The sequence below is a fragment of the Pseudomonas sp. PA-1-3F genome (assembly GCF_021609665.1).
In the GTDB taxonomy this organism is placed as follows: Bacteria; Pseudomonadota; Gammaproteobacteria; order Pseudomonadales; family Pseudomonadaceae; genus Aquipseudomonas; species Aquipseudomonas paracarnis.
Map to the genome: position 1 here is coordinate 1 of NZ_WJZD01000011.1, position 168,459 is coordinate 168,459.

General features: G+C 59.9%; 154 protein-coding genes, 1 tRNA gene, 1 rRNA gene and 2 pseudogenes. 103 read left to right on the top strand and 55 right to left on the bottom strand.

Annotated features, from left to right (window positions below):
• Positions 1-2: 2 nt before the first annotated feature.
• The 7 genes from rrf to GIV26_RS09550 all read left to right on the top strand — a co-directional run bounded on the left by rrf (position 3) and on the right by GIV26_RS09550 (position 11,927).
• A 5S ribosomal RNA gene (rrf, locus tag GIV26_RS09520) occupies positions 3-118 on the top strand.
• A gap of 160 nt (positions 119-278) precedes the next feature.
• Positions 279-3,731, top strand: coding sequence for an exodeoxyribonuclease V subunit gamma (gene recC / locus GIV26_RS09525; RefSeq protein WP_236280252.1), 3,453 nt, complete (start codon positions 279-281; stop codon positions 3,729-3,731).
• Positions 3,728-7,399: an exodeoxyribonuclease V subunit beta gene (gene recB, locus GIV26_RS09530; RefSeq protein ID WP_236280254.1), complete on the top strand. Its 3,672-nt coding sequence runs from the start codon at positions 3,728-3,730 to the stop codon at positions 7,397-7,399. The genes recC and recB overlap by 4 nt, the downstream gene beginning before the upstream one ends.
• Entirely contained in the window at positions 7,396-9,468 is a 2,073-nt protein-coding gene (recD, locus tag GIV26_RS09535; protein ID WP_034128795.1) for an exodeoxyribonuclease V subunit alpha, read from the top strand. The genes recB and recD overlap by 4 nt, the downstream gene beginning before the upstream one ends.
• A gap of 139 nt (positions 9,469-9,607) precedes the next feature.
• A complete protein-coding gene (locus GIV26_RS09540) occupies positions 9,608-10,174 on the top strand; it encodes a YfiR family protein (protein WP_034128794.1) in 567 nt (188 codons plus the stop codon).
• Entirely contained in the window at positions 10,171-11,433 is a 1,263-nt protein-coding gene (locus GIV26_RS09545) for a diguanylate cyclase domain-containing protein (protein WP_034128793.1), read from the top strand. Before GIV26_RS09540 ends, GIV26_RS09545 begins: the two co-directional genes overlap by 4 nt.
• A 5-nt stretch (positions 11,434-11,438) precedes the next feature.
• Positions 11,439-11,927, top strand: coding sequence for an OmpA family protein (locus GIV26_RS09550; RefSeq protein WP_034128792.1), 489 nt, complete (start codon positions 11,439-11,441; stop codon positions 11,925-11,927).
• A gap of 96 nt (positions 11,928-12,023) precedes the next feature.
• Here GIV26_RS09550 and GIV26_RS09555 read toward each other — a convergent pair.
• Positions 12,024-12,119: pseudogene (locus GIV26_RS09555) on the bottom strand (DUF3077 domain-containing protein); the annotation flags it as partial.
• A gap of 148 nt (positions 12,120-12,267) precedes the next feature.
• Here GIV26_RS09555 and GIV26_RS09560 point away from each other — a divergent pair.
• From GIV26_RS09560 to GIV26_RS09570, 3 genes are read left to right on the top strand one after another with little or no spacing between them, the layout of a single operon-like run.
• The gene (locus tag GIV26_RS09560; RefSeq protein WP_236280256.1) at positions 12,268-13,215 is read left to right on the top strand and encodes a TauD/TfdA family dioxygenase; all 948 of its coding nucleotides are present in this window, start codon (positions 12,268-12,270) and stop codon (positions 13,213-13,215) included.
• Positions 13,216-13,268: 53 nt separating this feature from the next.
• Positions 13,269-14,117, top strand: a complete 849-nt coding sequence (locus GIV26_RS09565; RefSeq protein ID WP_054897000.1) for an EamA family transporter — start codon at positions 13,269-13,271, stop codon at positions 14,115-14,117.
• Positions 14,117-15,064 (top strand): LysR substrate-binding domain-containing protein, encoded by a 948-nt coding sequence (locus GIV26_RS09570; protein WP_236280258.1) that lies wholly within the window; start codon positions 14,117-14,119, stop codon positions 15,062-15,064. The genes GIV26_RS09565 and GIV26_RS09570 overlap by 1 nt, the downstream gene beginning before the upstream one ends.
• Positions 15,065-15,097: 33 nt before the next feature.
• Here the strand turns inward: GIV26_RS09570 and GIV26_RS09575 are convergent, their stop codons facing one another.
• A complete protein-coding gene (locus tag GIV26_RS09575) occupies positions 15,098-16,045 on the bottom strand; it encodes a LysR family transcriptional regulator (protein ID WP_034128788.1) in 948 nt (315 codons plus the stop codon).
• 133 nt (positions 16,046-16,178) lie between these two features.
• Here GIV26_RS09575 and GIV26_RS09580 point away from each other — a divergent pair, with 133 nt between their 5' ends.
• Together GIV26_RS09580 and mmsB are read left to right on the top strand one after the other, a co-directional pair.
• Entirely contained in the window at positions 16,179-17,696 is a 1,518-nt protein-coding gene (locus tag GIV26_RS09580) for a CoA-acylating methylmalonate-semialdehyde dehydrogenase (protein ID WP_054921501.1), read from the top strand.
• 15 nt (positions 17,697-17,711) lie between these two features.
• Positions 17,712-18,596, top strand: coding sequence for a 3-hydroxyisobutyrate dehydrogenase (gene mmsB, locus GIV26_RS09585; RefSeq protein ID WP_236280260.1), 885 nt, complete (start codon positions 17,712-17,714; stop codon positions 18,594-18,596).
• A gap of 105 nt (positions 18,597-18,701) precedes the next feature.
• Here mmsB and GIV26_RS09590 read toward each other — a convergent pair whose 3' ends face one another.
• Positions 18,702-19,046 carry a cupin domain-containing protein gene (locus tag GIV26_RS09590; RefSeq protein ID WP_003230905.1) on the bottom strand — a complete coding sequence of 115 codons (345 nt, stop codon included), beginning with the start codon at positions 19,044-19,046 and terminating at the stop codon, positions 18,702-18,704.
• Between the two features lie 363 nt (positions 19,047-19,409).
• Between GIV26_RS09590 and kynB the strand changes: the two genes are divergently transcribed.
• The gene (kynB, locus tag GIV26_RS09595) at positions 19,410-20,060 is read left to right on the top strand and encodes an arylformamidase (RefSeq protein ID WP_060764181.1); all 651 of its coding nucleotides are present in this window, start codon (positions 19,410-19,412) and stop codon (positions 20,058-20,060) included.
• Complete coding sequence (gene kynA, locus GIV26_RS09600) at positions 20,057-20,914, top strand: tryptophan 2,3-dioxygenase (protein ID WP_072434974.1); 858 nt, start codon at positions 20,057-20,059, stop codon at positions 20,912-20,914. Before kynB ends, kynA begins: the two co-directional genes overlap by 4 nt.
• Positions 20,915-21,060: 146 nt before the next feature.
• Here the strand turns inward: kynA and GIV26_RS09605 are convergent, their stop codons facing one another.
• From GIV26_RS09605 to antA, 4 genes are all read right to left on the bottom strand, one after another.
• Entirely contained in the window at positions 21,061-22,461 is a 1,401-nt protein-coding gene (locus GIV26_RS09605; RefSeq protein ID WP_034128783.1) for an amino acid permease, read from the bottom strand.
• A gap of 71 nt (positions 22,462-22,532) precedes the next feature.
• Entirely contained in the window at positions 22,533-23,540 is a 1,008-nt protein-coding gene (gene antC, locus GIV26_RS09610) for an anthranilate 1,2-dioxygenase electron transfer component AntC (RefSeq protein ID WP_236280263.1), read from the bottom strand.
• Between the two features lie 134 nt (positions 23,541-23,674).
• The gene (antB, locus tag GIV26_RS09615; protein ID WP_127881040.1) at positions 23,675-24,166 is read right to left on the bottom strand and encodes an anthranilate 1,2-dioxygenase small subunit; all 492 of its coding nucleotides are present in this window, start codon (positions 24,164-24,166) and stop codon (positions 23,675-23,677) included.
• Positions 24,166-25,557, bottom strand: a complete 1,392-nt coding sequence (gene antA / locus GIV26_RS09620; RefSeq protein ID WP_060764175.1) for an anthranilate 1,2-dioxygenase large subunit — start codon at positions 25,555-25,557, stop codon at positions 24,166-24,168. The genes antB and antA overlap by 1 nt, the downstream gene beginning before the upstream one ends.
• Positions 25,558-25,868: 311 nt before the next feature.
• Between antA and GIV26_RS09625 the strand changes: the two genes are divergently transcribed.
• Positions 25,869-26,861 (top strand): AraC family transcriptional regulator, encoded by a 993-nt coding sequence (locus tag GIV26_RS09625; RefSeq protein WP_200584423.1) that lies wholly within the window; start codon positions 25,869-25,871, stop codon positions 26,859-26,861.
• A 143-nt stretch (positions 26,862-27,004) separates the two neighbouring features.
• Here the strand turns inward: GIV26_RS09625 and GIV26_RS09630 are convergent, their stop codons facing one another.
• Entirely contained in the window at positions 27,005-27,880 is an 876-nt protein-coding gene (locus GIV26_RS09630) for a LysR family transcriptional regulator (RefSeq protein ID WP_054896990.1), read from the bottom strand.
• A 114-nt stretch (positions 27,881-27,994) separates the two neighbouring features.
• Between GIV26_RS09630 and GIV26_RS09635 the strand changes: the two genes are divergently transcribed.
• The 3 genes from GIV26_RS09635 to catA are packed head-to-tail and all read left to right on the top strand — an operon-like array spanning position 27,995 to position 30,394.
• Entirely contained in the window at positions 27,995-29,122 is a 1,128-nt protein-coding gene (locus GIV26_RS09635; RefSeq protein ID WP_034128800.1) for a muconate cycloisomerase family protein, read from the top strand.
• Positions 29,123-29,134: 12 nt separating this feature from the next.
• Positions 29,135-29,425 carry a muconolactone Delta-isomerase gene (catC, locus tag GIV26_RS09640; protein WP_054921514.1) on the top strand — a complete coding sequence of 97 codons (291 nt, stop codon included), beginning with the start codon at positions 29,135-29,137 and terminating at the stop codon, positions 29,423-29,425.
• Positions 29,426-29,464: 39 nt separating this feature from the next.
• Positions 29,465-30,394, top strand: coding sequence for a catechol 1,2-dioxygenase (gene catA, locus GIV26_RS09645; protein ID WP_236280265.1), 930 nt, complete (start codon positions 29,465-29,467; stop codon positions 30,392-30,394).
• A gap of 72 nt (positions 30,395-30,466) precedes the next feature.
• On the opposite strand, the gene GIV26_RS09650 is transcribed toward catA, so the two are convergent.
• Entirely contained in the window at positions 30,467-30,940 is a 474-nt protein-coding gene (locus GIV26_RS09650) for an Lrp/AsnC family transcriptional regulator (RefSeq protein ID WP_003176072.1), read from the bottom strand.
• 144 nt (positions 30,941-31,084) lie between these two features.
• On the opposite strand from GIV26_RS09650, the gene kynU reads away from it, so the two are divergent.
• A complete protein-coding gene (gene kynU / locus GIV26_RS09655; protein ID WP_236280267.1) occupies positions 31,085-32,335 on the top strand; it encodes a kynureninase in 1,251 nt (416 codons plus the stop codon).
• Positions 32,336-32,467: 132 nt separating this feature from the next.
• On the top strand, positions 32,468-33,895 hold the full coding sequence (locus tag GIV26_RS09660; RefSeq protein ID WP_054921523.1) for an amino acid permease: 1,428 nt from the start codon (positions 32,468-32,470) through the stop codon (positions 33,893-33,895).
• A gap of 15 nt (positions 33,896-33,910) precedes the next feature.
• Here GIV26_RS09660 and GIV26_RS09665 read toward each other — a convergent pair whose 3' ends face one another.
• Positions 33,911-34,825 (bottom strand): LysR substrate-binding domain-containing protein, encoded by a 915-nt coding sequence (locus GIV26_RS09665; protein ID WP_236280269.1) that lies wholly within the window; start codon positions 34,823-34,825, stop codon positions 33,911-33,913.
• Positions 34,826-35,010: 185 nt separating this feature from the next.
• Here GIV26_RS09665 and GIV26_RS09670 point away from each other — a divergent pair, with 185 nt between their 5' ends.
• The 4 genes from GIV26_RS09670 to GIV26_RS09685 all read left to right on the top strand — a co-directional run bounded on the left by GIV26_RS09670 (position 35,011) and on the right by GIV26_RS09685 (position 39,354).
• Positions 35,011-35,775: a sulfite exporter TauE/SafE family protein gene (locus tag GIV26_RS09670; RefSeq protein WP_236280270.1), complete on the top strand. Its 765-nt coding sequence runs from the start codon at positions 35,011-35,013 to the stop codon at positions 35,773-35,775.
• 42 nt (positions 35,776-35,817) lie between these two features.
• Positions 35,818-36,714 carry a LysR family transcriptional regulator gene (locus GIV26_RS09675; protein WP_197901466.1) on the top strand — a complete coding sequence of 299 codons (897 nt, stop codon included), beginning with the start codon at positions 35,818-35,820 and terminating at the stop codon, positions 36,712-36,714.
• A 103-nt stretch (positions 36,715-36,817) separates the two neighbouring features.
• On the top strand, positions 36,818-37,711 hold the full coding sequence (locus GIV26_RS09680) for an NAD-dependent epimerase/dehydratase family protein (protein WP_236280272.1): 894 nt from the start codon (positions 36,818-36,820) through the stop codon (positions 37,709-37,711).
• A gap of 197 nt (positions 37,712-37,908) precedes the next feature.
• Positions 37,909-39,354, top strand: coding sequence for a SulP family inorganic anion transporter (locus tag GIV26_RS09685; protein ID WP_057975040.1), 1,446 nt, complete (start codon positions 37,909-37,911; stop codon positions 39,352-39,354).
• Between the two features lie 120 nt (positions 39,355-39,474).
• On the opposite strand, the gene GIV26_RS09690 is transcribed toward GIV26_RS09685, so the two are convergent.
• The gene (locus GIV26_RS09690; RefSeq protein ID WP_054896984.1) at positions 39,475-39,849 is read right to left on the bottom strand and encodes a lysozyme inhibitor LprI family protein; all 375 of its coding nucleotides are present in this window, start codon (positions 39,847-39,849) and stop codon (positions 39,475-39,477) included.
• Positions 39,850-40,092: 243 nt separating this feature from the next.
• Here GIV26_RS09690 and GIV26_RS09695 point away from each other — a divergent pair, with 243 nt between their 5' ends.
• From GIV26_RS09695 to GIV26_RS09715, 5 genes are all read left to right on the top strand, one after another.
• Positions 40,093-41,442 carry a GntT/GntP/DsdX family permease gene (locus tag GIV26_RS09695; RefSeq protein WP_236280274.1) on the top strand — a complete coding sequence of 450 codons (1,350 nt, stop codon included), beginning with the start codon at positions 40,093-40,095 and terminating at the stop codon, positions 41,440-41,442.
• A 20-nt stretch (positions 41,443-41,462) separates the two neighbouring features.
• A complete protein-coding gene (locus GIV26_RS09700; RefSeq protein WP_236280283.1) occupies positions 41,463-42,323 on the top strand; it encodes a MurR/RpiR family transcriptional regulator in 861 nt (286 codons plus the stop codon).
• A gap of 1 nt (position 42,324) precedes the next feature.
• Entirely contained in the window at positions 42,325-43,803 is a 1,479-nt protein-coding gene (locus GIV26_RS09705) for an N-acyl-D-amino-acid deacylase family protein (protein WP_236280285.1), read from the top strand.
• 113 nt (positions 43,804-43,916) lie between these two features.
• Entirely contained in the window at positions 43,917-46,364 is a 2,448-nt protein-coding gene (locus GIV26_RS09710; protein ID WP_236280291.1) for a dermonecrotic toxin domain-containing protein, read from the top strand.
• 76 nt (positions 46,365-46,440) lie between these two features.
• Positions 46,441-46,809, top strand: a complete 369-nt coding sequence (locus GIV26_RS09715) for a glyoxalase superfamily protein (RefSeq protein ID WP_054896979.1) — start codon at positions 46,441-46,443, stop codon at positions 46,807-46,809.
• Positions 46,810-46,884: 75 nt separating this feature from the next.
• On the opposite strand, the gene GIV26_RS27345 is transcribed toward GIV26_RS09715, so the two are convergent.
• The gene (locus GIV26_RS27345) at positions 46,885-47,748 is read right to left on the bottom strand and encodes a methyl-accepting chemotaxis protein (RefSeq protein ID WP_370706066.1); all 864 of its coding nucleotides are present in this window, start codon (positions 47,746-47,748) and stop codon (positions 46,885-46,887) included.
• A 39-nt stretch (positions 47,749-47,787) separates the two neighbouring features.
• Positions 47,788-48,804 (bottom strand): annotated as a pseudogene (locus tag GIV26_RS27350) (methyl-accepting chemotaxis protein); the annotation flags it as partial.
• Between the two features lie 255 nt (positions 48,805-49,059).
• Here GIV26_RS27350 and GIV26_RS09725 point away from each other — a divergent pair.
• Positions 49,060-49,677 carry an FKBP-type peptidyl-prolyl cis-trans isomerase gene (locus GIV26_RS09725; protein WP_034128752.1) on the top strand — a complete coding sequence of 206 codons (618 nt, stop codon included), beginning with the start codon at positions 49,060-49,062 and terminating at the stop codon, positions 49,675-49,677.
• A gap of 60 nt (positions 49,678-49,737) precedes the next feature.
• On the opposite strand, the gene GIV26_RS09730 is transcribed toward GIV26_RS09725, so the two are convergent.
• The 3 genes from GIV26_RS09730 to GIV26_RS09740 all read right to left on the bottom strand — a co-directional run bounded on the left by GIV26_RS09730 (position 49,738) and on the right by GIV26_RS09740 (position 51,636).
• The gene (locus GIV26_RS09730; protein WP_005791321.1) at positions 49,738-49,995 is read right to left on the bottom strand and encodes a PA4570 family protein; all 258 of its coding nucleotides are present in this window, start codon (positions 49,993-49,995) and stop codon (positions 49,738-49,740) included.
• A 160-nt stretch (positions 49,996-50,155) separates the two neighbouring features.
• Positions 50,156-50,497, bottom strand: a complete 342-nt coding sequence (locus GIV26_RS09735; RefSeq protein ID WP_034128750.1) for a zinc ribbon domain-containing protein YjdM — start codon at positions 50,495-50,497, stop codon at positions 50,156-50,158.
• A 170-nt stretch (positions 50,498-50,667) separates the two neighbouring features.
• Positions 50,668-51,636, bottom strand: a complete 969-nt coding sequence (locus GIV26_RS09740) for a polyprenyl synthetase family protein (protein ID WP_003194086.1) — start codon at positions 51,634-51,636, stop codon at positions 50,668-50,670.
• A 239-nt stretch (positions 51,637-51,875) separates the two neighbouring features.
• Here GIV26_RS09740 and rplU point away from each other — a divergent pair, with 239 nt between their 5' ends.
• The 7 genes from rplU to GIV26_RS09775 all read left to right on the top strand — a co-directional run bounded on the left by rplU (position 51,876) and on the right by GIV26_RS09775 (position 57,489).
• Positions 51,876-52,190 (top strand): 50S ribosomal protein L21, encoded by a 315-nt coding sequence (rplU, locus tag GIV26_RS09745; protein ID WP_007950961.1) that lies wholly within the window; start codon positions 51,876-51,878, stop codon positions 52,188-52,190.
• 34 nt (positions 52,191-52,224) lie between these two features.
• Complete coding sequence (gene rpmA, locus GIV26_RS09750; RefSeq protein ID WP_003176049.1) at positions 52,225-52,482, top strand: 50S ribosomal protein L27; 258 nt, start codon at positions 52,225-52,227, stop codon at positions 52,480-52,482.
• A gap of 192 nt (positions 52,483-52,674) precedes the next feature.
• On the top strand, positions 52,675-53,898 hold the full coding sequence (gene cgtA, locus GIV26_RS09755; RefSeq protein ID WP_003194084.1) for an Obg family GTPase CgtA: 1,224 nt from the start codon (positions 52,675-52,677) through the stop codon (positions 53,896-53,898).
• 109 nt (positions 53,899-54,007) lie between these two features.
• A complete protein-coding gene (proB, locus tag GIV26_RS09760) occupies positions 54,008-55,126 on the top strand; it encodes a glutamate 5-kinase (RefSeq protein ID WP_019817476.1) in 1,119 nt (372 codons plus the stop codon).
• Positions 55,127-55,142: 16 nt separating this feature from the next.
• Positions 55,143-55,607, top strand: coding sequence for a CreA family protein (locus tag GIV26_RS09765; RefSeq protein WP_003194082.1), 465 nt, complete (start codon positions 55,143-55,145; stop codon positions 55,605-55,607).
• A gap of 102 nt (positions 55,608-55,709) precedes the next feature.
• On the top strand, positions 55,710-56,192 hold the full coding sequence (locus tag GIV26_RS09770; RefSeq protein ID WP_054896977.1) for a glutathione peroxidase: 483 nt from the start codon (positions 55,710-55,712) through the stop codon (positions 56,190-56,192).
• 193 nt (positions 56,193-56,385) lie between these two features.
• Positions 56,386-57,489: an NADH:flavin oxidoreductase gene (locus GIV26_RS09775; RefSeq protein ID WP_236280293.1), complete on the top strand. Its 1,104-nt coding sequence runs from the start codon at positions 56,386-56,388 to the stop codon at positions 57,487-57,489.
• Here the strand turns inward: GIV26_RS09775 and GIV26_RS09780 are convergent.
• Entirely contained in the window at positions 57,458-58,660 is a 1,203-nt protein-coding gene (locus GIV26_RS09780; protein ID WP_034128746.1) for a glycosyltransferase family 4 protein, read from the bottom strand. The genes GIV26_RS09775 and GIV26_RS09780 overlap by 32 nt on opposite strands.
• 54 nt (positions 58,661-58,714) lie before the next feature.
• Positions 58,715-59,479, bottom strand: a complete 765-nt coding sequence (gene cysZ / locus GIV26_RS09785) for a sulfate transporter CysZ (RefSeq protein ID WP_054896976.1) — start codon at positions 59,477-59,479, stop codon at positions 58,715-58,717.
• A gap of 294 nt (positions 59,480-59,773) precedes the next feature.
• On the opposite strand from cysZ, the gene trxB reads away from it, so the two are divergent.
• Positions 59,774-60,736, top strand: coding sequence for a thioredoxin-disulfide reductase (gene trxB / locus GIV26_RS09790; protein WP_010206474.1), 963 nt, complete (start codon positions 59,774-59,776; stop codon positions 60,734-60,736).
• A 94-nt stretch (positions 60,737-60,830) separates the two neighbouring features.
• Here the strand turns inward: trxB and GIV26_RS09795 are convergent, their stop codons facing one another.
• The 6 genes from GIV26_RS09795 to GIV26_RS09820 all read right to left on the bottom strand — a co-directional run bounded on the left by GIV26_RS09795 (position 60,831) and on the right by GIV26_RS09820 (position 63,837).
• A complete protein-coding gene (locus tag GIV26_RS09795) occupies positions 60,831-61,169 on the bottom strand; it encodes a HopJ type III effector protein (RefSeq protein WP_054896975.1) in 339 nt (112 codons plus the stop codon).
• Positions 61,162-61,458, bottom strand: a complete 297-nt coding sequence (locus tag GIV26_RS09800; protein ID WP_034128743.1) for a DUF1244 domain-containing protein — start codon at positions 61,456-61,458, stop codon at positions 61,162-61,164. Before GIV26_RS09800 ends, GIV26_RS09795 begins: the two co-directional genes overlap by 8 nt.
• A gap of 65 nt (positions 61,459-61,523) precedes the next feature.
• On the bottom strand, positions 61,524-61,928 hold the full coding sequence (gene folX, locus GIV26_RS09805) for a dihydroneopterin triphosphate 2'-epimerase (protein WP_034128742.1): 405 nt from the start codon (positions 61,926-61,928) through the stop codon (positions 61,524-61,526).
• 2 nt (positions 61,929-61,930) lie between these two features.
• On the bottom strand, positions 61,931-62,491 hold the full coding sequence (folE, locus tag GIV26_RS09810) for a GTP cyclohydrolase I FolE (protein ID WP_003194072.1): 561 nt from the start codon (positions 62,489-62,491) through the stop codon (positions 61,931-61,933).
• Between the two features lie 20 nt (positions 62,492-62,511).
• The gene (gene folM, locus GIV26_RS09815) at positions 62,512-63,222 is read right to left on the bottom strand and encodes a dihydromonapterin reductase (RefSeq protein ID WP_096143360.1); all 711 of its coding nucleotides are present in this window, start codon (positions 63,220-63,222) and stop codon (positions 62,512-62,514) included.
• 57 nt (positions 63,223-63,279) lie between these two features.
• Positions 63,280-63,837, bottom strand: coding sequence for an antibiotic biosynthesis monooxygenase (locus tag GIV26_RS09820; protein WP_236280295.1), 558 nt, complete (start codon positions 63,835-63,837; stop codon positions 63,280-63,282).
• A gap of 213 nt (positions 63,838-64,050) precedes the next feature.
• Here GIV26_RS09820 and GIV26_RS09825 point away from each other — a divergent pair, with 213 nt between their 5' ends.
• A complete protein-coding gene (locus tag GIV26_RS09825) occupies positions 64,051-65,013 on the top strand; it encodes a MerR family transcriptional regulator (RefSeq protein ID WP_034128739.1) in 963 nt (320 codons plus the stop codon).
• Here GIV26_RS09825 and GIV26_RS09830 read toward each other — a convergent pair.
• Both GIV26_RS09830 and GIV26_RS09835 read right to left on the bottom strand, forming a co-directional pair.
• On the bottom strand, positions 65,004-65,609 hold the full coding sequence (locus GIV26_RS09830) for a hypothetical protein (protein WP_054921549.1): 606 nt from the start codon (positions 65,607-65,609) through the stop codon (positions 65,004-65,006). The two genes, GIV26_RS09825 and GIV26_RS09830, sit on opposite strands and share 10 nt — an antisense overlap.
• A gap of 58 nt (positions 65,610-65,667) precedes the next feature.
• Positions 65,668-66,135 carry a PAS domain-containing protein gene (locus GIV26_RS09835; protein ID WP_236280297.1) on the bottom strand — a complete coding sequence of 156 codons (468 nt, stop codon included), beginning with the start codon at positions 66,133-66,135 and terminating at the stop codon, positions 65,668-65,670.
• A 129-nt stretch (positions 66,136-66,264) separates the two neighbouring features.
• Here GIV26_RS09835 and GIV26_RS09840 point away from each other — a divergent pair, with 129 nt between their 5' ends.
• The 4 genes from GIV26_RS09840 to GIV26_RS09855 all read left to right on the top strand — a co-directional run bounded on the left by GIV26_RS09840 (position 66,265) and on the right by GIV26_RS09855 (position 69,610).
• A complete protein-coding gene (locus GIV26_RS09840; protein ID WP_014719876.1) occupies positions 66,265-66,720 on the top strand; it encodes a flavodoxin in 456 nt (151 codons plus the stop codon).
• A 175-nt stretch (positions 66,721-66,895) separates the two neighbouring features.
• Positions 66,896-67,678 carry a class II aldolase/adducin family protein gene (locus GIV26_RS09845; RefSeq protein WP_054896970.1) on the top strand — a complete coding sequence of 261 codons (783 nt, stop codon included), beginning with the start codon at positions 66,896-66,898 and terminating at the stop codon, positions 67,676-67,678.
• A complete protein-coding gene (locus tag GIV26_RS09850) occupies positions 67,678-68,580 on the top strand; it encodes an alpha/beta fold hydrolase (protein ID WP_054921550.1) in 903 nt (300 codons plus the stop codon). The genes GIV26_RS09845 and GIV26_RS09850 overlap by 1 nt, the downstream gene beginning before the upstream one ends.
• Positions 68,581-68,698: 118 nt before the next feature.
• On the top strand, positions 68,699-69,610 hold the full coding sequence (locus GIV26_RS09855; RefSeq protein ID WP_034128734.1) for an SDR family oxidoreductase: 912 nt from the start codon (positions 68,699-68,701) through the stop codon (positions 69,608-69,610).
• Positions 69,611-69,786: 176 nt separating this feature from the next.
• Here GIV26_RS09855 and GIV26_RS09860 read toward each other — a convergent pair whose 3' ends face one another.
• On the bottom strand, positions 69,787-70,011 hold the full coding sequence (locus tag GIV26_RS09860; protein ID WP_143129381.1) for a hypothetical protein: 225 nt from the start codon (positions 70,009-70,011) through the stop codon (positions 69,787-69,789).
• Positions 70,012-70,090: 79 nt separating this feature from the next.
• Between GIV26_RS09860 and GIV26_RS09865 the strand changes: the two genes are divergently transcribed.
• The 3 genes from GIV26_RS09865 (at position 70,091) to GIV26_RS09875 (ending at position 76,460) form a co-directional block, all read left to right on the top strand.
• On the top strand, positions 70,091-71,881 hold the full coding sequence (locus GIV26_RS09865) for a DUF1302 domain-containing protein (RefSeq protein WP_014719872.1): 1,791 nt from the start codon (positions 70,091-70,093) through the stop codon (positions 71,879-71,881).
• A gap of 27 nt (positions 71,882-71,908) precedes the next feature.
• Complete coding sequence (locus GIV26_RS09870; RefSeq protein WP_054896968.1) at positions 71,909-73,267, top strand: DUF1329 domain-containing protein; 1,359 nt, start codon at positions 71,909-71,911, stop codon at positions 73,265-73,267.
• Positions 73,268-73,964: 697 nt separating this feature from the next.
• On the top strand, positions 73,965-76,460 hold the full coding sequence (locus GIV26_RS09875) for a LuxR C-terminal-related transcriptional regulator (protein WP_054896967.1): 2,496 nt from the start codon (positions 73,965-73,967) through the stop codon (positions 76,458-76,460).
• On the opposite strand, the gene GIV26_RS09880 is transcribed toward GIV26_RS09875, so the two are convergent.
• Positions 76,457-77,332, bottom strand: a complete 876-nt coding sequence (locus GIV26_RS09880; RefSeq protein WP_057975162.1) for a helix-turn-helix domain-containing protein — start codon at positions 77,330-77,332, stop codon at positions 76,457-76,459. The two genes, GIV26_RS09875 and GIV26_RS09880, sit on opposite strands and share 4 nt — an antisense overlap.
• A 136-nt stretch (positions 77,333-77,468) precedes the next feature.
• Here GIV26_RS09880 and GIV26_RS09885 point away from each other — a divergent pair, with 136 nt between their 5' ends.
• On the top strand, positions 77,469-78,407 hold the full coding sequence (locus GIV26_RS09885) for a DMT family transporter (protein ID WP_236280299.1): 939 nt from the start codon (positions 77,469-77,471) through the stop codon (positions 78,405-78,407).
• Positions 78,408-78,459: 52 nt separating this feature from the next.
• Here GIV26_RS09885 and norR read toward each other — a convergent pair whose 3' ends face one another.
• Positions 78,460-80,007 carry a nitric oxide reductase transcriptional regulator NorR gene (norR, locus tag GIV26_RS09890; RefSeq protein WP_236280301.1) on the bottom strand — a complete coding sequence of 516 codons (1,548 nt, stop codon included), beginning with the start codon at positions 80,005-80,007 and terminating at the stop codon, positions 78,460-78,462.
• Positions 80,008-80,154: 147 nt separating this feature from the next.
• Between norR and hmpA the strand changes: the two genes are divergently transcribed.
• From hmpA to queC, 8 genes are all read left to right on the top strand, one after another.
• Positions 80,155-81,336: an NO-inducible flavohemoprotein gene (gene hmpA, locus GIV26_RS09895; protein WP_236280303.1), complete on the top strand. Its 1,182-nt coding sequence runs from the start codon at positions 80,155-80,157 to the stop codon at positions 81,334-81,336.
• A 222-nt stretch (positions 81,337-81,558) separates the two neighbouring features.
• Complete coding sequence (locus tag GIV26_RS09900; RefSeq protein ID WP_034128726.1) at positions 81,559-82,065, top strand: disulfide bond formation protein B; 507 nt, start codon at positions 81,559-81,561, stop codon at positions 82,063-82,065.
• 794 nt (positions 82,066-82,859) lie between these two features.
• On the top strand, positions 82,860-83,801 hold the full coding sequence (cyoA, locus tag GIV26_RS09905) for a ubiquinol oxidase subunit II (RefSeq protein WP_073521857.1): 942 nt from the start codon (positions 82,860-82,862) through the stop codon (positions 83,799-83,801).
• A 3-nt stretch (positions 83,802-83,804) separates the two neighbouring features.
• Positions 83,805-85,823, top strand: coding sequence for a cytochrome o ubiquinol oxidase subunit I (gene cyoB / locus GIV26_RS09910; RefSeq protein ID WP_003194053.1), 2,019 nt, complete (start codon positions 83,805-83,807; stop codon positions 85,821-85,823).
• A gap of 3 nt (positions 85,824-85,826) precedes the next feature.
• Positions 85,827-86,453 (top strand): cytochrome o ubiquinol oxidase subunit III, encoded by a 627-nt coding sequence (locus GIV26_RS09915; protein WP_003194052.1) that lies wholly within the window; start codon positions 85,827-85,829, stop codon positions 86,451-86,453.
• Positions 86,453-86,788, top strand: a complete 336-nt coding sequence (gene cyoD / locus GIV26_RS09920; protein ID WP_003194051.1) for a cytochrome o ubiquinol oxidase subunit IV — start codon at positions 86,453-86,455, stop codon at positions 86,786-86,788. Before GIV26_RS09915 ends, cyoD begins: the two co-directional genes overlap by 1 nt.
• Before the next feature lie 11 nt (positions 86,789-86,799).
• The gene (gene cyoE, locus GIV26_RS09925; RefSeq protein ID WP_003194050.1) at positions 86,800-87,687 is read left to right on the top strand and encodes a heme o synthase; all 888 of its coding nucleotides are present in this window, start codon (positions 86,800-86,802) and stop codon (positions 87,685-87,687) included.
• 151 nt (positions 87,688-87,838) lie between these two features.
• Positions 87,839-88,537 carry a 7-cyano-7-deazaguanine synthase QueC gene (gene queC, locus GIV26_RS09930; protein WP_044268318.1) on the top strand — a complete coding sequence of 233 codons (699 nt, stop codon included), beginning with the start codon at positions 87,839-87,841 and terminating at the stop codon, positions 88,535-88,537.
• 107 nt (positions 88,538-88,644) lie between these two features.
• On the opposite strand, the gene GIV26_RS09940 is transcribed toward queC, so the two are convergent.
• Both GIV26_RS09940 and GIV26_RS09945 read right to left on the bottom strand, forming a co-directional pair.
• Positions 88,645-89,508, bottom strand: coding sequence for a queuosine precursor transporter (locus tag GIV26_RS09940; RefSeq protein WP_014719862.1), 864 nt, complete (start codon positions 89,506-89,508; stop codon positions 88,645-88,647).
• Complete coding sequence (locus GIV26_RS09945; protein WP_080757657.1) at positions 89,495-90,100, bottom strand: helix-turn-helix transcriptional regulator; 606 nt, start codon at positions 90,098-90,100, stop codon at positions 89,495-89,497. The genes GIV26_RS09940 and GIV26_RS09945 overlap by 14 nt, the downstream gene beginning before the upstream one ends.
• A 211-nt stretch (positions 90,101-90,311) precedes the next feature.
• On the opposite strand from GIV26_RS09945, the gene ptaA reads away from it, so the two are divergent.
• The 3 genes from ptaA to GIV26_RS09960 all read left to right on the top strand — a co-directional run bounded on the left by ptaA (position 90,312) and on the right by GIV26_RS09960 (position 93,561).
• Positions 90,312-91,394, top strand: a complete 1,083-nt coding sequence (ptaA, locus tag GIV26_RS09950) for a pyoverdine biosynthesis transaminase PtaA (RefSeq protein WP_054896960.1) — start codon at positions 90,312-90,314, stop codon at positions 91,392-91,394.
• A gap of 120 nt (positions 91,395-91,514) precedes the next feature.
• Complete coding sequence (locus GIV26_RS09955; RefSeq protein WP_219857398.1) at positions 91,515-92,186, top strand: helix-turn-helix transcriptional regulator; 672 nt, start codon at positions 91,515-91,517, stop codon at positions 92,184-92,186.
• A 175-nt stretch (positions 92,187-92,361) separates the two neighbouring features.
• Complete coding sequence (locus GIV26_RS09960; RefSeq protein ID WP_169918863.1) at positions 92,362-93,561, top strand: MFS transporter; 1,200 nt, start codon at positions 92,362-92,364, stop codon at positions 93,559-93,561.
• A gap of 49 nt (positions 93,562-93,610) precedes the next feature.
• Here the strand turns inward: GIV26_RS09960 and GIV26_RS09965 are convergent, their stop codons facing one another.
• From GIV26_RS09965 to GIV26_RS10000, 8 genes are all read right to left on the bottom strand, one after another.
• Positions 93,611-94,327: a hypothetical protein gene (locus tag GIV26_RS09965; protein ID WP_034128720.1), complete on the bottom strand. Its 717-nt coding sequence runs from the start codon at positions 94,325-94,327 to the stop codon at positions 93,611-93,613.
• An 84-nt stretch (positions 94,328-94,411) separates the two neighbouring features.
• Complete coding sequence (locus tag GIV26_RS09970; RefSeq protein ID WP_236280305.1) at positions 94,412-95,665, bottom strand: 2-aminoadipate transaminase; 1,254 nt, start codon at positions 95,663-95,665, stop codon at positions 94,412-94,414.
• A gap of 109 nt (positions 95,666-95,774) precedes the next feature.
• Positions 95,775-96,788, bottom strand: coding sequence for a sensor domain-containing diguanylate cyclase (locus GIV26_RS09975; RefSeq protein WP_054922000.1), 1,014 nt, complete (start codon positions 96,786-96,788; stop codon positions 95,775-95,777).
• Between the two features lie 137 nt (positions 96,789-96,925).
• Positions 96,926-98,824 (bottom strand): alkaline phosphatase D family protein, encoded by a 1,899-nt coding sequence (locus tag GIV26_RS09980; RefSeq protein ID WP_054922001.1) that lies wholly within the window; start codon positions 98,822-98,824, stop codon positions 96,926-96,928.
• A 157-nt stretch (positions 98,825-98,981) separates the two neighbouring features.
• Positions 98,982-99,203, bottom strand: coding sequence for a hypothetical protein (locus tag GIV26_RS09985; RefSeq protein WP_236280307.1), 222 nt, complete (start codon positions 99,201-99,203; stop codon positions 98,982-98,984).
• Positions 99,204-99,470: 267 nt separating this feature from the next.
• Positions 99,471-101,714 (bottom strand): ATP-binding protein, encoded by a 2,244-nt coding sequence (locus tag GIV26_RS09990; RefSeq protein WP_236280309.1) that lies wholly within the window; start codon positions 101,712-101,714, stop codon positions 99,471-99,473.
• Positions 101,711-102,325: a biliverdin-producing heme oxygenase gene (locus GIV26_RS09995; protein ID WP_236280311.1), complete on the bottom strand. Its 615-nt coding sequence runs from the start codon at positions 102,323-102,325 to the stop codon at positions 101,711-101,713. The genes GIV26_RS09990 and GIV26_RS09995 overlap by 4 nt, the downstream gene beginning before the upstream one ends.
• Positions 102,326-102,537: 212 nt before the next feature.
• Complete coding sequence (locus GIV26_RS10000) at positions 102,538-102,900, bottom strand: response regulator (protein ID WP_003194033.1); 363 nt, start codon at positions 102,898-102,900, stop codon at positions 102,538-102,540.
• A 162-nt stretch (positions 102,901-103,062) separates the two neighbouring features.
• On the opposite strand from GIV26_RS10000, the gene GIV26_RS10005 reads away from it, so the two are divergent.
• Both GIV26_RS10005 and GIV26_RS10010 read left to right on the top strand, forming a co-directional pair.
• Positions 103,063-103,494, top strand: a complete 432-nt coding sequence (locus GIV26_RS10005) for a bleomycin resistance protein (RefSeq protein WP_072435022.1) — start codon at positions 103,063-103,065, stop codon at positions 103,492-103,494.
• A 30-nt stretch (positions 103,495-103,524) separates the two neighbouring features.
• Positions 103,525-103,899, top strand: coding sequence for a c-type cytochrome (locus tag GIV26_RS10010; protein WP_034128041.1), 375 nt, complete (start codon positions 103,525-103,527; stop codon positions 103,897-103,899).
• A 20-nt stretch (positions 103,900-103,919) separates the two neighbouring features.
• Here GIV26_RS10010 and GIV26_RS10015 read toward each other — a convergent pair whose 3' ends face one another.
• From GIV26_RS10015 to GIV26_RS10025, 3 genes are read right to left on the bottom strand one after another with little or no spacing between them, the layout of a single operon-like run.
• Positions 103,920-104,327: a barstar family protein gene (locus GIV26_RS10015; RefSeq protein WP_309595830.1), complete on the bottom strand. Its 408-nt coding sequence runs from the start codon at positions 104,325-104,327 to the stop codon at positions 103,920-103,922.
• A gap of 55 nt (positions 104,328-104,382) precedes the next feature.
• The gene (locus GIV26_RS10020; protein WP_082430498.1) at positions 104,383-104,640 is read right to left on the bottom strand and encodes a colicin E3-like toxin immunity protein; all 258 of its coding nucleotides are present in this window, start codon (positions 104,638-104,640) and stop codon (positions 104,383-104,385) included.
• A 7-nt stretch (positions 104,641-104,647) separates the two neighbouring features.
• A complete protein-coding gene (locus GIV26_RS10025) occupies positions 104,648-105,802 on the bottom strand; it encodes an S-type pyocin domain-containing protein (protein WP_054922009.1) in 1,155 nt (384 codons plus the stop codon).
• Positions 105,803-105,994: 192 nt separating this feature from the next.
• Here GIV26_RS10025 and GIV26_RS10030 point away from each other — a divergent pair, with 192 nt between their 5' ends.
• Together GIV26_RS10030 and GIV26_RS10035 are read left to right on the top strand one after the other, a co-directional pair.
• On the top strand, positions 105,995-106,465 hold the full coding sequence (locus tag GIV26_RS10030) for a helix-turn-helix domain-containing protein (protein ID WP_054922011.1): 471 nt from the start codon (positions 105,995-105,997) through the stop codon (positions 106,463-106,465).
• Positions 106,462-107,037 carry a PIN domain-containing protein gene (locus GIV26_RS10035; RefSeq protein ID WP_236280313.1) on the top strand — a complete coding sequence of 192 codons (576 nt, stop codon included), beginning with the start codon at positions 106,462-106,464 and terminating at the stop codon, positions 107,035-107,037. Before GIV26_RS10030 ends, GIV26_RS10035 begins: the two co-directional genes overlap by 4 nt.
• Before the next feature lie 80 nt (positions 107,038-107,117).
• On the opposite strand, the gene GIV26_RS10040 is transcribed toward GIV26_RS10035, so the two are convergent.
• Positions 107,118-107,489: a PH domain-containing protein gene (locus GIV26_RS10040; protein WP_014719840.1), complete on the bottom strand. Its 372-nt coding sequence runs from the start codon at positions 107,487-107,489 to the stop codon at positions 107,118-107,120.
• Positions 107,490-107,645: 156 nt separating this feature from the next.
• Here GIV26_RS10040 and GIV26_RS10045 point away from each other — a divergent pair, with 156 nt between their 5' ends.
• Entirely contained in the window at positions 107,646-108,281 is a 636-nt protein-coding gene (locus GIV26_RS10045; protein ID WP_054897816.1) for a LysE family translocator, read from the top strand.
• Between the two features lie 7 nt (positions 108,282-108,288).
• On the opposite strand, the gene GIV26_RS10050 is transcribed toward GIV26_RS10045, so the two are convergent.
• Positions 108,289-108,618: a hypothetical protein gene (locus GIV26_RS10050; RefSeq protein ID WP_034128037.1), complete on the bottom strand. Its 330-nt coding sequence runs from the start codon at positions 108,616-108,618 to the stop codon at positions 108,289-108,291.
• Positions 108,619-108,701: 83 nt separating this feature from the next.
• A tRNA-Leu gene (locus tag GIV26_RS10055) sits at positions 108,702-108,786 on the bottom strand.
• 108 nt (positions 108,787-108,894) lie between these two features.
• Here GIV26_RS10055 and queA point away from each other — a divergent pair.
• The 6 genes from queA to GIV26_RS10085 all read left to right on the top strand — a co-directional run bounded on the left by queA (position 108,895) and on the right by GIV26_RS10085 (position 114,968).
• Positions 108,895-109,944, top strand: coding sequence for a tRNA preQ1(34) S-adenosylmethionine ribosyltransferase-isomerase QueA (queA, locus tag GIV26_RS10060; RefSeq protein ID WP_003194027.1), 1,050 nt, complete (start codon positions 108,895-108,897; stop codon positions 109,942-109,944).
• Positions 109,945-109,949: 5 nt separating this feature from the next.
• Positions 109,950-111,065 carry a tRNA guanosine(34) transglycosylase Tgt gene (gene tgt, locus GIV26_RS10065; RefSeq protein WP_032803964.1) on the top strand — a complete coding sequence of 372 codons (1,116 nt, stop codon included), beginning with the start codon at positions 109,950-109,952 and terminating at the stop codon, positions 111,063-111,065.
• 43 nt (positions 111,066-111,108) lie between these two features.
• Positions 111,109-111,447, top strand: coding sequence for a preprotein translocase subunit YajC (gene yajC, locus GIV26_RS10070; protein WP_003175975.1), 339 nt, complete (start codon positions 111,109-111,111; stop codon positions 111,445-111,447).
• A 62-nt stretch (positions 111,448-111,509) separates the two neighbouring features.
• Positions 111,510-113,378, top strand: coding sequence for a protein translocase subunit SecD (gene secD / locus GIV26_RS10075; protein WP_003194025.1), 1,869 nt, complete (start codon positions 111,510-111,512; stop codon positions 113,376-113,378).
• Positions 113,379-113,387: 9 nt separating this feature from the next.
• On the top strand, positions 113,388-114,302 hold the full coding sequence (gene secF / locus GIV26_RS10080) for a protein translocase subunit SecF (RefSeq protein ID WP_003194024.1): 915 nt from the start codon (positions 113,388-113,390) through the stop codon (positions 114,300-114,302).
• Positions 114,303-114,425: 123 nt separating this feature from the next.
• Complete coding sequence (locus GIV26_RS10085; RefSeq protein WP_003194023.1) at positions 114,426-114,968, top strand: glycine zipper 2TM domain-containing protein; 543 nt, start codon at positions 114,426-114,428, stop codon at positions 114,966-114,968.
• A gap of 206 nt (positions 114,969-115,174) precedes the next feature.
• Here GIV26_RS10085 and suhB read toward each other — a convergent pair whose 3' ends face one another.
• On the bottom strand, positions 115,175-115,990 hold the full coding sequence (gene suhB, locus GIV26_RS10090; protein ID WP_005791195.1) for a type III secretion system regulator SuhB: 816 nt from the start codon (positions 115,988-115,990) through the stop codon (positions 115,175-115,177).
• A 145-nt stretch (positions 115,991-116,135) separates the two neighbouring features.
• Here suhB and trmJ point away from each other — a divergent pair, with 145 nt between their 5' ends.
• The 21 genes from trmJ to GIV26_RS10195 all read left to right on the top strand — a co-directional run bounded on the left by trmJ (position 116,136) and on the right by GIV26_RS10195 (position 135,082).
• Positions 116,136-116,906, top strand: a complete 771-nt coding sequence (gene trmJ / locus GIV26_RS10095) for a tRNA (cytosine(32)/uridine(32)-2'-O)-methyltransferase TrmJ (RefSeq protein ID WP_054922019.1) — start codon at positions 116,136-116,138, stop codon at positions 116,904-116,906.
• 2 nt (positions 116,907-116,908) lie between these two features.
• Positions 116,909-117,694 (top strand): serine O-acetyltransferase, encoded by a 786-nt coding sequence (cysE, locus tag GIV26_RS10100; protein WP_034128028.1) that lies wholly within the window; start codon positions 116,909-116,911, stop codon positions 117,692-117,694.
• A 287-nt stretch (positions 117,695-117,981) separates the two neighbouring features.
• The gene (gene iscR / locus GIV26_RS10105) at positions 117,982-118,473 is read left to right on the top strand and encodes a Fe-S cluster assembly transcriptional regulator IscR (RefSeq protein WP_003194020.1); all 492 of its coding nucleotides are present in this window, start codon (positions 117,982-117,984) and stop codon (positions 118,471-118,473) included.
• A gap of 50 nt (positions 118,474-118,523) precedes the next feature.
• Positions 118,524-119,738, top strand: a complete 1,215-nt coding sequence (locus GIV26_RS10110) for an IscS subfamily cysteine desulfurase (RefSeq protein ID WP_003194019.1) — start codon at positions 118,524-118,526, stop codon at positions 119,736-119,738.
• A gap of 99 nt (positions 119,739-119,837) precedes the next feature.
• Complete coding sequence (iscU, locus tag GIV26_RS10115; RefSeq protein WP_003175965.1) at positions 119,838-120,224, top strand: Fe-S cluster assembly scaffold IscU; 387 nt, start codon at positions 119,838-119,840, stop codon at positions 120,222-120,224.
• Between the two features lie 28 nt (positions 120,225-120,252).
• Positions 120,253-120,576: an iron-sulfur cluster assembly protein IscA gene (gene iscA / locus GIV26_RS10120; RefSeq protein WP_003209680.1), complete on the top strand. Its 324-nt coding sequence runs from the start codon at positions 120,253-120,255 to the stop codon at positions 120,574-120,576.
• 8 nt (positions 120,577-120,584) lie between these two features.
• Positions 120,585-121,106, top strand: a complete 522-nt coding sequence (gene hscB / locus GIV26_RS10125) for a co-chaperone HscB (protein ID WP_034128027.1) — start codon at positions 120,585-120,587, stop codon at positions 121,104-121,106.
• Positions 121,107-121,157: 51 nt separating this feature from the next.
• Positions 121,158-123,020: a Fe-S protein assembly chaperone HscA gene (gene hscA, locus GIV26_RS10130; RefSeq protein WP_034128026.1), complete on the top strand. Its 1,863-nt coding sequence runs from the start codon at positions 121,158-121,160 to the stop codon at positions 123,018-123,020.
• Between the two features lie 3 nt (positions 123,021-123,023).
• A complete protein-coding gene (gene fdx / locus GIV26_RS10135; RefSeq protein WP_032895388.1) occupies positions 123,024-123,365 on the top strand; it encodes an ISC system 2Fe-2S type ferredoxin in 342 nt (113 codons plus the stop codon).
• A 14-nt stretch (positions 123,366-123,379) separates the two neighbouring features.
• Positions 123,380-123,580 carry a Fe-S cluster assembly protein IscX gene (iscX, locus tag GIV26_RS10140; RefSeq protein WP_034128025.1) on the top strand — a complete coding sequence of 67 codons (201 nt, stop codon included), beginning with the start codon at positions 123,380-123,382 and terminating at the stop codon, positions 123,578-123,580.
• Positions 123,581-123,672: 92 nt separating this feature from the next.
• The gene (ndk, locus tag GIV26_RS10145; protein ID WP_003175956.1) at positions 123,673-124,098 is read left to right on the top strand and encodes a nucleoside-diphosphate kinase; all 426 of its coding nucleotides are present in this window, start codon (positions 123,673-123,675) and stop codon (positions 124,096-124,098) included.
• 29 nt (positions 124,099-124,127) lie between these two features.
• Positions 124,128-125,276 (top strand): 23S rRNA (adenine(2503)-C(2))-methyltransferase RlmN, encoded by a 1,149-nt coding sequence (gene rlmN, locus GIV26_RS10150; protein ID WP_003194014.1) that lies wholly within the window; start codon positions 124,128-124,130, stop codon positions 125,274-125,276.
• 12 nt (positions 125,277-125,288) lie between these two features.
• On the top strand, positions 125,289-126,047 hold the full coding sequence (gene pilW, locus GIV26_RS10155) for a type IV pilus biogenesis/stability protein PilW (protein WP_034128024.1): 759 nt from the start codon (positions 125,289-125,291) through the stop codon (positions 126,045-126,047).
• Complete coding sequence (locus GIV26_RS10160; RefSeq protein WP_236280315.1) at positions 126,047-127,033, top strand: RodZ domain-containing protein; 987 nt, start codon at positions 126,047-126,049, stop codon at positions 127,031-127,033. Before pilW ends, GIV26_RS10160 begins: the two co-directional genes overlap by 1 nt.
• Before the next feature lie 2 nt (positions 127,034-127,035).
• Positions 127,036-128,145, top strand: coding sequence for a flavodoxin-dependent (E)-4-hydroxy-3-methylbut-2-enyl-diphosphate synthase (gene ispG / locus GIV26_RS10165; RefSeq protein ID WP_003175952.1), 1,110 nt, complete (start codon positions 127,036-127,038; stop codon positions 128,143-128,145).
• Between the two features lie 23 nt (positions 128,146-128,168).
• On the top strand, positions 128,169-129,458 hold the full coding sequence (gene hisS, locus GIV26_RS10170; protein ID WP_034128022.1) for a histidine--tRNA ligase: 1,290 nt from the start codon (positions 128,169-128,171) through the stop codon (positions 129,456-129,458).
• Positions 129,459-129,499: 41 nt separating this feature from the next.
• Positions 129,500-130,141, top strand: coding sequence for a YfgM family protein (locus tag GIV26_RS10175; RefSeq protein ID WP_003194010.1), 642 nt, complete (start codon positions 129,500-129,502; stop codon positions 130,139-130,141).
• Positions 130,134-131,285, top strand: a complete 1,152-nt coding sequence (bamB, locus tag GIV26_RS10180) for an outer membrane protein assembly factor BamB (RefSeq protein ID WP_198791540.1) — start codon at positions 130,134-130,136, stop codon at positions 131,283-131,285. The genes GIV26_RS10175 and bamB overlap by 8 nt, the downstream gene beginning before the upstream one ends.
• 264 nt (positions 131,286-131,549) lie before the next feature.
• Positions 131,550-133,019 (top strand): ribosome biogenesis GTPase Der, encoded by a 1,470-nt coding sequence (gene der / locus GIV26_RS10185; protein ID WP_016977675.1) that lies wholly within the window; start codon positions 131,550-131,552, stop codon positions 133,017-133,019.
• A 135-nt stretch (positions 133,020-133,154) separates the two neighbouring features.
• On the top strand, positions 133,155-134,303 hold the full coding sequence (locus GIV26_RS10190) for a pyridoxal phosphate-dependent aminotransferase (protein ID WP_236280317.1): 1,149 nt from the start codon (positions 133,155-133,157) through the stop codon (positions 134,301-134,303).
• Positions 134,291-135,082 carry an amidohydrolase gene (locus tag GIV26_RS10195; RefSeq protein WP_060765142.1) on the top strand — a complete coding sequence of 264 codons (792 nt, stop codon included), beginning with the start codon at positions 134,291-134,293 and terminating at the stop codon, positions 135,080-135,082. The genes GIV26_RS10190 and GIV26_RS10195 overlap by 13 nt, the downstream gene beginning before the upstream one ends.
• A 167-nt stretch (positions 135,083-135,249) precedes the next feature.
• Here GIV26_RS10195 and leuA read toward each other — a convergent pair whose 3' ends face one another.
• Positions 135,250-136,929, bottom strand: coding sequence for a 2-isopropylmalate synthase (leuA, locus tag GIV26_RS10200; protein WP_236280319.1), 1,680 nt, complete (start codon positions 136,927-136,929; stop codon positions 135,250-135,252).
• A gap of 43 nt (positions 136,930-136,972) precedes the next feature.
• Between leuA and GIV26_RS10205 the strand changes: the two genes are divergently transcribed.
• Positions 136,973-137,194 carry a hypothetical protein gene (locus GIV26_RS10205; protein WP_232458719.1) on the top strand — a complete coding sequence of 74 codons (222 nt, stop codon included), beginning with the start codon at positions 136,973-136,975 and terminating at the stop codon, positions 137,192-137,194.
• Positions 137,195-137,327: 133 nt separating this feature from the next.
• On the opposite strand, the gene GIV26_RS10210 is transcribed toward GIV26_RS10205, so the two are convergent.
• The 4 genes from GIV26_RS10210 to GIV26_RS10225 all read right to left on the bottom strand — a co-directional run bounded on the left by GIV26_RS10210 (position 137,328) and on the right by GIV26_RS10225 (position 144,777).
• The gene (locus tag GIV26_RS10210) at positions 137,328-141,341 is read right to left on the bottom strand and encodes a membrane-targeted effector domain-containing toxin (RefSeq protein ID WP_236280321.1); all 4,014 of its coding nucleotides are present in this window, start codon (positions 141,339-141,341) and stop codon (positions 137,328-137,330) included.
• A 330-nt stretch (positions 141,342-141,671) separates the two neighbouring features.
• A complete protein-coding gene (locus GIV26_RS10215; RefSeq protein ID WP_057975063.1) occupies positions 141,672-142,493 on the bottom strand; it encodes a M23 family metallopeptidase in 822 nt (273 codons plus the stop codon).
• Between the two features lie 3 nt (positions 142,494-142,496).
• Positions 142,497-143,876: an exodeoxyribonuclease VII large subunit gene (gene xseA, locus GIV26_RS10220; RefSeq protein ID WP_236280323.1), complete on the bottom strand. Its 1,380-nt coding sequence runs from the start codon at positions 143,874-143,876 to the stop codon at positions 142,497-142,499.
• 10 nt (positions 143,877-143,886) lie between these two features.
• Complete coding sequence (locus tag GIV26_RS10225) at positions 143,887-144,777, bottom strand: LysR family transcriptional regulator (protein ID WP_054897805.1); 891 nt, start codon at positions 144,775-144,777, stop codon at positions 143,887-143,889.
• Positions 144,778-144,877: 100 nt separating this feature from the next.
• Between GIV26_RS10225 and GIV26_RS10230 the strand changes: the two genes are divergently transcribed.
• The 4 genes from GIV26_RS10230 to guaA all read left to right on the top strand — a co-directional run bounded on the left by GIV26_RS10230 (position 144,878) and on the right by guaA (position 149,730).
• Entirely contained in the window at positions 144,878-145,645 is a 768-nt protein-coding gene (locus tag GIV26_RS10230) for a sulfite exporter TauE/SafE family protein (RefSeq protein WP_034128015.1), read from the top strand.
• Between the two features lie 137 nt (positions 145,646-145,782).
• A complete protein-coding gene (locus GIV26_RS10235; RefSeq protein WP_005791157.1) occupies positions 145,783-146,331 on the top strand; it encodes a hypothetical protein in 549 nt (182 codons plus the stop codon).
• Positions 146,332-146,602: 271 nt separating this feature from the next.
• The gene (gene guaB, locus GIV26_RS10240) at positions 146,603-148,072 is read left to right on the top strand and encodes an IMP dehydrogenase (protein WP_034128014.1); all 1,470 of its coding nucleotides are present in this window, start codon (positions 146,603-146,605) and stop codon (positions 148,070-148,072) included.
• Positions 148,073-148,152: 80 nt separating this feature from the next.
• Entirely contained in the window at positions 148,153-149,730 is a 1,578-nt protein-coding gene (guaA, locus tag GIV26_RS10245) for a glutamine-hydrolyzing GMP synthase (protein WP_014719806.1), read from the top strand.
• Between the two features lie 104 nt (positions 149,731-149,834).
• Here the strand turns inward: guaA and GIV26_RS10250 are convergent, their stop codons facing one another.
• The 3 genes from GIV26_RS10250 to treR form a co-directional block, all read right to left on the bottom strand.
• Positions 149,835-151,907 (bottom strand): TerD family protein, encoded by a 2,073-nt coding sequence (locus GIV26_RS10250; RefSeq protein ID WP_236280325.1) that lies wholly within the window; start codon positions 151,905-151,907, stop codon positions 149,835-149,837.
• A gap of 327 nt (positions 151,908-152,234) precedes the next feature.
• Positions 152,235-153,005 carry an APH(3')-II family aminoglycoside O-phosphotransferase gene (locus GIV26_RS10255; protein WP_236280327.1) on the bottom strand — a complete coding sequence of 257 codons (771 nt, stop codon included), beginning with the start codon at positions 153,003-153,005 and terminating at the stop codon, positions 152,235-152,237.
• Between the two features lie 14 nt (positions 153,006-153,019).
• A complete protein-coding gene (gene treR / locus GIV26_RS10260; protein WP_236280337.1) occupies positions 153,020-153,724 on the bottom strand; it encodes a trehalose operon repressor in 705 nt (234 codons plus the stop codon).
• Positions 153,725-153,978: 254 nt separating this feature from the next.
• On the opposite strand from treR, the gene treP reads away from it, so the two are divergent.
• The 5 genes from treP to GIV26_RS10285 all read left to right on the top strand — a co-directional run bounded on the left by treP (position 153,979) and on the right by GIV26_RS10285 (position 161,602).
• Entirely contained in the window at positions 153,979-155,421 is a 1,443-nt protein-coding gene (gene treP, locus GIV26_RS10265) for a PTS system trehalose-specific EIIBC component (RefSeq protein ID WP_236280346.1), read from the top strand.
• Between the two features lie 122 nt (positions 155,422-155,543).
• Positions 155,544-157,190 carry an alpha,alpha-phosphotrehalase gene (gene treC / locus GIV26_RS10270; RefSeq protein WP_236280348.1) on the top strand — a complete coding sequence of 549 codons (1,647 nt, stop codon included), beginning with the start codon at positions 155,544-155,546 and terminating at the stop codon, positions 157,188-157,190.
• Positions 157,191-157,356: 166 nt separating this feature from the next.
• Entirely contained in the window at positions 157,357-158,577 is a 1,221-nt protein-coding gene (locus GIV26_RS10275) for a maltoporin (protein ID WP_060765151.1), read from the top strand.
• Between the two features lie 209 nt (positions 158,578-158,786).
• Positions 158,787-161,321, top strand: coding sequence for a phosphoenolpyruvate--protein phosphotransferase (ptsP, locus tag GIV26_RS10280; RefSeq protein ID WP_236280351.1), 2,535 nt, complete (start codon positions 158,787-158,789; stop codon positions 161,319-161,321).
• Positions 161,322-161,323: 2 nt separating this feature from the next.
• On the top strand, positions 161,324-161,602 hold the full coding sequence (locus GIV26_RS10285; protein WP_089042370.1) for a PTS transporter subunit EIIB: 279 nt from the start codon (positions 161,324-161,326) through the stop codon (positions 161,600-161,602).
• 136 nt (positions 161,603-161,738) lie between these two features.
• On the opposite strand, the gene mltF is transcribed toward GIV26_RS10285, so the two are convergent.
• Positions 161,739-163,199 (bottom strand): membrane-bound lytic murein transglycosylase MltF, encoded by a 1,461-nt coding sequence (gene mltF / locus GIV26_RS10290; protein ID WP_054897797.1) that lies wholly within the window; start codon positions 163,197-163,199, stop codon positions 161,739-161,741.
• Positions 163,200-163,485: 286 nt separating this feature from the next.
• Here mltF and purL point away from each other — a divergent pair, with 286 nt between their 5' ends.
• The 3 genes from purL (at position 163,486) to GIV26_RS10305 (ending at position 168,301) form a co-directional block, all read left to right on the top strand.
• Positions 163,486-167,382 carry a phosphoribosylformylglycinamidine synthase gene (gene purL, locus GIV26_RS10295; protein ID WP_236280353.1) on the top strand — a complete coding sequence of 1,299 codons (3,897 nt, stop codon included), beginning with the start codon at positions 163,486-163,488 and terminating at the stop codon, positions 167,380-167,382.
• A gap of 4 nt (positions 167,383-167,386) precedes the next feature.
• Complete coding sequence (locus GIV26_RS10300) at positions 167,387-167,698, top strand: hypothetical protein (protein ID WP_054897795.1); 312 nt, start codon at positions 167,387-167,389, stop codon at positions 167,696-167,698.
• Between the two features lie 309 nt (positions 167,699-168,007).
• A complete protein-coding gene (locus GIV26_RS10305; protein ID WP_229999976.1) occupies positions 168,008-168,301 on the top strand; it encodes a DUF6124 family protein in 294 nt (97 codons plus the stop codon).
• Positions 168,302-168,459: the final 158 nt, after the last annotated feature.

Genomic DNA, 168,459 nt, shown 5'->3' on the forward strand with positions numbered 1-168,459 from the left:
TTCTTGACGACCATAGAGCATTGGAACCACCTGATCCCATCCCGAACTCAGCAGTGAAACGATGCATCGCCGATGGTAGTGTGGGGTTTCCCCATGTGAGAGTAGGTCATCGTCAAGATTAAATTCCGAAACCCCAATTGCGAAAGCAGTTGGGGTTTTGTTTTGGGCGCTCGAAAAGTGTCCGCCTTGTCGCCGTACACTTGTTCGCCTTGTGTTCGCCCCGTGCACCACAGTGCTAAAGTCCATCCCTCGATTTTGCTTTTCCCAAGGAAGCCGTTATGCCGGACGCGACATCCCTCAGTCCTGGATTCATGGTGGTTCATGGCAACCGCCTGGACGAGCTGCGAAGCCTGGTGGTCAGTTGGATGCGCCGTTACCCACTGGCGCCTTTGGAAAACGAAATCGCACTGGTACAAAGCAACGGCATCGCCCAATGGCTCAAGCTGGCCTTAGCCGAAGACCCGCAAGCCGATGATATGGGCGGCTGTGGCATTGCCGCAGCCATCGACGTGCAACTGCCTGGCAGCTTTATGTGGCAGCTTTATCGTATGGTTTTGGGCCGTGACGAAATCCCGCCCAAGTCCCTGCTTGATAAAGCCCCGCTGACCTGGCGCCTCATGCGGCTGTTACCCGAGCTGATCGACCAACCGCACTTCGAGCCTCTGCAACGCTTCCTGACGCAAGACACCGACCTGCGCAAACGCTACCAACTCGCCGAGCGCCTGGCTGACCTCTTCGACCAATACCAGGTCTACCGTGCCGACTGGCTGGAAGATTGGGCCGCAGGCCGGCACCAACTGCGCAATGGTCGAGGCGAGTCCAAACCGCTCAACCCAGCCAACTGCTGGCAAGCCGAGCTGTGGCGCGCGCTCCTGCTGGATGTGGGTGAAGCAGGCATGGCCGAAAGCCGGGCCGGCGTACATCAGCGCTTCATCGAGCGCATCAACAGCCTTGAACAAGCACCGCCCGGCTTGCCTCCCCGGGTGATCGTCTTCGGCATCTCATCGCTGCCGGCCCAGGCGCTGGAAGCCTTGGCGGGTCTGGCCCGTTTCAGCCAGGTCCTGCTCTGCGTGCATAACCCCTGCCGCCATCATTGGTCGGACATCGTCGCCGACAAGGACTTGCTGCGTAACGAATACAAACGCCAGGCGCGCAAAACGGGCATGCCCGTCACTATCGACCCACAAACTTTGCACCAGCACGCCCATCCGCTGCTCGCTGCCTGGGGCAAGCAGGGCCGTGATTACATCAGTCTGCTGGACAGCTACGATGACCCCAACAGCTACCGCGCCGCATTTCGCGACGGTCGTATTGACCTGTTCAGCGACAGCGAACCCACCACGCTCCTCAACCAACTCCAGGACGATATCCTCGAACTGCGCCCGTTGAATGAAACCCGTGAGCTCTGGCCCGCTGTCGACTTGCAACGCGATACGTCGATCCGTTTCCATATCGCCCACAGCGCCCAACGCGAAGTGGAAATCCTCCACGACCAATTACTTCATCGCTTCAGCGCTGACCCCTCCCTGCGCCCTCGGGACATCATCGTCATGGTTCCCGACGTCGACAGCTATGCACCGCATATTCGCGCGGTCTTCGGCCAGCTCGAACGGCATGACCCACGCTTCATCCCCTTCACCCTTACAGACCAAGGCCAACGTGGTCGCGACCCGCTGTTGATCGCCGTCGAGCACTTGCTCAAACTTCCCGACAGCCGCTTCCCTGTCAGCGAAATCCTCGACCTGCTCGACGTCCCGGCCCTGCGCGAACGCTTCGCCATCAAAGAGCGTGATCTGCCCACCTTGCATCGCTGGATCGAAGGCGCCGGCATCCGCTGGGGCTTGAATGCCGAGCAACGCGCCGGTTTGGGCCTGCCCGCGGAACTGGAGCAAAACAGTTGGCGATTCGGCCTGCGCCGTATGCTGCTGGGCTATGCCGTCGGTACCGGCACGGCCTGCGACGGTATTGAACCTTATGACGAAATCGGTGGCCTCGATGCGGCCTTGATCGGCCCACTGGTCGCCTTGCTTGACGCCTTGAACGATGCCCATCAAGCGTTATCGGAACCCGCGTCGCCACAAACCTGGGGCGAACGTCTACAACGGTTGATGCAGCTGTTTTTCCTACCCAGCAGCGAGCACGATGACTACCTGCTGGGCCAGCTCGAACAATTAAGAGAAACCTGGCTGGAAGCCTGCGAGTCCGTTGGTCTGCAAGACGAGTTACCCCTTACGGTCGTGCGTGAGGCATGGTTGGCCGGATTGGATCAGGGGCGCCTGTCCCAGCGCTTCCTGGCGGGGGCGGTCAATTTCTGTACGCTGATGCCCATGCGTGCGATCCCGTTCAAGTTGGTGTGCCTGCTGGGCATGAACGACGGCGATTACCCGCGGGCCCAGCCACCCCTGGATTTTGACCTGATGGGCAGCGATTACCGCCCCGGCGACCGTTCTCGCCGCGAAGACGACCGCTACTTACTGCTCGAAGCGCTGCTGTCAGCCCGTGACCAGCTGTACATCAGCTGGGTAGGCCGCAGCATCCGTGACAACAGCGATCGCCCGGCCTCGGTGCTGATCGGCCAACTACGCGACCACCTCGCCAGCGGCTGGCAGCACGCCAGCAACGATCTGCCGCTGATCGACGCAATGACCCAGGAGCACCCGCTGCAACCTTTCAGCGCTCGCTATTTCCACGAAGGCGATTCGTTGTTCAGCTATGCGCGCGAATGGCAATTGCTGCATCAGGCACCGGCGGTCATCACCCAAGAGCAAGGCTTGACTCCTCACCAACAGGAAGAACCCCTGAGCCTTGGCCAGTTACAGGACTTCCTGCGCAATCCGGTCAAACACTTCTTCAGCCAGCGCCTGAAAGTATTCTTCGAAGCCGCTGAAGTGCCCCTGGCTGACGAAGAACCCTTCGTGCTGGACGCATTGCAACGCTACAGCTTGAGCGACAGCCTGCTGAACGCGGCACTCACCCAACCCGACCAACTCGATCAGGCGCTCACCGCCCAGGCCCTGCGGCTGCAAGGCAGCGGCCTGCTGCCGATGGTGGGTTTCGGTGAATGCCTGCGTAACGAACTGATCGAGCCGCTGCCGGACCTGGTGCAACGCTATCAACAGCTTCTGGCGTTGTGGCCCACCCCGCATACTGGTGCTGAACCGGTCAGCTTTGCGTACCAAGGCATCCAGCTGGAAGGTTGGATCAGCGGTCTGCACCGACGCAGTGATGGCGGACTTTTAAGCGTCACCACCATCCCCAACAGTATTGGTTCGATCAAGACACGTAAGTGGCACCGCCTCATCCGCCCCTGGGTCAATCACGTGGTGGCCTGCGCCTGTGGCCTGCCCTTGAGCACCGGCCTGGTAGCCAGTGACGACACCTTGTTGTTGGCCCCACTGGACAAGGCCGGCGCCGAGGACATTCTCGGTAACCTGCTGTTGGCCTGGCACACGGGAATGAGCGCGCCGCTACCGGTCGCAGTGAAAACCGCGTTCGCCTGGCTCGGCCAGGCTGATCCCGCCAAGGCCCAAGCGGCTGCGAGCAAAGCCTATGAAGGCGATGGCATCACCACTGACGGCGAACGCCGCGAAACGCCAGCCCTTACGCGGCAATTTCCCGACTACGCGGCCCTGGTCGCCAGTGAAGAGTTCGAAGGCTGGTGCGAAACCCTGTATCGCCCGCTGATCAACGCCCCCTGGCGATCGCTTTCCAGCACGGAGGCTGACGCATGATCGGCAAACCCTTGGCCCTGGCGTTTCCGCTCAAAGGCAGCCAGTTGATTGAAGCCAGTGCTGGCACCGGCAAGACCTTCACCATCTCCGCCCTGTACCTGCGTCTGGTGCTCGGCCACGGCGGTGATGAATCCGGTTTCGGCCGCGAACTGCTGCCACCGCAAATCCTCGTGGTGACGTTCACCGACGCCGCCACCAAGGAACTGCGTGAACGTATCCGCATCCGCCTGGCCGAAGCCGCGCGCTTCTTCCGTGACGAAATCGAACAGCCTGATGCGCTGATTGCCGACCTGCGCGAGCAATATGATCCGCAGCAATGGCCCGCCTGTGCCAATCGCCTGGACATCGCCGCGCAATGGATGGATGAAGCCGCAGTCTCCACGATCCACAGTTGGTGCCAGCGCATGCTGCGCGAACACGCGTTCGACAGCGGCAGCCTGTTCACACAAACCCTGGAAACCGACCATAGCGACCTGCTGGGCGAAGTGCTGCGCGACTACTGGCGATTGTTCTGCTACCCAATGCACGACGATGCGCTCAACTGGGTGCGCAATAATTGGGGTGGCCCCGCGGCGCTGATGCCACGGGTGCGTGCGTTGTTCGGCAGCGAGCGGCCCACCGACGAAACCCGCGAGCCAGCCGAACTGATCAGCGCCTGCCTGCAAGAACGCCGCGCCGCGCTGGTTGCCCTCAAGGCACCCTGGCAACAATGGGCTGCCGAGCTGCGAGATATCTGCCTGCAAGCCGTCGCCGCCAAAGCGGTCGATGGGCGCAAGATGCAAGCACGCTACTTCGAGCCCTGGTTCGAAAAGATCAGCGCCTGGGCCGCTGACGAAACCCTGGAACAACTGGACATCGGCACCGGCTTCACCCGCCTGACGCCCGACGGAATGGCTGAAGCGTGGAAAGGCGAGCCGCCGCAGCACCCTGGCATCGAGGCTATGGCCAGCCTCAAAGCCAGCCTCGACGCCTTGCCAACGCCCGACGCGGCGGTGCTGCAACACGCTGCCGGCTGGGTCGGCAAACGTTTCGAGGAAGAGAAACGTCGCCGCGCCGAGATGGGGTTTGACGACATGCTGATCCGCCTCAACGCCGCCCTCCAGGCAGACGGTGGCGAGCGCCTGGCCAGTGTGATCCGCGAGCAATTCCCGGTGGCCCTGATCGATGAATTCCAGGACACCGACCCGGTGCAATACAGCATCTTCGACAGCATCTACCGCATCGAAGAAAACCACCTCGACAGCGGCCTGTTCCTGATCGGCGACCCCAAGCAGGCGATCTACGCCTTTCGCGGCGCCGACATCTACACCTACCTGCGCGCCCGGCAGGCCACCACCGGCCGCCATCACACCCTGGGCACCAACTTCCGCTCCAGCCATGCGATGGTCGAGGCGGTGAACCATGTGTTCCAGCGTGCGGAAACCGGCCGTGGTGCGTTCCTGTTTCGCCAGCCTGATGGCGATAACCCGGTGCCGTTCCATTCGGTACTGTCCCAAGGCCGCAGCGAACAGTTGCAGGTCGACGGCCACACGCTGCCGGCCATGAACCTTTGGCACCTGCCCACCGACCAGCCGATTTCCAACGCGGTTTATCGTCAACACCTGGCCGCCGCCTGCGCCACGCAAATCGTTGCGCTGCTCAATGGCGGGCAGCAAGGCACCGTAGGCTTTGTGAAAGCGGGGCGCTTGAAGGGCGTGTTGCCCTCAGATATCGCCATCCTTGTGCGCGACGGCAAGGAAGCCCAAGCCGTACGTGCCGAACTGGCCCGCCGCGGCGTGCGCAGTGTGTACCTGTCGGATAAAGACTCGGTGTTTGCCGCCCAGGAAGCCCATGACCTGTTGGCCTGGTTGAAGGCTTGCGCCGAACCGGATGTCGAACGCCCGCTGCGTGCCGCCCTGGCCTGCGTCACCCTGAACCTGTCCCTGTCGGAGCTGGAGTGTCTGAATCAGGACGAACTGGCGTGGGAATCACGGGTGATGCAGTTCCGTGGCTACCGTGCCATCTGGCGTACCCAAGGCGTGTTGCCGATGCTGCGTCGCCTGCTCCACGACTTCAAGCTGCCGCAAACCCTCATCGCCCGCAGTGATGGCGAGCGGGTGCTGACCAACCTGTTGCACCTCAGTGAATTGTTGCAACAGGCCGCCTCGGAACTGGATGGCGAGCAGGCGTTGATCCGTCATTTGGCCGAGCATCTGGCGCTGTCGGGGCAGGCCGGTGAAGAACAGATCCTGCGCCTGGAAAGCGACGAGCAACTGGTCAAAGTGGTGACCATCCACAAATCCAAGGGCCTGGAATACGACTTGGTGTTCCTGCCGTTCATCTGTTCGGCCAAGCCCGTGGATGGCAGTCGCTTGCCGTTGCATTACCACGATGAACACGGCAAGTCCCACGTCAGCCTGCGACCCACGGCCGAGTTGATCGCCCAAGCCGACGATGAGCGCCTGGCCGAAGACCTGCGTTTGTTGTACGTGGCCTTGACCCGCGCCAAACACGCCTGCTGGCTGGGCATCGCCGATCTCAAACGCGGCAATAACAGCAGCTCGGTCTTGCACCTTTCTGCATTGGGCTATTTGCTCGGTGCCGGCGCGTCGTTGAGCGAATCAGCGGGTCTGGCGCGCTGGTTGCTGGACTTGCAGCAAGGCTGCGCGGCCATCGGTTATGACCTTGTGCCGGACGCCCAAGACATCTTGTTCCACCCGCCGCGCAACCAAGCGACCCTGCTCGCGCCGTTGCTGCCTGCACGCAAGGCCGCAGAAAACTGGTGGATTGCCTCCTATAGCGCCTTGCGCATTGGCGACAGCATGAGCGCCGCCAACCTCGAAGCCCCCGAAAGCCCACAGGCCCAGAAGCTGTTCGATGACGAACGCCTCGACCCCGATGCCCCTCGGGAAACGGTCGCGGCCGGCGGGGATATTCACCGTTTCCCACGCGGTCCCAACCCAGGCACCTTCCTTCACGGCTTGTTGGAATGGGCCGGTGAAGAAGGTTTCAACGTGACCCCGGAGGCGATCGAAAAAGCCGTGGGCGCGCGCTGTAACCGCCGCAACTGGGAAGGCTGGATCGTCACCCTCAGCGGCTGGCTGGAGCACCTGCTGCACACGCCACTGCCCCTGTACAACGAGCGCTTCACCCTCAGTGGCCTGCAGCAGTACCAGATCGAGATGGAATTCTGGTTTGCCAGTCACACCGTCGACGTACTCGCCCTCGACAAACTGGTGTGCCAGCACACCCATGGCGGCGTGTCCCGTGTGGCCGCCGAACCGGTGCTGCTCAACGGCATGTTCAAAGGCTTTATCGATCTGACGTTTGAGCACGATGGCCGTTACTACGTGGCCGACTACAAATCCAATTGGCTCGGCCCTGACGACTCTGCCTACACCCAGGACGCCATGGAACACTCGATCCTCGAGCATCGGTACGACCTGCAATACGTACTTTACCTGCTGGCCCTGCACCGCCAACTCAAGGCGCGCCTGCCGCATTACGATTATGACCAGCACGTCGGCGGTGCCCTGTACCTGTTCCTGCGCGGTAGCCAGTCGGTGAGCCAGGGCGCGTATTTCACCCGACCGCCCCGTGAGTTGATCGAAAACCTGGACCTTTTGTTCCAGGGCAAGCCCATCCCACCCAAGGTTGAGCCCGCCTGGGAACAAGGAGTGCTCTTATGAGCCTGTCGCCGTTACCGCTGGAGGCGCTTTTGCCCCTCGATCGTGCTGCCGACCTGCTGCAGTTGCTTGCACGTTGGGTCGAGCGGGGTTGGCTGCGGGCCTTGGACAAAGCCTTTGTCGGTTTCCTGTACGAGCTGGACCCAAAGGCCGATCCCCTGGTGCTGCTGGCGGCGGCCTTGACCAGCCATCAACTGGGCCATGGCCACGTCTGCCTGGATGTGTTCGAAACCCTCAAGGCGCCGGATTTCGCCCTGTCATTGCCGCCCGAAGGCGACCTGCACACCGGCGCCATGCTGCTACCCTCACAGTTGCTGCACGGCCTGGATGGCGCGCATTGGTGCCATGCCCTGGCTTCAAGCCCGTTGGTTGCGCTGGCCGTCGATGGCAGCGAGGAGGCTCGTAGCCGCCCGTTGGTGTTGTCCGGCAAGCGCCTGTACCTGCGCCGCTACTGGGCCTACGAGCGGCGTATCGACCGCGCCCTGCGCCTGCGCCTTGCCAGCGTGGAAGACGCCGCCGCCGATCTGCCGCAACGGCTCAATCGCCTGTTCGACCAACCGGCGCCCGATGGAGTGATTGACTGGCAAAAGCTCGCCTGCGCCCTGGCGACCCGCGGCGCCTTCAGCATCGTCACCGGCGGCCCCGGTACGGGCAAGACCACCACCGTCGTGCGCCTGCTCGCGCTGTTGCAGGCGCCCGCCGTGGAGTCCGGCAGCCCGTTGCGTATTCGCCTGGCTGCGCCCACCGGTAAAGCCGCTGCGCGCCTGACCGAATCCATCAGCCAGCAAGTGCTGTCACTGACAGTGCCCGACAACGTGCGGGAAAAAATCCCCACCCAGGTCACCACGGTCCACCGCTTGTTGGGCAGCCGTCCGGGCACCCGTCACTTCCGTCACCACCTGGGCAACCCGCTGCCTTTGGATGTGCTGGTGGTGGACGAAGCCTCGATGATCGACCTGGAAATGATGGCCAACCTGCTCGACGCCCTGCCGCCCCATGCACGCCTGGTATTGCTGGGCGACAAAGACCAACTGGCCTCGGTAGAAGCGGGGGCCGTACTCGGCGACTTGTGCCGCGATGCCGAAGCCGGCTGGTACAGCCCGCAGACTCGCCACTGGCTGCAAGCCGTCAGCGGTGAAGACCTCAGCAGCAGCGGCTTGCAAGAAGACCTCGATGGCAGCCATCCCCTGGCCCAGCAAGTGGTGATGCTGCGCTATTCGCGCCGCTTCGGCGAGGGCAGCGGTATTGGTCAACTGGCGCGTTGGGTCAACCAGCAAAACGCCGAAGAGGCCCGCCAGCTGTTAGCTGCAGGCCGTCACGACGACCTGTTCTGCGTCAGCCTCAAGGGTGAGCATGACCACGCCCTTGAGCGCCTGGTACTGGACGGGCAGGGCGATGGCGCCCAAGGTTATCGCTACTACCTGAACCTGCTGCAATCGGCGCGCCCCTCTGCGGACACACCGCGTGACGGTCCAGCCTGGACTGCTTGGGCGCAACAACTGCTGCACGCCTTCGACGCGTTTCAACTGCTTTGCGCCGTGCGGAAGGGCCCGTGGGGCGTCGAAGGGCTCAACCTGCGCATCACCGCGGCGTTGCGCAAGGTACGCCTGATCGAAGGTGACGAGCAGTGGTACGAAGGCCGACCGGTGCTGATGACCCGCAACGATTACGGCCTGGGCCTGATGAACGGCGACATCGGCATCGCCCTGAAATTGCCCGAAAGCGACGGTGGCCCCCACGTCCTGCGGGTGGCCTTTCCACGTAACGATGGCCAGGGCGGCGTGCGCTTTGTATTGCCCAGCCGCTTGAATGATGTGGAAACCGTGTACGCCATGACCGTGCACAAATCCCAGGGCTCGGAGTTCACTCACACCGCGCTGATCCTGCCGGATGCGCTCAACCCGGTGCTGACCAAAGAGCTGATCTATACCGGTATCACCCGTGCCAAACGTTGGTTCAGCCTGGTTGAGCCGCGCGGCGGCGTGTTTGAGGAAGCGGTGCGGCGCAAGGTCAAGCGTCTGAGCGGATTGATGTTGGAGTTGGACCTTCCGTCTGAAAAAAATGACTGGTAGGTCAGGCGATATTTCTTATTCAGATGTCTGATTTTTCTGAAAAAATAGCGAACCCCTCGAATGCTGTGCTTCGTGGGGATGTCCGCTGCTGTGCTATCGTTGCGGCATCATCCTGGAAAACACTTGAGAGTATCGCTGCATGAACGTGGCTGTCTCGCCCAAAGCGCGCAGTTTGAGTTGGAGACGCCTGTTACTGGTGACGGTGCTGTGCCTGCTTGCGCCGCGCCTATTTGCGCAGACGCCCAGCCTGGCCGAGCACCGTGCGCAGGCGGTCACCCAAGTGGTGCTCGGTATCCTCAGCTACGCCCGTTGGCCGGTTGAGCCTGCGCAATTGCGGCTGTGCATTGTCGGGCCGACTCAGTACACCGATGACCTGGTCAAAGGCACCACCCAGGCCACAGGACGTCCGGTGTTGGTGCGGCGCCTGCTGGTCGATCATCCGGATATCGTCAATGCCTGTGATGCCGTCTACATCGGCAAAATCACCCCCGACGAACGCAACCGCCTGTTTACCTCATTGATCGGCCATCCCGTACTCAGCATCAGCGAAGGGGGCGACCAGTGCACGGTGGGCAGCCTGTTCTGCCTGCGCGTCAGCGATGAGCAGGTGTCGTTCGAGGTCAACCTGGATTCCGTCGCTCGTAGCGGCGTGCGCATCCATCCCAGTGTGTTGCAGTTGTCCCGTCGTCGAGCGCCTGGCTCATGAGTCGCGATAAAGTGCGGCCGACCCTGCGCTCGGTAATTGCCCGCGGGCATATGATCCTGGCGCTGGTAGCAGTGACCCTGGCCAGTGTGTCCCTGACCCTGCTGGGCGTACTTGCCCTGCGGGTTTACGCCGAGCACAACCTGCACCTGATCGCCCGCTCGATCAACTACACCGTGGAAGCAGCCGTGGTGTTCAACGACAGTGCGGCGGCCACCGAAGCCCTGAGCCTGATTGCCTCTACCGAAGAAGTGGCCCAGGCAGAAGTATTCGATATCAACGGCAAGCTGCTGGCGCGCTGGGTTCGCCCGGAAACCGGCATGTTGTCACGGGTGGAGCTGCAAATAGCGCACGCCCTGCTCGAACAGCCCATCAGCCAGCCGATCCTGCGCCAGGGGCAAACCGTCGGCAGCATCCATCTGGTCGGCCACGGTGGCAGCCTGTTGCGCTTCTTGCTCAGTGGCTTGATCGGGATTCTGATCTGCACCGCCCTCAGCGCCTGGGTGGCGTTGCATCTGTCACGGCGTCTGTTAAATGGTATCACCGTGCCATTGCAACGCCTGGCTGCCGTCGCCCACGCCGCCCGCAGCGAGCGAGACTTCGATCGCCGCGTACCCTCGGCGCAGATCGCCGAACTCGACAGCCTGGGCAGCGACTTCAACGCCCTGCTCGGCGAGATGGAGGCCTGGCAGAGCCACCTGCAAAGCGAAAACGAAACCCTGGCCCACCAGGCCAGCCACGACAGCCTCACCGGCCTGCCCAACCGCGCGTTCTTCGAAGGCCGGCTGATCCGTGCCCTGCGCAGCGCGGCCAAGGTCAATGAGCGGGTGGCGGTGCTGTTCCTCGACAGCGACCGCTTCAAAGACATCAACGACAGCTTCGGTCACGCCGCTGGCGATGCCGTGCTGGTGGCCGTTGCCGACCGCGTGCGGGCGCAACTGCGCGAGGACGACCTGGTGGCGCGCCTGGGCGGTGATGAATTCGCGGTATTGCTGGCGCCCCTGCACAAGGCCGAAGACGCCCAGCGCATCGCCGACAAAATCATTGCCAGCATGGACATGCCGATTCCACTGCCTGGAGACACCCAGGTGTTGACCTCCCTCAGTATCGGCATTGCGATTTATCCCGAGCATGGTGCCACGCCAGGGACCTTGCTCAACGCTGCCGACGCGGCGATGTACCAGGCCAAACGATTGTCTTCGGGCGGCCAGCAAACGGCGGAGTCGGAGCACCCCGTCGCCAACGTTCAACACAGGAGTTGATTCCCTTGTTCGCTAACACACGCGTTTTATTTATTTCTTTGCTCGTGGCCTTCCTAGCCCTCAGCGGCTGCCAGACGCCACCCAAAGGCCTGACCCCGGCGCAAGTCGCCGTGCTCAAGCAGCAAGGCTTCGAGCTGACCGATGAAGGCTGGGCCTTCGGCCTGTCCGGCAAAGTGCTGTTTGGCAGCGACGTCGAAACCCTCAACAAACCCAGCACCGACATCGTCGAACGCATCGGCCAGGCCCTGGTAGGCGCGGGTATCGAGCGTGTGCGTGTCGACGGCCACACCGACGCCTCGGGCAAAGAGCCCTACAATGTTGCCCTGTCCCTGCGCCGCGCCAAAAGCGTGGGCAAGGTGCTGACCCGCGTGGGCATGAAAGAAGAAAACATCCAACTGCGCGGCCTGGGCAGCAGCGAGCCGGTAGCGCCGAATACGACCACAGCAGGCCGCACCGAGAATCGCCGGGTGTCGATCGTAGTGATCGCAGACTAAGCGGGTTCACCTTTCCCAAGCTGAAATGCAATCCAATGTGGGAGGGGGCAAGCCCCTCTCACAGTTGTTCTGCGATGTGCTAGCAAGAATGTTCGCTCAACGGCTCGGTGTCATCGCCTGCGTCAAGTCATCCACCACGGCCTTGCCCCTCTCATACATATAATGCGCGGCCCATGCGTATTGGTCGCCGCGAAAACCTACCAACGACCATTAGGAGTTTTCTCTGTAGGAAAGACCTGTCATGACGAATTTTAATGGCTGGGCTGATGAAGTTTCGCTTTTTCGCAAATGGTGGGCTTAGTTAAATGGACGCTATAAGTAACTACCGTAAAGGATTGCGATGACTATAAATGTCAGTCATTTTCGCCAGGAAGTATCTAAAGTCAGGCTTTCAAAAAATGCATTTGCTGAGCTATTGACGATAAGAGAGTTGTTCGAGACGGTAAGTCAAGGTGTTAGATTCGATACCAAGGTCGCTTACATTAATCCTTTACAGTCAAGCGTGCTGAGAGAGGAGCTGAATAGAATACGAAATATGATCGATCATGAAAGTCATGTCTTGATTCTCGATGGCTTTAAGGTGGATAAACTTTCAACGTTCAAATCTCTGGTGTGGACATTCGGTTCCTTACTCGGTGTCCCAATGGTGCAGAATCATCTTGGTCATAAAGTGATTGAGGTTTATGACCGAGGTGGCAAAAGCATTGAGGAAGGTGCGAGATACCATCAGACCCGTCAAGGCGCCTATGTACATAACGATGGTGTGAGCGACCCGTTGCCTATCGATTACTTGATCCTGGCCTGTGGACAGAAAGCACTTTTAGGAGGTGAGAGCATTCTCATCGATGCAAGCGCGGTATACGCCGAGCTGATGGCGTTCCCAGAAGTATTGGAAGCGCTCAAATGCGACTTCTTTTTTGAGAATCGCGGCATGTCAGAGGATGAAAAACTGTTTAAAGCCCCCATCCTCAGCTTTTCCAGTGAAGGTATTCCACTGATCAGATACTTTCGAGTCTACATTGAGTCAGCTCACCTTAAGGCAGGAGTGCCTTTAACAGCAGCTCAAACCCAGGCACTGGACTTTCTGGATACCGTTCTCGATCAGTCATCGGTTCAGCATCGAGTACTGCTGGAGCCAGGGCAAGTGCTTATTTCAGCCGATAACAAGTTTCTGCATACGCGCACGCACTTCATTGATATGAACGCTCCACGTTCCGAGATCAATGATGCTGAGCCTTTGAGTGATCTTAATCGTTATATGCTACGGCTGTGGTTACGCAAACGATGATGCATCGGTATTCATAACGTAAGTCCTCCCATATCCGCCATAAGCCGAGCCCCATGGACAACTCCGATATCGCGATCACGTTGGTCTTGATTTCTGCCTTTATGCACGCCACTTGGAATGCCGTAGTTCGCGCCGGTAGCAGTCGCTTCATGACCTTGGCCATGGTCGACGGCACCGCGCTAGTGATATGCCTGCTGGCGTTGCCGTTTGTAAGTGTGCCTAGCCTGGAGGTATGGGGCTATATACTCGTCTCTGTGGTGCTCAATACGGTCTACCGGCTATTTTTGATTAAAGCGTACGAAACGGGTGACTTCGGTCAGGTTTACCCGGTGATGCGTGGGGTGCCGCCCGTATTGGTCGTGCTGTTTTCTTACTTTCTGCTGCATGAACAGTTGTCCTCCCAGGCGTTGACGGGAGTGTTGCTGATTTGTGTGGGGATTATCAGCTTGACCTTTGTGCGCAGGATGACGGCGCAGATGTTCAAGCCGATCCTGATGGCGGTGTGCGCCGGTGCGTTTATTGCGTCTTACACGGTGGTGGATGCTAAAGGTGTAAGAGCCAGTGAGACGGTGCTGCAGTACATTATTTACCTGACAGTATTCCAAAGTATCCCGATCCCGATGCTGGCGTTTTCCAAAGAACGTTCAACCTTGGCTCGTGCGATACGTGGGCACTGGCGAGTTGGGCTATTAGGCGGTGTTTTTTACCTGGCGTCTTACGGATTGGTGTTGTTTGCCTTGTCGCTGGACGCGGTGGCCAAGGTCTCAGCTCTGCGGGAAACCAGTGTTATTATCGGCGCCATTATTGCTGCGCTGTTCTTTCACGAACGGTTCGGTTGGCGACGGATGCTTTCGGCGTTCGTCATTGTTTGCGGGATCATTTTGATCAAAGTGAGCACCTGATGGCCCAGCGTCCGCCCCCCACACCTATGCTTCAGGCGTTCGTCAGCGCAGCGCAAACCGGTAGTTTCGCCCGTGCAGCGTCTGAGCTTAACCTCACCGCCAGTGCCATTAGCCATCAAATCGCGGGCTTGGAGGAATGGTGGGGCGTGTCGTTGTTTGAGCGGCACTCACGCGGCGTCAAGCTGACTGCAGCAGGGCAGGCTCTGTTGCCAGTTACCGATGAGTTTTTCAAGGCGCTGGATGGGGTATTGCATTCACTCAATCCCGGTAAGTCCCAACCGTTATACCTATCATGCACGTCTTCCCTCTGTTCGACGTGGCTAATCCCCAGGATGCACGGCTCTCACACGCAGGCTTCATTCAACCTGGATCTGGTGTTGACCAGCGCCGACATGAGCAGCACCAGCCTGGAGGCCCATCAATACGATGTCGCCGTGGTGATGGGGTACGGTGACTATCCGGATCATTATGTCGAACTGTTGATGCGCGACGCCGTATTCCCCGTGTGTTCGCCCGATTTTCTGCGGTTGAAGGGCGGCATTGTTCTGGAGAATGTCGCCCGCTATCCGCTGATTCATCGGGTGGACGATCAGGTATGTCCGGGGTGGGAAAGCTGGTTTGCGTTTCAGGGGCTGGCGCCGCCGCCTTATCACCACGGGCCGAGATTTCCGGATTCGAGCCTGGCGATCAGCTTGGCGGTGAAGGGCGGAGGGATTGCGCTGGGCAGGACTGCGTTGGTGTATGACCAACTGGAAGACGGTGCGTTAGTTGCGTTGAATAGCCCTGTGATGATGTCCCCTGCGGCCTACTACATCATTTGTCGAAACGGGCGTCAGTCGGAGCCGGAGATTGCTCGGCTGATTGAATGGCTCAAGAACAGCGCGGGTGAGTTTCTGCGCGAAGTTCGGCTTCGGCATCCGCAAATTGCTGCAGCAGGAGCGGTCTAAATGTAGGAAGCCTCCGTTGCTCCTTTTAGCACCTCACTTCGCAAACCTGATCTCCCGCGTCTGCCCCATTAACAACCCCTGATTCTGCTCCGTCACTTCCCGAATGTAATCCCACAACAACGTAATCCGCTTCAACTTCCTCAAATCCTCTCGGCAATACATCCAGAACTGCCGCGTAATCGCAATCTGCTCTCCCAGCACCGGCAGCAAGCGCGGGTCCTGCGCGGCCAGAAAGCACGGCAATATCGCCATCGACCGGCCTTGCTGGGCCGCCACGTATTGCGCGATCACGCTGGTACTGCGCAGGCTGGCGCTGGCGCCGGGCACCACATTGGCCAGGTACAGCAACTCCGAGCTGAAGGCCAAATCATCCACATAGCTGATAAACGGATGCTCGGCCAGATCCGCAGGTTTGCGGATCGGCGGGTGTTGGTCGAGGTAGTCCTGGGTGGCGTACAACTGCAATTTGTAGTCGCACAGTTTGCAGCACACATACGGTCCGTGTTCCGGGCGTTCCAGGGCGATGACGATGTCGGCTTCGCGCTTGGACAGGCTGATGAAGTGGGGCAGGGGCAGGATATCCACCGAGATCGCAGGATAAGTGTCGACGAAGTGGCTCAGTTGCGGGGTGACGAAGAAGCTGCCGAAGCCTTCGGTGCAGCCCATGCGCACATGGCCGGACAGCGCCACGCCGGAGCCGGACACCTGTTCGCAGGCCATGTGCAGCGTGCTTTCGATGGATTCGGCATAACCCAGCAACCGCTGGCCTTCGCTGGTGAGCACGAAGCCGTTGGTCCGGGATTTTTCGAACAGCAGCGTGCCGAGGGACACTTCCAGAGAGCTGATGCGCCGCGACACGGTGGTGTAGTCCACCGCCAGGCGCTTGGCGGCCACGCTAGCCTTGCGGGTGCGGGCTACTTCGAGGAAAAACTTCAGGTCATCCCAGTTCAGGGCGCCCAGGGAGGTGATGTTTTTTTGCATATTGGACCGGCTTTTATGTGCGTTCTTATTAGAGATTTGCACATCTATACTCCAAAAACAGTCCGAACGCCTCATTCTTCAAGGCGATTCAACGCCTTGGTTCTCTGCATAACTACAAGATTCTGGAGACCCCATGAACGCATCTGCCGATATTTCCGTGCAACAGGTCAAGTTGCTGATCAACGGTGAGTGGGTCGAGTCCAAGACCACCGAGTGGCAAGACATCGTCAACCCGGCCACCCAGCAAGTGCTGGCCAAAGTGCCGTTCGCCACGGCCGATGAAGTCAACGCGGCCATCGATGCTGCCCATCAAGCGTTCCAGACCTGGAAACTCACGCCGATCGGCGCGCGCATGCGCATCATGCTTAAGCTGCAAGCCTTGATCCGCGAACATTCCAAGCGCATTGCTGTAGTCCTCAGCGCCGAGCAGGGCAAGACCATTGCCGATGCCGAGGGCGATATTTTCCGTGGCCTGGAAGTGGTGGAGCACGCTTGTTCCATTGGCACCCTGCAAATGGGTGAGTTCGCCGAGAACGTGGCCGGCGGCGTGGACACCTACACCCTGCGCCAGCCTATCGGCGTGTGCGCCGGCATCACCCCGTTCAACTTCCCGGCGATGATTCCGCTGTGGATGTTCCCGATGGCGATTGCCTGCGGTAACACCTTTGTACTCAAGCCTTCCGAGCAAGACCCGTTGTCGACCATGCTGCTGGTGGAGCTGGCGCTGGAAGCCGGTGTGCCAGCCGGCGTGCTCAACGTGGTGCATGGTGGCAAGGACGTGGTGGATGCGCTGTGCACTCACAAAGACATCAAGGCGGTGTCCTTCGTCGGTTCGACGGCTGTGGGCACGCATGTCTACGACCTGGCCGGCAAACACGGCAAGCGTGTGCAGTCGATGATGGGCGCCAAGAACCACGCGGTGGTGCTGCCGGATGCTAACCGAGAACACACCCTCAACGCCCTGGTCGGTGCCGGTTTCGGCGCGGCTGGCCAGCGTTGCATGGCCACCTCGGTGGTGGTGCTGGTGGGCGCGGCCAAGCAGTGGCTGCCAGACCTCAAGGCCCTGGCACAAAAGCTCAAGGTCAACGCCGGCAGCGAAGCGGGCACGGATGTCGGCCCGGTGATCTCCAAGCGCGCCAAGGCACGTATCCTGGAGCTGATCGAAAGCGGCGTGAAACAAGGCGCCAAGCTGGAGCTGGACGGCCGCGACATCAAAGTGCCGGGCTTTGAGCAAGGCAACTTTGTCGGCCCCACCCTGTTCTCAGGCGTGACCACCGACATGCGCATCTACACCGAGGAAATCTTCGGCCCGGTGCTGGTGGTACTGGAAGTCGAGACACTCGATCAAGCCATCGCCCTGGTCAACGCCAATCCGTTTGGCAACGGTACAGGCCTGTTCACCCAGAGCGGTGCGGCGGCGCGTAAATTCCAGAGCGAAATCGATGTGGGCCAGGTCGGCATCAACATCCCCATCCCGGTGCCAGTGCCGTTCTTCAGCTTCACAGGCTCTCGCGGTTCCAAGCTCGGCGACCTGGGTCCTTACGGCAAGCAAGTGGTGCAGTTCTACACCCAGACCAAAACCGTCACCAGCCGCTGGTTTGATGACGACACGGTCAACGATGGCGTCAACACCACCATCAACCTGCGCTGAATCCGGGAGACGACCATGAAAATTGCATTTATCGGCCTGGGCAACATGGGCGCGCCCATGGCCCGCAACCTGATCAAGGCTGGGCACGCGCTTAACCTGTTCGACCTGAACCAAGCGGTACTCAAGGAACTTGCCGAACTGGGCGGCACTATCAGCAGTTCACCGCGTGACGCCGCCCAAGGCGCCGAATTGGTGATTACCATGCTGCCGGCAGCCGCCCATGTGCGCAGCGTGTGGCTGAATGAAGACGGTGTACTCGCCGGCATCGGCAAAGGCATCCCCGCCGTGGATTGCAGCACCATTGACCCGCAAACCATCCGTGAAGTAGCGGCTGCGGCAGCCAAACAAGGCGTGGACGTGGCCGATGCGCCGGTCTCCGGTGGCACCGGCGGTGCCCAGGCCGGGACGCTGACCTTCATGGTCGGCGCCAACCCGGAATTGTTCGCCACCCTGCAACCGGTGCTGGCGCAGATGGGCCGCAACATCGTGCACTGTGGTGATGTCGGCACTGGGCAAATCGCCAAGATCTGCAACAACCTGCTGCTGGGTATCAGCATGGTCGGCGTCAGTGAAGCCATGGCCCTGGGCGATGCACTTGGCATTGATACACAAGTGCTGGCCGGCATCATCAACAGCTCCACGGGGCGCTGCTGGAGTTCCGATACCTACAATCCTTGGCCAGGCGTGATCGAGACCGCGCCATCATCGCGTGGCTATACCGGTGGTTTTGGTGCCGACCTGATGCTCAAGGACCTGGGCCTTGCGACTGAGGCTGCGCGCCAGGCGCATCAGCCGGTGATTCTCGGCGCAGTGGCCCAGCAGTTGTATCAATCCATGAGCCAGCGTGGGGAAGGGGGCAAGGACTTCTCGGCGATCATCAACAGCTATCGCAAGCTGTAGGAGCGAGCTTGCTCGCGAAAAATGTGAGAGCAACGCGTTCATCCTGGATGAGCGCGTTTTCGTTGACGATCTTCGCGAGCTCGCTCCTACAGGGACGGGGATGGGTCAGGCAAACACAAAATACTTACGCACAGTCTCGACCACTTCCCACGTCCCCTTCATCCCTGGCTCCACCACGAAGATATCCCCAGCGCGCAGATGGATCGGCTCCATGCCTTCAGGCGTGATCACGCAGTAGCCTTCCTGGAAATGGCAGTATTCCCACTTCACGTATTCCACGTACCACTTGCCCGGTGTGCAGATCCAGGTGCCCATGATCTTGCTGCCGTCTTCGCTGGTGTAGGCGTTGAGGTTGACAGTGTGCGGGTCGCCTTCTAGCTTTTCCCATTTGCAGGCATCCAGGACCGGCAGTGGGTGGGTGTCGCGCAGTACGGTGATGGGCTTGGACATGATGACTCCGAGGCAGGAAAGGGAAAACTCAACCCTAAGGCCTCGGGCGTTGCGCCAGTGGTCTGAACTCGACATTGGGATGCCCAGAAGCGCAGTCACCTGAACACCGCGGTCCCCTGTGGGAGCCGGGCTTGCCCGCGATGGCAGTGGCACAGCGAGCATCTCCATTGCCTGACACTCCGCTATCGTTGGCAAGCCAGGCTCCCACGAGAGGTCGTGGCGTATCTGAGCGACAGATCTGTGCATCAAACCGATGTTTCCTCGCAGTAACTGCGAAAGATTTCCCGTATCGCGCCAGAATTCGCAAGAAAATTCACAGCCGGCCCTCGTATCATTGCCCTCAGAACGAGTGAGAGCCTTGCGATGAATCCAATAAAAACGTGGTGGGATATCAGCCCGCCCTTGAGCACGGCCACCCCGACCTGGCCGGGTGATACGCCGTTTCAGGAAGAGCGTGTGTGGCAGTTCGGCCCGGAGTGCCCAGTGAATGTGGGGCGCGTGACCCTGTCGCCGCACACCGGCGCCCATGTGGATGCGCCGCTGCATTACAGCGCCGATGGCGCGCCGATTGGCGAGGTGTCGCTGGATGTGTACATGGGGCCGTGCCGGGTATTGCATTGCCTGGGCAGCGGCGCCCTGGTGCAGCCCCATCAGTTGCAAGGGCGTGTGGATAACGTGCCCGAGCGCGTGCTGCTGCGCACTTATCCACAAGCGCCACTGACCGACTGGGATTCGAACTTCACCGCCATCGCCCCCCAGACCATTGAGCTGCTGGCCAGCCTGGGGGTGCGCCTGATCGGTATCGATACGCCGTCCCTGGACCCGCAACAATCCAAGACCATGGATTCGCACAACGTCGTGGCGCGCCATGGCATGGCGATCCTCGAAGGCATCGTGCTCGATGACGTACCGGAGGGCGACTATGAACTGATCGCGCTGCCGCTGCGCTTCGCCAACCTGGACGCGAGCCCTGTGCGCGCCATTCTCCGCCCGCTCAAGGAGCCCACGCGATGAGCCAATGTCCTTTTTCAGCTGATTACCAACCGCCGGAAGAATGGCATAACGCCGAATTGAATTTCTCCGAGTCCATGAGCTATGGCGACTACCTGGACCTGGGCAAAGTCCTCAGCGCCCAGCACCCGCTGTCGCCAGACCACAACGAAATGCTCTTCATCATCCAGCACCAGACCTCTGAGCTGTGGATGAAACTGATGCTTCACGAACTCAAGGCCGCCCGCGAACATGTGCGCCTGGGTGAGCTGCCGCCGGCGTTCAAGATGCTGGCGCGGGTGTCGCGGATCTTCGATCAACTGGTGCACGCCTGGGCGGTGCTGGCGACCATGACGCCATCAGAGTACAAGGCGATTCGCCCGTTCCTGGGGCAGTCGTCGGGGTTCCAGTCGTTCCAGTACCGCGAGATCGAATTCATCCTCGGCAACAAAAGCCCGGCGCTGCTGCGGCCCCATGCTCATCGCCCGGAGTTGCTGCAGCAATTGCAGGTGGCGATTGCCACGCCGTCGCTGTATGACGAGGCCGTAAACCTGATGGTCAAGGCGGGGTTGGCGATTGATCCCAAGCGCGCCGAGCGCGACCCGACCGCAGCCACGGTGCACGATGAATCGGTGGAAGCGGCCTGGCGCGAGGTATATCGCGACCCGAGCCGTTACTGGGATTTGTATCAGTTGGCCGAGAAGTTTATCGACCTGGAAGATTCGTTCCGCCAGTGGCGCTTCCGGCATGTCACCACGGTGGAACGCATCATCGGCTTCCAGCCGGGTACTGGCGGTACTGAAGGCGTGGGGTACCTGCGCAAGATGCTCGACACGGTACTGTTCCCTGAACTCTGGCGAGTACGTTCCACGCTCTAAACAAAAAAGCCCCGGATTACCGGGGCTTTTTTTATGTGAAACACAGTCAACTGTGGGAGCTGGCTTGCCAGCGATGGCGGTGTATCAGCCGGCCCACCCGTTGGCTGACACGCCGCCATCGCGGGCAAGCCCGGCTCCCACTGGTGTTACTGCGCCACAGCTACTTTCCCGTTTCTGATCCGAAACCGATAGGCAACGTAGATAATCCCCACCCACACCGGCATCGCGTACACCGACTCACGAATTCCCGGAATCGCCAGCATCACCCCGATGATCATCACCATGAACGCCAGGCACAGGTAGTTGCTGAACGGGAACCAGAAGGTCTTGAACGACGGCGTCACGCCTTGCTCGCCCATGGCCTTGCGGAACTTGATGTGGGTCAGGCTGATCAGCGCCCAGTTGATCATCAGCGAAGCAACCACCAAGGCAAACAGCAACTCCAGCGCACTGTGCGGCGCGACGTAGTTGACCACCACGCACAGCATCGTCACCAACGCCGAAATCGCCAACGCCCGTAGCGGCACGCCTTGCTTGTTGAGCTTCATCAGCGCCTTGGGCGCGTCACCTTGCTCGGCCAGGCCGAACAGCATGCGGCTGTTGCAGTACACGCCGCTGTTGTACACCGACAACGCCGCGGTCAGCACCACGAAGTTGAGGATGTGGGCGGCGGTGTCGTTGCCGATCAGCGAGAAGATCTGCACAAACGGGCTGCCGCTGTAGGCATCGCCTGACGCGCCGAGGGTTTGCAGCAGTTGATCCCACGGGTACAGCGACAACAGCACGGTCAGCGCACCGACATAGAAAATCAGGATGCGGTACACCACCTGATTGATTGCCTTGGGGATCACCTTGCGTGGTTCGCTGGCCTCGGCGGCGGTGATGCCGACCAGTTCCAGGCCACCGAACGAGAACATGATGAAGGCCATCGACATCAACAGCCCCATGCCGCCATTGGGGAAGAAACCACCGTGGCTCCACAGGTTGCTGACCGAGGCCTGGGGGCCGCCGGTGCCGCTGAACAGCAGGTAGCAGCCGAGCACGATCATGCCGACAATCGCCACCACCTTGATGATCGCAAACCAGAATTCGGCTTCACCGAAGAACTTCACGTTCAGGGTGTTGATCAGGTTCACCGCGACGAAGAACACCAGCGCGCTGACCCAGGTTGGGATCTCCGGCCACCAGAACTGGATGTACTTGCCCACCGCCGTCAACTCGGCCATGCCCACCAGCACGTAGAGCACCCAGTAGTTCCAGCCCGCCAGGAAGCCTGCGTAACCGCCCCAGTATTTATGTGCGAAGTGGCTGAAGGAACCGGCCACCGGCTCTTCGACGATCATCTCGCCTAGCTGGCGCATGATCAGGAACGCGATAAACCCGGCCACCGCATAGCCCAGGATCATCGACGGCCCCGCCGACTTGAGTACCCCGGCCGAGCCGAGGAACAAGCCTGTACCAATCGCACCTCCCAAGGCGATCAGCTGAATGTGCCGGTTTTTCAGGCCACGCTTGAGGCCCACCGGGTTAACCATGTCATCCGCCATTAACATTCCCTTCTACTTGTTTTTCTCAAGGGTGATTGCACGCCGCATCGGCCCCTCAGAACTGCTGAGGGTCAGATATTACTCTGCGTAAACTTTTCGTAATACAGCTGAACGCCATCAAGTGCCTGATCCGCCAGCCATTGCTGGATGGATTCGACCATCGGAGGGGGGCCGCACACGTACATATCCGCCGATCTGTCCCGCAGTTCGGCCAGGTCGAAATGCTCGGTGAGGTAGCCGCGTTTGCCCGTCCACTCGGCTGAGGCGTCGCTCAGCACTTCGGTGTAGCGAAAGTTCGGGATTTTTGCCGCGTAGGCGTGGATACGCGCCGCTTCACATAAATCTTCGGCGCCGCGCACGCCGTAGTACAGGTGCACAGGTTGCGTGCAGCCGTTGACGGCCAGCTCATCGAGCATGCCCAACAACGCCGACAACCCGGTGCCGCCCGCCACCAGTACCAACGGTTGGGTGACATGCCGCAGATAAAACGCACCCAAGGGCGCCTCCATCAACATTTCATCACCTACTTGGCAGCGTTCACGCAGGTAGTTGCTCATGACTCCATCGGGCAGCAGGCGTACCAGGAACTGCAATTGATTACCCGGCCGGTTGGCGAAGGAGTAGGAGCGCCAGCTATCGGTGCCGGGCACCGACAGACGCGCATATTGGCCCGGCAAAAAATCCAGTGGCTGGTCCAGTTGCACCTGCAAGATGGCGGTGCTGGTCGAGACCTGCTGCACCGCGCTCACCGTGCCGCGTACCTGCGCGGGCCCGGGGGCGTTGCACAGGCTCGAATCAAAGTCGAAATAGAAGGTGGCGTCGGACTTCACCCGGGTCTGGCAACTGAGCATCTTGCGCTGTTGCAGGTCGAGGCTGGAAAGGGCTTCGTCGTCGACATAGTCCTGGGTGTACTCGCCGGATTCGCAACGCCCCTGGCAGGTTCCGCACACGCCTTCGCGGCAATCGAGCGGGATCTTGATGCCGTTGCGCAGGGCCGCGTCCAACAGGATTTCATGACCCCCCCCGGGAAAAAACAGGTTCTCGCCACCGGCAAAGCGGAGGGCCTTTTTGTGATTCATTGATAAACCTGTAGGAGCGCCCCTGTGGCGAGGGAGCTTGCTCCCGTTGGGCTGCGTAGCGGCCCCAAAAAAATGGGAGCGCTGCGCACTCCAGCGGGAGCAAGCTCCCTCGCCACAAGGGGGATGTGCTGGTTTTAAAGGTGATAGAAATCCAGCACCGAGTTGATGGTGTCGTTGAGCAGCAAGGCGTGCTTGCGCATGATCAGCCAGCTGTCGCCCTCGGGCTTGAGGCGATAGGTTGCATGCCCATAGAACTGCTCGGACGTGGCCAGGCGATAAAACAACGTGTGCCAGTTCAAACGCACCTCCAACGTGCCGTCGGCCTGCTCGGCAATGCGCACGTTGTTGATCAGGTGCAAGGTGCGCGGCATCGGCGTGGCAGAGGCGGCTTTGCCGGTGCGCAGGCGGAACACGCGGTCTTCCAGGCCCGAGCGGTTGGCATAGTAGATCAACGACATCTCGCGCTTGGGGTCTTGGGTGTAGACGTGTTCGGAATCCCATTGCGGCAGGTGGAATTCACTCTGCGGGTCGAACAATTGCACGTAGGCGTCCCAGTCCTGGGCATCGCACAGTTCGGACTTGCGGTAGAAGAACTGCTCGATCTGGTACTGCAATTGCGCATTCATCATTTCACCTCCCGCAGTGTCAGGGCTCGCTCGTCCAAACCCTTGAGCAGAAACTGCTGCCAGTTGCGATGCTGGTTGACGTACAAGCCTTCATGGGTGAATTCGGTGCCGGTCATCGCCGGTTGGATGCCAATGGCCTCGCTGTTGGGCGTCGGCCCGGTCTCCCAGCGATGGCTGCCGCGAGAAATATCGCTCCAGCGCTCCAGGCGGCCCTGGAAACCGCGCTGGGCTTCGCGAAATTCCACCAGGTCGTCGGGCGTGCCCATGCCCGAGACGTTGAAGAAGTCCTCGAACTGGCGGATCCGGTTTTCGCGATCGGCGTCGGACTCACCTTTCACGCCCAGGCACTGGCTGATGATTTCGGTCTTGTTCCAGGCCACCGGGCGGATGATGCGCAGCTGCGAGCTGATCTGGTCGAGAAAGAACAGGCTGGGGTAGATGTTCAGGTTGCGCAGGCGGTGCATCATCCACTCGGCCTTCTGCTGGCCGTGTTCTTCTACCAGGCGCGGCATGATGGTGGCGTAGCCGGAGCGCACGCTGGGGTTGGGCATGTCGCTGAACAACACACTGTGGCCGTTATTGAAGGCGAACCAGCCGTCATCGGTATTCGCGTCGCCGGCGCCGAGCTTGCTGTAGTCCAGCGTGGTGCTGGAACCCGTGCCGTTTTCGGTGTTTACCTGCTGGCGGTGCTGCACGGTGGCCACGTAGTTGTAGTGCACGGTGCTGACGTGATAACCGTCCAGGCCGTTTTCGTTTTGCAGCTTCCAGTTGCCGTCGTAGGTGTAGGCGGACTTGCCCGGCAGCACTTCCAGCTCACCGGTGGCCGATTGCGCCACCATCATGTCGAAGAACACTTTGGCATCGCCCAGGAAATCTTCCAGGCTGTTGGTGCCGTTCACGTCCAGGCTGATAAACACAAAGCCCTTGTAGCTGTCGATGCGCGCTTTTTTCAGGCCGCGGGTGGCCTTGTCGAAACCTTCCGGGTATTCCCCTGGCGCCTTGACCTTCACCAGTCGGCCATCGCTCTTGTAGCACCAGGCGTGGAACGGGCAGGTGAAAGTGGATTGGTTGCCCTTGCCCACGCGGGTGAGGGTAGTGCCGCGATGCTGGCAGGCGTTGATCAGCGCGTTGAGCCGGCCTTCGCCGTCACGGGTGATGATCATCGGTTGGCGCCCGGCGCGCATCGTCACGAAGTCGTGGTTATTGGCCAGTTCGCTTTCGTGGCAGGCGTAGATCCAGTTTTTTTCGAAGATCAGCTCCATCTCCAGGTCGAACAGTTCGGGCTCGGTGAACATGTCGCGGGCGATGCGGAACACTTCATCTGCCGGGCGAAAGTCCAGGCAGCTTTCGATAAAGGTTTTCCACTGCTCGACGGTTCTTGCACCACTCATGGGAGGCACCTTTTGATCATGGCTAAACGGTGAGCCATTAAGCGGCTGCAATGCGGTAGCGGGCTATCCGCTTAATGGGGGAACGCAGGCCGCAAAGTTGGGCAACAAATACCCATGGCGGTGCGCGCAGGTGACGGCATGCGCTACTGTGATGGTGGGCGATGGTCGTAGAACCCTGGGATTTATCCACATAGTCGGCCCTTACTATCCACCCAGTGGCCACGCTGCTGGCGTGGCCTGGAACTTGCTGTCGAGGTTCAACGACGCGCCGCCAGAGCGCGCAAATGCCTAACCGCCGTGGGTGCACCCTGATGAGTAGCCAGACACGCGATATTCATATTCAACGCTTCGACCTGGAAGGCGCGCGCAGCTGGATGTCCGGCATCTGCGGGCCCCATCGCCTGGCGACGGCCACCCCCGAACGCCTGCGCTTTCACCACAGCGCCAACGTGTTCAAATCCCGCGCCACCACCCTGGGCGTGATCGAGTACGGTACCGATGTGACCATCGACATCGAAGACGCCGAGCACTTTCGCAGCTACAGCTTGAGCCTGCCGCTGGTGGGCGAGCAGGAGCTGAGCAAGAACGGTGAGCGCCTCAGTTCCAACCGCGACCAGGGCGTGATCATTTCACCCAATGAGCATCAGGTGCTGGCGATTTCCGGTGACTGCCGCAAGTTGCAGGTGGTGATCACCCGCGCGGCGATGAGCGAGTCACTGGAAGGTTTGCTGCAACGGCCCATCGATGCACCGCTGCGGTTTGAGTCGGTGATGGATGCTGTGGACGGAGCACCGGCCTCGTGGTGGCGCATGGCGCGATACTTCATCGCCGAACTGGAATGCAGCAGCGAGTTGTACGAGCAGGCGGCGTTTACCCGTGACCTGGAAAGCTCGCTGATCAAGGGGCTGATCCTGGCCCAACCGAATAACTACTCTGAAGAGTTGCGCGAGGTGTTGGGGGTAAAACTGCCGTACTACTTGATCCGTGCGCGGCAATTCATCCACGACAACGCCCGTGAAGTGCTGCACCTGGAAGACCTGGAAGCGGCGGCGGGCGTGTCGCGGTTCAAACTGTTCGATGCGTTTCGCAAGTACTTCGCACTGTCGCCCATGGCGTATCTGAAGAAGCATCGGCTGGGGGCGGTGCGCCAGGAAATTTTGGAGCAGGGCTCAATGCGCACTATTTCTGAAATCGCCCTGGGCTGGGGGTTTACGCACCTGGGGCGGTTTTCGGCGGAATACCGCAAGCTGTTCGATGAGTCGCCCAGCCAGACATTGCAACGCAAGCGCCTGCGCAGCCTTTGAAACCAATGAAGATCAAATGTAGGAGCGAGCTTGCTCGCGAAAAACGTTAACGATAACGCGTGCTTGCTGGATGAACGCGGCGCCTGTGAGTTTTTCGCGAGCAAGCTCGCTCCTACAAGGGAATTGCGGTGTTTGGGAAAATCTCAGATCAACTCTTCAACCAGTTGCAGGCAATGAGTCAGCCCCGGCGACTGGTCATTCACCCGCCGGCTCAGAATGATCGGCGAAGTCGCAGTGGCCTCCACAATCGGCGTATAGCCAATATCCGCCCGATGCAGCACCTGCACCGACGCCGGCACCAACGTCACCCCCATACCTGCGCCCACCAGGCCAATAGCGGTCTGCAATTCGTTGGTCCACTGCGCCACCTTCAGGCTCAAGCCATGGGCGTCGAACAGCGCGATCACATGGTCGGCATAACTGGGGCGCGGGTTGCCGGGGTAGAGCACAAAGGGTTCGCCGGCCAACTGGGCGAGGGTGGCCGGGGCGCCCAGCAACGGGTGACCACTGGGCAGCACTGCTACCAGGCGGTCCTCCACCAGTACGCGCTGGACGATGGCCGGATCGTCGATGCGAATCCGCCCGAAGCCTACGTCAATGCGGCCAGCCTTGAGCGCTTCGACCTGCTGCAAAGTGGTCATCTCCGACAAACCCAGCTCCAGCTCCAGGGCCTCGTGAGTGCGCAGGCGCCGAATCAGCTCCGGCAGCACGCCATACAAGGTCGACGGCGCAAAGCCGATGCCCAGCCAGGTTTTCTCGCCTTGGCCGATGCGCCGGGTGGTGTCGCAGACCTTGCCCAGTTGTTCGAGCAGCATATTGGCATGCTCATAGAAAAACCGTCCGGCCTCTGTCAGCCGCAAGGGCCGGCTGCGCTCCAGCAGCACCACCCCCAGTTCGTCCTCCAGTTGCTGGATCTGCCGGCTCAAAGGCGGCTGGGCGATATGCAAGCGTTCGGCAGCTCGGGTGAAGTTGAGGGTCTCGCCCAGCACCTGGAAATAGCGCAAGTGACGCAGTTCCATATCGACTCCTTTCATACCTTGAGGGTATCGCACGAGACCAATTCTATATTGGAAGCCCAAAAAAATGCGGAACAGAATCGACGTAAATTTATAAAGAACCCAATGGGTATTGCCATGCCGATTTGCACCATCGAGTCGATTGAAACTGTCATCGTCGACCTGCCCACCCTTCGCCCGCACAAGCTGGCGATGCACACGATGCAAAACCAGACCCTTGTCATCATTCGCCTGCGTTGCACCGACGGCATCGAAGGCATCGGTGAAGCCACCACCATCGGCGGCCTGAGCTACGGCAACGAGAGCCCCGACAGCATCAAGGTCAACATCGACTGTCACTTCGCGCCGCTGTTGATCGGCCAGGACGCGAGTAACGTCAACGCGGCGATGTTGCGCCTGGAGCGCAGTATTCGCGGCAACACCTTTGCCAAGTCCGGTATCGAAAGCGCCTTGCTCGACGCCCTCGGCAAACGCCTCGGGCTCCCGGTCAGCGAGCTGCTGGGCGGGCGTGTGCGTGATGCGTTGCCGGTGGCCTGGACCCTGGCCAGCGGAAATACCGAACAGGACATCAACGAGGCCGAGAAAATGCTCGACCTGCGCCGCCACCGTCTCTTCAAATTGAAGATCGGCGCGGGGGAGGTCAACCGCGACCTGGCCCATGTGATCGCGATCAAAAAAGCCCTGGGCGAGCGCGCCAGTGTGCGCGTCGACGTCAACCAGGCCTGGGATGAAGCCGTGGCCCTGCGGGCGTGCAAGGTGCTCGGCGACAACGGTATCGACCTGATCGAACAACCGATCTCGCGCAACAACCGTGGTGGTATGACTCGGCTCAACCTGTCGAGCCCGGTGCCGATCATGGCCGATGAGTCCATCGAGTGTGTCGAGGATGCATTCAACCTGGCCCGTGAAGGCTCGGCCACAGTGTTCGCCCTCAAGATCGCCAAGAACGGTGGCCCTCGCGCTGTATTGCGCACGGCGGCGATTGCCGAAGCGGCTGGCATCGGCCTGTACGGCGGCACCATGCTCGAAGGCGGCATTGGCACCCTGGCTTCGGCCCATGCCTTTCTCACGCTGAACACCCTGGCGTGGGGCACCGAATTGTTCGGCCCGCTGTTGCTCACCGAAGACATCCTCACCGAGCCACCGGTGTACCGCGATTTCCAGCTGCACGTTTCCAGCGCGCCGGGCCTGGGCCTGGCGCTCGATGAAGAGCGCCTGGCGTTCTTTCGCCGTGACAAACACTAAGAGGCCTCTGCCATGTTGTTCCACGTAAAAATGACCGTGAACCTGCCCCTCGACATGCACCCCGAGCGTGCCGCCAGCCTCAAGGCCGAGGAGAAAGCCTTGGCTCAGCGCCTGCAAGAGGAGGGCAAATGGCGCCACCTGTGGCGCATCGCCGGGCATTACGCCAACTACAGCGTGTTCGATGTCGACAGCGTGCAGGAGCTGCACGACCTGCTGATGCAACTGCCGTTGTTCCCCTACATGGCCATCGAAGTGAACGCGCTGTGCCGCCATCCGTCGTCGATCCATGCGGACGACCGCTGAGCCGGCTTCCACCTATAACTACAAGATGAGGAATGCACCATGTCCATCCGCCTGTCCCAGACTGCCCACGCCCAACAGTTTCTCGAAGAAGCCAGCGGTAATCTCAATGACGCGGGCAACCCGCGCACCAAGGCGCTGATCTATCGGATCCTGCGTGACACCGTGAACATCATCGAAGACCTGGAAGTGACCCCGGAAGAATTCTGGAAGGCGGTCAACTACCTCAATGAACTGGGCAAAAACCAGGAGGCCGGCCTGCTTGCCGCCGGCTTGGGCCTGGAGCATTACCTGGACCTGTTGATGGATGCCGCCGACGAGGAGGCCGGCAAGTCTGGCGGCACGCCGCGCACCATCGAAGGCCCGTTGTACGTGGCCGGTGCGCCGCTGTCCAAGTACGAGGCACGGCTGGATGACGGCAAGGACGACGCGGTGCCGTTGTTCATGCGCGGGCAAGTACGCGATACCGAGGGCAAGCCGTTGGCAGGGGCGATTGTCGATGTGTGGCAGGCCAACACGAGCGGGACCTATTCGTGGTTCGACCCGGCGCAATCGGAATTCAACCTGCGTCGGCGCATCGAGACCGACGCCCAGGGCAACTACCGTTTTCGCAGCATCGTACCTTCAGGCTACGGCTGCCCACCGAGCGGGCCGACGCAACAGTTGCTCGACCAACTGGGGCGCCACGGGCAACGGCCGGCGCATATTCACTTCTTCATCTCGGCACCTGGGCACCGGCATCTGACCACGCAGATCAACCTGTCGGATGACCCGTATCTGCATGATGACTTTGCCTATGCCACCCGGGATGAACTGATTGCCGAGATTCGCTTCAGCGACGATCCGCAACTGGCGCGCGAATTTGGCGTGCAAGGGCGGTTTGCGCAGATTGATTTTGACTTTGAGTTGCAGGTGGCGGATGCGCCAATAGAGCAGCAGCGCATGCAACGAGTCCGTGCTCTGGAAGACTGATCAACTCGGTCAACTGTGGGAGCTGGCTTGCAGTGGCTAGGGAGCTCCCACATTGGTTTTTTGGTGATCTAGTTATTTGCGCACGACCAGGTCCAACACCTCATCCCGGTCTTTGATCTTCTGCAGCACTATCTCCGAGCGGATATCCATCACCCCCGCCGTGCGGTTCAGGTGGTTCACGATAAAGTCCGAAAAGTGCTTGAGGTTGCGCGCCTGCACCCGCAGCACATAGTTGCTGGCGCCGGTGATCACATAGGCGCTCGCCACCTCCGGCCAGCCTTGCACCTTCTTGATGAACGTCTCATGCCAGTCCTCCACATCCTGGCGCAGCGACAGGTGCACGATGGCTTCCAGCTCGATTCCTAGCTGCTCGGCGTTCAGCACCGCGCGGTAACCGCTGATGATTCCCTCGCTCTCCAGCAGGCGCAAACGGCGCAGGCATGCGGACGGCGACAACGCGACTTTTTCCGCCAGTTCCTGGTTGCTGATGCGGCCGTCCTGTTGCAGGAAATGCAGGAGGCGCAGGTCGGTGGCGTCGAGAATCATGCTTGGAAGATATCCGCGTGTTTGGAGGTTAAATTCGAATTTTCTACAGCTTAAATAGACGTTTGCCCACCACTTTGCACGAAAATTCTCTAAAAGTTCGTTCATTATTTGGTCCATCCTCACTTATAAAAACCAGGACGACCCATGACCACTCGAAGCCATTGCCAAGCCCTCGACGCCCAGGACCCGTTGGCCCGCCTGCGTGCCCAATTCGCCTTGCCCGAAAGCGTGATCTACCTCGATGGCAACTCCCTCGGCGCTCGCCCGGTGGCGGCGCTGGAACGAGCACAACAGGTGATCGCCGAGGAGTGGGGCAATGGCTTGATTCGTAGCTGGAACAGCGCCGGCTGGGCGGATTTGTCCCTGCGCCTGGGCAATCGCCTGGCGCCATTGATTGGTGCGCGTGAGGGCGAGGTGGTGATCACCGATACCACCTCGATCAACCTGTTCAAAGTGCTCAGCGCCGCCTTGAGTGTGCAGCGCCAACGTACACCTGCGCGCAAGGTCATCGTCAGCGAAGCGAGCAACTTTCCCACCGACTTGTACATCGCCGAAGGCTTGGCCGAATTGCTGCAACAAGGCTATTCCCTGCGCCTGGTGAACAGCCCGGCCGAACTGCCCCAGGCCATTGATGCGGACGTGGCGGTGGTGATGCTCACCCACGTCAACTACAAGACCGGCTATATGTACGACATGGCGGCCCTGACCGCGCTGAGCCACGAGTGCGGCGCGCTGAGCATCTGGGACCTGGCGCATTCGGCGGGCGCGGTGCCTGTCGACCTGCATCAGGCCAATGCGGATTATGCGATTGGCTGCACCTACAAATACCTCAACGGCGGACCGGGCTCCCAGGCGTTTGTGTGGGTCAACCCGGCGTTGGTGGATGTGGTGCGCCAGCCGTTATCGGGTTGGTTCGGGCATACCCGGCAGTTCGCCATGGAGTCCACCTACGCCCCCAGCGCCGGCATTGCCCGCTACCTCTGTGGTACGCAGCCGATTACCTCGTTGGCCATGGTGGAATGTGGCCTGGAGATTTTTGCCCAGACCGACATGGTGCGCCTGCGGACTAAGTCCCTGGCCTTGACTGACCTGTTCATTGCGTTGGTCGAAAGTCGTTGCGCCGCCCACGGCCTGGAGCTGATCACCCCGCGTGAACACACCCGGCGCGGCAGCCACGTCAGCTTTGAACACCCCGAAGGTTACGCGGTGATCCAGGCCTTGATCGCCCGAGGCGTGATCGGCGATTACCGTGAGCCGCGGATCATGCGTTTTGGTTTCACGCCGTTGTACACCAGCTTTACCGAAGTGTGGGACGCCGTGGAAATTCTCGGTGAAATTCTCGATAACGCTACGTGGGACCAAGCGCAATTCAAAGTGCGCAACAGCGTTACTTAAGGGCAACACAGATCAAATGTGGGAGCTGGCTTGCCTGCGATAGCGTCGGTGCATTCACTACCGTTATCGCAGGCAAGCCAGCTCCCACAGGTTCAGCGTCAGCCACTATCACAATAATAAAGGGGCACACCAGTGACCACGCCAGACAACGGCTTTGCAGAAATTACCCACCGTGAACTGGGCCTGAGGCGCCAGCTCACTTCCGGCCAGATGAGCATGATCGCCATCGGTGGCGCCATCGGCACCGGGCTGTTCATGGGCAGCGCCTACGCCATCGGTTATGCCGGGCCGAGCGTGCTGGTGAGCTACGCCATCGGCGCGTTGATCACCTTGCTGCTGATGGGCTGCCTGGCGGAGATGACGGTGGCCCATTCCACCTCCGGCTCCTTTGGCGCTTACGCCGAGTTCTACATCAGCCCGTTGGCCGGGTTCCTGGTGCGCTATGCCTACTGGGCGGCGATTGTGCTGGCGGTGGGGGCCGAGGTCACGGCGGTGGCTATGTACATGAAGTACTGGTTCGCCAACGTGCCGGAGTGGGTGTGGATCGTGTCGTTTTCCAGTGTGCTGATCCTGCTCAATGCGATCAGCGTGAAGACCTTCGGCAACTTCGAATACTGGTTCTCGACGATCAAGATCAGCGCCATTGTCGGTTTCATCATCCTGGCGGTGTATGTGGTGTTCGGCTCCGGTAACCCTGACTACGGGGTGCAGAACTACACGGCCCACGACGGCTTTTTCCCCCATGGCTTGAGTGGCATGTGGATCGCGGTGATCGTGTCGATCTTCAGCTACCTCAGTGTCGAGATGATCGCCGTGGCCGCCGGTGAAGCCGCCGACCCGGAGCAGGCAGTGAAGAAAGCCTTCCGCGCTACCATCGTGCGGCTGGTGGTGTTCTATCTGCTGACCCTGGCGCTGATGCTCGCCATCGTACCGTGGAACCAGGCCGGCCAGGCCCAGAGCCCGTTTGTCACAGTGATGCAGACCATCGGCATTCCTGGTGCCACCGGGGTGATGAATTTCGTGATCCTGATCGCGGCGCTGTCGGCCATGAACAGTCAGCTCTACATCACCACGCGCATGATGTTCAGCCTGTCGCGCGCTGGTTTTGCGCCCAAGTCCATGGGCGCGCTGAGCAAGAACGGCATCCCGCTCAACGCATTGCTGCTGTCCAGTTCGGGCATTGCCCTGGCGACGTTGCTCAACGTGGTGTACCCGGAAAGTTCGTTCACCCTGATGATGGCGATCTCGATGTTTGGTGCAATCTTCACCTGGTTCATGATCTTCCTCACTCACCTGTTTTTCCGCCGCTATCGCAAGCGTCATGGCGGGGCGAAGTTGTCGTTCCAGTTGCGCCTGTTTCCCTACAGCACGTTGCTGGGGTTGGTGCTGATGGGGGCGGTGATGATCACCACCTATTTCACCGAAGCGTTCAAGATGACGTTGGTGTTTGGCGTGCCGTTCCTGCTGATCTTGTCGGCGGTTTACTACACCTTCTTCCACAAACGCGCATCATCTGTAGGAGCGAGCTTGCTCGCGAAGAACCCGAGAGCGCCGCGTTAAACCTGATAGCTCGCGTTATCGTTGGCGATCTTCGCGAGCGAGCTCGCTCCTACAAGGGGGGGCGGTGAGCGCAGCGAGTAATGTGCTGACGTAACCGGGCAGTTGCTCGAACGAGCGTGCGCATAACAACAGTTTGCGGCAGGCCCATTCTTCTTGCAGGGGGTGGGCTTTGAAGCGCCGTGCAGGTGGCCAACGGTCCAAGGCGGCCTGAGGCACGATGCCCAGGCCCGCGCCGCCGGAGACCATGCGAATCACCCCATCAAAACCGTCGGCGCGAATGCGCGTCTGCAAGCGAAAGCCAGCGTGCAGTGCCTGTTCTTCCAGGTAAACCGCCAACGCGCTATTGGCCCCCAGGCCCACGTAGTCGTATTGCAAGCTCTCGATAAAACTCGCGCTGGTCAACGGGTGGTCCAGGGGCATGATCAGCACCAGCGGGTCGTCGCGAAACGCCAGGGTCTGCAAGCCGTGGGTGTCTACCGCATCGGAAATAATCCCCAGCTCGGCGGTGCCCTGGCGCAAGGCGTGGGTGATGCGCAGGCTGGGCAACTCTTGCAGGTCGATATCGAGGTTGGGGTGCTCGCGCAAAAACTGCGCGAGCAGTTCAGGCAGGTACTCGCTGAGGGCGGTGGTATTGCACAGCAGGCGTACCTGGCCTTTGACGCCATTGGCGTATTCGGCCAGGTCTTGCTGCAGATGGTCGGCCTGCTGCAACAGCAGGCGAGCATGCCGGGCCAGGGCTTTGCCCGCGGGTGTTGGGGTTACGCCACGGCGGCCGCGCTCGAGAAACGCGATGCCCAGTGAAGACTCCATGGCTCGGATGCGTGCGCTGGCGGCAGCCAGGGACAGGTGGCTGCGGGCCGCGCCGGCGGTGATATTGCCGGTGTCCAGGATGTGCAGGTAGAGGCGCAGGTCGATGAGGTCAAAGTGCATGAAGTTTCCCGGTGACTGGAAGGGCCTCATCGCAGGCAAGCCAGCTCCCACCCTTGAATGTATTCACAATTCCAAATGTGGGAGCTGGCTTGCCTGCGATAGCGTCATCAGCCTCACGCAAAACAAGAGGCTACCTCAGTATATGGCGAATTTTCAGCCACTCTCCAGCCCTGCACAATCGGTGCATGAATACCTTCCTCGCGTTCTACCAAAACCTCGGCCCCGCCCTGACGGCGCTGGTCATTACTACCTTCCTGCTGGCCGGTACGGTGAAGGGCGTCATCGGCCTGGGCTTGCCCACTGTAGCCATGGGCATGCTTGGCCTGGCTATGCTGCCGGCGCAGGCTGCGGTATTGCTGATCATTCCTTCGACGGTGACCAACCTGTGGCAACTGTCCTTTGGCGGGCACTTGGGTGCCTTGCTCAAACGCCTGTGGCCGATGCTGTTGCTGATCTTCCTCGGCACCGGGCTGGGCACCTTGTGGCTGGGCATGGGTAGCGGACCTTGGGTGGTGCGTGCCCTGGGCGCGGCTTTACTGGTGTATGCGCTCAGCGGGTTATTCCGGCCAACCTTCAAGGTTGCGCCTCGAACCGAGCGCTGGCTGGGCCCCTTGTGCGGGGTGATCACCGGCATCATTACCTCGGCCACCGGTGTCTTCGTGATCCCGGCGGTGCCGTACCTGCAAGCGCTGGGCTTGAGCCGTGACCAGTTGGTGCAGGCGCTGGGGCTGTCGTTCACCGTGTCGACGTTGGCACTTGCCGCCGGGCTGGCCTGGCGCGGGGCACTGGGCGGCGGTGAAATGGGCGCGTCATTGCTGGCGTTGGTGCCGGCATTGCTAGGGATGTGGCTGGGTCAGGTGGTGCGCCGACGCATTAGTGCGCTGTGGTTCAAACGTGGATTTTTCACCGGCATGGCGTTGCTGGGAGGCCATTTGTTGCTGGCTGGTTAATAATGAGCGGGCACGTGTCAGCCGATAAATGAAGGACCGCCCGTGAAAGCCCGTTCCGATGAGCTACAGATCTTCGTCAGCGTGATTGAATGCGGCTCGATTTCGGCCGCCGCCGAAAAGGTCGGGCAAACGCCATCGGCAGTCAGCCGCACCTTGTCGCGCCTGGAAGCCAAGCTCGACACCACCTTGATCAACCGCACCACGCGGCGCATGGACCTGACCGAAGAGGGCAAGTACTTCTTCGAGCAGGCCAAGCTGATCCTTGCGCAGATGGATGAGCTGGAAGAGCGCCTGTCATCGCGCCAGAAAAAACCGGCCGGCCGCCTGCGTATCAATGCCGCCGTGCCGTTCATGCTGCATGGGGTCGTGCCGTATATCGCCGAATTTCGCAGCCTTTACCCGGATATCCAGTTGGAGCTCAACAGCGATGATTTGATCATCGACCTGCTAGAGCAAAGCACCGACATCGCCATTCGCATCGGCGCCCTTGCCGACTCGACCCTGCATGCGCGTTTCCTGGGCAGCACGCCGCTGCATGTCCTGGCCAGCCCCGGCTACCTCAAGCAATACGGCACGCCGACGACCGTTGCCGAGTTGGCTGATCACACCTTGCTGGGCTTCACCCACACCGAGACTCTCAACCACTGGCCGCTGCGTCACGGCGAAGGTGACCGCTGGCTGATTCAGCCCAGCGTCAGCGCCTCCAGTGGCGAAACCGTGCGCCAGTTAGCGCTGCAGGGGCAGGGCATTTGTTGCCTGTCGAATTTCATGACCGTCGCTGACATCGACGCCGGCCGCCTGGTGCCCATGTTGGAGGCGTTCAACAGCGGTTATCGCCAGCCGATCCACGCGGTGTTCTATCGCAACTCGCAATTGGCACTACGCATCCAGTGCTTCCTGGACTTTATTCAGGCCAAGCTGGCGCGGTATGCGCGCTGATTCGTGATCTGAGCGCAAGAGTGAATTGGGCCGCACGGGCTTATTCGGCAGCCGTGGGGGCTGGATACTGGGCGCATCACTTACCCAGTCAGGAGCAACCTCCATGAATGTATTCGTTACCGGTGCAGCAGGGTTTATCGGCGGTTCGATCGCCACCGGCCTGGTCAACGCCGGCCATCACGTCACCGGCCTGGTGCGCAGCGCCGAACAAGCCGCTGAACTGACCGCGCTGGGCATCACGCCGGTGATCGGCACCCTCGACGACGCAGCCGTGTTGACGGCGCAGGCGCAGAAGGCCGATGCGGTGATCAACGCCGCCAGCAGCGACCATCGCGGTGCCGTAGAAACCTTGCTGGCTGCCTTGAAAGGCTCAAACAAGCCGTTCCTGCACACCAGCGGTTCGAGCATCGTCGGCGATGCGTCGGGCGGCAAGGCCAGTGAAGTCATCTACTTTGAAGACAACCTGCCAGAGCCGACCGTCGACAAGGCCGCACGCGTGGCGATCGACAACCTTATCCTTGCGGCGGCCAATGACGGTGTGAATTCGGCGGTGATCTGCAACACCCTGATCTACGGCCACAGCCTGGGCGTGAAGCGTGACAGCGTGCAATTGCCGCGCTTGCTCAAGCAGGCGCGCAAAAGCGGGGTAGTGCGCCATGTGGGCAGCGGGCAGAACATCTGGTCCAACGTGCATATTGAAGATGTGGTCGCCCTGTATCTGCTGGCGCTGACCAAAAACGTCCCGGGTACTTTCTACTTTGTGGAAAGCAGCGAAGCAGCATTCATCGACATGACCACGGCGATTGCCCAAGCGCTGAACCTGGGTAAACCACAGGATTGGTCATTGGCCGAGGCTGAGGCCGAGTGGGGGTATGAAATGGCCAACTATGGCTTGGGCTCCAATAGCCGAGTGCGCGGCAAGCACGCTCGTGAGCTGTTGGGTTGGGTGCCCAAGCGTACTTCGGTGGTGGAGTGGATTCGCAACGAGATGGTGTGATGTTCGCTTAGCACCGCGGTGCGGCCTTCGCGAGCAAGCCCGCTCCCACATTTGAATCTATTCACAGATCCAAATGTGGGAGCGGGCTTGTTCGCGAAAGGGGCGACTCGGTATATCGGACCTGACACTTCACTAGCCCCACCCGCCGCAATTCCGTACCATTCCCCGCCTTATCCCCCGCAATTCCCTGGTACTCCATGAACCTCACCCGTCTGCGCGCCGACGCCCTGGCCGGCCTCACCACGTCTTTCGCCTTGCTGCCCGAATGCATCGCCTTTGCGCTGGTGGCTCATCTCAACCCGCTGATGGGCCTCTACGGTGCTTTCATCATTTGCACCCTCACCGCGTTGTTCGGCGGCCGCCCGGGCATGGTCTCGGGCGCCGCCGGTTCGATGGCGGTGGTGATCGTCGCGCTGGTGGTGCAACACGGCGTGGAGTATTTGCTGGCGACGGTACTGCTGGGCGGGTTGATCATGGTCGCTTTCGGCCTGCTGCGCCTGGGCAAGCTGGTGCGCATGGTGCCGCATTCGGTGATGCTCGGCTTCGTCAACGGCCTGGCGATCATCATTGCGCTGGCGCAACTGGAGCATTTCAAGAGCGGTGAAACCTGGCTCAGCGGCACGCCGTTGTACGTGATGGCCGGGTTGGTGGCGGCAACCATGGCCATTGTGTATCTGTTGCCTCGTCTGACCCGTGCTGTACCGCCCGCGCTGGTGGCGATTCTCGGTGTGGGCCTGGCGGTGTACCTGCTTGGCCTGCCGACCCGCACCTTGGGCGATATGGCGCACATCGCCGGTGGCTTGCCGACTTTCGCCCTGCCGCAGATCCCCTGGATCCTGGAAACCCTCGGTATCATTGCGCCCTACGCGTTTTTGATGGCGATGGTTGGCCTGTTGGAAACCTTGCTGACCCTCAACCTCACCGACGAAATCACCGAGACCCGTGGTTATCCTGACCGCGAAAGCGTGGCCCTGGGCGCGGCGAATATGGTCTCGGGCCTGTTTGGCGGCATGGGGGGGTGCGCGATGATCGGGCAAACCGTGATCAACCTCAGCTCCGGCGGGCGTGGGCGCTTCTCCGGGGTGTTTGCTGGGGTGATGATTCTATTGTTCATTCTGTTTCTGTCGCCACTGATCGAGCGGATCCCGCTGGCGGCGTTGGTGGGCGTGATGTTCGTGGTGTCGCAACAGACCTTCGCCTGGGCGTCGTTGCGGGTGATCAACAAGGTGCCGCTCAATGATGTGCTGGTGATCATGGCGGTGACGATCATTACGGTGTTCACCGATCTGGCCACCGCCGTACTGTGCGGTATCGTCATCGCCGCGCTGAACTTCGCCTGGCAGCAGGCGCGGGAACTGTACGCCGATGAACACCTGGAGGCCGATGGCAGCAAGCTCTATCGGCTGCATGGTACGTTGTTCTTCGCCTCGACCACGCCGTTTTTGAATCAGTTCGACCCGGCCAACGACCCGGCCCAGGTCACACTGGATTGCCGTCACCTGAGCTTTGTCGACTATTCGGCGATTGCCGCCCTGATGACCCTGCGCGAGCGCTACACCAAGGCTGGCAAGCACCTGCGGGTGCTGCATTTATCCGAGCGCTGCAAAAAACTGCTCAAGCGCGCCAAGGTTCATCACGACTGATTGAGCCCCTGTGGCGAGGGAGCTTGCTCCCGCTGGAGTGCGAAGCGCTCCCAAGATTTTGGGGCCGCTGCGCAGCCCAGCGGGAGCAAGCTCCCTCGCCACAGGGGGGAGCTGTAGCAGTTACGGGCCGACCAGGTCTTCGAGTTCCTGGGCGCGGGTCTGGGTCATGTCCAGCACGCAGCCTGAGCCGTTTACCTGATCAATCGTGCCGCCGGTGGCGCTGCCTGCGAAGGCGCAGTTGGCGTCGCGGTATTTGATCCACAGGCGCTGCACGTCTTGCAGTTGCTGTTTGCGCGGCCCTTCCTGGGCGGCGAGGGCGGTTTTGTAGGCGCGGTTCAGGCGGTCGTCCTGCACCTTGGTTTGCCTGGCGTTGCAATTGACCATGTCGGCGGTGGTATTGGCGCTGTCCATGCATTTTTTCAAGGCAGGGTTGTCGGCGGCATAAGCGCTGCTGCACAAGAGCAGGACGCTGGCGGCAATTGTGGTGCGAATCATGAGCGGGTTCCTGGGCAATGGATGCGCATTCTATGACTCAAGGGCAGCGACTGAGTTTCCGCCTTCTCTGATCTTCATGTAAGAACACCCCCCGAATTTTCATCCACCCATGTCGGGCATATCCCCAAGCGACAGCGCTTATCCGTGGGCGAAAATTACTTTCATGAAAATTGAAAATGCTCCTCGGGAATGATTTATGAGTTTCACAACCAATTCGACGTGACCCTTTCCGAGGAGTACCGCATGGCCGCATCACCGGGCTTCGGGCTGTTGGCATACGCTGCCATCGCCATCATTGCATTGATCGTGCTGATCGCACGCTACCGACTCAACCCCTTTATCGTGATTACCCTGGTGTCCATCGGCCTGGCGCTGATGGCCGGGATGCCGGCGGACACCATCATGGGCTCGTACGAGGCGGGTGTCGGCAAGACCCTGGGGCATATCGCCCTGGTGGTGGCGCTGGGCACCATGCTCGGCAAGATGATGGCCGAGTCGGGCGGCGCCGAACAGGTGGCGCGCACGCTGATCAACCGCTTCGGTGAGCGCAATGCCCACTGGGCGATGGTGTGTATCGCGTTCCTGGTGGGGCTGCCGCTGTTTTTCGAGGTCGGCTTTGTACTGCTGGTGCCGATTGCCTTTACCGTGGCGCGACGCGTGGGCGTGTCGATCCTGATGGTCGGGCTGCCGATGGTCGCCGGCCTGTCGGTGGTGCATGCGTTGGTGCCGCCGCACCCGGCGGCGATGATGGCGGTGCTGGCCTATAACGCCTCGGTCGGGCAGACGGTGCTGTATGCGATCCTGATTGGCATCCCCACGGCGATCATTGCCGGGCCCGTCTACGCCAAGTTCATCGTGCCGCACATTCAGTTGCCGGCGGAGAACCCGCTGGAGCGTCAGTTCATCGAGCGTGAACCGCGTACACGCCTGCCCAGCTTTGCGCTGACCATGGGCACCATCCTGTTGCCGGTGGTGTTGATGATGATCGGCGGCTGGGCCAACGTGATCTCTACGCCGGGCAGCGGTTTCAACCAGTTCCTGTTGTTTATCGGCAACTCGGTGATCGCCCTGTTGGTGGCGACCCTGGTGAGTTTCTGGACCTTGGGCCTGGCCCAGGGCTTTAACCGGGAGTCGATACTCAAATTCACCAACGAATGCCTGGCGCCGACCGCCAGCATTACCTTGCTGGTGGGCGCGGGCGGTGGTTTGAATCGCATCCTGGTGGACGCCGGCGTGACCAATGAAATCCTCGGCCTGGCCCATGCGTTTCACTTGTCGCCGCTGGTAATGGGCTGGCTGTTCGCGGCGTTGATGCGTATCGCCACGGGCTCGGCCACGGTTGCCATGACCACCGCGTCCGGGGTGGTCGCGCCGGTCGCCTTGGGCCTGGGTTATCCACACCCTGAATTGTTGGTGCTGGCGACTGGTGCGGGCTCGGTGATCTTTTCCCACGTGAACGACGGCGGCTTCTGGCTGATCAAGGAATACTTCAATATGACGGTCATCCAGACCTTCAAGACCTGGACCGTACTCGAGACCCTGATTTCGCTGGTCGCCTTCGGCCTGACCTACGGTCTGTCCCTTGTGTTATGAGCCTGTAACCCGGAGCCCCCATGGACATCCTCTATCAGATCCGCGCCCGCCAGGACGCTTTCAGTGCCGGCGAAGGGCGTATTGCCAAGCTGATGCTTGAGGATGTGGGCTTTGCCGCGTCCGCCAGCCTGGAGGAACTGTCGCAACGGGCTGAGGTGAGTACCGCCACCTTGTCACGCTTCGCCCGCAGCGTGGGCTGCCGTGACTTGCGCGATTTGCGCCTGCAGTTGGCCCAAGCCAGCGGCGTGGGCAGCCGCTTCCTGGACCCGGCGGGCAAGCCAGAACAGTCAGCGTTTCATCGGCAGATTCTGGGGGATATCGAGGCGACGTTGCGTCAGCACCTTTCGGGCTTCAATCAGCGCAGCTTTGGCGATGCGGTCACCCTGCTGGGCAAGGCGCGGATGATCCATGCGTTCGGCATGGGCGGGCCGTCGAGCCTGTGCAGCGATGAGTTGCAGGTGCGCCTGGTGCGTCTGGGCTATCCGATTGCCGCCAGTCACGACCCTGTGATGATGCGTGTCACGGCGGCGACCCTGGGGCCCGAACATGCCGTGATCGCCTGCTCACTCACGGGCCTGACCCCGGAGTTACTGGAGGTAGTGACGCTGGCGCGCAACTACGACGCGCGGATCATTGCCATCACCCTTGCCGATTCGCCGCTGGCGCAGTTGGCGGATGTCGTGCTGCCGCTGCAATCGGCGGAAACCAGTTTTATCTACAAGCCCACTGCGGCCCGCTACGGCATGCTGCTGGCTATCGACCTGCTCGCCACCGAGTTGGCGCTGGCCCTGCCGGACGACAACCAGGAACGCCTGCGCCGGATCAAACTGGCGCTGGACGATTACCGCGGCGGCCCTGGTAGCCTGCCGCTTGGAGATTGATATGAAGTACGACACGCTGATTCGCCAGGCGCTGATCATCGATGGCAGTAACACCCCAGGGTATGTCGCCGATGTGGGCGTGCAGGCAGGGCGCATCCGTACGATTGGCGACTTGTCCACAGCCCAGGCCGAGCAGATCATCGACGGCCATGGCCGGGTATTGGCACCGGGTTTTATCGACGTGCACACCCACGACGACACGGTAGTGATTCGCCAGCCGCAGATGCTGCCCAAGCTCAGCCAGGGCGTGACCACGGTGATTGTCGGCAACTGTGGTATCAGCGCTTCGCCGGTCAGTTTGCGCAGCGACCCGCCGGACCCGATGAACTTATTGGGCAACCGTGAGCAGTTCTGTTATCCGCGGTTCAGCGATTATCGCAACGCGGTGCAGGGCGCCCATCCGGCAGTGAACGTCGCGGCATTGATCGGTCACACGGCGCTGCGCAGCAACCATATGGACGACCTGCATCGCACCGCCACACCGTATGAAATCGCGGCCATGCGCGTGCAGTTGCAAGAGAGCCTGGAGGCCGGTGCCCTGGGGTTATCCACAGGCCTGGCCTACGCCAGCGCCTTCAACGCCAAGACCGATGAAGTGCTGCAGCTCGTTGAGGAGCTGACGGCCTACGGCGCGGTGTACACCACGCATTTGCGCAGTGAGTTCGAACCAGTGCTGGAAGCAATGGATGAGGCGTTTCTGATCGGTCGACACGCCAGGGTGCCGGTGATCATTTCCCACCTTAAATGCGCCGGTGCCGGTAACTGGGGGCGCAGCCCGCAGCTGTTGGCGGCCCTGGAAGCAGCGGCAAAAGATCATCCGGTGGGTTGTGATTGCTACCCCTATGCCGCCAGCTCCTCGACCCTGGACCTCAAGCAGGTGACTGACGCGTTTCGCATCACCATCACTTGGTCCACGCCGCACCCGCAAATGGGCGGGCGTGATTTGCAGGAGATTGCCGCCCAGTGGGGCGTTTCGCTGATGGATGCCGCCCGCCGTTTGCAACCTGCGGGGGCGGTGTACTACGGCATGGATGAGGCGGATGTACGGCGCATTCTTGCGCACCCATTGTCGATGGTGGGGTCGGATGGGTTGCCTGAAGATCCGTTTCCTCATCCGCGCTTGTGGGGCGCTTTCCCACGGGTGCTAGGGCATTTCAGCCGGGATGTCGGATTGTTCCCGTTGTACACGGCGATACACAAAATGACCGGGCTGTCGGCGGCGCGTTTCGGCTTGGCCCAAAGAGGAGAAATTCGCGAGGGGCACTGGGCTGACCTGGTGCTCTTCGACCCTGCGCGGGTGCGTGACATGGCGGATTTCAAGACGCCTCAGCGTGCGGCCGAAGGGATTGAGCGAGTGTGGGTAAACGGCGTCTTGAGCTACAGCGGAGGGCAGGCGAATACACGGCGTGCGGGTCGTTTTCTGGCGCGCAGCGGTGATTTGCGCCGAGGTTTTCAGCTTGGTGCGCGGGATGCGATCTGACAGTGCTCGGCCCGATAGCGTGTCTGAATATGGCCAATCAGCGCTTACAAAAAGCTAATTGATTGCAAAGGACGGCTCTCTAGCATGTGCAGGTCTTATTACGGAGAGCCTGTATGAACACTCAGCCTGTAAGCCCCAGCCAACTCGCTAACCGGGCCGGCAACGCCGTCATTTCATCTACCGTCACGTCGCCTGACGCCGCGGTGAATGAGGGCGTCGATGCGATGTCGGCGTTCCCTTTTCCGCGTGACACGATCAAAGGCTGGATCCAGGAAAAAGTCTGGAACCTGACCAATCAATGGATCGACCCCGACAAGGTATACCTGCATCAGTTTTCTCCTGCCAACAGTATCCACACTGGCAGCGCCGTGACCGGGTGGGAACATCGCGGAGTTCCCGAGTCGTCCATGACGCTGACCGATGCCGTGGCCAGTGATTTTTTCTCGGCGGAACGCTACGGCACGGCCGGCAAGGCTCAGGCGCTGGCGCATTTCGTGTCTTCGAATACCAGCCCGTTTTCGTTGCTGGACAGCGAAAGTGTGCCGGATTTTTTCAGCCGGCTGGGCAAGTTCATTTTCGACCGGACGTGGCCGGGATACCTCTACTCGAAAATTCACGATGACGTGCCCAACGCCGTGGAGACCTGGCGTGATCTGGACGCCGCCTATGGCCTGTACCTGGATGGGCCGGGAAAGGGCACCTACGACGCCGGCAACCAACTGCGCATGAAGCCCAGCGAGTTGTTGAACCTGGTACGTGAGGGGGACCTGCAGAAAAAGGTGATGACCAGGCTGGACAATTTTTGGATGCAGCACGGCGACGAGTGGCGGATGCTGGCCAAGCAACAGTTCGTGATGGAGGCCCGGGCCGCGCGCGCCCTCAACCAACAAGACTCCAGCCAGGGCCTGAGCCCGCAGGCTTATGCCGAGGTGATGAAAGCGGCGGCGTCAGGTGTACCGCTCGAGGGGCCGATGTCCAAGGCCCAGTTACAGGCGCAGACGACGCCGGGTCCGGACACCAGGGTGTTTTGCTTCGATATCAATGGTTATAAGTCCAATGACATCCTGCGCTTCATCTCCAAGAGTGGTACCGAAACCCTCTATGTCCCCGGCGCAAAACCCGCGATCCAGACTTTCAAGGACCGAGCCGCCGTGGACCAGTGGGTGCTCGAACAAAGCAAGGACCCCGCCAAAGCCAAGGTGCTGGAGGAACATTTCTCGCTGCGTGATCGTCAGCAGGGCGTGTTTGGCGCCCTGAGTGCCAACGGCGTGGACGTCACCCTGGCCAGGCTGGGTGCAGGCACCCAGGCAGCGAATGACAGTGTTATCGATACTTTGAATTATCCAATCGGCGGGGACGTGTTTTCCTTCATGGCCAGCCAGACACGCCAACGCATCGACAATGATGCAGACACCGAAATGAAATCCAACGCCGAAGTGCGCAAGGACGACGCACTGGCTCTGTTGCAAGCCGGCAACGCGATATTCTCCATCCCCATGGCCTTGCTCGGGCCTATTGGTCTGGCGCTTGGCGCCGTCTCTTACACTGCACAGGTAGGAATGGAAATCGACCAGGCCGTGGAGGGTGACACTCAGGCCGAGCGCAAGAATGGGCTGCATTCGGCGGTGATGGACGTCGCGACGATGGCTTTTTTTCACGCCCTCGGCAAAGCCGGTCCTTCCACGGCCGACCCTTCTGTCGAGTCCGGCGCTCAACCGGCGACGGCGCAAAAACCGTTTTTCAACTATCGCCGCGTGAACGGGCAGATCGGTGTGCTGATGAGTCCGACCGAACCTGCGCGGCTACCCGAAAAACCAGCAAACGGGTTGAATCCTGCGTGGGACCCATCCATGGAGATTTACCTGCAAGGGGGGGCCAAGCGTCCCTCAGTGCAGCCCCGTTATGAGATCGTCGAGGAGGGCCCGTCTACGGCGAAGAAGCCCAAACTCGAGGACTCGGAAAACGAACTGTCGGAGAATGAGGAGTCGCCGTCTTCGGTGGTTTCCGATGCCACGTCCTCCGGGGATTACGAGCCGTACGACGATAGCAACGTGCTCAAGGTCAATCCGTTCAAGGCCGGTGTCCAGGTGCCTGATGGTGGGTATTTCAACAGTCGAGGCATGATTGAACGTACCGATATACCCAAGTTGTACCGCGTCGAAAAGGCGGATCGCGTAGAGCGTCGCGGTGATCCGGCAAATTATGGTTTCCGGGACTCAAACTTCTTTTCCGGGCCTGCAAAAATGATGGACGGCAATGTCGTGATGGCGTCTCGCTCAAAGGCGGCGGCGATACATTTTGGTGATGCTGCACTCGGCGGCAAGTACCACCTTTACGAAATCGACAGTCGCGGTGTTCCCGTCGTCTCTTTCAACGAAAATATCGAGGTAAACCCGCAGTTCGTCGAGGCTCGCCAGTGTGTGGCGCCTGGCACCATCGAGCGGATGCGCAAGTCGGGCCACTTGAATCAGTTTGAAGAAAGTTCCTATGAGTTCGATGAAGTGCATGTGGACAATGATCAACTGTCGAGCGCAAGGATCAGGGAAATTCACCATCATTGAGCGTGTTCACTTTGAGCGCTTGCTGAGCTAGGGTGGTCGCTCGCCAGCAACGAGCGACCGGCACTTGGAGAGTTATATGCACTTAGGAAAAGTCACCCCCATCCTGCGGATTTTCGACGAGGCCAAGGCGTTGGAGTTCTACGTCGATTTCCTGGGGTTCAAGGTCGATTGGCAGCATCGCTTCGAGGCGAATTTTCCGTTGTACGTGCAAGTGTCGCTGGGGGAGTGTGTGCTGCACTTGTCCGAGCATCATGGCGATGCTTCGCCAGGGGCGGCTGTGCGGGTCCAGGCCCAAGGGGTCGATGCGTATCAGCAGCAATTGCTGGGCAAGGAATACCGGTATGCCAAGCCTGGGGTTGAAGACACGCCGTGGGGGACGCGGGAGATGAGCATCAGAGACCCGTTTGGGAATCGGTTGGTGTTTGTTGAGGAGAGCGAGGGCTGATTCTCCCATTGGGCTGTTCGCAGGTAAGGCCCTTGTGGCGAGGGAGCTTGCTCCCTCGCCACCATGGTTGTGGTGCTACACCCGGAAATGACTGACCATCTGCTGCAACTGGCTACCCAGGCGTGCCAGTTCAACACTCGATTTGGCTGTCTCATCACTGGCCGTAGCGGTCTGCTCAGACACGTCACGCACGTTCACGATACTGCGGCTGATCTCTTCCGCCACGGCGCTCTGTTGTTCGGCGGCTGCGGCAATCTGCTGGTTCATCGACTGGATATTCGACACGGTGCGGGTGATGTTTTCCAAGGATACCCCGGCCTTGCGCGTCAGTTCGACGCTGCTGTCGGTGAGGCTGCGGCTGTTGTTCATCACGCTGGCGACTTGTTGGGTGCCGTTCTGTAAGCCGGCCACCAGGCCTTCGATTTCCTCGGTGGACTTCTGTGTACGCTGCGCCAGGCCACGCACTTCGTCGGCGACCACGGCAAAGCCTCGACCAGCTTCCCCGGCACGCGCAGCTTCAATGGCGGCGTTAAGTGCCAGCAGGTTGGTCTGTTCGGCCACGGCCTTGATCACGTCCATCACGCTGCCGATCTTGTTGCTCTCTTGTTGCAGGTGCGTCATGGCGTCGGTGGAGCGCGCCACTTCGGCCGCCAGGCGTTCGATCTGGGCGATGGCTTCAGCCACCACTTTATCTCCTTCGCGGGCCTGGCCGTCAGCGTCGGAAGCGGCTTGGGAAGCCTGTTCGGCATTGCGCGCAACTTCCTGCACGGTGGCGGTCATTTCATGCATGGCGGTGGCGACCTGATCGGTCTCGATCTTCTGGCTGTTCACGCCGGCGCTGGTCTGCTCGGTCACCGCTGACAATTCTTCGGCGGCGCTGGCGATCTGAGTGACGCCGTCGCGAATGCCGCTGATCAGCTCGCGCAGGGTGGTGCCCATGCGCTGGATGCCTTGCTGCAACACGCCCAGTTCGTCACGACGGGTCACCTGGATGTTGTGGCTCAGGTCGCCCGAAGCGATGCGCTCCACCACGGCCAGGGTGTCCTGGATCGGGCGGGTGATCTGGCGGGTGATCACCCACGCGGCAATCACGCCGACCAACAGGGCCAGCAAGGTGCTGATCAGTTGCAGGCTGCGGGCCTGGGTGCTTTCGGCGTCGCGACGTTCCAGTTGGATGTCGTACAGCTTGTCGCTGATCGTCACGATGTCGGCGCCCTGGGTGGTCATTTCGGCACGGGCGGTGACGATATTGGCATTGGCCGCCTTGTAGCTCTGCACGGCGCTGCGATAGGCGCCTAGCGCGGTTTCCAGTGCGGACAATGCGCTTTGCTGGCCAGTACCGAAGGCAACGCTGAGGCCTTTCAAACCGGCGACAGCTTTTTCCAGCTGTGTAGCCGCGCGGGCTTCGGTTTCTGCGTTGGGGCTATTGGTATAGCCGCGCACTTCGTAGCGAGCCTGCATGAATTCGTTCTTGGCCTGGGTCACGGCCAGGAACTGCGTGAAGCGTTCCGGGCTGTCGGATGACTGCTGCACACTGGTTTCCAGCGCATTGATTTGCGCGTTCGCAATGTCGGCCTTGGCGCCCATGACATCGCGCGCAGCGTTGCCATTGCGGTAGGCCTCGCGCATTTTGTTCAGGGACTGGCGGTAAGCGGTAATGACGGCTTTCTGCTCATTGAGCAGCTTGAGGTTTTCCGGGCTCTTGAAGCTGTCGAGCAGCTTCTGTTGCTGGGCGGCGAAGGCATCGAGGCTGGTCTGCACGTTCTGCGCCACAGCTTCGTCGCCATTGGCCAGCATGTATTGCAAGCGCACGATACGCAGCTTGGTCAGCGAGGCATTGAGCTGGGTGATGTCGCTCATCCAATTGCTACGGTCGATCAAGCCGCCCAGGCTGGTCCAGCCAGTGAGTGCCAGGATCGAGGTGAGGACCAGCACCAGGCCGAAGCCCAGGCCGAGTTTGAGATTGACGCTGATGTTACCGAACCAGCTGTTCATCGAAAGCTCCTTGAAGAGTGATGTCTGTCTGCTGGACGGTGTGTTTTTGTTTGAGCCAGCCAAGATGTGTAGGGCTGTATCGGCGGGAAAGGATGATTCTGAAATACTTTTATTGTTCGTCGACGAAGGGTCGCCGGCACGCAACGGCGATGCCGGGGTGGGGCTGATCACGGCCCGCTCATGTGTGCTAGTCTGCGGGCCCTTTTAGTTCTGGGCGGCGCGGGAAACCGTGGCGTCCTACAGCGGAGCCTCTTCATGTCCGAAGTTAATCTGTCCACCGACGAAACCCGCGTCAGCTACGGTATCGGCCGTCAGTTGGGCGACCAACTGCGCGACAACCCGCCACCGGGCGTCAGCCTGGACGCGATCCTGGCCGGCCTGACCGACGCATTCGCAGGCTCGCCAAGCCGTGTTGACCAAGAACAAATGGCGGCCAGCTTCAAGGTGATCCGCGAAATCATGCAAGCCGAAGCCGCTGCCAAGGCCGAAGCTGCAGCGGGCGCTGGCCTGGCTTTCCTGGCAGAAAACGCCAAGCGTGATGGCATCACCACCCTGGCTTCCGGCCTGCAATTTGAAGTGCTGACGGCCGGTACCGGCGCCAAGCCGACCCGTGAAGACCAAGTGCGTACTCACTACCACGGCACCCTGATCGACGGCACTGTGTTCGACAGCTCCTACGAGCGCGGCCAGCCTGCAGAATTCCCGGTGGGTGGCGTGATCGCCGGCTGGACCGAAGCCCTGCAACTGATGAATGCCGGCAGCAAATGGCGCCTGTACGTGCCGAGCGAACTGGCTTACGGCGCTCAAGGCGTTGGCAGCATCCCGCCGCACAGCGTTCTGGTATTCGACGTCGAGCTGCTCGACGTTCTGTAAGGCCTGCTGGTTACCTGTTGGGACGAACGCGTTCGCCCCAACAGGTATTTGCCAGTTTCTTCATGGATGGAACTTGCCATTCAAGTCGGTCGCCGGGCGCAACGCTCGTGCATAGCAGAACAGAAACAGATTCCTCACCACTTCCTTCAGCACCCCAGGCTCACTGGAACTCAGGCCATTCACGTCCAGATCGCCTTGGTCCTGCAGCTCGTTCAGCGCTTCTTCCTCAAGCACCGCACAGACTTCACCGGTTTCCCGATGCAGGATTCGCAGGTAAGGGTGGGGGCGATCCAGCCAGGCATCTATCAAATAAGTCATGGTCGTTCTCCTTGATGGGTTTCAATGAGAATAATTCTTATTCGTAGAATAGCAAGCGTCTATTGGCAATTTCTGGGTTTTTCTGTGTGGGTATTGCGTTCGATCAACGCAGAGGGCGAAACGCCATCCCGCGGCGGGCGCGGGATGGAATGCAGCAGGTTCAGACTTTGCGCACGAACTCGGACTTGAGTTTCATCGGGCCGATCCCGTCGATCTTGCAGTCGATATCGTGGTCGCCGTCGCACAGGCGGATGTTCTTGACCTTGGTGCCGACCTTGACCACCAGGGAAGTGCCCTTGACTTTGAGGTCCTTGATCACGGTGATGGTGTCGCCATCCTGCAGGACGTTGCCCACAGAGTCTTTCTTCACGGTCTCATCGCCGACCACTTCGGCCTCGCCGTTGGCGGACCACTCATGGGCGCATTCCGGGCAGACCAGTTGGGCGCCGTCTTCGTAGGTGTATTCGGAATTGCATTTTGGGCAGGGTGGCAACGTGCTCACTAAAGCTCCTAGAAAGTCAGGGATGGCTAAAAGTCGCACATTATATAGGGTTTTAAACGCGGGTGGGGTTGGACTCGTCCTAATGTGGGAGCTGGCTTGCCTGCGATAGCGGCAGTGAATTCACTCCCGTCATCGCAGGCAAGCCAGCTCCCACATTAAACAGCGCGGAATCAGTGAGTACGGGCGACCGCAAACTCACTCAGCTCGACCAGGGCATCCCGGTATTCACTGGCCGGCAGCGCTTCCAGGCATGTGATCGCCCGCGCCACGTAGTCACGCGCCAGTTGCGCGGTGTACTCCAGGGAGCCCGAGGCTTCTACGGCGGCACGGATGGCTTCCAGGTCTTCGATCCCGCCTTTCTGGATCGCCTTGCGCACCAGGGCAGCCTGTTCCGGCGTGCCTTCGCGCATGGTGTAGATCAGCGGCAAGGTCGGCTTGCCCTCGGCCAGGTCGTCACCGACGTTCTTGCCCAGGGTTTCAGCGTCGCCCTTGTAGTCGAGCAGGTCATCCACCAGTTGGAACGCCACGCCTAGGTGATCACCGAACGTGCGCAGGGCCTCGGCCTGTTCGGCTGTGGCGCCACACAGCGCGGCGGCACTGTGGGTAGAGGCTTCGAAGAGCATCGCGGTTTTGCCGCGAATCACTTCCATATAGGTTTCTTCAGTGGTGCTGGCATCGCGGACTTTGGACAGTTGCAACACTTCGCCTTCGGCGATGATGCGTGTGGCCTGTGAAAGAATCTTCATCACGGGCATCGAGCCCAGCTCGACCATCATTTCGAACGAGCGCGAATACAGGAAGTCGCCCACCAGCACGCTGGGCGCATTGCCCCACATCGCGTTTGCGGTCTCGCGACCACGGCGCATGCCGGACATGTCGACCACGTCGTCATGCAGCAGGGTGGCGGTGTGCAGGAATTCGATCGTGGCGGCCAGTAGGCGAAGGTCATCGCCTTGACGGCCCAGGGCCTTGCCGCACAGCAACACTAATAAAGGACGCAGGCGTTTGCCGCCCGCCGACGTAATGTAGTCGCCAATTTTGGAGACCAGCGGCACTTTAGACGTCAGCTGCTGCTTGATGATGCCGTCGACGGCGCTAAAATCGTCCGCGACCGCGCGGTAGAAAGCTTGGGGTTGCATCAGCGACAGTCGCTCCAGAAGGGTTGCGCGGCATGCTAGGACCCTGACCCCCGGGTGTCAAGGCGCGATAGACGGCCCCTTGCAAGCCTCCCATAGCTTGCGTACAATCGCGCACCCTGAACTTCCTGGGCAGCACCTGCCTTACGCAATTGCATTCGGGACGTCCATCCCATGCAGCCATGCCAGCCAATACCTCTTCTTATAAAGCGCTGGGTGAGCAGGATTATCGGAGAAATACCATGTCGTACGCAGTAATTGTTACTGGTGGCAAGCAATACAAAGTCGCCCCAGGTGAATACCTGAAGATCGAGAAACTGGAAGTCGCTACTGGCGAATCCGTTACTTTTGATCGCGTTCTGTTGGTCGCCAATGGCGATGACGTGAACATCGGCGCTCCAGTTGTTGCTGGCGCTACCGTTGTGGCTGAAGTGATCTCCCAAGGTCGTCACGATAAAGTCCGCATCATCAAGTTCCGTCGTCGTAAGCACCACATGAAGCGTATGGGCCACCGCCAGTGGTACACCGAGATCAAAATCACCGGTATTCAGGCTTAATTTCAGCCTAATTCCTCACTAGGAGAATTGACTCATGGCACACAAAAAAGCTGGTGGTAGTACCCGTAACGGTCGCGACTCAGAAGCCAAACGCCTTGGCGTGAAGATGTATGGCGGCCAGAAAATCATTCCGGGCAACATCATCGTGCGTCAGCGCGGTACCCAATTCCACGCCGGTTACGGTGTTGGCATGGGTAAAGATCACACCCTCTTCGCTAAAATCGAAGGCGTGATCAAGTTCGAAGTAAAGGGCGCGTTCAACCGCCGTTACGTGAGCGTTGTCGCAGCTTAATTGCGAGATCGCTGGAAAAGCCCTGTCTTGCGACGGGGCTTTTTCGTTTGTGGAGTGAGTCTCTTGCAAAGCTGTTTGTGATGAGCTCAGGCGCAGGTTTGCGGTCGCTGATTGAGGTCGCTGCGCTCATTTTTGCAAGAGTCTTATGTCTTGGTTTCTTAAGCTCGTCCATGCGGCGAGAGGCGTTTTGTTATGAAGTTCGTTGATGAAGTTTCCATCCGAGTAAAAGCAGGCGACGGCGGTAACGGTTGCATGAGTTTCCGTCGCGAAAAATTCATCGAAAACGGTGGTCCAAACGGCGGTGACGGCGGTGACGGCGGTTCCATCTACATGATGGCCGACGAAAACCTCAACACCCTGGTCGACTACCGTTACACCCGGCACTTCGATGCCGAGCGTGGCTCCAACGGCGGCAGCACCGACTGCACCGGTAAAAAAGGTGAAGATCTGGTACTGCGCGTACCGGTCGGCACCACGATCATCGACTCTGCGACCCAGGAAGTGATTGGCGACCTGACCAAGGCCGGCCAGAAGCTGATGGTTGTGCAGGGCGGTTGGCACGGTCTGGGTAACACCCGATTCAAGTCCAGTACCAACCGTGCACCGCGCCAGACCACGCCGGGCAAACCGGGCGAGCAGCGCGACCTGAAGCTGGAAATGAAAGTACTTGCCGACGTGGGCCTGTTGGGCCTGCCGAACGCCGGTAAAAGTACCTTCATCCGCTCGGTATCGGCCGCCAAGCCGAAAGTCGCCGACTACCCGTTCACCACCCTGGTGCCAAACCTGGGCGTGGTCAGCGTCGACCGCTGGAAAAGCTTCGTGGTTGCCGACATTCCCGGCTTGATCGAAGGCGCTTCCGACGGTGCTGGCCTGGGCATCCGCTTCCTCAAGCACTTGTCCCGCACCCGTTTGCTGCTGCACCTCGTCGACATGGCGCCGCTGGATGACACCAGTGCCGCCGATGCTGCCGAAGTCATCGTCAGCGAACTGACCAAGTTCAGCCCGGCCCTGGCCGAGCGCGATCGCTGGTTGGTACTGAACAAGTGCGACCAGATTCTTGAAGAAGAGCACGAAGAGCGCGTCAAGGAGATCGTTGATCGCCTGGAGTGGGAAGGTCCGGTCTACGTCATCTCGGCCATCGCCAAAGAAGGCACCGAGCGCCTGACCCGCGACATCATGCGTTACCTGGAAGACCGTGCCGACCGCCTGGCGGCCGACCCGGTGTACAAGGCCGAACTCGCCGAACTCGACCAGCAGATCGAAGACGAAGCCCGCGCCCAGTTGCAGGCCCTGGACGACCAGCGTGCTCTGCGCCGCAGCGGCGTGAAGTCGGTCCACGACATCGGCGACGATGATTGGGACGAAGAAGACGTGGATGATGAAGACGGTCCGGAAATCATTTACGTGCGTGACTGATCCGTTGCGATAAACTTGAACGCCGCTCTCTGGAGCGGCGTTTTGGTATCCGGGTATAACGTTATGGGCAGCGCTGGGTCGCGCGGCCCTCACTCTAAGGTTGAAGATGATGCGGAGCAAAGTGACAGGTGCGCAGCGCTGGGTCGTGAAAATCGGCAGTGCGCTGTTGACGGCGGATGGCAAAGGTCTGGATCGCGCAGCCATGAGCGTCTGGGTCGAGCAGATGGTGGCCTTGCATGAAGCAGGCGTTGAGTTGGTGCTGGTGTCGTCCGGAGCGGTTGCCGCCGGGATGAGCCGCCTCGGCTGGACCGCGCGACCCAGCGCGATGCATGAACTGCAAGCCGCTGCCGCCATCGGCCAGATGGGCCTGGTGCAAGCCTGGGAGTCCAGCTTTGCCGAGCACGGCCGCCACACGGCGCAGGTGTTGCTGACCCACGACGACCTGTCCGACCGCAAGCGTTACCTCAACGCCCGCAGCACCTTGCGCGCGCTGGTGGAGCTCAAGGTCATCCCGGTCATCAACGAGAACGACACTGTGGTCACCGACGAAATCCGCTTCGGTGACAATGACACCCTGGCCGCCCTGGTGGCCAACCTGGTAGAGGCTGACCTGTTGGTGATCCTCACCGACCGCGATGGCATGTTCGACGCCGACCCGCGCAACAACCCCGATGCCCAGCTTATCTATGAAGCCCGCGCCGACGACCCGGCGCTGGATGCGGTCGCCGGCAGTGTCGGTGGTGCCCTGGGCCGTGGCGGCATGCAGACCAAACTGCGCGCCGCTCGCCTGGCCGCGCGTTCCGGTGCCCACACCATCATCGTCGGCGGGCGCCTGGAGCGCGTGCTTGATCGCCTCAAGGCCGGTGAGCGCATCGGTACGCTGCTGTCGCCGGAACGCGGCATGCTGGCGGCGCGCAAGCAATGGTTGGCCGGGCACCTGCAAACCCGTGGCACGCTGGTGCTGGATGCGGGGGCCGTATCGGCCTTGTCCCAAGGCAACAAGAGCTTGCTGCCGGTGGGTGTGAAGTTGGTGCAGGGCAGCTTCCGCCGTGGCGAGATGGTGGTGTGCGTTGCGCCAGACGGTCGCGAGATTGCGCGCGGCCTGGCCAATTACAGCGCCCTGGAAGCACAGAAGATTATTGGACAATCTTCCGACGCCATTGTCGGACTCTTGGGCTATATGGCGGAACCGGAACTGGTTCACCGCGACAACCTGATCCTGGTTTAACCATAGGAAATACACGATGCGCGTGATGAAGGGATTGCTCGGCTTGCTGTTGGCCATGCCGCTGCTGGCTTCGGCCGAAGAAGTCGGCCAGGTGTCGACGGTGTTCAAGTTTGTCGGCCCCAACGACCGGATTGTGGTTGAAGCGTTTGACGACCCCAAGGTCGATGGCGTGACCTGCTACTTGTCGCGTGCCAAGACCGGCGGGGTAAAGGGCGGCCTGGGCCTGGCTGAAGACCGTGCCGAAGCCTCGATCGCTTGCCGCCAGGTGGGCCCGATCCACTTCAAGGGTGAGCTCAAGGACGGCGACGAAGTGTTCAAGGAGCGCACCTCGCTGGTATTCAAGACCATGCAGGTGGTGCGTTTCCTCGACAAGAAGCGCAACACCCTGGTGTATCTGGTCTATAGCGACCGTTTGATCGAAGGCAGCCCGCAGAATGCGGTGACGGCAATTCCGATTCTGCCATGGCCGACCGCTCAGTAACCTGCAGGCGAGTTTTGTCACCGGCGTCTATGATTGCAGCTTTGCCGGTTGTAAGCTCCGAAGGGCTGCAATGCAAAGAACATGGGATATCTGGAGTTCGTCATGAGTGCTTTCCACGATCTGAAACTCAAAGCCCTGGACGGACAAGCGCTACCGCTGGCGCCTTTCAAGGGCCAAGTTGTGCTGGTGGTCAATGTTGCGTCCAAATGTGGTTTGACCCCGCAATACGCGGCGTTGGAAAACCTCTATCAACAGTACAAGGACCAAGGGTTCACAGTGCTCGGCTTGCCATGCAACCAGTTTGCAGGCCAGGAGCCGGGCACCGAGGAGCAGATTCAGCAGTTCTGCAGCCTGAACTACGGCGTGACCTTTCCACTGGGCAGCAAGATCGAGGTCAACGGGCCTGATCGGCACCAGTTGTACCGTTTGCTGGCGGGCGAGGGCGCTGAATTCCCCGGGGATATCACCTGGAACTTCGAGAAATTCCTGTTGGGTAAGGATGGCCGTGTACTTGCGCGCTTCTCACCCCGCACGCCCCCGGAAGACCCCTCCATCATCCAGGCCATCGAAAAAGCCTTGAGCTGACGTCAGTGAAGGCCTGATCGTTCCTACGCTCTGCGTTGATCGTTGATCGTTCCCACGCTCTGCGTGGGAATGCCACCCTGGGCGCTCCGCGTCCCGCTTTTACTCCTTAATCATTTAGATCAATAGTGCTACTCAGCGCTGCAGGCTCTCCATATTATCCGCATCATAAATTCACTCTCCCGTGGAGCGTTCCATGCCCGTCCAAGCCTTGTTCAAACCCTTCCAGCTCGGTGCATTGCAACTGTCGACCCGCGTGGTCATGGCGCCCATGACTCGCTCGTTCTCCCCTGGCGGCGTACCCAATTCCAAAGTCATTGAGTACTACCGCCGCCGTGCCGCTGCCGGTGTGGGCTTGATCATCACTGAAGGCACCGTGGTCGGGCACCCAGCCTCCAATGGCTACCCCAACGTGCCGCATTTCTACGGTGAAGCCGCCTTGGCTGGCTGGAAGAAAGTGGTCGATGCAGTCCACGCCGAAGGCGGCAAGATTGTTCCGCAGCTGTGGCATGTGGGCAGTGTGCGCCGTATGGGCACTGAGCCTGATGCCAGCGTGCCGGCTTATGGCCCGATGGAAAAGCTCAAGGACGGCAATGTCGTTGTGCACGGCATGACCAAACAGGACATCAACGACGTGATCAACGCCTTCGCCCAGGCCGCCAAGGATGCCCAGGCCATCGGCATGGACGGCGTGGAAATCCACGGTGCCCACGGCTACCTCGTGGACCAGTTCTTCTGGGAAGGCAGCAACCAGCGCACCGACGAATACGGTGGCAGCCTGGCCAACCGTTCGCGCTTCGCCATTGAGCTGATCCAGGCCACCCGCGCCGCTGTCGGCCCGGACTTTCCGATCATCTTGCGTTTCTCCCAGTGGAAGCAGCAGGACTACACCGCGCGCCTGGTGCAAACCCCTGAGGCGTTGGGTGAGTTTCTCAAGCCACTGTCTGACGCTGGCGTGGATATTTTCCACTGCTCCACCCGTCGTTTCTGGGAGCCGGAATTTGAAGGCTCCGACCTTAACCTCGCCGGTTGGACGCGTCAGCTAACCGGTAAGCCAACCGTCACGGTAGGTAGCGTGGGCCTGGATGGCGAGTTCCTGCAGTTCATGGTCAACACCGACAAAGTTGCCCAGCCTGCCAGCCTGGAGAAACTGCTGGAGCGCCTGAACAACGATGAGTTCGACCTCGTGGCTGTGGGCCGTGCCTTGCTGGTGGACCCGGATTGGGCGGTGAAGGTGCGCGAAGGGCGCGAGAGTGACATCTTGCCCTTCAGTCGTGAGGCGTTGATGACTCTGGTGTGAGCGGTAAGAGGGCGGGCACCGGTTGGCCGTCCTCGCATACCCCGCGCAACTGGCGCTCGAACTGCTCGATAATCGCCGGCCAGCCCTGACGGCTGGCATGTTGTCGGGCGTTCAAGCGCACTCTGCGCAACGTTTCGCGCTCCTCCAGCAGCCAGATGGCCGCGTCGCAAAATGCGTCTTCATCCCCAGGCATCGACAGTGCGCCGCTATAGCCATGGCGCAGATGCTGGCTCGCGGCGGCCTGGTCGTAAGCCACCACGCCCAGGCCAGACGCCATCGCTTCAAGCACCACATTGCCGAAGGTTTCGGTCAGGCTGGGGAACAGGAACAAATCCCCTGAGGCGTAATGCCTTGCCAGCTCTTCGCCGCGCTGCGTTCCGCAGAACACTGCATCGGGCAAATCGTGTTCCATCGACGAGCGCTGGGGGCCATCACCGACCACAATCAGCTTCATCCGCCGCATTGGATAGGCAGCCTGCAAGGCATCAAAGCAGCGCTTGAGCAGCCTCAGGTTCTTCTCTTGGGCCAGGCGTCCCACATGCAGCACGGCAATATCGTGGTTCTCCAACCCCCAATTTTCACGCATGGCGTTATCGCGTTTGGCCGGGTGGAACAATTGGCTGTCGACACCCCGGGATAACATATCCAGACGCTCAAAATGCCGGCGCTCCAGCTCCAGGCGCTGGCTGGCGCTCGGTACCAGGGTCAGGCTCGAGCGGTTATGAAACCAGCGCAGGTAATGGGTGACCACGCGGCTCAACAGGCTCAAGCCATACTGGTTCGAATACTGCTGAAAGTTGGTATGAAAGCCGCTGACTACGCCGATCCCCAGGCGCCTCGCAGCGCGCAGCGCCGAGAGCCCCAGCGGCCCTTCCGTGGCGATATACAGCACATCCGGGCGTTGCCGCGTCCAGCGGCGCAGCAACTTGCGCATTGACGATTGGCCCCATTGCAAGCCTGGATAGCCCGGCAGTGGCCAGCCGCGGCACAGCAGCAGTTCATCGTCGCTGGAGCGGTTTTGGTCGGCACTCTGGCGTGGGCGTACCAGCTCGACCTGATGGCCGCGTGAACGCAAACCCTCGCACAGGCGGCCAAGGGTATTGGCCACCCCGTTGATTTCCGGCGGGAAGGTTTCGGTAATGAGGGTGATGTGAAGCGAGGCTGTCGTCATGACCCACAGTGTCGGCGTGGGCCATGTCGCCATTGTGTCAGTGTGATGATGGATTTATGACTTGGCCACCGCCGGCTGCGCCATCGCCTCGGCGCCTTGCTCCCGCACCCAGAACAACGTCGCCCCGGCCACCGCCGCTGGCATCATCAACAGGTTGACCACCGGCACCAGCAATACCAGGTAGACAATGCCGCCAAAACTCATGCTCTGCCAGCGTTTCTGGCGCAGCCACGCGAGCATTTCGTTCCAGCCCAGCTTGTGGTTGTCGGCCGGGTAGTCGATGTACTGGATCGCCATCATCCACACGCCAAACAGCAGCCACAACGGCGCCGCGATCAGGTTGACCACCGGGATGAACGACAGGATAAACAGGCCGATGGCGCGCGGCAGGAAGTAACCCAGCTTGCGCATCTCCCGCGCCAGGGTGCGCGGGACCATGGCAGCCAGCTCACCCCAACTGAACGGCGGGAAGTCGTCGGTGCCACGTACCACGACCTCGACCTTCTCGGCGAGAAACCCGTTGAACGGCGCGGCGATAATATTGGCGAGCATGGTGAAGGTGAAAAACACCATCAGCACCACCAGCACGACAAACAGCGGCCACAACAGGTAATTCAAAAAGCCTAGCCAGTGGGGCAGCGTCGGCATCAAGCTGTCGACCCACAGGCTGAACTGATGGCCGGCGAAATAGATCAATCCGACGAACAGCACCAGGTTGATCGCCAACGGCAACAGCACAAACAGGCGCAGGCCTGGGCTCAACACCAGTTTGAGGCCTTCACGCAGGTATTGCGGGCCGGAAAGAGCAGGGGCAGGCATGGGGTACTCCGAGCAAAATGGCGAACGCGCCGACCTTACCGGCTTTGCACCTGATGTGAAAGCGCGGGCAGGTAGGCGACATCCAGGGTTACAAAGGTGTCGATTAGCTTGATTGCACGCATAGAGAACACCTATGAGCTGGATTGTTATTGCGTATTTCCTTAATCTTGCCCCCCTCGATACGCTGCACCCATTATTTTTCAGGACCTGGCGAGTCAAAGCCTTCCCCAAGTGCTTCGCGGTCCTTTTTTATTCCCGCCGCCCTGTGGTCCGGGCGGTCGGTAGGAGTGAGTCATGTCTGATACCCGTCATTCCCGAGTGATTATTCTCGGTTCCGGCCCTGCCGGTTACAGCGCCGCTGTCTACGCTGCCCGGGCCAATCTCAAGCCGTTGCTGATCACCGGCATGCAGGCGGGCGGTCAGTTGACCACCACTACTGAAGTCGACAACTGGCCGGGCGATGTCCATGGCTTGACTGGCCCGGTGCTCATGGAACGCATGAAAGAGCATGCCGAGCGCTTTGAAACCGAGATCGTCTTCGACCATATCAACCAGGTCGACTTCTCGAAAAAGCCTTACAGCCTGACCGGTGACAGCGGTGTGTACACCTGCGATGCACTGATCATTGCCACTGGTGCCAGTGCGCGTTACCTGGGCCTGCCGTCGGAAGAAGCGTTCATGGGCAAGGGTGTTTCCGCCTGCGCCACTTGCGATGGTTTCTTCTACCGCAACAAGCCGGTTGCCGTGGTCGGCGGTGGCAACACTGCCGTGGAAGAGGCGCTGTACCTGGCCAACATCGCCAGCACCGTGACCCTGGTTCACCGCCGCGAGACCTTCCGCGCCGAGAAGATCCTGATCGACAAGCTGCACGCCCGTGTCGCTGAAGGCAAGATCATCCTCAAGCTCAACGCCACCCTGGATGAAGTCCTGGGCGACAACATGGGTGTGACCGGTGCCCGTCTGAAAAACAACGACGGCAGTTTCGACGAGCTGAAAGTCGACGGCGTGTTCATCGCTATCGGCCACACTCCGAACACCTCACTGTTCGAAGGCGTGCTGGAAGCCAAAGACGGGTACCTGGTGGTGCAGGGCGGCCGCGAAGGCAATGCAACTGCGACCAACATCGAAGGTATCTTCGCTGCCGGCGACGTGGCAGACCACGTTTACCGCCAGGCCATCACCTCGGCCGGCGCCGGTTGCATGGCGGCCCTGGATGCCGAGCGTTACCTCGACGGTTTGAAGGACGCTTCGTTCTAAACCCGTTGACTCAAAAAAGCCGGCTGCGAAGCCGGCTTTTTTATGCCTGCGATCTAACCTACACCGCTAAACAAATGTGGGGTTGGTTATTAAATCAGCGGCGAGTCAGAGGCTGTTCAGCAAACTTCACTGCGGCCAGTCCATGGGCAATCAACGCTCGGATATTGCCATGGTCACTGCCCTCAGGCGTCGCCACTACCGACCGGTAATGCTCACCAAACGCCAGCAGTGCTTCCTTATCACTCAACCCTTCCAGCAGCGCCAAACCCAGGGTCTTGCACGACCCTTCATTCTGCCCAGCGGCATTTTCCACACCGCCGTTGATGAAGGCTTGCGGCTGGTAGTCGTAACCCGCCGCGACGAACGCCAAGGTATCGGCAAAGGCGTGTTCGCCGCTGTTGAGGCTGGCGCGCAGGGTGTTCAAATCAGTCATGAGGCTTTCCTTTGGCGAACGCGGCCTGTTGGTCTGCGTTGGCTTCTTGCTGGTATTGGGCTTTCCACTCGGCGTACGGCATGCCGTACACCACTTCACGGGCGTCATCGAGGCTGACCTCGATCTGGCGTTCGTCGGCTTCGGCCTTGTACCACTTGGACAGGCAGTTGCGGCAGAAGCCGGCGAGGTTCATCAGGTCGATATTCTGCACATCCTTGCGGCTGTCCAGGTGGGCCACCAATCGGCGAAAGGCGGCGGCTTCGAGTTCGAGGCGTTGTTGGTCGGTCATGGCGGTCTCTTCGAGACAGCTTCAAGCGGGTAAGCTTAAAGCTGCAAGTTGGAATGAGGCTGGCTTTAACTTGTGGCTTTAAGCTTATCGCTTGAGGCTGAGCGGCTCGCCGCGAGCGTTATCGAAACCGACTCGGCAAAGCGCAGCGCGTGGGGCTTGTCCACTTCGACTTCGGCGTACAGCACCGATTCGTTGCTCATCACCAGGTCCAGCAATTCCTGGGTCAGGCGCTCCAGCAGGGCAAAGCGATTGCCTTCGACGTGAGCGATGATGGCCTTGGTGATGGTGCGGTAGTTCAGGGCGTGGTCGATGTCGTTGTCACGCACGGCTTCCTGGGCGGCATACAGGATGGTCAGGTTGATCAGCACATCCTGCTTGTTGAGGATTTCGTCCTCGTTGATGCCGATAAAGGTGCGCAGGCACAGGTCCTTGACCCGGATACGCGCCATGCCTGGTTGAAGTTGTGGCATTGCTACTTGCTCCGTCCAATCAGTTGCAGGAACTCCATGCGGGTGGTGTTCGACTCGCGAAAGGCGCCGAGCATCACCGAGGTGTTCATGGTTGAATTCTGTTTCTCCACGCCGCGCATCATCATGCACATGTGCTTGGCTTCGATCACCACCGCCACGCCGGCGGCCTGGGTCACGTCCTGGATTGCGTCGGCGATTTGCCGCGTGAGGTTCTCCTGGATCTGCAGGCGCCGGGCGAACATGTCGACAATGCGCGCCAGTTTTGACAGGCCCAGCACCTTGCCGGTCGGAATATAGGCCACATGGGCCTTGCCGATGAAGGGCAGCAGGTGATGCTCGCACAACGAGTACAACTCGATGTCCTTGAGGATCACCATCTCGTCATTGTCGGACGCGAACAGCGCGCCGTTGACGATTTCCTCCAGATTCTGCTCATAGCCATGACACAGGTACTGCATGGCCTTGGCGGCACGCTTGGGCGTATCGAGCAGGCCCTCGCGCTGCGGGTCTTCGCCCAGGCCCTTGAGGATCTCGCGGTAGTGGTGGGGCAGGGATAAGGTCATACAACATCCTCGTAAACGGCTTACTTGATATGCCGCCCACCGTTGACGGTCAGGGTGGTACCGGTGACATAGGGATTGTCCAGCAGGTAACGCACGCTCTGGTAGATCACCTCGGGCCCGGGTTCGATGCCCAGGGCCGACTTGGCCAGGACCTTGGCGCGATAGGCCGCGTCATCGCCTTCGTTGAACATCACCATCGCCGGTGCGATACCGTTGACCTTGATCAGCGGCGCGAACTGTGCGGCAAACGATAACGTGAGGCTGTCGAGCCCGGCCTTGGTGGCGCAATAGGCGATGTGCTGCTGGCTGCCCTTGCGCACCACGTCATCGCTGATATGCACGATATCGGCGGGTGTCGAGCGTTGCAGCAAAGGTGAACAATGCAGGTTGATCAGATACGGCGCAAGCATGTGCACGCTGAACATGTCGATAAAGGCACGGCTTTCGTCGCCCAGGGTTTCGGCGACCCAGGCTGAAGCGTTGTGGATGATCGCTCGCAGGCTTTGAGTATGGGTTTTCACTGCGGCGATGAAAGCCAGTACGCCGGCTTCGCTGGAGAAGTCGGCAAACACGCCGATGGCGCCCCGCTCACGCAGTGCCTGCACGCCGGGACGTTCACTGCGGTAGCTGAAAATCACCGATTGGCCTTCATCCAACAGGCGCTGGGCACAATGCAGGCCGACACGCTGGCCGGCACCGGTGATCAGGATCGGAGCGTTGTTTGCATTCATGGGAGGCTCAAGTCGCTGGCAGGCTCAAACTATACCAGCGCCCCGGCCTCCCTGTACTCAAGCGGCGGCTTCAGTGACTTTGCGAGGGGGCGAAGGGTGCAGCCAGTTCGCCAGCAGATGGGTCGACAGCGGTATAAAAAGGTAAACCATCAGCGGGGTCAGGGCTGCGGTGCTGACCAGTACGCGGCTGAACAGGTCCAACTCGCTGAGCAGCGGCCCCAGGCCGAAGTTGAACAGCAACGATACCGGGAAAAAAGCCAACCAGATGGCCACCGCCTGTTTCCAGCGTGGCGGGCGGGCACCCGCTGCGCCGAACCAGCCATCGATACCGCTGACACGGTGTTCCGACGGGTTGGCAAATAGCTCGCTGCCACGGCTCAGCCACGCGCTGCGCGAAGCGGAGAACTCCCATGCGTGCAAGGTCTTTTCATCGGCGAAGCGGAAGATGATCTGGAATTCATCATCATGGGGTGGTGGCGCCAGCACGCCGGAGCCCAGGTAACCGGGGAAGTCAGTCGCCAATTGCTCGCCTTCGCGCAGCCAGGCCATCAGTTCTTCGTAGCGACCTTTGGCCACGCGGCGCGCAACCATCAAGGTGACGGGTAAGGTAGACATCGTATATCTCCAAATCAGCAAGTGCGCCGAGCCGGGTAGGCGGCGCACGAACGAAGCTGCGGGGTGGTGCAGCGACGCAAAAGAACAGGCAAGGATTATTCCGGTTTTGCCCAAATACGCCAGAAACTTCGGATGGATCGCCGTAGATCTTGAATCATGCAGTTCAATCGGCGTTAAATAGGATCCAAATTCATACAAGTTTTTTGACTGCTGATGCCTGAAATCACTGCGCCTCTTCGCGAAACGACACCCGACAGCCACACTGACTGCGAGGGCCTGTTTCCGATTCGTGAAGTGGCAAGACTCACAGGCGTGAACCCGGTGACGCTACGTGCCTGGGAGCGTCGCTACGGTTTGATCCAGCCTGTACGCACCGAAAGTGGGCACAGGCTTTACTCAAGCACCGATATCGAAACCGTGCACCGCATCCTCGACTGGATCGAGCGTGGCGTGGCGGTGAGCAAAGTCGGCAAGCTTTTGGCGCGCGACCCACAGCCCAACGAGCCGGCTACAGCGTCACGCAGCGATACCGAACTGGAGTGGCGCCAATGGCAGGCGCAACTGCGGCAGGCCATCAGTGCCTTTGATGATCGTGAGCTCGACCGGTTGTACGGCCAGATCTTCAGCGTCTATTCGACGACCGTGGTGTTCCAGGACATTTTGGTCCCGCTGTGGCAGCAGTTGCTACGTCACCAAGGCCGCTTTGGCCAAGCCAGCGAGTGGCTGTTCTTCGACAATTTCCTGCGCTCGCGCGTCGCACGGTGCCTGCAAATGGCCTGTGCCTCGCCAGTGCCCAGGGTGTTGCTCTCAGCCATTGCCGGAGAGTGCCGTGAGCTGGAGTTGCTGGTGGCGGGCTTGTTGATGTCGAGCGAGAAACTGGCGGTCAAGGTCCTGGGCGTTGGCCAGCCACTGGATGAGTTGACGCTGATCTGCGAGCGCACTCGGCCGCAAGCCCTGGTGCTGTTTTCCAACCATGCCCCTGGCGCAGAGTTGGCGTCACGGCTCAATCGCCTGGCCTTCACCCTCGATTGCCCGTTGTTGCTGGCTGGTGAGGCGTCGGACCTGGCGGAACACAGCCTGGCAGGTTCGTCGATTGGTTGCCTGGGCAATGACGGACGCTGGATGCCGCGCCGCTTGCAGCAACTGCTCAGCGGCCATCTGGAGTCTCAGGCATGAACGTGAGGATGGACCAGGCGATGCTGGTGCAGGATGAACTGGCGTAACCGTTCGATCTCATCAGCATCGCTTTGGCTCAGGCGGTAGGCGAACAGGCCGCGGGCGGTTACCCGCTCCAGCGTACCGCGCAGGGCGATGCGTTCGTAGCCGGAAGGGCTGAACCACAGGGAAAACGTCTTTGGCGGTTTGACCCGGCCACGCACCTCTACCAGCACCCCTTTGAATGACACTTCGTGCACCCACAGCGCGCTGGAGTAGCCCTTGATGTTTTCCAGCGCCACCGGCGTTTCAAGCGCCAGGCGCCACGGGCGGATCATCGGCCCATCTTCAAAAATGCTCGGTACGCCCAAGCGTAAATGCACAGCATGAAACTCATCTTCCACCAAGTGCAACGGGAAGGTGAGTTGCTGGTTGTCGAACTGCGCCTGGATGGTGACCTGGTCGTGAGCCGCTAGCCGCGTGAGCAGATCGCGAATCTGTGCCCCGCCATTAACCGTCAGGCTCGACCATGCATCCCGCAGGTTGAGCTGCGGGTTGTGCTGCATGTCCTGGATAAAATCCAGCTCGTCCTGCGTCAATAGCGTGTCGCGTTGCATTGATCTGGCTCAAGGCTGAGGCATTAAAAAGCCATTATCGCTCTAAAGACCGCATTTTTTACAGTTTGTTAAATCCACTCGTCGCCTTGAGTGCGGCGAGCTCGCTCTTGAGCTCGGCCAACTGAGCTTCCAGTTGGGCGACACGCTGTTGTGCCTTGACTTGAGTGGTGACGTCTTTCTGCACCCCGACGAAATAGGTTTGCTTGTCGACCCCGTTGTACACGGTTGAAAGCGATAGCTCGTTCCAGAAAGGCGTGCCGTCCTTACGGTAGTTACGCAGGATCTCTCGGCAGGTGCCGCCGCTGTCGAGTGCATCACGAATGGCGATCAAGGCCGGTTGGTCGCGGTCGCCCGCCTGCAGGAAGCGGCAGTCCTGATAGAGGATCTCGTCCAGCGTGTAGCCAGTCATCCTTTCGAAGGCCGGGTTGACGTAGATCAGTGGTTTCTCCCGGCCTTCGCGCTCGGCAACAACGATTCCGTCGTTGGACGCATTGACGACCATTTGCAGCAGTTTGGCGTTAATCATAGAGCGGTCCATGGCCTGGTTTTGACCTTGCCAGTTTATGGCAAGTCTGGAATGTTGCACGGTGCGCACTGAAATATTGGCACGGGCTGCTAATATCCCACGCTTTCACTCAACTACAGGATCAGATTGATGAAAGTCGCCATCCTCTCCGGCTCGGTCTACGGTACGGCTGAAGAAGTCGCTCGCCACGCGGAAGAAATCCTCAAGGACGCAGGTTTCAACGCCTGGCACAACGCGCGTGCCACGCTGGCAGACGTGCAGGCCTTTGCTCCCGATGCATTCCTGGCAGTGACCTCGACCACCGGCATGGGCGAGCTGCCCGACAATCTGCAGCCTCTGTACTCAACCATCCGCGACCAACTGCCCGCCGCCTGGCGCGGCCTGCCGGGAGCGGTCATCGGCCTGGGCGACGCCAGCTATGGCGATACCTTCTGTGGCGGCGGTGAACAAATGCGCGAATTGTTCGCCGAACTGGGCATCCGCGAAGTGCAGCCGATGCTGCGCCTGGACGCCAGCGAAAGCGTCACCCCGGAAGCTGACGCCGAGCCTTGGCTGGCCGATTTGATCACCGCGCTGCGCGGTTGAACCCCAGGGAGCGCCGTTATTGACGGCGCTTGTTTGACACGTATTTGTACTATTCTCTTGACTGACTCGCTCAGTCATCAAGCTGGCTGCCAAGGAAACTCCTTGCGCCTCGGCGTCTGACTAGACTGGCTCTCACTTTAGACACCATAAGAAGTGCGCCAAGGAGGTCATTGCCATGAGCCTAGCCCCTGCACCATCGCCACAAAACGTCAAAGCCCAGGTCAGCGCCGCCGAATGGCAAACCCGCGTGGACCTCGCGGCCTGCTATCGCCTGGTGGCCATGCACGGCTGGGATGACCTGATCTTCACGCATATTTCGGCCAAGGTGCCGGGCACTGAAGATTTCCTGATCAACCCCTATGGGCTGATGTTCCATGAGATCACCGCGTCGAGCCTGGTCAAGGTTGACCAGGCCGGCAATAAGCAAATGGACAGCCCCTACGAGATCAACCCTGCGGGCTACACCATCCACAGCGCCATCCACGAAGTGCGCCACGACGTGACCTGCGTGCTGCACACCCACACCGCTGCCGGCGTGGCGGTGTGTGCGCAAAAGCAGGGTGTATTGCCCATCAGCCAGCAATCGCTGTTTGTGCTCTCCAGCCTGGGCTATCACGCCTATGAAGGCGTGGCGCTCAATCATGAGGAAAAGGCCCGGTTGCAAGCGGATCTGGGTCCGAACAATTTCCTGATGCTGCACAACCACGGCCTGCTGACCTGCGCCGGCACCATCGCCGACACCTTCCTGATGATGTTTACCTTCCAGCGCGCCTGCGAGATTCAGGTACTGGCCCAAAGCGGCGGCACTGAGTTGATCGCCATCGAGCCGCAGATTCTCGCCGGTGCCAAGGCGATGGTGGCAGCTGTCACAAAAAGCGCCCAAGGTATGGGCGGTGCTCTGGCCTGGCCGGCACTGCTGCGCAAATTGGATAATCAGGACCCCGGGTATAAAAGCTGATGCCACTCGCCGAGATACCGCTCAGAGCCTGGCGCAAGCGCGGCCAGGACTTCGTCTTTCGTGGCCACACCGTGCGGTATTGGGTGGCCGGGCAGGGCGAGCCGTTGCTGCTGATTCATGGTTTCCCCACGGCCAGTTGGGACTGGCACTACCTGTGGCAACCCCTGGCCCAGCGCAACCTGGTGATTGCCTGCGACATGCTCGGCTTTGGCGACTCGGCCAAACCCTTGGACCACGACTATTGCCTGTTGGAACAGGCCGATTTGCAACAGGCGTTGCTTGAGCACCTGCGCGTAGAGCAGCCGGTGCATGTGTTGGCTCATGACTACGGCGACAGTGTCGCCCAGGAATTATTGGCTCGGCATTACGAGGGCCGGTTCCAGATGGCGAGTTGTGTATTTCTCAACGGCGGGCTGTTTCCGGAAACCCATCGGCCGGCGCTGGTGCAAAAGCTGCTGCTCAGCCCGTTGGGCTGGATGATCGGTCGGGCCTTTGGGCGCAATGCCTTGGCCAGCAGTTTCAACCAGATCTTCGGCCCCCAGACGCGGCCCAGTGAAAGCGTGCTGGATGATTTCTGGAGTTTGATCAGTTGCAACGACGGCCCGCGTATCCTGCACAAACTGATCGCCTACATCCCCCAGCGCCGTCGTCTGCGCGAGCGCTGGCTCACGGCCATGCAGCGAGGCGAAGTACCTTTACGGGTGATCGACGGCGAGGTGGACCCGATTTCCGGGGCTCATATGGTCGAGCGCTATCGCCAACTGGTGCCCCAGCCCGACACGATAAGACTGGCCAATATCGGCCATTACCCGCAGATCGAGGCGCCGGTCCAAGTGCTCAAGCATTACCAGGCGTTTCGTGAGCGCATCAGCCAGCCTTCACCGCGCGCGGCCTATTCCTGAGCCTGCGCATCATCCCGCTGCCTTATCAAGCACCATTCAGCCCTGGCCGTCTTTATTGTGACCAAAGGCTGCTTGCGTGACACTCTGCCTATTCCCATTGTCGCCAGCGGAGTTCGGTATGAGTGAGTCAGTGCAGTTCCAGGATAAGGTGGTGATCGTCACCGGCGCCGGTGGTGGCTTGGGCCAGGCCCATGCGCTGCTGTTCGCCAGGCACGGGGCCAAAGTGCTGGTCAACGACCTGGGGGGGTCAACCCAAGGCGAGGGCGCCAACGCCTCGGCGGCCGACCGGGTGGTGGCGCAGATCCGCGCGGCGGGCGGCATTGCGGAAGCCAACCATGACTCCGTCACCGACGGCGACAAGATCGTACAGAACGCACTGGATGTCTTCGGCCGGGTCGACGTGGTGGTCAACAACGCCGGCATCCTGCGCGACAAGACCTTCCATAAAATGGATGACAGCGACTGGGACCTGGTTTACCGGGTGCACGTCGAAGGCGCCTACAAAGTCACCCGCGCCGCCTGGCCGCATTTGCGCGAGCAGGGTTATGGCCGGGTGATCTTCACGGCGTCGACGTCCGGTATCTACGGCAACTTCGGCCAGTCCAACTACGGCATGGCCAAGTTGGGCCTGTATGGCTTGACGCGTACCCTGGCGCTGGAAGGGCGTAAGAACAACATCCTGGTCAACGCGATTGCCCCCACCGGTGGCACACGCATGACCGAAGGGCTGATCCCGCCGCAGGTGTTCGAGCGCCTCAAGCCGGAACTGGTCAGCCCACTGGTGGTGTACCTGGGCAGTGACGCCTGTGAGGAAACCGCAGGCTTGTTTGAAGTGGGTGGCGGCTGGATCGGCAAGACACGTTGGGAGCGCAGCCTGGGTGTGGGTTTTGATCCCGAGGCGGGTTTTTCGCCGGAGGATGTGGCCGCGCACTGGCAGCAGATCTGCGATTTCGAAGGGGCTGCGCACCCCAAGGACAATATTGAGGCGCTGAAGGAAATGATGGCCAACTTGCAGAAGTTCAGCCTCTGATCATTGCCGGTAAATCAATGAATCCCACGGGGCGTCGATGACGCCCCGTTTTATTGCAGGCATAAAAAAGGCCGCTGCATAGGCAGCGGCCGAAGTAAGACGTTGGATCAAGGAGCGACAAATCAACGTCAGTGAACACCGGGAACAGACTGATTACAGGATCAATCCGTTATAAATCAGCTTTTCTCCCCAATGCGGGAGCGGGCCGTTTGCCCTGAAAGCCAGGCAAGAATAATCGGTTGTAACAGAATGAGTAATAGCAGTTCGGGACAAGGACTGTTACCAAATCGACAATAATTGCCCGGCACCATCGATGCCTCTGATAAGCCTTCATCCATCGCATGCATGGCCCGGTCCAGCGCCCGGCCAGAGAACCCCGTCATCCTTTCGAGCGACAACACGAATACCTCCTTGGTGCGCTTATCGCCCCTCAAGGGCGGCAGTAGGGTGGAGCCTTCTGTCACTCACCGGGGAAGACGCATGACAAAAACAATAATGCGCGCCATCTTCACGCCACAGGCGCTGGCCACTGCGGTTGCGCTGGGCTGCTGTGCCCAGGCGCAGGCTGTTTCGTTCAACATCGGCGAGATCGAAGGGCAATTCGACTCCTCGCTGTCGGTCGGCGCCAGTTGGGGCATGCGCGATGCCGACAAAAGCCTGGTCGGCACGGTCAATGGCGGGACGGGCCAGGCGTCCACTGGAGATGACGGGCGCCTCAACTTCAAGAAGGGCGAGACCTTCTCCAAGATCTTCAAGGGGCTGCACGACCTTGAGTTGAAGTACGGCGACACCGGGGTATTCGTGCGTGGCAAGTATTGGTACGACTTCGAGCTCAAGGACGAAGACCGCGAGTTCAAGCCCATCAGCGACCACAACCGCAAGGAAGGCGCCAAGTCCAGCGGTGCGCAGATCCTCGATGCCTTCGTCTACCACAACTACTCCCTGGGCGACCTGCCCGGCACCGTGCGCGCCGGCAAGCAGGTGGTCAGTTGGGGCGAAAGTACCTTCATCGGTAACTCCATCAACAGCATCAACCCGATCGACGTGTCGGCGTTCCGCAGGCCCGGTGCCGAGATCAAGGAAGGCTTGATCCCGGTGAACATGCTGTTTGCCTCCCAGAGCCTGACCAATCAACTGACCGTGGAAGGTTTCTATCAACTGGAATGGGACCAGACGGTGCTCGACAACTGCGGCACCTTCTTCGGCGGGGACGTGGCGGCGGATGGCTGCACCAATAACTACACCGTGGGCAGCCCGGCGATCCGACCGCTACAACCGGTGGCGGCTGCCTTTGGCCAAGGGTTTGGCGTGACCAATGAAGGCGTGATCGTGCGGCGTGCCGGTGACCGCGATGCGCGTGACTCCGGCCAGTTCGGCGCGGCCCTGCGTTGGCTGGGTGATGACACTGAATACGGCCTGTACTTCATGAACTACCACAGTCGCACACCGACCGTCGGCACCCTGACCGCCAATACCAACCTGGCCACCATCGGGCGCATCATCAACACCGCCAACGCCCTGGCGCCCGGTTCCGGGGGCGGTTTGGCGCAAAGCACCATGCTCGGCCGCGGCCAGTACTACCTGGATTACCCGGAAGACATCCGCCTGTTCGGCGCCAGTTTCTCCACCACCTTGCCCACGGGCACGGCGTGGACCGGCGAAATCAGCTATCGGCCCAATGCGCCGGTGCAGCTCAACACCACCGACCTGACCCTGGCCCTGGTCAACCCCATTGCGGGCCAACTCGCCTCACCCATCCGCAGCAATTTCGGCGATGACAACAAAGGCTATCGCCGCAAGGAAATCACCCAGATCCAGAGCACCATGACCCAGTTCTTCGACCAGGTACTGGGCGCCGAGCGCCTGACCCTGGTGGGCGAAGCGGCGGTGGTGCACGTCGCCGGCCTGGAAGACAAAACCAAACTGCGTTACGGCCGAGACTCGGTGTACGGCGCCTACGGTTTTCAAGGTGACACCGACGGTTTTGTCACCTCCACCTCCTGGGGCTACCGGGCGCGGGCGATCCTTGACTACAACAACGCCATTGCCGGTGTGAACCTCAAGCCCAACCTGTCCTGGTCCCATGACGTCGCGGGCTACGGCCCCAACGGCCTGTTCAACAAAGGCGCCAAGGCCATCAGCGTCGGCGTGGATGCGGACTATCGCAGCACCTACACCGCAAGCCTGAGCTACACCGACTTTTTTGGCGGTGACTACAACACCCTGACCGACCGCGACTTCCTCGCCCTCAGCTTCGGCGTGAACTTCTGATCTGGCTTAAAAGAAGGACAAGACCCTATGCGTAAGATGATTGCAGTGTTGGCCCTGAGCGTATTGGCCGCCAACGTAATGGCGGCGGTATCGCCCGAAGAAGCAGCCAAGCTCGGCACTTCCCTGACCCCGGTCGGCGCCGAAAAAGCCGGCAATGCCGATGGCTCGATCCCCGCCTGGACCGGTGGCATCCCCAAAAACGCCGGCACGGTGGACAGCAAGGGCTTCCTCTCCGACCCCTTCGCTAACGAAAAACCGCTGTTCGTGATCACCGCCGCCACGGTGGACAAGTACAAGGACAAACTCTCCGACGGCCAGGTGGCGATGTTCAAGCGCTACCCCGAGACCTACAAGATCCCGGTGTACCCCAGCCACCGCACGGTCAACTTGCCGGCGGACATTTACGAGTCGATCAAGCGAAGCGCCCTGAATGTGAAGGCGATCAACGATGGCAACGGCCTGGAGAACTTCACCGGCAACCGTTACTACGCGTTCCCTATCCCCAAGAATGGCGTCGAGGTGCTGTGGAATCACATCACCCGTTACCACGGCGGCAACCTGCGGCGCATCATCACCCAGGCCACGCCCCAGACCAATGGCAGCTACACGCCGATCCGTTTCGAAGAAGAAGTAGCGGTGCCGCAAGCTATCCCGGATATCGACCCGGCCAAGGCCGCCAACGTGCTCAGCTATTTCAAGCAGTCGGTCACCGCGCCGGCGCGGCTGGCGGGCAACGTGCTGCTGGTGCATGAAACCCTCGACCAGGTGAAGGAACCGCGCCTGGCCTGGATCTACAACGCCGGCCAGCGCCGTGTGCGGCGTGCACCGCAGGTGTCTTACGACGGCCCGGGTACCGCCTCCGACGGCCTGCGCACTACCGACAACTTCGACATGTTCTCCGGCGCACCCGACCGTTATGACTGGAAACTGGTGGGCAAGAAGGAGATGTACATCCCTTACAACAGCTACAAGCTCGATTCGCCGAGCCTCAAGTACGACGACATCATCAAGGCCGGCCATATCAACCAGGACCTGACCCGTTACGAGTTGCACCGCGTGTGGGAAGTGGTCGGCACCGTCAAGCCCAGCGAGCGGCACATCTATGCCAAACGCCATATGTTCATCGACGAAGACAGCTGGCAAGTCGCCCTGGTGGACCACTACGACGGCCGCGGCCAACTGTGGCGCGTTGCCGAAGGCCATGCGCAGTTCTATTACGACCACCAGGTGCCGGCCTACACCGTGGAAACCCTGTACGACCTGATTGCAGGGCGCTACATCGCGCTGGGCATGAAGAACGAGGAGAAGAGCAGCTTCGTGTTCGGCTTCGCGGCCAAGGCGGCGGACTACACCCCGGCTGCACTGAGATCGGAGGGCGTTCGCTGATTCCACACCTAAGTGAGGTTGAAAATGTGTGGCTTGCCTGCGATGGCCATAGGTATCTACACAACTTTGGGGCGACGCTGGACCTGTGGCGAGGGAGCTTGCTCCCGTGACGGCCTGACAGCAGACGCATCTCTACCTGACACCCCAGGATCCAAATGTGGGAGCTGGCTTGCCTGCGATGACGGCCTTCCAGCCGACACAGCTATACCGAGTACATATCCATTCCTGCGGTAACGGCCACTTAGGGTTCCGCTTTTACAGCGGCTCACTTTTGAAAAGCGCAAAAGTAAGCAAAACGCTCTTGCCCCACCACTCGGCACCTCGCTTAGGCTCGGTGTGCCCGTAATCCGCCAGTGATTTGGGGGGCCGCCGCCACGCGCCATCCATGGCGCGGGGCGGCTAAACCGGCATCCCTGCCGGTTTACCCCCCCAAATCACTGTCGAATTCCGGCCAGCGTGGTTTAACGGGGCGCCTAAGATCAAAAGCAGATCAAGAGCGGCTCGCTTCGCATCGTGGTTACCGTTGAGCTTACAGAGTTATGTAGATACCTATGGTCATCGCAGGCAAGCCAGCTCCCACACTGAAGGGCGTATACCTTGGTTTTTATGGTCTTCAATCAACCCGCTGAATACTTCTTCAACAACCGCCAACCACAGGTCTAGGGTGACGCAACAATAAAAACAGCAGGATGCAGCAATGACCGCCATGACCCGCTGCCTGGACCGTCCTGGATTTATGCCACGGCTGTCCGCCCACCATGCGTTGCGTGCGCGGCTGACTGTGCCTCTGCTGACGGCGCAGGCGCGGGTAAGGTTGCTGTGCGCACCGGGAGGCAGTGGCAAGAGCGCGTTGCTCGCCGAGTGTGCGCTGCAGGCGCCGAAGGGCTGTCAGGTGGTGTGGATGCCACTCAACGGTGCCGCGCTCAGCCCCTTGGAATTCTGCGCACGGCTGGCGCAGCAGCTTGGCTTGCCGTTTGTGGATGAAGCCACGTTATTGCTCGACTTGGGCCGTTGGCCACACACCACGTGGTTGTTTCTGGATGATTTCTGTCGCTCACCTGCGCCTGAGCTGGATGCGCTGCTGGACCGTTTGCTCGCCGCTGGCAGCCCGCAGTTGACCTGGTGGCTGGGCGCGCGACGGCGCCCGTTGTGCAATTGGCCACGCCTGTTGCTCGACGATGAGTTGCTGGAGTGCAGCGAGTTGTTTTTCAGCGCTGAGGAAGTCGAGCAACTGCTCGCCCCGGGGCATACCGTCGACAGCGTGATGCATTTCAGCGCCGGTTGGTGCGCCGGTGTGCGTATCGCCTTGTTGGGCGACGGCCACCCCGACAAGACCCTGCTCGATTACCTGCAGCATGAGCTGTTCAACACCTTGTCGGCGCCATTGGCTGAGGCTTGGCGCGTGCTGGCCCATCTGCCGCGTTTCAACCTGAACCTGTGTGAGTACTTGTTCGGTGGTGGTGACGGCGCTGAGCATTTGCGCGAATTGCAGGCACTGGGTGCGTTTATCCAGCCCTGGGAAGACACCAGCGACTGGCTCCACATTTTCCCACCGTTGGCGCGACTGCTGCGCGACGAACCCTGGCCGGCCAAACGCTCCTGGCACCGACGCGCGTGCCAATGGTTCAGCGCCGAGGGTGACTGGCAGGCCGCGTTCGAGCAGGCGTTGCTGGCGCAGGAATATGAAGTGGCGGTGAGCCTGTTGCAGCACTTCAGTTTCGAGGATTTGTTTCGCCAGCAGAACGCCGTGCTGCTGTTGCGCCTGCATGAACAGCAGGGCGATGAATTGATGTTGGGGTCGGCGCAACTGGTGGGGCTGCTCACGGCCGCGTTGTTGTTTGCCGGGCGCTTCGAACAGGCGGCCTTGTGCATCGACCAACTGGCCCGGTTCGCCCCGCAACCGACGCCCGCCGCGCAGCGCTATCTGCTGGCGCGCTGGCAGGCGCAGTGGGGCTGGTTGCTGCATTTGAGCGGCGACGCCGAACGCTCCCGCGAGCACTTTCTCGAAGCCCTGCAAGCGTTGCCCGACAGCGCCTGGACATCGCGCCTGATGTGCCTCTCGGGCCTGACCCAGCAAGCCTTGCTGCGCGGTGAGTTGGAGGCCGCCCAACGCTTGAACCGTGAAGCGCTGTGCCTGGCCCGGGTCCACGGTTCGCTGGTATTGGAGGCCCTGCTGGAGTTGGACCACGCCCAATTGCTGGAGCAGCGTGGCGCGCCGTACCGGGCGCAAAGCCTGTTGGAAACGGTGCAAGCGATGTTGGCCGGGCAACGGCTCAACGCCGGGCCGTTGGTGGGGCGTATTGTTCTGCGCCGCGGGCATCTGGCCTTGCGTCAGGGCCAGGACGGCCTGGCCGCCGAATGTTTCGAGGCCGGCTTGAGCATGTGCCTGCAGAGCCAGGACAAGCGCGTTCTGTACGGCTTTCTGGGCCTGGCGCTATTGGCGGCCAATCGTGGCGACTACGCGCAGGCCTTCATTCAATTACGCGACGCCGAACGCCTGATGCAGCAGCGCCATGTGCCCGACACGGTGTACCGTGCGGTACTGCTGTTGGTCAGTGGGCACTTCTGGTTGCAGCAAGGCCGCGCCGAATTGACGGTGCAAGCCGTGCGCCGGGTGTTGCGCCACTTTCGCGGGCCTTGCGCCAAGCAGGCACCGCCGGCCACCTTGGAGCTGATCCCGCGCCTGGAATATTTGCTGGTACTGGCCGAGGTCAAGCTGGGCTGTGCCGAGCAACCTATCGCACGGCTCAATGCCTTGCTCGACACCTCACGGCAACGCGGCATGCTTTGCCTGGAAACCGAATTGCACCTGGTGCTGGGTGAAGTGACCTGGCAGCTTGGCGACCCGGCGTTGGCGCGTCGGTCGCTGCAAGCTGGCTTGGCGCTGGCAGAGCGTTGCCAGGTGCAGCAGGCGGTCCGCGAGTTGCGTTTACGCGCCCCGGGACTTTTGAGTGAGCTGGGCCTGGAGCCCCAGGCCGCGCCTGCCGGGGCGGCGCAGAACCCGCTGAGCCAGCGTGAGCTGGAGGTGCTGCAACTGATCGCCCTGGGCAACTCCAACCTGGAAATCGCTGATCGCCTGTATATCTCCCTGCATACCGTCAAGACGCATGCGCGGCGTATCCACAGCAAACTCGGGGTAGAGCGACGCACCCAGGCGGTGGCCAAGGCGAAGACGTTGGGCTTGATGGTCTAGGCGCAGAATGCTTGGCGGTATTGGCCCGGCGTGGCGCCCATGGCGTGGCGAAAGCGCTGGTTGAAATGACTGGCGCTGGAAAAACCGCACAGCAAGGCCAGCTCACTGATCGGCAAAACGCTGCTGCGCAGCAGGTTTTTCGCTCGCGCCAGACGCCGTGCCAGCAGGTATTGATGGGGCGGCACGCCGAAGCTTTGGCGGAACATTCGGGCGAAATGGTATTCGGACAGCGCGCACATGGCGGCCAACTGGCCGAGGCTGATGGCGTCTTCCATATGTTGATCGATGTACTCCACCAACCGCCGCCGTTGGTGCGCGGCCAACCCGCCTTTCAAGCGCAAGCCTTCGCGGGCGCCGACCTGGTTGAGCAAGGTATGGCTGAGCAGTTCGTGGGCCAGGCTGCTGGTCAGCAGGCGCTCGCCGGGCTCGTGCCAGTTGAGGCTGACCAACTGGTGAAAACGCCTGGCCTGGAACGGGTCTTCAAGGAAGGTGCCCTCACGCAAGTGCAGCTCCCGTGGCTCACGGTCCAGCAGGGTGACGCAGCCAAGGGCAAATTGTTCCGGGCTGAAATACAGGTGGGCCAGGCGAATATCGCCATTGATTACCCAGGCCGACTGATGCTCGGCCGGCAGGATGCACAGTTTGTCGGGGCCGCCCTTGAGGCCAGGCTGATCACGCCGAAAGGTGCCTGTGCCACCGCCGATGTAGCAGGACAAGGTGTGATGGCTGGGAGCCTGGTAATCCTGGGCGTCATGGTGGTTGCTCCACACAGCCGCAGCCAACCCGTCACCGAGCTCGGCGCAGGCTTGCAGGCGTGCGTGGGGCGAGCGGTTGAGGGCTTGGAAGACGTGCAGCGTTTGCAGCTCTGGCATGGTGTGTTCTCCGACACCCTGCATCCTACGCTCCACGGCTGGCGCTGTGAGCCCATCGCCCGACAAAAGCGCAAGAATGTGCAAGAGCCTGCAAGGGGTTGAAGGCCACACTGTGGCTCAATCGACGGAGCCGGCTATGAATCTTTTCCTGTATCTACTCACGGTGCTCATCTGGGGCACCACTTGGATCGCCCTCAAATGGCAGTTGGGCGTGGTCGCGATTCCTGTGTCGATTGTCTATCGCTTCGGCCTGGCCGCTCTGGTGCTGTTCGTGCTGTTGCTGCTCAGCCGCAAGTTGCAGGTGATGAACCGGCGCGGGCACATGATCTGCCTGGCGCAGGGGCTGTGCCTGTTCTGCGTCAACTTCATGTGCTTTCTCACCGCCAGCCAATGGATCCCCAGTGGCCTGGTGGCGGTGGTGTTCTCCACGGCGACCTTGTGGAACGCGCTCAATGCCCGGGTGTTTTTCGGCCAGCGGGTGGCGCGTAACGTGCTGATGGGCGGGGCGCTTGGGTTGTTGGGGCTGGGCTTTTTATTCTGGCCGGAGCTGGTTGGGCATACCGCCAGCCCGCAAACCTTGTTGGGCCTGGGCTTGGCCCTGCTGGGCACCCTGTGCTTCTCGGCGGGCAACCTGTTATCGAGCCTGCAACAGAAGGCCGGGCTCAAGCCGCTGACCACCAACGCCTGGGGCATGGCCTATGGGGCGGCGATGCTGGCGACCTATTGCGCAGTACGTGGTATTCCCTTCGAGATGGACTGGAGTGCGCGGTATATCGGCGCGCTGTGGTACCTGGTAATCCCAGGCTCGGTGATTGGTTTTACCGCGTACCTCACCCTGGTGGGCCGCATGGGGCCGGAGAAAGCGGCGTATTGCACGGTGCTGTTTCCGGTGGTGGCGCTGAATGTGTCGGCCGTGGCCGAGGGTTACCAGTGGACGGCGCCGGCGTTGATGGGGCTGGTGCTGGTGATGCTGGGGAATGTGCTGGTGTTTCGTAAGGCCCGTGCGCTCGATTGTTCCCACGCTCTGCGTGGGAATACCGCTGGGGACGCTCCGCGTCCGCTCTCGAGGCCATGATGCGGAGCGTCGGGTGAGGCATTCCCACGCGGAGCGTGGGAACGATCACCGATCACTTGAGGCCTAGCCGCTTGGCCATGCGCCCCAGGTTGGCGCGGTCCAGGCCCAGTTCGCGGGCGGCGCTGGCCCAATTGTGCTGATGGCGTTCCAGGCAGGCGCTGATGAGTTGGCGCTGGTAATGCTCGGTGGCCTGGCGCAGGTCGCCGCTGACCACCGGGAGGGCAGGGGCCGGTGCTTCTTCGGCCGCAGCCGCAGTCACGCCGGGCAAGTCCAGGTCCAGGGCGCTCAGGCTGAGAATCTTCGGGCGCTCACGGCAGTTGCCCAGGGCTTTCAACGCGCTGCGTCCGATCAAGTGCTCCAGCTCGCGCACATTGCCGGGCCAGTTGTAGGCCGTTAGGGCCGCCTGGGCATCTCCGGTCAGGCGCAGGCTGCCCAGGCCCATGCGTGAGCGGTTCTGTTCGAGGAAGAAGCCCGCCAATAGCAGCACATCACGCCCGCGCTCGCGCAGCGCTGGCACTTGCAGTGGGTAGACGCTCAAACGGTGGTAGAAGTCGGCACGGTAGCGGCCATTGCGCACCTCTTCGGCAAGGTCGCGGTTGGTGGCAGCAACCAGGCGCACGTCAACCTGGTGCTCCTTGTCCGATCCGAGGCGCTGCAACTGGCCGCTTTGCAGCACGCGCAGCAACTTGGCCTGTACCGTCAATGACAGCTCGCCCACTTCATCCAGGAACAAGGTACCGCCATTGGCCAGTTCGAACTTGCCCCGGCGCTCGTTCAACGCGCCGGTAAAGGCGCCGCGCACGTGACCGAACAGTTCGCTTTCTACCAAGGTCTCGGGCAGGGCGGCGCAGTTAAGGCTGATCAGCGGTTTGTCGGCGCGTGAGGAGGCGGCGTGGATCGCCTGGGCCACCAACTCCTTGCCGACCCCGGTTTCGCCGGTAATCAGCACGGTCAAGTCACTGCCGCCGACCAGGTTGATTTCCTCGACCAGGCGCTTGTGCGCTTTGCTCTGGCCGATCATTTCCTTGGGCTGCTGGCCACTGGCCTGGCGATAGATCTCGGCGCGCTGGTGCTCGTCTTCGGCCCGCAGCGCCAGGCGCTCGATGCGTTCAGCCACGTTGACGGTGGCCGCGGCGAGGCTGGCGAAGGCTTGCAGGGCGTCCAGCTCGACCCGTTCAAAGCGCTCGGTATCGAGGGCGTCCAGGGTCAGCAGCCCCCAGGGCTGGTCGTCGATAAACAGCGGGCAGCCCATGCAGTCGTGGACTTCCAACTGGCCGTGCAAACCGGCGACCAAGCCGTCATAGGGGTCGGGCAATTGGCTGTCACTGTCGAAGCGGGTAGGGCCGGGGCTGCTCAGCAGGATCTCGAAGCGCGGATGTTCGCTGACCTTGAAGCGTCGCCCCAAGGTATCGGCGCTCAAGCCGTCCACGGCCAGCGGCACCAACCACTCGCCGTCCAGGCGTAACAACGCGGCGGCGTCGCAGGGCAGCAGTGCACGCATGGCTTGCAGCAGGCGCCGGTAGCGCTCGCCTTCGGGCAAGTCCCGGGACAGGTCAGCGACCAGCGGCAGCAAGGTGGTGAGCAGGGGTTGTGCAGTCATAATGACTCCTTGTAGTCCTTATGACTATAAAGTGTAGGAGGTCATACTGACTACAAAATATTTAACTTGTTGAAAATAAAGGATTTATAAGTTGGCATGATTACTGACTGTTATAAGGCAATCAGTAAGAAGACCCAGGAGTCTCCCATGCTTAGTGCCCAAGACCGTGCAATCATCAAATCTACCGTGCCCCTGCTGGAAAGCGGCGGCGAAGCGCTGATTACGCATTTCTATCGCATGATGCTGTCCGAGTATCCCGAAGTCCGCCCACTGTTCAACCAGGCCCACCAGGCCAGTGGTGACCAGCCTCGCGCCCTGGCCAATGGCGTGCTGATGTACGCGCGGCATATCGACCAGTTGGACCAACTGGGCGACCTGGTGGCCAAGATCATCAACAAACACGTGGCGTTGCAGATTCTGCCGGAGCATTACCCCATTGTTGGCGCCTGCCTGCTGCGGGCTATTTCCGAAGTGCTGGGCAGCGAGATTGCCACCCCCGAGGTCATGAGCGCCTGGGGCGCGGCCTACGGCCAGTTGGCGGACATTCTGATCGGCGCCGAAGCGGCCATCTACGACGAAAAAGCCCAGGCGCCCGGCGGCTGGCGGGGGGCGCGGGCGTTCCTGTTGGTCAAGCGCGTGGAGGAGAGCGACGAGATCATCTCCTTCTACTTCGCGCCGGTGGACAACGGCCCGATCCTGGCCGCAGCGCCCGGCCAGTACATCGGCCTGAAACTGGTGCTCGATGGCGAGGAAGTGCGTCGCAACTATTCCCTGTCGGCCCTCACCGACACCGGGCTGTACCGCATCAGCGTCAAGCGCGAAGCGGGCGGGCGGGCCTCCAATTACCTGCACGACCAGATGCATGTCGGCGCGACCATTGACCTGTTCCCGCCGTCGGGCGAGTTCACCCTGGCCGCCAGTGATAAACCGCTGGTGCTGATCAGCGGCGGGGTAGGCATTACGCCCACGCTGCCAATGCTCGAAGCCGCCCTGGCAACCGAGCGCCCGGTGCATTTCATCCATTGTGCCCGTAACGGCGGGGTGCATGCGTTCCGTGACTGGGTGGACACCCTGGCGGCCAAGCATCCGCAGCTCAAGCGTTTCTACTGCTACGCCGAGGATGACGGCATCAGCCCGGCGGCAGACAAGGTCGGGATGCTCAACCAGGAGCAACTGGCGGCCTGGTTGCCTGAGGAACGTGATATTGATGCCTACTTCTTGGGCCCCAAGGGCTTCATGGCGGCGATCAAGCGGCATCTCAAGGCGCTGGGTGTGCCGGAGAAGCAGGCGCGCTATGAGTTCTTTGGCCCGGCGGCGGCGCTGGAATAGAATTTGGCCAATTGACCCTATCGGCATTATCGCGGGCAAGCCCGGCTCCCACAGAGGATCGCATTCCAATGTGGGAGCCGGGCTTGCCCGCGATGGCGTCCGCACAATCACTACATTTGCCACGATTAATCCGCTGTTAACCCCCCTCTGTTTTAACCACTGCCTGTGTGTAAACTTGTTGCCATCAGGCACAACCATAATCAGAGAAAGGGAAAGACGGGGATGATTGACGACATGCGTTTAGGCAGGGAGCGGCGCTTTCTGGTGTTGCTGGGCATCATCTGCCTGGCGCTGATTGGCGGGGCGCTGTACATGCAAGTGGTGCTGGGCGAAGCACCGTGCCCGCTGTGCATTCTGCAACGCTACGCCTTGCTGCTGATTGCGCTCTTCGCGTTCATCGGCGCGGCCATGCGCACCAAGGGCGCGCTGACCTTCTTCGAAGGGTTGGTGGTGCTCAGCGCCGTGGGTGGCGTGGCTGCGGCCGGCCACCATGTGTACACCCAGTTCTTTCCCCAGGTCAGCTGCGGCATCGATGTGTTGCAGCCGATCGTTGACGACCTGCCCCTGGCCAAGGTGTTTCCCCTGGGCTTCCAGGTCGACGGCTTTTGCAGCACCCCCTACCCACCGGTCCTCGGCCTGTCCCTGGCCCAATGGGCGCTGGTTGCATTCGTGCTGACGGCGATCCTGGTGCCCCTGTGCATCTATCGCAACCGTCATCCCAAAGCCTGAACCGCCGCGCCTGCCGAACGCTCCGTTGCTTCTGAATGAAGGCGGAGCGTTTTTGTTTTGTAGGGATTTGTGAAAGCACCGTGACGAGGGGCAACGGAAGGTGCGCGCAGCATGCGACATGTTGTCACATGAACGTTGTCGCAGGACGTTTCTGACCCGCCAAATCGGCCCTTGGATTTGCACCCCACGTACAAATTGTGCTGTCAGTTCGTGGTTCCCACGGCGGCCCGATTCGTGTGCGGCCCCAATCCCTGAAGCATCTATGAATGCCTTGTTTTATGGGCACTTGGATACCCTCGGCATGCCCTTACAGGTCGTAAGGGAAGTGGCACTGTGCCCAATAACACGGCAATTTTTGTGGTTTTTGTTGAGAATCGAACGCGATAAGATCGCGAATCTTTGCAACTTTGGTGAAGGATTGTTGCTGGAATCGATAAAAATTATTTCTCTATAAGACATGGTTTATACATCGCTAGCTAACTACAATCGCCCGCACTGAATGTCCGGTGCTGTTCAATATTTGAGCATTGGAGCGGTCGAGGAGCAGATGGAAGGCTCAATGCGACCCCAGGTTCCGGCAGCCTTTCAACTATCCGCACCAAATGGAATTGGTCTGTAACAAGGCCTTTAGCCACGAAATCGAATAAGAACTCACTGCAGGTCCGTGAAACGTACAGTCATGACGTGTCGGGCAGGCTCTTATTCAATCGAAGAGAAATGCCAACCCTTGGCAGGGTGAAGTGTTGGCGATCAAAACCCAACTGCATTGCGCAAGCTGCTTTAGAGGTCGTGAGATGAGTAAAAACAGGTACCCCCGATTACTAGGCTTTTTGCCGCTGCTTGGCATGATGTTAATGCTGGGAGGCTGCAAGTGGACCTTGCTCGACCCAAAAGGACAGGTCGGTCTGGATGAACGAAACCTGATCATCACCGCTACCCTGCTGATGCTGCTGGTTGTGGTGCCTGTGATCGTGATGACCTTCGCCTTCGCCTGGAAATACCGCGCGTCCAACACCAGCGCCACCTATGCGCCGAAGTGGTCGCACTCCACCAAGATCGAGATCGCAGTGTGGTTGGTGCCGATCCTCATCATCATCGCCCTGGGTTACATCACCTATAAGTCGACCCACGCGCTGGACCCGTATCGTCCGCTGGAGTCCGACGTCAAGCCTGTGAACATCCAGGTGGTCGCGCTGGATTGGAAGTGGCTGTTCATCTACCCGGACCTGGGTATCGCCACTGTCAACGAGATCCGCTTCCCGGAGCACACCCCGCTTAACTTCCGGATCACCTCCGATGCCGTGATGAACTCGTTCTTCATCCCTGCACTGGGTGGCCAGATCTACGCGATGGCAGGCATGCAGACCCGCCTGCACCTGATCGCCAACCAGAAAGCTGAAATGGAAGGCATCTCCGCCAACTACAGCGGCGCTGGCTTCACCGGCATGAAATTCAAAGCGATCTCGACAAGCCAGGAAGATTTCGACGCCTGGGTAGCTGCAGTCAAGGCCGCACCTAAACAGCTTGATCAAGCTGAATACGACGCTCTGACCAAACCGAGCCAGAACAACCCTGTCGCCTTGTACTCCGCGTACGAGCCGGACCTGTTTCAGAAAATCGTCGACAAGTACGAAGGTATGAAGCCAGGCAAGCCGGTCAAGCACGAGAAGAAAGAAGTGGCCGCGGTTGAAGGTTCTGATACAGGCGCGCATTCAACTGCTGGGGCAGAGGAGTAAACGATGTTTGGTAAATTAAGTTGGGACGCGGTCCCATTCCACGAGCCGATCGTAATGGTGACTATCGCCATGATCGCGCTGGGTGGTTTGGCGCTGGTTGCGGGTATCACCTATTTCAAGAAGTGGTCCTACCTGTGGACCGAGTGGTTGACCTCGGTCGACCACAAGAAAATCGGCGTCATGTACGTCATCGTTGCCATGGTCATGCTGCTGCGTGGTTTTGCCGACGCCATCATGATGCGCACCCAGTTGGCCATGGCCACCGAGGGTTCGCCTGGCTACCTGCCACCTGAACACTATGACCAGATCTTCACCGCCCACGGTGTGATCATGATCATCTTCATGGCAATGCCATTCTTCACCGGCTTGATGAACCTTGCCTTGCCGCTGCAGATCGGTGCGCGTGACGTTGCCTACCCGTTCCTGAACTCCCTGAGCTTCTGGCTGCTGGTGTCCGGCGTGGTGCTGATCAACGTTTCCCTGGGCGTCGGCGAATTCGCCAAGACCGGTTGGGTTGCGTATCCGCCATTGTCGGGCTTGCAATACAGTCCGGGCGTGGGTGTGGACTACTACATCTGGGCGCTACAGTTATCAGGGCTCGGGACGACATTGACGGGGGTCAACTTCCTGGCCACCGTCCTGAAAATGCGCGCCCCTGGCATGAAACTGATGGACATGCCGATCTTCACCTGGACCTGCACCTGGGCAAACGTGCTGATCGTGGCTTCGTTCCCGATCCTGGCCGCTACCATGGCGCTGCTGTCGCTTGACCGTTACCTGGATTTCCACATTTTCACCAATGAACTTGGTGGCAATCCAATGATGTACGTGAACCTGTTCTGGGCATGGGGTCACCCTGAGGTGTACATCCTGATCCTGCCGGCGTTCGGTATCTTCTCCGAAGTGATCTCGACCTTTACCGGCAAGCGCCTGTTCGGTCACCACTCGATGGTCTACGCCTCTGGCGCGATCTCCGTACTGGGCTTCATGGTTTGGCTGCACCACTTCTTCACCATGGGTTCGGGGGCCAGCGTCAACGCCTTCTTCGGCCTGGCGACGATGCTGATTTCCATCCCGACGGGGGTGAAGCTATTCAACTGGCTGTTCACCATCTACCACGGTCGTCTGCGCATGACCAGCCAGGTCCTGTGGACCCTGGGCTTCATGGTGACCTTCGCCATCGGCGGCATGACCGGCGTACTGCTGGCCATCCCGGGTGCTGACTTCGTGCTGCACAACAGCCTGTTCGTGATCGCCCACTTCCACAACGTGATCATCGGTGGTGCTGTATTCGGCTACATCGCTGGTTTCAGCTTCTACTTCCCGAAAGCGTTCGGCTTCAAGCTGCACGAAGGCTGGGGCAAGGCTGCGTTCTGGTTCTGGATCTCGGGCTTCTTCGTCGCGTTCATGCCGCTCTATGCACTGGGCTTCATGGGCATGACCCGTCGTCTGAACGCCACCACCAACCCTGAGTGGGTACCGTACCTGTACGTTGCCATGTTCGGTGCGGTGATGATCGCTGTGGGTATCGCCTGCCAGCTGATCCAGCTGTACGTCAGCGTGCGTGATCGCAAGCAGAACATGTGCGAATCCGGCGACCCATGGAACGGCCACACCCTGGAATGGTCGACCTCGTCGCCACCACCGTTCTACAACTTCGCCGTGATCCCTACTGCGAACACCATTGATGCGTTCACCGAAGCCAAGGAAGACGGTACTGCGTACCAGAAGCCCAAGCACTACGAGCCGATCCACATGCCAAACAACACCGCCACTGGCGTGGTGATGGGTGCGCTGTTGACCGTGTTCGGTTTCGCGATGATCTGGCACATCTGGTGGCTGGCAATCGCGAGCCTGGTGGGCACTATCGGTTACTTCATCATTCACGCTGCCCGTGATGATCAAGGCTACATGGTGCCGGTCGAAACGATCGAACGCATCGAAGCCGAGCAGCACGCTCGCCTGGTAGCCGAGAAGAAGATCCCGGCCAACCGTGTAGAAACCTCGTTGGAACAGGCTTAAACCATGTCGAACTTAGTGACCAATGCTGGACACGCCCATGTCGATGACCATGGGCACGATGACCACCACCACGACTCGGGGCCGATAACCGTCTACGGTTTCTGGCTCTACCTGATGACCGACTGCATCTTGTTTGCGTCGATCTTCGCGGTGTACGCGGTACTGGTAAACAACGTAGCGGGTGGCCCGTCGGGCCACGACATCTTCGAACTGCCTTACGTGCTCGGCGAAACCGCCTTGCTGTTGTTCAGTTCGATCACCTACGGCTTCGCCATGTTGGCCTTCTACAAGGGCAACAAGAAGGGCGTACTGAGCTGGCTGGGCCTGACCTTCCTGTTCGGCCTGGGCTTCATCGGCATGGAGATCAACGAGTTCCACCTGCTGATCTCCGAAGGCTACGGCCCGCACCGTTCCGGTTTCCTGTCGGCGTTCTTCACGCTGGTCGGCACCCACGGTCTGCACGTATCCGCTGGCCTGCTGTGGATGGCAGTGATGATGTATCAGGTCAATAAGCACGGCCTGACCAACACCAACAAGACCCGCCTGAGCTGCCTGAGCCTGTTCTGGCACTTCCTGGACGTGGTCTGGATCTGCGTATTCACCGTCGTTTACTTGATGGGGACTCTGTAATGGCTAATGCACACTCCCATGACAGCCACGATTCAAGCCACGGCAGCGTAAAGTCTTACGCCATCGGCTTCATCCTGTCGGTCATCCTGACCCTGATCCCGTTCGGCCTGGTGATGTACCCAACCTTGCCGAAGTCGATCACCTTGATGATCGTCCTGGCGTTCGCGGTGATTCAGGTTCTGGTTCACCTGGTGTACTTCCTGCACCTGGACCGCTCCAAAGAGCAGCGCGAGAACGTGATCGCGTTTGTGTTCGCAGGCCTGGTGATCGTTCTGCTGGTTGGTCTGTCGCTGTGGATCATGTTCAGCATCCACACCTACATGATGGCGAAGTGAGGTAAGACCCGATGTCGCTTAAGCACTTTATCCAAATCACCAAACCGGGGATCATTTTCGGTAACGTGCTTTCTGTGGCGGGCGGTTTCTTCCTGGCCTCCAAGGGACATGTCGATCTGGCCATCTTCCTGGCTGCAATGATCGGTACGTCCCTGGTGGTTGCTTCCGGTTGCGTATTCAACAACTGCATCGACCGTGACATCGACATCAAGATGGAGCGCACCAAGAATCGCGTGCTGGTCCAGGGCCTCATCTCCCTGAAGCTGGCACTGATCTATGCGACCGTCCTGGGTGTTGCCGGTGTGGCCCTGTTGTACAAGGTGGCCAACCCGTTGGCGGCGCTGTTTGCCGTGATCGGTTTTGTCATCTACGTCGGCCTCTACAGCCTGTACCTCAAGCGCAAGTCGGTTCACGGCACGCTGGTGGGCAGCCTGTCGGGGGCGATGCCGCCGGTGATTGGTTATGTAGCTGTGACCAATAGCTTCGACATGGCCGCGCTGACGCTGCTGGTGATGTTCAGCCTGTGGCAGATGCCGCATTCCTACGCCATCGCGATTTTCCGCTTCAATGACTACCTGGCTGCGTCGATTCCGGTATTGCCGGTCAAGCGTGGCATCCAGGTGGCCAAGAAACACATCCTGCTCTACATCCTGGCCTTCCTCGTGGCGACCTTGATGTTGACCTTCAGTGGCTACGCCGGCATGAGCTACCTCGCCGTCGCCGCCGCGATGGGCATGTACTGGTTGTACATGGCCTGGACCGGCTACAAGGCGGTGGATGACACCGTCTGGGCGCGCAAGCTGTTCGTGTTCTCGATTTTCACCATCACCGCGCTCAGCGTGATGATGTCCCTGGATTTCCAAGTGCCGAAAGAGCTGTTGCTGACCTACGCCCACTGAGTGGTCTTGCAGTAAAAAGCCCCGCCTTCGAAAGTCGCGCGGGGTTTTTTATTGAGCGCTGCGCTAAACCGGATACGCTGCGTTATCGTTGACGTTTTTCGCGAGCGAGCTCGCTCCTACCCCCCATTCTACAAATGCAGGAAGCAATGCAATGAGTAAAAAAGCCGTGATGGTCTTCAGTGGCGGGCAGGATTCGACCACCTGTCTGATCCAGGCCCTGCCGCTGTATGACGAAGTGCACTGCATTACCTTTGATTACGGCCAGCGCCATGTGGCAGAAATCGAAGTGGCCCAGAAATTGGCCAAGCAGTTGGGTGCCACTGTGCACAAAGTGATGGATGTGTCCCTGCTCAATGAGCTGGCGATCAGTAGCCTGACGCGCGACAACATTCCGGTGCCGACCGTGAACAGCTCGGGCGAAAGCCTGCCGAGCACCTTTGTGCCGGGGCGCAACATCCTGTTCCTGACCCTGGCTGCGATCTACGCCTACCAAGTGAAGGCCGAGACTGTCATCACCGGCGTGTGCGAAACCGACTTCTCAGGCTACCCCGATTGCCGGGATGAGTTTGTCAAAGCACTCAACCAGGCTCTCAAGCTGGGCATGGAGTACGACGTGCGCCTGGACACGCCGTTGATGTGGCTGAACAAGGCCGAGACCTGGGCCCTGGCCGATTACCACGGGCAACTGGAGCTGGTGCGCGAGCAGACGCTGACTTGCTACAACGGCATCATCGGTACCGGCTGTGGCGAGTGTGACGCGTGCAACCTGCGCGCTCGGGGCTTGAATGACTACCTGCAGAACAAGACACCTGTCATGCAGAGCCTCAAGCACAAGTTGCAACTCAAATAACCCTTGTAGGAGCGAGCTTGCTCGCGAAAAACCTGAGAGCGCCGCGTTCCACCAGATGCGCTGCGTGATCGTTGACGTTCTTCGCGAGCAAGCTCGCTCCTACAGGATTATTGATAGCGCTTGAACAATGAACGTGCCCCGTAGGCCGGCAGGATGTTGAAGAACGCAAAGCCGACTTTGATCGCGATCTGTACATAGATCATGCTGAGGATGTCGCTGGTCTGCATCGCCCCGTAGAAGGCGATAAAGCAGAACAGGAAGCTGTCGATAATCACCGCAAAGAACGTACTGAGGAATATCCGCAGGTATAGATACCTGGAGTTGGTCAGCTCCTTGATCTTGCACAGCAAGTAGGAATTTATATTCTCCGACACCAGGAACGAGACCGAAGAGGCCACCAGCACCGACGACACTTGCAGGATCACGTCGGTATAAGGCCCATCCAGCTTCCAGCCCGGTAGCCCCGGCAGGAACGTGGAGCCATACAGCAGGATGATGATCATCGCGTTGCTGGCAAACGCAAACAGAATGGCTCGCCTGGCCAGGCGCAAGCCAAAATTCTCGTTGAGCAAGTCCACGATCAAGAAGGTCAGCGGGTACAGGAACGTGCCCGGCGTGACGATGATGCCCAACGACTCCAGGTAAATCGGTTTGGTCGCGGCAATGCTGGTGAAGATATAGAAGGTGAACAGCAGCAAGTTCAGGATGATGTAGATCATCCAGGAGTTTTCATTGCGGTCGTTTATATCGTAGGCGGTCAGCGTTCCGCCTTGGGAGTAGAACTTCTTGTACAGGTTCTTGATTTCCATCTTGTTGAAGTTGTCCATCATTTCACTGCTGAGCACTTCACTCAGCTTGATCTTGAGGACCTTGCCCGTGGCGATCACCATGATCACCGCCAGGCGCTTGTCGTTTTCAAAGCCCAGCAACTTGTATTTGCTGTTTTCCACGGCGCCCTCAGACGTTGTCATTGAAGCGCTCCTCAAGGATGTCGCCGATGACACACAAACGCTCTGAGTTCCCGCAGGGTTCGAGGGTGATGAACAGCTTCTTGGTGGCGCGGTCGTACACCAGTTTTTCTTTATCGTCGCTCGACGAGCCTTTCTGCACGATCAGCAAGTCCCCCGGTTCATTGAGGCCGGGAATCCCGTGCTCCAGGCGCACGCCGATCAGGTTGCAGGCGCTGCCAAAGTAGTAGGTCAGCGGATGAAGCGTGGCCAGCTCACCGATGCGCTTGCCCAGGCTTTGCATGAGCAGGCTTTCCTTGAGCACAGGCACTGCCGCCGGGTTCTTGTTACCCAGTGGGGAAACATTGCTCTCGATGACTTCCTTGGCTTCAAAACTGATCGTCTCGATTTCTTCGTAGGAGACGCCAAAGAAGTCAGAGATCTTGCGTATCGTCGACTGCTGTACGTTAACGACCTTGCCTTCCAGGATGTTATAGATGGTGGTCCTGGTCAGGCCGGCGGCACTGCTTAACGAAAGCTGGGTTTCGCCACGACTCTTGATCAAGTACTTGATGTTGCTCTTCAAGTGCTCGGTTTTTTCCCGTCTGTGTATCAAGTGCTCACCACTTCCATTTAGTCATCAGTCCATGCCGGCAGAACCCATTCTTGACGGTTCGCGGCAGTGAAAGTGTTGCATGCGCCCGCTACAACAATAAAGTACTGAGTGCAGGGATACGCCTCGGTGGTAAATCAGGCAACGGCTTTCTCGTCATACTCTTCTGAACGGCCAGCGCGAATCCCTCGCGCCTCTACAAGGAGTAGTCACCATGGTGCGTGTCAGTCGTCGATCCCTTCTCGCCCTGGGCGCGGCCCTGCCTGTGTTGGGGCAGCTCAATTGGGCGCTTGCCAGCCCGGCGCCGACGAAATCTGACAAGGTACTACTCAATTATAACGAAAGCCCCTACGGCCCTTCAGACGCGGCTCGCCAGGCGATGGAGCGCGCGATTGCAGCCTCCGGGCGTTACCCTTACCCGGACATGTATGCATTGGCCGCGTTGTTTGCCGAGCAACAGGGCATCGCCGAAGAAAACATCGGGGTATTTGCCGGTTCGATGGCTGCCCTGCGTTACGCGGTGCTGGCGTTCGCCAGCCAGACCCGCGGCCTGGTGATGGCCACGCCGTCCTACGAAGTACCGCGCCAGGCGGCCGAATCGATCAAGGCGCCGGTGCATGAAGTTAACCTCGACGCCCAGCATGCCCACGATGTGCACGCCATGCTCGCCGCGGACCCACAGGCCGGCATGCTGTACCTGTGCAACCCCAACAACCCGACCGGTACGCTCACCTCGACCGAGGCTATCCGCCACGCTCTGGTGAATAAACCCAAGGGCAGCGTGCTGGTGGTGGACGAGGCTTATATCGACTTCTGCGACGCCCCCAGTTGCGTAAGTTGGGTCAAGGAACACCACGACCTGCTGGTACTGCGTACCTTCTCGAAGATCTATGGCATGGCCGGTGCGCGCCTGGGCCTGGCGATCGGCCACCCGGCGCTACTGGAGCGGTTGGCCGTGTTCGGCGGCGACAACGTCCCGGCCGGCGCCAGCTTGCTGGCCGCCCGTGCGAGCCTGGAAGACGCGCAACTGGTGGGCCAACGCAGAGCGCTCAATGCCAGATTGCGCGATGAGACGATCGCCTGGCTCAAGGGCCGGGGCTTTACCTGCACCGTTTCCCACAGCAACTGCTTCATGATCGACGTGAAGCGCCCGGCAGAGCAGGTGATTGAGCAGTTGGCGGCACGGAATGTACTGGTCGGGCGGGTGTGGCAGGACTGGCCGCAGTGGGTGCGGGTGACGGTGGGCAATGAGCAGGAGATGGAGCGCTTTCGCGAGGCGTTCGCGGCGCAGGTCTAGCCCCTGGGTTTGCATCCGTTGCCTGGACAGGTAAGCCAGGCATGCTGCATGCTCGACCGGGTTGAATGATCAAGGAAGACACCCGTGCGACCTAATGGCCAACCCGATAAAAAATCGCCCATGCTGCCCGAGGATATGCGCCGCTTGCTCGATACCGAACTGAGCCGCCGTGGCCTGGGACACTTCGAGGTCTACCAGTGTGGGCCGACGCTGGACCAAGCGCAGATTGTGTCCAATTACCCCGAGGCCATGGAGCCTTCCGACACGGCCGACGATTTCTACCGGCGTGGCGAGCTGGTTTCATTGACCCGTACGCGGATCAAACCATTTTTCTGGAGTGATGAACACCTGCTGGCCGTGGCCGATGAGGCGGTGCCGGTGCCGGGCCCCTACAAACCCGTTGGCGAGGGCGCCAGTTTTATCGTGCATGGCAATCGCGGCTTCTACTCGGTGCTCAATCTGTGCAGCTTCGGCGAACATCGGCAATTTCGCGAGACCGTGCTGGCCCATCAAAGTGAACTGCAGATGCTGTTGGTCTCGATGTACGACGAGGCCCTGGAAGATCACGCGGCGCCTGTCGAACAACAGACGGTGCTGACCCCAAGGGAAACCGAAGTATTGTCCTGGGTCAGCCTGGGCAAGACCTACAACGAAGTGGCACTCCTGACGTCGATGACCTCCCATACGGTCAAGTTTCATATGAAGAATATCTTCGGCAAATTGCAGGTCAGCAACGGCAAATCAGCAATCGGCAAGGCCCTGCAATTGGGCTATATCCGCCACCCGGCCTGAGGCCGCAATCACCGCCTACCTGTCCAAATGGGTAGCTTGTTCGCCGCACAGTGCTGCATTAGTTTGCCCAGCTATGGAGTTTGGCGCCGGACACACCGGCGCCGCCATTGCGAAAGGACATCCGGATGAGCCGCTCTGCAGCTTTGCTCCACACCTGTGCCAGCGTGCTGCGCTGATGGGTACTTTTCACGCCTTGCGCGGCCTTAATGCGCGGTTGCAAGCATTGTTCATGATCACACTGGTGTTCCGCACGGGCACCCTGGCGTTTCCTTTTTACGCGGCGTACCTGATTCATCAACACGCGATATCGGCAGGTACGGCAGGCCTGTTGGTCGGCGTGTATGGCGCGGGCGCCCTGTGTACCGACCTGATCATCGGCGCCGTGATCAAGCGGTTTTCGGCCAACCGGGTCATTCTCGGTTCGTTGTTGTTCAACGCGGTGTTGCTGCTGGTCATTCCCTCGGTGGATAACCTGCTCGCGCTGTTCCTGTTGTCGTTTCTCTGGGGGGCCTGTTACGAAGCCTTCACACCGGCCGCGTTCTCCGAGACAGTGGCTCACAGTAATCTTGAGTCACGCAAAGTGGCGTTTTCCTGCAACCGATTGGCGATCAACATCGGCATGGCCATCGGGCCGCTACTGGGCAGCTTGATCTTCCTCAGCAATGCCGATGCGGTCTTCTACATCAATGCCGTGCTGTCCCTGCTGGCCTTCGCCGCCTGCCTGCGGTTTGGTCGGTCTCGGCAGGCCACCCAAGGCGTACCTGTCGCCGTCAAAGGCGAGGGCTTGCCCGAGGTGGCGGCTCATGAGCGTTCGCGACTGCTGGTGATCCTGTTGGCAGCGCTGCCGGTGCACGTGGCTTACGCATTGCCGCCGACTTTTCTGTCGGCGTACATCATCAACTACACCCAATTGCCGGCCTATTACGTGGGCATCATCTTCTTTATCAATGCGTTGCTAGTGATTGTGTTTGAAGTGCCGATCAACCTGCGCATGGCGCACTTGTCGAGCAGTCGCTCGCTGATCATTGGCCTGTTGCTGGCAGGCTGCGGTTTCTTCTTGATGGGCTTTGGTCAGGTCGGCGCGCTGTTGGTGCTTGCTACGGTGTTGTGGAGCCTGGGCGAGATGATTGTGTTCCCCGCGATCACCCACTACGTCAGCAGCATTTCCAGCCGCGACAGCGTGGGCCGCAACCTTGGCTACTACTCGGCGGGCGTCAACATCGGCGTGATGATCGCGCCCTCGTTGGCGTTCATGTTGCTGGCCCGGCCAACCTTGCCGTCACCGTGGCTGCTGGCAGGCTGTGTGTTGTTGCTGTTCGCAATCGCCGTGGGGATGATGAAAAGCTCGGCGGTGTTGTGGAATAAAGAGGCGTAGACGGCAACCGGCGCTGCGCCTTGCGCGCGCGCCTGGTTGCGTCAGCTACTTACTGGGCGGCGATGGCGTAGCCGTCAAAGGCGCTTTGCTGTTGCAGCGCGGTCACGATGCTCTTGCGCGTGACCGGTTGCTCGGCGCCGCTGTTGTCGATGAAGGTTTCGCTCGCAAGTTCCGCCTCGCTGCCTTCGCCCACAAAGGTGAAACCCAGGAACTCCAGCGCTTCGCGGTCCACATTGAGCTTGGAGCGCGGCGTGCGCAGCGGCAAGGTGACGCTGATGCCATCCTTGCTGATCACAAACACTTCGGTGTCTTTCTTGGCGCGTGCAGCCTTGCCCTTGCCGGCGCTCGGGTTGCTGATGGCCTGGTGCGACTGGTTAAGCACTTTGAGGGCCAGGCCATAGACCAATTCCTGGAACTCGGGATCGTCCTTAAAGCTGGACAGGATGCGGCTGATCGAGAACTGGCTGCTCAGGTGTTCCAGGGCGGCGTTGTCTGCGGCTTCGGCGTCTTTCAATTGTTTGAGCTGGCCCATCAGGTCATAGGCTTTGTCATCGTCGAAGGCATCGTGGGCCTGGCGGATGGCAACGCGTAGCTCGCGGATCTGGTCGCTTTCCTTGGAGGTATGAAACGCGTCCAGCACCATCTCGCTGATGATCTTGGCGGCGGGCACATGCTGTGAAAGATTGATGGCGTTTTCGTATTCGGCTTTGGCGTACAGGGCGACTACGGATTCTTCGGCGGATTTTTCGGTGTAGGAATCAGACATTAAAATTTCACTGCGTAGTATGCGGAGAGACAAAAAAACGTCGGGCATTTTCAGCGGGTGAGGGGATCAGGTCAAGGCAGCCCGCTATTCGTCCAGCTGTGTGAGGCACGCCTGGAAGATATCCAGGCCTTCCTCCAACACCGCAGGTTCAATGGTCAGCGGGGCCAGCAAGCGCACGATGTGCCGCGACTTGCCGCTGGGCATCAGCAGCAAGCCAGCCTCTCGCGCCAGCTCCAGCAGTTGCGCCAGTTGCTTGGGAGCGGGTGTGCCGTCGGCGTGGGCCAGTTCAATGCCCCGCATGGCGCCGACACCGGTGAGGCGGCCCAGGTAGGGCGACAGTTGCTGCGCGCGCCAGGCTTCATAGCGACCCACAATCGCGGCCTCCTGCGCGACGCCCCAGGCGTGCAGGTTTTTGTCGCTCATCACCTCAAGGGTCGCCAGCGCCGCCGCGCAGGCGACGGGGTTACCGGAGTAGGTGCCGCCCAGGCCGCCTTTGGGCAGGTTGTCCATCAGCGCCTTGCGCCCGACCACTGCCCCCAGCGGCATGCCGCCGGCGATGCTTTTGCCGAGCAGCAGCAGGTCCGGCTCGATGCCCAGGCGCGAGAAGGCGAAACGCTGGCCGGTGCGACCAAAACCCGACTGGATTTCATCAATGATCAGCAGGATGTTGTGCTGGTCGCAGAAGCGTCGCAAAGCTTGGGCAAACTCAGTGTCCAAGGCTAGAAAACCGCCTTCGCCCTGCACCGACTCGATGATGAAGCAGGCAACATCGTTTATGTCGATTTCCACGCTGAACAGACGCTCCATGGCCTTCAGCGCGTCGGCGCAGGTTATGCCGTTATCGGTACTGGGGTAGGGCAGGTGATACACAGGGCCGGGCAGTACGCCGACCTTCTGTTTGTAGGGCGCGACCTTGCCATTGAGGTTGAGGGTCGCCAGGGTGCGCCCATGGAAGGCACCGTCGAAGGCGATCACCGCCGTGCGACCAGTGGCACCACGGGCGATCTTCAAAGCGTTCTCTGCCGCTTCTGCACCGCTGTTGGTGAGCATGCCGCTGACGGGGTAACCCACCGGGATAAAGGCGCTGAGGCGTTGCATCAACTCGATGTAGGGCGTATGCGGTGCGGCGTTGAACGCGTAATGGGTGAGCCGGGCCGCTTGCTCGCAAATGGCCGCCACCACGGCCGGGTGGCAATGGCCCAGGTTGAGCACGCCGATACCCCCGACAAAGTCGATGTAACGCTTGCCTGCAGCGTCCCAGACCTCGGCGTTTTTACCGTGACTGAGGCTGATGGGGTGAACGATGGAAATCGACTGGCTGATGCTAGCGTGACTCATGGCTCTGGGACTCGGCAGTGGTGGGCGCAGCGCTATCTAAGCCGCGCGCCCGGCCTTGCCGCAAACGAAATAAAGTCGCCGTGTCATTCCACCTTGGAAGGAGCTGCGACTATTCCGACACCCCATCCTTGCCCGCGGCCTTGGATCGGTACAAGGCTTGATCGGCCCGCGCCATCAGCGCAGCCGGGGACTCGCCCATGCGCCGCTCCACCACGCCCAGGCTCAGGGTAACGTTCAAGGCGCCCAAGGGGGCCGCCTCCTTGATTTTATGGCGAATCCTTTCGGCCAACTCTTTGGCCTCGTCCAGGCTGCTTTTGGGCAGCACCACCATAAACTCATCGCCGCCCCAGCGCGCCAGCAAGTCGCTTTTACGTACGCAGGCTTCCAGATGTTCCACTACCCGTATCAGGGTCTGGTCGCCGACGCCATGGCCGTATTGGTCATTGATCGGCTTGAAGTCATCGACATCCATGGCCACCAGTGCCAGGGGCAGGCGGAAGCGTTCGGCGCGGTCGCATTCCTCCAGCAGCACTTTTTCCAGGCGGTACCGGTTGGCGATGCGCGTCAGGGCGTCCCGCTCGGCCAAAGAGCGGTTTTCGTCCAGCTGCAATTGCAGTTGCTGGTTGACGCGCGACAACTCGAGGGTGCGCTCCGCGACCAGTGCTTCCAGGGATTGGTTGCGCTTTTGCAACTGTTCGATGGAGCATTTGCGCGTATGGATATCGCGGTGTGCGCCGACCATGCGCGCCACGGAACCGTCGGGGTTGCGGGCAATGACGTAGCCGCGGTCCTCGATCCAGAGGTACGTACCGTCTTCTTTTCGGCAACGGTATTCGGCCCGGTAATGAGCGGCGCGTTGGCTGATGTAGTCATCGAACACCGTCATCACGCGAGGGTAATCCTCGGGGTGGATCACGTTCTCCCAGGTGAAGACGCTGTTTTCCAGAGAGTGGTGAGAGTATCCAAGCATTTCGTACCAGCCGGGATTGCGGTAGACGAAACCGGTATTGGCGTTCCAGTCCCAGATGCCGTCACTGACCAGTTCCATGATGGCGTGCAACAGGTCTACGTTAAGGTCGGAAACCTCATGGCGTAGCGGTTCTTTGCCGGATGTATCGTCCATCTGCACGCTTCCTGCGGGGGCTGGCGCCCAAGGCCAGTCATGGTTGACGCCGATACTCCGTGGCTGGCGCTACTGTACATCGGCGCTTGCGCGCTTTGAATAGGGCAGGTGTGCTGCTTTTGACGAGTGGCGAAACGCTATTTTTCTGGCGCCATCATCTTTGTCCGAGGCTTCCCATCCGCGTTGTGCTGGTAAATGGCTTGCGGTTGGCCCTGCTCATTGAAAAACACCTGGCCAATGCCCGCCGAGTTCCACAGCCGCTCACCCGCTTCGGCGTGCTCTGGAATATAGGGCACCACCTGCATGGTGCGGCGGCGGGTAAACCAGTTAAGCGGCGAACGCGGGGAGTAGAGCCAGCGGTTGAGGCGGTCGAACCATTCCAGCAGGCGTGGCGGGAACTCGTTCTTGATGCCGCTGCTGGTGATTTGCCAGATATTGGGGCCGCCGTTGCGGTGGCGGATCAGCACTTGGTAGACAAACGAGTAATGCACATCACCGGAAAGGATCACGTAGTTACCCGGCGTGCGCGAGTGGCGGAAGATATTCAAAATCACTTGGGCAGCGCCGCGGTGGGCCATCCAGTTCTCGGCGTCCACCAGCAGTGGGAAGCCACACCAGCTGAAAACCTTTTGCACCGTCTCGATCAGCTTGACGCCGAACACCGGCGCAGGCGAGACAATGATGGCTGACGGGTGGTCCAGTAGCGCTTGTTGCAGTTCGCTCAAGGCTTCCCAGTCCAGTAGCCCGGAAGGTTGCTTGAGGGTGAACTCGCTGCGCCAGCGTCGGGTGCGGGTGTCGAGTACCACCAGCGCCGGGGTGGTGGGCAATACGTAGTGCCACTGCTGGAATTTCAGCAGCGTTGTGACTAGCTCATCCTGCTGTGTGGCGTCCAGGTGGTTGTCTTGCGCCTGGTTGGCAAGTGCCTGGGTTTGGCTCACCAGTTCGCCAAAGACCTTGGGCTGGTTGCCCCAGCCCTGGCATAAAAGATAGGCCATCAAGGCATTACCGATGATGCGTTTGGAGAAGGGATGGCCGTAGGCAGTTTCTTCCCATTGGGCGCTGAGGTTCCAGTCGTCGGTGATGTCGTGATCATCAAAGATCATCAGGGTCGAGAGGTGGGCGAATACCCGGGCGACCCCTGGAAGGCCACTGCGAAATTGATCGATCTGTATCTGTTCGCGGGCATAACGCTGCTGTTCTTGCGCGCTCAGTTGCGGCGGTTGGGGGGAGATCAGTGTCCACGGTGTGGGCGACCAGGCCAGCAGGTACATGGCGATCACTTCGGCAAAGGTCACCAGGTGATTATCGGCGGTGCTGCTGGTGAAAATCGGTTTCTTCACGCCGCCGAAAAAGCGCTCACGCAAGGTCTCGTTACTGTCCAGCGCGGGGAGCAGGTCGGCGCGATGGTAATAGCTGGCGCGATGCCCGTAGAGGGCGGCACTGTCGTCAACCACGGCCCCTTCCAGGTATTCGTCGAACAGGCCCAGGCGCGCGATTAATTCATGAATTGCCCGCAGCATGGGTCCCGCGACGTCGTCGGCGTAGACCTGGTCGCCGCTCATCATCAGCAAGGCGGGGCGTTGTGCCACGGTGGGAGCTTGCGCCAGCAGACGATCAATGCACAGCAACCCGTCATCAGCGCGATGGTGAGGCTTGCGGCAGGAGCCGTGGACCAGTTGGTGGATGCGCCCATGCACGACGAAATCGGGCAGCGTGGCGCCTGCGTACAGCAGATGGGGTGCCCACTGGGCTATTCCGCAGCCGTCAATAAACAGGTCATAGTGGATGTTTACATCCAGAGGCAGGGCGTCAGTCAGGGGCACATCGATCAAGTGGATAAACGAATGGCGCCCGACGGGAACGATTTGACAATGTGCATGAAGGTGAATATCCAGTGTTGATCCCTGAGCGTGCTGCAGCCTCATAACCAGCTTCAGTTCCCGGCTCGCCACCAGCCATAGCACCACACGCTTTGGTTCCAGGCGGCGCAGCAACGGGCCGGCAAGTACGGGGGGAAGTGACTGCAGTTCAGGCATGACGCGATCGGCTCACTAACAAGACAAGCACTCAGTATAACGCTGAAAATGTCGGCATTTCGTCAACGAACGTCAGACAGTAATATGTTGTGGCTATTAATGAATAAGCAGCGCCCTGGGCGCTACTTATTTAGTAGTTGCGCTTAAGTAAGTTTACTCAAAGAACATGGCCTTTGCCGAGACTGTCCAAGCCACCACCATTACGTCTGCCGCCTCTGTCTGCGGTGACCCCATTGTCATTAATCGAATTATCGGGAGCGATTTGATCGAGGCTTCGTTTCGAACGTGAGTTGACCTTCTCGCTGGCTTGGGTGTCTTGGTCGTGGGCGGATTGGGAAATGTAAGTATTGACGGGATTAAAGCCGATAGAATTGAACACGGTAACGCCTCACTATTAATGGCATGGTTTACATGGCATGTTCTTCCCTGTAACAGTGCCCGGCATAAGTTAGTGGGGTTCGGTGTTTTTTGCGAGGTGTTCTATGTTTCTGTTTGTGATGGGTGAGTTGGTTTTATTGTTGAATTTTGGTTGTTTTATTTTGAAACTTTGTTAAAGAAATGCAATGTTGTATGAGTATATGTTTGGTTTTCCGTTCTCGGTTATGGGGCAGCAGGGGCAATATGGTTGCCCCTGCCGGCAAATGGCTCAGTTGTTTGCCTCAATCGTCACCTTCGGTACGGTAAATCGAAACTCGCTGCCCTGACCCTGCTTGCTCTCGGCTTCGATCCTGCCGCCATGCGCCTTAACGATGCCTTGGGTGATATACAGCCCCAGCCCGCTGCCGGTGGGGTTGTTTTCAGTCTGGGTCCAATAGCGATCGAACACATGGGGCAAATCGTCCGGCGCAATGCCCTCACCGGAGTCGCGCACCGAAAATACAATCTCCTCGCCGGCGCTCATGGCGCTGATGCCGATGTTGCCCTGGCGCGGAGTGAACTTGATCGCATTGCCGATCAGGTTCGACAGCACCTGGAACAAGCGCTCCGGGTCGGCCTTGATTTGCAGGCCAGGCTCGACATTGAACGACAGGTCGATGCCCTTTTCCGAGGCCAGGGGCGCCAGCAGCGAATACGCCTCTTCAAAAATCTGGCTGACGTCCAGCGCCACCGGCTTGACCACATAGCGCCCGGCTTCGATTTTCGAGGTGTCGAGCAAGTCTTCCAGCAACACGTTCATGCGCCCGGCAGCCTGTTGCATGGTGTCAATGGCGGAAGAAATGCGCCGTGAAGTGTGGGGGCCATCGGAGCTGAAGGCTTTTTGCATCATGCCGCAGAGCATGGAGATGACGGTCATGGGGTTGCGCAGGTCGTGGGAAACCACCGCGACCAACTCGTCCCGCGCACGCACCGCTTGTTGCTCGCGCAGCACTTGGCGGGATAGGTCGTTCTCCAGGGCCGAGCGGCGCAAATCGTTGGCGGCAAACAGGTCGCCATGGCTCCACTTGGTGGAGATACCAGCCATTTCCACTTTCCAGATTTCAAACGAGGTGCGTGGGCGAAGGCGCATGCCCGCGTCGCAGGTTTCCAGATTCAGCGGCTTCTGCGGGTCGCCACTCCAGTGGATGTTCTCTTTGACTTCCGGGCGAAACCACAACACACCGTTATCCACAGGCTTGGGCAAGCTCATGGCGAGCACGCCGCTGGCCACGCTCTGGTATTCGGCGGCCGGCGGATAAACCGAGGCCAGGTTATGGCTGGAAAATACCGGTGCGCCGTTGCCCTGCAACCACTTGTGCAGCGCGCGTATCTGCGCCGGTTCCGGGCAGTTGCCGTAGCGGTGTAATTGCTTGTCTTCGATGATCGCCACGCCGCCGGAGAGGGTCAGGTCCATCAGCAGTCGGCCTTGCTGGGCCAGGCCGTCGAATACGTTATTGGCAGAGGCTTTCATCGCCCGGTCCAGCAGCGCCAGCGCTTCGACTTTCTCGTCGCGCTGGCGGGTCAGCTCCAGGGCCTCCATGGCACTGATCTGCAATGACAGCACCTGGCCGATGGTCTGGCAGGCCATGCGCAGGTCGTTGGGCACCAGCAGCGGCTCACGGTTGCCGCAACTGATCAGGCCCCAGAGTTTGTCGCCCTTCATCAGTGAAATACTCATGGACGACAACACGCCCATGTTCTGCATGTACTGGCAGTGAATCGGCGACACGCTGCGCAGGGTGGCGAAGCTCAGGTCCAGAGGCTGCCCGGTGTCCGGGCGCAATTTGGGCACCAGCGGTACCGGTTCGTAGGACGCATTCGGGATGATCCGTAGCCAGTTGGTGCGATACAGCTCGCGAGCCTGCTCGGGGATGTCGGACGCGGGGAAGAACAGCCCGTTGAACAATTCCATGGACGGCGCCGAGGCCTCGGCGATCACCTGGCCATGGCCTTCCTCTTCGAAGCGATAGATGAGCACCCGGTCATAACCGGTCATGGCCTGGATTTCGTTGACGGTGATGGCGTAGAGCGCCTCCAAGGTCTTTGCCGATTGCAGGCGGTGCAGCATCTTGCCCAGGTCGCTGGTGCGGCCATTGTGCGCTCGGGGTTTGAAATCCTTGAGCCGTGGTTCGAATTCCAGCACTAACACGCCCTGATGGCGATGCAACAGGCCTTCGAACTGCTCACCCTTGAAGGTTATCAGCAGGGGCGGCGAGTCCAGGAATGCGCTGTCCTCGGCCATGGTTTGCACGGCCCGGGCGTACTCCTCGCCAATCAATCTGTGCAACGGTTGATCCAACAGCGCCTCGGGGGCGTGGCCGAACAACGTACCGACGTTGGCACTTACCTGAATGATGTTCAGGCCAGGTTCCGACAAAGTCAGCAGCACGCCGTGGGGCTGGATGGCCCCCGGAAAACGAATGGGTTCGTCGGCGCAGTTGGCAAGCAGCTCTTCAAAATCTTCGGGTTTCATAGCAATACCTCCTGGCTGTCGAGCCATTGCTCAAAGCCGCTGAATGTCGAGCGGGCCGCCATCACCGCGCGCACGGCGGCATCTGTATCCAGTGGCTGGCGGCCCAGATAATCGAGGAAATCTTTCCAGCGCCGTCCGGTCTCGGCGCCGTATACATTGAGAAAGGCACCGCCGTTGTCGGCGTTCACATCCAGGCGCAGGGCCATTTCCCGGCGCAGCACTTGGCCGCCCAGGGTGGCGCCTTCCAGCACATACAGGGCGCCGAGGCACGCAGCTGGTGTGTCTAATACGGGGAGCTGGGTACAGCGAGGCAGGGCATGGATGGCGTGCCCAGTCAGGCCGAGCGCGTGCAGGTCATGGACCAGGGTTGGCGTTTTCACACGCAACGCAGACTCATATCCGTCGGGAATCAAACCGCTGTCATACAGCGCCGCTTCCATTGGCTGATAAAAGCCGTGGTACGCCTGCAGCAAGCGCCGATACCACTGGGCATCCAGGCGCTCGGAAAAAAACGGCAGGCGCTGTTCCAACGCCACATGCAGCAGGCCCGTGCCCGTGCGCAACGTTTCCAACAAGGAGGGCGCACTAACGTCATGGGCCTGTGAATGCATTCAATGAGCTCGAACTGTGGGCCTGTCGGCCATGAATGACGCGTGAAAATGGGCGACGATTCTACACGACTCATTGTCGTCAGCTGAACGCAGAAGCGAAAAGGCTGACCAGCGGATCAGAAAAGTCGCTCCCTGCACCTTACATGACCGCAGAACTAGCCCTCAAGTTCGGTTGAAATGATATCGCGCTGCTATCAATCCCGGGACTGGCCCTAGTGCGTCAATGCTGTCTGCACGCACTCAAGCAAGTGGTCGGTACTCCAGGGCTTGGGCAGAAACCGCACGGAACTGCCCAGCTCGGCGGCGATTTTCGTATTACCTGAGGTCAGCACTACCTGTACTTCAGGCCACCGGTGGGCGACGACACGGCTCAAGTCATAACCATTGAGCAAGCCGGGCATTTGAATATCACTGACAATCAAATCCACCGGGTCATCGCCGCGCTCCAGGTAAATCATCCCTTCGTCTGCCGATGCAAACGATGTCACTACCGCACCAAAGTCTTCCAGCACATCCACCATCAACGCCCGAATGATCTCGTCGTCTTCCAATACCAAAATCGATGGCTGAGCCATGATCCTTACTCCACCATCAGGGGTTCAGTAAGGTGGAGTAGGGGTTGGGTATATAGGTTCGATTGGATGTTTTTTAAACGATGGGTGGTCATTTGGCTGCTTGTGAGCCATGGGCACGACAATCCGTTAAGGTGAACGCCACCCTGCCCTCCAAGGAATGCCATGTTCAACCGTAACCCACTCGTGCCTGAACTGATCGTCACCCGCCTTGGCGCGAGCCTGGCGTTCTGGATCGAACAGTTAGGTTTCGCTATTGCCTATCAGCGCGCAGAAGAAGGCTTTGCCTACCTCGACCTTAACGGCGCGCAAATCATGCTCGAACAATACGACCCCGAGGCCGGCCAGTGGCTTACCGCACCGTTGCAGCCCCCATTCGGGCGCGGCATCAACCTGCAAATCGATGTGCCCGCCGTAGCACCCATCCTGCAACGGTTGGCGCAGATCGGCTGGCCCTTGTTCCGCGATGTAGAGGACGCCTGGTACCGAGCCGGTGACGTGGAGGCCGGGCAGCGCCAGTTCATCGTGCAAGACCCGGACGGGTATCTGGTGCGTCTGGTGCAGCGGCTGGGAGAAAGGCCGGTCGAACAGGCATAATCCAAGGCAACAGCCGATAGGGAGACGTGAATGAAGTATGTGTTATTGACCCTCGCCCTGACCGTTATCGCCGCACCCGCGTTCGCTGCGGGCGACGCCGAGGCGGGCGGCAAACTCTTCACCAAGACCTGCGGCGGCTGCCACAGCATTGGTGAGGGCGCGCGGGGTGGTTTTGGCCCGGAACTGAACGGCATCATTGGCCGGCCTGCCGGTACCACTCAGGACTATCAGTATTCGGATGCGATGAAGAACTCGGGCGTGGTGTGGACGCGGGAAAAACTGGCGGCCTACATTGAAGACCCGAAATCGGTGGTCAGTGGCACGCGGATGATCTTCTGGGGGATCAGTGACCAGGAGAAGATTGAAAATATCCTGGCGTATTTGGAGACATTCCAGCCCAAGTGAGATGCCCAGGCTGGCACGCATCACCGTCCTCTGTCCTCTGTAGGAGCGAGCTTGCTCGCGAAAAGCTCACAGGCGTCGCATTCATTCAGGAAGCACGCGTGATCGTTGACGTTTTCGCGAGCAAGCTCGCTCCTACAAAAAAGCCTTGCTGAACCCGCGACGCAAGGTCCGGGTAAAAGGGTCGCGAGTTCAGCCAAGCACTCCCATAGCATCTTGGCATCGCGGGGTAGGTGCTCTGAAAAAATATCCCAATCAGAAAACTCAAGCGTATCAGGCATTTCTACCAAGCCGGTGATGGCGTCCCAAAAAGCATCCCAGTTTTGGCGATACCAGTTGGGAAAGTTGAGTGAAGTGCACAGCGTGGCGTGAAGTTCTTTGTGGTTCTGGATGCGGCTAAGGTCAATTTTGATGAGGGAGGAACGGGTCACTTGTGCACCATTTGCTTTTTCATCTGCTATAGCTCAGGCTGAATTCTTTGAGTCATTACTCGTTTGAAACTTCGTAATCAAATGCGATGAAGTAGTCACTTTCTGAAAGAGCAATTTCATGAGAAAAGCGCGGCTGTATCACTGATAGCCATTCCCTGCGCAATTCAAACATGCCGTTATTGACTTCCGCTGCGCTCAACAACCCGAGCGTGGAAATCACCGAATAGTCATCTCCGCAGTCCGCTGAACTTTCCGTTCCTCTTAGCCTCTCTGTGGTTCTGTCGAACCATTCCAACCTTATTTTTAGTCCCATGTAGTCCTCACAAATATTTTTTGATGTTTCGTTTTTTGATCGGCCCTTTTAGCTGCTCGCCGCTTATGTGGTTGAACGCACCTATATGGCTCCCATCACTTGCTAGATAAACCTCCAGCTTCCCGTGCTGAGAGTCCCATTCATAGATCTTCCGACCTTTTTCCTCAATCCAGCGTTCTCTCAGCCCGGCGCCTCCTTGTCTGGGAGTCTTGGGTTTTGCTTTTATCAGTTTTTCAAAGCCAGTTATTTGTTCAGTGTTAGGCGCTTTGTGGTACTTGTGATCCCCAGCCTTGGCACCTACCACCACATACAGCGGCCGAACCCCCGACTCCGCCGGAAACACCAGAATAAAATCCCGATAGTCCGGTGGGTAAATAGGGTTAACCAGAATCTGCGCCGCCGTTCCCGTCGGTGGGTAGATCCAGATCACCGGTGCTTGCGGCGCAGCCTCCAATGCCGGAATACCTAAGGTGTCATTTGGATCAACGGAGGGCGTCCAGATCAGCTCTACGCCATTATTCAAATCTGCTACTAACTGGCCACTGCGGTTTTGAAATTGCACCACATCAATCATCTGCCAATCGGCATTGTTACCTGTGTAAAACCCATACCCCTTGAGCGTGCCGTCGTCGCGTTGCTCGATATGCAGCCGCATCTGCGAACGCGCTCGTTGCAGCGAACGCAATTGTTCCTCGTTGTAGAGCGCGCTATCACTTAGATCCGACGGCCAAGCCAGCGCTACCAACCCTGTCAACAGGCTACCAGCGACGGATGCGCTGACTGTGGCCGCCGATTCCAAAAACGCTGTACGCAATGCCAACTGCCCTAAGCCGGCTGGCAGTGCACTGCCGCTGATCTTGCGCAAGGCAACCGCGCCTCGGGCGTCCACTTCGCGCCCGCCCAACAGACTTAAATGGCTGTACTCCTTGATCAGTTCCAGTGGAACAAAACCGGTGGGGCTCGAGTAATGGGCGATACCGTCAGGCAGTTGGCATGGCTTGATGAAGACGCAGCCGGGAGGTTTGGCTGGTGTAGGTGGCGGGGCAGGGGATGGCTCGAAAAAATCGACAGTAGGCGAATACGGCATACGCGACGGTTGCCGGGTGAGGATTCGTCGCTTGAGTAACGCTTGTTCGGTGGGTGGATAAAAGCGTTCTGACATGACCGATTCACTTCCTTGCGCGAGGGAGTGAGCCTATGAGGGGGAGTCAGGAACCGATATCAGCTCAATTTTCAGTTGATGTGGGAAAAGTTGACTGGTACGTGAGTCGCCGCATTGTTTCGAATATTGCGATTTTCGTTTGTTTCGTTTAGCGTTGACCTCAACTGAATTGCGCAAGACCGGAGTTGCATCATGACCATCAACAACCTTCCCAAAACGATCCTTCCGCTGGAAAAAGAAGTCGAGGCGGCAGTGCAAGGCCAGCGTGAATTAGCGTCCCTATTGTCGACCAAATTTGAAACCCAGCGCATCGACATCTTCGACAAAGAAGATAAGCCACACAGGCTTGTACTCCCAACCTCCGCACTGCGCCTGCTGGTCGATATTCTGGGCGAATTGGCGCTCGGCAATGCCGTCAAGGTAGTGCCGGTTCATGCCGAGTTGACCTCGCAGGAGGCGGCCGACCTGCTTAATGTGTCACGCCCGCATTTGGTCAAAATGCTCGAGGACGGCGCTATCCCTTTTACAAAAACGGGTCGACATCGGCGAGTCCGCTTTTCGGATTTGATGGCGTTCAAGCAACGGCGTGACGAGCAAAGCCAAGAGGCAATGGAAGCGCTGGTTCAACAGGCCCAGGAGTTGGGAATGGGGTATGACGGATGAGGTGTTCGCCCTTTACTGCGGTATACGACGCTTGTGTTCTCTATCCTGCGGCACTTAGGGACTTACTCATGTGGCTTGGTTTGTCTGGTTTGTATCGAGCGCGATGGACTGCCCAGATTCAGGATGAGTGGAAGCGCAACGTACTCAAGAACCGACCCGATCTTACGGCGGCTCAGGTGGACTGCACGTCGGCGCTTATGGACATTGCGATACCTGACGCTCTGGTGACCGGATATGAGGACCTGTGTTCGAGTTTGGATTTACCAGATCCGGATGACCGGCATGTGTTGGCAGCGGCCATTCGAAGTAAAGCTGAGGTTATCGTGACCTTCAATTTGAAAGACTTTCCACCGCATGTATTGGCTGCCTATGACATTGAACCGATGCATCCGGATGACTTTATTTCGGATCTCTGGGATTTGGATCAGGCGGCAGTGTTGGGAGCAGCGCAGAAGCAGAGGAGGGCGTTGAAGAAGCCCGCGATGGAGGCGGAAAGCTATCTCGAAATGTTGATGCGGCAGGGCTTGGTGCAGACTAGCAAGGCAATGGGACCTTATGAAATGATGCTGTGAGCAGGATGAGCCCGGTGTACGTCAGTTGAACCACAATAAAAAAGACCTTGAAACGCCAATGTCTTTTTTATGCCTGTGGATCAACTCAGCAGGTGCTTGGAAATCAGCCGCGAGATTTCCACGATCGAGGTCTTGCCAGTGAATTCGAACTTCACCTTCCCCAACGACGAAAAGTAAATCTCCAACTCCGAATCAAGATCAAACGTCCCGGACGTTTCCACCGAGTACGCCACGATGTTCTTGTACGGCAATGAGGTGAAGTCCTTCTTGCTGCCGGTAATTCCCTGCACGTTAACCGCGATGATGCGTTTGGTGGTGAACACGACGCCGTCGCGCATGGCCTTGTACGCGTCGACCACTTCTTCGCCGTCCAGCAGCAGGGCCGCTACGCGTTCGGCGTATTCGTTGTTTTGCTTGAGCTTGAAGAAGCCTTTGTTGTTGAAGTCGATCATGTGCCTGTCCTGGGTAAGTGGTGCCGTCGGTGTATGACGTTTTGCTTGCGGATCTGTATCTAACTCCTGGGCCTGCAAGCCCCTAGCATGACGCTCAACACGACCGCGTCGGCGAAGGATTTCACGCTGGCAGCTTAAAAAACCAGGAGCCAATCCATGCCTGATATGTCCAGCTTGCTCGCCTACGGCCTGATTTCACTCGGCATGGTACTGACACCGGGGCCGAACATGATCTACCTCATTTCCCGCTCCATCTGCCAGGGGCGCACGGCCGGGTTGATTTCCCTGGGCGGGGTGGCGCTGGGGTTTGTGGTGTATATGGTGTGCGCGGCGCTGGGTATCACGGCGTTGGTGATGGCGGTGCCGTTTGCCTACGACGCGCTGCGGCTCGGCGGGGCGCTGTATCTGATGTACCTGGCCTGGCAGGCGGTCAAGCCGGGTGGGCGTTCGCCATTCCAGGTGCGCGACTTGCCCAAGGACAGCCCGCGCAAGTTGGTTACCATGGGGCTGGTCACCAACCTGCTCAATCCCAAAGTGGCGGTGATGTATTTGTCGTTGCTGCCCCAGTTCATCGACCCGAACGGTCATGGCAGTGTGCTGGTGCAATCCCTGGCGCTGGGCTCCCTGCAGATTCTTATCAGCGTGAGCGTCAACGCGGTGATTGCCTGCATGGCGGGTTCCATCGCGGTGTTCTTCGTCACCCGGCCTGGTTGGCAGGTGCTGCAGCGCTGGCTGATGGGGTCGGTATTGATGGGCTTGGCGGTGCGGATGGCGGTGGAAGGGCGCAAGTAAGTCCACGTCACAGGATGGCTTTCAGGTAATCCTTGAGTGCGTGGAGCGGGGCGTCGAGTGTTTCCAGGGTCGGTGCTTCGCGCACGTCCGTTGCGAGCCGCTGCAACTCGCGACCCATGACGGTATCGGCGCCACCCAGGGTGTCGAGTGCCAGAGACAGGCATTCATCGAGCTTCACTTGGATCTCGGCCAGGTTTCCCTGGCGCACCAACAACCCGAACACCTCGCGATCATAGCCCTCCATCACGGGATCATCGCGCAGCAACGGGCTGCCGTCGTCAGTCTCATGCACCAGCTTCAATGCAAACAACGCAACCGCTTCAAGCGTCAACTCCATGGTCCCGCTTCCTCCACTGCCACGCCTGGCACTTTTTTGCAGGCGAAAAAAAAGACCTTGAATTTCAAGGTCTTTCTTTAAGATGGTGCCCCGAGGGAGACTCGAACTCCCACTCCTTTCGAAAACGGATTTTGAATCCGCCGCGTCTACCAATTCCGCCATCAGGGCTCAATGGCGGCGAAGTATAGAGATGAGATTACCGTTGGTCAATCACGTTTCATGGTCTATTTTCACTATTTCCGCTAGACTTCCCGGCCCTGCTAGACGAACCCCATCATGCGCGTTGCTGACTTTACTTTTGAGCTCCCTGATTCGCTGATCGCTCGCCACCCTTTGGCCGAGCGTCGCGCCAGTCGACTGCTGACCCTCGATGGGCCGAGCGGTGCCCTCGCACACCGTCAATTCACTGATTTGCTTGAGCATTTGCGCCCAGGCGATCTGATGGTTTTCAACAATACCCGGGTGATTCCGGCGCGGCTGTTTGGCCAGAAAGCATCCGGCGGCAAGCTGGAAATCCTGGTGGAGCGGGTGCTGGACAGCCACCGCGTGCTCGCCCATGTGCGCTCCAGCAAATCGCCCAAACCGGGGTCGAGCATCCTGATTGAGGGCGGTGGCGAAGCCGAGATGGTCGCGCGCCACGATGCCTTGTTCGAGCTCAAGTTTGCCGAAGAAGTGTTGCCGTTGTTGGAGCGCGTCGGCCATATGCCGTTGCCTCCTTATATAGACCGCCCCGACGAAGACGCGGACCGCGAGCGCTATCAGACCGTGTACTCACAGCGCCTCGGCGCCGTCGCGGCCCCGACTGCCGGGCTGCATTTCGACCAGCCATTGCTGGATGCGATTGCCGCCAAGGGCGTCGACACGGCCTATGTGACCCTGCACGTGGGGGCCGGTACGTTTCAGCCGGTGCGTGTGGATAACATCGAAGACCACCATATGCACAGCGAGTGGCTGGAAGTCAGCCAGGACGTGGTGGATGCGGTGGCGGCGTGCAAGGCGCGTGGCGGTCGAGTGGTTGCCGTGGGCACCACCAGTGTGCGTTCGCTGGAGAGTGCAGCGCGTGATGGCGTGCTCAAGCCGTTCAGTGGCGACACCGATATCTTCATTTTTCCAGGGCGACCTTTTCATGTGGTCGATTGCCTGGTCACCAACTTCCATTTGCCGGAATCCACGCTGTTGATGCTGGTGTCGGCATTTGCCGGTTACCCGGAAACCATGGCTGCCTACCAGGCCGCCATTGCTAACGAGTACCGTTTTTTCAGCTACGGTGATGCGATGTTTATCACCCGTAACCCGGCGCCGCGCGGCCCTGAGGACAACTTATGAGTCGTATGTCGTTTGAATTGCTCGCTACGGACGGCAAAGCCCGTCGCGGCCGCCTGACCTTCCCGCGCGGCACTGTGGAGACCCCGGCCTTCATGCCGGTCGGCACCTACGGCACCGTCAAAGGCATGTTGCCCCGCGACATCGTCGCCACCGGTGCCGAGATTATCCTCGGCAATACCTTCCACCTGTGGCTGCGCCCGGGCACGGAAGTGATCAAGAAGCATGGTGACCTGCATGACTTCATGAAGTGGCAAGGCCCGATCCTCACCGACTCCGGTGGTTTCCAGGTGTTCAGCCTGGGCGCCATGCGCAAGATCAAGGAAGAGGGCGTGACCTTCGCCTCGCCGGTCGACGGCGCCAAGGTGTTCATGGGACCGGAAGAGTCGATGCAGGTACAGCGTGACCTGGGCTCGGACATCGTGATGATTTTCGACGAGTGCACACCGTACCCGGCCGATGAAGACGTGGCGCGTATCTCCATGGAGCTGTCGCTGCGTTGGGCCCAGCGTTCGAAGAACGCCCATGGCGATAACACGGCGGCGCTGTTCGGTATTGTCCAGGGCGGCATGCATGAAAGCCTGCGCAAACGCTCGCTGGAAGGCCTCGACAAGATCGGCTTCGACGGCCTGGCCATCGGCGGTCTGTCGGTGGGCGAGCCCAAGCACGAAATGATCAAGGTACTCGATTACCTGCCAGGCCTGATGCCCGCAGACAAACCTCGTTACCTTATGGGCGTTGGCAAACCGGAAGATCTCGTAGAGGGTGTGCGCCGCGGTGTGGACATGTTCGATTGCGTGATGCCAACCCGTAATGCCCGCAATGGGCATCTGTTCATCGATACAGGCGTGCTGAAGATCCGTAACGCGTTCCATCGCCATGATGATTCGCCGCTGGATCCTACCTGTGACTGCTACACCTGCCAGAACTTCTCCCGTGCTTATCTGCACCATCTGGACAAGTGTGGGGAAATGCTGGGTAGCATGTTGAATACCATCCACAATTTGCGTCATTACCAAGTCCTGATGGCTGGTTTGCGCGAGGCTATTCAACAGGGTACATTGGCCGCCTTCGTCGATGCCTTCTATGCCAAGCGTGGCCTCCCTGTGCCGCCCTTGGACTGAGTTTTCCGACCCTAAGATTCACTATTTGCAACTGGAGTGCTAAATGAGCTTTTTTATCTCTAACGCCATGGCTGACGCCGCTGCGCCTGCTGCTGCCGGCCCTATGGGCGGTGGTTTCGAGTGGATTTTCCTGGTCGGCTTCCTGGTCATTTTCTACCTGATGATCTGGCGTCCACAGGCCAAGCGCGCCAAAGAGCAGAAAAACCTGCTGGGCAGCCTGCAAAAAGGCGACGAAGTCGTGACCACTGGCGGTATCGCCGGCAAGATCACCAAGGTTTCCGATGCTTTCGTGGTACTGGAAGTCTCCGACACCGTGGAAATGAAGTTCCAGAAGGGCGCCATCGCCGCCACGCTGCCTAAAGGCACGCTCAAAGCGATCTGAGTAACAACCTTTACCAATCGACGGGGCGCGCAAGGCGCCCCGCGTTATAAGCGGGCGGCGTGATGCTGAACAAATACCCTCTGTGGAAATACGTACTGATCCTGGCGGTGCTGGCGATCGGTTTTATTTATTCCGCTCCCAATCTCTATCCTGATGACCCGGCGATCCAGATCTCTGGCGCCAGCACTTCGCTGCAGGTCAATCAGGCTGATCTGGACCGTGCGAGCAAAGCGCTCAACGACGCGGGCATCCAGGTTAAAGCGGCAACCTTGGCTGCTGGTTCCAAAGGCGGCTTGTTGCGCCTGACCAAGCAAGAAGACCAATTGCCGGCCAAGGATGTCGTACGCAAGGCCATGGGTGACGACTACGTTGTCGCGCTCAACCTGGCCCAGACCACGCCACAATGGCTGCGCAGCATTGGCGCGCACCCGATGAAGCTGGGTCTGGACTTGTCCGGTGGTGTGCACTTCCTGCTGGAAGTCGACATGGACAAGGCTCTGGACGCACGTCTGAAGGTCTACGAAGGCGACGTGAAGAGCCTGCTGCGCAAAGAGAAGCTGCGTTATCGCAGCCTGCCGCAGCTCAACGGCGCTATCCAGCTGGGCTTTGCTGACGAAGCATCCCGCGAACAGGCCCGTGCGCTGATCCGCAAGAACTTCAATGACTTCGACATCGTACCGGCCGACCTCAATGGTCAAGCGGTGCTGCGTCTGGCGATGAGCCCGGCCAAGATCGCTGAAATTCGCGAATACTCCATCAAGCAGAACCTGACCACGGTCCGTAACCGCGTCAACGAGCTGGGTGTAGCCGAGCCGATCGTGCAGCGCCAGGGTGCCAACCGCATCGTGGTTGAGCTGCCAGGCGTGCAGGACACCGCTGAAGCCAAGCGTATCCTCGGCAAGACCGCCAACCTGGAGTTCCGTCTCGCGGCAGACCCAGGCGCTACGCGTGCCACTTCCGAAGAATTCGAATTCCGCGAAGGCAACCGTCCTCCAGCGCTGATCGAGCGTGGCTTGATCATCACCGGTGACCAGGTGACCGACGCCAAGGCTGGTTTCGGCGAGCACGGCACGCCTGAAGTGAACATCCGTCTGGATGGCCATGGCGGCGAACTGATGAGCCGCGCCACGCGCAGCAACGTCGGTCGCAGCATGGCGGTGATCTTCATCGAGCAGCGCCCGGTGACCACCTACACCAAGCAAATGGTCAATGGCGTCGAGAAAGACGTGCCGGTGCAGACCTTCAAGGAAGAGAAGAAGATCATCAGCCTGGCGACCATCCAGTCGCCGCTGGGTGCTCAGTTCCGTATCACTGGCCTGAACGGCCAGGGCGAGTCTTCCGAGCTGGCGTTGCTGCTGCGTGCCGGTGGCCTGGCGGCACCGATGTACTTCGCTGAAGAACGTACCATCGGCCCGAGCCTGGGTGCCGACAACATCACCAAGGGTGTCGATGCAGCGCTGTGGGGTATGCTGTTCGTGTCGCTGTTCATCATCGCCATCTACCGCTTCTTTGGTGTGATCGCCACTGTCGCGCTCGCGGGCAACATGGTGATGCTGCTGGCCTTGATGTCGTTGCTGGGCGCCACACTGACCCTGCCAGGTATTGCGGGTATCGTACTCACCATGGGTATGGCGGTGGACGCAAACGTGCTGATCTTCTCGCGGATTCGTGAAGAGATCGCCGCCGGCATGACCGTACAGCGTGCAATCAACGAAGGCTTCGGCCGGGCATTTACCGCGATCCTCGACTCCAACCTGACCACCTTGTTGGTCGGCGGGATTCTCTTCGCCATGGGCACGGGCCCGGTGAAAGGCTTTGCGGTGACCATGTCCCTCGGGATCTTTACCTCGATGTTCACGGCCATCATGGTGACCCGCGCAATGGTCAACCTGATCTTTGGCGGGCGTGACTTCAAGAAGTTGTGGATTTAAGGGGCTGCCATGTTACGTACAATCAACTTCATGGGCGTTCGCAACGTTGCGTTCGGCGTCACCGTGCTCCTTACCGTTCTGGCGTTGTTCAGCTGGTTCCATAAGGGCCTGAACTACGGCCTGGACTTCACCGGCGGTACGCTCATCGAGCTGACCTACGAGAAGCCGGCCGACGTTACCCTGGTGCGCAGCGAGCTGGTCAAGGCCGGCTATCACGAAGCCGTTGTGCAGAGCTTTGGTGCCACCACCGACCTGCTGGTGCGCATGCCTGGCGAAGACCCGCAACTGGGTCACCAGGTAGCCGAGGCCTTGCAGAAGGTCGGCGGCGATAACCCGGCGTCGGTCAAGCGCGTTGAGTTCGTCGGCCCGCAAGTGGGTGAAGAACTGCGCGATCAGGGCGGCCTCGGCATGCTGATGGCGCTGGTCGGCATCATGATCTACCTGGCATTCCGCTTTCAGTGGAAGTTCGGTGTCGGCGCCATTGTGTCGCTGATCCACGACGTGGTCGTGACCGTGGGTATCCTGGCCTACTTCCAGATCACCTTCGACCTGACCGTACTGGCGGCTGTGCTGGCGATCATTGGTTACTCGCTCAACGACACCATCGTGGTATTCGACCGGGTTCGTGAGAACTTCCGCGTACTGCGCAAGGCGACGTTGATCGAGAACATCAACATCTCCACCACCCAGACCCTGCTGCGGACCATGGCGACGTCGATCTCTACCTTGCTGGCGATTGCTGCGCTGATGATCTTCGGTGGCGACAACCTGTGGGGCTTCTCCCTGGCGCTGTTTATCGGCGTTCTGGCGGGTACCTACTCGTCGATCTACATCGCCAACGTGGTGCTGATCTGGCTGAACCTCAACAGCGAAGACTTGATCCCTCCTGCCGCTACCGACAAGGAGGTCGACGACCGTCCTTGATGGGCGTTTGTTGATCCGCTGTTACAAGAAAGGCGCGAGTATTGAACTCGCGCCTTTTTTTTTGCTCCAAGGCTGGGTATAGCGCGGATCTTTCGGTCCGCTTGTGATGGTCAGGAGGTTCATGTGAACAAGTCGTTGCTGGTTGGTGCGGTATTGGGTGCTGTCGGTGTGACTGCCGGAGGCGCTGTTGCCACCTACAGCCTGGTAAAAAGCGGCCCTGAGTATGCGCAAGTACTGGCGGTGCAGCCGGTTAAAACCCAGATCAAAACCCCGCGTGAGGTCTGCAAGGACGTCACCGTGACCCGGCAACGTCCGGTGCAGGACCAGCATCAAATCGCCGGTACCGTGGTGGGTGCCCTTGCGGGTGGCCTGCTGGGCAACCAGATTGGTGGCGGTAACGGTAAGAAGCTGGCCACCGTGGCCGGTGCGGTCGGTGGTGGCTACGCCGGTAACAAGGTTCAGGAAGGTATGCAGAACCGCGATACCTACACCACTACGCAAACTCGCTGTAACACCGTTAACGACATCAGTGACAAGGTGGTCGGTTATGACGTGCGTTACAACCTGGACGGCAAGGAAGGTACCGTGCGTATGGAGCGCGACCCTGGCAGCCAGATCCCGGTGGATAAGGAAGGTCGTCTGATCCTCGGTCAGAACCAGCAGTAATCCCCAGGTCTGGTTTCGATCCAAGTGTGGGAGCTGGCTTGTCTGCGATAGCGGTGGGTCAGTAACTAATCAGTTGGCTGGCAGCCCGCCATCGCAGGCAAGCCAGCTCCCACATTGGATTGTATTGAGTCAGTTGGAATTGGTTTTTTGCTAAATCCCACGCATAAAAAAAGCACCCCGCGGGGTGCTTTTTTGTGCTCGCTCGCTTAGCGCTTCAGCGAAGCCGGCAGGTGCGGCTGGATCGCCGTCAGTACTGCCTTGAAGCATTTGGTGTTGCCAGCCACGACGTGGCCTTTCTCCAGGAAGTCATGACCACCGGTGAAGTCGCTCACCAGGCCGCCTGCTTCCTGAATCAGCAGGGCGCCTGCTGCCATGTCCCACTCGGACAGGCCCGACTCCCAGAACGCATCAAAGCGACCGGCGGCTACATACGCCAGGTCCAGGCTGGCTGCACCGGCACGGCGGATGCCGGCGGTCTGGCCAACCAGGGCGCGGAACATGCCCAGGTAGTTCTCCAGGTTGTCCATCTGGTCGTCACGGAACGGGAAGCCGGTACCCAGCAGGGCGCCTTCCAGGCTGGTGCGGCCGCTGACACGCAGGCGGCGGCCGTTCAGTTGGGCGCCACGGCCACGGCTGGCGGTGAATTCTTCCTGGCGAACCGGGTCCAGCACAACGGCGTGTTCCAGGCGGCCACGGTATTTGCAGGCGATGCTCACGGCAAAGTGCGGGATGCCGCGCAGGAAGTTGGTGGTGCCATCCAGTGGGTCGATGATCCACAGGTAGTCTTCACCTTCGCCACTGCCTTTGTGCAGGCCGGTTTCTTCACCGAGGATGCCGTGGGTAGGGTAGGCCTTGCGCAGGGCGTCAATGATTTTCTGTTCGGCGGCGCGATCCACCTCGGATACATAATCCTTGGCGTCTTTTTCGTCGACCTTGATGGTATCCAGGCGCTCGATGGAGCGGAAGATCAATTCACTGGCGCTGCGGGCGGCGCGCAGCGCGATATTCAGCATGGGCTGCATGGATAGGTCACCTAAGGTTGTTAAAGAAAGCCGAGCATTCTAGCAGAAACTTTCCTCAGGTGAAGGACGACGTTCGCTTTCATGGCATAACCTTAGGCGGTTCTGTAAGATTTGCTCCCCTTTCCTGTGTCCGCGAGCGCCTCCCTTGCTGCAAAACATTCGTGTCGTCTTGGTCAATACCAGTCATCCCGGCAACATCGGCGGGGTGGCGCGAGCCATGAAAAACATGGGGCTGACGCGCCTGGTGCTGGTCGAACCGCGGGTATTCCCGCACCACGAGGCTGATGCCCGTGCGTCCGGTGCCAATGACTTGCTTGAAAATGCCCAAGTGGTCGCCACCTTGGAGGATGCCTTGGTCGGCTGCAATCTGGTGCTCGGCACCAGCGCCCGTGATCGTCGTATCCCTTGGCCGCTGCTGGATCCGCGTGAATGCGGCACCAAAATGGTGGAAGAGGCTGCTGGCGGTGCTGAAATCGCCTTGGTATTCGGCCGTGAAGACTCCGGCCTTACCAACGAAGAGCTGCAGCGATGTCATTACCACGTGCATATTCCCTCAGACCCTGAGTTCAGCTCGCTGAACCTCGGGGCTGCGGTGCAGGTGCTGACTTATGAAGTGCGCATGGCCTGGCTGGCCGCTGCTGGCCAGCCGAGCAAAATGGAAAAGGAAGAGGTTGCATCGACCAAAAGTGGCGAGTTGGCCACCATGGACGAGCTGGAACGGTTCTATGAGCACCTGGAGCAAACCCTGGTAGCCATCGAATTCCTCGACCCTGAAAAGCCACGGCACTTGATGGCGCGCCTGCGTCGTTTGTACGGCCGCAGCTCGGTGAGCCGGGCTGAAATGAACATATTGCGTGGCATCCTCACGGAAACCCAGAAAGCGGCCCGTGGTGAGCTTCTTGAGCGGAAGGATTAAAAATGTTCGAGCGTTTGCGAGAAGATATCCAAAGTGTTTTCCACCGTGACCCGGCGGCGCGCAACGCCTTTGAAGTGCTGACCTGCTACCCGGGCATGCACGCGATCTGGATCCACCGCTTGTCCGGCGCCCTGTGGGGCATGGGCTGGAAGTGGCTGGCGCGGCTGGTATCGAACTTTGGGCGTTGGTTGACCGGTATCGAGATCCATCCGGGTGCCAAGGTAGGTCGTCGGTTCTTTATCGACCACGGCATGGGTATCGTGATTGGCGAGACGGCCGAGATCGGCGATGACGTCACCCTCTATCAAGGTGTGACGCTGGGCGGCACCACCTGGAACAAGGGTAAGCGCCACCCAACGCTGGGCGATGGCGTGGTAGTAGGGGCGGGCGCCAAGGTGCTCGGGCCGTTTACCGTGGGTGCCGGCGCCAAGGTTGGCTCCAACGCGGTAGTGACCAAGGCTGTGCCGCCGGGTGCTACGGTTGTGGGCATTCCAGGCCGCATCATCGTCAAGCCGCAAGTCGGTGATGAGCAAGAGGCCAAGCGCAAGGCGATGGCCGAGAAGATTGGTTTCGATGCCTATGGCGTCAGTGAAGACATGCCCGACCCGGTGGCTCGTGCGATTGGTCAATTGCTTGATCATTTGCAGGCGGTGGACGGCAAGCTGGAGGGTATGTGCGGGGCGCTGAAGGAGTTGGGCAGCCCCTACTGTGCCAAAGACTTGCCTGAACTGCGTGAGGAAGATTTTGCTGAAATCAAGGACGAAGCCGCTACCACCAAGGCAGGCTGAGCGCGGTCTCTTGTGGGAGCTGGTTTGCCTGCGATTGCGGTGGGCCAGCAACCTATAAGCAAGCTGTTAGACAGCTATCGCAAGCCAGCCAGCTCCCACATGTGATCTCCATTGGTTGGGTGGTCTTGCAGCAGGCCTGGTTGCGCTGTTCGATCCCACCCCATCCTGCTATGATTCGCGCGCCCTTTTTACGGGTAATCCTGACTAAAGTACTAGGTCTTATAGTTGACTTAAATACTCGGGAATCGCATACTTGCTCCCATTCTGAAACACCTTGGTACTTGTCCATGAGACTGACTACAAAAGGCCGATACGCGGTGACCGCCATGCTCGACTTGGCCTTGCACGCGCAAACTGGGCCGGTGTCCCTGGCCGATATCTCCGAGCGCCAAGGCATTTCCCTGTCCTATCTCGAGCAGTTGTTCGCCAAATTGCGCCGTAGCAATCTGGTTTCCAGCGTTCGCGGTCCGGGTGGCGGCTATCAGCTGTCCCGCGACATGCAGGGTATTCAGGTGGCCCAGGTGATCGACGCGGTCAACGAATCCGTCGATGCCACCAAATGCCAGGGTTTGGGTGACTGCCATGCCGGCGACACCTGCCTGACACACCACTTGTGGTGTGACTTGAGCCTGCAGATCCATGAGTTTTTGAGTGGTATCAGCTTGGCTGATCTTGTGACTCGCCGTGAGGTGCAAGAAGTAGCCCAGCGTCAGGACCAGCGCCGTTGCAACACCAAGGCGCCGCGTCTGGACAAGATCGAAGCGTCCGCCGTCGAGTGACAGCCGAAGAGCTAACGGCACGCCAGCCAGCCTGATTTAGGAGAAAGTCCATGAAATTGCCGATTTACCTTGATTACTCAGCGACCACCCCGGTTGATCCGCGTGTCGCGCAAAAAATGAGCGAATGCCTGCTGGTCGACGGAAACTTCGGCAACCCGGCCTCCCGTTCCCACGTATTCGGCTGGAAAGCCGAGGAAGCGGTCGAGAACGCTCGTCGCCAGGTCGCTGATCTGGTCAATGCCGACCCGCGCGAAATCGTCTGGACCTCCGGTGCCACCGAGTCCGACAACCTGGCTATCAAGGGCGCGGCGCATTTCTACGCGACCAAAGGCAAACACCTGATCACCACCAAGATTGAGCATAAGGCTGTCCTGGACACCATGCGCCAACTGGAGCGTGAAGGTTTCGAGGTCACCTACCTTGAGCCAACCACCGACGGTATCGTCACCCCGGCCATGATCGAAGCTGCGATGCGTGAAGACACCATCCTGGTTTCGGTGATCCACGTGAACAACGAAATCGGCACGATCAACGACATCGCCGCCATCGGCGAGCTAACCCGCTCCAAGGGTGTGTTGCTGCACGTCGACGCTGCTCAGTCCACCGGCAAGGTCGATATCGACCTGTCCAAGCTGAAAGTCGACCTGATGTCGTTCTCGGCCCACAAGACTTACGGCCCCAAAGGCATCGGCGCGCTGTACGTGAGCCGCAAGCCTCGCGTGCGCATCGAAGCCACCATGCACGGCGGCGGTCACGAGCGCGGCATGCGTTCGGGCACCCTGGCGACCCACCAGATCGTCGGTATGGGCGAAGCTTTCCGTGTAGCCAAGGAAGACATGGCTGCCGAAAACGTGCGCATCAAGGCCCTGAGCGATCGCTTCTACAAGCAGGTCGAAAACCTTGAAGAGTTGTACATCAACGGCAGCATGACCGCCCGTGTACCGCACAACCTGAATTTGAGCTTCAACTACGTTGAAGGCGAGTCGCTGATCATGGCGCTCAAGGACCTGGCGGTATCGTCCGGTTCGGCCTGCACCTCGGCGTCCCTTGAGCCTTCGTACGTACTGCGCGCCCTGGGCCGCAACGACGAACTGGCTCACAGCTCTATCCGCTTTACGTTCGGCCGCTTCACCACTGAAGAGCAAGTCGACTACGCCGCGCAGAAGGTCTGCGAAGCCGTCAACAAGCTACGCGTTCTGTCGCCACTGTGGGACATGTACAAAGACGGTGTCGATATTTCCAAGATCGAGTGGGCGGCACACTAACTATAGAAGCCGCCACCCAAGCTCTGTAGGAACGTGGCGGAAAACGCAGGCGTTTCTACAGGGTTCCAGAGCGGCCCTGATGAGTGAGGATTCAGTACCATGGCTTACAGCGAAAAGGTCATCGACCACTACGAAAACCCGCGCAACGTCGGCAAGATGAACGCGGAAGATCCAGATGTCGGCACCGGCATGGTCGGCGCCCCGGCGTGCGGCGATGTGATGCGCCTGCAGATCAAGGTCAACGATGCTGGCGTTATTGAAGACGCCAAATTCAAGACTTACGGCTGCGGTTCGGCCATCGCATCCAGCTCCCTGGCGACCGAATGGATGAAAGGCAAGACCCTGGATGAGGCTGTCACTATCAGCAACACCCAGCTGGCCGAAGAACTGGCGTTGCCGCCGGTGAAAATCCACTGCTCCGTACTCGCTGAAGATGCCATCAAGGCAGCCGTTCGCGACTACAAGCAGAAGAAAGGCTTGATCTAAGCATTTGGCGACGAGTAAGGAGTCAACGATGGCTATCAGCATGACAGAAGCGGCTGCGCAGCACATTCGCCGCTCCCTGAATGGGCGCGGTAAAGGTGAGGGGATTCGTCTGGGTGTACGCACCACGGGCTGTTCCGGCCTTGCCTACGTGCTGGAGTTTGTCGACGAGGTGGTTGAAGAGGATCAGGTGTTCGAAAGTCACGGCGAGAAAGTGATCATCGACCCCAAGAGCCTGACCTACCTGGACGGCACCGAACTCGATTTCGTCAAGGAGGGGTTGAACGAAGGCTTCAAGTTCAACAACCCTAACGTGCGCGGTGAATGTGGCTGCGGCGAAAGCTTCAACATCTGAGGCTACTCGTGGGTACTCCTTGTCATTTCGCTTTATTCGAGCTGCAGCCGAGCTTTCGGCTGGACCTTGAGCAGCTCGCCACGCGCTACCGTGAATTGGCGCGTGGGGTGCATCCAGACCGCTTCGCTGACGCTTCCGAGCGTGAGCAGCGCTTGGCCCTTGAGCAATCGGCCAGCCTCAACGAAGCCTATCAGACGCTCAAAAGCCCCGCGAAACGCGCGCGTTACCTGCTCGCCCTGAACGGTGGCGAGTTGCCGTTGGAAGTTACGGTGCACGATCCGGACTTCCTCATGCAGCAGATGCAGTGGCGCGAAGAGCTCGAAGACTTGCAGGACGAAGCCGATATAGCCGGTGTTGCGGTCTTCAAGCGTCGTCTGAAAACCGCCCAGGATGAGCTCAACGAAAGCTTCGCAGCCTGTTGGGATGATGCGGCGCAACGCGAACAGGCCGAACGCCTGATGCGGCGCATGCAGTTTCTCGACAAGCTCACCTACGAAGTGCGCCAGCTAGAAGAGCGCCTCGACGATTAACCCAGTGCTGCCCGTGATGCACGCCTGATAGACAGATAAGACCTGATTACCATGGCTCTACTGCAAATCGCCGAACCCGGCCAAAGCCCTCAACCGCACCAGCGTCGCCTGGCGGTCGGGATTGACCTGGGCACCACCAATTCCCTGGTTGCTGCCTTGCGCAGCGGCCTGTCCGAACCGCTGCCCGACGCCGATGGGCAGGTGATCCTGCCGTCTGCCGTGCGTTATCACGCCGACCGCACTGAAGTGGGCGAATCGGCCAAGCTCGCCGCGTCCGCAGACCCCTTGAACACGGTGTTGTCGGTCAAGCGCTTGATGGGTCGTGGGTTGTCCGACGTCAAGCAATTGGGTGACCAATTGCCGTACCGCTTTGTCGGCGGCGAGTCCCATATGCCGTTCATCGACACTGTCCAAGGGCCCAAGAGCCCGGTGGAAGTGTCGGCCGATATCCTCAAGGTGCTGCGCCAGCGTGCGGAAAACACCTTGGGTGGTGAGCTGGTAGGGGCGGTTATCACCGTGCCGGCGTATTTCGATGACGCCCAGCGTCAAGCCACCAAGGACGCGGCGAAGCTGGCCGGCCTGAATGTGCTGCGCCTGCTCAACGAACCGACCGCTGCGGCTGTGGCCTATGGCCTGGATCAGCACGCTGAAGGCCTGGTCGCTATTTATGATCTGGGCGGCGGTACCTTCGATATTTCGATCCTGCGCCTGACCGGCGGTGTGTTTGAAGTGCTCGCGACCGGCGGCGACAGCGCTCTGGGCGGCGATGATTTCGATCACGCCATCGCTGGCTGGATCATCAGCAGTGCCGGCTTGTCGGCCGACCTGGACCCAGGCGCGCAGCGCAACCTGCTGCAAACTGCCTGTGCGGCCAAAGAGGCGCTGACTGACGCTGCTTCTGTTGATGTTTGCTACGGTAACTGGTCGGCGCCACTGACTCGCGAAGCCTTTGATACGCTGATCGAGCCGATGGTTGCCCGCAGCCTCAAAGCCTGCCGTCGTGCTGTGCGTGATTCCGGTATCGAGTTGGAAGACGTTGGCGCAGTGGTCATGGTAGGTGGTTCCACCCGCGTGCCGCGCGTGCGTGAAGCGGTAGCCGAAGCCTTTGGGCGCCAACCACTGACCGAAATCGACCCGGATCAAGTCGTCGCCATCGGCGCTGCCATCCAGGCCGATACCCTGGCTGGTAACAAACGTGATGGCGGCGAATTGCTGTTGCTCGACGTGATCCCATTGTCCCTGGGCCTGGAAACCATGGGCGGCCTGATGGAGAAGGTGATCCCGCGCAACACCACCATCCCCGTTGCTCGCGCCCAGGATTTCACTACATACAAAGATGGCCAGACGGCCATGATGATTCATGTGCTGCAAGGTGAGCGTGAGCTGATCAGCGACTGCCGCTCCCTGGCGCGTTTTGAATTGCGTGGCATCCCGGCCATGGTGGCGGGCGCGGCGAAAATTCGCGTGACCTTCCAGGTCGATGCCGATGGCCTGCTCAGTGTCGCTGCGCGCGAACTGGCGTCTGGCGTTGAAGCCAGCATCCAGGTCAAGCCGTCCTACGGCCTCACCGATGGCGAAATCGCCAAGATGCTCAAGGATTCGTTCCAGTATGCCGGTGACGACAAGGTCGCCCGCGTATTGCGCGAGCAACAAGTGGATGCCCAGCGCCTGCTCGAAGCGGTGCAGGGCGCCCTTGAAGCCGACGGCGAGCGCTTGCTGGATGCCGAAGAACGCATGGTCATTGACCTGCAGATGCAGGAACTGGCCGAACTGATGAAAGGCAACGATGGTTACGCCATCGAGCAACAGACCAAGCGCCTGTCGCAAGTGACTGATGCCTTTGCCGCCCGCCGTATGGATCAGACGGTTAAAGCCGCGCTGGCGGGCCGCAACCTGAATGAAATTGAGGAATAACTGATGCCGCAGGTCACTTTTCTACCGCACGCCGAACATTGCCCTGAGGGCATGGTCGTGGAGGCTGAGACCGGCAAGTCCCTGCTCGACGTCGCCCATGACAACCACATCGAGATCGAAAGTGCCTGTGGCGGCGTCAATGCCTGCACCACCTGTCACTGCATCATTCGTAAAGGTTTCGACAGCCTAAATGAGGCTGACGACCTGGAAGAAGACTATCTTGATCGGGCGTGGGGCCTGGAGCCGACGTCGCGCCTGAGTTGTCAGGCGAAAGTGGGGACTGAAGACCTCACCGTCGAAATCCCGAAATATTCGCTCAACCATGCAGCCGAAGCGCCGCATTGATTCAAGGAAATGTCATGAGCCTGAAATGGGTTGATGTACAAGAAATCGCTATACAACTTGCTGAAGCTCATCCTGAGGTCAATCCTCTTACCGTGAACTTCGTCAAGCTGCGCGACCTCGTAATGGCACTGCCGGATTTCGACGACATCCCTGACCGGGGTGGCGAAAAGGTCCTTGAGGCGATTCAAGGCCTGTGGATCGAAGAAGCAGACTGAGCCGCCTTTTTACGCAGTTAGGCAATACCCAATAACCCGCGTATAATTCGCGGGTTTAATTTTTCGTAAATTACCGTTTCTGGAGTTACACCATGGCTGTTCAACGTACTTTCTCCATCATCAAGCCTGACGCTGTTGCAAAAAACGTCATCGGCGAGATCACCACTCGTTTCGAAAAAGCCGGCCTGAAGGTTGTAGCTTCGAAACTCAAGCAACTGTCCAAGGCTGAAGCTGAAGGCTTCTACGCTGAGCACAGCGCTCGTGGCTTCTTCGGCGACCTGGTTGCCTTCATGATCTCCGGTCCTGTTGTTGTCCAGGTTCTGGAAGGCGAAAACGCTATCGCTCTGAACCGTGAGCTGATGGGCGCTACCAACCCTAAAGAAGCTGCTGCTGGCACCATCCGTGCTGACTTCGCTGAATCCATCGACGCCAACGCTGTTCACGGCTCGGACTCCGAAGCTGCTGCTGCTCGCGAAATCTCGTACTTTTTCGCTGCTACTGAAGTAACCGCTCGCTAAGCATCGGCTTAAAGAGTGAGGGTGAATCCATGACTACATCGACTGTTAAAACCAACCTGCTGGGTCTGACTCAGCCGGAAATGGAGAAATTCTTCGACTCAATCGGGGAGAAGCGTTTCCGTGCCGGTCAGGTAATGAAGTGGATTCACCACTTTGGCGTCGACGATTTCGACGCCATGACGAACGTCAGCAAGGCCCTGCGCGACAAGCTCAAGGCCATTGCCGAGGTGCGTGGTCCCGAAGTGGTCAGCGAGGACATTTCCAGCGACGGTACCCGCAAGTGGGTAGTGCGCGTGGCGTCCGGTAGCTGTGTCGAGACCGTGTACATTCCCCAGGGCAAACGTGGCACTTTGTGCGTTTCGTCCCAGGCAGGCTGTGCCCTGGACTGCAGTTTCTGCTCCACCGGCAAGCAAGGCTTCAATAGCAACCTCACCGCCGCCGAAGTCATCGGCCAGGTGTGGATTGCCAACAAATCCTTTGGCAGCGTCCCGGCGACCGTCGACCGTGCCATCACCAACGTGGTGATGATGGGCATGGGTGAGCCGCTGCTGAACTTCGACAACGTGATTGCGGCCATGCACCTGATGATGGACGACCTGGGCTACGGCATCTCCAAGCGCCGTGTGACCCTGTCGACCTCCGGCGTGGTACCGATGATCGATGAGCTGGCCAAGCACATCGACGTCTCCCTCGCGTTGTCGCTGCACGCACCTAATGACGCATTGCGTAACCAATTGGTGCCGATCAACAAGAAATATCCGCTTAAGATGCTGCTCGAATCGTGCCAGCGTTATATGGCGACCCTGGGTGAGAAGCGTGTGCTGACCATTGAGTACACCATGCTCAAGGACGTCAACGACAAGCTGGAGCATGCGGTCGAGATGATCGAATTGCTCAAGGACACCCCGTGCAAGATCAACTTGATCCCGTTCAACCCGTTTCCTCATTCTGGCTACGAGCGGCCGAGCAACAACGCCATCCGTCGTTTTCAGGATCAACTGCACCAGGCCGGCTATAACGTCACTGTGCGAACCACTCGTGGTGAAGACATCGATGCCGCGTGTGGCCAATTGGTAGGGCAGGTGATGGACCGCACCCGCCGCAGTGAACGTTATATCGCCGTGCGCGAACTTAACGCCGCTGAAGATTTGCCGCAAATCGCTGTGAATCGAATCTGAGAGAGGATCTCTATGCCCTTGCGCCTTGCGCTGCTTTTACTGTTTACCGGCCTCGTGGCCGGTTGCGTTTCATCGGGTCATGACAGCCCGTTGCGCACTGATAAAGGCCGTGATGAGGCGCGAGTTGCCTATGTGCAACTGGGTTTGGGGTATCTGCGCCAAGGCATGAGCGAGCAGGCCAAGGTGCCGTTGAAAAAGGCCCTTGAGCTGGACGCCGATGATGCCGATGCCAACGCCGCGCTGGCTTTGGTGTTTCAGGCTCAGGCCGAGCCCGAGCTGGCCGACCGCTATTTCCACAAGGCCCTGGCCTCCCGCCCTGCCGATCCGCGGCTGCTGAACAACTACGGCAGTTTCCTGTTCGAGCAGCAACGGTACGACCTGGCGTCACGTTATTTTCAGCAAGCCGCCGCCGATACCCTCTACCCGCAGCGTTCGCGGGTGTTCGAGAACCTCGGTGTGACCTCGATGCGCCTCGGTCAGCGCGACAGCGCTCGCCAGCAGTTGGAAAAAGCCCTGCACCTGAACAGTCGCCAGCCACGGGCATTGCTCGAAATGGCTGAGTTGTCTTACGAAGACAGGCATTATGTGCCAGCACGTGACTATTACGAGCGTTTTAGCCTGCTCAGCGGGCAAAATGCACGTAGTCTATTGCTCGGTGTGCGCCTGGCGACGGTTCATGAAGAACACGACACGGCCGCACGTTTTGGCCAGCAACTCGAACGACTCTATCCCGGTACGCCGGAATATCAGCAATACCTGTCGGAGCAATGATGAAAGCCGCGCACCCGGAAGATGTAGCAGCTAATCGCGTCAACCCAGGCGAAACCTTGCGCCAGGCCCGCGAAAGCAATGGTTGGTCGCTGCCTGAAGTGGCCCTCAAGCTCAATTTGACCAGTACCTCGTTGGCCAATCTGGAAGCCGGCGCGTTCGACAAGCTGCCTGGGCACACTTTTGCCCGCGGCTATATCCGCGCTTATGCAAAATTGCTGGGTATCGACCAGGCCGTGCTGGTCCAGGAGTTCGACCAGTTCACCGGCACCGATGCCCAGGGCAGTAATGTCCATGGGTTGGGGCGCATCGAAGAGCCTACGCGCGTTTCCCATACCATTTTGCGGATTGTCAGCCTGTTGTTGCTGATTGCCGTGGTCGGCGGCGGTTTTGTCTGGTGGCAAGACCAGACCTCCCAGCGCAACAAAGACCTGACCAGCAACGCCATGGAACATGTCGAAGTCGAAAGCGCCGACGGCACCACCCAGATTCACCCCCTGGACGAGCCGGAAGACCAGGCCGTGGTAGAGGGGCAAGCTGCGCCGCAAGCGCCGGCCACTGCCGAACAACCCGCGCCAGACGCCGGCACGACCCCTGCTGCGGTACCGGCTCCGGCTGTTCCGACCGCTCCGGCCGCACCCGTGGCCCAGGCTCCGGCGGTTCCGACGCCTGCACCTGCGACCCCTGCGCCAGCCGCACCCGCAGCGCCGGCGATGTCGCCTCCCACCACCCCGGCATTGATCGCCGGTGATGGGCGCGTACAAATTACCTTCATCGCTGACTGCTGGACGCAGGTCACCGATGGCAACGGCAAAGTGCTGTTTAGCGGTTTGAAGCGTAAGGGAGATACGCTTGACCAGGGCGGCAAGCCTCCTTTGACGCTGCGTCTGGGCTTTGCCCGTGGCGCGCAAGTGGCCTACAACGGCCAGCCTGTAGACGTGGCGCCGTTCACCAGTGGCGAGACTGCTCGCCTCAAGTTGGGACAATAGTCATGCACGGCGAATCTCCAATCAAACGTCGCGTATCGCGCAAGATCTGGGTCGGCTCGGTGCCGGTGGGTGGCGACGCCCCCATTGCAGTGCAGAGCATGACCAACAGTGACACCAACGATGTGGCTGCCACCGTTGCCCAGATCAATCGTCTGGAAGCGGCTGGCGTGGACATCGTACGGGTGTCCGTTCCGGACATGGACGCAGCCGAGGCCTTTGGTCGTATCAAGCAGTTGGTCAAGGTCCCACTGGTTGCCGATATTCACTTCGACTACAAGATCGCGTTGCGCGTGGCCGAACTGGGTGTGGACTGCCTGCGTATCAACCCCGGCAACATCGGGCGTGAAGACCGCGTGCGTGCCGTGGTGGACGCTGCCCGTGATCGCGGTATTCCGATCCGCATCGGCGTCAACGCCGGCTCCCTGGAAAAAGACCTGCAAAAGAAATACGGCGAGCCCACTCCGGCGGCGCTGGTTGAGTCGGCACTGCGCCACGTTGAACACCTTGAACGCCTGAACTTCCAGGACTTCAAGGTCAGCGTAAAGGCCTCGGACGTGTTCATGGCCGTAGAAGCCTATCGCCTGCTGGCCAAGGAAATCGTGCAACCGCTGCACCTGGGTATCACTGAAGCGGGCGGTTTGCGATCAGGCACAGTGAAATCTGCTGTGGGTCTCGGTATGCTGCTCGCCGAAGGGATTGGCGATACTATCCGCATCTCCCTGGCGGCAGACCCCGTAGAGGAAGTGAAGGTCGGCTACGACATTCTCAAGTCCCTACGTTTGCGTTCCCGTGGTATCAACTTCATCGCCTGCCCGAGCTGCTCGCGGCAGAACTTCGACGTGGTGAAAACCATGAACGACCTGGAGTTGCGCCTGGAAGACCTGCTGGTGCCGCTGGATGTCGCAGTGATCGGTTGTGTGGTCAACGGGCCGGGTGAGGCCAAAGAGGCCCACGTGGGCCTGACGGGTGGCACACCGAACCTGATTTACATCGACGGCAAACCGTCGCAGAAGCTAACGAATGACAATCTGGTGGATGAGCTGGAAAAGCTGATCCGCGAGAAAGCGGCCGAGAAGGTCGCCGCTGACGCAGCGCTGATCGCTCGCGGCTGATTGAACGAATTTAAGGATCTGATGTGAGCAAGTCTCTGCAAGCCATTCGTGGCATGAACGACATCCTGCCGGAGCAGACGCCACTGTGGCGCTACTTCGAAAGCACTGTCGCGCGCCTGCTGGATAACTACGGTTACAAGCAGATCCGCATGCCGATCGTCGAGTTCACCGAGCTGTTCAAGCGCTCCATCGGTGAAGTGACCGACATCGTCGAAAAAGAGATGTACACCTTTGAAGACCGTAACGGCGACTCCCTGACCCTGCGCCCGGAAGGCACTGCCGCGTGCGTTCGCGCCGTACTGGAACATGGCATCACCGGTGGTGGCCAGACCCAGAAGCTGTGGTACATCGGCCCGATGTTCCGCCACGAGCGCCCGCAGAAAGGCCGTTACCGCCAGTTCCACCAGATCGGTTGCGAAGTGTTCAACCTGGACGGCCCGGACATCGACGCCGAGCTGATCGTGCTGACCTGGCGCCTGTGGGGCCAACTGGGCATCCGCGATGCGGTCAAGCTTGAACTCAACAGCCTGGGCACCAGCGAGTCCCGGGGTCGCTATCGCGAAGCCCTGGTCGAGTACCTGTCGGCCCACCTGGACAAGCTGGACGAAGACAGCCAACGCCGTCTGAAAACCAACCCGTTGCGCGTACTGGATACCAAGAACGCCGACACCCAGGCCGTGCTGGTCGATGCGCCGAAAATGGCTGATTACCTGGACGACGAGTCCCGGGTGCATTTCGAGGGCCTCAAGGCGCGTCTGGATGCAGCCGGTATTCCCTACGTGATCAACCCCAAGCTGGTGCGTGGCCTCGACTACTACAGCAAGACCGTGTTCGAGTGGGTCACCGACAAGCTCGGCGCCCAGGGCACCGTGTGCGCCGGTGGTCGCTACGACGGCCTGGTCGAGCAAATGGGCGGCAAGCCGACCACGGGCGTAGGCTTTGCCATGGGCATCGAGCGGCTGATCCTGCTACTGGAAACCCTGGAGCAGGTCCCGGAAGAAATTTCCCGTCAGGTGGACGTGTACCTGTGCGCCTTCGGCGAGGCTGCCGAACTGGCGGCCCTGGCCTTGAGCGAAAAAGTACGTGACCAGTTGCCCAACCTGCGCCTGCAGATCAATGCCGGCGCTGGTAGCTTCAAGAGCCAGTTCAAGAAGGCCGACAAGAGCGGTGCGCTTTACGCACTGATCCTCGGCGATGACGAGCTGGCCCAGCAAGTGGTAGGTTTCAAACCCCTGCGTGGCCAGGGTGAACAACAGAACATTGCCTTTGATGCGCTCGCTGCGCACTTGGCCACCTGCGTCGTGCAGGGTTGAAGCTGTCGAACAGCCGAATTTAGCGATTAAGGAGTATTGGGGTGTCGAGTACTGATGATGAGCAACTGGCCGAGTTCAAGGACTGGTGGCAGCGTAACGGCAAGCCCCTGGTCACTGGCGGCCTGCTGGCTTTAGTGGTGGTGTTCGGCTGGCAAGCCTGGACCAAGTATCAGGCCAACCAATCCCAGGGCGCTTCGATCGTTTATCAGCAATTGCTGGAAACTACCCTGACGCCGGACGGCAAGCCTGACCCTGCGCAGGTGGCAGACCTGGCCGGCAAGCTGAAAAACGAATTCGGCGGTAGCACCTACGCCCAATACGGCAGCCTGTTCGTCGCTAAAGTCGCGGTCGATACCGGCAAGCTGGATGACGCCGCCACCGAGCTGAAGGCCATTGCCGACAAGCCGACCAACCCGACCCTGGGTGAAATCGCACGTCAGCGCCTGGCACAGGTATTGGCGGCGCAGAACAAGGCTGACGAAGCACTCAAACTGCTCGACGGCGATGCTGACAAGGCATTCGTGGCCACTCGCGAAGAGCTCAAGGGCGACCTGTTGGTCCAATTGGGTCGTACCGACGAAGCCCATGCTGCGTACCAAAAAGCCAAGGCGGCGCTGTCTGATGAAGCGGCGGTCGGTGGCTTACAAATCAAGCTCGACGACTTGGCCAAAGGGGATGCGTGACGTGATCCGTTGGAAACATGCAGCATTGCTGGCTCTGGCCGTTTTGGCCGCGGGTTGCAGCAGCAACAGCAAAAAAGAACTGCCTCCTGCCGAGCTGACCAGCTTCAAGGAAGAAGTGGTCCTGCAAAAACAATGGAGCCAATCCATTGGTGATGGGCAGGGCGACCTCTACAACCTGTTGCAGCCCGCGATTGACGGCGACAACATCGTGGCTACTGATTCCACTGGCGTCGTGGTTGCCATGGATCGCATGAACGGCGACGTCAAGTGGAAGAAAGACCTCGAACTGCCGGTTTCCGGCGGTGTGGGCGTCGGCTACGGCATGGTGCTGATCGGTACTCTCAAGGGTGACGTGGTCGCGCTGGACTCCAGCACCGGTGAAGAGAAGTGGCGCGCTCGCGTGACCAGTGAAGTGCTCTCGGCGCCGGCGACCAACGGCGATATCGTCGTGGTGCAAACCCAGGACGACCGCGTGATCGGCCTGGAAGCCTCCACCGGGGACCAACGCTGGTTGTACGACAGCACCCCTGCGGTGTTGACCCTGCGCGGTACCAGTGGTCCGATTGTGACCAACAACCTGGCCGTTGCTGGCCTGTCGACCGGTAAAGTGGTTGCCCTGAATACCCAGAACGGCGTGCCGGCCTGGGAAACTCGTGTGGCCATCCCGCAAGGTCGTTCCGAACTGGATCGCGTTGTAGACATCGACGGCGGCTTGCTGCTGTCGGGTGAAACCCTCTACGTCGCCACCTACCAGGGGCGTGTTGCCGCGCTGGACCTGCAAAGCGGTCGCATCAACTGGCAGCGTGATGCCTCCAGCTATGCGGGTGTCGCCCAAGGGTTTGGCAGCGTCTATGTGAGCCTAGCATCCGGCACCGTTGAAAGTGTGGATGAGCGTTCCACCACTGCACTGTGGAGCAATGACTCCCTGGCTCGCCGTCAACTGTCGGCACCGGAAGTCTTTTCCAGCTACGTAGCGGTGGGTGACTTCGAAGGTTACCTGCACCTGCTGAGCCAAGTGGATGGTCGCTTTGTTGGTCGCCAGCGTATCGACAGCGACGGCCTGCGTGCGCGTCCGCTGGTGGTGGGTAACATGCTTTATGTGTATGGCAACGGCGGCAAGCTGGAAGCCCTGACCATCAAGTAAAGGTTTGACTATGCTTGGGGTAACCCCCAGGCGGCCCTGTTTCAATGCCTGTTGCTGTAGGAGCGAGCTTGCTCGCGAAGGACGTCAACGATAACGCGGGTTTTCTGCATAAGCGCGTCGTTCTCGGTTTTTTCGCGAGCAAGCTCGCTCCTACAGTGGCGGGGGCAGAAGCAGGGCATGTGGCATGTTAAATGCCGCCCCGAGCACCAGCCGCTGCCCTGCAGCGGCTTTTGTATTTTCTGAAATAACGAAGTGGAGAGCCGCATGGTTCCCGTAATCGCCCTGGTGGGCCGACCTAACGTCGGCAAGTCCACCTTGTTCAACCGCCTGACCAGGACTCGCGACGCCATTGTCGGCGACTTGTCCGGTCTGACCCGTGATCGCCAATACGGTGAGGCAAAGTGGCAAGGGCGCTCCTACATTATTGTCGACACCGGTGGTATCTCCGGTGACGAGCATGGCATGGACGAAAAGATGGCCGAGCAGTCGTTGCTCGCTATCGAAGAAGCCGATGTGGTGCTGTTCCTGGTGGACGCCCGTGCGGGCTATACCGCCGCTGACCAGATGATTGGCGAGCACCTGCGCAAGCGCAACAAGCGTTCCTATCTGGTCGCCAACAAGATCGACAACATCGATCCTGAGGCCGCCCGTGCCGAATTCAGCCCGATGGGCCTGGGCGATGCGATTCCGGTCGCCGGTGCTCACGGCCGCGGCATCACCCAGATGCTGGAAATCGCCCTGCGCGACTTCCCAAAGGATGATGTCGAGGAAGAAGAGGGCGAGGAAGAGATCGTCGCTGAAGGCGAGGAAGCCAAGCGCATTCCTGGCCCGAGCGAAAAAGACGGTATCAAGATCGCTATCATCGGCCGCCCGAACGTCGGCAAGTCGACTCTGGTCAACCGTATGCTCGGTGAAGACCGCGTTATCGTCTACGACCAACCCGGTACCACCCGCGACAGCATCTACATCCCGTTCGAACGCAACGAGGAAAAGTACACGCTGATCGACACCGCCGGTGTGCGCAAGCGCGGCAAGATCCACGAAGAAGTTGAAAAGTTCTCCGTGGTCAAAACACTGCAGGCGATCAAAGACGCCAACGTGGTGATCTTCGTGATGGACGCCCGCGAAGGCGTGGTGGACCACGACCTCAACTTGCTGGGCTTTGCCCTGGAAGCCGGTCGTGCCCTGGTCATCGCGATCAACAAGTGGGACGGCATGACGCCGAGCGAGCGTGATTTCGTCAAGATCGAGCTGCAGCGTCGGTTGTTCTTTGTCGAGTTCGCCGATATCCACTTTATCTCGGCACTGCACGGCACCGGCGTGGGCAACCTCTACGCGTCCGTACAGAACTCGTTCAAGTCCGCGGTTACCCGCTGGCCGACCAACCGCCTGACCCAGATCCTGGAAGATGCGGTCGGCGAGCACGCGCCGCCGATGGTCAACAACCGCCGGATCAAACTGCGTTACGCCCACTTGGGTGGTGCCAACCCGCCGATTATCGTGATCCACGGTAACCAGATCGAGAAGGTGCCCAAGTCCTATGTGCGTTACCTGGAAAACACCTACCGCCGTGTCTTGAAACTGGTCGGTACGCCGATCCGTATCGAGTTCAAGGGTGGCGAGAACCCATACGAAGGCAACAAGAACACACTGACTGACCGTCAGGTGAACAAGAAGCGTCGTTTGATGACTCACCACAAGAAGGCCGACAAGAAGCGCCGTGATAAAAAATAACGGCAGTTTCGAGTTGTAAGCTACAAGCTGCAAGAGAGGGCTCCTTTGGAGCCCTTTTTTGTGCCTGACGGTTTGCCCCTTGACCTGCTCGCAGCTTGCAGCTTAAAACTTGCAGCTCACCCGAAGGGGGCTCCCATGATCACCAGTAAGCTGCCAAACGTCGGCACGACCATTTTCACCACCATGTCGCAACTCGCCGCCGAAACCGGCGCGCTCAATCTGTCCCAGGGTTTTCCCGATTTCAATGGTCCGCAGGGTTTGCTCGATGCAGTGGGTAAGCACATCGCCCTCGGTCATAACCAGTACGCCCCCATGACAGGCCTGCCGGTGCTGCGTCAGCAAGTGGCGGCCAAGATCGCCCGCAGCTATGGCGTCACGGTGAATGCCGACACTGAAGTGACCATCACGCCAGGCGCCACCGAGGCGATTTTTTGCGCCATTCAGGCGGTGATTCGCAGCGGTGATGAAGTCATCGTGTTCGACCCCAGCTATGACAGCTACGAGCCTTCGGTTGAACTGGCCGGTGGCCGCTGCGTGCATGTGCAACTGAGCCTGCAAGGCTTCGTCCTGGACTTCGAGGAACTCAAGGCTGCGCTTTCACCGCGTACGCGCATGATCATCCTCAATAGCCCGCACAACCCCACCGGTGCATTGATCAGCCGTGTCGAGCTGGACCAGTTGGCCGAACTGATCCGCGACCGCGATATCTACCTGGTCAGCGATGAGGTCTACGAGCACCTGGTATTCGACGGTGTGCCCCACGTCAGCGTATTGGCCCATCAGGAACTGTATCAGCGCGCATTCGTGGTCAGCTCATTCGGCAAGACCTATCACGTCACAGGCTGGAAGACCGGCTACGTGGTCGCGCCACCGGCCCTCAGCGCCGAACTGCGCAAGGTGCATCAATATGTCAACTTCTGCGGCGTCACCCCTTTGCAGTACGCTTTGGCGGACTTCATGGCCGAACACCCGGAACATGTCGAAGAACTGCCGGCCTTCTATCAGGCCAAGCGGGACCTTTTCTGCGACCTGTTGGCGCCATCGCGCTTGAGCTTTACCCGGGTGACCGGCACTTACTTCCAACTGGTGGATTACTCGCAGATACGCCCAGACCTGGATGACGTCGCCATGTCCCTGTGGATGACCCGCGAACATGGCGTGGCGACCATTCCGGTTTCGGTGTTCTACCAGCACCCACCCCAAGGCCAGCGCCTGGTGCGCCTGTGCTTTGCCAAACGCGAGGAGACGTTGCGACAAGCGGCGGAAAAACTATGCGTGATCTGAGTGTACTGCCCAATCTGAACATTGCCCTGGTGCAGACGAGCCTGGCCTGGCATGACCGGCATGCCAATTTCGAACACTTCGAGTTGCTGCTGGAGCAGGCCAAAGGCGCCGACTTGATCGTGCTGCCAGAGATGTTCACCACCGGTTTTTCGATGGAATCAGAAGCTCTCGCCGAGCCGGAAAACGGCCCCACCCATCATTGGCTCCAGGCCCAGGCGGCAAAGTATCAGGCCGTGATTACCGGCAGTGTGATCATCCAGGCCGCCGATGGCAGCCACCGCAACCGTCTGCTGTGGGCGCGGCCGGATGGTGAGGTCTTGCATTACGACAAGCGCCACCTGTTCCGCATGGCCGGTGAACATGACCATTACACCCCCGGCGAGCGCCAGGTGCAGTTCGAGTTGAAGGGGTGGCGCATTCGCCCGCTGATCTGCTATGACCTGCGCTTCCCGGTGTGGAGCCGCGACGCCCAGGATACGGACCTGCTGCTGTACACCGCCAACTGGCCGGGCGCTCGGCGTCAGCATTGGAATCGGCTGTTGCCGGCGCGGGCCATTGAGAACCTGTGTTACGTGGCGGCGGTGAACCGGGTGGGCACCGACGGCAAGGGGTTTGCCTACACCGGCGACAGCCAGGTGTTGGATTTCCAGGGTGAGACTTTGCTGAGTGCAGGGGAGGCGGATGGGGTGTTCCAGGTGATTCTGGATGCGGCTGAGCTGGCGGCTTACCGTACACGATTCCCGGCGAATCTGGATGCCGATAGCTTTCAGTTTGTCTAAGGCTCTGAGATTGTTCCCACGCTCTGCGTGGGAACGCCTCTTGGGACGCTCTGCGTACCGCTTCTAAGGGCGGACGCAGAGCGTCCAGGGCTGCATTCCCACGCAGAGCGTGGGAACGATCAGGCCCCTGGATTCTCACCCAGGGGCCTTTTGCATTACGGCAATGCTTACGCCGCTTTGGCTTCCAACTGGCTTAACGAGCGGTTCAGCGCACTGAACAGCGCCTTGAAGCTGGCGGTAGTAATGTTTTCATCGATCCCCACCCCATGCACCGGGCGCTCACCGTTCACCCGCAGTTCAATGTAGGCCGCGGCCTTTGCATTGGTACCCGCGCCAATGGCGTGCTCGTTGTAGTCCATGATCTCCACGCCAATCGGCAGGCCGGCCACCAAGGCTTCCAGCGCACCGTTGCCTTTGCCCTTCCAATGCAGGTTGGTTTCGCCCTGGCCTTTGCCCGAGACTTCTACTTCGACAAAGCTGTTGCCGTTTTCTTCCTGCAAGCGATGGCTGACCAACGCATACGGCGTGTTGGCTTGCAGGTATTCACGCTGCAGCAAGGCGTAGATCTGTGGCGCGGTCATCTCCAGGCCCACGCGGTCGGTTTCGGCCTGCACCACCTGGCTGAACTCGATCTGCATGCGACGCGGCAAGCTGATGTCGTATTCCTGCTCCAGCAGGTAGGCGATACCGCCTTTGCCCGACTGGCTGTTCACGCGGATCACCGCCTCGTAGCTGCGGCCAATATCGGCCGGGTCGATCGGCAAGTACGGCACTTCCCACAGCGCATCGTCTTTCTGCTGCGAGAAGCCTTTGCGGATGGCGTCCTGGTGTGAACCGGAGAACGCGGTGTGTACCAGGTCGCCCACATACGGGTGGCGTGGGTGCACCTGGATCTGGTTGCATTCCTCGACCACTTTGCGCACGCCGTCAATGTCCGAGAAGTCCAACTGCGGGTCCAGGCCCTGGGTGTACATGTTCAGTGCCACGGTGACCAAGTCGACGTTACCGGTGCGCTCGCCGTTGCCGAACAGGCAGCCTTCCACACGGTCCGCGCCGGCCATCAGGCCCAGCTCGGTGGCCGCCACGCCAGTGCCACGGTCGTTGTGGGTGTGCAGGCTGATGATCACGCTGTCGCGACGGTTGATATGGCGACCGAACCACTCGATCTGGTCGGCATAGATATTCGGCGTGGCGCACTCGACGGTGGCTGGCAGGTTGAGGATCATCTTGTGCTCAGGCGTCGGGTTCCACACCTTGATCACCGCATCGCAGACTTCCTTGGCGAACTCCAGCTCAGTGGCGCTGAAGGTCTCTGGGGAATATTCGAAGGTCCACTGGGTTTCCGGCTGCTGGGCGGCGTATTTGACGAACAGCTTGGCGGCGTTGACCGCGATGGCCTTGATGCCGTCCTTGTCCTGGTTGAACACGATGCGGCGGAACGACGGCGAGGTGGCATTGTACAAGTGCACAATGGCTTTCTTCGCGCCGCGCAGGGATTCGAAGGTGCGTGCGATCAAGTCTTCACGGCCCTGGGTCAGCACCTGGATGGTGGTGTCCTCGGGGATGTGGTTGTCTTCGATCAGGGTGCGCACGAAGTCGAAGTCGGTTTGCGACGCGGCCGGAAACGAGGCTTCGATTTCCTTCACGCCAACGGCCACCAGGGTCTTCCAGAAGCGAAGCTTTTTCACCGCGTCCATCGGCTCGATCAGCGACTGGTTGCCATCACGCAGGTCGGAGCTGCACCAGATAGGCGCTTGGGTGATGGTTTTCGACGGCCAGGTACGGTCGGGAATGTCGATGGTGGGGAACGCGCGGTACTTCGAAGACGGGTCTTTGAGCATGCTCATCGGAAAATCCTTGGTTGTAGGGGCCGAGAAAAGGCGGCCTGCCGTGGAACTGTTATTGGGGATAAAACTGAGGGCGAGGCAGATCGATTCAGCCTGGCAGTCGTGCGCTGACAAGGCACAGGCTGCGGTGCTGGCGGAGCTGAATGAGGGTGTGAGAGGTTTTCATAAGCCCAACCCTAACCGTGGCCAAGTGAGATGGCAAGGTGGTCAGGAAAAATTGATAGATTTTCTGTGTAAAACAAACTTTATGAATATTTATTGCTAATACTATCTTGTTTTATTCACATTGTTGCGCTGCTGTAGGTGGTGGCGCAATTTTGGTGATGAGGTTTTCCCGTGGCGCCGCATGCGGCAGTGAAGGGCTCACCATCGCGCAAACAACGCACGACGGTGATTACTCAAATGACTTTATGGAAGATCTGATAATCCCCTGCCGTATGGCTATTCGTGACGTTGGCCCCGGGATCCCTTGGTATTGACGGGCCGCTGATGGCAACACTCTTGTTGAATGTTTTGTCCGGGTACACGCCTATGCCCACCCCTCCAGTGAGTTCCGCCAGACCTGGAACGTTTCGGGCCGTGTTCATATGGGCCCGGCCTACCAAGGCGAGTACTTTTTCGCCCGGCTTGCGTGTTTCCAAGATACGGGTCGCGAAGTAATTGAATTCCTGCAGGCGCGTAATGCCTTCGTCGTTGTCCCCAACGTACTTATAGAAATCGGGCATATCCGATCGGCGGGTCAAGTAGTGGTGCTCTAGGGATTTGACGGTGATTCCATTGTCATTGGCAAGTTGAACCAGTTCCGAGAGCGTGGGAGACGCGCCTTGAGGACGGTGGGCCCCCATGCCCACATCCATGAGCTGGCCCGCGGCATTGGTTTCGACATTCTCAAGGTAAAGTGTGGTAACCCCAGACTCTTTGAGGGCCTGCATATTCTCTTTGAGCATCTGGAAACTGGCGATTTCGTTATGGCGCTCGCCCAGTACCACCACATCAGTGATTTCGTAGGCCTTACGCAACAGGTCGGCCGGCGAGGTGCCGGGTGCGAGCTCCAGCCGGGGCGGGCGCGGCGGCATCTGGCCTTGAGTGAGCATGTTCTTGTAGAAGTTATACAAATCCCGCCTGAACCAATACCTGGCCACAGGCAAGGTTTTAGCGGTGAAGTCGGCTTCGACCAGCCGCCCTCTGTTGAGGCTGAAATACTCGGCGTCTGGTAACGCTGGTCGGACAGGGGCCTCGGCGCCTCTCGTCGAAGCTCCCGGTGTCGGCGTGGGGGCTCCACCGGGCAGTTGATTCAGGCGCCATTCACCGTTGCCCGCATGTTGTACAGAGGCGACGATTCTGCTGCTTTTGGGCGCAGTTGCTGGGACGTTCGGGTCGATGATATTGACCCAGCCACTGCGAGCGTGAAAGGCTGAATCGATCTGATAAACCCTGCTCACGCGGGTACTGTCGGTAAATCGGATGAACCACTCGTCGCCAACGTTATAGGTACCGTCACTCCTTAGCGTCCGGCCGTTGATCATATCGCCAGGCCTGGCGTACGCACTCAAGTCGCGCTCGGGAATGACGGCGTCGTTGGGCGTGCGTGAGCCAGCGATAGTGTTGCCGGTGCTGGCTAAGGGTCGTGCCGGCACTGGGCTGACGGGCGCAGGCAGTGCTCTTGGCCCTGGGCGCGGGGTAATCGCGCCTGTCGCCGTCGACGACTTGAATACCGGGCGTAGGGGGGCCGCGCGAACATTAGAGATACCCGCCGCAGACAGGGTGAAATCACTGTAGATCGCCCGTCCCAGGCCGGGTCTTTTGATCAGGTGCGGCAACACTCTGCTGTTGGCGCGCAGTGCGCTGATGCCGGCTTTGCCCAGACGAAAACCCGCAGACATGCCTTTGCCAGCCACTGGTATCAGGTCGGTAAAGATCAATGCCACTTCAATGCCGAACTCGATTTTGTTCTTGAGCGATTGCCGTGCGACCTCCGCACTGCTTACGGACTGGTGATCCGCTCGGTCGATCGCCATCTGTACGTGTTGCTTGTACAGATGGTCTTGGAAATCACCTTTTATGGGCTCAAGGCGAGTGGCGCCTCCCAGCAGCTTGATCGACGAGACCGCCAGCTCGGGGGACATCAATTTCGTTGGGCTGTACGCAGCTTCTTTAAGCGCTCCCCTGAACTGATCGACCTCATCTTTACTGACGGGTGATTTTCTTTGCGCGATATAGGTTGCCCACTCTTTTTTCTCCAGGAGGGTGTCGAGGGCCTTGTGGTCCGCGACTTCGCGATAAGTAATGCCGTCGGGAGCCTTGGGGGTGTACAGCACCAGCGATGGATCTGTCTGGTTGCCGATCACCATCACGCCCTGCACCGCTAGCCCCCTGTGGAGCAGGCTGTTGGCGACGATGGTTTTCCCATCGACTTGAGGGCGGGTGGCCGGGTCTGGGTGAGTCAGTACCGCATCCGCCCACTGCGCCGCGCGTTTATGGATGTTGTCGCTGGCCAGTTCCGTATAGGCGTCGGGGCTGAGTTCTGCCAGAAACGCCTCTTTGTCCATCGCGTCTGCCAGATGAGCTTTCCACGCTGTGCGCAAGTGCACAGCACTCCCCGATTGGGCATCTGGGGCCATTTCCTGTTTGAGTAGTTTGGTGTATTCGCCCCCGACATCGGCGGTATTGACCAGTGCCTTGAGATCGTCGGTATCCAGGGTAACCGGCTTGCCGCTCAGGTCTCGCACAGGCTTGCCGTGCTTGTCGCGCAGAGGCAAAGTCATTTTCTCATCGGTGTATACACCTCTTTCGACGGCAGGGAAGCCACTGGGATTCTTCAGCGCCAAGTCGGTCAGGGACACCGCGTCTTGTTTCGAATAGAGGGGTTGGCCAGTCCCTCTGCCGCCGTGGATGGCGGTGCGGGTGTGGACCTGCACCATGAGTTGATCCGCATCGATTTCTGCTGCCGGGTATCGCTGTTTTATGGCTGCATTCAGGCGGTCACGGGCGAAGGTGTTCAGCGCCGGGATTTTTTCAAGCAGGGGCGTCAGCGCATCCAGGCTCCGTTCCTGCGCCTTGTCCAAGTGCAAAAACAAGGCTTCTTGAAAGGGGCTTAGATTCTTCAACCATTCGGGTTGGAGTTTGTCGGTCAGTTTGGCGTCCCGGGCCAGCATGGCGTTGGTGCCATCGGTGAGGTACGACCAGTCGGCCGCATTATCGATACCTTCCAATGTGGCACTGTCGAGAAGGGGGTTGACGGTTTTGCCTGGCGCCAATGCTGTGCTCAGGTGGGTATTAATGTCTGCCCGCTGGCGTTTGAGCATCCAGGGAATGGATTGCGCCAACACATCCCCGGCCGATGGCTCGACACTGGACATCAGATCTTTTCCGGTAATAGGGTCGGGCCTGTTTTGCAGAGCCGGGGGCAGGCCTTGCAGGAGCAACTTGGCCTCGACACCGCCCTGGTCCAGGCGGTTGGCCAAAGCCTGGCGTGCCTGGGCCGGGGTTGCGAATTCCTCGAAACCTTCGCTGGGCGTGTACATCACGACGGGGCCATTGTCATCGTTGAGCGCAAGTGCGCGCCCATTCGGCCAGGTGGGCGGCGTAGCATAGGAGCCGTCTTTTCGGGTGATGAGAAAGGCCCCTGGCAGCATCGCGCCATGTTCCGTTTGGTCATCCACAGTAACGGGGTACACCCCTAAGCGATCACCGTCGGTGAAGCGTTTTTCCCGGTCTTGCAGGGTGGGGTAGCGCAACGCGGAGTCGATCAGGCCTTTGCCGGTCGCGCTCAGGGTGCCATCGCTCAGGCGCAGTGAGGCGAGGATCGACAGCTGTTTTTTGTGCAGGAACAACAGTTGCTCTTGCGGCGGCATCTGGAGCGTCGGCTGATTTTCCACCGGCCGCGGTGTGCTCCAGTATTCTTCAAGCGCCTGCGGGTATTGCGTGGCAATGCTGCGAGCAATGGATTGCAGCGTGCCTTCGGTAAAGGCCGGTACCGCCATGTCGGCAATGGTTCGTCGATAAGTGAATTCAGTGCTTATGCCTCGCTCCGGGCGCATCAACGCATTCGGGTTGGCCTGGATGTCGCGGATCATCCTGGCCAGTGCAGCCATCAGGGGCTCTGAAGAGGCCAGTGATTCGCGTCCATCGCCCACTCTGTAGCGATTGAAACTGAGCATGTCCGGATTCAGCGGCCTGATCGCGGGGAAGGCTTCCTCAAGTTGCGACTGTACAAAGGCCTTGAAGCCGGGTTGCTGGCTATGCAGGCGTTGCTTGTCTTCGGTCAGCAACGCGTGTTCAGCGGTGAACTGTGTTTCATTGCTGGGTTTGAAATGCTTCACCAACTGCGGGTATCGCATTTTCGCCGGGGTTATACCTGACGAGGCGGGAGTAGGTGGGTCATCGGGGGCGTAATTGGCGGCGGCGGTCAAGGGGACTGATGCAGGTTGTTGCAGAGTTGCGGGTGGTGTAGGCGGGCTGGTCGGGGGGGTACCGGGTGAGGCGTGAGATGAGGGCAAGAGGTTTTGCGAATGTCGCTCTGACAGTGCTGGGGTAAGTGACATGGAAAGAGTCTCATGGGAATTGGATCTCCAATGCTCAGGTCCTGCTCATTACGTCCGTGTAAATCGCTGGTTGAGTGAGTCTCGGGTGTCGGATGGTTCATCGCAAAAGTGTAAGAAGATCACAATGCATTGCAGCGAACCTCCGGCAGATCAGGCGCCAGCGCAGGAAATCACTGACGCCCCTCACGGCCACGGTATTCAGGGTTGAAACGCGCCGATAAAAATCGCCGGATCTACCCGTGCATCATTCAGGCTGACGTTCCAGTGCATATGCGGCCCGGTGGCCCGGCCTGTCGAGCCGACTTTGCCGACTACCGCACCGCGCACCAGTGGCTGACCCACCTTCACATCGATCTTCGACATATGGCAGAACATGCTGATAAAGCCCTGGCCATGGTCGACAAACACGGTATTGCCGTTGAAGAAGTAATTGCCGACCAGAATCACCTTGCCATTGGCGGGTGTCTTGATCGGTGTGCCGGCCGGTACGGCGAAATCCAGGCCCGAATGCGGGTTGCGTTCCTCACCGTTGAAGAAGCGGCGCACCCCGAATTTGCTCGAAAGCGGCCCGTTCACCGGTTTATCCAGCACCAGGTTGCTAGGCAGGTTCGGGCTGAAGCTGCGGTAAGCCTTGAGCTGCACTGCCAGTTCGCCTTCGATGCGCTTGAGCTGAGCCGGGTCAGGGTTGACCTGGCTCTTGTTCTTCAAAGTAATGCGCTGTTCCGGATACTTCTTGTAACCGACGATAAACGGCAGGTTGCGCCCCCCGCTGCTGATGCGCTCGTTGCCAGGCTTGACCGTTAACGGGATACCGACAATCGCCAGCCAGTTGTCCTGCTCCTTGACCACCAGCACCGGCTTGCCCTGGTAGGTGGCTTTCGGCGCCGTGGCCGAAGGGCCCAGTTCGACGACGGCCACGCCGCCTGGCACCGGTTTGTTCAGGGTTCGCGTGATGTAACTGTCGGCGTGGGCGTTAAATGTGAGGCACAACAGCATCAACAGGCTCAGTAGGCGTGGCATCGATCAATCCAATAATGAAAGGGTGACGGGTGTCAGGTGGTTGTCTTCCACCCGCACTTGCAATTGGCCTTCACCCAGGCGCGCGGTGAGGCGCTGGCCGGTGTGGGTTTGTGCGGCATTGCGAATCGCCTGGCCGCGCTCGTCCAACAGGATGCTGTAGCCGCGGCCCAGGGTCGCCAGCGGGCTGACCACCTGCAATGTCTGCACTTGGCTCTGCAGTTGCAGACGCCGAGCCTTGAGACCTTCACGCATGGCGCGGGGCAGGCGTTCGGCGAAGCTGTCCAGGCGCTGGCGCAAGAGTGCCAGTTGACGGCCGGGGTGCTGGCCGGCGAGGCGGGTTTCCAGGCGGATCAAGCGCTCGCGACGGGTATTGAGGCTACGCTCAAAGGCGCGGCGCAAGCGCATGTCCAGGTCATCCAGGCGCTGGGCCTGCTGGCGCAAGCGCTCGCCCGGGTGACGCAGGCGCCGGGCCATGCCTTCCAGGCGCAGGCGGCTGTGGCTCAGGCGGTTGCGCATCAGCATCACCAGGCGGCGCTGCAGGTTTTCCACTTGACGCACCAGATGGCTGGCGTCGGGAGCCAGCAACTCGGCGGCGGCGGAGGGAGTAGGGGCGCGGACGTCCGCCACGAAGTCGCTGATGGACACATCGGTTTCATGACCAACGGCACTGACGATAGGGGTAACGCAAGCATCAATTGCGCGGGCCACCACCTCTTCGTTGAAGCACCACAAGTCTTCAAGGGAGCCACCGCCACGGGCCAGGATCAGCGCGTCGAAACCCCGGGCGTCGGCGAGTTTCAGCGCCCGCACGATCTGCGGGATTGCTTCGCGGCCTTGCACGGCGGTAGGGATCAGGGTCAGTTCAACATTCGGCGCGCGGCGGCGGAACACGCTGATGATGTCGCGAATCACCGCGCCGGTGGGCGAGCTGATAATGCCGATGCGCCGAGGATGCACCGGCAGCGCCACTTTGCGTTCGGCACTGAACAGGCCTTCGGCGCTCAGCTTTTCCTTCAGTGCATCGAAGGCAAGGCGTAGCGCACCATCACCGGCCGGCTCCACGGTATCGAGGATCAGTTGGTAATCGCCGCGGCCCTCGAACAACGAGACCTTACCGCGCACCTTCACCGCCAGGCCATCCTTCAACGCCTGACGTACCCGCGCCGCGTTATTGCGAAACAGCGCGCAACGCACCTGGGCGCCACTGTCCTTGAGCGTGAAATACACATGGCCGGAGGCCGGGCGGGCGAGGTTGGAGATCTCGCCTTCCACCCAGATATTGGTGAACACGTCTTCCAGCAACACCCGCGCGCGGCCGTTGAGCTGGCTGACAGTCAGGACTTCGCGGTCCAGGCCCAAGCGGGCAAAAGGATCTTTAATCATGGGCGGCAGTTTATAGGCATTCGTGCAGGGTTTGACAGAATTGCTCCACCAGCGCGTTCGGCGCTTGCGCGCAGGCCAGGGCTACGGTGCTGTCGCAGTCAGGGTCGGCCAAGGGCAAAAATTGCACGTTGGGCGGGGCGATGTCCTGCATGGATTTTGGTAACAGGGCAATCCCGAAACCGGCCTGGATCAATTGCAACTGCGTGGTCTTGCGCGACATTACCCGCGCCGCCTTGGGGAAAAAACCTGCACGCATGCACAATTCAGCCGACAGATAGCTCAGCCCGCCGCGCTGAGGGTGGGGGATTGAAATAAACGCCTCATCCTTGAGTTGCATTAACTCGACCGCTGCGTTGCCGCGTGCCAAGGGATGACCCGCAGGCACTGCCAGCGCCAACGGCTCGGTGTACCAAGGCACCACGCGCACGCCTTCGCGCTGGCGCAACACCGGCAACCGCAGCAGGCCGACGTCCAGGCGGCCCTCGACGATTTCCTCCAGTTGGGCTTCGGAGGAGAGTTTGACGATATCCATCGACACACCCGGGCAGCGCTCCAGCCACGTGCTGATGCCTTGCAGTAACGCGCCGCTCATCGGCACGGTGCTCGAATGGCTCAGGCGCAAGGTGCCGAGTTGGCCCTGGCCCACTTGTGTCGCCAGGTCGCTGGCCTTGAGCAACTCACTCAGCAGGTTGCGCGCCCGTGGGTAGAAGGCTTCGCCGGCGGCCGTCAGCCTTGGCTGGCGTGCAGTGCGTTCGAACAGTGGGGTTTGCAGTTGAGATTCAAGCTCCTTGATCTGCCGGCTCAAGGCTGATTGCGCCACGAACAGGCGCTCGGCGGCAGCACTGAAGCTACCGCTGTCGGCGATTTCGACGAAATAACGCAGTTGCCGGGTGGAGATCAAGAGTCATGCCTTTTTGAGATGAGTAGTGAGCTTGGAAGATATTAGTCGCAACCCTTGCCGATGGCTAAAGTGAACGGCATCTCAATAGAAGGAATAAGTCATGAGCCCGGTTGAGCTGATGAGCCAGGGGACTTTCGGCGGTATTGATTGGCTGGTGATCGGCCTGGGCGTGACGGTGGCTTATATCGTGTTCGGCGTTGCCGGATTCGGCACGGCGCTGGTGGCGGGGCCGATCCTGATTTTATTCATGCCGCTGTCGAAGATCATCCCGTTGCTGGTGCTTCTGGACTTTGTCGCTGCGTTTGGCGGCCTGCTGCGAACACGGCGCGATGTGAACAAGCCGGAACTGTTGCGGTTGCTGCCCTGCATGGCCATCGGCTGCACCCTGGGCGTGGTGTTTTTGCTCAACCTGCATTCGGACCTGTTGCTGTTATTGATGGGGCTGTTTATCAGCGCCTACGCGATTTACAGCCTGGCGGTGAAAGCAAGGCCGACTCAGTTGACGGCGGGCTGGTCGATTCCCATGGGCACCGTTGGCGGCCTGTTTGGGGCGCTATTCGGCAGTGGCGGCTTCTTATATGCGATTTACCTGAACAGCCGTTTGCCCAAGGACGCTGCGCGGGCTACGCAAAGCGCGCTGATCAGTTGCAGCACGGTCGTGCGTTTGAGTCTGTTCCTGATTGCCGGGGTGTATGCAGATTTGCCGTTATTGATGTTGGCGGTTTGCCTGTTGCCGGCGATGGCCCTGGGGTTGTGGTGTGGGCGCAGGCTGACGATGCGGCTGTCCCGTGAGGCGTTCGTGCGGTTGGTGACCTGGCTGGTATTGGCCAGCGGTATTGCGTTGATCGGACGGTATTTGAGTACTTGACCTGATTTTTTCAGGGATTAAGCTGCCGTCCTCCCGGGCGTCATCGCGGGCAAGCCCGGCTCCCTCAGTTGATCTCGTTCCAATGTGGGAGCCGGGCTTGCCCGCGATGGCGCCAATAGCCACACCGCAGGACTTCCATGAACTCCCAAAGCATCCTTGTCCCGAAAATCTCCACCTTGCCGGTCCACGAACCCCGCGCCCGGGCGATTGTGCGCTGGCTGGTGCGCAAGAACATCATCAAGGAAGAGCTCACCACTTGCGGGCGTACCGGCAACCGCATGGGCTACGCCCTGGCCGATGGTGCCCGCGCGGTGGTGCTGCACCCCGAAGCGCTGCCGTTCAACGAGCCGGTCAATGGCCTGGAGATCATCTACAAGCGTTGCATCTACACGCCGGCCAAGGGGTTCCTCGAAGAAGCTGGCTGCCCGGAGTGCCTAAAGGAAGTCGGCGAGGCGCTGTTTGAAAGCCTGGAAGACTGGATGCCTGGTCACACCGATAACTTCACCTGCCCGCTATGTGGGCATGAAGACGACATCAATGGCTTTCTGTTCCTGCAGGAATGCGGGTTTTCCAACCTGGGATTCATTTTCAACAACTGGGCGGAGGCGGGCTTCAAACAGAGCTTTATCGACGAGTTTGCCGATTGGCTCGATCAAAAAATGAGCTGGGTCAAAGTCGAACTGTAACTTTTTGCCGAACACGATCGTTCCCACGCTCCCGCGTGGGCAACGCCGCATGGGACGCTCCGCGTCCCGTTGTTGTCGGAGATTTTGAATCCTGCCCCAAGGCGACGCGGAGCGTCACCAGAGGCATTCCCACGCGGAGCATGGGAATGATCGGGGCGATGAAATTACCCATCTATCAGTATTACCAAGTTTGTCAGAGTTTTACATTGAGCCCGGCAGGGTGCATGTATATAATGGCGCGCTTCCATTTTCCCGCTCGGGAGCCCCCGCGATGCTGCGTATCAGCCAAGAAGCTCTGACATTCGACGACATTCTCCTAGTGCCCGGTTATTCCGAGGTGCTTCCTAACGAAGTCAGTCTCAAGACCCGCCTAACCCGTGGCATCGAGCTGAATATTCCCTTGGTTTCCGCTGCCATGGACACCGTCACCGAAGCCCGTCTGGCCATTGCCATGGCTCAGGAAGGCGGCATCGGCATCATCCACAAGAACATGACCATCGAGCAGCAAGCTGCCGAAGTGCGCAAGGTCAAGCGTTACGAAGCCGGCGTGGTGAAAGATCCGATCACCATCGAAGCTGACGCCACCGTGCGTGACCTGTTCGAACTCACGCGTATGCACAACATCTCCGGCGTCCCGGTGCTGCACGATGGCGACCTGGTCGGCATCGTCACTTCCCGTGACGTGCGTTTCGAGAACCGCCTTGAAGTCACCGTCCGCGAAGTGATGACGCCTAAAGAGCGCCTCGTCACCGTCAAGGAAGGCGCCGACAAGAACGATGTGCGCGAACTGCTGCACAAGCACCGCATCGAGCGCGTGCTGATCGTCGACGACAAATTCGCCCTCAAAGGCATGATGACCGTCAACGACATCGAAAAAGCCAAGGCTTACCCACTGGCCAGCAAGGATGACCAAGGTCGTCTGCGCGTTGGCGCTGCTGTCGGTACCGGTAAAGACACCGGTGATCGCGTCTCGGCGCTGGTCGCTGCCGGTGTTGACGTGGTAGTGGTCGACACCGCCCACGGCCACTCCAAAGGCGTGATCGACCGCGTGCGTTGGGTCAAGCAGAACTTCCCTGAAGTGCAGGTGATCGGCGGCAACATCGCCACCGGCGCTGCCGCCAAGGCCCTGGCCGAAGCTGGCGCCGACGCAGTCAAGGTCGGTATCGGCCCAGGCTCCATCTGCACCACGCGTATCGTCGCCGGTGTGGGCGTGCCGCAGATCAGCGCCATCGCCAACGTCGCCGCTGCCCTTGAAGGCACTGGCGTACCCTTGATCGCCGACGGTGGCATCCGTTTCTCCGGTGACCTGTCCAAGGCCATCGTAGCCGGTGCCTCCTGCGTGATGATGGGCTCGATGTTCGCCGGTACCGAAGAAGCACCGGGCGAGATCGAACTGTTCCAGGGCCGTTCGTACAAGGCTTACCGTGGCATGGGTTCGCTGGGCGCCATGTCCCAGGCGCAAGGCTCTTCCGACCGTTATTTCCAGGACTCTTCGGCAGGCGCCGAGAAGCTCGTACCGGAAGGCATCGAAGGCCGTGTGCCGTACAAAGGCACCCTGAGCGCGATCATCCATCAACTGATGGGCGGCCTGCGTTCCTCGATGGGCTACACCGGCAGCGCCAACATCGAAGAAATGCGCACCAAGCCAGAGTTCGTACGGATCACCGGCGCCGGCATGGCTGAATCCCATGTCCACGACGTGCAGATCACCAAGGAAGCGCCAAACTACCGTGTAGGTTGAGGCTTCCAGCAAAATGTTAAGTAACCGGGGCTGTTCTTCAGCCCCGAGTTGTTTCTGATTCATTAGACGAGACTGACTTCATGGCCCTCGACATTCACGCCCACCGCATCCTGATCCTCGACTTCGGTTCCCAGTACACCCAGCTGATCGCCCGCCGCGTGCGTGAAATCGGCGTGTATTGCGAACTGCATCCGTTCGACATGGACGATGAAGCGATCCGCGAATTCGCACCCAAAGGCGTCATTCTCGCCGGTGGCCCCGAGTCCGTGCACGAAGCCAATAGCCCGCGCTGCCCGCAAGCGGTATTCGACTTGGGTGTGCCGGTATTCGGCATCTGCTACGGCATGCAGACCATGGCCGAGCAACTGGGCGGCAAGGTAGAAGGCTCCGAGCTGCGTGAATTCGGTTATGCCCGTGTGGACGTGGTCGGCAAGAGCCGCCTGCTGGACGGCATCGAAGACCACATCGACGCCGACGGCCTGTTCGGCCTCGACGTCTGGATGAGCCACGGTGACAAGGTCACCAAAATGCCGGAAGATTTCCACATCCTGGCCAGCACCCCGAGCTGCCCGATTGCCGGCATGTTCAGCGATGAGCGTCGCTACTACGGGGTGCAGTTCCACCCGGAAGTGACCCACACCAAGCAAGGCGGGCGCATCCTGTCGCGTTTCATCCTCGACATCTGCGAGTGTGAAGCCCTGTGGACCCCGTCGAAAATTGCTGAAGACGCCATCGCCCAAGTGCGCGCCCAGGTCGGCACTGACAACGTATTGCTTGGCCTGTCCGGCGGCGTTGACTCCTCGGTTGTGGCCGCCTTGCTGCACAAGGCCATTGGCGACCAGCTGACCTGCGTATTCGTCGACAACGGCCTGCTGCGCCTGCACGAAGGTGAGCAAGTGATGGCCATGTTCGCCGAGAACATGGGCGTCAAGGTGATCCGCGCCAACGCTGAGGACCAGTTCCTCAACAACCTGGCCGGCGAGTCCGACCCGGAGAAGAAGCGCAAGATCATCGGCCGCACCTTCATCGACGTGTTCGATGCCGAGTCCAACAAACTGGACAACATCAAGTACCTCGCCCAGGGCACCATCTACCCCGACGTGATCGAGTCGGCCGGCGCCAAGAGCGGCAAGGCCCACGTGATCAAGTCCCACCACAACGTGGGTGGCCTGCCTGAGGAGATGAACCTCAAGCTGGTAGAACCGCTGCGCGAACTGTTCAAGGACGAAGTCCGCCGTCTGGGCCTGGAACTGGGCCTGCCGTACGACATGGTCTACCGCCACCCCTTCCCAGGTCCGGGCCTGGGCGTGCGTATCCTGGGTGAAGTGAAGAAGGAATACGCCGACCTGCTGCGTCGCGCCGACCACATCTTCATCGAAGAACTGCGCAAGGCCGACTGGTACCACAAGGTCAGCCAGGCGTTCGTGGTGTTCCAGCCGGTGAAATCGGTTGGCGTCGTAGGCGATGGCCGCCGTTACGCGTGGGTTGTTGCACTGCGTGCCGTAGAGACTATCGACTTCATGACAGCGCGTTGGGCACACCTGCCTTACGAACTGCTGGAGACGGTCAGCGGCCGGATTATCAACGAGATCGAAGGTATTTCCCGCGTGACGTATGACGTGTCGAGCAAGCCGCCGGCGACGATTGAGTGGGAATGATGGGACGTCCGGCATTGTCCGGCACGATCTAGCAAGAAATGCCCTAGAGCCCGCGTAATTGCGGGCTTTTGGCTCTTTGGCGTTGGCAAATTCTGGCGTAGATATTAGAGAAACTGTGATCGAATCAAATCCGTATCGAACGGTGTTATCCCTTGATCAGGCGCAAACACCGTCTGTGCCAACTGCGATGAGGCTACGCCTTCTCCCCGCGCTCGAGCATGTAAGTCGAATAGCGTCTCCAAATCCGGCCTTGGTGTATGTATTAAAGCTCGCAGCATCAAGGACACCCCGCTGAGGTTGTTCTCGACGTTGTTCCACCTCGGAGATGATGTGAGCCCCAGATCGGCCCAAATTATGCGTCGCTCTTGCAAGTCCATTACGAATGGCAGGCAGATCCCTGTGTTGGATGCGATATCGATACGGTCGAACACGGAGCTTGGCTCGAATACTTCACCTGACGCCGTATCGACGCGAGCCATCCAGCCAGCGAAGCATTCTGGAAGGTCGCAGTAAGGCTGCTCGGTGTATGAGTTGATAGAGGTAACAACGTAGCGAATACCCTTCTCTACGAGAACATCAAGGTCGAGGTCGATGAACTCTGAAGCTCCATCGGGCGCGTCGACGATGTCGCCGCTGTGGTAGCCGCCGAAACTCTTCAGGTTGTAGTAAGCGACTGTTTCTATGAACACGAAGTTGGCGTCGAAAAATGCAGCGGACAAGTCGATATCTGTACGCCCATGGCCGTTCTTCCACCAGAGGAACAGGCGAATGAAGCGGGTGTCAGGTATAGGCAGCCGACTGCCCCGAACCAATGTGCGCAGGGCTTTCGATGAGGCACGCTGCGCCAGCGGTACCCTGTACTCGCGTAGTACTGGATCGATAAAGCAGCGACCTAGCGGCGGTAGTGACGCAAAACGCGTTACGAGAGCGTTCTCACAGATTGTGGCTGCACGAGCCAACACGTTGGGGGCTAGAGGTTCGCGTCGATCCTTGATTGCGTAGACTTTGGCGAGTGCGCCTTTGGGTGTGAATGCTCGCAGGGGGAGTGGGCGAGGAGCGCGTACCTGAGCCAGCAACTGCAGCAGAACAGGTGAGGACACTTGTGCCGCAACCGCCTCGAACGCGTCGAGGACCGATTCTGGTGCCGTTGCACGCCGAAGGGTCACGTCCAGCCGTCTTGCGAACTCGCCTGGGCGGTTTTGTAGTATGGGCGTAAGCGCGGCGATGTCACGCTGGGCAAGCAATGTTTCGACTCGTGATCCAAATGAGTTTGGCGTTTCGTTGCGACGTGCTGCCGTGATGGCGGCCAGCGCTCGTGGGTACTTATCGGCATAGTCGCCCGGATGCAGTACTTCAGCCAGGCGTTTCCATCGCTCTGCATGCCGCATCACGTCTTCTGCAACGTTGAGTGTTTTGTCGAGCAGGCGCAACAGCAGGCGACGCATTGAGCGCTTCATCGCTTTAAAACGTGTCGAAGCTGTCGTCAGTGACACGTCTCCTCCACTTAGCGCAACAGCGAGCCGTAGCACGTCTGTCGCCGTTTCGGCGTTTCGTTCCAGGAATGTATCTACCCGCGCATCGCCGGCTACGTGCAGGATAAGTGCACCGCCAACTAGTGCACGGATCTCCCGAAACGGCACGGACTCAGGCAGCAGTCGAAACACATCGCTTTGATACTTTCGAATAAACCAGATGACGTCGGCTGTTTCCTGTTCGGAGAGCGAGGTGCGTGATGAAATCAGCGGTTCGAGGAGTGACTCGAACTCGGAGACGCTTCCCGGTTCGATAACGCGGGATATGAAGTTGCCTTCAAGCATCGCAGGTCGAGCGTGTTCGGTGGGTGGTAAACGTAATAGCGTTAAGCAGTGAATGACGGCATTAAGGTACAACTCCGCCTCTGAGGCCGTCAGGACCTGCTCTGGAAAGTCTGGGTAGAAGGGTTTGTAATGTACATGAGCGCCAGTTTCCCGCCGAAGAACGCCGATAATTTCGCGCAGCCAATACTTGAGTTCTGTTGCTGACAACTTGGCAATTTGCTCAATCAGGGATTCTGACAGTACACATCGGAACGCCGCGACTTCCCGGACCGCCGATGCGACCTGCGCACGCGTGGCACCGCCAGTGCCGATGGGGACGTGAACTTTGCTACGGCGACGCAGGAACAACCCCTGATTCATACTAGATTTTCTCCCTTGGCCACCGTCGTGCTCGCGTTGCAGTTGAAGTAAAAACGCCTGCTAGAAGCAGGCGCAGTGTGGAGAGCGAAACCCCTAGGTCATAGGAGGTTAGAAGGAAGGTGTTCCATAGCCACGGCGGCATTCTACGAAAGGTTGAATCTGTTTGTCAGGTCGCTGCGTAATTCAACGGTAACAAGCTGCTTCGCCAGCAGAAGAGGGGCCGCTTTGCGCCCCAGCGGGAGCAAGCTCCCTCGCCACAGGGTTACATTGTGTCCTTAGGTGGTGGCATTACAGGCTTGAACAGGGGGGACGGCGGTACGCTCAGCGTCAGAAAAACTCATCCAGCAGACAATAGAACTTCATACGCTGCTCATCGGGCTCAACGCCATAAGCCTCAAAAAATGGCCTCACCCATGCCAGCCCCAGATTGCTTTCAATACTTCGTGCTGCCAAGGCAAGGTCTTGGAACCGATCGCTGACCCCCAGCCGTCCACAGTCGATGAAGCCGCTGAAACAACCCTCAGCCGCCATGAAATTCGGCAGGCAAGCGTCGCCATGGGTCACTACCAGATCATGAGTCTTTGGCTGAGTTGCCACCAGTTCAGCAAACACATCCTCAGCGCTTTGCCCCAGTCGCTCGTCGTCGAAGTCTGTCTCGTCCACGAGGCCGGCACTGACGTGCTGCTGTGCGCGTGCGATGCGCAGCTGGAGGGAGTGATCGAAGGGGCACAGTGCCACGGGTAACTGGTGCAAAGTACGCAGCGCGGTCGCCAGGATGTTGATAATTTGCTCGGCTGAAAGCTCGCTGGCGCTGGCCAGGTCCTGTCCCGGTACGGTGGTCATCAGCAACCAATGGCGATGGGCCGCTGTAACTTCATCCAGGACCACAGGCGCAGGCAGACCCATTTGCTGCAGCCATCTGAGTCGATCAATTTCGTCTGCCAACTCACTGTGTTCCTCCAGGAGCTCTGATTTCAGGAACAGATTCGTGCCGCCGTCATGGCGCAGGCGAAAGACGTCAGCGCGCGATTCACCAATGGCCTGTTGTTCAATCAGTGCATGGGGAAATTGTTCCCGCCATTTGTGGGGAATATTCATCGTTGTCTCCGGCGTCAGCGCCGCGCCACATCAGAAAAATAAAACTTATCCAACGTATGCCGCGACTCGGTGTACTCGAACTGCCTTCCATCCTGCAAAAACGTCTGGTTACTCACCACAATCACATGGCTTTGCCCCTCCAGATCCAGATGCGCCTGGTCGTCCTTGCTGCGTGGCAGGGCTTCGATGGTGCGTTGCGCGTAGCTGATCTGCAGCTGCAGCGTTTGCTCGATAAACGCGTAGATCGACTGCTCGGCGATGTCGCGGTCCAGGCCGGGAATCAGGTCGCTGATGAAGTGGTTGATGTCCAGAATCACGCGTTTGCCGCCGATGCGGCGCACCCGTTTGATGCGCGTGATCAATGTGCCGGGTTCGGCCTCGATGTGCTGCAGCAGTGAGCCGTCCAACGGAATCTGGGTGAACTCGACCACGTCGGTACGTACATCATCGCCCAGGTCGGCGTGGGTCTCGTGGAAGCTGACGATGCCGCCCAGTTGGAACTCGATCGGGTTGGGCGACAACACAAAGGTGCCCTTGCCGTGGATCTTTTGCGCAAAGCCACGTTCCTGCAACTGCTCGATGGCGCGCCGTACGGTGCCACGGCTGGCCTGGTAGGCGTCCATCAGTTCGGTTTCGGAGGGAAGGCGCGTACCGCGTTGCAGGCGCTCGGTGGTGATGCTGGCAAGCAGATCCGTATAGATCTGGTTGTATTTGCTCATGGGATGGCTCTTGCCCGGCGTTATGAAGGTGGACTGCGCGTTCAAGGCAGGAACCTTAGTGGCAGAGGTTGGGTTTGTCCATTGGACACCCGTGCCCGTAGGTGAAAAACCTGACGGAAAGATCGTATGAATAAACAAAAGTGTAACTCGTACAGACGAGTTGTTGATTTAACTCGTACAGACGAGTACTTTTCCCTCCTCGGCGTGCTGCCAACGACTGCCACCCATAAAAACAATCACAGTGGAAAACGAGCATGAGCCACGACTATTCAACGATTGCCCGCGAGATCCTCGACAACCTCGGAGGCCGCGAAAACCTCGAGCAGGCTGCCCATTGCGTGACCCGCCTGCGTCTGGCGCTCAAGGACCCCAGCCTGGTCAACAGCAGTGCCCTGAACCAGGTTGACCTGGTCAAGGGTTCGTTCTTTACCGGCGGCCTGTTCCAGGTGGTGATCGGCCCCGGCGAAGTGGAGAAGGTCTACGCCGCCCTGCGCGAACTGACCGGCCTTGCCGCTTCGACCATTGCCGACGTCAAGAAAGCCGGCGGCGACAAGGCCAACCCCATGCAGCGCCTGGTGCGGGTGTTCTCCGATGTGTTCATGCCGATCCTGCCCGCGCTGATCATTGCCGGCCTGTTGATGGGCGTGAACAACCTGATGGGCGCCAAGGGCATGTTCATCGAAGGCAAGACGCTGCTGGAGGCCTACCCGAACCTGGATGGCCTGTGGAGCCTGATCAACCTGATGGCCAACACCTCCTTCGTGTTCCTGCCGGCACTGGTGGGCTGGTCGGCGGCCAAGCGGTTCGGCGGCAGTGAAATCCTCGGCATCGTGCTGGGCCTGATGCTGGTGCACCCGGACCTGCTCAACGCCTGGAACTACGGCAAGGCGGTCGCCGGCCTCGACGGCCAGAGCCTTCCGTACTTCGATATCTTCGGCTGGTTCCAGATCGAGAAGGTGGGTTACCAGGGGCAGATCCTGCCGATCCTGATGGCGGCCTTTGTCATGAGCGTGATCGAGAAGTGGCTGAGGGCGCGGGTGCCGAATGCCATTCAACTGCTGGTGGTGCCGATCACCACCATCGTGGTCACTGGTGTGCTGGCCTTGGCAATCATCGGCCCGGTGACGCGTCACCTCGGCATCCTGATTACCGAAGGCCTGGTCACGCTGTTTGAAATCGCACCTATGATCGGCGGCGCGATTTTCGGCCTGCTCTATGCGCCGCTGGTGATCACCGGCATGCACCACATGTTCCTGGCCGTCGACCTGCAGCTTATTTCCACCCAGGGCGGCACCTTTATCTGGCCGATGATCGTCATGTCCAACCTGGCTCAGGGCAGCGCCGCGCTCGGGGTTTTCTACATGACCCGCAATGCGCGGGACAAAAGCATGGCCTCGACCTCGGCCATTTCCGCTTACTTCGGCATCACCGAGCCGGCGATGTTCGGGGTGAACCTGCGTTTCAAATTCCCGTTCTATGCCGCTCTGCTGGGCTCGGCGCTGGGCAGCATTTTCCTGTCGTTGAACAAGGTGCAGGCCTCGGCCATCGGCGTCGGTGGGCTACCCGGGTTTATCTCGATCGTACCGAGCGCCATTCCGATGTTCGTGATTGGCATGGTCGTGGCGATGGTCGTGTCGTTTGCGCTGACGTGCATGTTGAGCATGAAGATCGTTCGGCCTGGTTACCGGGTCGCCTGAAGATCGCTATCGCAGGCAAGTCAGCTCCCACAGTTATGTGTGAACACATTCAAATGTGGGAGCTGGCTTGCCTGCGATGAGGCCGGAAGGGCCAACACCCAACTCTACTGAAGGAACCCACCATGCAAACCTGGCAACACTCGGTGATCTACCAGATCTACCCCAAAAGCTTCCACAGCCACGCGGGTAACGCCACCGGTGACCTGCTGGGCATCGTGGACAAACTCGATTACCTCAAGTGGCTGGGCGTGGATTGCCTGTGGGTTACTCCGTTCCTGCGCTCGCCCCAGCGCGACAACGGCTACGACATCAGCGACTACTACGCCATCGACCCCAGCTACGGCACCATGGCCGACTGCGACCTGCTGATCAGCGAAGCCGCCAAGCGTGGTATCAAGCTGATGCTCGACATCGTGGTCAACCACACCTCCATCGAACACGAATGGTTCCAGCAGGCGCGCAGCAGCCTCGACAATCCCTATCGTGACTTCTACATCTGGCGTGACCAGCCGAACAACTGGGAATCCAAGTTCGGCGGCTCGGCCTGGGAATACGAAGCGCAGACTGGTCAGTACTACCTGCATCTGTTCGACCATACCCAGGCCGACCTCAATTGGGACAACCCCAAGGTGCGCGCCGAAGTCTTCAAGATGATGCGCTTCTGGCGCGACAAAGGCGTGGGCGGCTTCCGCCTGGATGTGATCAACCTGATCTCCAAGCCCGCCGATTTCCCCGAAGACAACAGCGACGGTCGCCGTTTCTACACCGACGGCCCGAACGTGCACCAATACCTGCAGCAAATGCACCGCGAGGTCTTTGAAGGCCATGACCTGATCAACGTGGGCGAGATGTCATCCACCCGCCTGGAACACTGCATTCGCTACTCGAATCCAGCGTCGAAAGAGCTGTCGATGACCTTCAATTTCCATCACCTGAAAGTCGATTATCCGAACCTGCAGAAGTGGGTGAAGGCCGATTTCGATTTCCTGCAACTCAAGCAGATTTTCTCCGACTGGCAGGTGGGCATGCAGGCCGGTGGCGGCTGGAACGCGTTGTTCTGGTGTAACCACGACCAGCCACGGGTGGTCTCGCGCTTTGGTGACGACGGCGAATACCGCGTGGTCTCGGCCAAGATGCTCGCCACGGCGCTGCACTTTCTGCAGGGCACGCCATATGTGTATCAGGGCGAAGAGCTGGGCATGACCAACCCCGGCTTCGACAGCATTTCGCAATACCGCGATGTGGAAACCCTGAACATCTTCCGCCTCAAGCGCGACGCGGGAGAGTCCGAAGCTTCGAGCATGGCGGCGATCATGCAGAAGTCCCGCGATAACGGGCGTACGCCCATGCAGTGGAGCACCGAAGCGAACGCCGGGTTCAGCCGCGGTGAACCCTGGATCGGCATTCCCGCGAATGCTGCGCAGATCAACGTCGCAAGCCAGATGAATGACCCCGATTCAGTGCTGCATCACTACCGCAGGCTGATCGACTTGCGCCGTCGCGAACCGCTGATACAGCAAGGCGTTTACCGCCCGATGCTGCAAGACCATCGCCAGGTCTGGGCGTACCTGCGTGAAGGCCACGGCGAGCGCCTGTTGGTACTCAACAACTTCTATGGATCGTCGTGCGAGATCCAACTGCCCGAAGGCGTGATCAAGGCCGCAAACGAGCAACGCCTTCTGATCAGCAACTACCCCGATTGCCCGCTGCGCACGAGCACGATGGTGCTACGCCCTTATGAATCCTTCGTGCTGCACCTGACTGGTTGAAATGCCCCCTGTAGGAGCGAGCTTGCTCGCGAAGATCGCCAACGCTAACGCGCCCCTCCAGGTGTTGCGTGGAGGTTGCAAATTCTTCGCGAGCAAGCTCGCTCCTACAGGTGATCGCGTCACGCAAGACAGCAAGAAAAAACAATAAAAATAAAAGGAGCACTTCATGAAAACAACAATAAAACTGGGCCTTATTGCTTCCTGCCTCACGGTGCCTTTCGGCGCCCAAGCCCTGGAATTTGCCGGGTATTTGCGCAGCGGCGCGGGCACGTCAACGGGCAGCGGCAAGCAGCAATGTTTCCAACTGCCGGGTGCGCAAACCAAGTACCGCTTGGGCAACGAATGCGAGCAGTACGCCGAGCTGGAACTGCGTCAGGATTTGCTGACCCTCGATGACGGTTCGGTGTTCAGCGTCGATGCCATGGCTTCCCTCTATAACAAGTACGACCGTGCCCTGAAGTTCCAGGGTGAAAACAATGGCTCGGCGCGCATGCCGCAGATGTATGCGCAATGGTCCAACCTGCCCAGTCTCAATGGCGGTTCGCTGTGGGCCGGGCGGCGTTACTACAAACGTAACGACATCCATATTTCCGACTTCTACTACTGGAACCAGAGCGCCACCGGTGGAGGGATCGAGGACGTGTTGATCGGCGGCTTGAAATACAGCTACGCCCTGTCGCGCAAGGACAACCTGTACCAGAAGGAGTACGCCACCCGTCACGACTTCAACGTCGCAGGTTTCAAGACCAACGCCGGTGGCGAACTGGAACTTGGCTTGAGCTACATCGCCAAGGCCGGTGGGCGTGACACCAACAGTGGCTGGGCGCTGACGGCGCAGCATGTACAAGCGGCCTTCCTGGGTGGCAAGAACAAGTTTGCCCTGCAGTACGGCGAAGGCCCCGGCACCGGTCTGGGTTACACCGGCAATACCACGTTGGACAAAAGCAGCAAAAGTTACCGCGCCGTGGAGTTCTTTGATTGGCAAGTGACCCCGCGTTTCGGCGGGCAAGTCGAGGCGGTGTACCAGAAAGATGTGCGCCCAGGGCGTCAGGACCAGAACTGGATGTCGCTCGGTGTGCGTCCTGCGTATGCGCTCAGCGAGCAATTCAAACTGGTCACTGAGCTGGGGCACGATCAGGTCGAGGCCGCCGGCGGTACGCGCAAATTGAGCAAATTTACCTTCGCCCCGACCTGGTCGCCCAAAGGCCCTGAGTTCTGGGCGCGGCCGGAAGTACGGTTGTATTACACCTATGCGTCCTGGAACAAAGCGGCCAAGCGTGCGGCCAATGAGCTGGCGGCGGGCTCGGCGTTGTCCGACACCGGCGCCTATGGCACGGCGCGGCATGGGTCAAACGTCGGTGTGCAGGTCGAATATTGGTGGAAGTAAGCCGGGCTCGTGTGCGAGCGGGCTTGCTGTGGCGAGGGAGCTTGCTCCCGCTCGACTGCGCAGCAGTCGCAGGCTTTTGGGGGCGCTTCGCACCCCAGCGCAAGCAAGCTTGCTCGCCACAGCAAGCCCGCTCCCACCTTTGATCTTCGTCATCCTCAACCTTGCATCGGCTCAATGATTTTTAAAGAACAACACAAACAGGTGAAGTCATGACCACATCTCAACCCCTGGAACTGCTGGCACCCTTGTCCGGGGTTTTGCTGGCGCTGGATCAGGTCCCCGACCCGGTATTTTCCGGCCGCGTGATTGGCGATGGCCTGTGCATCGACCCTACCTCGCACACCCTCTGCGCGCCGTTGGCCGGGGTGATCAGCAATATTCAGGACAGCGGACACGCCGTCAGTGTCACCGCCGATAACGGAGTGCAGGTGCTGCTGCATATTGGCCTGGACACCGTGAACCTGGCGGGCCAGGGCTTCACCCGGCTGGTCGAGGAGAGCCAGCGGGTGGAGGCCGGGCAGCCGCTGATCGAGTTCGATGCCGATTACGTGGCGCTCAATGCACGCAGCCTGCTGACCTTGATGCTCATTGTGAGCGGCGAGCCGTTTGTGCCATTGGTGGCCGGTCAGGCGCTGGTGGAGTCCGGCCAGCCTCTGGTGCAGGTCTCACCGGGGCCGATGCCCGCTGAGGTGGACGAGGAAGAGGGCAATGCGCTGTTTTCCAAGCCAGTGACATTGCCCAATGCCAGCGGCCTGCACGCCCGCCCTGCGGCGGTGTTTGCCCAGGCGGCGAAGGGGTTCAGTTCCAGCATTTTCCTGCACAAGCAAACCCTGAGCGCCAATGCCAAGTCGCTTGTGGCGATCATGGCGCTGCAGACCTCCCAGGGCGACAGCGTGCAAGTGAGCGCGGCGGGGGAAGATGCCGAGGCGGCAATCCAGGCGCTGGTGGCGTTGCTGCTCGACGGCTGTGGCGAGACGCTGCCGGTAGCGGTCGAGGCGATCAACGAGCCCGCCACGCCTGCGTCTTCTGCGTCCGTGTTGCGAGGCGTCTGCGCGTCGCCGGGCTCGGCGTTCGGCCAGGTTGTCCAAGTGGCTGAACCGGCGCTTGAGATTCCCGAAGCCGGTGCCGGAGAAACCTTCGAACGTACCGCATTGGCCCGTGGCCTGCGGGCGGCAAACGAGGCGCTGCAAGCGTTGCAGGCCAAGGCGGCCGGCAGTGCCCAGGCCGAGATCTTCCGCGCCCACCAGGAACTGCTCGAAGACCCGACCCTGCTTGAACAAGCCCATAGCCTGCTGGCCGAAGGCAAGAGCGCGGCCTTTGCCTGGAATACGGCCACGGTGGCGACCGCCAGGCTCTTCGAAGGCTTGGGTAAAACGCTGCTGGCTGAGCGTGCGGCGGATTTGGCCGACGTCGGCCAGCGCGTGCTCAAGTTGATCCTGGGGGTGCCGGAGCGGTCCATGGAGCTGCCGGAGTGCGCCATTCTGGTCGCCGAACAATTGACCCCCTCACAAACCGCCGGCCTGGATACCAGCAAAGTGCTGGGCTTCGTCACGGTCGCCGGTGGAGCTACCAGCCACGTGGCCATCCTCGCCCGGGCCCTCGGCCTGCCATCCCTTTGCGGTGTACCCAGTCAAGTATTGGCCTTGGCCAACGGCAAGCGGGTACTGCTCAACGCCGACAAAGGCGAGCTGCAGCTGGAGCCGAACCTGGCTGAAATCGAGCAACTGCAGGCGGTTCGTCAACAGCAAAAGCTACGGCTGCAGCGTGAAGTGGCACAGGCCTCACAGGCGGCGGTCACCCGCGACGGTCACCACGTCGAGGTCACAGCCAACGTCGCCTCATTGCAGGAAGTGGAACAGTCACTGACCCTGGGCGCTGAAGGCGTGGGTCTGCTGCGTTCGGAGTTCCTCTACCTGGAACGCAACCGTGCCCCGAGCGCAGAGGAGCAGGCCGACACCTACAGCGCCATCGCCCGAGCCCTCGGCCCCGAGCGTAATCTGGTGGTACGTACCCTGGATGTGGGCGGCGATAAACCCTTGGCCTATGTGCCGATGGAAAGCGAGACCAACCCATTCCTTGGCCTGCGCGGTATCCGCCTGTGCCTGGAACGCCCCGAACTGCTGCGTGAACAGTTGCGTGCGATTCTTGCCAGTGCAGGCTTGGCGCGGCTGCATATCATGTTGCCGATGGTCAGCCTGCTGTCGGAGCTGCATCTGGCGCGCAAGATGCTCGAAGAGGAAGCGCAGGCGCTTGGCCTGAGTGAACTCCCCAAGCTGGGCATCATGATCGAAGTGCCGAGCGCAGCGCTGATGGCGGATGTATTCGCGCCCCATGTGGATTTCTTCTCCATCGGCACCAACGACCTGACCCAGTACACCCTTGCCATGGACCGCGACCACCCGCGCCTGGCCAGCCAGGCCGACAGTTTTCACCCGGCCGTCCTGCGTCTGATCGACATCACCGTCAAGGCGGCCCATGCCCACGGCAAGTGGGTGGGCGTATGTGGTGCGCTGGCGTCCGAAACCGTGGCGGTCCCGGTGTTGATCGGCCTGGGCGTGGATGAGCTGTCGGTCAGCGTGCCGCTGATCCCCACCATCAAGGCCACCGTGCGCGAGTTGGACCTGCACGACTGCCAGATCATTGCCCGCCAAGTGCTGGGCCTGGAAGAAGCCGACCAAGTGCGCGAGGCCCTGCGCCTTTACCACGCGGCCACCGTTGAAACCTCACCTGTCATGGAGCACTAAGCATGTTCGAGAAATTGCAGCGGGCGTTCTGGAAAGCCCTGACGCCTGATTTGGTGGCCGAGACGGTCGCACCGACGACGCCGAGCCTGTTGTCGGCCGATGTGGTGAGTGCATTGGGCGGGGAGGGGAACGTCACGTCACAGCAGCGCGTGGCACTCACGCGGGTGCGGGTGCAGTTGCGGGAGGCGGGGCGTTTGGATGAGTCGGCGTTAAAGGCAGCGGGTATACCGGCAGTGATGGTGTTGACGGGTGGGGTAGTCCATCTGCTCACCGGCCTATAAGGCGACGATGATCACATGTGGGAGCCGGGCTTGCCCGCGATAGCGGTGTGTCAGGCGCCGACTACCTTGACTGTCAGGCCGCTATCGCGGGCAAGCCCGGCTCCCACAGGGATTTGCAGTGTGCGGGCTGCCGTGATCAGAGTTGTGGGGTGTCTTGTGGCGGCTTGGTCTTGTCCACGCCCGGCACATGCAGGTTGCCTTCCACCACCTGGTTGCCCTCCAGCTGCGGCTGGGTCACCCAGGTAAGAATGTCGTAGTAACGTCGAATGTTCGCCACAAAATGCACCGGCTCGCCGCCGCGGGCGTAGCCGTAGCGGGTCTTGCTGTACCACTGCTTCTGCGACAGGCGTGGCAGCATCTTCTTCACGTCCAGCCACTTGTTCGGGTTCAGGCCTTCTTTCTTCGCCAGGAGGCGCGCGTCGTCCAGGTGGCCGGTGCCTACGTTGTAGGCGGCGAGGGCGAACCAGGTGCGGTCGGGTTCGGCGATCTTGTCGTCCAGCTCATCCTTGATCCGGGCCAGGTACTTGGCGCCGCCCATGATGCTCTGCTTGGGGTCAAGGCGGTTGGACACGCCCATGGCTTGCGCGGTGTTCTGGGTCAGCATCATCAGGCCGCGCACGCCGGTCTTGGACGTGACCGTGGGTTGCCACAGCGATTCCTGATAACCAATGGCTGCCAGTAAACGCCAATCGACTTTCTCGGCCTTGGCATAGGCGCGAAAGTGTTTCTCGTACTTGGGCAGGCGTTGTTGCAAGTGCTGGGCAAAGGTGTAGGCGCCGACATAGCCGAGGACATCGACGTGCCCGTAGTAGCGGTCCTTCAGGCGTTGCAGGGTGCCATTCTTCTCGACCTTGTCCAGGTAACTGTTGATCTCGTTTAGCAGGCTGTTGTCGTCGCCTGCTGCCACGGCCCAGCTTTGATTGCTGGCATTGCCGAGGTCGAAGGCCACGCGCACGTTGGGGAAGTACACCTGGTTCATGGCCACTTCGTTGGAGTCCACCAGGGTCAGGTCGATTTGCCCTTCGTCGACCATGCGCAGCAAATCCACCACTTCAACGGCGTCGGATTCTTCGTACTCGATGGCCGGGTTCTGTTTTTTCAGCGCCGCCAGTTGCTCGGCGTGGGTGCTGCCCTTGAGCACCATGATCTTCTTGCCCACCAGGTCGGCGGCGTTGGTGGGGCGCGATTGGCCGTTGCGGTAGATAATCTGTGGGGTGACTTCAAGGTACGGGTGAGAGAAGCGCACCTGCTGCTGGCGCTGGTCGCTGCTCACCAGGCCGGCGGCGGCGAGTACCGGGCCGTTGGGTTTGCCCAGCCGGCTGAACAGGTCGTCGAGGTTGTCGGCCGTCTCGATTTCCAGCTTCACCCCCAGGTCGTCGGCAAAGCGCTTGACCAGTTCGTATTCGAAGCCGGTTTCACCGTTGCGATCCTGGAAATACGTAGCGGGACTGTTGCGAGTGACCACCCGCAATACGCCATCCTCCTTGATTCGCTCCAGTGTGCTGGGTTTATCAACACAGGCACTGAGCATCAGGAAGAGCAAGGTGGCGATGAGCCATTTGGCGCATCGCAGGCGCGAAACAGTTGGGAAGAACATCTGCGCAGTATACGCAAACGGCTCACGGCGCCATATCTCGACAGCGGCGCACTTGTCTGCTAGCCAGCGTAAAACTGTGCTGCAGCCCGCAGAAACGGGGCTTGGCGAGCGATTGTGACGGTTAAAATAACTGCGCCCAATACCCTGGATAACGCCGTGATCGCAGGCAAAGCGTGCCAACTGACGTTCGGCGGCGGCCACCGGTAGCGTTTCGGGTGCCGTTGGCGAAGGTTTACGCTAGAATGCACGGCCTCAAAGCACACCCCTTCCCGAGGCTGTCCCGAAGATGTTGATCCTGCGCGGCGCTCCTGCCCTTTCTGCCTTTCGCCACAGCAAACTCCTTGAGCAACTGAGCCAGAAGGTTCCAGCTGTTACAGGCCTGTACGCTGAATTTGCTCACTTCGCCGACGTAACCGGCGTCTTGACCGCCGACGAACAGCAAGTGCTGGCACGCCTTCTGAAGTACGGCCCAAGCGTTCCCGTTCAAGAGCCGACTGGCCGCTTGTTCCTGGTTCTGCCACGGTTCGGCACCATCTCGCCCTGGTCGAGCAAGGCCAGCGACATCGCCCGCAACTGCGGCCTGGATAAAATCCAGCGCCTGGAGCGTGGGATCGCCTTCTACGTCGCCGGCCAGTTCAGCGACGCCGAGGCCGAGCTGATCGCCAGCAGCCTGCACGACCGCATGACCCAGATCATCGTCAGCCAGCTGGAACAGGCTGCCGGCCTGTTCAGCCATGCCGAACCCAAGCCGCTCACCGCGATTGACGTGCTGGGCGGTGGCCGCGCCGCCCTCGAGAAGGCTAACACCGAGCTGGGCCTGGCCCTGGCCGAAGACGAGATCGACTATCTGGTCAACGCCTTCACCGGCTTGAAGCGCAACCCCCACGACATCGAACTGATGATGTTCGCCCAGGCCAACTCCGAGCACTGCCGTCACAAGATTTTCAACGCCAGTTGGGACATCGACGGCCAAAGCCAGGAAAAAAGCCTGTTCGGCATGATCAAGAACACCTACGTGATGCACAGCGAAGGCGTTTTGTCGGCTTATAAGGACAACGCCTCGGTGATCGTCGGCTCCGTCGCCGGTCGCTTCTTCCCGGACCCGGAAACCCGCCAGTACGGCGCGGTGCAGGAGCCGGTGCACATCCTGATGAAGGTTGAAACCCACAACCACCCGACCGCGATTGCCCCGTTCCCGGGCGCAGCCACCGGTTCGGGCGGCGAAATCCGTGACGAAGGCGCCACCGGCCGTGGTGCCAAGCCCAAGGCGGGCCTCACCGGTTTCACCGTGTCCAACCTGCAGATCCCGGGCTTCGAACAGCCGTGGGAAGTGCCGTACGGCAAGCCTGAGCGCATCGTCACCGCGTTGGACATCATGATCGAAGGCCCGCTGGGCGGCGCCGCGTTCAACAACGAATTCGGGCGCCCGGCGCTCACCGGTTACTTCCGGACCTTCGAGCAGTCCATCACCACCCCGCGTGGCGATGAAGTGCGCGGCTACCACAAGCCGATCATGTTGGCTGGCGGTATGGGCAACATCCGTGAAGAACACGTCAAGAAAGGCGAGATTCTGGTCGGCTCCAAGCTGATCGTGCTCGGCGGCCCGGCGATGCTGATCGGCCTGGGCGGCGGTGCGGCCTCTTCCATGGCCACCGGCACCAGCTCGGCCGACCTGGACTTCGCTTCCGTACAGCGCGAAAACCCTGAGATGGAGCGCCGCTGCCAGGAAGTCATCGACCGTTGCTGGCAGTTGGGTGACAAGAACCCGATCAGCTTCATCCACGACGTCGGCGCCGGTGGTTTGTCCAACGCCTTCCCGGAACTGGTCAACGATGGCGACCGTGGTGGCCGTTTCGAACTGCGCAACATTCCAAACGACGAGCCGGGCATGGCCCCGCACGAAATCTGGAGCAACGAATCCCAGGAACGCTACGTACTGGCCGTTGGCCCTGAAGACTTCGCACGCTTCCAGGCCATCTGCGAACGCGAGCGTTGCCCGTTTGCCGTGGTCGGCGAAGCCACTGCCGAGCCGCAGCTGACGGTTACAGATAGCCACTTCGGTAACAGCCCGGTGGACATGCCGTTGGAAGTGCTGCTGGGCAAAGCCCCGCGTATGCACCGTTCGGCCAACCGTGAAGCTGAACTGGGCGATGATTTCGACCCAAGCACGCTGGACCTGGCCAACAGCATCGAACGCGTGCTGCACCATCCGGCCGTGGCGAGCAAGAGCTTTTTGATCACCATCGGCGACCGCACCATCACCGGCCTGGTTGCCCGTGACCAAATGGTCGGTCCATGGCAGGTGCCGGTGGCCGACGTTGCCGTCACCGCCACCAGCTTCGACGTGTACACCGGTGAAGCCATGGCCATGGGCGAGCGCACACCGCTGGCCCTGCTGGACGCTCCGGCGTCGGGCCGCATGGCCATTGGTGAAACCCTCACCAACATCGCGGCCTCGCGTATCGGCAAGCTGTCCGACATCAAACTGTCGGCCAACTGGATGTCCGCTGCCGGCCACCCGGGTGAAGATGCGCGCCTGTACGACACGGTCAAAGCCGTCGGCATGGAGCTGTGCCCGGAACTGGGTATCACCATTCCGGTGGGCAAGGACTCCATGTCCATGGCCACCCGCTGGAACGAAGACGGCACCGACAAGAGCGTGACTTCGCCGCTGTCGCTGATCGTTACCGGTTTCGCGCCGGTCACTGACATCCGCCAGACCCTGACCCCGCAACTGCGCATGGACAAGGGCACCACCGACCTGATCCTGATCGACCTGGGCCGTGGCCAGAACCGCATGGGCGCTTCGATCCTGGCGCAAACCCACGGCAAGCTGGGCAAGCAGGCCCCGGACGTCGATGACGCCGAAGACCTCAAAGCCTTCTTCGCCGTGATCCAGGGCCTGAACGCCGACGGCCACCTGTTGGCTTACCACGACCGTTCCGACGGTGGTTTGCTGACCAGCGTTGTCGAAATGGCCTTCGCCGGTCACTGCGGCCTGAACATCGTGCTCGACAGCGTTGCCGAGGATGCTGCCGAAATCAACGGCATCCTGTTCAACGAAGAGTTGGGCGCGGTGATCCAGGTGCGCCAGGACGCTACCCCGGATGTGCTCGCGCAGTTCAGCGCCGCTGGCCTGGCCGAGTGCGTGGCGGTGATTGGCCAGCCGATCAACAACGGCGAAGTCAATATCTCCTTCAACGGCGACACGGTCTTTACCGGTCAGCGCCGTTTGCTGCAACGCCAGTGGGCCGAGACCAGCTACCAGATCCAGCGTCTGCGCGACAACGCCGACTGCGCCGAGCAGGAGTTCGACGTGATCCTGGAAGAAGACAACCCGGGCCTGAGCACCATGCTCAGCTTCGACGTCAACCAGGACATCGCCGCGCCTTACATCAAGAAGGGCATTCGCCCACAGGTTGCCGTACTGCGTGAGCAGGGCGTCAACGGCCAGGTGGAAATGGCAGCAGCGTTCGACCGCGCCGGCTTCAATGCGATCGACGTGCACATGAGCGACATCCTCGCCGGTCGCGTTGACCTCAACGAGTTCAAAGGCCTGGTGGCCTGCGGTGGTTTCTCCTACGGCGACGTACTGGGTGCCGGTGAAGGCTGGGCCAAGTCGGCCTTGTTCAACAGCCGTGCCCGCGATGCGTTCCAGGGCTTCTTCGAACGCAACGACAGCTTCACCCTGGGTGTGTGCAACGGTTGCCAGATGATGTCCAACCTCAGCGAACTGATCCCGGGCAGCGAGTTCTGGCCGCACTTTGTGCGCAACCGTTCCGAGCAGTTCGAAGCCCGCGTCGCCATGGTGCAGGTGCAGGAGTCCAACTCGATCTTCCTGCAGGGCATGGCCGGTTCGCGTATGCCGATCGCCATCGCACACGGCGAAGGCCATGCCGAATTCGCCAGCGAAGAAGCGCTGCTCGAAGCCGACCTGTCCGGCACCGTAGCCCTGCGTTTCGTCGACAACCACGGCAAGGTCACCGAAAGCTACCCGGCCAACCCGAACGGCTCGCCGCGCGGGATCACCGGCCTCACCAGCCGCGACGGTCGCGTCACCATCATGATGCCGCACCCGGAGCGCGTATTCCGCGCCGTGCAAAACTCGTGGCGCCCGGAAGAGTGGAACGAAGACGGCGCCTGGATGCGCATGTTCCGCAACGCTCGCGTGTGGGTGAACTAAGGCCGTGTACAAGCTCGCCTTCTTCGTGCCCGACAGCCATGTGGAGACGGTAAAAACCGCCGTCTTCGCAGCCGGCGGCGGGCGCATCGGCGACTACGACAGCTGCGCCTGGCAAGTGCTGGGCCAGGGCCAATTCCGCGCGTTGGACGGTAGTCAGCCGTTTATCGGGCAGGTCGGCCAGGTTGAAGTGGTTGAAGAGTGGAAGGTTGAGTTGGTGGTGGCAGATGAATTGATCGTGGCCGCTGTGGCTGCTTTGAAACTCAGTCACCCGTATGAGACTCCGGCGTATGAGGTGTGGCAGTTGGCGGATTTTTGATTCGTTGATTGTGTAAACAAGAAACCCGCTGGGCCAGTTTGGTCAGCGGGTTTTTTGTTGGTTTTAAGTGCCAATCGCAGGCAAGCCAGCTCCCACATTTGACCCCGTTGTCAGACCGTACATCAGTCCCATGTGGGAGCTGGCTTGCCTGCGATGGCGTCGGCGCAAGCGCCTCAGAACTTTCCGACAAGCCTTTCAGGTTGTCCGTCGGAACTCGCACAACTAACCTTCTCGAGTCGCTGCCAATTCAGTGACCGGGACTGCAAGCCTGAAAAGTCACTAGGAGCCTATTCCATATGGAGTTTAATGATGATCAGCGACAACTTGCTAACTGGTTCAATCTCATCTCAAGCCGAGTCCCGCCAAGCTGGTGATTCACCGTCCGACCAGATCTTCACCGTACTACCCAGTCTGAACACCGAAACCCTGCTCGCCAATGCCTCCCAAGACCTGGCATCCGTACAGGCACTGGCGGGTAATCTGGCTTTTGAAATCGACGGCCCGCACCGTGATGCGGTGCTGGGGATTCATCGGATGGTAGAGGGTATTCAGTTGATGGTGGATCGAGTACTGGATCTACACGAAGTACCCACCAGTAACTGAATACACCACACTCTGTGGCGAGGGAGCTTGCTCCCGCTGGGGTGCGAAGCGCCCCTCAAAAATTTTGGGGGCCTGCGCAGGCCAGCCGGGGTGAGCCTCCCCCCCGCCGGGGGGACGCGGGGTGGGGTCCGCGGGGTCCCCACCTCCCCCACACCTCC

What these genes read in the sequence shown, in the direction of transcription:
- GIV26_RS09995 (WP_236280311.1), bottom strand. Translation starts at nt 102,325, where the DNA reads ATGCATTCACAGGCCCATGACGTTAGTGCGCCCTCCTTGTTGGAAACG.
- iscX (WP_034128025.1), top strand. Translation starts at nt 123,380, where the DNA reads ATGAGCCTGAAATGGGTTGATGTACAAGAAATCGCTATACAACTTGCT.
- GIV26_RS09625 (WP_200584423.1), top strand. Translation starts at nt 25,869, where the DNA reads ATGAGTAGCCAGACACGCGATATTCATATTCAACGCTTCGACCTGGAA.
- GIV26_RS09710 (WP_236280291.1), top strand. Translation starts at nt 43,917, where the DNA reads ATGAACACTCAGCCTGTAAGCCCCAGCCAACTCGCTAACCGGGCCGGC.
- queA (WP_003194027.1), top strand. Translation starts at nt 108,895, where the DNA reads ATGCGCGTTGCTGACTTTACTTTTGAGCTCCCTGATTCGCTGATCGCT.
- GIV26_RS09695 (WP_236280274.1), top strand. Translation starts at nt 40,093, where the DNA reads ATGGCCGCATCACCGGGCTTCGGGCTGTTGGCATACGCTGCCATCGCC.
- GIV26_RS10285 (WP_089042370.1), top strand. Translation starts at nt 161,324, where the DNA reads ATGTTCGAGAAATTGCAGCGGGCGTTCTGGAAAGCCCTGACGCCTGAT.
- cyoD (WP_003194051.1), top strand. Translation starts at nt 86,453, where the DNA reads ATGGCTAATGCACACTCCCATGACAGCCACGATTCAAGCCACGGCAGC.
- pilW (WP_034128024.1), top strand. Translation starts at nt 125,289, where the DNA reads ATGCCCTTGCGCCTTGCGCTGCTTTTACTGTTTACCGGCCTCGTGGCC.
- treR (WP_236280337.1), bottom strand. Translation starts at nt 153,724, where the DNA reads ATGAGCAAATACAACCAGATCTATACGGATCTGCTTGCCAGCATCACC.
- hscA (WP_034128026.1), top strand. Translation starts at nt 121,158, where the DNA reads ATGGCTCTACTGCAAATCGCCGAACCCGGCCAAAGCCCTCAACCGCAC.
- ptaA (WP_054896960.1), top strand. Translation starts at nt 90,312, where the DNA reads ATGGTGCGTGTCAGTCGTCGATCCCTTCTCGCCCTGGGCGCGGCCCTG.
- GIV26_RS10190 (WP_236280317.1), top strand. Translation starts at nt 133,155, where the DNA reads ATGATCACCAGTAAGCTGCCAAACGTCGGCACGACCATTTTCACCACC.
- GIV26_RS09730 (WP_005791321.1), bottom strand. Translation starts at nt 49,995, where the DNA reads ATGACTTATTTGATAGATGCCTGGCTGGATCGCCCCCACCCTTACCTG.
- leuA (WP_236280319.1), bottom strand. Translation starts at nt 136,929, where the DNA reads ATGAGCATGCTCAAAGACCCGTCTTCGAAGTACCGCGCGTTCCCCACC.
- catA (WP_236280265.1), top strand. Translation starts at nt 29,465, where the DNA reads ATGTCCATCCGCCTGTCCCAGACTGCCCACGCCCAACAGTTTCTCGAA.
- GIV26_RS09970 (WP_236280305.1), bottom strand. Translation starts at nt 95,665, where the DNA reads ATGAGTCACGCTAGCATCAGCCAGTCGATTTCCATCGTTCACCCCATC.
- GIV26_RS10020 (WP_082430498.1), bottom strand. Translation starts at nt 104,640, where the DNA reads ATGGGACTAAAAATAAGGTTGGAATGGTTCGACAGAACCACAGAGAGG.
- GIV26_RS09820 (WP_236280295.1), bottom strand. Translation starts at nt 63,837, where the DNA reads ATGTCTACCTTACCCGTCACCTTGATGGTTGCGCGCCGCGTGGCCAAA.
- kynU (WP_236280267.1), top strand. Translation starts at nt 31,085, where the DNA reads ATGACCACTCGAAGCCATTGCCAAGCCCTCGACGCCCAGGACCCGTTG.
- GIV26_RS09575 (WP_034128788.1), bottom strand. Translation starts at nt 16,045, where the DNA reads ATGCAAAAAAACATCACCTCCCTGGGCGCCCTGAACTGGGATGACCTG.
- bamB (WP_198791540.1), top strand. Translation starts at nt 130,134, where the DNA reads ATGCGTGACGTGATCCGTTGGAAACATGCAGCATTGCTGGCTCTGGCC.
- GIV26_RS09840 (WP_014719876.1), top strand. Translation starts at nt 66,265, where the DNA reads ATGAAAGTCGCCATCCTCTCCGGCTCGGTCTACGGTACGGCTGAAGAA.
- GIV26_RS09705 (WP_236280285.1), top strand. Translation starts at nt 42,325, where the DNA reads ATGAAGTACGACACGCTGATTCGCCAGGCGCTGATCATCGATGGCAGT.
- iscU (WP_003175965.1), top strand. Translation starts at nt 119,838, where the DNA reads ATGGCTTACAGCGAAAAGGTCATCGACCACTACGAAAACCCGCGCAAC.
- GIV26_RS10030 (WP_054922011.1), top strand. Translation starts at nt 105,995, where the DNA reads ATGACCATCAACAACCTTCCCAAAACGATCCTTCCGCTGGAAAAAGAA.
- antA (WP_060764175.1), bottom strand. Translation starts at nt 25,557, where the DNA reads ATGAGTGGTGCAAGAACCGTCGAGCAGTGGAAAACCTTTATCGAAAGC.
- GIV26_RS09880 (WP_057975162.1), bottom strand. Translation starts at nt 77,332, where the DNA reads ATGCCAGAGCTGCAAACGCTGCACGTCTTCCAAGCCCTCAACCGCTCG.
- recD (WP_034128795.1), top strand. Translation starts at nt 7,396, where the DNA reads ATGAGCCTGTCGCCGTTACCGCTGGAGGCGCTTTTGCCCCTCGATCGT.
- GIV26_RS09825 (WP_034128739.1), top strand. Translation starts at nt 64,051, where the DNA reads ATGCCTGAAATCACTGCGCCTCTTCGCGAAACGACACCCGACAGCCAC.
- hmpA (WP_236280303.1), top strand. Translation starts at nt 80,155, where the DNA reads ATGCTTAGTGCCCAAGACCGTGCAATCATCAAATCTACCGTGCCCCTG.
- GIV26_RS09975 (WP_054922000.1), bottom strand. Translation starts at nt 96,788, where the DNA reads ATGGACGATACATCCGGCAAAGAACCGCTACGCCATGAGGTTTCCGAC.
- tgt (WP_032803964.1), top strand. Translation starts at nt 109,950, where the DNA reads ATGTCGTTTGAATTGCTCGCTACGGACGGCAAAGCCCGTCGCGGCCGC.
- GIV26_RS09795 (WP_054896975.1), bottom strand. Translation starts at nt 61,169, where the DNA reads ATGACTGATTTGAACACCCTGCGCGCCAGCCTCAACAGCGGCGAACAC.
- GIV26_RS09850 (WP_054921550.1), top strand. Translation starts at nt 67,678, where the DNA reads ATGCCACTCGCCGAGATACCGCTCAGAGCCTGGCGCAAGCGCGGCCAG.
- GIV26_RS09775 (WP_236280293.1), top strand. Translation starts at nt 56,386, where the DNA reads ATGCCCGTCCAAGCCTTGTTCAAACCCTTCCAGCTCGGTGCATTGCAA.
- iscR (WP_003194020.1), top strand. Translation starts at nt 117,982, where the DNA reads ATGAGACTGACTACAAAAGGCCGATACGCGGTGACCGCCATGCTCGAC.
- GIV26_RS09865 (WP_014719872.1), top strand. Translation starts at nt 70,091, where the DNA reads ATGACAAAAACAATAATGCGCGCCATCTTCACGCCACAGGCGCTGGCC.
- GIV26_RS09715 (WP_054896979.1), top strand. Translation starts at nt 46,441, where the DNA reads ATGCACTTAGGAAAAGTCACCCCCATCCTGCGGATTTTCGACGAGGCC.
- GIV26_RS09770 (WP_054896977.1), top strand. Translation starts at nt 55,710, where the DNA reads ATGAGTGCTTTCCACGATCTGAAACTCAAAGCCCTGGACGGACAAGCG.
- kynA (WP_072434974.1), top strand. Translation starts at nt 20,057, where the DNA reads ATGAGCCAATGTCCTTTTTCAGCTGATTACCAACCGCCGGAAGAATGG.
- GIV26_RS09845 (WP_054896970.1), top strand. Translation starts at nt 66,896, where the DNA reads ATGAGCCTAGCCCCTGCACCATCGCCACAAAACGTCAAAGCCCAGGTC.
- GIV26_RS10025 (WP_054922009.1), bottom strand. Translation starts at nt 105,802, where the DNA reads ATGTCAGAACGCTTTTATCCACCCACCGAACAAGCGTTACTCAAGCGA.
- der (WP_016977675.1), top strand. Translation starts at nt 131,550, where the DNA reads ATGGTTCCCGTAATCGCCCTGGTGGGCCGACCTAACGTCGGCAAGTCC.
- mmsB (WP_236280260.1), top strand. Translation starts at nt 17,712, where the DNA reads ATGAAAATTGCATTTATCGGCCTGGGCAACATGGGCGCGCCCATGGCC.
- GIV26_RS09835 (WP_236280297.1), bottom strand. Translation starts at nt 66,135, where the DNA reads ATGATTAACGCCAAACTGCTGCAAATGGTCGTCAATGCGTCCAACGAC.
- mltF (WP_054897797.1), bottom strand. Translation starts at nt 163,199, where the DNA reads ATGTTCTTCCCAACTGTTTCGCGCCTGCGATGCGCCAAATGGCTCATC.
- GIV26_RS09605 (WP_034128783.1), bottom strand. Translation starts at nt 22,461, where the DNA reads ATGGCGGATGACATGGTTAACCCGGTGGGCCTCAAGCGTGGCCTGAAA.
- folE (WP_003194072.1), bottom strand. Translation starts at nt 62,491, where the DNA reads ATGACCTTATCCCTGCCCCACCACTACCGCGAGATCCTCAAGGGCCTG.
- GIV26_RS09650 (WP_003176072.1), bottom strand. Translation starts at nt 30,940, where the DNA reads ATGATTCTCGACGCCACCGACCTGCGCCTCCTGCATTTCCTGCAACAG.
- GIV26_RS09665 (WP_236280269.1), bottom strand. Translation starts at nt 34,825, where the DNA reads ATGCACTTTGACCTCATCGACCTGCGCCTCTACCTGCACATCCTGGAC.
- rlmN (WP_003194014.1), top strand. Translation starts at nt 124,128, where the DNA reads ATGACTACATCGACTGTTAAAACCAACCTGCTGGGTCTGACTCAGCCG.
- GIV26_RS09725 (WP_034128752.1), top strand. Translation starts at nt 49,060, where the DNA reads ATGTCCGAAGTTAATCTGTCCACCGACGAAACCCGCGTCAGCTACGGT.
- antB (WP_127881040.1), bottom strand. Translation starts at nt 24,166, where the DNA reads ATGAATGCGCAATTGCAGTACCAGATCGAGCAGTTCTTCTACCGCAAG.
- trxB (WP_010206474.1), top strand. Translation starts at nt 59,774, where the DNA reads ATGTCTGATACCCGTCATTCCCGAGTGATTATTCTCGGTTCCGGCCCT.
- GIV26_RS09830 (WP_054921549.1), bottom strand. Translation starts at nt 65,609, where the DNA reads ATGCAACGCGACACGCTATTGACGCAGGACGAGCTGGATTTTATCCAG.
- GIV26_RS09635 (WP_034128800.1), top strand. Translation starts at nt 27,995, where the DNA reads ATGCCGATTTGCACCATCGAGTCGATTGAAACTGTCATCGTCGACCTG.
- guaB (WP_034128014.1), top strand. Translation starts at nt 146,603, where the DNA reads ATGCTGCGTATCAGCCAAGAAGCTCTGACATTCGACGACATTCTCCTA.
- GIV26_RS09680 (WP_236280272.1), top strand. Translation starts at nt 36,818, where the DNA reads ATGAATGTATTCGTTACCGGTGCAGCAGGGTTTATCGGCGGTTCGATC.
- ptsP (WP_236280351.1), top strand. Translation starts at nt 158,787, where the DNA reads ATGACCACATCTCAACCCCTGGAACTGCTGGCACCCTTGTCCGGGGTT.
- rplU (WP_007950961.1), top strand. Translation starts at nt 51,876, where the DNA reads ATGTCGTACGCAGTAATTGTTACTGGTGGCAAGCAATACAAAGTCGCC.
- cyoB (WP_003194053.1), top strand. Translation starts at nt 83,805, where the DNA reads ATGTTTGGTAAATTAAGTTGGGACGCGGTCCCATTCCACGAGCCGATC.
- GIV26_RS10045 (WP_054897816.1), top strand. Translation starts at nt 107,646, where the DNA reads ATGCCTGATATGTCCAGCTTGCTCGCCTACGGCCTGATTTCACTCGGC.
- treC (WP_236280348.1), top strand. Translation starts at nt 155,544, where the DNA reads ATGCAAACCTGGCAACACTCGGTGATCTACCAGATCTACCCCAAAAGC.
- GIV26_RS09540 (WP_034128794.1), top strand. Translation starts at nt 9,608, where the DNA reads ATGAACGTGGCTGTCTCGCCCAAAGCGCGCAGTTTGAGTTGGAGACGC.
- GIV26_RS10250 (WP_236280325.1), bottom strand. Translation starts at nt 151,907, where the DNA reads ATGAATCAGGGGTTGTTCCTGCGTCGCCGTAGCAAAGTTCACGTCCCC.
- suhB (WP_005791195.1), bottom strand. Translation starts at nt 115,990, where the DNA reads ATGCAGCCCATGCTGAATATCGCGCTGCGCGCCGCCCGCAGCGCCAGT.
- GIV26_RS09630 (WP_054896990.1), bottom strand. Translation starts at nt 27,880, where the DNA reads ATGGAACTGCGTCACTTGCGCTATTTCCAGGTGCTGGGCGAGACCCTC.
- GIV26_RS09780 (WP_034128746.1), bottom strand. Translation starts at nt 58,660, where the DNA reads ATGACGACAGCCTCGCTTCACATCACCCTCATTACCGAAACCTTCCCG.
- GIV26_RS09580 (WP_054921501.1), top strand. Translation starts at nt 16,179, where the DNA reads ATGAACGCATCTGCCGATATTTCCGTGCAACAGGTCAAGTTGCTGATC.
- GIV26_RS09590 (WP_003230905.1), bottom strand. Translation starts at nt 19,046, where the DNA reads ATGTCCAAGCCCATCACCGTACTGCGCGACACCCACCCACTGCCGGTC.
- GIV26_RS10050 (WP_034128037.1), bottom strand. Translation starts at nt 108,618, where the DNA reads ATGGAGTTGACGCTTGAAGCGGTTGCGTTGTTTGCATTGAAGCTGGTG.
- guaA (WP_014719806.1), top strand. Translation starts at nt 148,153, where the DNA reads ATGGCCCTCGACATTCACGCCCACCGCATCCTGATCCTCGACTTCGGT.
- GIV26_RS10010 (WP_034128041.1), top strand. Translation starts at nt 103,525, where the DNA reads ATGAAGTATGTGTTATTGACCCTCGCCCTGACCGTTATCGCCGCACCC.
- GIV26_RS10110 (WP_003194019.1), top strand. Translation starts at nt 118,524, where the DNA reads ATGAAATTGCCGATTTACCTTGATTACTCAGCGACCACCCCGGTTGAT.
- GIV26_RS09565 (WP_054897000.1), top strand. Translation starts at nt 13,269, where the DNA reads ATGGACAACTCCGATATCGCGATCACGTTGGTCTTGATTTCTGCCTTT.
- GIV26_RS09915 (WP_003194052.1), top strand. Translation starts at nt 85,827, where the DNA reads ATGTCGAACTTAGTGACCAATGCTGGACACGCCCATGTCGATGACCAT.
- iscA (WP_003209680.1), top strand. Translation starts at nt 120,253, where the DNA reads ATGGCTATCAGCATGACAGAAGCGGCTGCGCAGCACATTCGCCGCTCC.
- GIV26_RS09800 (WP_034128743.1), bottom strand. Translation starts at nt 61,458, where the DNA reads ATGACCGACCAACAACGCCTCGAACTCGAAGCCGCCGCCTTTCGCCGA.
- GIV26_RS10005 (WP_072435022.1), top strand. Translation starts at nt 103,063, where the DNA reads ATGTTCAACCGTAACCCACTCGTGCCTGAACTGATCGTCACCCGCCTT.
- GIV26_RS10000 (WP_003194033.1), bottom strand. Translation starts at nt 102,900, where the DNA reads ATGGCTCAGCCATCGATTTTGGTATTGGAAGACGACGAGATCATTCGG.
- GIV26_RS10235 (WP_005791157.1), top strand. Translation starts at nt 145,783, where the DNA reads ATGAACTCCCAAAGCATCCTTGTCCCGAAAATCTCCACCTTGCCGGTC.
- GIV26_RS09690 (WP_054896984.1), bottom strand. Translation starts at nt 39,849, where the DNA reads ATGATTCGCACCACAATTGCCGCCAGCGTCCTGCTCTTGTGCAGCAGC.
- GIV26_RS10275 (WP_060765151.1), top strand. Translation starts at nt 157,357, where the DNA reads ATGAAAACAACAATAAAACTGGGCCTTATTGCTTCCTGCCTCACGGTG.
- fdx (WP_032895388.1), top strand. Translation starts at nt 123,024, where the DNA reads ATGCCGCAGGTCACTTTTCTACCGCACGCCGAACATTGCCCTGAGGGC.
- GIV26_RS09670 (WP_236280270.1), top strand. Translation starts at nt 35,011, where the DNA reads ATGAATACCTTCCTCGCGTTCTACCAAAACCTCGGCCCCGCCCTGACG.
- treP (WP_236280346.1), top strand. Translation starts at nt 153,979, where the DNA reads ATGAGCCACGACTATTCAACGATTGCCCGCGAGATCCTCGACAACCTC.
- rpmA (WP_003176049.1), top strand. Translation starts at nt 52,225, where the DNA reads ATGGCACACAAAAAAGCTGGTGGTAGTACCCGTAACGGTCGCGACTCA.
- GIV26_RS09980 (WP_054922001.1), bottom strand. Translation starts at nt 98,824, where the DNA reads ATGCCTGAACTGCAGTCACTTCCCCCCGTACTTGCCGGCCCGTTGCTG.
- GIV26_RS09765 (WP_003194082.1), top strand. Translation starts at nt 55,143, where the DNA reads ATGCGCGTGATGAAGGGATTGCTCGGCTTGCTGTTGGCCATGCCGCTG.
- norR (WP_236280301.1), bottom strand. Translation starts at nt 80,007, where the DNA reads ATGACTGCACAACCCCTGCTCACCACCTTGCTGCCGCTGGTCGCTGAC.
- GIV26_RS09875 (WP_054896967.1), top strand. Translation starts at nt 73,965, where the DNA reads ATGACCGCCATGACCCGCTGCCTGGACCGTCCTGGATTTATGCCACGG.
- folX (WP_034128742.1), bottom strand. Translation starts at nt 61,928, where the DNA reads ATGCCACAACTTCAACCAGGCATGGCGCGTATCCGGGTCAAGGACCTG.
- GIV26_RS10040 (WP_014719840.1), bottom strand. Translation starts at nt 107,489, where the DNA reads ATGATCGACTTCAACAACAAAGGCTTCTTCAAGCTCAAGCAAAACAAC.
- GIV26_RS09545 (WP_034128793.1), top strand. Translation starts at nt 10,171, where the DNA reads ATGAGTCGCGATAAAGTGCGGCCGACCCTGCGCTCGGTAATTGCCCGC.
- GIV26_RS09940 (WP_014719862.1), bottom strand. Translation starts at nt 89,508, where the DNA reads ATGACAACGTCTGAGGGCGCCGTGGAAAACAGCAAATACAAGTTGCTG.
- recC (WP_236280252.1), top strand. Translation starts at nt 279, where the DNA reads ATGCCGGACGCGACATCCCTCAGTCCTGGATTCATGGTGGTTCATGGC.
- GIV26_RS10230 (WP_034128015.1), top strand. Translation starts at nt 144,878, where the DNA reads ATGAGCCCGGTTGAGCTGATGAGCCAGGGGACTTTCGGCGGTATTGAT.
- kynB (WP_060764181.1), top strand. Translation starts at nt 19,410, where the DNA reads ATGAATCCAATAAAAACGTGGTGGGATATCAGCCCGCCCTTGAGCACG.
- GIV26_RS10195 (WP_060765142.1), top strand. Translation starts at nt 134,291, where the DNA reads ATGCGTGATCTGAGTGTACTGCCCAATCTGAACATTGCCCTGGTGCAG.
- GIV26_RS10035 (WP_236280313.1), top strand. Translation starts at nt 106,462, where the DNA reads ATGAGGTGTTCGCCCTTTACTGCGGTATACGACGCTTGTGTTCTCTAT.
- GIV26_RS09700 (WP_236280283.1), top strand. Translation starts at nt 41,463, where the DNA reads ATGGACATCCTCTATCAGATCCGCGCCCGCCAGGACGCTTTCAGTGCC.
- cyoE (WP_003194050.1), top strand. Translation starts at nt 86,800, where the DNA reads ATGTCGCTTAAGCACTTTATCCAAATCACCAAACCGGGGATCATTTTC.
- GIV26_RS09570 (WP_236280258.1), top strand. Translation starts at nt 14,117, where the DNA reads ATGGCCCAGCGTCCGCCCCCCACACCTATGCTTCAGGCGTTCGTCAGC.
- GIV26_RS10160 (WP_236280315.1), top strand. Translation starts at nt 126,047, where the DNA reads ATGAAAGCCGCGCACCCGGAAGATGTAGCAGCTAATCGCGTCAACCCA.
- cyoA (WP_073521857.1), top strand. Translation starts at nt 82,860, where the DNA reads ATGAGTAAAAACAGGTACCCCCGATTACTAGGCTTTTTGCCGCTGCTT.
- GIV26_RS10305 (WP_229999976.1), top strand. Translation starts at nt 168,008, where the DNA reads ATGATCAGCGACAACTTGCTAACTGGTTCAATCTCATCTCAAGCCGAG.
- GIV26_RS09965 (WP_034128720.1), bottom strand. Translation starts at nt 94,327, where the DNA reads ATGTCTGATTCCTACACCGAAAAATCCGCCGAAGAATCCGTAGTCGCC.
- ispG (WP_003175952.1), top strand. Translation starts at nt 127,036, where the DNA reads ATGCACGGCGAATCTCCAATCAAACGTCGCGTATCGCGCAAGATCTGG.
- cysZ (WP_054896976.1), bottom strand. Translation starts at nt 59,479, where the DNA reads ATGCCTGCCCCTGCTCTTTCCGGCCCGCAATACCTGCGTGAAGGCCTC.
- folM (WP_096143360.1), bottom strand. Translation starts at nt 63,222, where the DNA reads ATGAATGCAAACAACGCTCCGATCCTGATCACCGGTGCCGGCCAGCGT.
- queC (WP_044268318.1), top strand. Translation starts at nt 87,839, where the DNA reads ATGAGTAAAAAAGCCGTGATGGTCTTCAGTGGCGGGCAGGATTCGACC.
- proB (WP_019817476.1), top strand. Translation starts at nt 54,008, where the DNA reads ATGCGGAGCAAAGTGACAGGTGCGCAGCGCTGGGTCGTGAAAATCGGC.
- GIV26_RS09870 (WP_054896968.1), top strand. Translation starts at nt 71,909, where the DNA reads ATGCGTAAGATGATTGCAGTGTTGGCCCTGAGCGTATTGGCCGCCAAC.
- ndk (WP_003175956.1), top strand. Translation starts at nt 123,673, where the DNA reads ATGGCTGTTCAACGTACTTTCTCCATCATCAAGCCTGACGCTGTTGCA.
- GIV26_RS09560 (WP_236280256.1), top strand. Translation starts at nt 12,268, where the DNA reads ATGACTATAAATGTCAGTCATTTTCGCCAGGAAGTATCTAAAGTCAGG.
- yajC (WP_003175975.1), top strand. Translation starts at nt 111,109, where the DNA reads ATGAGCTTTTTTATCTCTAACGCCATGGCTGACGCCGCTGCGCCTGCT.
- antC (WP_236280263.1), bottom strand. Translation starts at nt 23,540, where the DNA reads ATGAATCACAAAAAGGCCCTCCGCTTTGCCGGTGGCGAGAACCTGTTT.
- GIV26_RS09740 (WP_003194086.1), bottom strand. Translation starts at nt 51,636, where the DNA reads ATGCAACCCCAAGCTTTCTACCGCGCGGTCGCGGACGATTTTAGCGCC.
- purL (WP_236280353.1), top strand. Translation starts at nt 163,486, where the DNA reads ATGTTGATCCTGCGCGGCGCTCCTGCCCTTTCTGCCTTTCGCCACAGC.
- GIV26_RS10255 (WP_236280327.1), bottom strand. Translation starts at nt 153,005, where the DNA reads ATGAATATTCCCCACAAATGGCGGGAACAATTTCCCCATGCACTGATT.
- xseA (WP_236280323.1), bottom strand. Translation starts at nt 143,876, where the DNA reads ATGATTAAAGATCCTTTTGCCCGCTTGGGCCTGGACCGCGAAGTCCTG.
- secD (WP_003194025.1), top strand. Translation starts at nt 111,510, where the DNA reads ATGCTGAACAAATACCCTCTGTGGAAATACGTACTGATCCTGGCGGTG.
- GIV26_RS09900 (WP_034128726.1), top strand. Translation starts at nt 81,559, where the DNA reads ATGATTGACGACATGCGTTTAGGCAGGGAGCGGCGCTTTCTGGTGTTG.
- GIV26_RS10215 (WP_057975063.1), bottom strand. Translation starts at nt 142,493, where the DNA reads ATGCCACGCCTACTGAGCCTGTTGATGCTGTTGTGCCTCACATTTAAC.
- recB (WP_236280254.1), top strand. Translation starts at nt 3,728, where the DNA reads ATGATCGGCAAACCCTTGGCCCTGGCGTTTCCGCTCAAAGGCAGCCAG.
- GIV26_RS09960 (WP_169918863.1), top strand. Translation starts at nt 92,362, where the DNA reads ATGGGTACTTTTCACGCCTTGCGCGGCCTTAATGCGCGGTTGCAAGCA.
- GIV26_RS09855 (WP_034128734.1), top strand. Translation starts at nt 68,699, where the DNA reads ATGAGTGAGTCAGTGCAGTTCCAGGATAAGGTGGTGATCGTCACCGGC.
- GIV26_RS09685 (WP_057975040.1), top strand. Translation starts at nt 37,909, where the DNA reads ATGAACCTCACCCGTCTGCGCGCCGACGCCCTGGCCGGCCTCACCACG.
- cysE (WP_034128028.1), top strand. Translation starts at nt 116,909, where the DNA reads ATGTTCGAGCGTTTGCGAGAAGATATCCAAAGTGTTTTCCACCGTGAC.
- GIV26_RS27345 (WP_370706066.1), bottom strand. Translation starts at nt 47,748, where the DNA reads ATGGGCACCACCCTGCGCGAGCTGATCAGCGGCATTCGCGACGGCGTC.
- cgtA (WP_003194084.1), top strand. Translation starts at nt 52,675, where the DNA reads ATGAAGTTCGTTGATGAAGTTTCCATCCGAGTAAAAGCAGGCGACGGC.
- catC (WP_054921514.1), top strand. Translation starts at nt 29,135, where the DNA reads ATGTTGTTCCACGTAAAAATGACCGTGAACCTGCCCCTCGACATGCAC.
- GIV26_RS09955 (WP_219857398.1), top strand. Translation starts at nt 91,515, where the DNA reads ATGCTGCCCGAGGATATGCGCCGCTTGCTCGATACCGAACTGAGCCGC.
- GIV26_RS09885 (WP_236280299.1), top strand. Translation starts at nt 77,469, where the DNA reads ATGAATCTTTTCCTGTATCTACTCACGGTGCTCATCTGGGGCACCACT.
- secF (WP_003194024.1), top strand. Translation starts at nt 113,388, where the DNA reads ATGTTACGTACAATCAACTTCATGGGCGTTCGCAACGTTGCGTTCGGC.
- GIV26_RS09990 (WP_236280309.1), bottom strand. Translation starts at nt 101,714, where the DNA reads ATGAAACCCGAAGATTTTGAAGAGCTGCTTGCCAACTGCGCCGACGAA.